Source organism: Trinickia sp. LjRoot230, from assembly GCF_964253315.1.
Taxonomy (GTDB): Bacteria; Pseudomonadota; Gammaproteobacteria; order Burkholderiales; family Burkholderiaceae; genus Trinickia.
This window is the reverse complement of the sequence record NZ_CAXUQX020000001.1, coordinates 1,025,318-1,250,911: the sequence shown is the minus strand read 5'-3', so window position 1 is coordinate 1,250,911 and position 225,594 is coordinate 1,025,318. Positions and strand designations below refer to the sequence as shown.

Annotated in this window: 207 protein-coding genes, 10 tRNA genes, 13 pseudogenes, 1 riboswitch and 1 other annotated feature (2 of these 232 only partly in view); of the genes and pseudogenes, 99 read left to right on the top strand and 131 right to left on the bottom strand. The window is 61.4% G+C overall.

Translation table 11 applies throughout. From position 1 onward, the window contains the following. From pstC to ACSQ20_RS05890, 6 genes are all read right to left on the bottom strand, one after another. A protein-coding gene (gene pstC, locus ACSQ20_RS05915; protein WP_436018239.1) for a phosphate ABC transporter permease PstC crosses the window boundary here: on the bottom strand, positions 1-791 show its 5' portion. 193 nt of this gene lie to the left of the window's left edge; 791 of the gene's 984 nt are visible here — the first part of the coding sequence; the start codon lies at positions 789-791; the stop codon falls past the left edge of the window. 135 nt (positions 792-926) lie between these two features. Further along, complete coding sequence (gene pstS / locus ACSQ20_RS05910) at positions 927-1,958, bottom strand: phosphate ABC transporter substrate-binding protein PstS (protein ID WP_436018238.1); 1,032 nt, start codon at positions 1,956-1,958, stop codon at positions 927-929. A gap of 306 nt (positions 1,959-2,264) precedes the next feature. Next, positions 2,265-3,623, bottom strand: a complete 1,359-nt coding sequence (glmM, locus tag ACSQ20_RS05905; protein WP_436018237.1) for a phosphoglucosamine mutase — start codon at positions 3,621-3,623, stop codon at positions 2,265-2,267. A gap of 20 nt (positions 3,624-3,643) precedes the next feature. After that, positions 3,644-4,555 carry a dihydropteroate synthase gene (folP, locus tag ACSQ20_RS05900; protein WP_436018236.1) on the bottom strand — a complete coding sequence of 304 codons (912 nt, stop codon included), beginning with the start codon at positions 4,553-4,555 and terminating at the stop codon, positions 3,644-3,646. 72 nt (positions 4,556-4,627) lie between these two features. Continuing rightward, positions 4,628-6,517, bottom strand: coding sequence for an ATP-dependent zinc metalloprotease FtsH (ftsH, locus tag ACSQ20_RS05895; RefSeq protein ID WP_436018235.1), 1,890 nt, complete (start codon positions 6,515-6,517; stop codon positions 4,628-4,630). Positions 6,518-6,702: 185 nt separating this feature from the next. Then, positions 6,703-7,365, bottom strand: coding sequence for an RlmE family RNA methyltransferase (locus tag ACSQ20_RS05890; RefSeq protein WP_436018234.1), 663 nt, complete (start codon positions 7,363-7,365; stop codon positions 6,703-6,705). A 150-nt stretch (positions 7,366-7,515) separates the two neighbouring features. Between ACSQ20_RS05890 and ACSQ20_RS05885 the strand changes: the two genes are divergently transcribed. Further along, the gene (locus tag ACSQ20_RS05885; RefSeq protein ID WP_436018233.1) at positions 7,516-8,103 is read left to right on the top strand and encodes a YhbY family RNA-binding protein; all 588 of its coding nucleotides are present in this window, start codon (positions 7,516-7,518) and stop codon (positions 8,101-8,103) included. Positions 8,104-8,111: 8 nt separating this feature from the next. Here ACSQ20_RS05885 and ACSQ20_RS05880 read toward each other — a convergent pair whose 3' ends face one another. From ACSQ20_RS05880 to gloB, 6 genes are all read right to left on the bottom strand, one after another. Continuing rightward, entirely contained in the window at positions 8,112-8,615 is a 504-nt protein-coding gene (locus ACSQ20_RS05880) for a DUF4149 domain-containing protein (protein ID WP_436018232.1), read from the bottom strand. Positions 8,616-8,628: 13 nt separating this feature from the next. After that, positions 8,629-9,105 carry a transcription elongation factor GreA gene (gene greA / locus ACSQ20_RS05875; protein WP_436018231.1) on the bottom strand — a complete coding sequence of 159 codons (477 nt, stop codon included), beginning with the start codon at positions 9,103-9,105 and terminating at the stop codon, positions 8,629-8,631. Between the two features lie 146 nt (positions 9,106-9,251). Beyond that, complete coding sequence (carB, locus tag ACSQ20_RS05870) at positions 9,252-12,506, bottom strand: carbamoyl-phosphate synthase large subunit (RefSeq protein WP_436018230.1); 3,255 nt, start codon at positions 12,504-12,506, stop codon at positions 9,252-9,254. A 42-nt stretch (positions 12,507-12,548) separates the two neighbouring features. Continuing rightward, positions 12,549-13,697, bottom strand: coding sequence for a glutamine-hydrolyzing carbamoyl-phosphate synthase small subunit (gene carA, locus ACSQ20_RS05865; protein WP_436018229.1), 1,149 nt, complete (start codon positions 13,695-13,697; stop codon positions 12,549-12,551). A gap of 417 nt (positions 13,698-14,114) precedes the next feature. Continuing rightward, on the bottom strand, positions 14,115-15,785 hold the full coding sequence (locus ACSQ20_RS05860; RefSeq protein WP_436018228.1) for a transglycosylase SLT domain-containing protein: 1,671 nt from the start codon (positions 15,783-15,785) through the stop codon (positions 14,115-14,117). A gap of 160 nt (positions 15,786-15,945) precedes the next feature. Next, positions 15,946-16,743, bottom strand: a complete 798-nt coding sequence (gloB, locus tag ACSQ20_RS05855; RefSeq protein WP_436018227.1) for a hydroxyacylglutathione hydrolase — start codon at positions 16,741-16,743, stop codon at positions 15,946-15,948. 18 nt (positions 16,744-16,761) lie between these two features. Here gloB and ACSQ20_RS05850 point away from each other — a divergent pair, with 18 nt between their 5' ends. From ACSQ20_RS05850 to ACSQ20_RS05835, 4 genes are all read left to right on the top strand, one after another. Continuing rightward, complete coding sequence (locus ACSQ20_RS05850) at positions 16,762-17,604, top strand: class I SAM-dependent methyltransferase (RefSeq protein ID WP_436018226.1); 843 nt, start codon at positions 16,762-16,764, stop codon at positions 17,602-17,604. A gap of 1 nt (position 17,605) precedes the next feature. Then, the gene (rnhA, locus tag ACSQ20_RS05845; RefSeq protein WP_436018225.1) at positions 17,606-18,061 is read left to right on the top strand and encodes a ribonuclease HI; all 456 of its coding nucleotides are present in this window, start codon (positions 17,606-17,608) and stop codon (positions 18,059-18,061) included. 67 nt (positions 18,062-18,128) lie between these two features. After that, positions 18,129-18,878, top strand: a complete 750-nt coding sequence (dnaQ, locus tag ACSQ20_RS05840) for a DNA polymerase III subunit epsilon (protein WP_436018224.1) — start codon at positions 18,129-18,131, stop codon at positions 18,876-18,878. Positions 18,879-18,926: 48 nt separating this feature from the next. Continuing rightward, positions 18,927-19,001, top strand: a tRNA-Val gene (locus ACSQ20_RS05835). A gap of 386 nt (positions 19,002-19,387) precedes the next feature. Here the strand turns inward: ACSQ20_RS05835 and ACSQ20_RS05830 are convergent. Next, a complete protein-coding gene (locus ACSQ20_RS05830) occupies positions 19,388-19,639 on the bottom strand; it encodes a type II toxin-antitoxin system RelE/ParE family toxin (RefSeq protein ID WP_436018223.1) in 252 nt (83 codons plus the stop codon). Between the two features lie 26 nt (positions 19,640-19,665). Next, a pseudogene (locus ACSQ20_RS05825) lies at positions 19,666-19,925 on the bottom strand (CopG family ribbon-helix-helix protein). Positions 19,926-20,103: 178 nt separating this feature from the next. Between ACSQ20_RS05825 and ACSQ20_RS05820 the strand changes: the two are divergent. From ACSQ20_RS05820 to ACSQ20_RS05795, 6 genes are all read left to right on the top strand, one after another. Further along, positions 20,104-20,622: an AidA/PixA family protein gene (locus ACSQ20_RS05820; RefSeq protein ID WP_436018222.1), complete on the top strand. Its 519-nt coding sequence runs from the start codon at positions 20,104-20,106 to the stop codon at positions 20,620-20,622. Between the two features lie 129 nt (positions 20,623-20,751). Continuing rightward, complete coding sequence (locus ACSQ20_RS05815; RefSeq protein ID WP_436018221.1) at positions 20,752-21,297, top strand: AidA/PixA family protein; 546 nt, start codon at positions 20,752-20,754, stop codon at positions 21,295-21,297. A gap of 66 nt (positions 21,298-21,363) precedes the next feature. After that, entirely contained in the window at positions 21,364-21,921 is a 558-nt protein-coding gene (locus ACSQ20_RS05810; RefSeq protein WP_436018220.1) for an AidA/PixA family protein, read from the top strand. Between the two features lie 24 nt (positions 21,922-21,945). Then, entirely contained in the window at positions 21,946-22,458 is a 513-nt protein-coding gene (locus tag ACSQ20_RS05805; RefSeq protein WP_436018219.1) for an AidA/PixA family protein, read from the top strand. Between the two features lie 82 nt (positions 22,459-22,540). Next, a complete protein-coding gene (locus ACSQ20_RS05800; protein WP_436018218.1) occupies positions 22,541-23,065 on the top strand; it encodes an AidA/PixA family protein in 525 nt (174 codons plus the stop codon). Positions 23,066-23,412: 347 nt separating this feature from the next. After that, a complete protein-coding gene (locus ACSQ20_RS05795; protein WP_436018217.1) occupies positions 23,413-24,333 on the top strand; it encodes a hypothetical protein in 921 nt (306 codons plus the stop codon). A 108-nt stretch (positions 24,334-24,441) separates the two neighbouring features. Here ACSQ20_RS05795 and ACSQ20_RS05790 read toward each other — a convergent pair whose 3' ends face one another. Continuing rightward, a complete protein-coding gene (locus ACSQ20_RS05790; RefSeq protein WP_436018216.1) occupies positions 24,442-25,293 on the bottom strand; it encodes a 2OG-Fe(II) oxygenase in 852 nt (283 codons plus the stop codon). Positions 25,294-25,317: 24 nt separating this feature from the next. Next, on the bottom strand, positions 25,318-26,313 hold the full coding sequence (locus ACSQ20_RS05785; protein WP_436018215.1) for a cupin-like domain-containing protein: 996 nt from the start codon (positions 26,311-26,313) through the stop codon (positions 25,318-25,320). Positions 26,314-26,492: 179 nt separating this feature from the next. Here ACSQ20_RS05785 and ACSQ20_RS05780 point away from each other — a divergent pair, with 179 nt between their 5' ends. Continuing rightward, the gene (locus ACSQ20_RS05780) at positions 26,493-27,392 is read left to right on the top strand and encodes a hypothetical protein (protein ID WP_436018214.1); all 900 of its coding nucleotides are present in this window, start codon (positions 26,493-26,495) and stop codon (positions 27,390-27,392) included. 14 nt (positions 27,393-27,406) lie between these two features. On the opposite strand, the gene ACSQ20_RS05775 is transcribed toward ACSQ20_RS05780, so the two are convergent. The 8 genes from ACSQ20_RS05775 to ACSQ20_RS05740 form a co-directional block, all read right to left on the bottom strand. Continuing rightward, a complete protein-coding gene (locus ACSQ20_RS05775) occupies positions 27,407-28,297 on the bottom strand; it encodes a manganese catalase family protein (protein WP_436018213.1) in 891 nt (296 codons plus the stop codon). A gap of 219 nt (positions 28,298-28,516) precedes the next feature. Then, the gene (locus ACSQ20_RS05770; protein WP_436018212.1) at positions 28,517-29,458 is read right to left on the bottom strand and encodes a copper resistance D family protein; all 942 of its coding nucleotides are present in this window, start codon (positions 29,456-29,458) and stop codon (positions 28,517-28,519) included. Continuing rightward, positions 29,458-29,832, bottom strand: coding sequence for a copper homeostasis periplasmic binding protein CopC (copC, locus tag ACSQ20_RS05765; RefSeq protein WP_436018211.1), 375 nt, complete (start codon positions 29,830-29,832; stop codon positions 29,458-29,460). Before copC ends, ACSQ20_RS05770 begins: the two co-directional genes overlap by 1 nt. Positions 29,833-29,894: 62 nt before the next feature. Next, positions 29,895-30,242, bottom strand: a complete 348-nt coding sequence (locus ACSQ20_RS05760) for a copper-binding protein (protein WP_436018210.1) — start codon at positions 30,240-30,242, stop codon at positions 29,895-29,897. A gap of 66 nt (positions 30,243-30,308) precedes the next feature. After that, positions 30,309-31,604: a multicopper oxidase domain-containing protein gene (locus ACSQ20_RS05755; protein WP_436018209.1), complete on the bottom strand. Its 1,296-nt coding sequence runs from the start codon at positions 31,602-31,604 to the stop codon at positions 30,309-30,311. 1 nt (position 31,605) lies between these two features. After that, positions 31,606-33,102 (bottom strand): TolC family protein, encoded by a 1,497-nt coding sequence (locus tag ACSQ20_RS05750; protein WP_436018208.1) that lies wholly within the window; start codon positions 33,100-33,102, stop codon positions 31,606-31,608. Next, the gene (locus ACSQ20_RS05745; protein ID WP_436018207.1) at positions 33,099-33,380 is read right to left on the bottom strand and encodes a hypothetical protein; all 282 of its coding nucleotides are present in this window, start codon (positions 33,378-33,380) and stop codon (positions 33,099-33,101) included. The genes ACSQ20_RS05750 and ACSQ20_RS05745 overlap by 4 nt, the downstream gene beginning before the upstream one ends. Before the next feature lie 87 nt (positions 33,381-33,467). Further along, positions 33,468-33,869 (bottom strand): hypothetical protein, encoded by a 402-nt coding sequence (locus ACSQ20_RS05740; protein WP_436018206.1) that lies wholly within the window; start codon positions 33,867-33,869, stop codon positions 33,468-33,470. 206 nt (positions 33,870-34,075) lie between these two features. Between ACSQ20_RS05740 and ACSQ20_RS05735 the strand changes: the two genes are divergently transcribed. Further along, the gene (locus tag ACSQ20_RS05735; protein ID WP_436018205.1) at positions 34,076-34,807 is read left to right on the top strand and encodes a PadR family transcriptional regulator; all 732 of its coding nucleotides are present in this window, start codon (positions 34,076-34,078) and stop codon (positions 34,805-34,807) included. A gap of 110 nt (positions 34,808-34,917) precedes the next feature. Continuing rightward, complete coding sequence (locus tag ACSQ20_RS05730) at positions 34,918-36,198, top strand: MFS transporter (protein ID WP_436018204.1); 1,281 nt, start codon at positions 34,918-34,920, stop codon at positions 36,196-36,198. A gap of 48 nt (positions 36,199-36,246) precedes the next feature. On the opposite strand, the gene uvrA is transcribed toward ACSQ20_RS05730, so the two are convergent. The 5 genes from uvrA to ACSQ20_RS05705 all read right to left on the bottom strand — a co-directional run bounded on the left by uvrA (position 36,247) and on the right by ACSQ20_RS05705 (position 45,670). Further along, complete coding sequence (gene uvrA / locus ACSQ20_RS05725; RefSeq protein ID WP_436018203.1) at positions 36,247-42,222, bottom strand: excinuclease ABC subunit UvrA; 5,976 nt, start codon at positions 42,220-42,222, stop codon at positions 36,247-36,249. Between the two features lie 252 nt (positions 42,223-42,474). After that, positions 42,475-43,095, bottom strand: coding sequence for a uracil-DNA glycosylase family protein (locus tag ACSQ20_RS05720; protein ID WP_436018202.1), 621 nt, complete (start codon positions 43,093-43,095; stop codon positions 42,475-42,477). A 36-nt stretch (positions 43,096-43,131) separates the two neighbouring features. Continuing rightward, complete coding sequence (locus tag ACSQ20_RS05715) at positions 43,132-43,500, bottom strand: DUF488 domain-containing protein (RefSeq protein WP_436018201.1); 369 nt, start codon at positions 43,498-43,500, stop codon at positions 43,132-43,134. 54 nt (positions 43,501-43,554) lie between these two features. Then, positions 43,555-44,439 (bottom strand): hypothetical protein, encoded by an 885-nt coding sequence (locus ACSQ20_RS05710; RefSeq protein WP_436018200.1) that lies wholly within the window; start codon positions 44,437-44,439, stop codon positions 43,555-43,557. Positions 44,440-44,605: 166 nt separating this feature from the next. Further along, complete coding sequence (locus ACSQ20_RS05705; protein ID WP_436018199.1) at positions 44,606-45,670, bottom strand: glycosyltransferase family 4 protein; 1,065 nt, start codon at positions 45,668-45,670, stop codon at positions 44,606-44,608. 702 nt (positions 45,671-46,372) lie between these two features. Between ACSQ20_RS05705 and ACSQ20_RS05700 the strand changes: the two genes are divergently transcribed. Beyond that, positions 46,373-48,241, top strand: a complete 1,869-nt coding sequence (locus ACSQ20_RS05700; RefSeq protein WP_436018198.1) for an ABC transporter ATP-binding protein — start codon at positions 46,373-46,375, stop codon at positions 48,239-48,241. A gap of 22 nt (positions 48,242-48,263) precedes the next feature. Here ACSQ20_RS05700 and otsA read toward each other — a convergent pair whose 3' ends face one another. Together otsA and otsB are read right to left on the bottom strand one after the other, a co-directional pair. Next, complete coding sequence (gene otsA / locus ACSQ20_RS05695) at positions 48,264-49,760, bottom strand: alpha,alpha-trehalose-phosphate synthase (UDP-forming) (RefSeq protein ID WP_436018197.1); 1,497 nt, start codon at positions 49,758-49,760, stop codon at positions 48,264-48,266. Next, positions 49,757-50,509 (bottom strand): trehalose-phosphatase, encoded by a 753-nt coding sequence (otsB, locus tag ACSQ20_RS05690; RefSeq protein WP_436022929.1) that lies wholly within the window; start codon positions 50,507-50,509, stop codon positions 49,757-49,759. The genes otsA and otsB overlap by 4 nt, the downstream gene beginning before the upstream one ends. Before the next feature lie 352 nt (positions 50,510-50,861). Between otsB and ACSQ20_RS05685 the strand changes: the two genes are divergently transcribed. From ACSQ20_RS05685 to ACSQ20_RS05675, 3 genes are all read left to right on the top strand, one after another. After that, positions 50,862-51,494 carry an SCO family protein gene (locus tag ACSQ20_RS05685; RefSeq protein WP_436018196.1) on the top strand — a complete coding sequence of 211 codons (633 nt, stop codon included), beginning with the start codon at positions 50,862-50,864 and terminating at the stop codon, positions 51,492-51,494. Between the two features lie 63 nt (positions 51,495-51,557). Beyond that, positions 51,558-52,025: a copper chaperone PCu(A)C gene (locus tag ACSQ20_RS05680; RefSeq protein ID WP_436018195.1), complete on the top strand. Its 468-nt coding sequence runs from the start codon at positions 51,558-51,560 to the stop codon at positions 52,023-52,025. A 15-nt stretch (positions 52,026-52,040) separates the two neighbouring features. Next, a complete protein-coding gene (locus tag ACSQ20_RS05675; protein ID WP_436018194.1) occupies positions 52,041-52,940 on the top strand; it encodes a cytochrome c oxidase assembly protein in 900 nt (299 codons plus the stop codon). Here ACSQ20_RS05675 and ACSQ20_RS05670 read toward each other — a convergent pair. From ACSQ20_RS05670 to ACSQ20_RS05660, 3 genes and pseudogenes are all read right to left on the bottom strand, one after another. Beyond that, entirely contained in the window at positions 52,937-53,416 is a 480-nt protein-coding gene (locus tag ACSQ20_RS05670) for a GNAT family N-acetyltransferase (protein ID WP_436018193.1), read from the bottom strand. The two genes, ACSQ20_RS05675 and ACSQ20_RS05670, sit on opposite strands and share 4 nt — an antisense overlap. 67 nt (positions 53,417-53,483) lie before the next feature. After that, positions 53,484-55,451 (bottom strand): asparagine synthase (glutamine-hydrolyzing), encoded by a 1,968-nt coding sequence (asnB, locus tag ACSQ20_RS05665; protein ID WP_436018192.1) that lies wholly within the window; start codon positions 55,449-55,451, stop codon positions 53,484-53,486. A 283-nt stretch (positions 55,452-55,734) separates the two neighbouring features. Then, positions 55,735-55,897 (bottom strand): annotated as a pseudogene (locus ACSQ20_RS05660) (ester cyclase); the annotation flags it as partial. Between the two features lie 109 nt (positions 55,898-56,006). On the opposite strand from ACSQ20_RS05660, the gene ACSQ20_RS05655 reads away from it, so the two are divergent. Then, on the top strand, positions 56,007-57,542 hold the full coding sequence (locus tag ACSQ20_RS05655) for a hypothetical protein (protein ID WP_436018191.1): 1,536 nt from the start codon (positions 56,007-56,009) through the stop codon (positions 57,540-57,542). A 94-nt stretch (positions 57,543-57,636) separates the two neighbouring features. Here ACSQ20_RS05655 and ACSQ20_RS05650 read toward each other — a convergent pair. From ACSQ20_RS05650 to ACSQ20_RS05640, 3 genes are all read right to left on the bottom strand, one after another. Then, positions 57,637-57,710: transfer RNA gene (locus tag ACSQ20_RS05650), tRNA-Cys, on the bottom strand. Between the two features lie 148 nt (positions 57,711-57,858). Next, positions 57,859-57,934 (bottom strand) — tRNA-Gly (locus ACSQ20_RS05645). 70 nt (positions 57,935-58,004) lie between these two features. Next, positions 58,005-58,080 (bottom strand) — tRNA-Gly (locus ACSQ20_RS05640). A 344-nt stretch (positions 58,081-58,424) separates the two neighbouring features. Here ACSQ20_RS05640 and ACSQ20_RS05635 point away from each other — a divergent pair. Beyond that, complete coding sequence (locus tag ACSQ20_RS05635; protein WP_436018190.1) at positions 58,425-58,664, top strand: hypothetical protein; 240 nt, start codon at positions 58,425-58,427, stop codon at positions 58,662-58,664. A 62-nt stretch (positions 58,665-58,726) separates the two neighbouring features. Here ACSQ20_RS05635 and ACSQ20_RS05630 read toward each other — a convergent pair whose 3' ends face one another. Both ACSQ20_RS05630 and ACSQ20_RS05625 read right to left on the bottom strand, forming a co-directional pair. Further along, entirely contained in the window at positions 58,727-59,632 is a 906-nt protein-coding gene (locus tag ACSQ20_RS05630) for a hypothetical protein (protein ID WP_436018189.1), read from the bottom strand. Between the two features lie 312 nt (positions 59,633-59,944). Continuing rightward, positions 59,945-61,207, bottom strand: coding sequence for a gamma-glutamyl-gamma-aminobutyrate hydrolase family protein (locus ACSQ20_RS05625; RefSeq protein WP_436018188.1), 1,263 nt, complete (start codon positions 61,205-61,207; stop codon positions 59,945-59,947). A 311-nt stretch (positions 61,208-61,518) separates the two neighbouring features. On the opposite strand from ACSQ20_RS05625, the gene ACSQ20_RS05620 reads away from it, so the two are divergent. The 7 genes from ACSQ20_RS05620 to guaD all read left to right on the top strand — a co-directional run bounded on the left by ACSQ20_RS05620 (position 61,519) and on the right by guaD (position 71,295). Further along, complete coding sequence (locus ACSQ20_RS05620) at positions 61,519-62,898, top strand: amidase (RefSeq protein WP_436018187.1); 1,380 nt, start codon at positions 61,519-61,521, stop codon at positions 62,896-62,898. A 101-nt stretch (positions 62,899-62,999) separates the two neighbouring features. Beyond that, positions 63,000-63,518 carry a disulfide bond formation protein B gene (locus ACSQ20_RS05615; RefSeq protein ID WP_436018186.1) on the top strand — a complete coding sequence of 173 codons (519 nt, stop codon included), beginning with the start codon at positions 63,000-63,002 and terminating at the stop codon, positions 63,516-63,518. A 261-nt stretch (positions 63,519-63,779) separates the two neighbouring features. Beyond that, the gene (gene xdhA, locus ACSQ20_RS05610) at positions 63,780-65,312 is read left to right on the top strand and encodes a xanthine dehydrogenase small subunit (RefSeq protein WP_436018185.1); all 1,533 of its coding nucleotides are present in this window, start codon (positions 63,780-63,782) and stop codon (positions 65,310-65,312) included. Beyond that, a complete protein-coding gene (gene xdhB / locus ACSQ20_RS05605; RefSeq protein ID WP_436018184.1) occupies positions 65,312-67,777 on the top strand; it encodes a xanthine dehydrogenase molybdopterin binding subunit in 2,466 nt (821 codons plus the stop codon). The genes xdhA and xdhB overlap by 1 nt, the downstream gene beginning before the upstream one ends. A 14-nt stretch (positions 67,778-67,791) precedes the next feature. After that, on the top strand, positions 67,792-68,925 hold the full coding sequence (gene xdhC, locus ACSQ20_RS05600) for a xanthine dehydrogenase accessory protein XdhC (RefSeq protein WP_436018183.1): 1,134 nt from the start codon (positions 67,792-67,794) through the stop codon (positions 68,923-68,925). Continuing rightward, positions 68,906-69,967, top strand: a complete 1,062-nt coding sequence (locus ACSQ20_RS05595; RefSeq protein ID WP_436018182.1) for an adenosine deaminase — start codon at positions 68,906-68,908, stop codon at positions 69,965-69,967. The genes xdhC and ACSQ20_RS05595 overlap by 20 nt, the downstream gene beginning before the upstream one ends. Then, positions 69,964-71,295 (top strand): guanine deaminase, encoded by a 1,332-nt coding sequence (guaD, locus tag ACSQ20_RS05590; RefSeq protein ID WP_436018181.1) that lies wholly within the window; start codon positions 69,964-69,966, stop codon positions 71,293-71,295. Before ACSQ20_RS05595 ends, guaD begins: the two co-directional genes overlap by 4 nt. 14 nt (positions 71,296-71,309) lie before the next feature. Here guaD and ACSQ20_RS05585 read toward each other — a convergent pair whose 3' ends face one another. Continuing rightward, a complete protein-coding gene (locus tag ACSQ20_RS05585) occupies positions 71,310-72,674 on the bottom strand; it encodes a sensor domain-containing diguanylate cyclase (RefSeq protein ID WP_436018180.1) in 1,365 nt (454 codons plus the stop codon). Between the two features lie 186 nt (positions 72,675-72,860). Then, positions 72,861-73,034: riboswitch (yybP-ykoY riboswitch) on the top strand. Positions 73,035-73,052: 18 nt separating this feature from the next. Here ACSQ20_RS05585 and ACSQ20_RS05580 point away from each other — a divergent pair. After that, complete coding sequence (locus tag ACSQ20_RS05580) at positions 73,053-73,622, top strand: TMEM165/GDT1 family protein (protein ID WP_436018179.1); 570 nt, start codon at positions 73,053-73,055, stop codon at positions 73,620-73,622. Between the two features lie 13 nt (positions 73,623-73,635). Here ACSQ20_RS05580 and ACSQ20_RS05575 read toward each other — a convergent pair whose 3' ends face one another. Then, the gene (locus tag ACSQ20_RS05575; RefSeq protein WP_436018178.1) at positions 73,636-74,307 is read right to left on the bottom strand and encodes a DUF4136 domain-containing protein; all 672 of its coding nucleotides are present in this window, start codon (positions 74,305-74,307) and stop codon (positions 73,636-73,638) included. A gap of 192 nt (positions 74,308-74,499) precedes the next feature. Here ACSQ20_RS05575 and pepN point away from each other — a divergent pair, with 192 nt between their 5' ends. From pepN to ACSQ20_RS05550, 5 genes are all read left to right on the top strand, one after another. Next, positions 74,500-77,190 carry an aminopeptidase N gene (pepN, locus tag ACSQ20_RS05570; RefSeq protein ID WP_436018177.1) on the top strand — a complete coding sequence of 897 codons (2,691 nt, stop codon included), beginning with the start codon at positions 74,500-74,502 and terminating at the stop codon, positions 77,188-77,190. 206 nt (positions 77,191-77,396) lie between these two features. After that, positions 77,397-78,413: a class 1 fructose-bisphosphatase gene (locus ACSQ20_RS05565; protein WP_436018176.1), complete on the top strand. Its 1,017-nt coding sequence runs from the start codon at positions 77,397-77,399 to the stop codon at positions 78,411-78,413. Positions 78,414-78,467: 54 nt separating this feature from the next. Beyond that, a tRNA-Thr gene (locus ACSQ20_RS05560) sits at positions 78,468-78,543 on the top strand. A gap of 998 nt (positions 78,544-79,541) precedes the next feature. Beyond that, on the top strand, positions 79,542-79,943 hold the full coding sequence (locus ACSQ20_RS05555) for a DUF3800 domain-containing protein (protein WP_436018175.1): 402 nt from the start codon (positions 79,542-79,544) through the stop codon (positions 79,941-79,943). 124 nt (positions 79,944-80,067) lie between these two features. Further along, positions 80,068-80,391: a hypothetical protein gene (locus ACSQ20_RS05550; protein ID WP_436018174.1), complete on the top strand. Its 324-nt coding sequence runs from the start codon at positions 80,068-80,070 to the stop codon at positions 80,389-80,391. Between the two features lie 274 nt (positions 80,392-80,665). Here the strand turns inward: ACSQ20_RS05550 and ACSQ20_RS05545 are convergent. Continuing rightward, positions 80,666-81,438 (bottom strand): annotated as a pseudogene (locus tag ACSQ20_RS05545) (transposase); the annotation flags it as partial. A 149-nt stretch (positions 81,439-81,587) separates the two neighbouring features. Between ACSQ20_RS05545 and ACSQ20_RS05540 the strand changes: the two are divergent. Both ACSQ20_RS05540 and ACSQ20_RS05535 read left to right on the top strand, forming a co-directional pair. After that, a pseudogene (locus ACSQ20_RS05540) lies at positions 81,588-82,801 on the top strand (DUF2515 family protein). A 2-nt stretch (positions 82,802-82,803) separates the two neighbouring features. Further along, on the top strand, positions 82,804-83,430 hold the full coding sequence (locus ACSQ20_RS05535; protein ID WP_436018173.1) for a flagellar biosynthesis sigma factor: 627 nt from the start codon (positions 82,804-82,806) through the stop codon (positions 83,428-83,430). Between the two features lie 333 nt (positions 83,431-83,763). On the opposite strand, the gene pcaG is transcribed toward ACSQ20_RS05535, so the two are convergent. Further along, positions 83,764-84,414 (bottom strand): protocatechuate 3,4-dioxygenase subunit alpha, encoded by a 651-nt coding sequence (gene pcaG / locus ACSQ20_RS05530; protein WP_436018172.1) that lies wholly within the window; start codon positions 84,412-84,414, stop codon positions 83,764-83,766. Next, a complete protein-coding gene (gene pcaH / locus ACSQ20_RS05525) occupies positions 84,411-85,163 on the bottom strand; it encodes a protocatechuate 3,4-dioxygenase subunit beta (RefSeq protein ID WP_436018171.1) in 753 nt (250 codons plus the stop codon). The genes pcaG and pcaH overlap by 4 nt, the downstream gene beginning before the upstream one ends. Before the next feature lie 98 nt (positions 85,164-85,261). Between pcaH and ACSQ20_RS05520 the strand changes: the two genes are divergently transcribed. From ACSQ20_RS05520 to pcaC, 3 genes are all read left to right on the top strand, one after another. After that, a complete protein-coding gene (locus tag ACSQ20_RS05520; protein ID WP_436018170.1) occupies positions 85,262-86,218 on the top strand; it encodes a LysR substrate-binding domain-containing protein in 957 nt (318 codons plus the stop codon). A 109-nt stretch (positions 86,219-86,327) separates the two neighbouring features. Further along, positions 86,328-87,704: a 3-carboxy-cis,cis-muconate cycloisomerase gene (locus ACSQ20_RS05515; protein ID WP_436018169.1), complete on the top strand. Its 1,377-nt coding sequence runs from the start codon at positions 86,328-86,330 to the stop codon at positions 87,702-87,704. Then, positions 87,701-88,093: a 4-carboxymuconolactone decarboxylase gene (gene pcaC / locus ACSQ20_RS05510; protein ID WP_436018168.1), complete on the top strand. Its 393-nt coding sequence runs from the start codon at positions 87,701-87,703 to the stop codon at positions 88,091-88,093. Before ACSQ20_RS05515 ends, pcaC begins: the two co-directional genes overlap by 4 nt. A gap of 23 nt (positions 88,094-88,116) precedes the next feature. Here pcaC and ACSQ20_RS05505 read toward each other — a convergent pair whose 3' ends face one another. Continuing rightward, a complete protein-coding gene (locus tag ACSQ20_RS05505) occupies positions 88,117-89,034 on the bottom strand; it encodes a LysR family transcriptional regulator (protein WP_436018167.1) in 918 nt (305 codons plus the stop codon). 159 nt (positions 89,035-89,193) lie between these two features. Here ACSQ20_RS05505 and ACSQ20_RS05500 point away from each other — a divergent pair, with 159 nt between their 5' ends. The 3 genes from ACSQ20_RS05500 (at position 89,194) to ACSQ20_RS05490 (ending at position 91,598) form a co-directional block, all read left to right on the top strand. Continuing rightward, positions 89,194-90,321, top strand: coding sequence for an aldo/keto reductase (locus tag ACSQ20_RS05500; RefSeq protein ID WP_436018166.1), 1,128 nt, complete (start codon positions 89,194-89,196; stop codon positions 90,319-90,321). Between the two features lie 319 nt (positions 90,322-90,640). Next, complete coding sequence (locus ACSQ20_RS05495; protein WP_436018165.1) at positions 90,641-90,790, top strand: hypothetical protein; 150 nt, start codon at positions 90,641-90,643, stop codon at positions 90,788-90,790. 211 nt (positions 90,791-91,001) lie between these two features. After that, complete coding sequence (locus ACSQ20_RS05490; protein ID WP_436018164.1) at positions 91,002-91,598, top strand: chorismate mutase; 597 nt, start codon at positions 91,002-91,004, stop codon at positions 91,596-91,598. Positions 91,599-91,608: 10 nt separating this feature from the next. On the opposite strand, the gene ACSQ20_RS05485 is transcribed toward ACSQ20_RS05490, so the two are convergent. Next, positions 91,609-92,787, bottom strand: a complete 1,179-nt coding sequence (locus tag ACSQ20_RS05485) for an exonuclease domain-containing protein (protein ID WP_436018163.1) — start codon at positions 92,785-92,787, stop codon at positions 91,609-91,611. A 107-nt stretch (positions 92,788-92,894) separates the two neighbouring features. Continuing rightward, positions 92,895-93,098, bottom strand: coding sequence for a cold-shock protein (locus ACSQ20_RS05480; protein ID WP_436018162.1), 204 nt, complete (start codon positions 93,096-93,098; stop codon positions 92,895-92,897). Between the two features lie 376 nt (positions 93,099-93,474). Between ACSQ20_RS05480 and ACSQ20_RS05475 the strand changes: the two genes are divergently transcribed. Next, positions 93,475-93,744 carry a hypothetical protein gene (locus ACSQ20_RS05475; protein ID WP_436018161.1) on the top strand — a complete coding sequence of 90 codons (270 nt, stop codon included), beginning with the start codon at positions 93,475-93,477 and terminating at the stop codon, positions 93,742-93,744. Positions 93,745-94,217: 473 nt separating this feature from the next. Continuing rightward, the gene (locus tag ACSQ20_RS05470) at positions 94,218-95,369 is read left to right on the top strand and encodes a porin (protein ID WP_436018160.1); all 1,152 of its coding nucleotides are present in this window, start codon (positions 94,218-94,220) and stop codon (positions 95,367-95,369) included. A gap of 81 nt (positions 95,370-95,450) precedes the next feature. On the opposite strand, the gene greB is transcribed toward ACSQ20_RS05470, so the two are convergent. Beyond that, positions 95,451-96,014, bottom strand: coding sequence for a transcription elongation factor GreB (gene greB, locus ACSQ20_RS05465; protein WP_436018159.1), 564 nt, complete (start codon positions 96,012-96,014; stop codon positions 95,451-95,453). A gap of 179 nt (positions 96,015-96,193) precedes the next feature. Between greB and ACSQ20_RS05460 the strand changes: the two genes are divergently transcribed. Both ACSQ20_RS05460 and ACSQ20_RS05455 read left to right on the top strand, forming a co-directional pair. Beyond that, positions 96,194-96,270 (top strand) — tRNA-Arg (locus tag ACSQ20_RS05460). A gap of 70 nt (positions 96,271-96,340) precedes the next feature. Continuing rightward, positions 96,341-96,417 (top strand) — tRNA-Arg (locus ACSQ20_RS05455). Between the two features lie 75 nt (positions 96,418-96,492). Here the strand turns inward: ACSQ20_RS05455 and ACSQ20_RS05450 are convergent. From ACSQ20_RS05450 to ACSQ20_RS05435, 4 genes are all read right to left on the bottom strand, one after another. Beyond that, on the bottom strand, positions 96,493-98,868 hold the full coding sequence (locus tag ACSQ20_RS05450) for a RelA/SpoT family protein (RefSeq protein WP_436018158.1): 2,376 nt from the start codon (positions 98,866-98,868) through the stop codon (positions 96,493-96,495). A gap of 106 nt (positions 98,869-98,974) precedes the next feature. Beyond that, on the bottom strand, positions 98,975-99,178 hold the full coding sequence (gene rpoZ / locus ACSQ20_RS05445) for a DNA-directed RNA polymerase subunit omega (protein WP_436018157.1): 204 nt from the start codon (positions 99,176-99,178) through the stop codon (positions 98,975-98,977). A 60-nt stretch (positions 99,179-99,238) separates the two neighbouring features. After that, positions 99,239-99,943 carry a guanylate kinase gene (gene gmk, locus ACSQ20_RS05440; protein WP_436018156.1) on the bottom strand — a complete coding sequence of 235 codons (705 nt, stop codon included), beginning with the start codon at positions 99,941-99,943 and terminating at the stop codon, positions 99,239-99,241. A 7-nt stretch (positions 99,944-99,950) separates the two neighbouring features. Further along, positions 99,951-100,874, bottom strand: coding sequence for a YicC/YloC family endoribonuclease (locus tag ACSQ20_RS05435; protein ID WP_436018155.1), 924 nt, complete (start codon positions 100,872-100,874; stop codon positions 99,951-99,953). Positions 100,875-101,072: 198 nt separating this feature from the next. Here ACSQ20_RS05435 and rph point away from each other — a divergent pair, with 198 nt between their 5' ends. The 5 genes from rph (at position 101,073) to ACSQ20_RS05410 (ending at position 104,519) form a co-directional block, all read left to right on the top strand. After that, entirely contained in the window at positions 101,073-101,813 is a 741-nt protein-coding gene (gene rph, locus ACSQ20_RS05430; RefSeq protein WP_436018154.1) for a ribonuclease PH, read from the top strand. After that, positions 101,806-102,438 carry an RdgB/HAM1 family non-canonical purine NTP pyrophosphatase gene (gene rdgB / locus ACSQ20_RS05425; protein WP_436018153.1) on the top strand — a complete coding sequence of 211 codons (633 nt, stop codon included), beginning with the start codon at positions 101,806-101,808 and terminating at the stop codon, positions 102,436-102,438. The genes rph and rdgB overlap by 8 nt, the downstream gene beginning before the upstream one ends. Beyond that, positions 102,435-103,664, top strand: coding sequence for a radical SAM family heme chaperone HemW (gene hemW / locus ACSQ20_RS05420; protein WP_436018152.1), 1,230 nt, complete (start codon positions 102,435-102,437; stop codon positions 103,662-103,664). Before rdgB ends, hemW begins: the two co-directional genes overlap by 4 nt. Before the next feature lie 53 nt (positions 103,665-103,717). After that, positions 103,718-104,377 carry a UdgX family uracil-DNA binding protein gene (locus ACSQ20_RS05415; protein ID WP_436018151.1) on the top strand — a complete coding sequence of 220 codons (660 nt, stop codon included), beginning with the start codon at positions 103,718-103,720 and terminating at the stop codon, positions 104,375-104,377. A gap of 52 nt (positions 104,378-104,429) precedes the next feature. Beyond that, a tRNA-Ser gene (locus ACSQ20_RS05410) sits at positions 104,430-104,519 on the top strand. 230 nt (positions 104,520-104,749) lie between these two features. On the opposite strand, the gene ACSQ20_RS05405 is transcribed toward ACSQ20_RS05410, so the two are convergent. The 3 genes from ACSQ20_RS05405 to ACSQ20_RS05395 form a co-directional block, all read right to left on the bottom strand. Further along, positions 104,750-105,022, bottom strand: coding sequence for a hypothetical protein (locus ACSQ20_RS05405; protein ID WP_436018150.1), 273 nt, complete (start codon positions 105,020-105,022; stop codon positions 104,750-104,752). Further along, entirely contained in the window at positions 105,019-105,501 is a 483-nt protein-coding gene (locus tag ACSQ20_RS05400) for a DUF2778 domain-containing protein (RefSeq protein WP_436022927.1), read from the bottom strand. The genes ACSQ20_RS05405 and ACSQ20_RS05400 overlap by 4 nt, the downstream gene beginning before the upstream one ends. A gap of 456 nt (positions 105,502-105,957) precedes the next feature. Then, complete coding sequence (locus ACSQ20_RS05395; RefSeq protein WP_436018149.1) at positions 105,958-106,908, bottom strand: IS5 family transposase; 951 nt, start codon at positions 106,906-106,908, stop codon at positions 105,958-105,960. A 69-nt stretch (positions 106,909-106,977) separates the two neighbouring features. Here ACSQ20_RS05395 and ACSQ20_RS05390 point away from each other — a divergent pair, with 69 nt between their 5' ends. Further along, complete coding sequence (locus tag ACSQ20_RS05390; RefSeq protein ID WP_436018148.1) at positions 106,978-107,304, top strand: hypothetical protein; 327 nt, start codon at positions 106,978-106,980, stop codon at positions 107,302-107,304. On the opposite strand, the gene ACSQ20_RS05385 is transcribed toward ACSQ20_RS05390, so the two are convergent. The 10 genes from ACSQ20_RS05385 to ACSQ20_RS05340 all read right to left on the bottom strand — a co-directional run bounded on the left by ACSQ20_RS05385 (position 107,301) and on the right by ACSQ20_RS05340 (position 111,019). Then, positions 107,301-107,504, bottom strand: coding sequence for a hypothetical protein (locus ACSQ20_RS05385; protein WP_436018147.1), 204 nt, complete (start codon positions 107,502-107,504; stop codon positions 107,301-107,303). The genes ACSQ20_RS05390 and ACSQ20_RS05385 overlap by 4 nt on opposite strands. Further along, complete coding sequence (locus tag ACSQ20_RS05380; protein WP_436018146.1) at positions 107,501-107,665, bottom strand: hypothetical protein; 165 nt, start codon at positions 107,663-107,665, stop codon at positions 107,501-107,503. The genes ACSQ20_RS05385 and ACSQ20_RS05380 overlap by 4 nt, the downstream gene beginning before the upstream one ends. Further along, on the bottom strand, positions 107,658-108,146 hold the full coding sequence (locus ACSQ20_RS05375; RefSeq protein ID WP_436018145.1) for a type IV toxin-antitoxin system AbiEi family antitoxin domain-containing protein: 489 nt from the start codon (positions 108,144-108,146) through the stop codon (positions 107,658-107,660). The genes ACSQ20_RS05380 and ACSQ20_RS05375 overlap by 8 nt, the downstream gene beginning before the upstream one ends. Continuing rightward, on the bottom strand, positions 108,143-108,334 hold the full coding sequence (locus tag ACSQ20_RS05370; protein WP_436018144.1) for a hypothetical protein: 192 nt from the start codon (positions 108,332-108,334) through the stop codon (positions 108,143-108,145). Before ACSQ20_RS05370 ends, ACSQ20_RS05375 begins: the two co-directional genes overlap by 4 nt. Further along, complete coding sequence (locus ACSQ20_RS05365) at positions 108,331-108,543, bottom strand: hypothetical protein (protein WP_436018143.1); 213 nt, start codon at positions 108,541-108,543, stop codon at positions 108,331-108,333. Before ACSQ20_RS05365 ends, ACSQ20_RS05370 begins: the two co-directional genes overlap by 4 nt. Further along, positions 108,540-108,749 carry a hypothetical protein gene (locus ACSQ20_RS05360; RefSeq protein WP_436018142.1) on the bottom strand — a complete coding sequence of 70 codons (210 nt, stop codon included), beginning with the start codon at positions 108,747-108,749 and terminating at the stop codon, positions 108,540-108,542. The genes ACSQ20_RS05365 and ACSQ20_RS05360 overlap by 4 nt, the downstream gene beginning before the upstream one ends. A gap of 135 nt (positions 108,750-108,884) precedes the next feature. Then, entirely contained in the window at positions 108,885-109,052 is a 168-nt protein-coding gene (locus ACSQ20_RS05355) for a hypothetical protein (protein ID WP_436018141.1), read from the bottom strand. 2 nt (positions 109,053-109,054) lie between these two features. Continuing rightward, positions 109,055-109,408, bottom strand: a complete 354-nt coding sequence (locus ACSQ20_RS05350) for a hypothetical protein (protein WP_436018140.1) — start codon at positions 109,406-109,408, stop codon at positions 109,055-109,057. After that, complete coding sequence (locus tag ACSQ20_RS05345; RefSeq protein ID WP_436018139.1) at positions 109,408-110,352, bottom strand: hypothetical protein; 945 nt, start codon at positions 110,350-110,352, stop codon at positions 109,408-109,410. The genes ACSQ20_RS05350 and ACSQ20_RS05345 overlap by 1 nt, the downstream gene beginning before the upstream one ends. A gap of 361 nt (positions 110,353-110,713) precedes the next feature. Then, positions 110,714-111,019, bottom strand: a complete 306-nt coding sequence (locus tag ACSQ20_RS05340) for a helix-turn-helix domain-containing protein (RefSeq protein WP_436018137.1) — start codon at positions 111,017-111,019, stop codon at positions 110,714-110,716. Between the two features lie 958 nt (positions 111,020-111,977). Here ACSQ20_RS05340 and tnpB point away from each other — a divergent pair. Further along, positions 111,978-112,307 carry an IS66 family insertion sequence element accessory protein TnpB gene (tnpB, locus tag ACSQ20_RS05335; RefSeq protein WP_436018135.1) on the top strand — a complete coding sequence of 110 codons (330 nt, stop codon included), beginning with the start codon at positions 111,978-111,980 and terminating at the stop codon, positions 112,305-112,307. A gap of 71 nt (positions 112,308-112,378) precedes the next feature. Here the strand turns inward: tnpB and ACSQ20_RS05330 are convergent, their stop codons facing one another. From ACSQ20_RS05330 to ACSQ20_RS05300, 7 genes are read right to left on the bottom strand one after another with little or no spacing between them, the layout of a single operon-like run. Beyond that, on the bottom strand, positions 112,379-113,488 hold the full coding sequence (locus tag ACSQ20_RS05330) for a diguanylate cyclase domain-containing protein (protein ID WP_436018133.1): 1,110 nt from the start codon (positions 113,486-113,488) through the stop codon (positions 112,379-112,381). 46 nt (positions 113,489-113,534) lie between these two features. Next, a complete protein-coding gene (locus ACSQ20_RS05325) occupies positions 113,535-114,539 on the bottom strand; it encodes a chemotaxis response regulator protein-glutamate methylesterase (RefSeq protein ID WP_436018131.1) in 1,005 nt (334 codons plus the stop codon). Continuing rightward, positions 114,536-116,929: a hybrid sensor histidine kinase/response regulator gene (locus ACSQ20_RS05320; protein ID WP_436018129.1), complete on the bottom strand. Its 2,394-nt coding sequence runs from the start codon at positions 116,927-116,929 to the stop codon at positions 114,536-114,538. Before ACSQ20_RS05320 ends, ACSQ20_RS05325 begins: the two co-directional genes overlap by 4 nt. Further along, positions 116,926-117,660, bottom strand: a complete 735-nt coding sequence (locus ACSQ20_RS05315) for a chemotaxis protein CheW (RefSeq protein WP_436018127.1) — start codon at positions 117,658-117,660, stop codon at positions 116,926-116,928. Before ACSQ20_RS05315 ends, ACSQ20_RS05320 begins: the two co-directional genes overlap by 4 nt. After that, complete coding sequence (locus ACSQ20_RS05310) at positions 117,641-119,077, bottom strand: CheR family methyltransferase (RefSeq protein WP_436018125.1); 1,437 nt, start codon at positions 119,075-119,077, stop codon at positions 117,641-117,643. Before ACSQ20_RS05310 ends, ACSQ20_RS05315 begins: the two co-directional genes overlap by 20 nt. Positions 119,078-119,085: 8 nt before the next feature. Continuing rightward, complete coding sequence (locus ACSQ20_RS05305) at positions 119,086-119,601, bottom strand: chemotaxis protein CheW (RefSeq protein ID WP_436018123.1); 516 nt, start codon at positions 119,599-119,601, stop codon at positions 119,086-119,088. Positions 119,602-119,632: 31 nt separating this feature from the next. Further along, positions 119,633-121,309: a methyl-accepting chemotaxis protein gene (locus ACSQ20_RS05300; RefSeq protein ID WP_436018121.1), complete on the bottom strand. Its 1,677-nt coding sequence runs from the start codon at positions 121,307-121,309 to the stop codon at positions 119,633-119,635. A 306-nt stretch (positions 121,310-121,615) separates the two neighbouring features. Here ACSQ20_RS05300 and ACSQ20_RS05295 point away from each other — a divergent pair. Further along, positions 121,616-121,777: pseudogene (locus ACSQ20_RS05295) on the top strand (hypothetical protein); the annotation flags it as partial. Positions 121,778-122,023: 246 nt separating this feature from the next. Here ACSQ20_RS05295 and ACSQ20_RS05290 read toward each other — a convergent pair. Beyond that, positions 122,024-122,740, bottom strand: coding sequence for a helix-turn-helix transcriptional regulator (locus ACSQ20_RS05290; protein ID WP_436018119.1), 717 nt, complete (start codon positions 122,738-122,740; stop codon positions 122,024-122,026). A gap of 442 nt (positions 122,741-123,182) precedes the next feature. Between ACSQ20_RS05290 and ACSQ20_RS05285 the strand changes: the two genes are divergently transcribed. The 4 genes from ACSQ20_RS05285 (at position 123,183) to ACSQ20_RS05270 (ending at position 126,676) form a co-directional block, all read left to right on the top strand. Beyond that, entirely contained in the window at positions 123,183-123,977 is a 795-nt protein-coding gene (locus tag ACSQ20_RS05285; RefSeq protein ID WP_436018117.1) for a hypothetical protein, read from the top strand. Next, positions 123,974-124,561 carry a C39 family peptidase gene (locus ACSQ20_RS05280; protein WP_436018115.1) on the top strand — a complete coding sequence of 196 codons (588 nt, stop codon included), beginning with the start codon at positions 123,974-123,976 and terminating at the stop codon, positions 124,559-124,561. Before ACSQ20_RS05285 ends, ACSQ20_RS05280 begins: the two co-directional genes overlap by 4 nt. A gap of 102 nt (positions 124,562-124,663) precedes the next feature. Continuing rightward, positions 124,664-125,173 (top strand): TonB family protein, encoded by a 510-nt coding sequence (locus ACSQ20_RS05275; RefSeq protein ID WP_436022925.1) that lies wholly within the window; start codon positions 124,664-124,666, stop codon positions 125,171-125,173. Between the two features lie 186 nt (positions 125,174-125,359). Then, positions 125,360-126,676: an MFS transporter gene (locus ACSQ20_RS05270; RefSeq protein WP_436018113.1), complete on the top strand. Its 1,317-nt coding sequence runs from the start codon at positions 125,360-125,362 to the stop codon at positions 126,674-126,676. 41 nt (positions 126,677-126,717) lie between these two features. Here the strand turns inward: ACSQ20_RS05270 and opgC are convergent, their stop codons facing one another. Both opgC and ACSQ20_RS05260 read right to left on the bottom strand, forming a co-directional pair. After that, positions 126,718-127,878, bottom strand: a complete 1,161-nt coding sequence (opgC, locus tag ACSQ20_RS05265) for an OpgC domain-containing protein (RefSeq protein WP_436018111.1) — start codon at positions 127,876-127,878, stop codon at positions 126,718-126,720. Between the two features lie 230 nt (positions 127,879-128,108). Further along, complete coding sequence (locus tag ACSQ20_RS05260) at positions 128,109-128,255, bottom strand: hypothetical protein (RefSeq protein WP_436018109.1); 147 nt, start codon at positions 128,253-128,255, stop codon at positions 128,109-128,111. Positions 128,256-128,540: 285 nt separating this feature from the next. Between ACSQ20_RS05260 and ACSQ20_RS05255 the strand changes: the two genes are divergently transcribed. After that, the gene (locus ACSQ20_RS05255) at positions 128,541-129,983 is read left to right on the top strand and encodes a chloride channel protein (protein ID WP_436018107.1); all 1,443 of its coding nucleotides are present in this window, start codon (positions 128,541-128,543) and stop codon (positions 129,981-129,983) included. A gap of 27 nt (positions 129,984-130,010) precedes the next feature. Here the strand turns inward: ACSQ20_RS05255 and minE are convergent, their stop codons facing one another. The 4 genes from minE to ACSQ20_RS05235 form a co-directional block, all read right to left on the bottom strand. Next, a complete protein-coding gene (gene minE / locus ACSQ20_RS05250; protein WP_436018105.1) occupies positions 130,011-130,271 on the bottom strand; it encodes a cell division topological specificity factor MinE in 261 nt (86 codons plus the stop codon). A gap of 12 nt (positions 130,272-130,283) precedes the next feature. Continuing rightward, positions 130,284-131,099, bottom strand: coding sequence for a septum site-determining protein MinD (minD, locus tag ACSQ20_RS05245; RefSeq protein ID WP_436018103.1), 816 nt, complete (start codon positions 131,097-131,099; stop codon positions 130,284-130,286). A gap of 49 nt (positions 131,100-131,148) precedes the next feature. Continuing rightward, entirely contained in the window at positions 131,149-131,889 is a 741-nt protein-coding gene (gene minC, locus ACSQ20_RS05240) for a septum site-determining protein MinC (protein WP_436018101.1), read from the bottom strand. Positions 131,890-132,036: 147 nt separating this feature from the next. Continuing rightward, positions 132,037-132,543 carry a GNAT family N-acetyltransferase gene (locus ACSQ20_RS05235; protein WP_436018099.1) on the bottom strand — a complete coding sequence of 169 codons (507 nt, stop codon included), beginning with the start codon at positions 132,541-132,543 and terminating at the stop codon, positions 132,037-132,039. Between the two features lie 341 nt (positions 132,544-132,884). On the opposite strand from ACSQ20_RS05235, the gene ACSQ20_RS05230 reads away from it, so the two are divergent. Then, on the top strand, positions 132,885-133,520 hold the full coding sequence (locus tag ACSQ20_RS05230; RefSeq protein WP_436018097.1) for a hypothetical protein: 636 nt from the start codon (positions 132,885-132,887) through the stop codon (positions 133,518-133,520). Positions 133,521-133,544: 24 nt separating this feature from the next. Here ACSQ20_RS05230 and ACSQ20_RS05225 read toward each other — a convergent pair whose 3' ends face one another. The 10 genes from ACSQ20_RS05225 to ACSQ20_RS05180 form a co-directional block, all read right to left on the bottom strand. Further along, positions 133,545-134,882, bottom strand: coding sequence for a DUF3999 domain-containing protein (locus tag ACSQ20_RS05225; protein ID WP_436018095.1), 1,338 nt, complete (start codon positions 134,880-134,882; stop codon positions 133,545-133,547). Further along, the gene (locus tag ACSQ20_RS05220) at positions 134,879-137,734 is read right to left on the bottom strand and encodes a DUF2339 domain-containing protein (RefSeq protein WP_436018093.1); all 2,856 of its coding nucleotides are present in this window, start codon (positions 137,732-137,734) and stop codon (positions 134,879-134,881) included. The genes ACSQ20_RS05225 and ACSQ20_RS05220 overlap by 4 nt, the downstream gene beginning before the upstream one ends. Before the next feature lie 327 nt (positions 137,735-138,061). Then, positions 138,062-138,922 carry a type VI secretion system tip protein VgrG gene (gene vgrG, locus ACSQ20_RS05215; RefSeq protein ID WP_436018091.1) on the bottom strand — a complete coding sequence of 287 codons (861 nt, stop codon included), beginning with the start codon at positions 138,920-138,922 and terminating at the stop codon, positions 138,062-138,064. Then, complete coding sequence (locus ACSQ20_RS05210; RefSeq protein ID WP_436018089.1) at positions 138,907-139,260, bottom strand: DUF1493 family protein; 354 nt, start codon at positions 139,258-139,260, stop codon at positions 138,907-138,909. The genes vgrG and ACSQ20_RS05210 overlap by 16 nt, the downstream gene beginning before the upstream one ends. After that, positions 139,260-139,691 (bottom strand): STM2901 family protein, encoded by a 432-nt coding sequence (locus ACSQ20_RS05205; protein WP_436018087.1) that lies wholly within the window; start codon positions 139,689-139,691, stop codon positions 139,260-139,262. The genes ACSQ20_RS05210 and ACSQ20_RS05205 overlap by 1 nt, the downstream gene beginning before the upstream one ends. 191 nt (positions 139,692-139,882) lie before the next feature. Next, positions 139,883-139,973, bottom strand: a tRNA-Ser gene (locus tag ACSQ20_RS05200). Positions 139,974-140,084: 111 nt separating this feature from the next. Then, entirely contained in the window at positions 140,085-141,380 is a 1,296-nt protein-coding gene (serS, locus tag ACSQ20_RS05195; RefSeq protein ID WP_436018085.1) for a serine--tRNA ligase, read from the bottom strand. 87 nt (positions 141,381-141,467) lie between these two features. Further along, entirely contained in the window at positions 141,468-142,784 is a 1,317-nt protein-coding gene (locus tag ACSQ20_RS05190) for a replication-associated recombination protein A (RefSeq protein WP_436018083.1), read from the bottom strand. Positions 142,785-142,826: 42 nt separating this feature from the next. After that, entirely contained in the window at positions 142,827-143,552 is a 726-nt protein-coding gene (lolA, locus tag ACSQ20_RS05185; protein ID WP_436018081.1) for an outer membrane lipoprotein chaperone LolA, read from the bottom strand. A 43-nt stretch (positions 143,553-143,595) separates the two neighbouring features. Then, a complete protein-coding gene (locus ACSQ20_RS05180; protein ID WP_436018079.1) occupies positions 143,596-145,905 on the bottom strand; it encodes a DNA translocase FtsK in 2,310 nt (769 codons plus the stop codon). A 241-nt stretch (positions 145,906-146,146) separates the two neighbouring features. Here ACSQ20_RS05180 and trxB point away from each other — a divergent pair, with 241 nt between their 5' ends. The 3 genes from trxB (at position 146,147) to ACSQ20_RS05165 (ending at position 148,556) form a co-directional block, all read left to right on the top strand. Further along, positions 146,147-147,142 carry a thioredoxin-disulfide reductase gene (trxB, locus tag ACSQ20_RS05175; RefSeq protein WP_436018077.1) on the top strand — a complete coding sequence of 332 codons (996 nt, stop codon included), beginning with the start codon at positions 146,147-146,149 and terminating at the stop codon, positions 147,140-147,142. A gap of 99 nt (positions 147,143-147,241) precedes the next feature. Continuing rightward, positions 147,242-147,946 (top strand): Smr/MutS family protein, encoded by a 705-nt coding sequence (locus tag ACSQ20_RS05170; RefSeq protein ID WP_436018075.1) that lies wholly within the window; start codon positions 147,242-147,244, stop codon positions 147,944-147,946. After that, entirely contained in the window at positions 147,936-148,556 is a 621-nt protein-coding gene (locus tag ACSQ20_RS05165; RefSeq protein ID WP_436018073.1) for a trimeric intracellular cation channel family protein, read from the top strand. Before ACSQ20_RS05170 ends, ACSQ20_RS05165 begins: the two co-directional genes overlap by 11 nt. Positions 148,557-148,565: 9 nt before the next feature. Here ACSQ20_RS05165 and ACSQ20_RS05160 read toward each other — a convergent pair whose 3' ends face one another. The 4 genes from ACSQ20_RS05160 to ACSQ20_RS05145 all read right to left on the bottom strand — a co-directional run bounded on the left by ACSQ20_RS05160 (position 148,566) and on the right by ACSQ20_RS05145 (position 152,948). After that, positions 148,566-149,684 (bottom strand): ABC transporter ATP-binding protein, encoded by a 1,119-nt coding sequence (locus tag ACSQ20_RS05160; protein ID WP_436018071.1) that lies wholly within the window; start codon positions 149,682-149,684, stop codon positions 148,566-148,568. A gap of 99 nt (positions 149,685-149,783) precedes the next feature. Next, the gene (locus tag ACSQ20_RS05155; RefSeq protein ID WP_436018069.1) at positions 149,784-150,641 is read right to left on the bottom strand and encodes a carbohydrate ABC transporter permease; all 858 of its coding nucleotides are present in this window, start codon (positions 150,639-150,641) and stop codon (positions 149,784-149,786) included. Then, complete coding sequence (locus ACSQ20_RS05150) at positions 150,631-151,572, bottom strand: carbohydrate ABC transporter permease (RefSeq protein ID WP_436018067.1); 942 nt, start codon at positions 151,570-151,572, stop codon at positions 150,631-150,633. The genes ACSQ20_RS05155 and ACSQ20_RS05150 overlap by 11 nt, the downstream gene beginning before the upstream one ends. Before the next feature lie 131 nt (positions 151,573-151,703). Beyond that, a complete protein-coding gene (locus tag ACSQ20_RS05145; protein ID WP_436018065.1) occupies positions 151,704-152,948 on the bottom strand; it encodes an ABC transporter substrate-binding protein in 1,245 nt (414 codons plus the stop codon). Positions 152,949-153,559: 611 nt separating this feature from the next. Between ACSQ20_RS05145 and zwf the strand changes: the two genes are divergently transcribed. From zwf to ACSQ20_RS05125, 4 genes are all read left to right on the top strand, one after another. Further along, complete coding sequence (gene zwf / locus ACSQ20_RS05140; RefSeq protein ID WP_436018063.1) at positions 153,560-155,020, top strand: glucose-6-phosphate dehydrogenase; 1,461 nt, start codon at positions 153,560-153,562, stop codon at positions 155,018-155,020. A gap of 94 nt (positions 155,021-155,114) precedes the next feature. Further along, a complete protein-coding gene (gene pgl / locus ACSQ20_RS05135) occupies positions 155,115-155,807 on the top strand; it encodes a 6-phosphogluconolactonase (RefSeq protein ID WP_436018061.1) in 693 nt (230 codons plus the stop codon). Further along, entirely contained in the window at positions 155,785-157,710 is a 1,926-nt protein-coding gene (locus ACSQ20_RS05130; protein WP_436018059.1) for a bifunctional transcriptional regulator/glucokinase, read from the top strand. The genes pgl and ACSQ20_RS05130 overlap by 23 nt, the downstream gene beginning before the upstream one ends. A 484-nt stretch (positions 157,711-158,194) precedes the next feature. Continuing rightward, the gene (locus ACSQ20_RS05125; protein WP_436018057.1) at positions 158,195-159,346 is read left to right on the top strand and encodes a porin; all 1,152 of its coding nucleotides are present in this window, start codon (positions 158,195-158,197) and stop codon (positions 159,344-159,346) included. A 127-nt stretch (positions 159,347-159,473) separates the two neighbouring features. On the opposite strand, the gene ACSQ20_RS05120 is transcribed toward ACSQ20_RS05125, so the two are convergent. Continuing rightward, a complete protein-coding gene (locus ACSQ20_RS05120) occupies positions 159,474-160,700 on the bottom strand; it encodes a Bcr/CflA family multidrug efflux MFS transporter (RefSeq protein WP_436018055.1) in 1,227 nt (408 codons plus the stop codon). Between the two features lie 202 nt (positions 160,701-160,902). Here ACSQ20_RS05120 and hemL point away from each other — a divergent pair, with 202 nt between their 5' ends. Genes hemL through ACSQ20_RS05105 form a run of 3 tightly spaced genes read left to right on the top strand, consistent with a single transcriptional unit; the run spans position 160,903 to position 163,978 of the window. Next, positions 160,903-162,192, top strand: a complete 1,290-nt coding sequence (hemL, locus tag ACSQ20_RS05115; RefSeq protein ID WP_436018053.1) for a glutamate-1-semialdehyde 2,1-aminomutase — start codon at positions 160,903-160,905, stop codon at positions 162,190-162,192. Between the two features lie 11 nt (positions 162,193-162,203). Next, positions 162,204-163,328, top strand: coding sequence for a bifunctional diaminohydroxyphosphoribosylaminopyrimidine deaminase/5-amino-6-(5-phosphoribosylamino)uracil reductase RibD (gene ribD / locus ACSQ20_RS05110; RefSeq protein WP_436018051.1), 1,125 nt, complete (start codon positions 162,204-162,206; stop codon positions 163,326-163,328). Positions 163,329-163,348: 20 nt separating this feature from the next. Beyond that, positions 163,349-163,978 carry a riboflavin synthase gene (locus ACSQ20_RS05105; protein ID WP_436018049.1) on the top strand — a complete coding sequence of 210 codons (630 nt, stop codon included), beginning with the start codon at positions 163,349-163,351 and terminating at the stop codon, positions 163,976-163,978. A 43-nt stretch (positions 163,979-164,021) separates the two neighbouring features. Here ACSQ20_RS05105 and ACSQ20_RS05100 read toward each other — a convergent pair whose 3' ends face one another. Together ACSQ20_RS05100 and ACSQ20_RS05095 are read right to left on the bottom strand one after the other, a co-directional pair. After that, entirely contained in the window at positions 164,022-164,405 is a 384-nt protein-coding gene (locus tag ACSQ20_RS05100; RefSeq protein WP_436018047.1) for a type II toxin-antitoxin system death-on-curing family toxin, read from the bottom strand. After that, positions 164,406-164,633 carry a transcriptional regulator gene (locus ACSQ20_RS05095; RefSeq protein ID WP_009889671.1) on the bottom strand — a complete coding sequence of 76 codons (228 nt, stop codon included), beginning with the start codon at positions 164,631-164,633 and terminating at the stop codon, positions 164,406-164,408. Positions 164,634-164,693: 60 nt separating this feature from the next. Between ACSQ20_RS05095 and ACSQ20_RS05090 the strand changes: the two genes are divergently transcribed. Then, on the top strand, positions 164,694-167,207 hold the full coding sequence (locus tag ACSQ20_RS05090; RefSeq protein ID WP_436018045.1) for a TOTE conflict system archaeo-eukaryotic primase domain-containing protein: 2,514 nt from the start codon (positions 164,694-164,696) through the stop codon (positions 167,205-167,207). Further along, entirely contained in the window at positions 167,204-168,388 is a 1,185-nt protein-coding gene (locus ACSQ20_RS05085) for a hypothetical protein (RefSeq protein WP_436018043.1), read from the top strand. Before ACSQ20_RS05090 ends, ACSQ20_RS05085 begins: the two co-directional genes overlap by 4 nt. Before the next feature lie 364 nt (positions 168,389-168,752). On the opposite strand, the pseudogene ACSQ20_RS05080 reads toward ACSQ20_RS05085, so the two are convergent. Continuing rightward, positions 168,753-169,315 (bottom strand): annotated as a pseudogene (locus tag ACSQ20_RS05080) (MgtC/SapB family protein). Positions 169,316-169,569: 254 nt separating this feature from the next. On the opposite strand from ACSQ20_RS05080, the gene ACSQ20_RS05075 reads away from it, so the two are divergent. From ACSQ20_RS05075 to ACSQ20_RS05050, 6 genes are all read left to right on the top strand, one after another. Further along, the gene (locus ACSQ20_RS05075; protein ID WP_436018041.1) at positions 169,570-170,385 is read left to right on the top strand and encodes an acetoacetate decarboxylase family protein; all 816 of its coding nucleotides are present in this window, start codon (positions 169,570-169,572) and stop codon (positions 170,383-170,385) included. A gap of 76 nt (positions 170,386-170,461) precedes the next feature. After that, positions 170,462-171,337, top strand: coding sequence for an AraC family transcriptional regulator (locus ACSQ20_RS05070; protein ID WP_436018039.1), 876 nt, complete (start codon positions 170,462-170,464; stop codon positions 171,335-171,337). 161 nt (positions 171,338-171,498) lie between these two features. Then, entirely contained in the window at positions 171,499-172,629 is a 1,131-nt protein-coding gene (ribBA, locus tag ACSQ20_RS05065) for a bifunctional 3,4-dihydroxy-2-butanone-4-phosphate synthase/GTP cyclohydrolase II (protein ID WP_436018037.1), read from the top strand. Between the two features lie 68 nt (positions 172,630-172,697). Further along, positions 172,698-173,204, top strand: coding sequence for a 6,7-dimethyl-8-ribityllumazine synthase (ribH, locus tag ACSQ20_RS05060; RefSeq protein WP_436018035.1), 507 nt, complete (start codon positions 172,698-172,700; stop codon positions 173,202-173,204). Continuing rightward, positions 173,201-173,638 (top strand): transcription antitermination factor NusB, encoded by a 438-nt coding sequence (gene nusB, locus ACSQ20_RS05055; RefSeq protein WP_436018033.1) that lies wholly within the window; start codon positions 173,201-173,203, stop codon positions 173,636-173,638. The genes ribH and nusB overlap by 4 nt, the downstream gene beginning before the upstream one ends. A 120-nt stretch (positions 173,639-173,758) precedes the next feature. Then, positions 173,759-174,952, top strand: a complete 1,194-nt coding sequence (locus ACSQ20_RS05050; protein ID WP_436018031.1) for a pyridoxal phosphate-dependent aminotransferase — start codon at positions 173,759-173,761, stop codon at positions 174,950-174,952. Between the two features lie 68 nt (positions 174,953-175,020). Here the strand turns inward: ACSQ20_RS05050 and ACSQ20_RS05045 are convergent, their stop codons facing one another. After that, positions 175,021-176,166: a transglycosylase SLT domain-containing protein gene (locus tag ACSQ20_RS05045; protein WP_436018029.1), complete on the bottom strand. Its 1,146-nt coding sequence runs from the start codon at positions 176,164-176,166 to the stop codon at positions 175,021-175,023. Between the two features lie 605 nt (positions 176,167-176,771). Here ACSQ20_RS05045 and ACSQ20_RS05040 point away from each other — a divergent pair. The 3 genes and pseudogenes from ACSQ20_RS05040 (at position 176,772) to ACSQ20_RS05030 (ending at position 180,185) form a co-directional block, all read left to right on the top strand. Continuing rightward, positions 176,772-178,361, top strand: coding sequence for a UbiD family decarboxylase (locus tag ACSQ20_RS05040; RefSeq protein ID WP_436018027.1), 1,590 nt, complete (start codon positions 176,772-176,774; stop codon positions 178,359-178,361). A 17-nt stretch (positions 178,362-178,378) separates the two neighbouring features. Next, positions 178,379-179,455: pseudogene (locus ACSQ20_RS05035) on the top strand (asparaginase); the annotation flags it as partial. A gap of 55 nt (positions 179,456-179,510) precedes the next feature. Then, positions 179,511-180,185 (top strand): LysE family translocator, encoded by a 675-nt coding sequence (locus ACSQ20_RS05030; protein WP_436018025.1) that lies wholly within the window; start codon positions 179,511-179,513, stop codon positions 180,183-180,185. Between the two features lie 73 nt (positions 180,186-180,258). Here ACSQ20_RS05030 and ACSQ20_RS05025 read toward each other — a convergent pair whose 3' ends face one another. Together ACSQ20_RS05025 and ACSQ20_RS05020 are read right to left on the bottom strand one after the other, a co-directional pair. Next, a complete protein-coding gene (locus ACSQ20_RS05025) occupies positions 180,259-180,543 on the bottom strand; it encodes a hypothetical protein (RefSeq protein ID WP_436018023.1) in 285 nt (94 codons plus the stop codon). A gap of 322 nt (positions 180,544-180,865) precedes the next feature. After that, positions 180,866-181,033, bottom strand: coding sequence for a hypothetical protein (locus ACSQ20_RS05020; protein WP_436023248.1), 168 nt, complete (start codon positions 181,031-181,033; stop codon positions 180,866-180,868). Between the two features lie 272 nt (positions 181,034-181,305). Here ACSQ20_RS05020 and ACSQ20_RS05015 point away from each other — a divergent pair, with 272 nt between their 5' ends. Together ACSQ20_RS05015 and ACSQ20_RS05010 are read left to right on the top strand one after the other, a co-directional pair. Beyond that, positions 181,306-182,250, top strand: coding sequence for a Rossmann-like and DUF2520 domain-containing protein (locus ACSQ20_RS05015; protein WP_436018021.1), 945 nt, complete (start codon positions 181,306-181,308; stop codon positions 182,248-182,250). Between the two features lie 111 nt (positions 182,251-182,361). Continuing rightward, on the top strand, positions 182,362-182,925 hold the full coding sequence (locus tag ACSQ20_RS05010) for a YggT family protein (protein WP_436018019.1): 564 nt from the start codon (positions 182,362-182,364) through the stop codon (positions 182,923-182,925). 72 nt (positions 182,926-182,997) lie between these two features. Here ACSQ20_RS05010 and ACSQ20_RS05005 read toward each other — a convergent pair whose 3' ends face one another. The 4 genes from ACSQ20_RS05005 to ACSQ20_RS04990 all read right to left on the bottom strand — a co-directional run bounded on the left by ACSQ20_RS05005 (position 182,998) and on the right by ACSQ20_RS04990 (position 184,815). Further along, the gene (locus ACSQ20_RS05005) at positions 182,998-183,324 is read right to left on the bottom strand and encodes a DUF190 domain-containing protein (protein ID WP_436018017.1); all 327 of its coding nucleotides are present in this window, start codon (positions 183,322-183,324) and stop codon (positions 182,998-183,000) included. A 67-nt stretch (positions 183,325-183,391) separates the two neighbouring features. Further along, positions 183,392-183,736: a fluoride efflux transporter CrcB gene (gene crcB, locus ACSQ20_RS05000; RefSeq protein ID WP_436022923.1), complete on the bottom strand. Its 345-nt coding sequence runs from the start codon at positions 183,734-183,736 to the stop codon at positions 183,392-183,394. A 108-nt stretch (positions 183,737-183,844) separates the two neighbouring features. Next, a complete protein-coding gene (locus tag ACSQ20_RS04995; RefSeq protein WP_436018015.1) occupies positions 183,845-184,402 on the bottom strand; it encodes a MerR family transcriptional regulator in 558 nt (185 codons plus the stop codon). Continuing rightward, positions 184,399-184,815, bottom strand: coding sequence for a hypothetical protein (locus tag ACSQ20_RS04990; RefSeq protein ID WP_436018013.1), 417 nt, complete (start codon positions 184,813-184,815; stop codon positions 184,399-184,401). Before ACSQ20_RS04990 ends, ACSQ20_RS04995 begins: the two co-directional genes overlap by 4 nt. Positions 184,816-184,970: 155 nt before the next feature. Between ACSQ20_RS04990 and ACSQ20_RS04985 the strand changes: the two genes are divergently transcribed. Both ACSQ20_RS04985 and ACSQ20_RS04980 read left to right on the top strand, forming a co-directional pair. After that, positions 184,971-185,546 (top strand): TetR/AcrR family transcriptional regulator, encoded by a 576-nt coding sequence (locus ACSQ20_RS04985; protein WP_436018011.1) that lies wholly within the window; start codon positions 184,971-184,973, stop codon positions 185,544-185,546. A gap of 71 nt (positions 185,547-185,617) precedes the next feature. Further along, on the top strand, positions 185,618-186,025 hold the full coding sequence (locus tag ACSQ20_RS04980; RefSeq protein ID WP_436018009.1) for a nuclear transport factor 2 family protein: 408 nt from the start codon (positions 185,618-185,620) through the stop codon (positions 186,023-186,025). Positions 186,026-186,040: 15 nt separating this feature from the next. On the opposite strand, the gene ACSQ20_RS04975 is transcribed toward ACSQ20_RS04980, so the two are convergent. Then, on the bottom strand, positions 186,041-187,006 hold the full coding sequence (locus ACSQ20_RS04975) for a LysR family transcriptional regulator (protein ID WP_436018007.1): 966 nt from the start codon (positions 187,004-187,006) through the stop codon (positions 186,041-186,043). A gap of 145 nt (positions 187,007-187,151) precedes the next feature. On the opposite strand from ACSQ20_RS04975, the gene gstA reads away from it, so the two are divergent. The 4 genes from gstA to ACSQ20_RS04955 all read left to right on the top strand — a co-directional run bounded on the left by gstA (position 187,152) and on the right by ACSQ20_RS04955 (position 192,086). After that, positions 187,152-187,778, top strand: coding sequence for a glutathione transferase GstA (gstA, locus tag ACSQ20_RS04970; RefSeq protein ID WP_436018005.1), 627 nt, complete (start codon positions 187,152-187,154; stop codon positions 187,776-187,778). After that, positions 187,775-188,494 (top strand): glutathione S-transferase family protein, encoded by a 720-nt coding sequence (locus tag ACSQ20_RS04965; RefSeq protein ID WP_436018003.1) that lies wholly within the window; start codon positions 187,775-187,777, stop codon positions 188,492-188,494. Before gstA ends, ACSQ20_RS04965 begins: the two co-directional genes overlap by 4 nt. Next, positions 188,491-188,823, top strand: a complete 333-nt coding sequence (locus ACSQ20_RS04960; RefSeq protein WP_436018001.1) for a DMT family transporter — start codon at positions 188,491-188,493, stop codon at positions 188,821-188,823. The genes ACSQ20_RS04965 and ACSQ20_RS04960 overlap by 4 nt, the downstream gene beginning before the upstream one ends. A 956-nt stretch (positions 188,824-189,779) precedes the next feature. After that, entirely contained in the window at positions 189,780-192,086 is a 2,307-nt protein-coding gene (locus tag ACSQ20_RS04955) for a putative bifunctional diguanylate cyclase/phosphodiesterase (protein ID WP_436017999.1), read from the top strand. 156 nt (positions 192,087-192,242) lie between these two features. On the opposite strand, the gene ACSQ20_RS04950 is transcribed toward ACSQ20_RS04955, so the two are convergent. From ACSQ20_RS04950 to ACSQ20_RS04915, 8 genes are all read right to left on the bottom strand, one after another. Continuing rightward, positions 192,243-193,061 carry a M55 family metallopeptidase gene (locus tag ACSQ20_RS04950; RefSeq protein ID WP_436017997.1) on the bottom strand — a complete coding sequence of 273 codons (819 nt, stop codon included), beginning with the start codon at positions 193,059-193,061 and terminating at the stop codon, positions 192,243-192,245. Beyond that, on the bottom strand, positions 193,058-194,170 hold the full coding sequence (locus tag ACSQ20_RS04945; protein ID WP_436017995.1) for a P1 family peptidase: 1,113 nt from the start codon (positions 194,168-194,170) through the stop codon (positions 193,058-193,060). The genes ACSQ20_RS04950 and ACSQ20_RS04945 overlap by 4 nt, the downstream gene beginning before the upstream one ends. Positions 194,171-194,207: 37 nt before the next feature. Beyond that, positions 194,208-195,107, bottom strand: coding sequence for a glutathione ABC transporter permease GsiD (gene gsiD, locus ACSQ20_RS04940; RefSeq protein ID WP_436017993.1), 900 nt, complete (start codon positions 195,105-195,107; stop codon positions 194,208-194,210). Positions 195,108-195,118: 11 nt separating this feature from the next. After that, the gene (gene gsiC, locus ACSQ20_RS04935) at positions 195,119-196,039 is read right to left on the bottom strand and encodes a glutathione ABC transporter permease GsiC (RefSeq protein ID WP_436017991.1); all 921 of its coding nucleotides are present in this window, start codon (positions 196,037-196,039) and stop codon (positions 195,119-195,121) included. A gap of 69 nt (positions 196,040-196,108) precedes the next feature. Continuing rightward, positions 196,109-197,659, bottom strand: a complete 1,551-nt coding sequence (gene gsiB / locus ACSQ20_RS04930) for a glutathione ABC transporter substrate-binding protein GsiB (RefSeq protein ID WP_436022921.1) — start codon at positions 197,657-197,659, stop codon at positions 196,109-196,111. Positions 197,660-197,685: 26 nt separating this feature from the next. Then, the gene (locus tag ACSQ20_RS04925; protein ID WP_436017989.1) at positions 197,686-199,581 is read right to left on the bottom strand and encodes a dipeptide ABC transporter ATP-binding protein; all 1,896 of its coding nucleotides are present in this window, start codon (positions 199,579-199,581) and stop codon (positions 197,686-197,688) included. A gap of 57 nt (positions 199,582-199,638) precedes the next feature. Continuing rightward, positions 199,639-200,634, bottom strand: a complete 996-nt coding sequence (locus tag ACSQ20_RS04920; RefSeq protein WP_436017987.1) for an isoaspartyl peptidase/L-asparaginase family protein — start codon at positions 200,632-200,634, stop codon at positions 199,639-199,641. Further along, complete coding sequence (locus ACSQ20_RS04915) at positions 200,627-201,505, bottom strand: MurR/RpiR family transcriptional regulator (RefSeq protein WP_436017985.1); 879 nt, start codon at positions 201,503-201,505, stop codon at positions 200,627-200,629. The genes ACSQ20_RS04920 and ACSQ20_RS04915 overlap by 8 nt, the downstream gene beginning before the upstream one ends. Positions 201,506-201,745: 240 nt before the next feature. Between ACSQ20_RS04915 and ACSQ20_RS04910 the strand changes: the two genes are divergently transcribed. Then, a complete protein-coding gene (locus tag ACSQ20_RS04910) occupies positions 201,746-202,456 on the top strand; it encodes an aspartate/glutamate racemase family protein (RefSeq protein WP_436022919.1) in 711 nt (236 codons plus the stop codon). Here the strand turns inward: ACSQ20_RS04910 and ACSQ20_RS04905 are convergent. Further along, positions 202,452-202,750: pseudogene (locus ACSQ20_RS04905) on the bottom strand (amino acid ABC transporter ATP-binding protein); the annotation flags it as partial. The gene ACSQ20_RS04910 and the pseudogene ACSQ20_RS04905 overlap by 5 nt on opposite strands. Before the next feature lie 284 nt (positions 202,751-203,034). On the opposite strand from ACSQ20_RS04905, the gene ACSQ20_RS04900 reads away from it, so the two are divergent. Continuing rightward, positions 203,035-203,229, top strand: coding sequence for a DUF4160 domain-containing protein (locus ACSQ20_RS04900; RefSeq protein WP_436017983.1), 195 nt, complete (start codon positions 203,035-203,037; stop codon positions 203,227-203,229). 35 nt (positions 203,230-203,264) lie between these two features. After that, positions 203,265-203,693, top strand: a complete 429-nt coding sequence (locus ACSQ20_RS04895) for a DUF2442 domain-containing protein (RefSeq protein ID WP_436017981.1) — start codon at positions 203,265-203,267, stop codon at positions 203,691-203,693. 117 nt (positions 203,694-203,810) lie between these two features. On the opposite strand, the pseudogene ACSQ20_RS04890 reads toward ACSQ20_RS04895, so the two are convergent. Together ACSQ20_RS04890 and ACSQ20_RS04885 are read right to left on the bottom strand one after the other, a co-directional pair. After that, positions 203,811-205,067 (bottom strand): annotated as a pseudogene (locus ACSQ20_RS04890) (IS3 family transposase). Further along, positions 204,673-204,789, bottom strand: a sequence feature (AL1L pseudoknot). Its footprint overlaps the pseudogene before it by 117 nt. Positions 205,068-205,153: 86 nt before the next feature. Beyond that, on the bottom strand, positions 205,154-207,103 hold the full coding sequence (locus tag ACSQ20_RS04885) for a PatA/PatG family cyanobactin maturation protease (protein WP_436017979.1): 1,950 nt from the start codon (positions 207,101-207,103) through the stop codon (positions 205,154-205,156). 857 nt (positions 207,104-207,960) lie between these two features. Here ACSQ20_RS04885 and ACSQ20_RS04880 point away from each other — a divergent pair. Beyond that, positions 207,961-208,339, top strand: a pseudogene (locus tag ACSQ20_RS04880) (transposase); the annotation flags it as partial. Between the two features lie 96 nt (positions 208,340-208,435). Here ACSQ20_RS04880 and istB read toward each other — a convergent pair. Both istB and istA read right to left on the bottom strand, forming a co-directional pair. After that, a complete protein-coding gene (gene istB / locus ACSQ20_RS04875; protein ID WP_436017977.1) occupies positions 208,436-209,203 on the bottom strand; it encodes an IS21-like element helper ATPase IstB in 768 nt (255 codons plus the stop codon). Positions 209,204-209,217: 14 nt separating this feature from the next. Further along, entirely contained in the window at positions 209,218-210,741 is a 1,524-nt protein-coding gene (gene istA / locus ACSQ20_RS04870; protein ID WP_436017975.1) for an IS21 family transposase, read from the bottom strand. 174 nt (positions 210,742-210,915) lie between these two features. Here istA and ACSQ20_RS04865 point away from each other — a divergent pair. Beyond that, positions 210,916-211,566 (top strand): annotated as a pseudogene (locus ACSQ20_RS04865) (IS3 family transposase); the annotation flags it as partial. 38 nt (positions 211,567-211,604) lie between these two features. On the opposite strand, the pseudogene ACSQ20_RS04860 reads toward ACSQ20_RS04865, so the two are convergent. The 5 genes and pseudogenes from ACSQ20_RS04860 to ACSQ20_RS04840 all read right to left on the bottom strand — a co-directional run. Beyond that, a pseudogene (locus ACSQ20_RS04860) lies at positions 211,605-211,781 on the bottom strand (IS256 family transposase); the annotation flags it as partial. Between the two features lie 37 nt (positions 211,782-211,818). Next, positions 211,819-211,992: pseudogene (locus ACSQ20_RS04855) on the bottom strand (transposase domain-containing protein); the annotation flags it as partial. Between the two features lie 85 nt (positions 211,993-212,077). Continuing rightward, on the bottom strand, positions 212,078-212,374 hold the full coding sequence (locus ACSQ20_RS04850) for a DCL family protein (protein ID WP_436017973.1): 297 nt from the start codon (positions 212,372-212,374) through the stop codon (positions 212,078-212,080). A 26-nt stretch (positions 212,375-212,400) separates the two neighbouring features. Next, entirely contained in the window at positions 212,401-215,001 is a 2,601-nt protein-coding gene (locus ACSQ20_RS04845) for a DEAD/DEAH box helicase (protein ID WP_436017971.1), read from the bottom strand. After that, positions 214,998-215,948 (bottom strand): HamA C-terminal domain-containing protein, encoded by a 951-nt coding sequence (locus ACSQ20_RS04840; RefSeq protein ID WP_436017969.1) that lies wholly within the window; start codon positions 215,946-215,948, stop codon positions 214,998-215,000. The genes ACSQ20_RS04845 and ACSQ20_RS04840 overlap by 4 nt, the downstream gene beginning before the upstream one ends. Positions 215,949-216,450: 502 nt before the next feature. Here ACSQ20_RS04840 and ACSQ20_RS04835 point away from each other — a divergent pair. Next, positions 216,451-216,525 (top strand) — tRNA-Gly (locus ACSQ20_RS04835). Between the two features lie 39 nt (positions 216,526-216,564). Here ACSQ20_RS04835 and ACSQ20_RS04830 read toward each other — a convergent pair. The 3 genes from ACSQ20_RS04830 to ACSQ20_RS04820 form a co-directional block, all read right to left on the bottom strand. After that, positions 216,565-217,035 (bottom strand): hypothetical protein, encoded by a 471-nt coding sequence (locus ACSQ20_RS04830; protein WP_436017967.1) that lies wholly within the window; start codon positions 217,033-217,035, stop codon positions 216,565-216,567. A 3-nt stretch (positions 217,036-217,038) separates the two neighbouring features. Beyond that, positions 217,039-217,422 (bottom strand): hypothetical protein, encoded by a 384-nt coding sequence (locus tag ACSQ20_RS04825; protein WP_436017965.1) that lies wholly within the window; start codon positions 217,420-217,422, stop codon positions 217,039-217,041. 112 nt (positions 217,423-217,534) lie between these two features. Continuing rightward, positions 217,535-219,217: a pyrrolo-quinoline quinone gene (locus ACSQ20_RS04820; protein ID WP_436017963.1), complete on the bottom strand. Its 1,683-nt coding sequence runs from the start codon at positions 219,215-219,217 to the stop codon at positions 217,535-217,537. Positions 219,218-219,484: 267 nt separating this feature from the next. Here ACSQ20_RS04820 and trmB point away from each other — a divergent pair, with 267 nt between their 5' ends. Continuing rightward, a complete protein-coding gene (gene trmB / locus ACSQ20_RS04815) occupies positions 219,485-220,195 on the top strand; it encodes a tRNA (guanosine(46)-N7)-methyltransferase TrmB (RefSeq protein ID WP_436017961.1) in 711 nt (236 codons plus the stop codon). Positions 220,196-220,216: 21 nt separating this feature from the next. On the opposite strand, the gene ACSQ20_RS04810 is transcribed toward trmB, so the two are convergent. The 5 genes from ACSQ20_RS04810 to ACSQ20_RS04790 form a co-directional block, all read right to left on the bottom strand. Next, positions 220,217-221,053, bottom strand: a complete 837-nt coding sequence (locus ACSQ20_RS04810; protein ID WP_436017959.1) for an undecaprenyl-diphosphate phosphatase — start codon at positions 221,051-221,053, stop codon at positions 220,217-220,219. 68 nt (positions 221,054-221,121) lie between these two features. Continuing rightward, positions 221,122-221,715, bottom strand: coding sequence for a DUF1439 domain-containing protein (locus ACSQ20_RS04805; protein ID WP_436017957.1), 594 nt, complete (start codon positions 221,713-221,715; stop codon positions 221,122-221,124). A gap of 38 nt (positions 221,716-221,753) precedes the next feature. Next, positions 221,754-222,059 carry a YkgJ family cysteine cluster protein gene (locus ACSQ20_RS04800; protein WP_436017955.1) on the bottom strand — a complete coding sequence of 102 codons (306 nt, stop codon included), beginning with the start codon at positions 222,057-222,059 and terminating at the stop codon, positions 221,754-221,756. Positions 222,060-222,145: 86 nt separating this feature from the next. Next, positions 222,146-223,069 (bottom strand): sigma-70 family RNA polymerase sigma factor, encoded by a 924-nt coding sequence (locus tag ACSQ20_RS04795; RefSeq protein WP_436017953.1) that lies wholly within the window; start codon positions 223,067-223,069, stop codon positions 222,146-222,148. Further along, positions 223,066-223,824: an SDR family oxidoreductase gene (locus ACSQ20_RS04790; RefSeq protein ID WP_436017951.1), complete on the bottom strand. Its 759-nt coding sequence runs from the start codon at positions 223,822-223,824 to the stop codon at positions 223,066-223,068. Before ACSQ20_RS04790 ends, ACSQ20_RS04795 begins: the two co-directional genes overlap by 4 nt. Before the next feature lie 153 nt (positions 223,825-223,977). Between ACSQ20_RS04790 and ACSQ20_RS04785 the strand changes: the two genes are divergently transcribed. The 4 genes from ACSQ20_RS04785 to ACSQ20_RS04770 all read left to right on the top strand — a co-directional run. Beyond that, the gene (locus ACSQ20_RS04785; RefSeq protein ID WP_436017949.1) at positions 223,978-224,235 is read left to right on the top strand and encodes a hypothetical protein; all 258 of its coding nucleotides are present in this window, start codon (positions 223,978-223,980) and stop codon (positions 224,233-224,235) included. 101 nt (positions 224,236-224,336) lie between these two features. Next, positions 224,337-224,990 (top strand): protein-L-isoaspartate O-methyltransferase family protein, encoded by a 654-nt coding sequence (locus ACSQ20_RS04780; RefSeq protein WP_436017947.1) that lies wholly within the window; start codon positions 224,337-224,339, stop codon positions 224,988-224,990. A gap of 6 nt (positions 224,991-224,996) precedes the next feature. After that, positions 224,997-225,320 carry a rhodanese-like domain-containing protein gene (locus ACSQ20_RS04775; protein WP_436017945.1) on the top strand — a complete coding sequence of 108 codons (324 nt, stop codon included), beginning with the start codon at positions 224,997-224,999 and terminating at the stop codon, positions 225,318-225,320. A 182-nt stretch (positions 225,321-225,502) separates the two neighbouring features. Further along, positions 225,503-225,594, top strand: partial view of a Fic family protein gene (locus tag ACSQ20_RS04770; RefSeq protein WP_436017943.1) — the 5' end (the start) only. The gene runs 1,057 nt beyond the window's last position; the window shows 92 of its 1,149 coding nt (coding positions 1-92); its start codon is at positions 225,503-225,505; its stop codon lies off the right edge, out of view.

Here is a 225,594-nt window from a genome sequence, read left to right as displayed (position 1 = left end):
GAGAACAAGTTCGTATTACCGATGACGAAGGTGACAGCCATCGTCTCGCCGAGCGCACGACCGAGTCCGAGCATCACGCCGCCGATCACACCGCTTTTGGTGAACGGCAGCACGATCTTCCACATGACTTCCCAGGTCGTGCAGCCCACGCCGTAGGCCGATTCCTTCAGCAGGACCGGCGTCACTTCGAAGACATCGCGCATCACCGAGGCGATGTACGGAATGATCATGACGGCCAGGATGACGCCCGCGCAGAGAATGCCGATACCGATCGCGGGGCCTTGAAAGAGCGCGCCGACGAACGGGACCGAACCCAACAGTTCGCCGACCGGATGCTGGAAGTAGCGCGCGAAAATCGGCGCGAAAACGAGCAGGCCCCACATGCCATAGACGATCGATGGAATGGCCGCGAGCAATTCGATGGCGATGCCAAGCGGGCGGCGCAGCCAGGCCGGAGACAGCTCCGTCAGAAAGAGCGCGATGCCGAAGCTCACCGGCACGGCGATGACGAGCGCGACGATCGACGTGACCACGGTGCCATAGATGGGCACGAGTGCGCCGAACTTATCGTTGGGTGGGTCCCAATCGACCGTCCATAGAAAGCTCGCGCCGAACTTGCTGATGGTCGGCAGCGATGCGACGATCAGCGAAACAATGATGCCGCCGAGCAGCATCAACGTGACAATCGCGGCAACGCGCGCGAGGTTGCCAAAAATGATGTCGCCGAGGCGGCTTGGCGGACGTTGCGTGTCGCTGCCGGGCAGTGACGATACGACGTTGATGTCGGACATGTGAGCCTAATCCTTTACCGCGTGTTTCGCTGCGCGGCCGGTAGCGTCGTCCGGCCCGGGCGGTGTGCCGCCCGGGCCGAACATCCGTGCGAGTCCGCTTATTTGGGCCGACGCGGCTTACTCGGCTGAATCAGCTTACTCGGCCAGTGCCTTACCCGTTGCGTCCTTCACCTTCGACTTCCACTGCGTACGGATTTCGGAAACGACCGAGTCCGGCAGCGAAATGTAGTCGAGATCGTTCGCGGCTTGCGTGCCGTTCTTGAATGCCCAGTCGAAGAACTTGAGCGTTTCCTTGCCCTGCTCCGGCTTGTCTTGCGCCGTGTGCACCAGCACGAACGTCGCACCGACGACCGGCCACGCATCCTTGCCCGGCTCATTCGTCAGGATTTGATAGAACGACTTATTCCACTCTGCACCCGCGGCCGCGGCCTTGAACGTTTCCGTGCGCGGCTCGACCACTGCACCGGCGCTGTTCTTGATAGCAGCGTAGGTCATATGGTTTTGCTTCGCATAGGCCCATTCGACGTAGCCGATCGCGCCCGGCAAACGCTGCACGAACGCCGCGACACCGTCGTTGCCCTTGCCACCCGTACCGGTCGGCCAATTGACCGTCGTGCCTTCGCCAACCTTCGTCTTCCAAGCCGAGTTGACCTTCGACAAATAATTGGTCCAGATGAACGAGGTGCCCGAGCCGTCCGCGCGGCGCACGACAGCGATGTCCGTGTCGGGCAGCTTCAGCTTCGGATTGAGCGCGACGATCTTCGGATCGTTCCACTTCTTGATGTTGGCGAGATAGATGTCGCCAAGCACTTCGCCCGACAGCACGAGTTCGCCCGATTTGATGCCCGGCACGTTCACGACCGGCACGATGCCACCGACAACGGTCGGAAATTGGAACAGGCCATTCTTCGTCAGATCGTCATCCTTCAACGGCGCGTCGGAACCGGCGAAATCGACCGTCTTCGCGATGATCTGCTTGATACCGCCGGACGAGCCGATGCCCTGATAATTGACCTTGCTGCCGCTGGCCTTCTGATAGGCGTCGGCCCATTTGGTGTAGATGGGTGCGGCGAACGTGCTGCCCGCGCCAGTGATGTCAGCGGCTTGCGCGGAGATCGCGAAAAACGCCGCGGCCATGCCAGCGAACGCAGTCTGCATCAATTTCATGGAAAATCCCCCAGTGTTGGTCGTGTGGTTGCGACATCGGGAGATTAGGGCGTTACTGTGACAGTAATGTGACGAGAGAGCCAAGGTGTGCGCTTCACATATACGTGCCTTGCGAGACGAAATCGTCGATTTACCAGAGGATAGATGTTTTTATCAGGGTGTTGAGCGACGTTATGATCGTCATCAATGTGACAGAAAAGCGGCAATAAATACAAGGAAGTAGCGCGCCCGCGCGACGTTTTTCCCGGTCCGTGGCGATAGTCATGGCCACGGCGGCAGCCGCTCGGACGCTGAGCGCTTGCCCGATCACGCGGTCTGTTCTTGCGCCACCCTCGCAATATCTTGAGCACAGCCCGCGGCCATGCCCGGCTCGCGCGCTTCGACCATCACGCGCAGCACCGGCTCCGTGCCGGAAGCACGGATCAGCACGCGCCCGTCACCGCCCAGCTTGCGCTCGGCACTAGCCACTGCTTCACGCAGCGCGCCGTTTTCTTTCCAATCCGCGCCGGGCCGCATGCGCACGTTGATCAATTGCTGCGGGAACAACGTCACGCTCTCGAGATGCTCGGCGAGCGTGCGGCCACTGCGCTTGATCGCCGCCAACACGAGCAGCGCGGAAACGATGCCGTCACCCGTGGTATGCCGGTCGAGCGACAAAATGTGCCCGGAACCCTCGGCACCGAGCTGCCAGCCACGCTCGCGCAGTTGTTCGAGCACGTACCGATCGCCAACTGCCGCGCGCACGAATTGCACGCCCTCGCGGGCCAACGCCACTTCCACCGCCATATTCGTCATCAACGTGCCCACAGCCCCGGGCACGCTCCCCTCGGTGGCGATGCGATCTTTGACGAGCACATAGAGCAACTCATCGCCGTTATAAAGGCGCCCTGCCGCGTCGACGATCTGCAAACGGTCCGCGTCGCCATCGAGCGCAATACCGAGGTCGGCGCGATTGGCGCTGACCGCGCGCACGAGCGCAGCGGGCGCAGTCGCCCCGACGCCGTCGTTGATGTTAAAGCCGTTCGGCGCAACACCGAGCGGGATGACCTCGGCGCCGAGTTCGTGAAAGACGTGCGGCGCGATATGGTAGGCGGCGCCGTGCGCGCAGTCGACCACGAGTTTGAGCCCGTGCAGGTCGAAGGCAGCTGGAAACGTGCTCTTGCAAAATTCGATGTAGCGTCCCGCTGCATCGTCGAGCCGCCGTGCCTTGCCAAGGCGCTCCGATGGTGCGCAGCTAAGCGGTTCGTCGAGCTGCCGTTCGATCGACAATTCGACCTCGTCGGGCAGCTTGTTGCCGTCCGCGCTGAAAAACTTGATGCCGTTGTCGTAATACGGATTGTGCGACGCGCTGATCACCACACCAGCAGCCAATCGTAGCGCGCGCGTGAGGTAGGCCACCCCGGGCGTCGGCATCGGCCCCGCCAGCATGACGTCCACACCCGCAGCCGAAAAACCCGCCTCGAGCGCCGCTTCGAGCATATAGCCCGACACGCGCGTGTCCTTGCCAATCAGCACCGTAGGCCGCGAACCGGGCTTCGCCCATCGATCAGCGCCTGCCAGCACCTTGCCGGCCGCGTAGCCGAGCCGCAGTACGAAGTCTGGCGTGACGGGCGTCTCGCCCACCTTTCCGCGCACGCCATCGGTACCGAAATAACGACGTCCCATCGTGTTCTTCCCCCTGTCTTTTAATAAGTTGATCGATCTGTAGCGCGCCCCGACGCGTCACGCACCGCCGCCCACACCTTCATCGCATCGACGGTCTCGGCGACGTCATGCACACGGACGATCGCCGCGCCGCGCTGCGCCGCGCATACCGCGCCGGCGACGCTCGCCGCCACACGCGCAGCCGGCGTGGCGCGCCCCGTCACCTTGCCCAACATTCCCTTGCGCGACATGCCCGCGAGAATCGGAAACGATTCAATGCCGGGCGCCACACGCGGCGCAATATCGGCCAAGTGCGCCAGTAGCGCGTAATTGTGCTCGAGCGTTGATTTTCCGAAGCCAAAACCGGGATCGACGCTGATGCGCGCCTTCACAATGCCCGCTTGCATCAGTGCATCGACACGCCCGGTCAGGAACGTGCGCACGTCGGCCACTACGTCTTGATACTCAGGCACGCTCTGCTGCATTGTCTGTGGCTCACCATGCATATGCATCACGCACAGCCCGCATGCGCTCGCACGCACGGCCTCGATCGCCCCCTCGCGACGAAAGCCCCAGACGTCATTGATCAGATCGGCCCCCGCTGCCAGCGCCGCACGCATCACCTCCGGCTTGTACGTATCGACCGAAAGTGGCACGCCCACGTCGCGCAATGCCTCCACAATCGGTATGACGCGCGCGAGTTCTTCTTCGACCGGAACGGGCGGCGCGCCGGGGCGTGTCGATTCGCCGCCGATGTCGATGATGTCGACGCCGTCGCGCAGCATCTGCTCTGCCTGCCGCAACGCATCGTCGCGCGACACAAAGCGGCCGCCATCCGAGAACGAATCAGGGGTGACATTGAGGATGCCCATCACGCGCGGACGATCGAATGTCAGCGTAAAGCGGCCGCATTGCAGCGGTTCAGGCAGAGCTCGAGGAAGGATTGCGAACACAGGTGGGCCGTTTAATGAGAAATGGGCCGGTGCGCGTACCGCACCGGCCCATTATGCGTTGCTTGCCGCGCGTTAAGCGGGCGCGGTGGCGCTGCCCGGCTTCACCTCAGCGCCTGGGCTGCCGTTGCTGCCCGACGATGTATCAGCCGGCGATACGCTCTTCGGCGAGCGCGGCGGACGGCCAGCCATGATGTCGTTGATCTGGTCGGCGTCGATCGTCTCCCACTCCATCAGCGCAGCCGTCACGGCTTCGACCTTGTCGCGGTTTTCTTCGAGCAGGCGACGTGCAAGCTTGTACTGATCGTCGAGCACCCGGCGAATTTCGGCGTCGACCTTTTGCTGCGTGGCCTCCGAAATGGCACGCGTGAAGCCGCGGCCGAACGGCGACGCTTCGTTTTCGTCGTCGGCGTAGACCATCGGGCCGAGCGCATCGGTCATGCCGAAGCGAGTCACCATCGCGCGCGCGGTTTGCGTTGCCTTGTTGAAGTCGTCAGATGCGCCGGTGCTGATCAGATTGAGGAAAAGCTCTTCGGCAACGCGCCCGCCAAAGAGGATGGTCAAGCGATCGAGCAGGTAATCCTTCGAGTACGTTTCATTGTCGTGCTCGGGCAATTGCCAGGTCACGCCAAGCGCGCGCCCGCGCGGAATGATCGTGACCTTGTGCACCGGGTCGGCCTTCGGCAACAGCTTCGCGACAACCGCATGGCCTGCCTCGTGATAGGCCGTGGCACGCTTCGCTTCTTCGCGAATGACAGCCGACTTGCGCTCCGGCCCCATGAAGATCTTGTCTTTTGCATCTTCGAAGTCCTGCATTTCGACGATGCGTTTGCCGCGACGCGCCGCGAAGAGCGCCGCTTCGTTGACGAGGTTCGCGAGATCGGCGCCCGAAAAGCCCGGCGTGCCACGCGCGATCACGGCCGCATCGACGTCGTTCGAAATCGGCACCTTGCGCAGATGCACCTTCATGATCTGTTCGCGACCGCGGATATCCGGCAGGCCGACATAGACTTGACGATCGAAACGGCCGGGGCGCAGCAGCGCCTTGTCGAGCACGTCGGAACGGTTCGTTGCTGCAATGACGATGACGCCAGAGTTCGCTTCGAAGCCGTCCATTTCAACGAGCATCTGATTGAGCGTTTGCTCACGTTCGTCGTTACCGCCGCCCATCCCGGCGCCGCGATGGCGACCGACCGCATCGATTTCATCGATGAACACGATACAAGGAGCGTGTTTTTTCGCCTGCTCGAACATGTCGCGCACGCGCGCTGCACCCACGCCGACGAACATTTCGACGAAGTCCGAACCCGAGATACTGAAGAAGGGCACCTTCGCTTCGCCCGCAATGGCGCGCGCAAGCAGCGTCTTACCGGTTCCCGGCGGGCCCACGAGCAGCACCCCACGCGGAATGCGACCGCCGAGCTTTTGGAATTTCTGCGGATCCCGCAGGAAGTCGACGAGCTCGGAGACTTCTTCCTTCGCTTCGTCGCAGCCGGCGACGTCGGTGAAATTGATCGCGTTGTTGTTCTCGTCGATCAGACGCGCACGCGACTTGCCGAACGAGAAAGCGCCGCCTTTACCGCCGCCTTGCATCTGTCTCATCATATAAAACCAGAAGCCGATGATCAGAATGGTCGGCCCCAGGTAGTACAAAGCAGAAACAAGCGCGCTCGGCTCCTCGTCAGCCTTGCCGCTGACCTGGACGCCGTACTTCATCAAGTCGCCGACCATCCAGATGTCGCCCGGCGACACGATCTGATATTTTTGACCGTCTGCAGGAGTGACCGTGAGATTGCGCCCTTGAACGACGACACTCTTGACTTTGCCGTCCTTCGCGTCCGTCATGAACTGCGAATACGAGACACCTTCCTGGACGCGGGGCTTGTCGAACTGCTTGAACACCGTAAACAGCACCAGTGCGATAACCAACCACACTGCCGCCTTCGAAAACATATTGTTGTTCAAAGCACCACTCCTTCACTCATAGACGGGCGCCTACATTTTCCTTGCGGCGCCACAAAAGCATTCTAATCCAGTCCGTAGACCCCTGCCATAGCGTTTAGTTACCGCAAAAATAGCCTTTTTTGATTCGTCAAGGCATCTTTTTGCGTGTCGCATCACGCACCGGCCGCTTCCAGGGGCCGACGGTTTCACCCTGGATGTTTCAAAAACTTGCCCAGGATGAACGTTTCGGACGATTTATCGCGCGATGCTTTCGGCTTGCGCGCGGCCACCGTTTTGAACTGGCGCTTGAATTTTTCGACGATCTGACTGTAGCCGCTGCCGTGAAAGCACTTGACGAGCAACGCGCCCTCCGGTTTCAGGTGATTTTGCGAGAATTCGAGCGCGAGATCGCAAACATGCTCGATCCGCGCCGCATCGGCTGCGGCCACGCCTGACAGATTGGGCGCCATATCCGAGATTACAAGGTCCACGCGGCGCCCACCCACCATTTCTTCCAATTGCGCCAAGACAGTGTCCTCGCGAAAGTCGCCCTGGATGAAATGCACGTCGGCGATGGGTTCCATCGGCAACAGATCGAGCGCAATGATCGTTCCGTCGATGCCGCCCGCGTGCGTCGCATCGCGGCGCGCGCCCTGTGCGAGCTTGTTGCGCACGTATTGGCTCCAGCTGCCAGGCGCCGAGCCCAGATCGACGATGACTTGCCCTGGGCGGATCAGCTTATCCTGCTCGTCGATTTCCTTGAGCTTATAGGCGGCACGGGCGCGGTAACCCTCTCGCTGCGCCAGCTTGACGTAAGGATCGTTGATGTGGTCGTGCAGCCACGAGTGACTAAAGCGGTTTTTTGCCATCGAAAGGTGAACGGTTGCTGCGTCGCGCCGCAATTTTGGCGGATAATACGCGTTTTGCTGGTGCGGCTGCCGGCATTGCATGACAAGCAAGGCCCGGCCGCCACATTCTAGTCGAGTTGTACTTCCTACCGTCCTACCCCTCCTACTTTTATGCCCGCCCTCAAAGTCTCTCCCGCCCAACGCGCCGAGCTGCGCACTCAGGCTCATGCGCTCAAACCGGTCGTGCTGATCGGGGCCGAAGGGCTGACCGAGGCCGTGCTGGCCGAAATCAAAGTCCATCTGAACGCGCACCAGCTGATCAAAATCCGCGTTTTCGGCGACGAGCGGGAAGAACGCGCAGCCATCTACGCCCGCATTTGCGACGAACTCAACGCCGGCCCGATCCAGCAGATCGGAAAATTACTCGTTATCTGGAAACCGCAACCCGCGCGGCCGGTGCCGAGTACCCCGGCAAACCGCGCAAAGGCCACCGCCACCAAGACCGGTAGCGGCCGCCGTACCGCACTGCCGAGCGCGCGTGAAGCCTCGAGCGAAAGATCGTCGCCCGGCGAAAAATCGTCGCGCGGCGCGGCACCTCGCCTCGTCAAGGTCGTCAAGCAACCTGACGACCCGAAACGTCGCCCGAAGGCGCAAACGGTGGTGGTGCGAGGCAACGAGCGCGTCACGGCCGGCGGCACGATCAAGCGCGCGAAAAAACGCCAGACGAGCGCGAAACGGCAGCATCAATCGACAAAGTAAGCACCGGTTCAGGCGCGTGTGCCGTGCACCGCGCCTGCCGCTGCATCAACACCCGCAGCCGGCAACTTCCACACGAGCGCAATGCCGAGCAGGCTTTCGATCAAATAGAAGGCACTCGACACACCATGCAGCAGGCCAAAGCGCGCTGCGTAGGCGGAGTGCCCGACATCGGCGCCCGTCTCGAGCGCCGCTGTGCGCATCGCATCCATGAACGGTGCCAGCGCGAAATAGCCCAGCAGCACGCTCACGAGCATGCCGGCCAGCAGCCATCGGAGTGACCGGTATGCCAACGCGCCACGCCGCACCAACAAATTGCCGAGCGCCAACGACAATACGCCACACAGCACACCGATCACCGCCTCGATGCGAAAAAGTTTGGCCGCCACCGCACCTGCCGCAACGCGGTCCAATGTGGTAAACAATGTTGGCGCGACCACATAGCCGATCGTCAGCAGACTGCCCACCCAGATAACGGTCAGCAGCCTGAAAATACGATGGGGAGCGAGTGACACGTTCGTACGTCCGTCAGACGTAGCGCACAGCGATGACTTCGTACTCGCGCACGCCGCTCGGCGCCTGCACGGCCGCGACATCGCCTTCCAATTTGCCGATCAGCGCGCGGGCAATCGGCGAGCTGACCGAGATCAGACCGTGATCGATATCGGCTTCGTCGTCACCGACGATCTGGTAGGTCACGATATCGCCAGAATTGAGATCCTCGAGCTGAACCGTCGCGGCAAATACGATGCGGCCATCGGCGTCGAGTGCCGCCGGATCGATGATTTGCGCCGCGGCAAGCTTCGACTCGATATCGGCGATGCGCCCTTCAATAAAACCTTGCTTCTCTTTAGCAGCGTCGTACTCGGCGTTTTCCGACAAGTCGCCCTGTGCACGCGCCTCGGCGATCGAGTTGATGACCGCCGGCCGCTCGATGGACTTCAACCGCTGCAACTCGTCGCGCAATTTGTCCGCGCCCCGCTTCGTCAATGGAATGGTGCTCATAGGCAGATCAGTTAAGCAAAAAAAGACGGCAATAAAAAAGCACCGCGGTTAAGTGCATCCCGTCAGGCGCTTGTGGCCACCGGAGGGGACGCCGCTTAACCGCGGCATCTGGGGTCGGACTCGACCCCGCTCTAATCTTCGAAGAGCTAGTTTAGGCGAGCATGTAGCCCTTGTAAATCATAGACTTCCAGGTTCTTCAGGTACCGTAGCCCTTCTACGGCAGCACGCGCGCCCGACATCGTCGTGTAGTAGGTGACCTTGTTCGCCTGCGCGCTCATGCGGATCGAGCGCGAATCGGCGATCGCAGCGCGGGTTTCGTCGACGGTCGTGAACACGAGCGCGATTTCCCCGTTCTTGATCATGTCGACGATGTGCGGACGACCATCCTTGACCTTGTTGACGACCTTGACCGGCACACCCGCCGAGGCGATCGCGGCGGCGGTGCCCTTCGTCGCGATGATCGGGTAGCCAAGCTCGTGCAACATATGCGCTACCTCGACCGCTTTCGCCTTGTCCGCGTCCATCACGGTAATGAGCACCGTGCCCGACTCGGGCAACCTTGAACCGGCAGCCAACTGCGATTTGAAAAGCGCTTCGCCGAACGTCTCGCCCACGCCCATGACTTCGCCCGTGGAACGCATCTCGGGCCCAAGCACCGGGTCGACGGCCGGAAACTTCACGAAGGGGAACACCGCTTCCTTCACGCTGAAATACGGTGGATGGACCTCGCTCGTCACGCCTTGCTGTTCGAGCGTTTGCCCGACCATCGCGCGCGCGGCGATTTTGGCGAGCGCGAGACCGGTCGCCTTCGAAACATACGGCACCGTGCGGGATGCGCGCGGGTTGACTTCCAGCACGTAGATCACGTCTTTCACGGTGCCGTCGTCTTGCCGAATCTGCTGAATGGCGAACTGCACATTCATCAGGCCGACCACGTTGAGCGCACGCGCCATCGCACTGGTCTGACGCTTGAGTTCCGCCACGGTTTCCGTCGACAGCGAATACGGCGGCAACGAACAGGCCGAATCGCCCGAGTGCACCCCTGCCTGCTCGATATGCTCCATGACCCCGCCGATGAACACGGCCTTGCCATCGGAAATGCAATCGACATCGCATTCGATCGCATCGTTCAGAAAGCGATCGAGCAGCACCGGCGAATCGTTCGACACTTTCACGGCCTCGCGCATGTAGCGTTCGAGATCGCGCGGCTCATGCACGATTTCCATCGCGCGGCCGCCCAGCACATATGACGGCCTAACCACGAGCGGATAGCCGATTTCGGCAGCAAGCGTCAGCGCATCGGCTTCAGTGCGCGCGGTGCGGTTGGGCGGCTGGCGCAGCTGCAGATCTTGCAGCAGCTTTTGGAAACGCTCGCGGTCTTCCGCGGCGTCGATCATGTCCGGCGATGTGCCGATAATCGGCACGCCGTTCGCTTCGAGATCAAGCGCAAGCTTGAGCGGCGTCTGGCCGCCGTACTGCACGATCACGCCGAGCGGCTTTTCCTTGTCGACGATCTCGAGCACGTCTTCCAGCGTCAACGGCTCGAAGTAAAGCCGGTCGGACGTGTCGTAATCGGTCGATACCGTTTCGGGGTTGCAGTTGACCATGATCGTTTCATAGCCGTCTTCGCGCATCGCCAACGCCGCGTGCACGCAGCAATAATCGAACTCGATACCCTGTCCGATGCGGTTCGGCCCGCCGCCCAGCACCATGATCTTCCGGTTCGACGTAGGCTGCGCTTCGCACTCGTCTTCATACGTCGAGTACATGTAGGCCGTATTCGTGGCGAATTCCGCAGCGCAAGTGTCGACGCGCTTATAGACGGGCCGCACGTTCAGTTCGATCCGGCGCGCACGTACGTCTGCCGGCTTCGCGCCGACGAGCTTCGCAATCCGCCGATCGGAAAAGCCGCATCGCTTCACATAACGGAGTTCGTCCTTCGACAGGCTCGCAAGCGTTCGGCCGGCCAGCGCTTTTTCCTTGGCGATGATGTCTTCGATCTGCGCGAGAAACCAGGGGTCAATCGACGTTTCCTCGAACACTTCTTCGATCGACATGCCCATCCGGAACGCATCTCCTACATACCAAATGCGATCGGGGCCAGGCTCGCCGATTTCGCGCACGATTTCGTCGTGATTGGTCGTCTTTTCATCGAGCCCATCGACACCGACTTCAAGCCCGCGCAGCGCTTTTTGGAACGACTCCTGGAACGTGCGGCCGATTGCCATCACCTCGCCGACCGATTTCATTTGCGTGGTCAGACGTGAATCGGCTTCGCGGAATTTCTCGAAGGCGAAACGCGGGATTTTTGTGACGACGTAGTCGATCGTCGGCTCGAACGAGGCCGGCGTCTGGCCGCCGGTGATTTCGTTCCTGAGTTCGTCAAGCGTGTAGCCGACGGCCAGCTTCGCCGCGACCTTGGCAATCGGAAAACCGGTTGCCTTCGACGCAAGCGCCGACGAGCGCGAGACGCGCGGGTTCATCTCGATGACGATGACGCGTCCGTCCGTCGGATTGATCGCGAACTGCACGTTCGAGCCGCCCGTGTCGACGCCAATTTCACGCAGCACCGCGAGCGACGCGTTGCGCAGAATCTGATATTCCTTGTCGGTCAGCGTCTGCGCCGGGGCCACCGTGATCGAATCGCCGGTGTGAACGCCCATCGGATCAAGGTTCTCGATCGAGCAAACGATGATGCAATTGTCAGCGCGATCGCGCACGACTTCCATCTCATACTCTTTCCAGCCCAGCAGCGACTCTTCGATCAACAGCTCGCGCGTGGGCGACAGGTCGAGCCCGCGCCGGCAGATTTCTTCGAAGTCCTGGCGATTGTAGGCAATGCCGCCGCCCGAACCGCCCAGCGTGAACGACGGACGAATCACGACGGGATAGCCGCCGCCGCCTGTCAGCGCGGCGATCTCGGCTTGCACCTTGAGCGCCTCGTCAAGCGAATGCGCGACACCCGACTTCGCCGAGCCGAGCCCGATCTTCGTCATCGCGTCCTTGAACTTCTGGCGGTCCTCGGCCTTGTCGATGGCTTCCGGCGATGCGCCGATCAGCTCGACGTCGTACTTGGCCAGCACGCCGTGATGGAAAAGATCCAGCGCGCAGTTGAGCGCCGTTTGCCCGCCCATCGTGGGCAGGATGGCGTCGGGGCGTTCTTTGGCGATGATGCGCTCGACCACCTCCCAGGTGATCGGCTCGATGTAGGTCACGTCCGCCGTGTTCGGGTCGGTCATGATGGTGGCCGGGTTGCTGTTCACGAGGATGACCTTGTAGCCTTCCTCGCGCAGCGCCTTGCAAGCCTGCGCGCCCGAGTAATCGAACTCGCACGCCTGGCCGATGATGATCGGCCCCGCGCCGATGATGAGTATGCTGTTGATGTCTGTCCGCTTGGGCATAACGCTCTCGCTAGTGTATTGCTCGGTTCTTTTATGTGCGAATCACGCGGCTGCGTTGGCGCGCTTGGCGTCCATCAACGCAGTGAAGCGGTCGAACAGATAGCCGATGTCATGGGGCCCGGGCGACGCTTCCGGGTGCCCCTGGAAGCAGAACGCCGGCTTGTCCGTCAGCTCGAAGCCTTGCAGCGTGCCGTCGAACAGCGACACGTGGGTCACGCGCGCGTTGGAGGGCAGCGTATCGGCATCGACGGCGAACCCATGGTTCTGCGACGTGATGACGACGCGGCCCGTGGCCAGATCCTTCACCGGGTGGTTCGCACCGTGGTGCCCCGTTTTCATCTTCACCGTCTTCGCGCCGACGGCAAGACCCATGATCTGTTGACCCAGGCAAATGCCGAAGGTCGGCACACCGCGCTCGATGAATGCTTTCGTCGCGGTGATCGCGTAATCGCACGGCTCCGGATCGCCCGGGCCATTCGAGAGAAAGACACCGTCGGGGTTCAGCGCCAGCGCGTCGGCTGCGCTCGCTTGCGCCGGCAGCACCGTCACATGGCAGCCCCGTTCGGCCAGCATGCGCAGGATGTTGTACTTCACGCCGTAATCGAACGCGACGACGCGGTACCGTGGTGAACGCTGCGAGCCGAAACCGGCGCCGAGGCGCCATTCGGTCTGCGTCCACTCGTACGGCTTCGCGGTGGACACAACCTTCGCGAGATCCATGCCGGCCAAGCCGGGAAATGAGCGTGCAAGTTCGACCGCATGCGCTTCGTCGGTGCTTCCGGCAAGGATGCAGCCGTTTTGCGCGCCCTTGTCGCGCAAGATGCGCGTGAGCTGGCGCGTATCGATGCCGGCAATGGCCACCACGCCTTCGTCGCGCAGATAGTCAGCCAGCGTGTGCTGCATGCGGAAGTTCGACGCGCGCAGCGGCAAATCGCGGATGATCAGGCCAGCGGCATGGACCTTCGTCGATTCGACGTCCTCACCATTGACGCCGACATTGCCGATATGCGGATAAGTGAGCGTGACGATCTGGCGTGCATAGCTCGGATCGGTCAGGATTTCCTGATAGCCGGTGATGGCTGTATTGAACACCACCTCGCCGATCGTATGACCGGCTGCGCCGATCGCATGACCGCGAAAGACCGTGCCGTCAGCGAGTGCGAGCAGAGCAGGAGGAAAAGACGGCAGCACGGGAAGCTCCTTGGGAACACCCTGTTGCCGACCTGTTATCCGCCCGGAGGCTGTCGCCGCGGCCGCCTATTGCGGCCGGCGCGACGCTCGACATTTCCGTTGCGCAGACACGCTGCGCAGAAAGCTTGGCAGCACGTGCCACGGCGCTCGGTGCCCAGCAGAACCTGGCGTTGCCACGGGCGCGCCATGGTGCATTGAGCGGCGGATGAACGGGATGGGAAAGGTAAGCGCTAGGGTGCGGGTTGAATAGTGCAAACTTTCGAATTATAGCGTGAAAGCCCCTTCCCTACAACGGACAGACAGCTTCGCAGACACCGACCGGCGGGCAACCGGGCCCAAGCGAGTCGATGCTACAACTCTCGTTGCGGGCCGCGCGGTTTGGTGTTTATTGCTTGCGGCGGTGGCTGTCGTTATTGCTTATTGCTGCTTGGTTTGATCGCGGGTGGATGCGACGGTCGTGCTCTGACGGTTTTGCGCGGGCTTGACGGTCTGCTTCGCGCCCTTTTTGGCGACCTTCGTCGAGGCGACCGTTTTTTGAGCCGACTTGCTTGCCGCTACGTTGGCGACCTTTGTCCGCCGCGCGCCCTTCGTATGCGATTTGGGGCTGATGTCCGCCGCCTTCGCGTCGATTTTCTCGGCGCGCGCGTCAGCCGGAATCGTCGTCGCGATTCTTTGCGGCCCCGGCTCCGCGGGCATCTCCTTTCCCACTGGAACGTGCAGGACGATGACCTGACCAGGCGCCACCGCATTGCGCCTCGTCTTGTTCCAAGCCTTCAGCTGTGCCACCGATACGTGATAGCGCGCCGCGAGCGAGCCCATCGATTGCGTGCGTCGCACGCGAATCAGCATCTTGCGCGTATCGGGAACGTCGGGCTCCATCGCGAGCACGGCGCTTTCGGCCACGTCGGCGCTGATATCCTCGTCGTCGTTGTCGTCGCGCGGCACGAGCAGCGTCGAGCCCGGCTTCAAACGCATACCGGCAGGAATCTTGTTGACCGCCATCAGCGTATCGGCGTCCACGCCGATCTTCTCGGCGAGCGCTGCGGGGCGCGCACGTTCCTTGACTGTATAGGTCGTCCAGGAGGACAACTGGCCATCGAACGATTTGAGATTGCGCTCGAATGCGCTCGCGTTATCGAACGGCAGCAGGATCTGCGGCTGCGTCGCGCCGAGAATGACCGGTTTCTTGAACGACGGATTGAGCGAGCGGAATTCGTCAGCCGACATGTTGGCCAGCTTGGCCGCCATCTCGACATCGATGTCATGAGAGGTCGTTACCGTCACGAAGTACGGGTGATTCGGAATCGTGGGCAGCGCCAGACCATACACCTGCGGATTGACGACGATATTCTTGACCGCCTGCAGCTTTGGCACGTAGTTGCGCGTTTCGTTCGGCATGCGCAGGCTCTGATAGTCGGTCGGCAGACCGGCCGCCTGATTGCGGGCGATCGCCCGCTGCACGTTGCCCTCGCCCCAGTTATACGCGGCGAGCGCGAGATACCAGTCGCCGAACATATCGTGCAGGCGCGACAAATAATCGAGCGCGGCTCCGGTGGAGGCAAGCACGTCGCGTCGCTCGTCCTGCCACATGTTCTGCTTGAGGTTGTAAGTGCGCCCGGTGCCAGGCACGAACTGCCACATTCCGGCGGCCTTAGCGACCGACAGCGCTTGCGGGTTGAAGGCCGATTCGACGAACGGCAACAGCGCGAGTTCGGTCGGCATATGTCGCGACTCGAGTTCCTCGACGATGTAATAAAGGTATTTTTGCGAGCGGTCCGTCATGCGCTGGACGTAATCCGGGCGTTGCGCGTACCAGCTCACCTGCATATCGACCAAATCGCCTTGCAGATCGGGGATTTGAAAGCCGCGGCGAATGCGGCCCCATAAGTCGGTATCGGCGCTCGTCAATTGCTCGACCGAGCTTTTATCGACATCGATCGTTTGCTTGGCGGTGACGGTGCGCAGGGAATCGGCGGCGGCTTGCTGGGTGGAAGCGTCGGTGGTGCTGTTGCTGCTCGCTGTTGGCGGCGCGTTGCTCGCACAAGCTGCGAGCGCCAAAACCAATAGCGCACTAAGGAAAAATCGCATGAACGTCTCGGCTTCCAAAACTGGAAATTGCACGCGATAGTACGAAAGCATGCCGCTCGCGTCAACTTAAAATGCAAAAAAACCTGTCAAATCCGAGGCTTGGCGAACGTTTTCGAAGTTGCCAATCATCGGGTAAAGCTCGAGCGAGATCATCACCGCTTCAGCGGAAGCGGTTTTTCCACTCGCGCATCAGCGTGAAAGACGCCAACCGGTCGCTTACCGCTTGATCCGATTGTAGTTGCTCGCCGAGCGTGGCGCGAATTTCGTCGCGATCGGCCCGCAGGAACGGATTCACCGCGCGCTCGTGCGCAATCGTCGTAGGCAGCGTCGGTTCATTGCGCGCGCGGCGGGCGGCCGCCTCGTCGTGCCAAGCACGCAGCGCAGCATTGCCAGGCTCGCACGCCAGCGCGAAGCGGATATTCGAAAGCGTGTATTCGTGTGCGCAATGCACTTGCGTTTCGCCCGGCAGCGCCGCGAGCGCATCGAGCGACGCGAGCATTTGCGCCGGCGTGCCTTCGAACAGCCGTCCACAACCGCAGGCGAAAAGGGTATCGCCGCAAAAAACGTGAGGCGCCGCGACGTCTGTGCCCGCCTGAAAATAGGCGATGTGACCTCGCGTGTGACCGGGCACGTCGAGCACCGTCAGCTGCATCGCAGGTGCTTCGATCTGCACGTGCTGGCCGCCCGATACAGCGTGCGTCACCTCGACGATCTCCTCGCGCGCGGGCCCGTAGACAGGAATTTGCGCATCGCGGCAAAGCTCCGCGACACCGCCGACGTGGTCGGCGTGGTGGTGCGTGAGTAAAATAGCGCTCAGTCGCCAGCCCTTTTGCGCGAGAAACCCGCGCACCGGGGCGGCCTCGCCCGGGTCGACCGCGACCGCATCGCGCCCGTTCGACACGAGCCAGATGTAGTTGTCAGCAAAAGCCGGCACCGGCACGTATTCGAGCGTTTTCATAGGCGACGCAACCATAAGATGTCTGATCGATCGATTATAGACTGGCCCGCCTGGACCGATTCCCCGCCCGGCCGCTATGTGCTGGCGTGGGAGCAAGCGCTGCTCGACAGTGTTGTGTCCAATGCGTTCGGCTACCACGCGCTGCAGCTCGGTCTGCCGCAGCTCGACGCGCTGCGCGAGAACCGCATGTCGTGCCGGGCGCTTGTGCTCGACGCCGCGAGCGGAGCGAGTTCGCCCTATCGCTATCCGAGCGCGAGCCCGGCGCCGTCGTTGCCGCCCGACGTCCCGCGCGGCCCGAACGATCGCCACGCGCCGGACGGGCGCACGACCGTTTGGTGCGATTTGCTCGACCTGCCGTTCGAAGCGCAGAGCGTCGACCTGATCGTGATGCCGCACACGCTCGAATTCACACGGGACCCGCACCGTTTGCTGCGCGAGGCCGAGCGCGTGCTGATGCCCGAAGGGCAACTCATCATTCTCGGCTTCAATTCGCTGAGCTTATGGGGCGCGCGGCAGTCGTTCGGCAAGATGACCGGACGGCCGTTCGTGCCCGCGGCGCATGATCTCATTGCATTCACGCGTATCAAGGACTGGATCAAGTTGCTCGGGTTCGAGCTTGAACGCGGACGCTTCGGCTGCTATCGTCCGCCCCTCGTCAGCGAAAAGTGGCTGACACGTTTTGGCTTCATGGAAGATGCCGGCGACCGATGGTGGCCCATTTTTGGGGCCGCTTATATGGTGAGCGCGGTCAAGCGCGTGCGCGGCATGCGGCTCGTGGGTACCCTCAAGGCGAAAAAGCCGGTGCTCGCGCCTGGGCTTGCGCCGGTCGCCACTCACAAGACACACAACCCGAGAATATGACGTGACTGAAGCGACGCCCGACATCATCGAAATCTATACGGACGGCGCGTGCAAGGGCAATCCGGGCCCCGGAGGATGGGGCGCGCTGTTGCGTTACGGCACGCAGGAAAAAGAGCTGTTCGGCGGCGAAGCCTGCACGACGAACAACCGCATGGAGCTGATGGCGGTGATTGCCGCGCTCGAGGCATTGAAACGCCCCAGCAAGGCCGTGATTCATACCGATTCGCAATACGTGCAAAAAGGCATCAGCGAGTGGATTCACGGATGGAAGAAAAAAAATTGGATGACCGCCGCGAAAACGCCGGTGAAGAACGCCGACTTATGGCGTCGGCTTGACGCACTCGCCGCGCTACACGAGATTGATTGGCGCTGGGTGAAGGGCCATGCTGGGCACCCGGAGAACGAGCGCGCGGACGCGCTGGCGAACCGCGGCGTGAGCGCGCTTGCCGAAAGCTGAACCGGTCGGGGGCGCTTCATTTGCATTGGCCTCCCGCTTTTTGCCACACAGTACAGTTGACTTGACTATGCGCCAGATCGTCCTCGATACCGAAACAACAGGCCTGAACGCACGCACAGGCGACCGCATCATCGAAATTGGCTGCGTCGAACTGATCAACCGCCGGCTAACCGGCAACAATCTGCACTTCTACCTCAACCCCGAGCGCGATAGCGATCCGGGTGCACTCGCCGTCCATGGGTTGACCACCGAGTTTTTGCGCGACAAGCCGAAGTTCGCCGAAGTTGTTGACGTATTGCGCGACTATGTGCGCGACGCCGAGCTCGTCATTCACAACGCGTCGTTCGACCTTGGTTTTCTGGAGGCGGAGTTCGCCCTGCTCGGCTTGCCGCGGTTCGCGGAGCACTACGAGAGTTTCATCGATACGCTCGTGCAGGCGAAATCGATGTTCCCCGGCAAGCGAAACTCGCTCGATGCACTGTGCGACCGCTTCGGGATCAGCAACGCGCACCGTACGCTGCACGGGGCGCTGCTCGATGCGGAACTGCTGGCGGAGGTTTATCTCGCGATGACGCGCGGCCAGGAAAGCCTCGTCATCGATATGCTCGGCGATGTACCGGCGCAGGCCAATGTCGCCTCGGCGTCCGCGGCAGTGTCGCTTGAATCGGTGGTTTTGGCGGTGGTGGCTGCTAGCGCTGATGAGTTAGCGGCACATCAAGCCGTGCTCGACGACATCGAAAAGGCGAGCAAAGGAACCAGCGTTTGGCGGCGCGAGCCGACGCAGGAAAACGGCGATGCGGTCGCGCAAGCCGCTTAAAAAGCGCTTTACGAGGTTCGACAGGTCTGCCATAATTCAAGGCTCTTTGGGTGGTTAGCTCAGCGGTAGAGCACTGCCTTCACACGGCAGGGGTCACAGGTTCAATCCCTGTACCACCCACCAGAATTCTTGGTGTGTGAAAGCCAAAAAGAATCAAGGCCCTACGGCGAAAGCCATAGGGCCTTTTTCTTTTCTGGCAACCGCGCCTAACTCGCCCACAACGACATTGGGCGCACCATCGGCGCAGTCGAAAATTGAACCGCCCCGGAGTTGCTGGAGGCTCCAACCATTGAAGGAATGGCGCTACGAGCAAGTCGAACAAGTTTTCTGCTGAAGTCCGCGAATATGCTGTGCGCATGATGCGAGTGCACTGCGGCGAGTATCCGCCACAATGGGCAGCGATTGAATCCATCGCACCAAAATCGGCTGCACGCGCCTCGCCAGAGTGGCCTCTGCCTCGTGGTGAATGAAGCACGTCGATCCGCGCGTGGCCTCGTCATCGGTCATGATCAGTACCCCGCTTCCTTCTGGTGTCGGACGGCCAAAATCGTGACGGTATCGCCATCGAGACGGTACCGAACCACGTAACCACTATCCCCGAAATCGATGGGCCACTCGCGACACTGGTCGGGCAGATCTTCTACTAAGCGCCCCATCCGAGGATGGGTACCGAGAGTGTGTACGCCTCGTCTAATCGCTTCGCCAGCTCGCCTCGCGGCGTCAGGATTCTTCGGCCTCAAGAGCTCGCGGAGCCGTTGCATGTCCTGGATTGCCACCAGCGCAGAGATTACTTGTGGCATTCCGGCGGCGGCAGTTCGTTTTCAGTTCCCCAGCTCTCCAGCCACTTATCGACTTCCTCGGCGGTCGCGTGCAGGCCCGTCGCCTGAAATTCGTCCCATGCCTTGAGCGTGTCCTGGTTCAACGCCTCACGCTTTTCTTCGCGCTCAACGTACTGCTCAATGGCTGCGCGCATGATCCAATGCGGGTACGCCGACGAGCCTCGGCCAACTGCTGAACCCGCCCTTTCAGTTCGTCACCAAGCTTGATCGTCGATCAGCTTATATCGCAACTCTGCAAGTTCCCCCTAGCCGATCTGCGAGGTTCCCGCTCGAGATCGCCCTGTACGATGGGGAATAAGCGACTCGGAAATAGGGATCTCGGACATTCGATGTATCCGATGCCGACAGAGACGCATCAAGCGGATGTCCATTGTTAGGAGTGTGAAGTGTCAAATTTCAACTTGATCAATATTTTGACAGTCATCGACACGCAATCAATTTTTTTGAATTATCCCAATCCGAGTTCCGATCCTGCTAAACCAACCACACTACCCGAAACGAATCCGTTCGCGTATTTGATCGCAGACAATTCCGATGTTTATACCGGCCAAGGAACTTCCGCCCTGCAAATCGTCGTAAAAAAAGAAGCAGAAGATCTGATAACGAAAATTCGCTGGCGCGCTTGCACCTTGTCGATGGGGACGGAGTATCAGTGCTTCTTTTCGAATCTCATAATTGATGATGGCCAAGCGTTCGTTTCAAATCCAAGGGAATGTCGATTCCCGACAGTAAAAATCCCCTCAATCGAACCTGGAAAATTCATTACCTTCGAGGATAATTTTTGGGAATGCGATGTTACCTCAACCGGCGGTGAAGTAATCTACAATTTGGTGTTTGGGATTGTCGATAAAACCGGCAAACCCAAAGGGTACTATACCTGGGATCCGGTCGTATACATCTCGTGACAACCTAGCATTCCTGCTAAGTCGCCATCGTCGTTTCGAAAGTAATATAAAGCTTGCTTTGTCAGTTAGCCGCGATATCGAACAGATTATCGCTGCCACACCATTAAACTTCATTGCGACGAGGCTGCGATGGCGCATATTGATATTTTGATGATCACGGATGTGGAAGGAATTCTGCAGAAATACGCCCCGCCCAGCACGCTCACTGCCCCGAGTTCGGGGCCCGGATCTTTGGCCACGCCGGCCGTCGTCGACGGTTCTTATGTCTTCTTTGTCACAAAGAAGGCCGACGCTTATGCGTATAACGGAAATTGGCAGCTCGACGTTTCGACGGGAACCGAATCCGAAACCGACGTCGACATCGTTCGTTGGCGATGGACCTCCCCCAGTGGTGGACACAAATTCGATTGCCCCATTACCGGGTTTCAGTTCGGGCCCAGTAGCACGGGAGCAATGGAAACGCCGAGGCTCTGCAACTACGCAACGACTTTTATAATTGCCGACCCCGATGGTGTCGCAAAACCAGTGACGCAGAAAGGAATCGACCGTTGCTGGGAGTCACGTGCAACCAAATCGGGAACGATCGGCTATAACATTAACTTCATGATCGTCGATAGTGAAGGAAATACGAGAATACATACGCAGATCGATCCGTATTTCGTTATCAGCAGTTGATCGAATTTACAATGCCCGACCGGCGTTTCCTTACCAAAAGATAACCAACCATTTATCGAGGTTCATATGAGCGAAGACAATTCTGACGCTACCATCGTCAATGTGTTGATTGTGGTGGATGTGAGTCTATTGGTGGATAAGCTAGCCGGCACCATCGAAAGTACTCCGGTAGTGGTCGATAAAGGGGTCTACATGCTGGCTGAGCCGGAATACATCAAGAGCGGACTGGCCTCCAGCGCGCTCGTTTTGAACGTTGCGGCCGAAGGCGAGGATTCGTCGACTTTTGTCCGCTTTCGCACCCAATGTGTGCAATTCGGAAAGTACCAATGTGAAATCGTCGGTATAAGCGCTGATTCAGCGGACATCGATGACATCGAGCTGCCCGCGCTGCGCGCGGTCACTTATACCGAACTTTATCGCGTGCCGACGGATCTCAAGCCCGACGACTTCAATCATAATCCCGCCGCGTCCGATATTTTCTGGGAGACGGAGATGGAGGCCGCAGGCGTGGTCAATTACGCAATCAATTTCATGGTTGCCGATGTGACAGCACCCTCGAAGCCCGCCGTAACCGGGTACTTCCAGGTGAAATCGTCGATCAATATCAGCGATCCGCAGGATTGACGAATCTACCGTAGGGGAGGATGTATGGCGAACAGCTCCGCGATCAACGTCTTAGCCGTCATCAGTGTCGATGACATTTTGGAAAAGCACGGAACAAACAACAGTGTTGATGCGCCGGTGATGTTGGACAGCACTTGCGTCGGTGTTTTTTCGGGTAGGGTATCGGGATACTTGGATCCCCTGCCGCCCGCGAGTGTCTCATCGGTGACGACGGCTAAATGGGTACTCTGGAGAGTGACTTCTCTCACATTCAATGCGAAATACCATTGCGTGATTACCGGCGTGTCCGCTAACGACACTTCCGCGTGCCTAGCCAAGCAGCCTAACGCACTTTGGATCGAGCCGTCGGTACCGCTACTCACTTTGGCCGGCACCGCGGTTCAATCGGGAAAAATCGAGGCGCGGACAGAAGTTGTTTGGGCGGCCGAGGTCAAGCAACCCGGTAGCGTCAATTACGACATGAGCGTGAAAGTGGTCGATTACCACGGCGCACTGCAGGGATGCTATCAATTGCCGTCGACGATTGCCGTCAGCTGATTCGTTTGATCTTCGCAGGGGCGGTCTTCAGATTCCGGACTTTCGATTGATAGCGACGCCTGACCGATGTGCAGGACGTAAAATGGGGGGAATGATGTCAAATATTATCGATGTTCTTATTGCGGTCGATTGCGAGTCGATAATTGCGGGATACGGAGAAAATAACGCACCGACCAACCCTCCGATGATGGAATACGAGAGTTTGTACATGGTAATACGAAATGGCAATAATCTAAATTATAACAAATCGCCGTATCTTTACCTTAAAGCAACTGCCGAGAATGATCTTTCCGCTGCCAGCATTCGGTGGCGCATGCGAGCGCTATCGATGGGATTCGGTTATCAGGCGTTTTTAACAAACTTCGTTTTGTACGACGGCGTGGATATCATTACTCAGCCGGAAAATCGCGAGCTTCGAACCAAGGCGCTTATACCGGATAAGACAAACCCGGATCAACTGAACTCGCAAGAGGTAGTGGATAATTTCTGGGAGTCCACTGTATTGCGGCCCGGCTACGTAGCCTACTTCTTTTATTTGGCTATTGTTGACCATACCGGCAAGGTCCGCGGGTATTATCGCAACGATCCTGCTGTTGTCGCGCAATGAACTATATCTAGGGATCGAGCGGCGCGATGACCCACTCTGCGCTAGCGCCCGCGCATCATATCAGCAACGATACCTAGCAATTTTGATAAGTCGGAATGCACGATTCGCAGGTAATGTAATAACTGGGTTGTATGAATGAGTGGTGACTGAAAAATCTTATCGCGGCCGCGTTACCAGATTTTTATTCTGAATAACCCTTTGTGGCGCGCATCACTGTCTTATTATAATTTTCTAAAATATTTGCTATTTCTCGCAATCCACGAAACATGCAACCGCATCATATGTTAATCGCCTAGGCCGATTCGCCGTCGATCGATTGGCAAGTCAAATTATTTGAGGAGTTTATCATGGGTCTTATGCATCAGGAATTTCCGAACAGTCCCCTTGTTGATATCGTTGTACTCATTGCCGGCGATACTTCGATGCAAGCCGTTGCCGACGCATTTCAGATGGATGGAGGCACGGCCCTTCATGACGGCGCCACAACCTGTCCCAGCGACGTAAATCTGGTGGTTTTGACTGTCGGCACCAACGCCTTTCCTAGTTATTATGCGAGCCCGACATTCCCGACATACGTGACTGATGTTCTTAATGATACGAATGCGGTTTTTAAAGAACGCACGTCTGCGGCTCCCAACAACGCGACGATCGCCGACTATGACTTGGAAAACGCAGTAATTGACGCAGTTCAGTACTACAACTGGCGTGATTCGGCAACAAAATCTATTATCGTTTTTGGTAATCAGTGGCCGGACGGCGGCGGCCCGACAAAACCGCAAACCGCGAGCACTGCCGGTGCTACGGCCATCGCAAATGCTAAAGCCAAAGGCATCACCCTGTATGCGTACCTGACGCCGCCGGCGAGCAGCATTACCTTGGACGCAACCGTATTAGCGGAATACCAGGCGCTCGCAACGGGGGTCAGCGACAAAACGACGGTGGACATGAGCAAGCTCAGCGCGGACGATGTCAAAACCGCCATCGTGAAAATTTTGCAAACCGACATTTGTGCGAGCACACCCTCAACCGGTACGCAAACCGGCGGCACCTCGTGCGGCACCGTCTGCGATTCGTTCTCCTCGATTCTCTGTACGATCAACCTGCTTGCTTGCGCGCTCAACAAAGCGATGGATGCATGCTGCCCCGGCGCAGGCGCCAATACCGGATGCGATTGCGGTTGCACTAAAACCATGCCTCCGCCGCTGAATACCGTAAGCAAGCCGGCGGAAATGATCGGTGCATTAGGCGTCCTTCCCAAACAGCATTGATTGCGAACGCCACCGACAAATAGCTAGGATCGACAGAAACCGAAAACGATGTTTTCGGTTTCTGCGCTTCATGGCAGCCGTCGGTATAAATCAACGAGACGCCTGCGCTCAGCAATACGCCCGCTCTCGCAACCACCGCGTCATGATCCATTTCTCCCCGTCGGTGACAGGCGCCCCCCCATGCAAAGTAAGCGCATCGAGCTGGCGAGCGCGGTTCATATAACGGAAATAGACGGCAGCACCTCGGCGCGCAACCACCGATAGGCCAACCTCGGGAAAAATCGTTTCGCCGCCGGATTCGACGTCGTTCAAGTAGACGATGAGCGTAGCGACCCGCTGCCCGCCGTGCCTCAGATGGACGTTGCTGCCCGCTCGTCCGGGCGGGAAGTAGTCGAAATGGGGACGATATTCGGCACCAACCGGGTAGTGAAGCACCTGAAGCCCCTCGCCATTCGCGAGCGGACAATTAACCAAGCTGGCGATGCGCCGCTCGAGGCGGGCGATAAAATCGTCCTCACCGTTGGCAAACCATATGCCCTTGCTGGTGCGGTCGGCAATGACCTCCTCACGACCGCTGTCGGGATCGACGGTCGTCGACGGCCGCACCCGGTTACGAGCCCGCTCGATCATTTGCTCGCATTCGTCTTGCGTCAACACGTCATCGAAAACGGCGACTTCGGGCTGCGCCATACGCATCACGACATGAACGTCCCGATCCTCCGCGCGAATGATATTGCCAGGCGGGATCTGTGGCAGGTCATAGCAATAGCCGTTGACCTTCTCGGCTGACGCGAGCGCCTCGCCGCGAACCACGCTACCGGCGGCCGTTTGATAAACGGCCGTCGTCGCTGTCGAATCGTCGAATCCCGCTCGGACCATCGCCTCGATCATCGACTCGGGTTCGCAGCCGCGCTCGTAATTTTGCTTGAGCCAACCGGTCCAAGCGTCGTCGATATACATCGCGCTCCTCCACTTCATGAGCCCTCAAAGCTGGCCGTAAGTCGAATACTCATGCGCGAACCCATTAGGCTCAGCGAAATGGGTGAACGTCATCGTGACCGAGACGTCGAGCGCCTCGACGTAATGCCACCAGCCAATCGGCAGCAGCAGCACTTCACCGGGCTTAAGCACGCATTCGAGTAATTGCGCCTGCGCAAACTGGGGCGTTGCATCGAAATCCGGTCTCGCGCCATCGACCATCGAATAGCAATGCAGGTGGTTGTGCATGAACGGCGTGTCATGCAACGGCACGAGCAATATCCGTTTGCGTCCTGCAACCTGTGCCATCAAATTGTTGGTCAGATCATGATGGAACGGGGTAGTGGTTCCCGCGGGGCCGAACCAGAAAAACCCCATATCGGCCGAGCCCGCTGTCAGATAGCTGGGCAAAGGCGCGAGCTCGCGCCACAGATCGGAAAGCGCCACACGGTTATGCGAACCGTTGCCCGCCGTCATATAGAAGTCGTTCGTTCGCTCCGCGCGCTCCACCATATCGACGTAATCGCCAAAGCGAATCTTCCGCGCATGCTTGGGTTTATTGACCTCGAAATCAGCGTCGCGCTCCCGGCCGAATTGGATTTCGACTTCGCGCGTTCCGAATCGCTCTCTGAAATAAGCGCAATTCCAATGGGTCAACGCCTGCCAATCGTTCAAAAGACCGGTGACGATGACGGGGCGGTTCGCGTAGTAGTACTGCTCGAAGAAGTCGGCGGCACCAAGCTGGTGTCGTCGGTCGACTGTATGGCACGCCCCCTGCGCCCGGTAAAGCGTGCGATAAACACTCAAGATCCAGTCGCGCTTTTTCAAGCGCTCCCGCAATCGCGTGCTTCCCTGCAGGTAAGGGCTTGCCAATGCGACTTCGATTTCATCGCGCGCATCTTGTGCGGCAATACCCTTTTCCACCATCGAAGAAATCATCGACGCTTCCGAATTGCCGAGCATCAGGTTCTCGGCAATCCAACGCCTCCATTCATCGTCCACGAGATCCTCGTCAAACCGAGCGACACGTCGAGATGCCCATGCACCTCGTCGCCGTCATTTTATTGAAGCGCGCTTTGTCACCGCCTATTAAAACTACCAGGGCCATCGCCAGGTTATGGCCGACATCATCGCGATGTGCGCTCGATCGCCTCCGATCGGTGCGGCCGCTCAGCCCGATCATGAGACTCGTCTACTATTCGATTGCTTGCGTCCCAGGTTCGTCGTGTCAGAAGCAATGGCTCCAGAGCATTCGCAGCCTCAGGCGGAATAACAAGGAAATAGCGGTTTGCTTGTTCGTCTATGGCACGCCCGAGCCGTATGTCGCTGCGGAGGCGGACCGCCAGAACGTCCGTTTGTTCGCGTTAGGTCCGTATGCCGATTGCTTCAGCGCGCTGCCGGCATCGCAAGCAACAGTATTGCCGCGGTATCGCACGCTTCACAAACTGCTTTCGCTACGCCATTGCCCGAGCGAGCATGTGGAGCAAATTCTCTACGTCGATTGCGATACGTTCTTTTTCGGCGACGTCGCAACGCTTTTTGACCGCTATCGGACGCTGCATTGGTACGCCCGTGAGGAACCCTGCTCGTCTCGCAGCCGCGACGGCTACGACGCCGGCTATGTCGACGAAGCGCTGCTTGCGCAGTTGGCTCGTCAAGAGCACGCAGAGCCGGTGCTGCCCTATAACAGCGGCGTGTTTCTGATGAACCACGGCGCGTGGTCGGAACTGGCGCGGTATTCGCACGACTTTCTTCGGTTCACATGGCGTTTGCTGCTGGGCCAGTGCCGCGCGCCGGAGGGCATCGAGTGGCTCGATCACGAGTCGCTCGCGCTCACGCGCGCGAACGCGAGCGAGGCGGATTGGCGCGGGGCCTTGCCTTATCCATCGCGTAACGCGTGGATCGTGGAGCAAGTCGCGCTATGGCTCACGCTCGGCCTCGTTCCTTCGCTCACGCACGACACGCTTGCGCCAACCGATGTCGCGCAAGGCGGCGAATGTCTCGTCCCTCACGACGCCATGCTGGCGCATTACTACTCGAACAATGAGCAAGCGTTTTTCGAGCGCGTTACACCGCTTTAACTCCACTCATTCACTCATCCACGCAGCCCGGCCTGCCCCGGCGCGACTGACCCAAGCTCCGCGCCGGTCTCCGGATCCCGGGTCCGATCAGACTTGAGCCGCCGCTTCATCGCGTCGAGCGCGGTACGTTGCTGGGCACCCAGCTGCACGGAGGCCGAACCGTCACCGCCGTCAACCGCGGGCGTCGGGTGCTCGACGAGGTCGAGCCCCCGCCCTTCGTTCCATGGCCCGCGCTCGGGCGGTTCGCCCTGCGACATTTTGTAATAGGCGTTCGCATATTGCGGGTTCGGCGGCAACTTGCCCGGAGGGAAATTGCCGGCAATCGCGTACAGCGCCTTTTCGAACGACTTCTGATGCGACACCTCGCGCGTCATCAGGAAGCCGAGCGCTTCCTGCACGCCGGCATCGTCGCTCACGTTGATCAAGCGTTCGTAAATGATCTTGGCGCGCGCTTCCGCTGCGATATTCGAGCGCAGATCGGCGGTGGGCTCGCCGATGGTATCGATGTAAGCGGCCGACCACGGCACACCCGCGGAGTTCGTGAGCGGCGTGCCGGCGCCGTAAAGCACTTGCGTCACGTGACTGTCGTTGCCCGCCCCATGCAGTTTTCGGTAAATTTCGGCCTGCGTGTCGACCGCTTCGGCAAGCTCGCCCTTCGCGCCGCGATTGAGCATCGCGACAAGCGAGCCGATCACCTCCAAGTGACTCAACTCCTCGGTCGCGATGTCGAGCAGCATGTCTTTGCGGCCCGCGTCTTCCTCAGCGACCGCCTGCGTGAAATATCGCATCGCCGCGACCAGCTCGCCTTGCGGGCCGCCGAATTGCTCCAGTAACAAATTCGCCAGTCCAGGATTCGGCGTGGCAACCCGGACGGTGTACTGCAAACGCTTGTTGTGAACGAACATCTGAGGTTCCTCCTGATCGTGGAAAAGGTGAACGGTTGTCGCACCGGTTCTGCGACGCAACGGTTATTCCCGATGTAGGCGCCCCACTAAATCTGCTTTTCCGCCCCGCAAAAAAAGAGCCCGGCTGGGAGGGCCGGGCTGCGAAGAGATGGCCGGCTCACGAGCGACTCGCGCTTGGGTGAGGCAGACCACCTGCGTGGACGAACAGATCGAAAGGTTTTATGTCGTTCCCGGCAACGGGCTCGATACGAGCACGGCAGCCACCATCAGAACGCCAAGCAAAATCAGTGACTCCACGTGAAGCACCGTACCGAAGCGTCGAAGCGGCTCGGTCGGGATTGTCTGCTCAGCGTTCTTCAGCGTGGACATCAGCGTCGGCATTTCAAAGAAGCGGTTGTGCCCTCCGAGCGCGGCGGCGATCAGCACGAGCACAAGCTTCAGAAGAAGGATCTGCCCGTACGTCGATTCCAACAGATTCACCGGCGTATTAACGCCTCGCCATCCGTTGTATGCGCCGGTGCTGAACAAGATCATCAACGCGTACGTCGAGGTGTCCGAGAGCCTTTGTACGAACGACGTACTGGTCTGGGTTTCACTTCCGGGCGCATCGAGCAGTCGAGGCATCACGACGTAGGTCGTCACGAGAACGAGCCCAACCCACGCGCTGATGGCAAGCAGATGCAACCAGTCAACCCACACCGGAAGGCTGAAGAGCCCCGCATCGACCGGATGACCGCCATTGCTGCGTGCCAACGCCACGCCGGCCAGTGCAAGCCAGATCCCTAACGGGAAACGCGAATCCCTGTGCGATCGCAGTACCGTCAGCACGATCACGCAAAGCATAAAAACCGCACCGGCCAGCCACGCATGTCCAAAGCCGGTCCGCACGAGCATCGACCACACGGCGGGGCCGGCATCGAGCAGCGTCGACTCGCTCATCAGCGCGCAATGTGCCCAGAACGCCAGCACGCTCGCCAGCAGAGAAAGAACGGACGCGACACGAACTGTCAGGACGAGCCGCCGGCCAACGTTGTCTTGCCACGTGGAGTCTCCGCGCGCGAGCCATCGACTGCTGAGTAACCCGCCGACGACGACGGCGAAGCCAACGTTCTGAATCGTTACGGCAATCAGACGGACTATGCCCAGGAATCCGTCGTTCATTACTTCACCTTGAACGTGTACGTACCCTTAGTCTTGTGCGCGTCCGCAGTCATGACGGCCCACTGAACCGAATACGCGCCGGACGCGAGCTTCGGTACGGCGAGCGTCATGACGCGCGGATTCGACGCATCGACTTTCGCATTTTCCTTCGTCACCGGCGCACCGGCCGCATCGGCGATTTTCACCGAGCTGAAGGTCGACTCGAGGTCTTCATTGAAAGTCAGGCGCAATGCGTCGGGTGCAATGTCGACGGTGCTGCCCGACGCCGGTGTTGCGCTTTCCAGTTTGCCGTGTGCGCGCACGGCGATGGGCGCGCACGCAACAGCACTGGCGACGGCGAGGCCGGCGAAATGTCTGGGAGTAAAAGTCTTCATGTTGTTGAGCGTCTCGAAGAATGAGATGGGGACTGCGGCATGCGCGTCCCCGCCAATTGTCGTCACTGCTTCTGCAGCTTGACGACGGTCAATGCGCCGTTGACTTCCTCGGCAACGAAATCGATCTTGTCGCCGACCTTCACCTGCGACAGCATCGCCGGATCCTGCGCCTGGAACACCATCGTCATCGCGTCCATGCCGAGGTTTTCGAGTGGACCATGCTTGATGGTCAGCTTGCCTGCAGCCGTGTCGATCTTCTTGATTTCGCCGTGCGATAGGCTGTTCGTTGCGTCGGCACTTTGCTTTGCGCCACCGCTCATGTCCATGTTGCTCATGTCGCCTGCCGCATACGTCGACGCAGAGAACGCCATGACGCAGCCCATTGCAATCGAGAACAATGCTTTCTTCATCGTGCTTCTCCAGAATTGAGTTGATAAAACCGATGGTCGGGTGGGGTCCAGACGTTGTTGTGTGAATCAGCTGTCCGGCAGCTCGCCTGTGTATTCGTATGCGACGGTGCCTTTGGGATGCTTGAACCAGCCCGGGTCGCGGTAGTCATTCCGTCCCAGTCCCCGGCGGACCTTGACGACCGTGAACATGCCGCCCATCTCCAGCGGCCCGAATGGGCCGGTACCCGTCATCATCGGCAGCGTGTTGTCGGGCAGCGGCATTTCCATCTCGCCCATTGCGCCACCGGTGCTGCCCATTGCCATGTAGTCGGGCACCAGCTTGTTGATGCGTTTGGCCAGATCCTTCTGCGGCACGCCGATCATGTTCGGCACGCTGTGGCCCATCGCATTCATCGTGTGATGCGACTTGTGGCAATGAAACGCCCAGTCTCCCGGCCGGTCCGCGGTGAACTCGATCGCGCGCATCTGGCCGACCGCAACGTCGGCTGTCACCTCCGGCCAACGAGCCGCCGGCGGAATCCATCCGCCGTCGGTGCCAGCCACCTCGAAGTAATAGCCGTGCAGGTGAATCGGATGATTGGTCATCGTCAGATTGCCGAACCGGATACGTACGCGATCACCCGCGCGTACCGGCAACGGATCGATGCCGGGGAATACGCGGGAGTTGAACGTCCACATGTTGAAGTCCGTCATCTCGTTCACACGCGGCGTGAAGCTGCCCGGGTCGATGTCGTAAGCGGACAGCAGGAACACGAAATCGCGGTCGACCGGCATCACGCTGCGGTCCTTCGGGTGCACGATGAACAGGCCCATCATGCCCATCGCCATCTGCACCATCTCGTCCGCGTGTGGGTGATACATGAACGTGCCGTGCTTCTCGAGCTGAAACTCGTAGACGAACGTCTTGCCCGGCGGAATGTGCGGCTGCGTCAAACCGCCGACACCATCCATCCCGTTCGGCAGCAGCATCCCGTGCCAATGGATCGTGGTGTGTTCCGGCAGTTTGTTGGTGACGAAGATGCGGACCTTGTCGCCTTCGACGGCCTCGATCGTCGGGCCCGGCGACTGGCCGTTGTAGCCCCACAGATTTGCCTTCATTCCGGGCGCCATTTCGCGCACCACGGGCTCGGCTGTCAGGTGAAACTCCTTCCAGCCGTTCTTCATGCGCCACGGCAGCGTCCAGCCGTTCAACGTCGCGACCGGTGTATATGGGCGGCCGTTGGGCGGCACGAGCGGCGGCTGCATCGTGGCCTTTGCCATCGTTGGCGCTTCCGGCAACGAAGCCGCGCCGGCCTTGCTGACCATCGCAGCGCCGAGGATTGCGGCTCCCGAGCCGCTGAGGAATTGTCGACGGGACACCATGTTATTTACCTTCCGAATGCGTTTCGTGCGCCGGTTGCGCGGTGGATGCCGGCGCCGGCTGGACTGCCGTTGTCGGAGCGGACTTCGTTGACGAATCCGAACTCGTCGGCGTCGGTGCGGCTTGTGCGGCATCGACTCGCGGCAGACGTCCGCCCAGCGCTTGCTGGAGATCCGTTTCCGCCAGCCAGTAATCTTTCAGCGCGTCGATGTAGCTGTTCACCGCACTGACTTGCTCGCGCGAGTCGGCGAGCAGTTCGAAGACACTGGCTAGCATGCCGTTGTAGCGAAGCAGTAGTTCGTCAGAGATCGTCTTGCGGATCGGCACGACCTCGTCGCGATAGTGTTTCGCGACGCCGTAGCTGCTCACGTACGCGGAATACGACTCGCGTACCTCCGATCGGGCATCGATCGCCGTTTGGGCAAGTCGGTTCGCGGACTGCATGTAGATGGCTTGCGCGCGGGCGACCTTGGCGCTGCCGAAATCGAAAATGGGAATTTCGATACTGATCTCGTAGCCGTGCTCGCGACCCTTGTCGGTCTCGTAGTTGTTTTGGTAACCGGCGTCGACTGCGTTGATGAACCGCGTTGCCTTGCTAAGGCCCAGCGATGACGCGACGCCCTGCGTCTGCAGCTTCGCCGCCTGGATGTCGAGCCGGTTGCGCATCGCGAACTGCTCGAGATCCTTCAGTTCCGGACGCTCCTTTGGCAGATCCGGCAAGCGTTCAGGCAAGATGTACTGCGTGCCGGTGCCCCATACGCCCATCGTGCGTGTGAGTTTCTCCCTCGCCGATACAGCTTGCTGCCGGGCCTTGGCGGCCTGGGCGATCGAGTCGGCGTAGAACGCCTGCTCCCGCGCATAATCGAGCTTGCTGAAATTTCCGGCCTGCCGCATGCGCGAAGCCAGTTCGGCACCCGCATCGGCCGAGTCCTTCACCTTGTTCGCGTACTTGGCAGCCTGCTCGGCAGCCACTGCATTGACGTATGCGCGACGCGCGTCAGCTGCGAGCTTTAGCATCGCATCAGCGGTCTCGAGTTTCGTTTGCTCGAAGCGTCGACCCTCGATGTGTGCGGCAAAAGGCAGAGTCAGAATGCTGAGTACGTTCGCCGAGAACGTACGGCCGATGCTCAGGTCGCCATTGCCCGCTCGTGTGCGGCTGAACGTGAAGCCTGGATTCGGCAGTCGCCCCGCTTGCACCAGATCGGCTTCCGAAAGCCCCAATTCCGCATACGAGGCCTGCAGTCCTCGGTTATTCAGCAGGGCGACCTGCACGGCATCATCCATCGACAGCGGCTTGGCGAGCAATTCCTGTGTTCGCTTCGCCACCGCGTCTCGATCGGCGTCGGTTTTGACGATAACCGCGCCCTTACCTAGCCGCTCCGTGGCGGTTGACGATACCGCACCGAACCCGCCGTCCTTCGAGAACGTGGTGCAGCCGGCTAGCAACACCGTCATGGCAACGCCCGCGCCCATGCGCGTTAAAACGAATCGTTTCATCATTTGGCAGGTTTCCCATGCTGCGAATGAACCGACTGGTGATCGCCAACTGGCTTGTTCATGCCACCCTTGGCTGGCTTCGCCTGCACCGCTTGATTGAGTTGTTGCCAAGTCGGGTTGGCGGCGTCGTTGTATGGGCGATAGCCGTCGAAGGCCGACCGAGCCGAGATCGCCGGGACGGAGGCTGCTGCATCCGTCGGGTCGGCAATCGTGATGGTGGCGTGCACGAGCGCCGGCAATGAAGCCGCCGCGCCAAGCAGCGCCGCAAAAATCAGTCGCATAGATTTTCTCGTCGTAAATCGCCTGACGAGTCCACGCAAGACCGTCAGTACGAATGGCACATCGCGGGCATTACCCGCGGTGGAGAATTAGACGAGGGTGTAGCGAGGAGGCCGCTCGATGCCGTCGGTCAGGAAAGACACGACACCGGCAGAAGGTGGAATGGATGGGGTGACGCGTGCGGCGTCGAAGGATACTGCGACGGACGGAGCCGCCGGTAACCCAGTGCCGAAGCAGCAGGCTGCGCAAGCCGAGCATGAATGCGCGTGATAACTGCCGTCGTTGTGATCAGTGTGGTGGTCGTCGGCCGTAAGTGCCGTTCCGGACATGTCGTGATGATGCTCGGATATGTCTTGCTCGGCGTGCACGATCGGCGTCTCGCCGGCCTCGGCATACGAGGCGACGCATTCCATCGAGATAGCCGCAAACGACTGAACCGGCAGGCTCAGCGCCAACAGCACGACGGTGAAGAGTTTGCGCCAATAAGACATGGGTGCGGATTCTAGCATGAGCAGTTGAAACGACAGCAACGAGAACGTGTCCGCGTGTAATCACAAGCGGTCTAGCTGGTATCTATAAACAGAACTCCCGAGCCGAGCCGCACCCCACAGCGGCGGCATCGCTATCTCGAATTTCTTCTTGACACTCTATCTTTAGATATATATCTTTAGATAAACATAACAACCAGGAGCAGGGAATGCGTCACGCTCATCACTTTCACGGCCACTCGCGCGCTTTCGCCGGCCGACCAATCGATTCGGAATCGTCGTCGTTCTTGCACGGCCTGTGGCATGCCATTGGCCGCCATCGTCATCGCCACGGCGGCGGTGGCGGACTCTTCTGGGGCGGCGGCGGGGAGCGCGGTTTCGGCGACGACGACGGCTTTACCCGTGGGCGCAAATTCTCCAGCGACGACCTGCAATTAATGCTGCTCGCGCTCATTGCCGAAGCCCCGCGCCACGGCTACGAACTGATCAAAGCCCTCGAAGCGCGCTCCAATGGCTTTTACGCGCCCAGTCCCGGCATGGTGTATCCGGCACTCACTTATCTCGAAGAACTCGGTTACGTCACCGTGCAGCAAGAAGGCAACCGCAAGCGGTACGAAATCGCCGAAGCGGGCCGAACGTATCTGGAAGCGAATCGCGACGGGGTCGACGTCATCCTGGCCAAATTGAGCTTCGTCGCGAGCAAGATGGAGACGATGCGGCGCGCCTATGCCGCCGACGACGAGGGTGGCAAATTCGGCGGAGAAAGCGGCCGCTGGCACCCGTTGCTCGTTCAGGCCCGCTATGCGCTCAAACTGGCAGTGTTGCGGGGCGCCGATGCAAGCGAAGCCGAGCAACGCCGCATCGCCGGCATTTTGTTGCGCGCAGCGCAAGAGATCGAAGGCCGCGCGCCGCGGCCGGCCGGCAAGGATGCGCCCGGCTGATACGTGCCTGGCCACAGCTCACCCGGCCAGGTCGCTTGCGCGGGCCCGGCGCGCTCGGTTGCATTTGCATTTACAGTGCGCCGACTACCGATCAAAAGGACTCTGAACAAATGTACGCGCTGCCTCCCGCACGCGAGCGCCGGCTCACCTGGCTGCTCGCGCTGGTTCAATTCACGATCATCATGGACTTCATGGTCATGATGCCGCTCGGCCCGCAGATCATGTCGTCGTTTCAAATCGCGCCTGCCGCGTTCGCGGCCGCGGTGTCGGCTTACTCATGGTGCTCGGGGTTATCGGGCCTTTTCGCCGCGACCTATATCGATCGCTTCGATCGACGCCGGTTACTTCTGGTCGCCTACGCACTGTTCGCGCTCTCGAATCTCGGGTGCGCAATGGCGACGACCTATCCGCTGCTGCTTGCCAGCCGCGCGTTCGCCGGCATTACAGGCGGCGTGCTGAGCGCCGGCGTGATGGCCATCGTCGCCGACGTTGTCCCGGCCTCGCGGCGCGGGGCTGCAACGGGTGTGATCATGACGTCGTTCTCGCTCGCCGCGATCGCTGGGGTACCCGCCGGCGTCCTGCTCGGCGCGCATTTCGGCTGGGCAGCGCCGTTTTGGCTGCTCGCGGTGTTGAGTGCCGCAATCGGCTGCACAGCCGCGACCATCGTGCCGTCGTTAGCCGAGCATCTGCGCGCCGGGCCGGTGGCTATCGCCGACGCGTTGCCCGCCCTGTGGCGCATGCTGAGCCGCGTCCGCCATCTGAAAGCGTTCGCGCTTACGTTTCTGATGATGTTCGCGCACATGCTGGTGATCCCGTTCATCTCGCCAATGCTCGTCGCCAATCACGGCGTGCCAGCGGGCCAGATCTCATGGCTCTATATGGCGGGCGGCGCCGCGACGCTCTTCACGTCACGCGCGGTCGGCAGGCTCGCGGATCGCATCGGCCATCGGCTGGTGTTTCGCATCTTCGGCGTGCTCGCGATGGTACCGGTTCTCGTCATGACGCATATGCCTGCCATCCCGTTTGCGATCATGGTGCCGTTTTTTGCGCTCTTCATGGTCGTCAGCTCAGCGCGCATGGTGCCGATGCAAGCCATCCTCACTACGGTGCCGGAGCCGGCCGAGCGCGGGGCGTTCCTGAGCGCGAACGGCGCCTTGCAGGCATTGGGCACAGGCTGCGGCGCATGGGTCGGCGGGCTGCTGCTCTCGACCGATACGGCAGGCCATGTGCTCGGGTACGGCACGAACGGCTGGTTGTCGGTGGCTGTAGCGACGCTCGGGCTCGCGTGGATCGGGTGCGTCGCGAGCGCGCCGACGGCGCGCGGCCCGCTGCGCGTCGCCACCGGCAACGCCGTGTCGGATGAGCCGCCCGCGCTCGCCCCGGACGCCTGATCGTCGAACGCAGGCGGCGATCAAGCGGGCGAGGCTTGGCGCTAGCCTTTACGCAACGTGCGCTGACGTCGTCGGCGCGCGTTGCGTACGCGCGAGAACCGGTGCAAGTACCGCGCCCGTGTGGCTCGCCTGCACGGTGGCGAGCGTTTCCGGGTCGGCCGCCGCCACGATCGCGCCGCCGCCGGCGCCGCCCTCCGGCCCAAGGTCGATGATCCAGTCAGCCTCGGCAATCACGTCGAGGTCGTGCTCGATGACAACGACGCTATGCCCCGCATCGACAAGACGGTGCAACACGCGAATCAGCCGCGCCACGTCGGCCATATGCAGGCCGACGGTCGGCTCGTCGAGCACATAAAACGTATGAGGTGCCTTCTGGCCGCGCCGCGTGACATCGTCGCGCACCTTGGCGAGTTCGGTCACGAGCTTGATGCGCTGCGCCTCGCCGCCGGAAAGTGTCGGCGACGGCTGCCCCAGCGTCAGATACCCCAGCCCGACATCCTTCATCAGCTGCAACGGATGCGCGACGTTCGGCATCGCTGCGAAGAACTCGACTGCTTCGTCGATCTCCATCGTCAGCACTTCGCCGATGTTGCGGCCGCGCCATGTGACCGCGAGTGTTTCGGGATTGAAGCGCTGGCCGTGGCACACGTCGCATGGCACCTTCACATCAGGCAGAAAGCTCATGCCGATCGTGCGCACGCCCTGCCCCTCGCAGGCGGGACAGCGCCCTTCGCCCGTGTTGAACGAAAAGCGCGACGCGGCATATCCGCGAGCCCGCGCCTCGAGCGTGTCGGCAAAGAGCTTGCGGATCGTATCCCAGACGCCGATGTACGTGGCCGGACACGAGCGCGGGGTTTTGCCGATCGGCGTTTGATCGACTTCCAGTACACGGTCGATGGCCTCGAAACCGGTGATTGCGCGACAGCCCTGCCAACGATGTTCGACGGCAACGGGCGTCGGCGCGCTCGCACTTGAGCGCACGGGCGGCACACCCGGGCGTCGCGCGGCCTGGCGCGGCTCGGCGGCCTGAGCGGCGCGGCGCGCGCGACGCGTGGCAGGCGACGACAACACCGAGCGGCCCACGACATCGAGCAGGTTGGTCATCAGCACGTCGCGCGCGAGCGTCGATTTACCGGAACCCGATACCCCCGTGACAGCGATAAGGCGTGTCAGCGGAATATCGACATCGACATCGCGCAAGTTATGTAAATGCGCGCCGTGAATCGTCAGCCAGCGCTCCGGCACGGCTGGCGTAGCGGCCAGCGGCGCCTTCGCCTTCCGGCCGGATTTGGCTGCGCTGCTGTTCGCGGGCTGCACTGGCCGCCGCGCTTGCAGCGGATGCACGATCGGCCGCGCGAGGAACTGCCCCGTCAGCGAGTCGGGGTGCGCCGCGAGATCGTCCACCGTTCCTTCGGCGACGAGCCGGCCGCCGCGCTTGCCGGCGCCGGGGCCGATATCGATGATGTGGTCGGCGCACCGGATGGTGTCCTCGTCATGCTCGACGACGACGAGCGTGTTGCCCTTCTCTCCCAGTTGGCGCAGCGCATCGAGCAAGATCCGGTTGTCGCGCGGATGCAAGCCGATGGTCGGCTCGTCGAGCACGTAGCACACGCCCTGCAAGTTGCTGCCAAGCTGCGCGGCAAGGCGAATGCGCTGTGCCTCGCCGCCGGACAAGCTCGGCGCCGCTCGATCGAGGCTCAGGTAGCCCAGGCCGACTTCCTCGAGGAACCGCAGCCGGCTTGCGATTTCGCTGACGACGTCTCGCGCGATCTGCGCATCGCGCCCGGCGAGGTCGAGCGAATCGATCCAGCAGCGCGTTTGCGTCACGGTCCATCGGCCGACATCAACAATCGAATGCGAATCGAACGTCACGGCTCGCGCTACGGCGTTGAGCCGCGTGCCGCCGCAATCGGGGCAAGGCGTGTCGCCGATGTCACCGGGCTCGAGCTCCTCGCTCGGCAAGCTTTGCTCGCGGCCGCGGCCGTCCTCCGCGGCAAACGCCGTATCGTCGAATGCGGTGCGTTGCTCGCGCGTGAGCGCAAGCCCGGTGCCGACGCAACTGGTACACCAGCCATGTTTGCTGTTGTACGAAAACATACGCGGATCGAGTTCGGGGTAACTCGTCGCGCATACGGGGCACGCGCGCTTGACCGACAACACCTCGAGCTCGCCGAGATCCGCATGCGCGCCACCCTGAGCGAGCGTTTCGGCCAGGCCGTCGAGCGGCGCGAGCAAATGCATCACCCCGTGGCCGAGTTCGAGCGTCTGCTCCAATGCACGCCGCAACTCGCCTTCGCGATCGGCTGAAATCACGAGGTCCGCGACCGGCAGCTCGATGGTGTGCTCGCGAAACCGCTCGAGCCTCGGCCAGGGTTCGACCGCGATGAATTCACCGTCCACGCGCAAATGCGTGTGGCCGCGCGCTTTGGCCCATTTCGCGAGGTCCGTATAGACGCCCTTTCGATTGACCACTAGCGGCGCGAGCAACCCGACATGCTGGCCCGCGTATTCGCGCAGCAATTGCGCCGCGATCGATTCAACGCTTTGCGGCGTCACGGCTGCGCCGTCGTGCACGCAGTGCTGCACGCCGAGCTTCACGTAAAGCAGACGCAGGAAGTGCCAGACCTCGGAAGTCGTCGCAACCGTGCTCTTTCTGCCGCCGCGCGACAAACGCTGCTCGATCGCAACCGTCGGCGGAATGCCATACACGGCATCCACTTCGGGACGCCCAGCCGGTTGCACGATCGAGCGCGCGTACGCATTCAGCGATTCGAGATAGCGACGTTGCCCTTCATGAAAAAGGATGTCGAACGCAAGCGTCGACTTGCCCGAGCCCGACACACCCGTCACGACGTTGAACTTGCCGTGCGGGATATCGACATCGAGCGCTTTCAGATTGTGTTCGCGCGCGTTGACGATGCGAATGGTGTCTTCGCCTTCCGTCGCACGTCGCGCGCGCGCCGCCGTCAGTGTCGACTGCAGGGGCAGGCCTTCATCGACAACACTTGGCGCTTGCGCCATGTCACCGAGCGCCGCGTCGTACTGAACGAGCGAGCGTCCGGTATGCGAGTGCGAGCAGACTTTCACTTCGTCGACGGTACCCGCCACCACGACTTGCCCGCCGTCATCGCCGCCTTCTGGGCCGAGATCGACGATCCAGTCGGCCGCGCGCACCACATCGAGATTGTGTTCGATGACGAGCAGCGAATGCCCGCGCGCCAGCAGCTTGGCGAACGCGCGCATCAGCTTGGCGATGTCATCGAAATGCAGGCCTGTCGTCGGTTCGTCGAACATGAAAAGCCGGCCGCCTGGCGTCGATTCGGCGCCCGCTTTGACGGCTGTCTCCGCAAGAAAGCCCGCCAGCTTGAGCCGTTGCGCCTCGCCACCCGAAAGCGTCGGCACGGGCTGACCGAGCTTCACGTACTCGAGCCCGACGTCAACGATCGGCTGCAGCACGCGCAACACTTCCGCATCGTTCGCGAAGCGCGCGACTGCCTCGCTGACGGTCAGCTCGAGCACATCGGCAATCGACAGCGAACCCGCAGGTACGCCGCGCTCGATCTTGACATCGAGGACCTCGGCCCGATAGCGCCGGCCGTCGCAATCCGGGCAGCGCAAATAGACATCCGAGAGAAACTGCATCTCGATATGCTCGAACCCGGAGCCGCCGCAGGTTGGGCAGCGTCCATCGCCCGAATTGAAGCTGAAGGTGCCCGCCGTGTAGCCGCGCTGCAGCGCGAGCGGCGCCTTCGCAAAGAGCTTGCGGATTTCGTCGAACGCGCCGACATAGCTCGCCGGATTCGAGCGCGCGGTCTTGCCGATCGGCGATTGGTCGACGAAGACGGCATCGGCGATCAGCGCCGTGCCGACGAGCTGTCGATGCGCTCCCGGCGTTTCAGTCGGCCGGCCCAGTTGACGCGCCAGCGCCGGATAGAGCACGTCCTGAATCAGCGTCGATTTGCCGGAGCCGGACACGCCCGTCACGCAAACCAGCCGGCCGAGTGGGATCTCAACCGTCACGTCGCGCAGGTTGTGCTCGCTCGCGCCTTCCAGCACGAGCCGCGGCGTGGCGGCATCGACGGCTCGTACGGCCCAGTGCGTCGCGTCGGCCACGTGCCGGCGAGAGCCGAGATAATCGCCGGTCAACGTAGCGGCCGAGCGGATGTCGCCAGGCGTGCCGTCGTACACAATCGTCCCACCGCGCTCGCCCGGGCCGGGCCCCATATCGATCAGGCGGTCGGCCGCGAGCATGACGGAGGGGTCGTGCTCGACCACGACGAGCGTATTGCCGGCATCACGCAAGCGCCGCATCGCTTCGACGATGCGGTTCAGATCGCGCGGATGCAAGCCGATGCTCGGCTCGTCAAGGACGAACAGCGTCTTCGTCAGCGACGTGCCCAACGCGGTCGTGAGGTTGATCCGTTGCACCTCGCCGCCCGACAGCGTGCGGCTTTGCCGGTCGAGCGTCAGATAACCGAGGCCAACGTCGCACAAATATCGGAGCCGCGTGCGCACTTCGGCGATCAGCAACTTCAACGCATCATCGAGTAATGCGCTCGGCAGCGTCAGCGTGTCGAACAATTGGCGAATGCGCGCAATCGGCATCAGCATCAAGTCATGCACGGTGAGCCCAGGCAACGCTTCTAACTGAGCGGGCGTCCAGTGAGTGCCCTTCGGCATGAAGCGCGCTTCGGGCGCCAGCGCCGCATCGGCGTTTTCTTTGGTGCCGAGCCGCCACAGCAACGATTCGGTCTTCAGGCGCGCGCCGCCGCACGCCTCGCAAGGCGTGTAGCTGCGGTATTTCGACAGCAGCACGCGGATGTGCATCTTGTAGGCTTTCGATTCGAGGTAGCCGAAAAAACGGCGCACCCCATACCAGTGGCGCTGCCAAGCGCCGTCCCATTCAGGCGAACCTTCGATGACCCATTCGCGCTCGGTCTCGGTCAACGACGCCCACGGCACGTTCGTGCGCACGCCAGCGCGCGCGGCATAGCGCATCAAATCGTCCTGGCATTCCTTCCAGGCCGGTGTTTGCATCGGCTTGATCGCGCCGCCCGCCAGCGTCTTTCGCGCATCGGGAATCACAAGCCCGAGGTCTACGCCAATTACGCGTCCGAAGCCACGGCAAACATCGCATGCACCGTAAGCCGAATTGAACGAGAAGAGGCCCGGCTGCGGATCGGCATAACGCAAGTCGCTGTCCGGGCAGTGCAGCCCCGTCGAAAAGCGCCAGATAACGGGCGCAGGGGCTTCTTGCTGCTCCGGCGTCGTCCGCACGGTATCAGCGCTAGCAGTACTGTCGGCGCTATCGGCGCTATCGGGCAGCACGTACACATTCACGCGCCCCGCTCCCCGCTTGAGCGATGCTTCGATCGCCTCGACGACGCGCACCTTCTCCGTGTTATGCAGGCGGAAACGATCGGCAACCACGTCGAGCACGTGGCGCTTGGTCCCGGCCGTCAATTGCTCGCGCTCGGCCTGCACGCGCGTGTAGCCGCTTGCCGATAACCATTCGCCAATCTCTTCGGCGCTCGCGTTCTCGGGCAACTCCACCGGAAACGTCATCACCAGCCGCGGGTTGCCTTGCGCGGTGCGTTCGGCAAGCTCCGCATAAATGGTCTCGGGCGTGTCGTGACGTACCCGCTGAGCCGTGACCTTGTCGAACAGCTGCGCCGCCCTCGCGTAAAGCAGCTTGATGTGGTCGTTGAGCTCGGTCATCGTCCCGACGGTCGAACGCGAGCTGCGCACCGGGTTGGTCTGATCGATGGCAATGGCCGGCGGCACGCCATCCACGCGATCAACCTGCGGGCGGTCCATCCGGTCGAGAAACTGGCGCGCGTAAGCGCTGAAGGTCTCGACGTAGCGGCGCTGCCCCTCGGCATAAAGCGTATCGAATACCAAGCTCGATTTGCCCGAACCCGATGGGCCCGTCACGACGGTCATTTCTCCCGTATATAGATCGAGGTCGATATTTTTGAGATTGTGCTGGCGAGCTCCGCGAATGCGGATGACTCTGGAAGTCATGGAACGGTCCCTCTATACGCGCTCGTCGCGCTGAATTCGATCGGTTGCGCCGCAATTTCGAGATCACGCGGCGGCTCAGGGGTGCAATGATAGCCCTGCGCGGGAAAGGCCGTTGCACGGTCGGCATGACGACTTTCGTTTGTTCCGGCCGCGCAGCGCACCCGCCCCGCAGTACAGCAATTGCTCTGCAAAAGAGGCTAATGGTTGTGGCGTTTGTGCGGTGCGCAGCGGCGCTGTATTACCTGCCGCTGCTCAGCGGCGTGTGGTGCCGAGCACCGACGCCACGCGCTCGCGCAGTGCGGGCACGAGTTCGCGTTCGAACCAGGGATGGTGCTTGAACCAGCCCTGATTGCGCGGCGACGGGTGCGGCAGCGGAAGCCGGGCCGCCCCATAGTCGCGCCAGGCGGCCACGGTCGCAGTCAGCGTCGGGCGCCGTTCGCCCGCGAGAAAATGCTGCTGCGCATAAGCGCCCACGAGCAGTGTCAGCTCGATATCGGGCAACTCGGCGAGTACCCGGTCGAGCCACAACGTGGCGCACTCGCGGCGCGGCGGCAGATCGCCCGAAGCACCCCGCCCCGGATAGCAATACGCCATCGGCAGCAGCGCAATGCGCCCGGCGTCGTAAAAAATCTCCGGGCCGATGCCCATCCATTCGCGCAAGCGCTCGCCGCTACGGTCGTTCCACGGCACGCCCGTCGCATGGACGCGCGCGCCCGGCGCTTGTCCGACGACGAGCACGCGCGCCGTACGTCCTGCCTGCAAGACCGGACGCGGGCCGAACGGCAGATGCGCTTCGCAGGCACGGCACGCGCGAATTTCAGCCAGCAGCGCGGGCAATCGCGAAGAGGATGAGGACGAGGAACGATCGGGCATCGGTTGAAAAAAGGGACCGGCTTTTCAGCTGCACGATCAATGGTGCGAAAGCTTTTCCGCGAGGTAATCGCGGAGCACGACTGCCTGGTTATGCTCGCGGTCGCGGGCGCCATAGACGAGCGTGATCGGGCCGCGCTTGGCCGCTTCCACGAGCGGCTCCCACGCGGTGGGGTTCGAATCGAGTTCGGCACGGTAGCGCTGCACAAAGTCGTCCCAACGTCGCACATCGTGGCCGAACCAGCGTCGCAGCTCGGTACTGGGCGCCACCTCGCGCAACCATTGCTCGACGTTCAGCACATCCTTGGTAATACCGCGCGGCCACACCCGGTCAATCAGATAACGCGGGCTCCCATTGCCCTCGGGCGCGTCGTAAGCCCGCGAAAGATCGATTCGAACGTGCTTCATAGTGGTTCGCCTGCCGTGCGCGGCTGCCGCACAGCGTTATCGCCGCGTGGTTCGTCATCCCTTGCCCTGACTGAGCGCTGCGTCGAGCGCGCACACGGCGGCGCGTTCGCTTTCCTTCGTCAGCGCCACGCGAAACACGGTCTGTCGATTGTGTCCGGCTGCGGCAGGGGAATCCCAAAGCAGTTCCACATGCGAGCGGCGTGCCCGCCCGCTCGCATGCGGCAGCCGGGCCGCCGGCCCCGGACCGCGGGGGGAAGTACTGAAGGAACGGGAAGGTGCCGCAACAGGCGCAGCTTGACCGGCGACGACGGCCCGCGCGTCCGACAGCGGGCGCTCGCGCTCAAGCGCTTCGACGGCCGGCCATTTCACCGAAAGCTCGCGCGCATCGTACTGGCCGAGCTTGCGGCTTTCGACCCAGACGACGGCGGTGTTGCTCGCCGCATCGAGCGCGATCGCGTAACGCCCGACGGCAAAGCGCCGAGCCGCGATATTCGTGCGCCAGAGCGCGCGCGGCCGGCAGATCCACAACACGGCCGCATAAAGCGCGGGCCCGACAACGAGCCAGCCGTTGGTCTCGGCGACGGCGCGCACGGTTGCATGCCAACCAGCCGACCAGGAAAAGGCGCCGATCGACCACAGCGCAAAAAGGAGCCCCAGCAGCGAAAAGAGCCGCAGTGCCTGTCGCAGCCATTGCGGCAGCGGGTGGAATGGACGTTCGACGCGCGCTTGCGCGCCGGGCAGCACCACCAGCAAGAACAAAAACACCACATTGACCGATGCCCACGGCGACGATGTCATCGCCGAAAAGGACGCGCCGTAGCCCATTTGAGCCATTGAAAAGAGCCACCGCGCGAGAAGGATGAGCCCGATCGCACGCAGCGCGAAGATCATCCCGGCGCCGGGCGCCTGGTGCTCCCGCGAGGGGTTCGCTCTCGTCAACTCGTCCTCCAGGAAACGGATGGCCCAACGCGCCTGCGGCGCATCATACTCCAGCCCTCAGAAAAACAAACGCCCCACCTGCCGCAGGGCAGGCGGGGCATCGCGGCGTGCGGGGCGCCCGACCCGCCGGCAACCGATACGCCGGTGGAGCAGGCACCCCTCACGCTCAACCGGCTGCGACTCCGCGCAGCACGGTGCGGCGCTGTTGACGCAACAACTCCTCGTACGAAGCGAGATAGTGCTGCGCCATGACCTTCGAGGTGAAACGCGATTCGAATGCCTGGCGGACCGTCGTGCGCGGCAGCGTGTGCAGTCGGTTGACGGCAGCCACGGCCGAGAGCTCGTCTTCGACCACGAAGCCCGAAACGCCGTTTTCGATCACTTCGGGCACCGAGCCGCGCTTGAACGCGATCACGGGTGTGCCGCATGCCATCGATTCGATCATCACGAGGCCGAACGGCTCTGGCCAGTCGATCGGGAACAGCAGCGCATGGGCGCCGCCCAGGAACTCGGCCTTCTCGGATTCGCTGATTTCGCCGATGTATTCGACGTGCGGCAGCGCCATCAGCGGCTTGATGTGCTCTTCGTAATATGCGCGATCGGCCTTGTCGAGCTTCGCGGCGATCTTGATCGGCATGCCCGCTTTTTCGGCGATGCGAATTGCGGTGTCGACGCGTTTTTCCGGCGAAATGCGGCCGAGAAACGCGAGATAGCTGGGCTTGACGTCGGTGCGCGGCGTCAGCAGGTTCTCGGGCAGTCCGTGGTAGACGGTGGACAGCCAGCTCGCCTGCGGCAACGGCGCGCGTTGGTTGTCAGAGATCGAAACGACCGGCACGTCGTTGAACGTGTTGAAGATCGGCTGCAGCTCGGGCAAATCGAGACGGCCGTGCAACGTTGTCAGAAACGGCGTGGGCTGGCGCGAGAACAGCGAGAACGGGTAGTAATCGATGTGGAAATGCAGGACATCGAACTCATGCGCGCGGCGACGAACCTCTTCGAGCAACAGCATATGGGGCGCCATCGTGTCGCGAATGGACGGATCGAGCCGCAGGGCCTGGGGCCAGAATGCTTCGAGTTTCGCCGACGTCTTCGAATCGCCGCTGGCGAACAGCGTCACATCGTGCCCGAGTTCGACCAGCGCTTCGGTCAAGTACGACACCACGCGTTCCGTCCCGCCATAAAGCTTCGGAGGAACCGCCTCATGCAAAGGAGCGATTTGAGCGATCCGCATAGTGATGAACTCCCAGAAAAAATTCAGGCAAAAAATGACAACTGTTATGGAAAAAACGAATCTGTCCCCGCGCCCGTGATTGCATCTATCGTTGCAATGCGAGGGGCGGATGAACCCGCGAGTCAATCGGCGGGCCAATCGGCGGGCCAATCGGCGGGCCAATCGGTAAACGCATCGCGAATACAACCGTTGACAAACCAACAGGATTTTCTAAGGGGTAACCCGCACAGCAACGAGACTAAGGGCTAACCCGTACACGATTATCTGGCCGCCCGCATGCTGCACTGCAAAGGCTTTCAAAAATTTTACATTGTTACAATCAGGAAACACTCTGTCAATCTCGATATCGCGCGGCTCGCCTACACTGAGACGCTATTGCCCTGCTGCGGCACGGCGGCACGCCTTCGCGCCCCGCGCAGTTGCTTTCCCCGAAATCTCGAAACCGCTGGCGGCCAACCCGATATCGTAGCCCGAAGGCGATAGGCATGACCTGCGTTGCCCGGGCGCGAACCCTGCGCCCAACTCGCCGACGCACCGTCCCCATTGCGACGGCGCCGCGTCGCGATTCACGTTGCTTGCACCCAACGCTTCTGATCGGGTGCCCGTCTAAACCACCCATGATTACGCGGATGTTTACAATGGCGCCTGGCCAAACTATCTCGATATTGGCACGCGGTGCGTGATCCGCCGACTATCCTTTTCATGACTTCACCCGATTTGCGACCACCGCACCAACAATTGGAACATTTGACCGTCGCCGAGCGTAACGCCCATAACGCGAAGCTTTCGAGCTACGCCAACCGGCCGCTTGCCTTCTTGTTGAGCTACATTCGCCGGCATCCGCTCGCGCATGCGATCGTGCTCGCGAGCGTGTTCGCGGCCGTCGGCTGTGCGCTCGCGTCGCAGTATGCAATCAAGCATCTGATCGACGTGCTCGGCGCCGGGCGCAACCATCCCGGGCCGCTTTGGGGCGCGTTTGCGATCCTGATCGGGCTGATCACCGCCGACAATATGCTTTGGCGTATCGGCGGTTGGGCTGCGGCGCATGTCTTCGTCAATGTCACCGGCGATTTACGGCGCGATCTCTTCCAGTATTTGAGCGGACACTCGCCGACCTACTACGCGGAACGTCAGCCGGGCACGCTCGCGAGCCGCATCACGGCCACGTCGAACGCCGTCTACACGTCCGAGAACACGATGGCCTGGAATGTGCTGCCGCCGTGTATCGCCGTGCTCGGCGCGATCATCATGATCGTCACGGTCAACCCGGTCATGGCGCTGAGCCTGATGTTGTGCTCGGCGGTGCTGGCGGTCGTGCTCTTCAAGCTCGCCGGACGCGGCTCGTCGAAACACCAGCATTTCGCGGCCAAAGCGGCGGCCGTCGATGGCGAACTCGTCGACGTCATCGGCAACATGGGGCTTGTGCGGGCTTTCGGCATGACGTTTCGCGAACAGCAACGGTTCGGCGCGACGGTAAAAGCCGAGATGGACGCGCGTCAGCAAAGCCTGCTCTATCTCGAGCGGCTGCGCGTGCTGCACGCGGCGGTCACGGCGATGCTGTCGGCCGGCCTGCTCGGTTGGGCGCTGTGGCTCTGGAACGAGGGGCGCGCCACGTCGGGCGACATCGTGCTCGTCAGTTCGCTCGGCTTTACGATCCTGCACGGCACGCGCGACTTGGCCGTCGCGCTCGTCGACGTGACGCAGCACATCGCGCGGCTCGCGGAAGCAGTCAAGACGCTGCTCGAGCAGCATGGCATGCCCGATCGCGAGGGTGCGATCGAACTGAAAACCCACGGCGGCTGCGTCGATTTCGAAGGTGTCACATTCGCCTATCCGCGCCGCCGGCCCATCCTCGATCATTTCGATTTGCACATCGCGGCGGGGCAGCGCGTAGGCCTCGTCGGCAAGTCCGGCGCAGGCAAGTCGACCGTTCTCGCGCTGCTGCAGCGCTTTTACGAAACGCAAGGCGGCGCCATTCGAATCGACGGGCAGGACATCGCATCGATCACGCAGGACAGCCTGCGACATGCGATCGCGCTCGTGCCGCAAGACATCGCGCTGTTTCATCGCACGGTCTACGAAAACATCGCCTACGGGCGGCCCGACGCGCGCCTCGATGAAGTCCACGCCGCGGCACGCGAGGCGCGCTGCACGGACTTCATCGAAGCCATGCCCGACGGATTCGATACGATCGTCGGCGACCGAGGCGTCAAGCTCTCGGGCGGACAGCGGCAACGTATCGCGATTGCCCGTGCGATTTTGAAGAACGCCCCGATCCTGCTGCTCGACGAAGCCACCTCGGCGCTCGACAGCGCCTCCGAGGAAGCCATTCAGCAGGCGCTCGACCGGCTGATGGTCGGCCGCACTGTCATCGCGATCGCGCACCGGTTGTCCACGTTGCAGAACTTCGATCGGATCATCGTGATGAGCGCAGGTAAGGTCATCGACGACGGTTCACCCGACGAACTGCGCAACCGCCCCGGTATCTATCGCGATCTGCTGGCGAAGCAGCATGGCAAGGGCATATCGCTGCATCCGGGCGGACGCAAAGTCGGCGAGCATGTGGCGTAAGTGGCGTAAGTGGGCGGCGCGCTTACGCCGCCATCACCTTGCGAGCGGCTTTCACCCGCGGCGTACGCCGCTTCTGCGCGGCCCCGTTCAGATCGCGCAGGAAATTGTCGCGCCAGACCGAGACATTGTTTTCGCGTAATTGCGCGATCATGTCCCGATAGCGCGAGCGCCGCTCTACCAGCGGCATCGCAAGCGCCTGCGCCAGCGCATCGGCCATGCCGTCGATGTCGATCGGATTGACGATCAGCGCCGCCGTCAGTTCATACGCGGCACCTGCAAACTGCGACAGCACGAGCACGCCCGGATCGTCCGGGTCCTGCGCGGACACATATTCCTTCGCCACCAGGTTCATGCCATCGCGCAGCGGCGTGACATAGCCGACATGCGATTGGCGAAACAGCGCCGCCAGCACCTGGCGCTCGTATTGCCGGTGAATGTAGCGAATCGGCGTCCAGTCCAACTCGGCGAAACGCCCGTTGATCCGCCCCGATTCCGCTTCGAGGCGCTGCCGAATGTCCTGATAGGCGTGCATGTCCGCTCGCGTGGGGGGCGCGATCTGCAGGAACGACACTTGATTGCGATGCGCCGGCGCCCGATCGAGCAGACGCTCGAACGCGCGAAAACGCTCGACGAGCCCCTTCGAATAGTCGAGCCGGTCAACGCTCATGATCAGTTTGCGCTCGTGCAGCGTGGCCTTCATCGTCCGCACGGGCTTGCCGCGTGTGCCCGCCTTCGCGAGTTGCGCGATCTCGTCGGGATAAACGCCGATCGGATAAGCGGCCGCATGCAGCGAACGGCCGAACGCGCGAATCGCCGCAGGCGCGGTGCGCGTATCGGTATGGGCGCCGACGTTGCCCACGTCGCCTATGTCGCCTATGTCGCCTATGTCGCCCATTTCGATTTCGCCACCCGCTTCGTTCACGATGTAATCGCAAAACGCGCGCAGGTCGCTACGCGTCTGGAAACCGAGCAGGTCGAACGCGCAAAGCGCGCGCACGAGTTCCCGATGTGGCGGCACCGAAAGCAGCACCTGCGCGGCCGGAAACGGAATATGCAGGAAAAAGCCGATGCGATTTTTGACGCCGGCCGCCCGCAACGCTTCGGCAAACGGAATCAGGTGATAGTCGTGCACCCAGATGACGTCGTTATCGCGCAAGAGCGGCACCAACTGCTTCGCAAGCCACGCGTTCACGCGGCAATAGCCTTCGAAATCATGGCGGTCGTACTGGACGAGATCGGCCCGATAGTGAAACGCCGGCCACAACGTCGCGTTCGAAAACCCCTTGTAGTACTGGTCGTAATCGCGTCTCGCGAGACCGATCGTCGCAAACGTGACAGGCCCATGCTCGGCGAGCGCGATCGTCGGCGGGGCCGACGAAACCACTTCGCCGCTCCAGCCAAACCACATCCCGCCGGTTTCCCTCAACGCGTCGTAGACGCCGACCGCGAGGCCGCCAGCCGCGGGGCCGCCTTCGGAAATCGGCGCGACGCGGTTCGAAACGATAATGAGGCGGCTCATGAACGCTGTCGCATCTCAGCGACGATCGAGGCGAGCCACGCGAGAAACGCGTCGACGGAATCCACGCGCGCGCGTGCGGCTGTCTCGCCGGGGCCGACCTTGATCGACCACCCGCCGCGCGCGTTGATGACGGCGAAGCCCTTCTCGTCGGTCAGATCGTCGCCTGCAAATACCGGCAGGCGTCCCGCGAACGGCGGCTCGTCGAGAAAAGCGGCCAGTGCCCGGCCCTTGTCGACGTTTTTCGGCTTGATCTCGTAGACCATCTTGCCCGGCTGCAGCACATAGGCGCTCGCGTGCTCCGCCACCAGCCGCTCGGCGGCCTCGCGCGCCGCAGGTTCGGCCGAGGGCGCATTGCGATAATGCAGCGCGAGCGAAGCCCCCTTGATCTCCAGTAGCGTGCCTGAGTGCATGCGGACGAACTCGGCCAGCACGCGCTCCATGCGCAGCAGCCGCGCGTCGTCGAAGCCGACACGCACGACGTCCCCGTTGCCGTCGCGCCGTTCGGCGCCGTGCAGACCGGCGACCGGCAAATCGGGCATGCCGAGAAAGCCGTCGATGCTCTCGATGCCGCGCCCCGACACGACCCCCACTGCGCCTTTCGCGAGGCGCCGCAATTCGGCCAGTGAGTCGAGCATCGTTTGCGCGACGACAACGCCGTCAGGCGTCGGGGCGATCTCGACGAGCGTGCCGTCGAAATCGAAGAAGAACGCGGTCTCGCTCGGAGACAGAAAGACGGGTAACGATTGCATCGGCATATTTGTATAGCGGTCGAACGCTTTCTAGGCGCCCGAGCAGAAGAGTTGGCCATCTTACCGCGCCTTGCGCACGATTTCGAGAGCGCGAAAATCGCTATCTTGCGCCGGTCGTCACGGTTTGCGCGACAAATTGTCCCGTTTATGTCCCGTTTGGCGCGGGCGCGGGCTCACGCGGCGGCGACGGCGGGGCTTTTGCGCTATAGTCGCAGCCGCCGCGCCGGCACTGCGCCCCCGCTTCTCGCTGGGTACCGCTGGCTGGGTCCCGCGAGTTACCGCTTAATCCGCCCCATCGAGTTTTTGGATGCAGCGACTTCCGAACATTGATGCATCGTCTCATTGCGTAAGCATGACGCTGTCGAAATCGTCGAAAACATCTGTTGCACGCCGGTTCATGTCGCGGCTCGCCGCAGCGAGTGTCGCGCTACTCGTCGCCGCGTGCTCGCAAAGCGGCGCGCCTTGGCAATTGACCAACGTGACCGGACACTTGCCGGATTTGCGCTTCGCGCTGACGGCCGACGACGGCAGACCCGTCGACGCCTCGACGTTCCAGGGGCAAACGACGCTCGTCTATTTCGGTTACACGCATTGCCCCGACGTCTGCCCCGAAACGATGGCACGCCTGATGCAGGTATTGGCGAAGCTTAACGACAAAGATGCAGCCAAGGTCCGCATCCTGTTCATTTCGGTCGACCCGGCACGCGACTCGCCGCAGGCGCTGCACGACTATGTGGGCGCATTCGACGCGCAACATGTGCGTGGCCTGACGGGCACCGATCGCCAGGTCGAATCGCTTGCGCGGCGCTACCGCGTCGCTTATCAGATGGAAAAGCGTGACCCCAAGGGCAATTACGAGGTCACGCATAGTTCGGCCGTCTACATTTTCGACGCTCGAGGTCGTGCGCGCCTGCTTGCGACAGACCATGATTCGCCCGATGCAATCGCTCATGACGTCGCCCGCGTCGTCGAAGGTGAAGGTTGAGGCGCCCGAACTGCTCTAACCGTTCTGAAAGCAGCTTACAAACAATCGAGGACTATCCCGACGATGAAACGACAATCGATCCCCCTCCCCGCAATTTGCGCGGCCGCCTTCAGCTTCGCGTCTTTCTTCGCGGCCGCGACGGCGCACGCCTCAGGTGCCCCCACAGTGCAGGCAGCCGACGCATGGGTACGCTGGCTGCCCAACAAGCTGCCGGCCGCCGGCTATGTCACGCTGACGAACAACGGCGACAAGCCCGTCGATCTGACGATGACGTCGAGCCCCGACTACGGCAGCGTCATGCTTCATCAAACCATTTCGAACGGCTCGACCTCGCAGATGGTGATGGTCGAGAAAGCCACCGTACCCGCTCATGGCGCGCTCAAGGTTGCGCCGGGCGGCTATCACTTCATGCTTGAAGACGCGACGCACAAAATCGCCCCCGGCGGCACCGTGCATCTGCGGATGCAGTTCTCGGACGGCACGACGCTCGACACGCCGTTTATCGTCAAGTCGCCCGCCCAGGCGAAATAGACCCATTACCGCGCGATGAACGTGTTGTATTGGCTCGAACCGTGGGAGCCTTCGCCGAGCGTCGTCATCGTGATCGCCGGTGCTGCTGTTCTTTTCTTGCGCGGCGCGCGGCATGCGCGCGTCTCGCCGCTGCGCTCCGTGTCGTTCTGGTTTGGCCTCGTCGCGCTTTATATCGCTTTGCACACGCGGCTCGACTATTACTTCGAGCACGAATTCTTCATGCATCGCCTGCAGCATCTCGTGCTGCATCATCTCGGGCCGTTCTTTATCGCGTGGTCGTATCCGGGAGCGGCGCTGCGCGCCGGCATTCCGTTTCGCTGGCGCCAACGCTTCGTCAATCCGGCGATGCGAGCCAAGCCGATGCGCATCGTGTGCAATACGGTGTTTCATCCCGTCATCGCGGTCTTGCTGTTCGTCGGCCTGATTTATTTTTGGCTGCTATCGCCAATTCATTTCAAGGCGATGCTTGATTGGCGCCTTTATCGCCTGATGAATTGGAGCATGGCGATAGACGGGCTGCTGTTTTGGTGGCTCGTGCTCGATCCGCGGCCGGCGCCGCCTGCGCGGCTCGCGCCGGGCCGACGCGTCATGATGGTGATCGCGGCTATTCCACCGCAGATCGTGCTCGGTGCAATGATCTTCTTCACGCCGCGCGAGCTTTATCCGATTTACTCGATTTGCGGCCGCGCATTCACGTGGCTCAGCCCGATGCGCGATCAACAAATCGGCGGACTGCTGATCTGGATACCCGGTTCGATGATGAGCGTAATCGGCGCGCTGATTGCGCTGCGTCACTGGATGCGGCTCTCAGCTCGCGCGCGTCTGCTCGGCGAACGCGCAAGCCAACCGAGACTCGAACTCAAACCCAAACCCAAACCCAAACCCAAACCCAAACCCAAACCCAAACCGGTCTAAGCCGAGCGCATCCAGATGTGCGGTATGCCGTCGTCGTCGTGGACCTCAGACGCCGGCTCGAATCCGAACGCCCCGTAAAACGTCTGCAAATGCGCCTGCGCGTGCAGACTGATCGCCGTGTCGGGCCAGCGGGCGGCTATCAACGGAAGTACACGATCGAACATCGCGCGGCCGAGGCCGATACCGCGAAATGCCGCAGTCGTCAGCACGCGCCCGATGCGTATGTCACTCTCGTGCGCGTCGGGCAACAGTACGCGCAGATATCCCGCCAGCACGTTGCCATTCGCATAGGCGAGCAAATGCCAGGCGACCTTGTCGAGGCCGTCAACGTCCGCATAGATACAACGCTGCTCTACGACAAAGACGTCGTTGCGTGCGGCGAGTATGTCGTACACCTCGAGCGGCGCGAGCTCGTTGAAATGCTTCCAGCGCCATTCGAGGTCCTGCAGTGTCGTGCGGGATGAGTCAGTGGTCATTGAAGACGAAACGCGCGGGCTTGGAGATTCGGCGATTATCGCGTGCGCCAGGCGTGATTGAAACCCTTCAACTGTTACGCTGGGCCTCGAACCAAGCTTGAAACATCAGCACGGTCCATAGCGCGTGTTGGCAGTTCATGCGTCCGGCAAGATGCGCTCGCCAGAGCCGCTCGACGCGCGCCGCATCGAAAAAGCCTTCATCGCGCAGCCGCGAGGGTTCGAGCAGCGCCTGCGCCCAGTCGCGCAATGCGCCACGCAGCCAGTCGCCGACGGGTGCGCAAAAGCCCTGCTTCGGCCGGTCGATCAACTCGCCCGGTATGTAGCGATGGAGCAGCCGGCGCAGCAGCCATTTCGGCTGGCCATCGGGTATTCGCAGCGAGGCTGGCAGCCGCCAGGCGAATTCCACGACGCGATGGTCGAGAAACGGCATGCGTGTCTCGAGGCTCACCGCCATCGCCGCGCGATCGACTTTCGCCAGGATATCGTCCGGCAGATAGGTCTGCGCATCGACCGACATCGCCTGCTCGGCGAACGAGAGGCCCGCCGGCCACGCTCCGGGCAAATCGACACGCGTCGACGGTTCGCGGCCCGCGAGCGCCAACCGCTCAGGGTGCTGAATCGACGACATCAGAAGACGGTACAAGTCGGTGCGGCTTTCGGCCGTCATCACGTGGGCGAGCTTGTGCAGCCGCTCGCCGACGCGAGGCGGTCCCTCGCGCGCCCCGGACGGCCACGCGCCTTGGATGAACGCCGCGAATTGATCGGCATGGTCCGGCCGTAGCGCGAGCAACGCGGCGGCAATCCGTCCGCGTATCGGCAACGGCACGCGTCGCAGGCGGCTCCACAGACGCGGAGCGAGAAAGTAGCGCGTATAGCCACCGAACAGTTCGTCGCCGCCGTCGCCGGACAGCGCCACCTTCACGTGGCGCTGCGTCGTTCCCGCGACGGCCAGCGTGGGAATTTGCGAAGCGTCGGCAAACGGCTCGTCGTACACCGACGGCATTTTCGGCACGAGATCGAGTGCATGTGCGGCGGTCACGACGATTTCCGTGTGCTCGGTGCCCAGATGCTTCGCGACCGCCTTGGCGTGGCCAGCTTCGTCATAGCCGGCATCCTCGAAGCCGACGGTGAACGTACGCACCGGCTGCGCGGATTGCGCCTGCATCAGCGAGACGATCAGCGAGGAATCCACGCCGCCGGACAAGAATGCACCAAGCGGCGCATCCGCAATCATCTGCCCAGCGGTGGCCTCGCGCAGCAGCGTATCAAGTTGGGCCTCGGCCGCATCGGCATCGCCTTCGAACGGATTGGCGCGACCTTGCTCGATCGCCCGATCGAGCGACCAGTAGCGGCGCGGCATGGGCCAGATATCAGGCGTTTCGATCTGCACGTAGGAGCCGGGCGGCAACTTGCGCACGTTGGCATAGATCGTATGCGGCGCGGGCACGCATGCATAGCGCAAATACAGGCATAGCGCATCGCGATCGATGTCGCGGCCGTCGAAGCCCGGAAACGTGCGCAGCGCCTTGAGCTCGGAGCCGAATACCAGGGTATCGCCGACTCGCGCGTAATAGAGCGGCTTTTCACCCATGCGGTCGCGCGCTAGTGTCAGTACGCGCGACTCGCGGTTCCACAGTGCGAGTGCGAACATGCCGACCGCACGCTGCAGTGTGCGGTCGATCCCCCACGCGGCGAACGCCGCGAGCAAGACCTCGGTATCGGAATGGCCGCGCCATGCCGGTGCACGGCCTTCGGCTTCGAGCGCGCTGCGCAGTTGGCGGAAGTTGTAGATTTCCCCGTTGAACGTCATTACGTAGCGGCCGCACTCGGAGAGCATCGGCTGATGGCCGTTTGCAGACAGGTCGATGATCGCGAGCCGCCGATGGCCAAGCGCAACACCTGCGGCCAAATCGAGCCACGCGCCCGCATCGTCGGGGCCACGGTGCGCGACGCTGTCCGTCATTCGTGCAAGCGTGGCACGGGCCGCCTGCTGCTCGAATGCGGTTCGGGTCCAAAACCCGGCGATTCCGCACATATGTCGTCATCCGTTGGAATGGTCAAGCAAGGCGTTTCTTGCATATTGAACAAGAAGACGCCATATCGTCCGTACATGCTACGGAGAAAATATTCGCGAATAATCGCGTAGGCCGGATGAAAGACCGTCTGTGCAACGGCGAGCGACGCAGCGTAGGTCAGAAGCTTGACAGAAAGGCGTTAAAGCGACTGATCCGATGAATGGTTTTTGGTTCGCGACCATCGGAAAATTTCATCAAAAGTCGCAAAAAAAACGGGGTACTTGCAAAGCGCGCAATGTTTGCGAGTGGCGCGGCGATATATGGCGGGTCCAAATGAGCAGATGAATCTCGAAGCGCAGATCCGGAATTTCACGGAATCTCTTTCGAACATCTGACGGTAGCCCGACAAGCCAATTCGTTGGCCGTTGTATTTGACATTGTCACCAACGAACGGGCCCGAGTTGGCGCTTGCAAATGGCAGTCAGTTCGCATAGATCTACGAAGCTTCGCTGTTTGCCACGAGAGTTTGACCAAAAATTTAGTATCGTCAATTTCCTCGTGGCTCGGCGCCCATGATGAACTCGCATATCAGAACACCCGCCGAACATCGGCCTGTCGATACCGGCGAACCCGTTTCCGATGCTGATGCGGGCGCCCCGAGTAAGGTATCTCCGTCAACGGATCAGCTTCCGGATCCCCGACTCAGCGGGATCATGTCTGCGTCACAGAGCAGTCGTTCCAGTGCGAGGCATGCGGCCTCGTTCTCGTATAGCCAATCGCCAGCTACACAAGGCGCAAGCGGCTCGCCGGGCAATCCGCTGGGCCTCGACAGGTCGCAAATAGAAGCCATTCGCGCGACCAAGGGAGGACATCTCACGCTGGCTTATCTGGACGATCAGCACGCTGAATTGACAGGGCCGCCCTGCCGCCTGAGCAAAGCCGATATCGTTAAAATCGCAACGAACAACGGTGCCACACAAGCGTTCCGCGCGCTTCGAAACCACTATATTGAACTTTGCGATCTCGGCTATAAGCCGTCTCAGCTCATCGCAATCGCCGCAAATAACGGGGGCGCTCAGGCACTCGAGCACGTGCGCATTTATCACGGAGCGCTCACGCAACTGAGATGCAGCCACGCAGACGTAGTCAAGATCGCGAGCATACCTGGCGGCGCAAAGGCGCTCCACGAGCGCATTGCACTTCACGAGCAGTTGGTCAAGCTCGGCTACGAGCCTGCCGATATCACGAGGGTCGCCAGCAATATCGGCGGTGCGCTCGCACTACAAGCAGTGATCAAACATCACAAGACCGCCATAGGGCTCGGGTTAAACCACGCCGACATTATCCGGATAGCGAACAACGCCGGAGGCGCGCAAGCGCTAATGGCTCTTATCCGCTTGCGCGACAAACTTGAGGAATTGGATTACGCCCCGGCCGATATGGTCAATGTCGCCAGCAACAATGGGGGAGCACAAGCGCTGGAGACGCTGTGCGAACTGGATGCATCTCTCAAAGCGAAAGGCTACGATGCGATGGACATCCTCCGCATCGCCAGCAAGGAAGGCGCGGCGCAAGCCTTGGCAGCCGTGAATCGTCTCCATACCGCATTGAGGCGGCTCGGATACGAATCAACCGATATCGTCAGAATCGCCGCAAAAAAAGGAGGCGCGCAGAGCCTCCAGGTCGTGTTCGAACTTCACGAAACACTGACGAGCCGTGACTATGAATACACCCGCGACGATATCGTACGAATCGCAACGAATGCCGGTGCCGCTCGAGCGCTGGTCAAGTTAGTGGCGCTCCACCCGGAGTTGCAAAAGCTCAGGTACGAGCGCGCGGGGATTGTAAGGGTGGCGGCCAACGAGGGCGGCGCTCAGGCGCTACAGAAGATGGTCGATTTTTATCCGGATTTCAAGCGATTAGACTACGACACCGCAGACATAATCAACATTGCGGCTCATAGAGGCGGAAGCCAGATACTGCGGCGCGTCAAGGATCTCCATTCGAAGTTGACGGCTCGTGGAATCGACAAAGCAACAATCATCTCAATGGCGAGCCGCTCTCACGGTGCGTCGGCCGCGCTCGAAGAAGCTGCGAAAGAATCGGAGTGAGCGACCGATCACAAAGCGGGAGGCGTTCATGTATCCGAGCCCCGACTGCGCGCAGACAAAGAAAAGCCCTGACGGATCAGGGCTTTTCTTTGTCTGGAGGCGCGAGCCGGAGTCGAACCGGCCTACACGGCTTTGCAGGCCGCTGCATAACCGCTTTGCTATCGCGCCGTAAGCGGGTTTTTCGGACCATCGTCACCCTTGCGGGGCACAACGATTCGCAGATTCTATTTTCTGTGTTTCTGTCGATGCAGAGTTAGCGGCACGTTCGGCCACTAACAACACTAAACAAAAAGGGAAGCTGAGCTTCCCTCAATATTGGAGCGGGAGACGAGTCTCGAACTCGCGACCTCAACCTTGGCAAGGTTGCGCTCTACCAACTGAGCTACTCCCGCTTTGACCCTGCTTTGACCACGCTTTGGCCAAACACTCTGACGGACTTACAAAAACTGCACACTGCAAAACTGGAGCGGGAGACGAGTCTCGAACTCGCGACCTCAACCTTGGCAAGGTTGCGCTCTACCAACTGAGCTACTCCCGCAGTCTGCTTAAGGCTTGCATCAGCTCGCTTAAAAACGCCAGCGCACCGAAGAAGCGAGATTATGTAGAACCCACCGAATCATGTCAACACCTTTGTCGCGGCGTGTCCGCGCGCCATCAAGGGCGGCGTCTCGTTGCAATGCCAGTAGCTCGTACGTGATGCGCTGCCCCGTTACTACGGAACCGTGCGAGCGGGCGCCAAGCGGCCGCGTCTATAACGTAGTGCAAGCCATAACGATAACTAACGTGCGGCGGCAAGACATCAGTTGAATGAGGAGTTCTCCTCCCCCAAAAAAGCGCTTCCGCCACGAATTACATCACCTGCGGTTCGTCAGCGAGGCCATCATGAAACAGGTAGCCCTGTCGTTCGTCGTGTCGCTTTGCCTATTGTTCGCGTTGGCCATTGCGAACGTCTTCGCGCAATCCAATCCGACTGATCAGCATCTAGGCCAAACCGACACGGCGCTCTATAAGCCGAACCCCGAGCCGGCCGTGACACGGGTTTTATCGCCATCGAAGGTGCAACCACCGGCAAGATACCCTGCACCGGTTGAGCGAAGCCTGCCTCGGCTTACTCCAATGTGACGCGGAACATGTTCGACTATGCCGCTAAGTGGATCAAAGCTAGATCTTAAGCGCTAGCGCGATCATGAGTTCATCCTTGCAGCGGCAGGGACGTCGAGTTCGTCGAACCCGATTCTCCTAAGAATGTCCAGCTTGGACATTCCCGTAAAATCGGTCCGTTGTTCCTGCACCAGGTGTTGCAGTGTCCGAAGCGCATCGTCGTCCTTCGCGGCTATTCCGGCCAGCTCGTCGAGCGAAAAAGGGTGGCCGCCATGTACTGCCGTATGAAAAGCAAGCAGTGCCTCGATCGAATCCGCGCCGCCCTGGTGCGCAACCTCGGCAAGCACAAACTGTGTGCAGCCAAAATCCTGCAGCTTCTCGCTGTGCTCGCGCAGCGCAGTCAACGCTTCGGGGCCGTGCATTGCGGCAATTTGTACCAACTTTTCGGGCCTATATGACAGCGACGGCTCGAACCCATTACCATATTTGGCCAACTCCTCGACCACCTTGGGGAGCAAGTGGCCGCCCAACTCGTTCCTGTACAAGTCGATCGCTCGCAGGCCACTCGCGCCGCAACTCGCCGCGAGCATAACCAACTGGGAAGGGGTCAGGTAGTGACGTAAATTGATGCCGACCGGCTCTGAGACGCCCGTAACCTGCGCCAGGATATCCAGCGTCGACATTGCATCAACGGGTCGCTTGTGAATAATTTCGTCGACGTGGTCAGCACGAAAGCCAATTGCGTCCAGCGTCGATAGTACTTGTTCGTAAGGGGCCCGGTCTGCTGCCGCTTGACGTCCGGCGGCTCGGAATGATGCATTTGCATGTTGACCAGGCGCCCGTGCCGGCGGTGTGCCACTCGATGATAAAAATACCGCAGGCGCGTCGGGCGACACCTGTTGTTGGGGTTGTGTGCCGGCGCCCGATGGATCGCCGGGCAAATTGTTCGGGAAACCTCCCGACGATGTAACGTCACTGATGCTACCCATGTTCAGTTTCTCCTCGCAGATATTGTGGGTTGCCTCGAAATATAGAGCTAGCGATAAAGGAACGCGAACGATCGCCGCGATGGATGTCACGCGAAAACGAAGTGTCCCGTGAGCGGGCACGTTGGCTACACGAAACCAGGAAGAGAGGTTCGAAGAGGTTGATATGGACAGGCGGGGCAAGCGTCTGATGCGAAACCAGACGGCGTGCCTGCCGAGGACCTTCGAGCAGCACTTCGCCTGCAGACCGATCGCTGCGAAACTGAACGACTCGATGAGCTAATCGATAAACAACTCGATCAGCCCCCGCATCGATTAGAACCGTGTTTCGCGCGCGGCCCGCAAGAAGCTGTCGAGCAGCGGCGTGCAATCGAGCAACTCGGGGCCGCCCGCGCGATGAAACTCGGGGTGCCATTGCACCCCCGTCACGAACGGCGCGCGGCGGTAGCGCACAGCCTCGATCAATCCATCGCTGGACGACACCGCCTCCACGTTCAAATCTCGCCCAAGCGTTTTTACCGCTTGGTGGTGAATCGAGTTGACGAGCGCTTCGCGCTGGCCCGGAAACATGTTGACGAGCGTCGAGCCATCGGGAAATCGAACCGAATGCCGATGTTGGTCGTAATGCTCATTCACGTGAATGCCCGCCGTCGGCACCTCGGTGGCGATGTCCTGATAAAGCGTGCCGCCGAACGCGACGTTGATCAGTTGGCACCCACGGCAGATGCCTAGCACCGGCTTGCCCGATTCGATGAACTCGTGCAGCAACTCGAGCTCGTACATATCGCGCACGCGGTCGCCCGGCCATTCGGCGCGGGTCTCCGTTGCGGCGTAGGTTTGCGGCGAAACATCGGCACCGCCTTGCAGCAGCAGACCGTCAAGATGCTTTGCGTAATCGCGCAGCCGGATGTTGCTTGGATGCAGCATGCCCTGATGGCCAACGGTCGGAATCATGAAAACCATGACGTCGCGCGACATGACCCAATGCGCCACGGACTCCTCGAGATATTGCAATGTTTTGCCGCGCAGGCCGATGGCACCGGGTTCCGGGTGGAAGATGCGCGCCGATACGCCGATGCGTAACGTTCGCTGCGTAATGCGCTGCCCCGCCCGGTCGAACAGCATGCGCGCGCGCGCCGCGATCGTACGGCCGAACACGCTCCACGGCGAATCGTTGTGCTTCAAATAGGCCGGCCGCGACGGAGGCGGCACAGCACTTGCCGGCGGTGGACGCGTCACGTCGAAATCGGGCGGCGCGCCAAAACCGGGTGGCGGAATACCGGGCGCCGCCGCGCCGCTACGCACCGCCGCTTCCTGCTGAGCCGTCTCGCGAGCGGCGCTCGCACGCGCGACTCCGGCCTCCTGGGCCGTCGTTTGCGGCGAAGCCTCAGGCGCTGACGCCGGCGCAACCGCAGATGCGCTCTCGAGCGTATCGCTCGACGCCCGGGCGGCAGCATCCGCCCCTGCGGCCGATTGCCCCGCAGCGGGTGCTTGCGGCGTACTGAAGGAATCGCTCGAAGAGACAGCGGAGGAATCGGAGCCGGCACGGCCCGCGTTCGGTGGCGGAGTTTCGCTCATGACGATTGGGACAAGCGCGCGTCGCACGCAAAGCGTGGAAGAAGCCCCATTATCCGCCAGCGTGCGAAGTCGCGCCAATCGCTGTTCGCGATCATGCTGTCCGATTACGCCAAGCACCGCGCTGATACCCTATATGAAGCGGTTCGGCCAGCCTCACGTGCGCCGGCAATATGCGGCAGCTACAATGCGTGATGCTGGCCGCGCGCCGCCGCGTTGCGTGCAGTTCGGCGACTGACGTCTTATCCACGTCTCTATACGCGCACGCCTGAAGCGCACCTGACAATCGCTTCGACCAACACTCCATTCGCCCCATGGCTATCGATTTCACCCCGTTCCCGCCGCTTGCCCGGCTTGCCGACGAACTCGCCTCCGGCAAGGCGACGAGCCGCTTACTCGTCGAAGCCGCGCTCGAGCGAATCGGCGACCCCGCGGGCCAGGGTTCGACCGTCTTTGTGCACGTATCCGCCGATGCCGCTCGCGCCGCCGCCGACGCACACGATCGCCTGCGTGCCGCAGGCACCGTGCTTTCGCCGCTCGCAGGCATTCCGATTTCGGTCAAAGATTTATTCGACGTTGCTGGCCAGACCACCTGTGCCGGCTCGCGCGTTCTCGCCGACGCGGCGCCGGCAGCCGCCGATGCCCCCGTCGTGGCGCGGCTGCGTCGAGCTGGCGCTGTCATCATCGGTCGCACCAACATGACCGAGTTCGCGTTTTCGGGGCTCGGCCTGAACCCGCACTACGGCACGCCGCTCTCGCCGTACCGGCGCCATGAACCGGGCAACGAGCGCATCGCGGGCGGCTCGTCATCGGGCGCGGCGGCGTCGGTCGCCGACGGCATGGCCGCCGCGGCACTCGGCAGCGATACAGGCGGCTCCCTGCGCATCCCGGCCGCCCTGTGCGGCTTGACGGGCTTCAAACCGACCGCATCCCGCATTCCTCGCCAAGGCGCCGTTCCGCTTTCCACGACGCTCGACTCGTTCGGTCCGATCGGCGTATCAGTCGCATGCTGCGCGCTCGTCGATCGGATTCTCGCGGGTCTAGAGCCGCGTCTGCCGGCGCCGCGCCAGTTGGAAGGGCTGCGCCTCGGCGTACTCACGCACTACGTCACCGACGACATCGAGGCGCCCGTCGCGGCCGCCCTCGACCGAGCGCTCAAGCATCTCGAAGCAGCAGGCGCGATTCTCTCCGACGTGCGCTTTGCGCCTTTGGAGCGTCTACCGGAGATCAACCGGTTCGGCTTTTCCGCAATGGAAGCGTACGCCTGGCACCGTTCGTTGATTGCCGCGCGGCGCGAACAATATGATCCGCGCGTGCTCGCTCGCATTCTCAAAGGCGAGAACGCCCGCGCGACCGACTATCTCGATCTGATAGCCGAGCGCGCCGCGCTGCTGGAAGCGGCGCAGCAAACGCTTTGGCAGCATGTGGACGCCATCGTGGCGCCCACCGTGCCGATCGTGCCGCCGCGCGTGGCAGATTGCGAGCGCGACGACGCACGTTACGCGCAACTCAATGCGCTCGTATTGCGCAACCCCAGTGCCTTCAACGTGCTCGACGCCTGTGCGTTCTCGCTGCCGTGTCATGCGCGAGGCGATGCGCCGGTCGGCCTGATGCTGGCCGCGGCGCCGCTCGGTGACGATGCGCTGATCCGCACGGCGCGCGCCGTCGAACGCGTGCTCGACTCGATTCGCTAGTCGGCAATCGGCAATCGCAACCGAGGCTCTCGCCTTACAGCCAGCTTGTTCTGTGAAAGCGCACTAGAATTGGCGGTTTGTCCCTTTGGAGCCCTCGCTTCATGAACGACTCACTTTCGCTGCGCCGCGAACGCCGACTGCTGGCTTTGCTCGGCCTCGTGTGCCTCGGCTTGGTCGGCGGCGCGCTCTACCTCCAATTTGCGAAGGGAGAGGACCCCTGCCCGCTTTGCATCATCCAGCGCTATTTCTTCATTCTGATCGCGGTATTCGCGTTTGCGGGCGCCACGCGCCGGGGCTGGCGCGCCGTTGCCGTATTCGAAACACTGATCGCGCTCGTTGCGGTGGCCGGCATCGCCACGGCGGCACGCCATCTCTTCATCCAGCTCAATCCTGGCTTTAGTTGCGGCTTCGATGCGCTACAGCCCGTCGTCGATGGTCTGCCCCCCGCGCATTGGCTGCCTGCCGTGTTCAAGGTGGCCGGGCTGTGCGAAACGGTCTATCCGCCGATACTGGGCATTTTGCTGCCCGGCTGGGCGCTGATCGCCTTTGCACTGGTGTTGCTGTCAGTCGTGGCAAGCCTGTGGGCGCGCCGCGGCAAGCGGCGTTTGAACGCCATCTGAGCGATCCGAGGGTCTCGCGAAAATAGCGCCAAAGCATCGGCTTGGCACAAAAACAGCGTAAGCACGCGGCGCTTGCAACTTCCGCACGCGCCGCGCATCGTACTTATGAATGCGCTGATAGCGCGCATCAGTGCTAAGCGATCCTAACCGCTTATGGCGGTGCTATCGTTTGTCTTGGATGGCGATCCACGTGCGCGAAACCGGCTGTTGCCGGGCCTGACGCGTAACGCGCGCCTGATCCGCACCATTCAGGATTCGGCTATGACAACGCATCCCATCCGCTTCTATTACCGCGGGGCGATTCACGAAGTACATGACGCCCCTGCCACGCGCACCGTGCTCGAGCATCTGCGCGAAGACTTGCACTGCACCGGCACCAAGGAAGGCTGCGCCGAAGGCGATTGCGGCGCATGCACGATCGTCGTGGGCGAACTTGGACAACAAGGCGGGCTGAGTCTCAAGGCCGTCAACGCATGCATCCAATTTCTGCCAACGCTCGACTCGCGCGCCGTTTTCACCATCGAGGATCTACGCGCAGCCAACGGCTTGCTGCACCCCGTGCAGCAAGCGCTGGTCGAATGTCACGCATCGCAATGCGGTTTTTGCACTCCGGGCTTCGCGATGTCGATGTGGGCACTTTACGAAAACCACCCCGACCATGCCGAGACGCCCTCGCGCGAGCAGATCACCACCGCACTGTCGGGCAACCTGTGCCGTTGCACCGGTTATCGTCCGATCATCGATGCCGCGCGAACGATGTTCGATGCAACGCGCGAACCGCGCGCGAAGCTCGACCGCGCTCCGATCATCGACGCGTTGCAACGTATTCAGCGCACCGATACGTTCGAATACACCGGCCCCGACACGCGAGGCCCAGGCTTCGGGACGACGACATTCCGCGCACCCGTCACGCTCGATGCATTGGCCGCGCTGCGTGCCGCGCATCCGAAGGCGAGTGTGGTAGCGGGCAACACCGACGTCGGATTGTGGGTGACGAAGCAACTACGCACGCTTGATGATTTACTGTACATCGGCAATGTCCCCGAACTCAAAACGATCGAACGCGACGCATCGATGCTAACGATCGGCGCGGCCGTTTCGCTCGAAGATGCTTACGCGGCGCTCGTGGCCGATTATCCCGATCTAGCCGAACTCGCGAAGCGGTTCGCGTCGCTGCCGATCCGCAATGCGGGCACGCTCGGCGGGAACGTGGCCAACGGCTCGCCGATCGGCGATTCGATGCCCGCGCTCATTGCACTCGACGCGCAAGTGGTCCTGCGTCGCGCGGACGTCTCGCGCACGATGCCGCTCGAAGCGTTTTATCTCGGCTATCAGAAAACGGCGCTCGAACCCGGCGAATTTCTCGCCGCCGTGCGCATACCGCGCACGCGTTCCGATCTGCGCTTTCGTACCTACAAGGTGTCGAAGCGCTACGACCAGGACATCTCTGCCGTGTGCAGCGCATTCGCGATCGAAATCGCGAACGGCAAGATCGAATCAGCACGCATCGCGTTCGGCGGCATGGCAGCGACACCGAAACGCGCACCGCACGCCGAAGCCATGCTCGTAGGCTCGCCATGGGACGAGCCAAGCGCACGACGCGCGATGGCCGCACTTGCCGACGACTACGCCCCGCTCACCGACATGCGAGCATCGAGCGGCTATCGCACGCAAGTCGCCGCCAATCTGCTTTGGCGTTTTCATCTGGAAACGCGTGACGAAGCGCCGCTCTCGCGCGACGAGTTGGACCCATTCGCGTTCAGCGATGAATGTTTGTCAGCGAAGGAGTCGTGATGAACCGCCGAACCGATACCTCGCTGAACCCGAACGGCACCGCCGCGGCACTCGATGCCGTAATCGGCGCCGCATTGCCGCATGAATCGGCCGAATTGCATGTGAGCGGCGAGGCCGCGTACACCGACGATCTTCCCGAGTTGGCCGGCACGCTGCATGTCGCGTTGGGCCTGTCGCGACACGCGCATGCGCGCATCGTTTCGGTTGATCTCGCGGCCGTGCGGGCGGCGCCCGGCGTCGTCGCGGTGCTGACGGCCGCCGATATTCCCGGCGAAAACAACTGCGGCCCAGTACTGCATGACGATCCGATCCTCGCCGAGGGCACCGTTCTTTATGTTGGACAGCCCGTGTACGCAGTCGTGGCCACCACCCGCGAGCTGGCGAGGCGAGCCGCCGCACTCGCCACAAGCGACGACGTCGTTCGCTACGAGCCACTCGAAGCAGTACTGACAGCGGCAGCCGCACACGCACGCCAACAATACGTGCTGCCGCCGTTGCATCTGAGCCGAGGCAACCCAACAGCGAAAATCGCATCGGCGCCGCACCGGTTGCAAGGCGAATTCGAAGTGGGCGGACAAGAGCAGTTCTACCTCGAAGGGCAAATCGCCTATGCCGTGCCCAAGGAAAACGCGGGGATGCTTGTCTACAGTTCGACGCAGCATCCCAGCGAAATGCAGCAGCTCGTCGCCCATATGCTCGGATGGCCCGCGCATAGCGTGATCTGCGAATGCCGCCGCATGGGCGGCGGTTTTGGCGGAAAGGAATCGCAGTCGGCGGTGTTCGCCTGCGTGGCAGCACTCGCCGCGTTTCGGCTCAAGCGCCCGGTGAAATTGCGAGTCGATCGCGACGACGACTTTCTGATCACCGGCAAACGGCATGATGCCGTCTATCGTTACGACGTCGGCTTCGACGACGATGGCCGCATCCTCGGAGCACGGATCGAAATTGCGTTGCGCGCCGGCTATTCGGCCGATCTGTCCGGCGCCGTGGCCACCCGCGCCGTCTGTCACGCCGACAACGCCTATTACCTTTCCGATGTCGACATCGTTGCGCTTTGCTGCAAGACGAACACGCAGTCGAATACCGCGTTTCGCGGGTTCGGGGGCCCACAAGGCGCGCTCGTCACCGAGATCATGATCGACAGCATCGCACGCGAACTCGGCCGCGATCCGCTCGACGTGCGGTGCGCGAACTACTACGGCGTCGGCGAGCGCGATCTCACGCCCTACGGCCAGCGCGTCGAAGACAACTTGCTCGTGCCGCTCACCGAGCAATTGCTCGAAACCAGCGCGTATCGCGCGCGCCGCGCCGCGATTGCGGCGTTCAACGCGACGAGCCCGGTACTTAAGCGCGGGATTGCCATCACGCCGGTCAAGTTCGGCATCTCGTTCAACGTGCCGTTTCTGAACCAGGCTGGCGCACTGGTGCACGTTTATCGAGATGGCTCGGTTCTCGTCAATCATGGCGGCACCGAGATGGGCCAGGGGCTCAACACGAAGGTGGCGCAAGTGGTCGCGCATACCTTTGGCCTGCCGCTGTCACAGGTACGCGTCAGCGCAACCGATACGTCGAAGGTGGCGAACACATCGGCAACGGCGGCCTCCACCGGCAGCGATCTGAACGGCAAGGCCGCCGAGGCCGCTGCGCAAACCATCCGCGCGCGGCTCGCGACACTGGCCGCGCAACGCTTGGGCGGCGAGCCGCACGATGTTCGGTTCGAGCACGCGATGGTGACGCTCAACGGTACATCGCTGCCGTTTGCGCAACTCGTCGACCAAGCGTATCTGGCGCGCGTGCAACTGTGGTCGGACGGTTTTTATGCCACGCCGAAAGTGCATTGGGATGGCAAGACACTGACCGGGCACCCGTTTTACTACTTCGCTTACGGGGCGGCCGTCTCGGAAGTCGTCATCGATACACTGACGGGGGAATGGAAGCTTTTGCGTGCCGATGTGCTGCACGACGCGGGCCAGTCGATCAATCCGGCAATCGACATCGGCCAGGTCGAAGGCGGCTTCATTCAGGGCATGGGCTGGCTGACGACGGAAGAGCTCTGGTGGGACGCCAACGGCCGGCTCATGACGCATGCGCCGTCGACTTACAAAATCCCCGCGATAAGCGATGCGCCGGCCGTTTTTAACGTGGCGCTTTACCGCAATCAGAACACCGAGCCGACCGTGTTCCGCTCCAAAGCGGTGGGCGAGCCGCCGCTGCTGCTAGCGTTTTCGGTCCTCCTCGCCATTCGTGACGCGGTCGCGGCCGCGGTGCCCGGCGCGAGCGAAGCCCCCCCCCTGAACGCGCCGGCGACACCTGAGGCCATTCTCGCCGCTATCTCCGCGCTGGCTGCAAGCGAAACCCGAGCAAACGCTCGCGAGGAGCGAACCCCGATCGACCCGCCGGCTGCCACCGAGTGCGGTGACCAGGATGCAGTGCCCGGGCACGTCGCCGGCGCGGCATCCGCTTAAAGGACCGATACCGCATGCAAGCCTGGTTGTCCGATCTGCAACAGCTACTCGCTCATGGCGATACGGTCGTGCTGGTGACGGTCGCGCGCGTCGAAGGCTCCGCCCCGCGCGAAGCCGGCACGAAGATGATCGTCACGCGTGATACGGCGCGTCATACGATTGGCGGCGGACACCTCGAATGGCGCGCGATCGAAATCGCACGCGAAGTGCTGCGCGACGGGGTGCGCCGACCACGCATGCGCCGCCTCGAGCGCATGGCGTTGGGGCCGAGCCTCGGACAGTGTTGCGGCGGCGCTGTCGTGCTGGCGTTCGAGCGCCTCGATGTCAGCGACCTCGGTTGGGTGGCCACGCTAGCCAAGCGGCTCGCCGCGGGGCAAGCGAGCGTGCGCAGCGTGTCGTTTGGTCCGAGCGCGGACCCGGTGCTGCTCACCGAAGGCGAGCCGGGTTGCGCGACGCCCGACTGTTTGCTCTGGGACGGCGCGGGTTTCGACGAACGACAAGGCAAAGCGCCCGCAGGGAACCAGGACGGCGTATCACCGGCGGGGCTGGCGGCACTCTTGACCGAAACCATCGTGCCGCGCGAATTTTCGGTCGTGCTCTTCGGCGCGGGGCACGTGGGCGCGGCACTCGTGCGTGTGCTGGCGACGCTGCCGTGCCGCGTGCGATGGGTCGACGAGCGCGATGCGCAGTTTGCGCAGCACCTGTTGCCGGCCGCTTTGCACGATCTGACCAACGTTGAGGTGGACGCGAACGACGCACCGGACGAAGCCGTGGACGAAGCCGGGCCCGATAGCTATTTCATCGTGATGACACACAACCACGCGCGCGATCTCGCGCTGGCCGAGCGTATCTTGCGGCGCGGCGACTTTGCGTTTTTCGGCATGATCGGCTCGCGCACCAAGCGGCGACAATTCGAGCATCGGCTCGCCGCCCGCGGCATCGATCCTGCGCGGCTCGCGCGAATGGCCTGCCCGATCGGCATCGAGGGCATTGCCGACAAGTCCCCCGAAGTGATTGCGATCGCGGTCGCCGCGCAACTGCTGCGCACCGTCGAGGCGAACCGCAGCGGCCGCACCGCGGCCGACGTGCCAAGCTCGGCCACTCTCTCCTTTTCCCCATCGACCGACCATGACTCCGACATTCGCTAAAAAAATAGCCGGCGCCCCGAAGGCCGAACTGCACCTGCATATCGAAGGCTCGCTCGAACCCGAGTTGATCTTCAAACTCGCGAAGCGCAACGGCGTGGCGCTGCCATACGATTCGATCGAAGCGCTGCGCGCCGCTTACGCGTTCACCGACTTGCAGTCATTCCTCGATATTTATTACGCCGGCGCAAGCGTGCTGCGCACCGAAGACGACTTCTACGAAATGACCGCGGCGTACGTCGAGCGCGCGCGTGCCGACGGCGTCATCCATGCCGAAATCTTCTTCGATCCGCAGACGCATACCGAACGCGGCGTGCCGATTGCAACCGTTGTCGCCGGCATCGAGCGTGCGCTGGCCGAAGCCGAGCCACGCGGGTTTTCGAGCAAGATGATCCTATGCTTCTTGCGACATCTTTCGGAAGACGATGCGCTCGCCACGTTCGAATCGGCGCTGCCGCTTTTCGACGCTTACGCGCACCGGCTGATCGGCATCGGCCTCGACTCGTCGGAGCGCGGCCATCCGCCGTCGAAATTCGAGCGCGTGTTTGCCAAGGCACGCACGCGCGGCTTGAAGCGTGTCGCGCACGCGGGCGAAGAGGGGCCCCCTGCGTACATTGACGAAGCGCTTGATCTTTTGCAAGTCGAGCGCATCGACCATGGCGTGCGCAGCATCGAGGACCCATCGCTCGTGACCCGGCTCGCCAACACGCGCATTGCGTTGACGGTCTGCCCGCTTTCGAATCTGAAGCTGCGCGTGTTCGACGACATGAAACACCATACGCTCAAGACGCTGCTGGAGCGCGGCGTGGCGGTGACGATCAATTCTGACGATCCGGCGTATTTCGGCGGCTACGTCAACGCGAACTATCTCGCCGCTGCGGATGCGCTGGCGTTGTCCGATGCGGCGCTCTATGCGATCTTGCGCAACGGCTTCGAAGCGTCGTTCGTCACGCCAGCCGAACGCAACGCGATGATTGCGCAGCTCGATGCGCATTGGCACGCTGGAAGTACCGGAAAGCCCGGGGATGCCCGAAGCCCATCATGAGCCGACACGCACATACCGCGCAGCGCGTCGCCTATCGCGCCAAGTTGCTGGGCTTCGCGGGCGACCCTGAACGCTCGGCCGCGGCAACCCACTTCGAGGAAGACGGGCTGCTGATTGTCGAAGATGGACATGTCGTCGCGAACGGGAGCTACGCAGCGCTCGCCGCACAACTGACGCCCACCACCGAACTGCGAGACTTGCGCGGCAAGTTGATCGTGCCGGGTTTCATCGACACGCACTTGCACTATCCGCAAACGGACATGATCGCTTCGCCGGCGCCCGGCCTGCTGCCGTGGCTCGAACGCTACACGTTCCCGACCGAACGGCGCTTCATCGAAGGCGCCTACGCACGCGAAACGGCGGATTTCTTCCTCGATGAACTGCTCGCTTGTGGAACGACCACAGCGCTCGTCTATTGCACCGTTCACAAGCAATCGGCAGACGCATTTTTTGCGGCGAGCGAGGCGCGTAACCTCCGCATGATCGCCGGCAAGGTGTTGATGGACCGCAACTGCCCTGAGTTCCTGCGCGACACGGCGCAATCGGGTTACGACGACAGCGCCGAGCTGATCGAGCGCTGGCACGGCCGCGGAAGACAGCTCTACGCGCTGACGCCGCGTTTCGCGCCAACGTCCACGCCGGCGCAGCTCGAAGCGTGCGGCACGCTCGCGAAAGCGCATCCAGACGTGTTTATCCAGACGCATGTAGCCGAAAACGTCGACGAAGTGAAATGGGTCGCGCAGTTGTACCCCGGGCATCGCAGCTATCTCGACGTCTACGATCGGTACGGACTGCTGCGCCCCCGCGCCGTCTACGGGCACTGCATCCATTTCGACGACGAGGATCGCACGCGCATGGCGCAAACCGGCGCCGTGGCGTCTCACTGCCCAACGTCCAACCTGTTTCTTGGCAGCGGGCTTTTCGACGTTGCCAAAGCGAGCGAGCAAGGCATGGCGGTGGCGCTCGGCACCGATGTCGGGGGCGGCACCTCGTTCTCGATGTTGCGGACGATGAACGAAGCGCACAAGGTCGCGCGTCTGGCTGGACATCACCTGAGCGCCACGCGCATGTTTTGGCTTGCGACGGCGGGTGCCGCCCAGGCGCTTGGCCTGGCCGATACGATCGGCACATTGGCCCCGCAAGCGGAAGCTGATTTCGTCGTGCTTGACCCGCAAGCGACGCCGCTTGTCGCCCGCCGGACCGAGCGTGCCGAATCGCTCGAAGAGTGGCTGTTCGCGTTGGCGTTGCTCGGCGACGATCGCACGGTGTTCGAAACTTATTCGGCGGGCCATTGCGTTCATCGCCGCGATGCGAAGCGCCGGCATTGAGCGCCGCTTGCTCGTCAATCCGCCTCGGCGAACTCGACGCGATTGCGCCCTGCGGTTTTTGCCCGATACATCGCCGCATCGGCAGCGCCAACAAGTTCGTCGGCCGATAGCGGGCGGCTTCGGGCAATAGCCGCACACCCGGCGCTGATGGTGACACGTCCGACGGGCGTCGGGGCATCCAGACGCAGCCGCATCACCGCCTCGCGTGCTTGCGTCGCAATGTCGGCCGCGCTCCGCAGATCCGTGTCGGGCAAGACGATGACGAACTCCTCTCCGCCGTAGCGAGCGACGAAATCTGTCGGGCGCCGAATGACACCAGCGAGCGCACTCGCGACAGCGGCCAGACATTGGTCTCCTTTGAGATGTCCAAAGGCGTCGTTGTATTGCTTGAAATAATCGACGTCGACGAGGATCACCGATAGCGGCGCGCGCGTGCGTTTGGCGAACTCGAATTCCTTGCGGTATTGCTCGTTGAAATACGTGCGGTTATAGACGCCCGTCAATCCATCATGAACGGACGTTTGTAGCAAAGACGCATGCGCATCGAGCAGTTTTCGATAAAGCATACTGACTTCCCATACCAGCAAGCAGACCAATACGGCCGGCGTAAACATGCTGAATACCCGAGCGATATACCACCCTACCGTAAATCGTCCGGCACTCAGAAAATTCAGAGCGGTATCGACGAAGCACGCGAGTACCGCAATCAAAAGCCATTGATCGAGCACGCCGCGCAGGCGGCCAGTCAAAAGCACAATGACAATTGCAGTGATATTGAGTAAGCACGTGACTTGGGCCGTCGTGCCACTTGGAAAGTGGCCAAGCTTATTTGACGGACCGAAAGCCGGAGGCAGGCTGGCGTAAATGGCAAATAGGCACAGCGCCGCGCCAATGGCAATGGGCCCGCCGATTAGTAACCATGTCCACAACCGGACATCTGTTCTTCGAATTCGCACTTGGGCGAATCGATAGCGCATCAAAACGGCCAGCATCACGAAAAACGGAAAGCCGCCGTGCCAGAAAATCCACATCCAGCCGGAACTATGCGGGCCGGCGCCTAACAGGCCGGTCGGTGTGAAAACGCCCGGAAACATCAATAGCTGCAAGGCCACGGCTAAAGCCGTGAAGGCATACGCGCCACCGAGCGCACCCAGGACCGGTTGTCGAGTCGCCGTAAATTGCGCGCCGAGCAGGAAAGCAGCGATAGCGGCGGTGGTGAATACCGTCAGCGCACACATCGGCATAAAAGGGCCAACCGCGGGCAGCGAGATCGTGGCGCGCGAGGCTGCCAATACGAAGATGAGCAGGATCGCAAGCGCTGTCATGCCGGCAAACGCGGTTTGTTTGCGCGTCGCGTGTTGCGTGAGGAAGCTTTCCATCCGATTCACCGATTTGATTTTTGTCGTTCTTCGGAACTTCCGGTATCAATGTACTAGCCATTAGCGGCGAGAGTGCCGCACCGTTTATCGTATGGCGACACGCCCGATATCGGCGATTGTGGACGATCCCGAACGCAATGTCGAACGCCCGATCGGCGGCGCGTTGCGATTCGACTATGCTAAAATCCGCCCCTCATTGGGGAGTAGCCGCCCCGCCGCACTCGGCGGGGGCGTTCGTCAACACACTTGGCCATGCGGCCATGGCGAACGCAGCCTCTGGCCTGGCGAGACCGATGATCCGCACGCGCGCCGTTCAAGGGCCCGGCGTGGTTGCGGGTCATCGCTCGCACCTGTCTCGGCCCGGGGAATATCGTCAACGTGAATCAAGCCTTCCTGATTTCGACCGGCGCGGTCGCGCTCGCCGAAATAGGCGACAAGACACAATTGCTTTCGCTCGTGCTTGCCGCCCGCTACCGCAAGCCGTATCCGATCATGCTCGGCGTGCTGGTCGCCACGCTGGCCAACCATGCGGGCGCGGGCGCCGTCGGCGCCTGGCTCGGCGCGCTCGTGACGCCGACTGTCATGCGTTGGGCGCTCGTGGTCTCGTTTATCGGCATGGCGATATGGGTGCTCGTGCCGGACAAACTCGATGCAAACGAAGCGAACGTCACGCGCGGCCGGCTTGGCGTATTCAGCGCCACCGTCGTCACATTTTTCCTTGCGGAGATGGGCGACAAGACGCAGCTTGCCACCGTTGCGTTAGCCGCCCGCTTTCATGATTTCGTTGGCGTGGTGATCGGCACCACGCTCGGCATGATGATCGCGAATGTCCCGGTGATCTTGCTGGGCGAGCGCTTCGCACACCGGCTGCCGACCCGGACCGTGCATATCATCGCCGCGATGCTTTTCGTGGCGCTCGGCGCGCTCGCGTTCGTGCGCGGCGTCTGACCGACAGCTCCCGCTATTGCGAAGATGCCGCAGGCGGCGCGACCGGGACCTCATTCGACGCGGCGCCGCCACGCTTGTCGAGCGGAATCCGAACGGTACGCACTACACCGTTGCCGAGCGGAAAGTCCGCTAGTGCGCTGCGCACGAGGTAAGGCATCGCGCGCACAAGCGACGACTCTTCGTCCGTATTGCGCGCCGTGACGTTATAGACCTCCTTACCCGACGCCCGCTCGGTCATCCGAATGGCAAGCGTATGCGTGAAAACCGGAAACGTCTGACTCGTATAGCCGGCCGGGAACGGGCCGAACGGCCCAGGCCCGAACGGGCCCATCGGGCGCCAATACGGACCGGGCCACGGGTTGCCATAGAACACCGGTTGCGTGACCGTCATCGTGTCGCTCTGAATCGAGTAACTCAAGCCGACCAGATAACGCGCGGCGGTGTTCGACGCGCGCCTGAACGCGTGAAGGTCGAGCTCGTTGGCCACGAGCTGCTCGTAGGTGGACTGTTCGATGCTGTTTTGCTGCGCGGGCGAGCGCTCGAATGCATAAGTACGTGTTGCATCGCTGCCGCTCCACGCCGAAAAAGCCGTCACTTGTGTCGCCACATACGTCGTGCAACCCGACATCGCCATCACGCATACAGCGAGCACCGGCGTTCGCAGCCATTCCCACGTCGACTTCATGTATTCCTCATCCTTTCGTCAATCAGCGGGCCGCAGCCTGCGGCCCGCTCGGCGATGATACGCCTGCTCGCGATGGTCGAATAGCCAACGCCGTGCAACGGGACACGGCGCAATACTCGCCGGCTTTGTACAATGAACGACGCACTCGCCGCCCGATACGCGAGCCGACACCGTCCACTTCCACGATCCGCCATGTCCGATACCGCCACTTCTGCTGTGATTCACCGGGCCGACTACACGCCGCCCGCCTTCCTGATCGAATCGGTCGCGCTCGAATTCGATCTCGCCCCTGCTCGCACGGTCGTGAAAAGCACCATGCACGTGCGGCGCAACGCCGATGCCGTGCCGGCTAGCCGCCTCGAATTGATGGGCGAAGCGCTCGAACTCGTCTCCGTGGCGCTCGATGGCATACCGCATGCGGCGCACCGCGTCCACGAGCACGGTCTCGTTCTCGAACAGTTGCCCGAGGTTTTCGAGCTCGAGATCGTGAGCGCGAGCAACCCGGCGCTCAATACCACGCTCTCGGGCCTTTACGTCTCCAGCGGAAACTTCTTCACGCAATGCGAGGCCGAGGGATTCCGACGCATCACGTACTTTCTCGACCGGCCCGACGTCATGGCCACCTATGCCGTGACACTGCGTGCCGATAAAAGCGAGTATCCAGTGCTGCTATCGAACGGCAATCTGGTCGAGCAAGGCGACCTCCCGGATGGCCGTCACTTTGCAACGTGGGTGGACCCATTCAAGAAACCGAGCTATTTGTTCGCGCTCGTGGCGGGCCAGCTCGTCGCGCTCGAGGAGCGCATTCGCACGGGCTCGGGCAAAGAGAAACTGTTGCAAGTGTGGGTGGAGCCGCATGACCTCGACAAGACGCGCCACGCGATGGATTCCCTGATCCACGCGATCCGCTGGGACGAGCGGCGTTTCGGCCTCGAACTCGATCTCGACCGTTTCATGATCGTCGCCGTCAGCGACTTCAACATGGGGGCGATGGAGAACAAGGGGCTCAATATCTTCAATACGAAGTACGTGCTGGCCAACCCCGAAACGGCAACCGATACAGATTTCGCGAACATCGAAGCAGTGGTCGGCCATGAATACTTCCATAATTGGACCGGCAACCGCGTGACTTGCCGCGACTGGTTCCAGTTGAGTCTCAAAGAAGGGCTCACGGTGTTTCGCGACCAGGAGTTCTCAGCCGATATGCAAGGGGGAGCCACCGACGACACGGCGCGCGCGGTCAAGCGAATCGAGGACGTGCGTGTGCTCAGACAGATGCAGTTCGCCGAAGATGCGGGCCCGATGGCGCATCCGGTGCGGCCCGAAAGCTATGTCGAGATCAACAACTTCTACACGATGACCGTCTATGAAAAAGGCGCCGAGGTCGTGCGGATGTATCAAACGCTATTCGGCCGCGAAGGTTTTCGTCGCGGCATGGATCTGTACTTCAAACGGCATGACGGGCAGGCCGTCACCTGCGACGATTTCCGCCATGCACTGGCGGATGCGAACGGACGAGATCTCGCCCAGTTCGAACGCTGGTACAGCCAAGCCGGCACGCCGCGCGTCGCTGCGCGCTGCGCCTACGACGCCGATAGCAAACGCGTGACGCTGACGCTTTCGCAACGGTACGCCGATGCGGCGCCCGAAACGTCTGAAACGCAAAAAGGCCCGCTGCTGATTCCGTTCGCCGTGGGCCTCATTGGCCGTGACGGAGCCGATTTGCCGCTGCGCCTCGCCGGCGAGGCGGCGACAGGTCCCACCACACGCGTGCTCGAGCTTACCGAGGCCGAGCAGACATTTACGTTCGAGGGCATTGAAGCGCCGCCGCTGCCGTCGCTGCTACGCAATTTTTCCGCGCCCGTTGTCGTCGAGTACGACTACACGAACGACGAACTCGCGTTCCTGCTCGCGCACGACAGCGATCCGTTCAACCGATGGGAGGCAGGCCAGCGGCTCGCCACACGCGAGTTGCTGGCGCTGACGGAGCCCGCGGCTTCACAGCAGACGCTGTCGCTCGACGATTCAGTCATGGCCGCCTTCGCACGCGTACTGACAGACAAAACGCTGTCGCCGGCGTTTCGCGAGCTTGCGCTCGTGCTGCCTTCCGAGTCCTATCTGGCCGAGCAAATGACGCATGCCGATCCGGCCGCTGTGCACATCGCACGGCAGTTCGTTCGCAAGCGGCTCGCCACCGCGATGCGCCAGGAGTGGTTGACGCTCTACGAGCGGCACGCAACGCAGGGGCCGTATCAGCCCTCCGCCGAAGCCGCTGGACATCGCGCGCTGAGGAATCTCGCGCTCGCGTACCTCGCTGAACTCGACGATCCGTCCGAAGGCGTGGCACTTGCGAATACGCAATACGACGCGGCCAACAACATGACCGATCGCGCCGCAGCACTGACGGCACTGCTTGCCGCTTCAGCAACGGCAGGCAGCGCGGTGGCCGAACGCGCGCTCGATGACTTCTATCGTCGCTTCGAGCGCGAGCCGCTCGTCATCGACAAGTGGTTCGCCATGCAAGCGACGCAACGAGGCAGCGCCGCGCGGCCGATCCTGCCGGTCGTACGCCAACTGATGGCACACCCCGCCTTCACGCTGCGCAATCCGAACCGCGCACGCTCGCTGATTTTCAGCTTCTGCTCGGGTAATCCGGCGCAGTTCCACGCAGCGGATGGCTCGGGTTACGCATTCTGGGCCGAACAGGTGCTTGCACTCGATGCCCTCAACCCGCAGGTGGCCGCTCGGCTTGCGCGCGCGCTCGAATTGTGGCGCCGCTATACACCGGCGCTGCGCGAGCGCATGCATGAAGCGCTCGCTCAGGTGGCGTCCCGAGCATCGTCGCGCGACGTTCGTGAAATCGTCGAGAAAGCGTTGGCCTGACTGGCGCCCTGCCCTCAATTGCAGCCGGCACCGGGTGCCGGCTTTTTTCGCCCTTGCCGGTTGTTCGGACAACCGGTACCGCCCGAAACGCCACTGAGGCACGCGCTTGCGCAGGCTTTGTGTGCGCCCGGCCAAACAAAAACTCGGAGGCGAGCGCGCCCGAGCGGGTAAAATTCACGGCAATCCCACGGCTTTCGGAGCATGCAATGTCTCTCCAGCGACGCACCACCCTAACGAAATATCTGATCGAGCAGCAGCGCGAAACCAACAACTTGCCGGCCGATCTGCGTCTTTTGATCGAAGTTGTCGCGCGCGCGTGCAAGCTCATCAGCCATCACGTCAGCAAGGGCGCGCTGGGTGAAGCGCTTGGTACTGCCGGCAGCGAGAACGTTCAGGGCGAAGTGCAGAAAAAGCTCGATATCCTGTCGAACGAGATTCTGCTCGATGCCAACGAATGGGGCGGCAATTTAGCGGCTATGGCGTCGGAGGAAATGGAAACGCTGTTTCCGATTCCAGCGAACTACCCGCGTGGCCAGTATCTGCTCGTCTTCGATCCGCTCGATGGCTCGTCCAACATCGACGTGAACGTTTCGATCGGCACGATCTTCTCGGTACTGCGCTGTCCGAACGCGGAAGAAGCCACCGAGGAATCGTTCCTTCAGCCGGGCAACCGGCAGGTGGCAGCGGGCTATGCCGTGTACGGGCCGCAAACCGTGCTCGTGCTGACCACCGGCAATGGTGTCAACGGCTTCACGCTCGATCGCGAGCTCGGTTCTTGGGTATTGACGCACCCGAATTTGCGCATTCCCGAAGACACGCGCGAGTTTGCGATCAACGCGTCGAACGCGCGCCACTGGTACCCGCCCGTCGAGCGCTACGTCGACGAGCTGCTGGCCGGCACGACGGGGCCGCGCCAAGCGGATTTCAATATGCGCTGGGTTGCATCGATGGTGGCCGACGTGCATCGCATCTTGCATCGCGGCGGCATCTTCATGTATCCAGCCGATAAGCGCACACCGGATAAGCCGGGCAAGCTGCGGCTGATGTATGAGGCGAATCCGATGTCGTTCATCGTCGAACAGGCCGGCGGCGCCGCGACAAACGGACATCAGCGCATTCTCGACATTCAGCCGACAAGCCTGCATGAGCGCGTGGCGGTGTTCCTCGGCTCGAAGAACGAAGTCGAGCATGTGAGCCGCTACCACGGCAAAGAAGAAATTTGAGCTTGGGGCCTTGCCATCTTCTTCAAGATGTCTCTATAATCGCGTTTCCCTGATGCCGGAATAGCTCAGACGGTAGAGCAGCGCATTCGTAATGCGAAGGTCGGGGGTTCGATTCCTCTTTCCGGCACCAAGAATTCCAGTGAAAGGCCCAGCCCGCAAAGCTGGGCCTTTTCATTTGGCGTAAATCTGGCGTAGTGGCGGGATGCCCTGCCCGTCGCGACGTTGGAGAACGCAGGCAAACGCCGACAATAGCGAAAGAATTTCGAAGCCAAAAAAATGCGGCCCGCGGAAAGAGGTAACGGGAGTAATGCAACGACGCGCCTATCTCACAGACTCCCTGGCTTAACGGATCGCCCGTTTTCAAGCCGGTCACAAAGCGGTAACAGACAAGTCACTCGTCACCTTCTATTTCAGCAACCTTATTGACACCCTTTTTTCCTTCAAATCAAAGAGTTGCATAAGCGTTACCGTTTTAGTTACCTGTCGTGACTGCCCTCCCGTAACAGGACATCATCGTCAATTCAACGAGCTAGGCGTCGCGAAAGGGCCTCGTTACGCGAGTTACCATTTGCGGTGGTCGTCCCAGAACGTGGGGCATGCGAGGCCCCGCATCGTCGACGAACTCAGACAAGTCTGATAATACGGACATAGTTTGAGTGCCGACATCCGCCTCCGTATCATTGCGGCGTGTTCCAAACAGCGAACACCTGGATTGGCATCCGGAAACCGCACAACGTAGGCGATCGTCGGAAATCGGCGGCTTTTCGCCTACGCGTCATGCGCCTCCAATGGTCGGGCCTTGACGGGGGAGCCTTCGGGCTCGCCGGTTCCTTGTGCGCCGGTATGCCAACCCTGTCCTGTGCCCGGCCACCTCATTTGGCATTGAGGTCCGGGTTGTCGAACCCGCACAAGGAGCGCGCGCAATGCACTACCCCGCCGCAGATTCCGAAGTTTTCCGACACCAACTTGACGTCGCAATGGTCAGCATCGACCGTCTCAGCGCCCTAGCTAGCCTCTTGTCCGTAGAGAATGTCGCATCCGCCTTTGGCCGGCTTTCTCCGCTTGAGCAAGTTGCTATATTCGGTAGTTTCGAAGCAGACCTGCAGAAAGCTCGCACCGCGCTATTGCATGCGGCAGCAGGCAGTTGCGCGCCATACGCCCCGCCGCACGATCGCCGTCCTGATATCCCTCTTTCAGCGTTCCAAGATCCGCCACATGTCGAGCAGCTTCCGTGTCTATATCGATGAGTCTGGAGACGAGGGGTTTAAATTCCTGCCCGACGAACAAGGAAGTTCGAGATGGTTCGTGCTCTCGGCGGTCGTGATCAGAAAGGAGCGAGATCTCCAACTTGTGCAGTTGGCGAAAGATGTGCGCGTCCTTTTGAAGAAGGAACCGAAGCACGCGCTGCACTTCCGGCATCTCAAGCATGAGCAACGGGTGCCGTTTGTTCGCCGGATCGGTGAATCGCCGCTCCGGCATATCCACATCCTCGTGCATAAGCCGTCGATCGCGGATCCCGAAGCATTTTAGAAGGAGAAGTTCTCGCTATACCAGGTTGCTGCTCAAACGCGTAAGCTGGCTCTGCCGCGACTATTATCGGCCAGGGGACTTGGGCAACGGCCTAGCAGAATTGATCTTCTCGAATCGATCAGCGATGTCGTACGAGGATCTCCGCGAGTACTTGCGGCGCCTGCGAAACCTGCCGGAAGTGCGGATTCATTGGGAGAGTGTCGATCCTGATGCAGTCCGTGCGGTCTCGCATGACCAACTAGCCGGACTTCAAATCGCAGACGCGGTCGCCACAGGAGCTTTCTATTCGGTACACCGCTCGGTGTACGGAGAAACAGAAGATGGCTACCTGCGGCTGTTGGCGCGCAATATTTATCGGAATCGCGGAACTGCCGACGGCTACGGACTGAAGTTTTGGTGTGCCGATACGGAGGAGAAGAACCGGGTGTTGGCAGTGGTTGCCAACTGAGAGGAAGTACTGTTGCAGGCCCCGGATTCGAGGATCCCACCCATTCGGGCTGCCGTCTTGCGACGACCTCTACAAGCTCCGCGCTCGCCTGCAACAACACCTAGTATATTACGAAACTGCCACAGCGCGCATCGCCCTGCATCAAATCGCACAGTTTGTGAGGGCATGGAACCGCCCGGAAACTCCACACTCCACGCGCTGGGCCGCCAAGAGGCACAGTGCATTGTAAACCACCCCCAGACAACGCCCGCAGGCGGGGAGGGACTGCAATTTCGAGCCGCTCGCTACGCCGGATAACGCGTAGCGCCGGCAACGAGAAGTCCACTTCGATGCACAGGCCCTCGCGGTTAAAGTCGTCGATGACGTTAAACAGCCTGATGCTACGACCGTCGGCGAGCTGATCATGCATAACGTCCATCGACCAGCATTCGTTCAGCGCCAGGGGCACGGCTAGCGGTTCCGGTTGCTCACGTACTAGCCGTTTGCGCGGCTTGATGCGCAGATTCAGTTCCAGCTCGCGATAGATACGGTAAACACGCCTGTGATTCCAGGCGAAGCCCTTGACGTTGCGCAGGTACAAGAAGCACAGCCCGAAACCCCAGTTGCGCTGGTTGTGTGTGAACGTCACGAGCCACTGTGCGATGACTTCGTTTTCTGCACAGCGTTTAGCCCGGTACCGATAGCAGGTTTGGCTCACGCCAAACGCCTCACAGGCCGCCCGTGCGCTCATCGCGCGCTCCTTGACTGCACGCATGTCCATCTCGCGTCGGCGGGATGGCCTCACCACTTTTTTTCAAGCGCCTCACGCACCACCTCGGCCTTCAGCCGCTCTTCGGCGTACATCTTCTTGAGCCTCGCGTTCTCCGTCTCAAGCTCCTTCATCCGCGTCATCAGCGCCGCGTCCATGCCGCCGTATTTCGAGCGCTATTTGTAGAAGCTCGCGCTGCTCATGCCGTGCTCGCGACACAACTCCGGCACGGGGGCTCCCGCTTCCGCCTGCTTCAAGATCGCGAGGATCTGGCTTTCCGTGAATCTGGACGTCTTCATGCAAAATTTCCTGTAGGTTCTGCTGCTAGAAAATTCTACTTCGAACATCCGTTAATTAACGGGGCGACTACCGCATCGCCCCGGCACAGAAACGGCCAGCCGAACCCGGATAAGCCCGCCGCCGTCCCGCTCGTTGTTGCGGATTGTCAATGCGGCACGAGAAAGCCGACCTTACCGAGGGGCGGTTTTTTGTCGGTGGCAAATATCTCAGAAACATGAGCGTCCGGCAATCTGCTAGGTTCACCCCGCGCCGAGAATGGCCGCTCGATGCGCGATGCTCGATGCGGTCAACCTTATATGTGAGCGTGCGCCACAAACGAACGTTGCGGTACGTGATGAAAACGAAGCCGATAACAACGAGAAGATTTATGCAAAAGTGCGATAACCCAAGGTGTCCAATCTGTTACCCGAACTGGAAAGAGGAAGAGGCCGCCGCGAAAAAGCGAGCCGAAGACAACAAGCAGGACTGTATCGACTGCTGGCGCTTCTATCAGAAGAAGGCCGAGGCGATCGTATCGGCGGGTGATCCGGTTGCCCGCAGTCGAAGTATCAACGCGGCCTACGCGCAATTGTGGCTGGACGATCGCCGGTTCCAGTGGGCCGGACTCGCTGCATTTGCATCCAAACAGGTCGGCTGTGGCCCGCTCAACGCCGCAGAGATGATCGGCAAGTCGAATCAGCAACGCAATGCCTACCAGCAATGGGACAAAAACAGTTCGCCGCTTGAACGCCTGTCGCCCTATGCGTCGCCGCGTATGCCGATGCCGGATCAGGCATCCGGCGAAGGCGCACGCAAGGTCTACGAGATGCTGGCGAAGGGCAATACTGCATTGTTTCTCGACGTGTGGCCGTTGCACATGTTTTACAAGAAGTTTGGACTGCCGCGTTTCAAACGGTGTTTGCCGGAACGCCAGGCGCTGCGCGGCTCGGTCGTGTGGCCGTTCCGTTCGGTGCTGTGCAGCCCCGTGTCGTGCGCGCGTTCGAGGCAATTGACGCAGGGGACGCGGCTGGAGGTGTCAAATTTTTGGCCGAACACGAACAACTCAATATCCTGCAACCAGCCATGTACGACGGTACGGCGTTTGCCCTGTTGATGCGGGCCAACCAGTTCGCCTGGGCGCTGAATATCCCAACCGGATCGGCGCGGGAAATCCAGTTGGCGCTCGTTAATCAGTGCACGGTCACGGGTGCCAATGCCAAGTACGAAATATTCAGCAAGCAGCCCCTGGCTAATCTGGCGGACCCAAATCAACGGATGGCGTTCGTGATGCGCGCGGCACAGCGGTTCGATGAACTGCTGCGCGACCCGATCGAAAAACACTCGGTTGAAAATTCCATATTCCTTATCGCGCATCCGAGGTAGCCATGCCGCGTCGAAATATAAGGCGGTTCGGGTATCTCGTAGGTGTATTGATCGGCTGCGCAGTCGCATGGGGCATTTACACGGTTGCAATGCCCTTTGATGAAGTCGCGCTGACCCTTGGCGAACTCTATGAGCAGGTACGCAAGCAATCCCGCTCGACCTTGCCTGCTGCCGAGCCTGGAATATTGTGGGGAGGATTCGTAACTCGTCCAGCCAGATTGCGTTTCACGGATCCAGAATATGGCTTCGTCACGCCCCCGGCGAAATTCCTATATGTCGGAACGGACAAGTTTGGAAAGGTCGAATCGGCAACCTTGTCACCGCAAATTGCAACCCTGCCGCTCGATCAGGCAATGGCCATTGTTGAGGATTTGCAGGAACAGTTACGGCGACGCGGCTGGCATTCGATACGCGCTCATCGTTTTCCACCAATCACAAGCGTGCCGACAATGTTGGAGAGCATACGGCGCGGCGACGATCCACAGACCTTCTGGCAGGCCGCAGGCAAATATCAGGTCGCCCTCGACGTTCGCCGTTTCATCCACGAGAACCACCCAAACGACGAGCGCTACCTGATTACGCTGGAATTAAGCGGCCCTCCCCTGATGGAGGACAGTCCTGGTAGCTAATGCGTCCTACTGTCTCGGCCTTGTGTCACTGGTGTGTGCATTGCGGCGATATCGCATCGCTCAGTGTTATCGCGTGGCGGCATTACCGCGCAGGATGATTCTTTAAGAGTGCGGTGCGCTGGACTGCTGCCGCGCCGCGTTTTCCCCTTCCAAACAAGGCGCGTATAGGTGTGCTCTGCGGTGGGCGGCGGTGTATAACCGCGCGCTGTGGTGGTTATCAAGAATTCGTAATGCGAAGGTCGGGGGTTCGATTCCCCTTTCCGCACCAAAAAGAATCAAGCAAAAAGCCCAGTCAATTGCGCCTGGGCTTTTGGCCTTTGAACGCGTAGACGTTCAGATATCGAAAAATACAGTCTCACGGCCACCGTCCGGCGTGTCCTGCAGCCGCACATCGAAGGTATAAACGGCCCTGCCCTCGCGCTCGCTGCGTCGCGCAACAAGCGTATCGCGCCGCACAGCCCATTCGATGCCGGCAAGCACTGGGTCGTTCAGATTGGCGTCGACCTCATCGCTGAAATACAGGCGAGTGTGCAAGCCCATATTGATACCGCGCGCGAACAGCACGACACAAATATGCGGCGCCTGCAACGCGCCGTTGTGTGCGGCCACCGGCCCAGGCTTGATCGTCTCGAAACGATACACCCCCGTCTCGAAATCGGTGCCTGTGCGCCCCCATCCCCGAAACGACGGATCGAGCGCCTTGCCCTGCCGGTCGCCGGGATGCGCATATCGCCCTTCGGCATTGGCTTGCCAGATTTCGGTCAGCGCATCGCGCACGAGCGACCCGGAGCCATCGTAGACGCGCCCTTCGATATCGATGCGCTCGCCGAGCGTTTGATCGGACACAAGCACGTTACCGAAGTTGTTCTCGAAGATATCGAAACCGGCTTGCTTCGGAGCAAGGCCGATGTGCACGTACGGACCGCCCGTCTGCGATGCGGTCTCGTTCCAACGTATCGGCGAAAACGGTGCAAGCGTCATCATTTCGCTCTCGGCACTGACTGTTCGAAATGCGTCGCGCGACGCCCGCGCAACGTAATGTCGAAGCGATAGCAACGGCTGTCGAGCGGGATGTGATTGGCCGAATCTTGCAATGCGATCAGCCCGCGGATCTGCTCTTCGCTCGGGATCGTCTTCAAAATCGGGCATTGCGCGATCAGCGGGTCCCCCTCGAAATACATCTGCGTGATGAGCCGCTGGGCCCAACCGTCGCCACTTAACGAGTAATGAATATGCGACGGGCGCCAATCGTTAATCCGGTTGCGCCACGGATAAGCGCCCGGCTTGATCGTCCGATAGACGTAATAGCCGTTTGCATCGGTGAGCATTCGCCCGCAGCCGCCGAAATTCGGATCGATCGGCGCAAGGTACTTGTCGTTCTTGTGCCGATAGCGACCACCCGCATTCGCTTGCCAAACTTCGACGAGCGCATGCTCGACGGGACGACCGAACTCATCGCGAACATAACCGTGCACGATGATGCGCTCGCCGATCGGCAACCCTTCTTTGGCAAAATTCATGATGAGATCGTTGTCGAGCGGCCCCAACTCGTCCGGGCTGAATACGGGTGCGGTCGTCTCCGATAGCGTATTGCGCGTCGAAATCAAAGCGTTACGCGGCGATCTCAACACGCTCGTCTTGTAGCCGGGCGTCAAAGCCGGCGGATGCTGTTCCGTATCCCGTTGGGCAAATTCACCGTAAGCGCTGGCGTGTCCGGCAGCCAATGTCTGCATCCGCGTCTCCTTCAGATTCGTTCGCATAGCCGTGACTCTAGATTGCCGAAAGCTTTCGGTAAATTGACTTGTTTTCGTCAATTCCATAACCTAAAGGAATGGAAACCGCTCTTCGTTCTCGCCTCCGCCTGCGCCACATTCACTGCTTTCTTGCCATCGCACAGGAGCGCAGCCTCGGCCGCGCCGCCGAGCAGCTTCATCTGAGCCAGCCGGCCGTTTCGAAGACGTTGGTCGAGCTCGAGTCGCTCGCCGGTGTCGAGCTTGTCGAGCGGGGCCGGCACGGGGCGCGGCTCACCGCTGCCGGCGAACATTTCCTGCGTTATGCGATCGACATCGAGCACGCATTGGAGTCAGCAGGTGCCGCGTTGAGCGGCGAGGCAACGCCGTCGCCTGCGCCGCTCGAGATCGGCGCGCTGCCGACGGTCGCGAGCGGCCTCGTTCCCGACGCGCTGGTGCGGCTGCGCGCGCTTCGCCCTCATGCCGGCGTGAGATTGAGAACAGCGACCAACGCCGTGCTGCTTTCAGCGCTAAAAAGCGGCGAGCTCGATTTCGTGATCGGACGCATGGCCGAACCGTCCGCCATGCAAGGGCTTTCGTTCGAATTGCTCTACGCCGAGCCGCTCGTGATGGCCGTGCGCCCGCGTCATCCGCTATTGGCGGCCGGCACGGTCTCGCTGCCGGCGGTGCTGGCCTATCCGCTGATCGTGGCGCCGGCCGGCACCGTGCCACGGCTCAACACCGATGCCTACTTCGACGCGCATGCGCTGCGCGTGCCGTCCGCGTGCGTCGAAACCTTGTCGGTATCGGTCGCGCGGCTACTGGCGCGTCGATCCGACGCCGTATGGATTACGCCCGAACGCGCCGCACGCGACGATATCGAGACGCGCCTACTTTGCGCGCTTGATCTGCCGATGAGAGGCGCCGAGGAACCCGTGGGCATCATCTGGCGCAGCGCCGGCGACACCAGCGAACTCGCGCAGACGCTCGCGGAAATCCTCAGAACGCTCGCACACGAGAAGCCGCGCACGCGCGGCAAGCGCGCGACCGGAGCATAGTCCCTGTACGCACGTCCTTGACCCGCTCCGGTCGGACGCATACCATCGTCCGCATTGTTCGTTTTTTAGCACATTGTTCGATTATCGAACAACTTTCCACCCGTTCATCATGCGCGAATTCGAAGGACGCCTCACCGATCGCCTGACATCCACCAACGCGCTGATCGCCGTTTTTTCGCCGCACGCGACGGTGCAGCGCATGCTCGATGTGGAGGCGGCGCTTGCGCGTGCGCTCGCGGTGGCCGGCGTCATTCCCACTGGCGCAGCGGGGCTGATCGCGGCGGCGTGTCGCGCCGATCGTATCGATGTGAACGCGCTGAGCGCGAGCGCTGCGCGCGCCGGCAATCTCGCCATTCCACTCGTCAAGCAGTTGACCGCATTAGTGACCGAGGAAGCGCCCGATGCGGCGAAATACGTGCATTGGGGCGCCACGAGCCAAGACATCATCGATACCGGCATGGTGTTGCAACTGCGCGATGCGTTCGCGCTCATCGAGACCGATCTGGCCGCGCTTGCAAATGTGCTCGCCCGTCAGGCCGAGCGCCATCGCGCCACGCCGATGGTGGGACGCACATGGCTGCAGCAGGCTTTGCCGATCACGCTAGGCTTGAAGTTCGCCCAATGGCTCGATGCGCTCGAGCGCCACCGTTTGCGTTTCGCGCTGTTACGCGAGCGCGCGTTCGTGCTGCAGTTCGGCGGCGCCGCGGGCACGCTCGCGAGCCTCGGCGAAAAGGCGGACGCCGTGGCGCAAGCGCTCGCGCACGAGCTTGCGCTGCCGCTACCGGCTCTGCCTTGGCATACGCAGCGTGATCGTTTCGCCGAGACGGCGACGACGTTCGGCCTGCTCACCGGTACGCTCGGCAAGATCGCACGCGACGTGTCGTTGCAAATGCAAACCGAAGTCGGCGAGCTCGCCGAACCGTCGGGAGCGGGCAAAGGGGGTTCGTCGACGATGCCGCACAAGCGCAACCCGGTTGGGTGCGCCGCCGTACTGACCGCCGCGGTTCGCGTGCCCGGGCTCGTCGCCACGGTGCTCGCCGCGATGGTGCAGGAACACGAACGGGCGCTCGGCGGCTGGCAGGCCGAGTGGGAGGCGCTGCCCGATATCGCACGGCTGGCCGGCGGTGCGCTGGCTAACATCATCGAGATCGTCGACGGTCTGGAGGTCGACCCGGTCCGCCTTGCCGCCAATCTCGACCTGACGCATGGGCTCATCCTTGCCGAAGCTGTGATGCTCGCACTGGGCGAATCGATGGGGCGCTTGCAAGCACATCGGCTGGTCGAACAAGCCGCGCGCGAAGCCGTGGCGAGCGGGCGCAGCTTGCGCGATGTCCTAGCCGACGATCCCAACGTCGTGAAGCAACTCGGTATCCGGCGCCTGGATGCGCTGTTCGATCCGGCCAACTATGCGGGCAATTCACCGGCATTCGTCGATGCCGTCCTCGCGGCGTTTCGCACCTCGCAAATCAGTCAGGAGTCCCAATGAACGACGAAGAACGCTATCAAGCTGGCATGGACGTGCGCCGCGCTGTGCTCGGCGATGCGCACGTCGATCGCTCGCTCGCGAATCGCACGGCGCTCACCGGCGAGTTTCAGGAATTGATCACGCGGTACGCGTGGGGCGAAATTTGGACGCGCGAGGGGCTGCCGCGCCATACGCGCAGTCTGCTGACAATTGCGATGATGGTGGCGCTCAATCGCGACGAAGAACTCGCGTTGCATTTGCGTGCGGCGAAAAACAACGGCGTCACGCGCGACGAAATCAAGGAAGTGCTGTTACAGGCAGCCATCTATTGCGGCGTGCCGGCCGCCAACTCGGCATTTCACCTCGCCGCCCGCATCTTCAGCGAAGACGATACCAGCGCCGCGCAATAAGTCCGTGAAGCCACCTGGCGGTTTTATCGTTGCCGCTTGCTGCGCAGAAAATCGATTAGCACTCGCAGCTTGAGCGGCATTTGCGCGCGGCTGGACGTATAAAGACAAAAACCGTCGAAAGTCGGGCTCCAATCGTCGAGTACGCGGACGAGCCGGCCATCAGCGAGCTGTTCGCCGACATAGCCCTCGAACACGTGCACCAGTCCCGCGCCCTGCTCCGCTGCGCGCACCATCGTCCGTATGTCGTTCGTCACGAAACCACCCGGCGGATCGACCTCGAAAACGCGCGACGGCTCGGCCGGCGATACGAATTCCCAACGATAAATGCCCCCGCTCGTCGTGAACCGGTAGCGCAGGCAGTCGTGTCGCATGAGGTCGTCGGGCACGGTGGGCGGCGCGTGGCGCGTGAAGTACTCCGGAGAACCCGCCACGGCAATACGCATCTGTCCGGAAAGCGGAATCGCCACCATATCGCGCGCTAGCATTTCCCCAAGCCGGATGCCGGCATCGAAGCCTTCGCCTACGATCTCGCTCAACCCGTCATCGAGCGCCAGTTCGAGCGTGATTTGCGGATACAGCTGTTTGAATTCGCCAAGATGCGGCAAAACGAGCATCTCGTTCGCGATGCGCGGCAAATTGATGCGCAAGATGCCGCTGGGCTGATCGCGCATCTCGTCGAGCACGTCGAACGCCGTCTCGAGCATCGACAATGCGGGCCGCACGCGCTCGAGAAACCGGACTCCCGCCTCGGTGAGCGCCACGCGCCGCGTCGTTCTGTTGAAAAGCCGGATGCCGAGTTGCGCTTCCAGCAGGCGGATCGATTGAGACAACGCAGAGGCCGAAACGCCGGTTTGCGCCGCCGCGCGCGTGAAACTCTGCTGCCGGGCAACGCTCTCGAATGCCATCAGTGTCGGCAGTTGAGCCGGGTCCATGCGCCTCATTTATTAAGCTCTCCTTCACAATCATTTAAGGATAGAGGCATTTTTCCGCACGATCAACGCGCGCACGATACGGCTCATCGACATTTTTCAACCAGCTGTGCATGGGCCCAAGTAAGCGCTAAAGCACTAACTTGGGCCGACAGGAGAAAGGACATGACGATGAACCACTACACCCTGCTCGGCCGTTCTGGCCTGCGTGTTTCGCCGCTTGCGTTGGGCACGATGACGTTCGGCACCGAATGGAACTGGGGCGCTGACGAAGCGACGGCGCGGCGTCTTTTCGATCTGTACGTCGATGCGGGCGGCAACTTCATCGACACGGCCGATCTCTATACCGAAGGCACCAGCGAGCGCTGGCTCGGCAAGTTCGCCGCCGAGCGCGGCCTGCGCGATCGCCTCGTGATCGCCACCAAGTACAGCTACAACGCGCAAGCCGGCAATCCAAACGCGGGCGGCAATCACCGCAAGAATCTGATGCGCGCACTCGACGCGTCACTCAAGCGTCTGGGCACGGACTACATCGATCTCTATTACGTGCATACGTGGGACCGGATGACGCCGGTCGACGAGGTGATGCGCGCAATGGACGACGCCGTGCGCGCGGGCAAAATTCGTTATGTCGGCTTGTCGGATACCCCGGCTTGGTTCGCGGCGCGCGCGCAGACGCTCGCGCAGTGGCGCGGCTTCGAACCGGTCGCGGCCATGCAGCTCGAGTACTCGCTGATCGAGCGTAATGCGGAAAACGAGTTCGCCGACCAGGCCGCGGAGCTCGGCATGGGCCTCGTACCGTGGAGCCCGCTCGGCATGGGCTTGCTGTCCGGCAAATATCGGCCCTCGGAGCTAGCCGGCAGTGACGGCACGGGACACGGCAACGGACGCCTGCAGACGGTGCACGCCGAGAGCGCCGGGCGCATGCCACCGGGATTCGACAAGCTCACCGAACGCAATTTCCACATCGTCGCCGAACTCGAAGCGGTCGCGAAGGAGGCCGGCCGGCCGATGGCGCAGGTTGCGCTGAATTGGCTTCATCACAAACGCGGCGTATCGAGCATCATCGTCGGCGCAACGCAGCCGCAGCAACTGCAAAGCACGCTGGGCTCGCTCGACTTCACGCTGGCGCCCGAGCTCGTTGCGCGGCTCGACGCCGTCTCGCAGCCCGCACGGCCGTTTCCCTATTACATGTTTGCGGACGGCCACCAGGCTCGCATTCATGGCCATGTCGAAGTCGCCAACAAGCCGGCCAGCTATGACGCCCCCATTCGGGTGCCCGCACCAGCGGCTGCCTGACTGACTACCTGACTACATGCGTGCGTTACGAGCTATCGACGTGCGGCGGCCGCGGCTGCGGCCCCGCATGAAGCTTACGCGTGCGGCGGGACACGGAACGGGGCGCGCCCATCAGGCAAGCTGACAAGCATGCTGAAAAGCAGAGGCTCGAAAGCGGGCGGCGCGCGGCGATCGCGGTACGGACATCCTTGATTTCCCTTAATACGCTTTAAAGACGTCGCACATGTGCCGTTATTGCAACAAAGCGTTAAAAAGAGATTCGGCGCTGGCATCAATCCGCATGTGCGTCAGATAATCGTCTTGTATCTGGAGAGAAATCATGGAAGCGAAGCCCACCAAAATTCCGACCCCCGACAAAGTCTCGAGCCCGGATCCGGAACCGGTAGGCGTGGAATTTCTGGCGGCTGAATTGCCAGAGCATGTTCGAGCATTCTTCGACGAACAACGCAATTCGTGCGCATCGGACTAAGCGCGCGGCGCATCCGCGCCACCGGTGGTTGCGAAACGACGCGCGCGTGACATCGCTGCGCGCCGAATGCGCTCGCCTTCACCGGCCGGAACCGGCCGCCCGATAAGCAGCAATCTGGTACGCTCCAGCCGTTGCGCCATCGCCGGTTCATGATCGGCGCGGCATCGTTGCCGGTTTGGCCGGCTTTCCGCACTGCACCAAAACCTCGCCGATGAAACGTCCTCTGAGCGCCGCCGCATTGGGCACGCTTGCGCTTTGCGCAGCCTTCCTTGTCGCCACACCCCGAGCGGTCGCAGACGGCGACGACACACCGCTGATCAATCTCGTCGCACTGGCATCCAAGCGGCTGGCGCTTGCCGTGCCCGTCGCTCAATGGAAATGGGCGAACGGCCGTCCGATTACCGACGCGCCGCGCGAAGCCGCGCTGTTGGCCGACGTCGACAAGCGCGCTCGCGCGGCCGGTGTTGATCCTGCCTTCGCGCGCGCCTTCTTCCAAGATCAGATCGATGCCAGCAAGAGAGTACAGAACGCACTCTTCGAAAAGTGGCGCGCCACCAAACCGCCTGATGGCCCACCGCCCGATCTGGCCACCAGCACCCGACCAGCGTTGGATCAACTGACCCAATCGATGATTGCCGGGCTCGGACGTGTTCAGCCGTTGCGCGATGCATCGGATTGCCCTGTCAGACTGGCCCGAAGCGTTCAAAACTGGAAGTCGATCACGCATTACGATGCGAGCGAGACGCGTGCGCTCGAGACGGCATTGGCACACGTTTGCACGGCCGGCGGGATGGCTGGCGTCGCCTAAGCGGGGGCCGTCAGGCAGGGGCCGCGTTGGCGAACGCGGTAACGGGTGTCACCGAAACAGGCGCGGGCGCAATTTGCACAACCCGCAAGCCCCGCTCCAAACGCGCCTGCAAAATGCGGCACGTGGCGGCTTCGGCGCGCCTCGGCGCGTCGCTGGCTGCCAACTCGCGGGCTTGATCGATCGAGGGTGCCGAACCAAGGTAGCACCATTGGTCCACCACATGGAACGTCGATTCGCGCGCTTCGTCCCCACGTTCCTCGAAGGCGATCGCGCCGCCATACGGCCAGGGGACGCCTGCGCCGCCCGGTGCGCCGCGATCCGAGCGTGGCGCGCGGTTGAACCGCGGCGCCAGGGCGCCGATCCACTGCGCCTCGGCCAACAATGCCCCCACCTCGCCGCCCGTGTCGAGCCATTGCACACGCTGCACCTGCTGGGCGAGACGAATCTCGCGCGCAGACCGTCGCTCGCCGACCAGTTGCGCACGAATGCGCTGCCGCAGCCGAACACTGCGGCCCACATAGAGCGCCGTGCCCGCTTCGTCGTAAAAAGCGTACACGCCGCAGCCCGCGGGCGCACTGTCGAGCAGGTCTTCGGTGATATCGCCGGTAATCCGGTAGCGACGCACCGTTCGCTCGACATGCTCGCGCAGCACCGGGACTGGCCACGTGCCATGCAGCTGCTGCCAGAACTGCCACAGCAAGTCCGCGTCGGCGAGCGCTCGATGTCGCGCCATCGGCGTGAGCGCGTGGCGTTCGATCAGCGCATCGAGACCATGACGCTTTTCGTCGGGACGTAGCGCACGCGACAGGCGGACCGTGCATAACACGTCGGGATGAAACGCGAAGCCAGCCCGCTTGAACTCGCTGCGGAGAAAGCCGCGATCGAAATTAGCGTTATGAGCCGCGAACAGCTTACCGTCGAGCCGCGCGAACAAGTCCGGCGCGATCGCCTCGAACGGGGGGGCATCGCGCACCATGTCGTCCGTAATACCAGTGAGCTGTTGAATAAACGGCGGAATGGACTGCTGCGGATTGACGAGCGTGCTCCAGCGCGAAATACCGCGCGAACTTGCTTCGACGACGCCAATTTCGGTGATCCGGTGATCCGCGAGCGAACCGCCCGTCGTCTCCAAATCGACAAATACGATGGGGGTATCGACTGCCGAATCCGGCAAGGGAAACTCAAACATGAATAAAGGCGCTCGGAGACTTCAACAGACGAAGTATGCACCACCCGAGCGCCAGCTACAGCACGTGGCCGGGCGGTCTGCCGACCGCGCGACCGCACCGACCTAAGTCAGAGAGGGCGAATGTTCGCCGCCTGCTTGCCTTTTGGTCCGGTTTTTACGTCGAACTGAACGCGCTGATTTTCTTTCAGGGATTTAAAGCCTTCGATTTGGATCTCGGAGAAATGCGCAAACAAATCTTCGCCGCCCTGATCGGTCGTAATAAAACCAAAGCCTTTAGCATCGTTGAACCATTTGACGATACCAGTTTCCATAGTACTAATTCCCTCGAGATTTTTAATAGACGGGCAGCGCCCTCCACCGAAACCCCTATGTGGACAACACGCCACAGTCTCTCCGCCCGAAGCGCATCGCCAGGTAAATCCGGCGCTGCTTTTATAAATGTTCCGGCGAGCGGTCGTCAAGGAATTTTTCATTAACTGAACGATGTCGCGATGCTTTGTGCATCAACTGCAAATAAATCGCGTAATCACCGTCAATATTACCTAGTCTCACAATTAAAGAAATCGTTATCAGAAAAATATACCACAGATGCAACAAAGTATTTCTAATGTAAGTGTTTGTCCGGGTTGCGCTTGCCCACTAGAACTCAGATCATCGAGTGGTAGGTAATTGCAGGTGGGGATCGTCATGCGAATAAATGTCTTCAAGCACTTTTTCTCCCGGTTTCTGCGCGCGCCCCACACCGAAAAAGAAACGCGCGCGAGGCCAGAAGCCGGCCCGGCACCCGCACTCAGCTTCGATCCGTTCTGGCACGGCGATCATTGGCAAAATCTGCTGGCCTGCCCGATGGATGCGCGGCACTACGTCGTCGAAGACTGGGCGCCCGTCGGCGAGGAATCGGCAACACCGCGGGCCGATTGGCCGCGCAATGACAAGAAGCATCGCCGATCGCACTGAATTCGCGGCGATGCGCGCGGCCGCATCGCCTGTTGCCAATATTTCCATATCCTCGCGCTAGTCTGCGCGCCCGCCAGCGCTGGTGGCGTATGCCCGCGATCAATCGATTCGCGACGCGCAACTGACTTCGCCTGATTCTCATCAACTTTCCGCCAATTGCGGCGCATCTGTGTGTTACCAAAACACAACAGACGTTAAAGTCGGTGCGACGCCCAGTCCGCGGCGCGTACCGCGAAGGCCTTATGAGATAAGGCTTTACCGGCCATTGTCGCGCCATTGCGTAAGTGCAAATAGTTTATTGCAGGAATCGAAACGCCTTAGTGGGCGGGGAGCTCCTTTACACTCAGCCCGGTTGGGAAACGGAGGGGCCGTGGTGCTGCTAGCCCTTCTCATGCCAGTCCGCCTCTCGCAGAAACTAGGCATGAAGGTTTTCCGAAGCCGCAAATAAAACTTCCTGTTCTGGAGCGATAAAGATGAAAAAGACTCTTCTGGTCGGCGCCCTTACCGGCGTATTTGCAACGATGGCGCACGCGCAAAGCAGCGTCACGCTGTACGGCTTGATCGATGCAGGTATCACTTACACGAACAACCAGGGTGGCCACAGCAACTGGCAAGAAACGAGCGGCAGCGTAAACGGTAGCCGTTGGGGCTTGCGCGGCGCCGAAGACCTCGGCGGCGGTCTGAAAGCGATTTTCACGTTGGAAAACGGCTTTAGCATTAATAACGGCGCGTTGGCCCAGCAAGGCCGCGAATTCGGCCGCCAAGCCTATGTCGGCCTGTCGAGTGACCAGTTCGGTACGGTAACCCTTGGCCGTCAATATGACGACGTCGTCCAATATCTCGGGCCGCTTTCGTTGACGGGCACGCAATATGGCGGCACGTATTTCGCTCACCCGTTCGACAACGATAACCTCGACAATTCGTTCCGCGTCAACAATTCGGTGCATTATCAGAGCGCCAACTACGGCGGCTTCAAACTCGGCGCCATGTACGGCTTCTCGAACGCGGCCGGCGGCTTCGCGAACAACCGCGCCTACAGCGTGGGGGCATCGTATAACTTCGCTGGCTTTAACGTCGCTGCAGCCTACATGCAGTTGAACAACGGCCTCAGCTCGAATGCGACTACCGCTTTGGGCACGAACACGGGCGGCGCGGTGACGGATTCGCCGTTCACGTCGGGGCGCCAGCGCATCTGGGGCGGCGGCCTGAACTATACGTTCGGCCCGGCAACGGCTGGCTTCGTGTTCACGCAATCGCGCGTCAGCGGCGCTACCAGCATCACCAATGCGGCTGTCAGCGGCGGCAACCTTGGCTTCGCAACCCCGACTTCGCTGCGTTTCAATAACTTTGAAGTCAATGGCCGCTATGCACTGACGCCGGCCCTGAGCCTGGCTGGTGAATACACATACACGGACGGCAAGGTCGGCAGCGCGAAGCCGAAGTGGCACACGGCCGGGCTGCAAGCCGACTACCTGCTCTCCAAGCGTACCGATGTCTACCTGCAAGGCGAATATCAGCACGTCAGCGCCGATGGTACGGGCCTGACGGCGTTCGTCAACGGGCTGCGCCCGTCGTCGACGGCCAACCAGGTTGCCGTTACGGCCGGCCTGCGTCACCGCTTCTAATATGCGTTGAAACAGCAGTATCACGCTCTGAAGGCGCCGCTTGCGGCGCCTTTTTTTATTCCATCTAAAGCTCGAAGTCGATCAGCCTTCGGCCTGCGGATAGTGCACGTCGAGCACGTCGATCTGCTCGGCACCAGCGGGCGTGTGAAGCGTCACCGTATCGCCGATGCGCGCCTTGAGCAGCGCGCGAGCGATCGGTGAAATCCAGCTCACGTGTCCGTGCTCGAGGTCGACTTCGTCGACTCCGACAATCGTGATCACATGCGTCTCGCCGTTGGTGCTGGCATATTCCACCGTTGCTCCAAAAAACACCTGATCGGTATTTTCCTGCTTGCTGCTGTCGACCACTTCGGCCAGATCGAGCCGTTTCGTCAGAAAGCGGATGCGCCGGTCGATCTCACGCAAGCGGCGCTTTCCGTAGATGTAATCGCCGTTCTCCGAGCGGTCACCATTCGATGCAGCCCACGAAACGAGCTTCACGACCTCCGGCCGGTCCTCATCGATCAGATGCAGCAACTCATCGCGCAGGCGTTTGTGGCCTGCGGGGGTAATGTAATTCTTCGTACCGGCGGGAACGTCCGGCTGAGAGATTTCGAGGTCGTCGTCGGCATCGTCGGACGACTCTTTGACAAAGGCTTTGTTCATGATGCGACCGCAATATCCATTCGGTTAATGCTCCAGCGTACACGATCCGCTGCACCGTCAAAAGCGTTGCGAATACGCCGTCGCGCCGCGGCCTAAACGCACGCTGCAATCCTTGAAGTGCTTACGCCGTCCGACCTCTTCCCTTTTTCGACCGTCGTGCTATACTTTCGCTTCTGCGTGCGGCTGTAGCTCAGTTGGATAGAGTACTTGGCTACGAACCAAGGGGTCGTGGGTTCGAATCCTGCCAGCCGCACCATCTTTTCAAGAGCCTTCTTCGCGGAAGGCTTTTTGTTTCACCGGGTTTTGCTGAACCATCCGTTTCGCGTGCGGCTGTAGCTCAGTTGGATAGAGTACTTGGCTACGAACCAAGGGGTCGTGGGTTCGAATCCTGCCAGCCGCACCACTCATGAAGGGCCTTCCGTTCGTTCGGAAGGCCCTTTGTCTTTGAGCCAACCTACCTACCCCCGCAGCATTCGATTCAGTAATCGGCACGCTCGCGTTCGATACGCATACCGCCGTCATGGCGGTGATGTCCCTCTTCGCTTGGCCGCTCGCGCGAGATGCGCATCACATCGGGGTTCGTGCGCACGCGGCGCATGACGTTGGCAAGGTGCACCCGATCGCTCACTTGAATCACGAAGCGCAGAACGGTGGACTCCTGCGACAAATCTTCGTCCATTGCGATGTGGACGATATTCGCATCGGCCGACGTGATGTCCGCCGCCACGCGCGCAAAAACACCCTTCGTGTTTTTGACGAGGACCTTGATCGCGACGTCGAAAAGCCGGCCCGGCTGAGGCGCCCATGCCACGTCGATCCAACGGCCCGGGTCGCGCCGATGAATGCGCTGAGCCACACGGCAGTCGGTCGTATGAATCGCCATCCCGAGACCAATGCCGATATAGCCCATGATGTCGTCGCCAGGAATGGGCCTGCAGCAGGCCGACAACTGAACGGACATGCCCTCGGTGCCGGTAATGACAACTGGCGGCGCATGGGCGCCCGCATGCTCGGCACGCGGATGATCGTCATCCGTTTCGCGGCCAGTGACGAGCACCTCGATACGCTTGGCCATCACTGCTGCCACGCGCCGGCCCAGACCGATGTCCGCGAAAATCTCCTGCCGGTTTTTGTTGCCCGTCCATTGCACGAGCTTGTCCCAAATCTCGGGGTCGATTTCGGACAGCACGAGACCATACCCTTTCAGGCTCTGATCGACGAGCCGCTCGCCGAGCTGAACCGATTCGTTCAGCCGCATCGTCTTCAAGTAATGGCGAATGGCCGAACGCGCCTTGCCGGTTCGCACGAAGCCGAGCCAGGCCGGGTTCGGCTTCGAATACGGCGCCGTAATCACTTCGACGATATCGCCGCTTTTCAACTCGGTGCGCAGCGGGAGCAACTCATTGTTGATCTTGACGGCCACGCATTGATTGCCCAAATCGCTATGGATCGAATAGGCGAAATCGAGCGCGGTGGCACCGCGCGGCAATGCCATGATTTTCGATTTCGGCGTGAAGACATAGACCGCATCGGGGAACAAGTCGATTTTGACGTGTTCGAGAAATTCGCTTGAATCACCGGCTTCGCTTTGGATATCCAGCAGCGACTTGAGCCATTGATGGGCGCGCTTTTGCACATCGTTGAGATCGGCGCCGCCGTTCTTGTAGAGCCAGTGCGCCGCAACGCCCGCTTCGGCGATCTCATGCATTTTGCGCGTGCGAACCTGGAATTCGATCGGCGCGCCGAACGGGCCGACGAGCGTCGTATGCAGTGATTGATAGCCGTTGACCTTCGGTATCGCGATGTAGTCCTTGAACTTGCCGGGCACCGGTTTGTATAGCGCATGCAGTGCACCGATGCAGGTATAGCACTCGAGGGCACTGCTCACGACAACGCGAAAGCCATAGACATCGAGCACTTGCGAAAACGACAACTGCTTGTCGCGCATCTTCTTGTAGATGCTGAAGATGGTTTTCTCGCGGCCCGTTACTTCGGCGTCGATATGCGCGTCGGCAATAGCGCGCTGCACCGATTCCAGGATTTTACCGACCACCTCTCGCCGATTGCCACGCGCGGCCTTGACCGCTTTTTCAAGCGTCGCATACCGGTTCGGATTGAAATTCGCAAAACTTAGATCCTGCAGTTCGCGATAGGTGTTGTTCAACCCGAGCCGGTGAGCAATCGGCGCGTAGATATCGAGCGTCTCGCGCGCGACCCGGCGACGCTTTTCCGGCGGAACCGCACCGAGCGTGCGCATGTTGTGAAGCCGATCGGCGAGCTTGACGAGAATCACTCGCACATCGCGCGCCATCGCGAGCAGCATCTTGCGGAAGTTCTCGGCTTGCGCTTCTTCGCGGTTGCGGAACTCCATCTTGTCGAGTTTCGACAAGCCGTCGACGAGTTCCGCCACCTTCGCGCCAAAGCGCTCGGCCAACTCCGTCTTCGTGACGCCCTGGTCTTCCATCACGTCGTGCAACAGCGCGGCCATGATCGACTGGGCGTCGAGCTTCCAGCCTGCGCAGGTTTCCGCGACAGCAACCGGGTGCGTGATATAGGGTTCGCCGCTTTGGCGATACTGACCGAGGTGGGCTTCGTCGCCGAAGTGGAACGCTGCCTTGACCTCTTTGATCTCTTCCGGACTCAGGTAGCCCGCGAGCATCGAAGTCAGCTTCGCAATCGAAACGACGTCGTGCTTGCGCGGCTGCTCGGGCGTGGCCGTCGGCCCGAAAAGATGGCGAAACGATTGTTCGAGAACCGCGTCGATGTACTTGCGCGCAGCCCCCGGCGCGTCGGACTCGTGTTCGAGATGGGCGGCCTCAGCGGCAACGGAGGCAGACGATGGGATATTGCTCATATTCGCCTCCGCGTCGGTTGCTGAACAGGTTATGCGCGCTTGGCTCGACACGACTGCTCAAAGACGCGGCGCCACGAGCGGACGCCGCGCTTCATGTACGCGATGCTCAGACAGGCACCTTCTTCAGCATCTCGAGACCGACCAAGCCCACTGCGATCTCGCGCAATGCGACCACCGTGGGTTTGTCACGGCTCTCGATCTTCGGCGTGTGACCTTGAGCCAGTTGGCGAGCGCGATAGGTGGCAGCGAGCGCCAACTCGAATCGATTCGGGATTTGCTTGAGGCAGTCTTCTACAGTGATGCGGGCCATGTTCTGAAATTCCTTCTGTATATGTTGCTCATTCTACCTTATGTGCGCAACTGCCCGTCATCACTCGGCTGCCGGCAGATGAATGCCGAGTTCGACGAAAAGCGCGCTGTGGCGCGCGTATTGCGACGCGAAGCGCAATCGCGTCGCATGGACGATGCATTGCAGCGCGGCCAGTGCCTGATCGAAGTGCTCGTTGATGATGACGTACTCCGCTTCCGAGGCATGCGCCATCTCGCCGCCGGCCGCCAGCAGCCGCCGCGTGATGACGTTCGGCTCATCCTGACCGCGCTTTTTGAGGCGGACTTCGAGTGCCTCGAGCGACGGCGGCAAGACGAATATCTCCACCGCGTTGCGGAACCGCTTTTTCACTTGCTGCGCACCTTGCCAGTCGATCTCGAGCAGCACATCGTGTCCCCGCTTCATCTGCTCTTCAATCCACACACGCGAGGTCGCATAGTAGTTGCCGTGCACCTCGGCGCTCTCGAGGAATTCGCCGCTCGCGTGGCGCGAGAGGAAGTCGTCGATCGTGGTGAAGTGATAGTGCTGGCCGTCGAGTTCGCCTGGACGCGGCTTGCGCGTCGTGTACGAAATCGACAGACGGATACCCGCATCCTGAGCGAGCAGCGCGTTCACGAGCGTCGATTTGCCCGCACCGGAAGGCGCGACCACCATGAACAGGTTCCCGGGATAAACGCCGGCATACGGGTTGCGGTGCGCCGTGCCCGGTGCAGGGTTGGCGCGGCTGTCGGACGTAGAGTCAGTCATCGGTGCCTCACTCGAGGTTCTGGACCTGTTCACGCATCTGCTCGATCAAGAGCTTGAGCGTCATCGAAGCATCGGCAAGCTCTTTCGCTGCCGCCTTCGAGCCCAGCGTATTCGCCTCGCGGTTCAGTTCCTGCATCATGAAATCGAGCCGCTTGCCGACCTTGCCACCCTTTTCGATGACGTGACGCGTCTCGTTCAAATGCGCCGCGAGCCGCGAGAGCTCTTCGGCGATATCGATGCGAATGCCGTACATCGTCACTTCCTGACGAATGCGCTCGGCGATCTCTTCGCGCGAAACGATCGTCGCCGCCGTATCGGGCGCGGCGATGCCCAGCGCGTCTTGCAATCGTTCGACAATTCTTTGCTGGTGCTTCGCAATCAACTCCGGGACGAGCGGCGCGATGCGATGCAGGATCGATTCCATCTCCGTCACGTTGCCAAGCAACATGGTGGCCAGTTGCGCACCCTCGCGGGCACGCACGTCGATCAACTCGGCAACCGCTTGCTTGCCGCACTGAAGCACGGCGTCGCGCAGCAAATCGGCCGACGCTCCGCTTTCGGCCAACACGCCGGGCCAGCGCAGAATTTCGCCGGTGCGCATACGCTCGACGTCGGGAAACGCATCGAGCACCGCGCGCTCCAACTGCGCGAGTTGGGCCAATACTTCGGCGTTGAGCGCGCCCACGCTCGGCGCCTGCTCGCCGCGCTGCAAGTTGATGCGGATGTCCACCTTGCCGCGCGAAAGTTTGTTCATCAGCATTTCCCGCAGCGTGGGCTCGCACACGCGAACCTCCTCGGGCATGCGGAAGTTCAGATCCAGAAAACGCGAATTCACGGTGCGCAATTCGACCGATACGCTCATGCTCGCCGCAACGCCTGGCGTTGCAATCTCGCGCGTGGCGCTCGCGTAGCCTGTCATGCTGTAGATCATCGTCCGTCTCGCGATTGAGGCCGTCACCGGCCGGTTGTTCGAAGCGCCACTGCAGTGCAGCACAAGCGCAGGGGGAAAAGGGCATTATCCCATTTTTGCGCCCAAGGTCCTCTGGCTGCTGCATAGCGCCGGTATAGAGGATGATGCGTCGCCGGGACTGTAAAATCACGGTTTCCCCTCTTTCTCCCACACCTGACCATGCCCGATATCGTCCAACGTCCGAGCGGACGCCGCGCCAACGCCTTGCGCGATGTCAGTATCACGCGCCACTACACAAAGCATGCGGAAGGCTCCGTACTCGTCACATTCGGCGATACCCAAGTCATTTGCACCGCGAGCGTGCTCGAGCGAGTGCCCGAATTCCTGCGCGATCGTGGCCAGGGCTGGCTCACCGCCGAGTACGGCATGCTGCCGCGCGCCACCCACACACGCAGCGATCGCGAAGCGGCGCGTGGCAAGCAAACGGGCCGCACGCAGGAAATTCAACGCCTGATCGGACGCGCGTTGCGCTCGGTATTCGATCTCGAGCAGTTCGGGCCGCGCACGCTGCATATCGATTGCGATGTGATCCAAGCCGACGGCGGCACCCGTACCGCGAGCATTACGGGCGCCTTCGTCGCTGCGCATGACGCCGTCTCGAAGCTGCTCGCCGCCGGGCGCCTTGAAAAATCGCCGATTCTCGATTACGTCGCAGCCATTTCGGTCGGCATTTATCAGGGTATGCCCGTACTCGATCTCGACTACGACGAAGACTCCCGTTGCGACACCGACATGAATGTCGTGATGACGGGCGACGGCGGATTCGTCGAGGTGCAGGGAACAGCCGAGGGTTCGCCGTTTTCGCGCAGCGAGATGAACGCGCTGCTCGATCTTGCCGGAAGCGGCATTGCACAGTTGATCGAGAAGCAAAAAGCCGCGCTGGAGATCACGCGTGACTGAGCGAGCGAGCGAAAGCGGCCACGCGCTCGGGCGCGTCGTCGTGGCGTCGAATAACGCGGGCAAGCTGCGCGAGTTGGCGGCGTTACTCGGCGCGGCTGGCGTCGAACTCGTCGCGCAAGGCGAGCTTGGCGTACCCGAAGCCGCGGAGCCGCACGCCACGTTCGTCGAAAATGCGCTGGCGAAGGCGCGCCACGCCGCGAAGCTGACAGGCCTACCCGCGCTCGCGGACGATTCCGGCCTGTGCGTGCATGCGCTCGGTGGTGCGCCCGGTGTTCATTCGGCTCGTTTCGCAAGCCATGTGGGCTCCGAAAAAAGCGATGCAGCAAATAACGCGCTTCTCGTTGCTCAACTGCGGGATAAGGTTGATCGGCGCGCATACTACTATTGCGTGCTCGTGTTGATGCGACACGCGGAAGACCCGGAACCGTTGATTGCCGAAGGGCGCTGGCACGGCGAAATCATCGATACGCCGCAGGGCGAAAACGGCTTCGGCTACGACCCGCATTTTTACGTGCCGACGCTGGGCGCAAGCGCCGCCGAGCTTGCCTCGACGGTTAAAAACGCACATAGCCATCGCGCGCTTGCGCTGCGTGCACTGGTTGCCCGCCTCGAGGAACGGCAATGACAAACGCCTCACGTGACGATGGTGCTCATGCCGATGTCGTTCAGGCGTTTCTCGCCCCCGGCAAACTGAGCCTGAGTTCGTTGCCGCCGCTCGCGCTTTACGTGCACTTCCCCTGGTGCGTGCGCAAATGCCCGTACTGCGACTTCAATTCACATGAATGGAAAGGCGAACGGTTTCCCGAGGATGCTTACCTCGACGCGCTGCGCGCCGACCTCGAGCAAGCGCTGCCGCTCGTATGGGGAAGGCAAGTGCATACCGTCTTTATCGGCGGCGGCACACCGAGCCTCCTCTCGGCACACGGGCTTGACCGGCTGCTTTCCGACGTGCGGACGCTGCTGCCGCTCGACGCCGATGCCGAGATCACAATGGAAGCGAACCCCGGCACGTTCGAGGCCGACAAGTTCGCGCAGTTTCGCGCAAGCGGCGTGAATCGGTTGTCGGTGGGCATCCAGAGTTTCAACGCGGGCCATCTGAAAGCACTCGGCCGCATTCATGATGATGCCGACGCCGAGCGGGCAGTCGAAATCGCCGCGCGGCATTTCGATAACTTCAACCTCGACCTGATGTTCGCGCTGCCGCAGCAAACGCTCGAAGAATGTCGCGCTGACTTGGAGATGGCGCTATCGTTCGCGCCGCCGCATTTGTCGCTCTATCATCTGACGCTCGAGCCCAATACGCTGTTCGCCAAGTATCCGCCCGTCGTGCCCGACGACGATACCTCCGCGGATATGCAAGAGTGGTTGCACGAGCGCATGGCAAGCGCCGGCTACGAGCGTTATGAAGTCTCCGCGTATGCCAAGCCGCATCGCCAGTGCAAACACAATCTGAACTACTGGCGCTTCGGTGATTATCTCGGCATTGGCGCGGGAGCGCATTCGAAACTTTCGTTCGCACACCGAATCATTCGACAAGCACGCCACAAACATCCGGCGACATTCATCGAACAAGCGCGGACGGGCTCGCCCGTGCAGGAAGAACATGAGGTGGGTCCGCATGACTTGCCGTTCGAGTTCATGTTGAACGCGTTGCGGCTAACCGAGGGTTTCCCTGTGCACCGGTTCGTCGAGCGCACGGGGCTCGCAATGACGTCGATCGAGCCAGCGCTGCAAGAAGCCGAACGACGCGGGCTGATCACACGCGACTACGAGCGCATCGCGCCGACGCCGCTCGGGCAACGGTTTCTGAACGACTTGCAGGCGCTGTTCCTGAACGATCGCGCAGCGTAACGGCCGGCATTCAATTTGCTGCGCAGTGATCTGATACGACCGATCGAATCGCGATGAATGCACAACGACGCCGGCCTGTGCCCGGCACTGCCGGCGCGCCTCCCGAAACCGATCCCGATCAGCAGCCCGACTCCCTCGAGGATTGCCGCCGCTGCGCGCTCTGGCACGATGCCACGCAAGGCGTACCCGGCGAGGGGGCAAAGCATGCGCCCATCATGATGGTGGGAGAGCAGCCCGGCGATAGCGAGGATCGAGCAGGCAAACCATTCGTCGGACCGGCGGGACAGTTGCTCGACAATGCAATGCGCGAGGCCGGCGTCGCGCGAGATGACGTCTTCATTACGAATGCAGTCAAGCATTTCAAGTGGGAGTTGCGTGGCAAGCGCCGCTTACACAAGACACCGGCACAGCGTGAGATCGAAGCGTGCCGATATTGGCTGGATCAGGAATTGGAGAATGTCGGGCCGCGCGTGGTGATCGCGCTCGGCAGCACGGCGTTGAAGACGCTGCTGCAAGATCCGCACGTCCGGCTGCAGGATTACTTCGGCACAGTAACGGACCACGGCGGACGGCTTGTGCTGGCCACTTGGCATCCGTCGTATGCATTGCGCTCGCCGGACCCCGAGACGCGGCACAAGGCGTTTTCCGATATCGTCGAGACACTTGGGAAAGCGTCGGCGCTTGTTCGTGGCAAGCGTTCGGGGGGTGCGTAGTCGAATGCGGCCCGACGCATCGCTCCCGTTTCGAGTTACAATCGCTCCCCTCGGAGGGCTGGCAGAGCGGTTGAATGCACCGGTCTTGAAAACCGGCAAGGCTTTACGGCCTTCGTGGGTTCGAATCCCACGCCCTCCGCCAGCTTGGTCTGTAAGGCGCTGATTTTAAGGCGTTTTTGCTGGTAGAACATGCAGTACCCACGTTCGTACCCATGTGGCGAAACGCGATGCAGAAAAGTAAAAAAGCCCTGTCCATTGCCGTGGATAGGGCTTTTTCCATTAGGAGCGTGGGCAGGCGTGTCTTGTGCGACCGCCGCTGCCCTCCAGCAAACGAAGGCCACCCAAAAAGCGGCCCTCCAGAGCATCGCGTATCTATCGATTCGTGCGGCGAGCGGCTCGCCATAGAGAAGGACTCGCGCAGACAATCGCAAAAGCAATGACAAAGCTGGCGACCAGCAAGACACCGACCACTACGTCTTCATGGCCTTCAACTCCTACCGCACCGAACACGTGAAACAGCGGGCTGAGGACCGCATAACCGCGCTCGCTGTATAGCCACCCTGGAACTGCATCGATCTGCGTCATGATCAGAAACACCGGCACTGTCAGCACAATGGCGGCGAAGCCGCTTAATAGCCGTTTCATTGCACCTCCACGGTTCCATAGTATTTGATGGTCGTGCCGGGAACGGTCTTCGTATCCTGAGACAGCAGGAATTGGCGCAACTTATCGAATTGACTCTTCGATGCCAAAGTTATGCAGCCCTCGCTAATGCCAAAGCGGCCGTTAGGATGCAGCCGAAAATTGCCACGCTTAACGCCGTTGACAAACGTGTAGTCGTCGACAACGGAGTCATTGCGATACAACGCAAACCACTCATCGTGATGAACGTGCGACGCACGGTCCTTAAGCCAGTCTCTCAGCCACCCCATTCGCCCGCCGCTTTCACGGTTCACGATGTAGTACGTTCCTTTCGGTAACGGGCCAGTTTCTGCTACCGCAGTGGCGGCCGGGTTATCGACGTAAGCTGGCTTCCCGGAAAACGCGGGCAAAGTGCCCACGCCGGGGCAGAAGAGCATTGACATCGGTTGATTGTTGAGCACGAAAAAACACTTGACTGGCACGGCGTTGGCCCTCTTATTTGTTTGATTAAGCCGCATTATAGAGGGCGGTGTTGGTATTCCACGTTCAACGGTCATTAGTAGGCTACAAGCAGTGTAACGGAGCGGATCGACAGTCGGCTTGTAGACGCCCCGCCGAAGAGCCGTCGTGGGCAGTACGGCAGTGTTGCATGCGGTCGATGCATCCGGGAAGCGGACTCGGCGCGCAGCAGTAGCGATGGAAATAAGCAAAAAGCGCATCATTGAGGGCATCAATGCCAATTGATCCATACGTATTAGCAGAGGCGCGTGCACTCGTTGCTAAGGAACATCTGATCTATTGACGTTTTGAACGTTGACGTTCATGCCAGCAATTTTCTGCGAGCTTCGATGATCGATTTTTCCGGCCATCACGCTACCAATCGAGGCCATATCGGCCCCGAGCGCCGATTTTCCGAGGCAGCGGACGGATTTTTCCCATCAAGCCATCAGCTTTCGCCTCGCTAGATAAAGATTCGTCAGGCCGATCAGCGAGAACACCTGCGCCGCGTTCTTCGCCAGCCCTTTGTAGCGCACCTTCGCGTAGCCAAATTGCCGCTTGATCACCCGAAACACGTGCTCGACCCGGGCCCGGATCGAGGACATCCGGTGATTGAAGCGCTTGTTTGCGCTCGTCAGCGGATACGGCTTGCTGCCCTTGAGCGCAACACCCCAGAACACACCGGCTTCACGCGCCAGACGCTTGAACGCGTTGTTCACGTAGCCCTTGTCGCCGAACACCGCCCGATCGCTCTCTCGCAGCAGCACCGGCAACTCGCTCACGTCCGCCGTGTTGGCCGGCGTCACCGATACCGTATGCACCAGGCCGCTATCGACGTCCGCCCCAACGTGGATCTTCATGCCAAAGAACCACTGGTTCCCCTTCTTCGTCTGATGCATCTCCGGGTCGCGCTGCTTGCCCTCGTTCTTCGTCGACGGCGGCGCATGGATGATCGTCGCGTCTACCATCGTGCCGCCCTTGAGCAGCATGCCCCGTGCTTCCAGCGTCTCGTTGATGACGTTCATCATCTTCGAGGTCAACCCGTGCTGCTCCAGCAGATGTCGGAACTTGAGGATCGTCGTCTCATCGGGCAGCGCATCGTCCGACAGTTCAAGCTGCGCGAACCGGCGCATCGATTCGATCTCGTAGAGCGCGTCTTCCATCGCCGGGTCCGACAACGCGTACCACTGCTGCATGAAGTAAATCCGCAGCATCGTGGCCAACGGCATCGGCGGTCGGCCACGCCGGCCCGACTTCGGATAGTGCGGCTCGATCACCGCCAGCAACGCCGTCCACGGCACCACCGCTTCCATTTCCGTCAGGAAACGCTCCCGGCGCGTCTGCTTCTTCTTTCCATCAAACGCCAGCGAGGCGAACGTCGTTTGTTTCATGGCTCGGAGGCAAGTGGCAACGGATCAATCTTAACGGCTCGAATAGATCAGATGCTCCCTAAGGCCGGCATGTCAGACTTTGTTCCTTCCGGCGCAGCGCCCGCGAGCACCGGTGGACAGCAGGTGGCGATTGCGTTGATTGACCCGGTGGCGCGGAGTCCTGGCACCCCGAATTTCGACAAGCCCGACCCCGATAGGCCTGGGGTTGTGCGCAGCGCCAGCATCCTGGCTGCACTGCGCGCCGGCACACCGCTGCCGCCATTACTGCTGTTTCAGCGCGAGGGCGAGCAACGCTACGAACTGCGCGAGGGCTTCCACCGTCTGCACCTCTGCGCTACATTGGGATACACCCATGTGCCGGCCGTCGTGACGGATTGGAAGCCTGGCGAGTACTAGGCTGTCAATTGCTCGATGCCAGCGGCACGCATTGCCGCTGCGGCGAGCGCCAACGCATCGCCGCGCTGTCGCTCGCGGTCTGCTTCGGTGATGACGGGGCCGAGCACACGGGAAACAACCGCATCCCATGTGTCGGCATCGCCTGACTTCTGCGTAATCTCGCGGCCGGGAGTGCCGCGAATCGAAAACTTCGGGATCATCGCGCATCCATCGCAAGTTCGCTGGCGCGATGTGCCAAGTCATCGCGGCCAGCGCGGATGAAAGCCGTAGTGACTGCCAGTAACGCGCGCTCGGCTTCACTTTCGTGGGGCGCGCGCAGGAATTGCATGGCGCGTTTCGCGGACAGCATCACTTCATTCATCGGTGTCTGCATCGTCGTCAGTCTCGTCTGTCAGTTCAGGTTCGGTTTGGGCCGCAGTCTTTAGCGCGAGCGTCAGCTCGTCCTTCAATTTCGCTTTGAATTCTGTTTCCTGGGTGCATCCGAGCAATTGAAGGACAGCACGCTGCGGAACCTGCATGATCTTCTGCCGGATGATCGCGTACTTGGCCGATTGCACGCGCTCGAACTCGCTTATAAGGGCGACCTCGCCGCGCTCTTTCGAAAGCGCCAGTTCTGCGCGCGTCGCTTCGGCTGACAGCTTTCGCGTGCGCTCGCGTACCAGGGCCGAACCGCTGCCGGCCGCTTCCTCCAGCAATGCCTGGATCGAAGCCCCGAGCGCGTATTGATTACGCTCTACGCGTTCCAGCAAGCCGCTTTCAGCCAACTGGCGGATGCGGCGCGGCGAAACGTTCACAAGCGCGGCCAGCTGCGCGTCGGTCACAAGAGTGTCGGGTGTCGTCATGCCGCAGGTGTCCAATCTCGGAAATAATCGAACGCGGGGCGACGCCATGCCTTCGCAGAATCGCGGATCATTGCCGCTACCGCGCGGTTTTTAGCCGCCTGACGCGTGTCATTCGCGATTGCGTCCGCCGTGTTGACAGCCGCCACCATCAGGTCGAAGAGGTTGTTCTGGTCTATACCGCCGCTCATCGCTTTCCTCGCGCTTGATCCATCCACGGGCCGTCAGGATTGATTCGTCGAGCGCCAGGCTGCGCGGGATGGCGACGCTTGCCGCCGCGATACTTGCGCTTGCCGTCAGGCTTGCGCGGCACAGATGCCGGCGCTGGCAGCGGGGCAGCTTCGGACGTTTGCGCAGGCTCGGCGCGACGGCGAAACAGTTTCATCAGCAAGGCCTTCATGCTGCCTCCCTGCGTTGCGCGTCTGCCAACGCGATGGCGGCGCATTCGAGCACGGTCGCCGTCCGGCGCAGATCGTTGACGGCGTGCCCAACTACAGGCGCGTTGATGTTTGCAGCGCCGACTAGCAGCGTGCGATAGCGCGCCAGCAGCGCGGATGCATCGCCAACTTGGTCGGCGGCTTCGGTGAGTGTCGTACGTGTGCTCATGTTCGTGTGTGTTTGTGTCGAGGGGCAGACTATTGCCGGCCGTCTGCCAGGGCGAAGGGGTGGCCCGTTTTACGGAACAGGTGGGCCAAGCCTGCCCGCGCATTTCCCATGACCGGCTGCGCGGCGCCGGGGTAATCAGTGCGCCGTTTTCGGCTGCTCCAGCGCTCGCCGCAGCAGTGCCGTGGCGGTCTGGTTGAAACTCAGTTCTGCGCCGACGCGCTGCGACATGGCGCGCTGCTCGGCTTCGATTTGCTCGCGCACGTCGCGCGGAATCGTCAGGCTGATGCGTTGATGTTCATTCACGGTCAGAACTCCCATGACTTCCAGTCGCGCCAAGCATGGCGTTGCGTGCGCGTCGCGCTGGCGGTGCGTTTAAACTCAGTGACGCGGCTCGCCAGCAGCTTTAGAGCGCGGCCCGTCTGCGCTTCGTTCAACGCTGGGAATGATTGCCGCAGCCAGTCGCGCGCACCGTCGAACGAATAGCGGAACGTGCCGCGTGCGGTCATCACCAACACGCGCGGGTTTCCTTCGTCATCTGCACCGCGATCCACGACGGTTGCGGCGGCGATCACGGTTGCGGCTTCGGCTGGCAGTTCGTCGCTAGCAGGCGCTGCGGTGGGCTTTCGCCCGCCCACCAGGATGCGAAGGCGCGCGAGCATTACGCGTTCACTGTAAAGAAATCGCCGGCCGGGTTCGGCACGACAGCCTGCGCGTTCGCGAATACGATCAGTTCTGTATCGCCATTCGCGTTCAGGCGCTTGACGTGCACGGACAGTTCGGGGCGCAACGCGATGGCCGCACGGTTGAATAGGCCCACCACGGTTTTGTCGGTCGCTGCGGTTAATTCAGCGAACACGCCGCCAGTGCGGAACGAACCATCGCCTGCGATTCCCGCGCCGGTTCCGGATGTACCGACCAGGGCGCGCAGTTCGTCGTATTTCGCATGACGCGCGGCAGTTGCGCCGAAGGTGAAGGCGGCCGGCGTGGCTGCCAGGATTGCGTTCAGCAGCAGTTGGTCGGCAAGTTCGCCCAGGCCGCGCAGGATTGCAATCATGAAAGCGTCGTACAACTGGTCGCCGCCGATTGCGCGGTGGTCTGCACGCGTGATCTTCGCGCGGAGTGCCTGGTGCGGCGTGGCGCCCCAGCCGAACGACGCATCGTGGATCGGCATCGCGGAAAGCGTCGCATCGGCGCCATCCGCCACGGTGGCGAAGGGTGCCGGGTCCACGCCGCGCACCAGGGCGTCGTCGTGATAGAAAACCGGCTGTGTGCCGAAGCTCGGCGCCGGCTTCGGATGCGCGATGATGAGGCGCGCGCCAGCCATCACAACGCGGCTGTTCGCCTCGATCACGCTGCGCGGGTCCAGGTCGGTCGTCTCGCCGGACGGAACCATGTTCAGCCCATACACACCGTCCGATGCGCCAGCCAGCGACAGGGCGCGATCCAGGCGCATGCCGCTGCTGCCTACGGCGTCAATCGGAATGCGCTTCGGTTCTTCGATGCCGGGGGTGAAGTGTTCGTGGAAACCCATCGCGCGCTTTGCCGCGTCGGCGGCTTGGGCGACAGGGTTCGTTTGCGGCTTGTAGTCGTTCAGGTCGGGCATGTGTTAGCTCGTTTGATGAAATTCGCTTTGGCATCGCGCTGCATTCCATCTTGCTGACTACGCATCGCGACGTTTGGGTGTGATTTTGATGCGCATCCGCACGCTGTTCCTTTTGCGGGTTATTCATGGCGCCCCGAAAGCCGCTTCTGCGCTGGCTTTGCGCCTCTTTGCGCCCGTCAGTTCGTCACGCTGCGAAAATGGGCAATGTGGAATGCGATTTCTGTTTCCTCGCAGATGTCGAATATCGCGCGGCCACTGTCCCCGCCCCCCTGCCGCCTCCCGAAGGACCCGTGACGGGGGGGCTACCCCAGCCCCTGCGCCTCCAGCGACGCCAGGTCGCCATCCCACGTTTGCGCCGCGCTCACACCACGCCAGCAAACCTCACGCGTGCTTCGTCGGTCAGGGTGAAGCGTCCGCATCGATCACGTATCACCAGCCCCGCACGCGTCATTCTCGCCAGCCGTCGTATGAGCGTGGCGCGTGGAATGCCGATGTAATCCGCCAGCTTGAATGCGGTCATGGGTTTTGCCTCCAGGTCACCGATGGCTACGGCTGCCAATAGCAGCGTGTCCGCTGTATTGGACGCGACCCGCTTCTGTCGCAGCAGCATCCAGGACAGCTGGCGCATGGTTTCGATGGCGTGATGTAGACGGGTGCGTTTAGGCATCTGCGGCGGTTTCGGTTCCGGCAGGTTTCGTGTTTTCTATAAGGCTTCTCCAAAATCACTATTCACAGATGTGAATACGCTTGGTTTCTGGTCTAACTGAAAAGCTGAAACCTGCTGAAACCGAAACCGCTTCGGGCACGAAAAAAAGCCGCTTCGATGGGCGGCAGTTTGGGCGGCAGTTCTGATGGGTTGGTTGGGCGTCAGAACGGGTGATTTTCCTTGCCACCATCACTGGTGGCCACTGCTAGAACATCCATTGCAGATGGCGCGTCGTCGTATCCGCGAGCGCGGACAGCCTCCGTTGCGGTCTCTACCGGTGTGGCTCCAATCCATCGATTGGCATTGCGAAGAATCCAGCACCGCCACGACTTGCCGCGAACTTTGACCATACGCCCTTCGCCGTACTGGATCGTAAGCGGTCGATGATCGACGCCCTGTTTCTGCGAGGCTAGACCGGCGACGATTGTGTCCACTTGAACGAGGAGGTGGACGCAATGACAGAGCCCAGCAATGATCTGAAGTCACGCCTGGTGACAGGCTTTGAGCGCGACGGACGGCGCCGGCGTTTTGACCCGAAGGCTAAGCTTGAATTGGTTCAGGCATGCATGCAACCGGGGTGTCGGTCGCGAGGATGGCGCTGGACCACGCGGTGAACGCCAATCTGCTACGCAGTGGATCAGTGACTACGAGCGCGAGCGCAGCGGTGCTGCGGCGCTCCAGACGATAGGGAGGCAAGCGCCAACGTTCGTGCCCGTGGTTCAGATCGGCGACATGGAAGCTTCAGTAACTGACGTTCGTGGGCGACCGACTCGCATGGGCAATGCGCAATCGTGCGATAGCCTATCGCCGCCATCGCAGCTCGTTGCGCAGTTGCCCAATGGTGTGACGCTCAAGCTCGACTGTAACGAGCACGAGTGTGCGCTAATGTCGACGATGATCGAGACGCTAATGCGCTGTCATGTTCCGGCTCGATGCTGATCTGAATGTATACGTGCATCGCGAGGCGGTGGACTTCCGCAAGAACATCACTGGCTTGACGGCGTTGGTCGAACAAGCGCTGGGGCTCGACCCGTTTGCCCGAGCGGTGTACGTATTCCGTAATAAGCGCGCCGATCGGATCAAGCTGCTGCTCGCTGGCTGCGCATCGCCTGCGGTCTTTCGCGATCCGAAGACTGGGCAGGTGGCTCAATGCAACGCTTCGACACCAGGCATTTTTCCGATCATCGCCCAACACGAGATTGACGATTGCTCAGCGGCCTACTCGCGGATGGGTTGGCAAAAACAATAGCCGCAAGGCCTTGCCATCGCTCAGGAGCGGGGTGCCCCCGGTTAGTGCAACAATCCCGGCTTATGTTCGATTTAGCCGCCGCCGCTCGCGCCTGAATCCGCGCACACGACGACGCGGTTCTTTCCGTCGTGTTTGGCCCGGTACAACGCGAGGTCCGCAGCCTCGATCAGCGACGTCATCGCGACTTCGTGAACCGGCACGGTGGCCGCCCCGCCGATACTGATCGTCACGTACCGACACGCCGACGAGTTCGCATGCGGCAACTGGAGCGCCTCAACTTCGCGGCGAATGATCTCCGCCAGCAGCCGTACGCCGCCGATAGACGTCCGTGGCAGCACAACCGCGAATTCTTCTCCGCCAAAACGCGCGGCGAGGTCTCCAGGCCGGCCGACGCACCCTTCCAGCGTCGACGCAATCCGTTTGAGCACTTCGTCGCCCGCGACATGGCCATACGTGTCGTTATACAACTTGAAATTGTCGACATCGATCATCAGCATCGACAATTCGACCTGTTCTCGGGCGCCGCGTCGCCATTCGGCGGCCAGATACTCGTCGAAATAGCGCCGGTTCGACAGTCCCGTCAAGCCATCGGAGTGAGAGAGACGTCTCAGTTCAAGATTGGCCACGAGCAGCTGCTGCTGCGACTGTCTCAGCGCCCGGTATGCGTCGTCCCGCTGCAGCAGATTGACATACGAGCGCGAGTGATAGCGAAGGCGGGCGACCAGTTCGATACGGTTCGGTAGTTTGACGAGGTAATCGTTCGCGCCCGCTGCGAAAGCGGCGCTCTTGATGGCCGGTTCTTCCTTGGTCGACAACACGATGATGGGTACATCACGCGTCGCCGAATTCGCGCGGTACGCCTTGACGAGCGTCAGCCCGTCGATGCCAGGCATCACGAGGTCCTGCAGGATGACCGTCGGCAGGGTGTAAATCGCCGCTTTCATCGCCTCGTCGGCGTGGGCGCAGTAGTGGAAATTGATGCCGTCTTCGTCTGCGAGCGCCAAGCGCACCGCCTCCGCGACGATCGCCTGGTCGTCGACCAGCAGCACCATGACCGGTACATTGGCGGCCGGCGGCGTCTCCAGCGCCACGCGTGCCGCGTCGAGTGCAGCATCGGCGCCATCCGCCGCGGGCCGGGCGGGTGCCTCCTGGTCTGGCGACCCGATTTGATCGTTTTGCATATTGATACCTCTGCCGGAAATGCTCGCCATGTGCGTTACGTTGTTCTCACCGTTTGACGATCGCTGCCAGCTCGTCGGCAATGCTCCCGAGCGGGAGGATCAATCGTGCCGCGTCGAGCGCGGCCGCGGCTTTCGGCATGCCGTAAACCGCGCTCGTCGCTTCGTCCTGCGCGATGGTCTGGTATCCCTTCGCGCGCATCGCTTTCAGGCCGATCGCGCCATCCCGGCCCATGCCGGTCAGCAGCACGCCGATCGCATCGCCTTGCCAATGCTCGACCATGCTGTGAAAAAAAACGTCGACCGATGGCCGGTACGGCATATCGGCCGGTTCGCGTGTGTAGCCGAGCGAGCCGCCGCGCGTCAGGCGCAGGTGGTCGTTCGTCGCAGCCATCAACGCTTCGCCCGCCTGCGGCCGGTCGCCGTCAAGCACGACGCGCACCGTCAATGCGCTCTGGCCGTCAAGCCATTCAGCCATGCCGTGCGCAAATGCCTGGTCGACGTGCTGCACGATGACGATCGGTGCGCCGAAATCCGCCGGCAATTTACCGAGCACCGTTGCAAGCGCGGTCGGGCCGCCTGCCGATGCACCGATCGCGACAAACGGCAGCGAGTCTCGGCGCAACGATGTGCCCGGACGTTGCCGGTAGACGAGCGGCTTTCCCAGCAGGCGGCCGATCTGGTCGATTTTCGCCAGCAACGGCTGCGATGCATCGCCCAGCCTGTTATCACCGAGCGTCGGCGTGTCGACTGCATCGAGCGCGCCGGCGCCCATCGCTTCGTAGACGCGCCACGCGTTCGCGCCGACACTACTCGTCACGACCAGGATCGCGCAGGGCGCGCGTGCCATGATGCGCCGGGTTGCCTCGACGCCGTCGAACTTCGGCATGATCAGGTCCATCAGCACGACGTCTGGCGGTTGCGCGATGCAGCAGTCGACCGCCTGCGCGCCGTCGGTCGCCACCCACAGCACACGATGCTCGCCCCGCAACGCGATCGTGCGGCGCATGGCCTCGACTGCAAGCGGCAGGTCGTTGACGATGCCGATATTCATGTCTGGGCTTCTCCGATCAGGTCGTGCACCGCATCGAGCAGCGCCTCGTCATGGAAGCTGCTTTTCGCAAGGTAATAGTCGGCGCCCGCATCGAGCCCGCGGCGGCGATCTTCGTCGCGATCCTTGTACGATACGATCATCACCGGCACTGTTTTCAGCAACGCGTCGCGTTTGATGAGCGTGACCAGTTCGATGCCGTCCATGCGTGGCATGTCGACGTCAGTGACAACCAGATCGAAGCTTCCACTGCGCAACACGTTCCAGCCGTCCATCCCGTCGACCGCCACCGTGACGGTGTAACCGCGCTTTTCGAGCAGCTTGCGCTCCAGCTCGCGCACCGTCAGCGAATCTTCTACGACCAGCACGTTCTTACGCTTCAGAGTGGCCACGCCCTGTGCGCGCCGCACCTTGTCAAGCTGGCCACCACGTACGAGCTTGCCCACCGAACGCAGCAGGTCTTCGACGTCGACGATCAGCACCACGTCGCCATTTTCCATCAGCGCGCCTGCCGCAATGTCCTTGACCTTGCCGAGCCGGCTGTCGAGCGGCTGGACCACCAGCATGCGCTCGCCGAGAAAGCGGTCAACGGCCACGCCATAGGTCTCGCGCTCGTCGCCTATGACGACCACCGCGGCACTTGCGCGCGATTCATCCGATGCGTCCATGCCGAGCAACTGGTGCGCGGTGACGAGCCCGGTCGGCCGGCCCTCGAACGAAAAATGCTGCTGTCCTTCGAGCATGTCGATGTCGCTGCGCGCGAGTTCGAGCGTACGGCGCACGTGCGCGAGCGGAAACGCATACGCTTCGCCGTCCACCTGGACGAGCAGACTGCGGATGACCGACAGGGTAAGTGGCAATTGCAGGACGAAACGCGTACCCTGCCCCGGTTCGTTGAAGATGCGCACTGTGCCGCGTACTGCCTTGACCATTTCGTGCACCGCGTCGAGTCCGACACCGCGTCCCGACACGTCGGTCACGTGCTCGCGCATCGAGAAGCCCGGCAGCAGCAGGAATTCGAGCAGTTCCTGATCGGACAGGCGTGCCGCTGTTTCTTCGTCGGCCAGGCGCCGCCGCACGATGGCCGTGCGCAATCCCTCCAGATCGATACCGGCGCCGTCGTCGCTCACGCTGATCAGAAGCTTTCCCGCGCTATGCCGGGCTTCCAGCGTCAGGCTCGCTTCGGCGGTCTTGCCACGCGCGATGCGCTGCTCAGGTGCCTCGACGCCGTGGTCGAGCGCATTGCGCAACAGGTGGCCGAGCGGCGCATCGAGCATATCGAGGATGTCGCGGTCGACCCGGGTCGTCTCGCCGACGATGGAGAATCGCACGCGCTTCCCGAGTGAACGCGCAAGGTCGCGCACGATGCGCGGATACGCGTGCGTCGCGTCGCCGAAGGGGCGCATCCGGCATTGCAGTGCTTCGTCGTACAACTGTTGCGCGAGGTTGGTGCTGCGTCGGTCGAAGCGGTCGAGTTCGTCGATACGCTCGCCGAGCAGCTGCTGCATGTTACTGAGCGTCTGACGTACGTGGTTAAGCGCCGCGAGCGCAGACGGATCAAGGCTGTGCGCAAGGGGTTCGTAGAGTGCGTCGAGCGCACGCGCGGCTTCGCGATGCGTACGCCTGACGCGCAACATCGACTCGGCGAACGGCTTGAGCCAGCGTGATTCGACCAGCGACTCGCCAGACAGGGTCAGCAGCCTGTCGAGATTGTCCGCCCGCACGCGCAGCATCCGGTTCGGGTCGCGCGCGGCGTCCCCGTGAACGGGTGGTTGCAGGTCGGTCGCAGGCGCCGCCGCATGCTCGGTAGCATCGTCGACAACGCGTGGCGCCTCAGCAGCGCTTACCGGGAGCATCGTCGCGTCCGCGGCCAATAGCGCAAGCGCCGTGCGCAGCATCGCGTCGTCCGGCCTGTCCGGACCTTTCGTTTCACCTTGCGTGCCATTCGAAGTGGATGCGCTTGAGACACCCGAGCCCGCGTCGCCTGCATCGTCCGAAGCTGCGCCGGGCACGCACAGACGCGCAACGAACCCATCGACTTCCGCTCGCGTGACGGCCGCCGCCGGATCAGTCTCACCGACGCGCAGCAATAGGTCGACACCACGCAGAAGTTCGTCGATATGCGACGCCGAGAGTGTCAGCTCGCCGCGCTGTGCGGCGACGAAACACTCCTCCATCAGATGCGCAATGTCAACGCCCTCCTGCAGGCCGATAATGCGTGCGGCACCCTTCAGTGAATGCGCTGCCCGCATGCAGGCTTCGAGCGCTAGCGGATCCGTTGGGACATGTTCGAGCGCGAGCAGTCCGTCGCACAGCGCGCGCGTCTGCGTTTGCGCATCTTCGCGGAACAGATCGAGCAGTGACAGGCGGCTCAGGTCGTCGTCGGTGCTCATCGCAGACTCCGGACTAGCGAATCGAATACGCGGTCCGTGTCGAGCAGGCCGATCGTCTTGTCGCGCCACGCGAGCACGCCTCGCGTATGCGAAACAATGGCGTGCGCAAGCGTCGCTGGCAACGGCATCAGCGCGGACGCCGCAAAGCGCAACACCCCCTCGACTTCGTCCACTGGAAAGGCCACCGGTTCACCGCGATGCGCAGCCACCAGCATGCGTGCATAGCCGTTTCGCGCCCCTCCATGCCTGCCTGCGGCCGCACGATCCAGATGCAGCAGTTCGCCAAGCGATGCGGCGACTGTCAGCGCGCCGCGAATGTTGACGAGACCGAGTACCGCCTGATTGAGTCGATGCGGCAGCGGGTGGATCGGCCGGACATCGTCGACCTGCCGCAGCGCTGCGGTCGGCAGCGCGAGCCATTCGTCGGCGATGAGAAACACGAGTGCCGAGTGCGTCGTCGATGGGTCGACGCCGGCGCGCTCGCGCCGTACCGTGCCTGCCTGTTCATCGGAGAACGCTGCTTGCGTCACGGACGCGGTTTCGGCCAGGTCCAGGTTGCCTGGTGAACGATCGAGCAGTGCGGCGGCGGCCTGCTCGAAGACCGGGCAGTTCGGACAGCGCGCATGCTCGGCCAACCGCGGGCACGAGCCGTCGCCGCGCGTGCCGATGCGATTCCAGCAGTCATCGACGAGCGCGAGCGCGCCCTGCTTTTCAAGGGCGCCGTGAGCCATGGAATCCTCGTGAGTGGGTAGCTTGCTCCGCCGGCGATATCGGCATCCGCATCGCGGCGCGTTGCGCCCGGCGCATCAGTTGCTGTGCAGCGGCGCTCTCGCCTGTCATATCGAGCAGCGCGGCAAGATGCGTCAGCGCTTCGTAGTGATTCGGCTCTAGGTACAACGCCTTGCGGTAAAAATCACTCGCATCGGCGTTGCGGCCATGCGCGTCGGCGATCAGCCCGAGCAGATGGAACGCGTCCGCGTTCGGTCCACGCCGGATCACGAATTCGTGCGCAAGACGCTGCGCCTCGTCTAGCTGGCCGGTGTCGGCAACACGGCGCGCTTCGCCAAGCGAAAGCGGCGGTTCTTCATGCGCTTGTACCGGCGGCGCCGCGAGCGGCTGACGTGCCGGCTTCGAGCTCGAAGCGAAGAACGGCAACCGGGCAACTGGCGCAGCGGCAGGGTGCGGCCAGGCAGCGGACTGCAGTTTCTGCGCCCACTGCCCGTCATGCGTCGAGGTCACCTTGCCGAAAGGCGCGACGACCTGGAAAGCGGTGTCGCCGGGCCGCGCACGCTGGAACGCAAAAGCAAGCGGTATGTGCGCCGAGGTCATCGCGTGCCGCATCATCAAGCCAGTTTCGGCCGGGCCGAAAAAGATCGTGCCGTCGTCAGCGAGTTGTGCGTCGAGCAGGCGGATCATGCAATCCTGCGCCTCCCGATGAAGATAGATCAGCAGATTACGGCAGAAGATGAAGTCGTAGCGTGCATCGGCGCCGTGCGGCGGCTCAAGCAGATTCGCCTGCGCAAAGTGAACCGCCTGTTGGACGCGCTCGTTCAGCAGCCAGCCGTCGTCTGTTGCGCGAAAATGGCGTTCGCGGAACTCGAGCGCATGGCCGCGAAATGAATTGCGCGAATAGACCGCTCTGTGCGCAAGTTCTATCGCGCGAGCACTGATATCGCGAGCGTCGATCGTGAAGCGCGCCGCGCCGATGCCCGCGTCGAGCAAAGCCATCGCGATCGAATACGGCTCCTCGCCAGTGGAACAGGGCGCACTCAACACGCGCAACACGCGCGCCGGCTCGCGCACAAGCCGTTCGTTGGCGAGCCGCGCGAGCGCGACGAATGCCTCCCTGTCGCGAAAGAACCATGTCTCCGGTACGACCAGCGCCTCGACCAAAGCCTGCCGCTCGTCCGGCGATGAGTTCAGCATCTGCCAGTACGCGTCAATGACGTCATCGTCGATACTCACCGCCGGGTCGTCGGTCACCGTTGCACCGAGGGAAAGATGCGAGGCGTGCAGACGGGCGTCGGACTGGGTTACGCGCATGCGCGCGAACACCGCGCGCTCGAGCGCGTTGATGCCGAGCGACGACGCATCGATACCGGTCTCGCGCGAGAGCCAGTTTTCAAAACGCTGATCGGTGGCGTTCATGGCGTCCTTCACCTGTGTGCGTGTTGCGGCTGCTGCGGCGTTTGCGGAAACAGCAACGCCTTGACGTTGTCGTCGAGCATCTGCTGCACTTCGACCCATTGAACGAGTCCCGTGGCGTCGCTCGCGACGGGCCCAAGCCAGCGAGCGTGCGGCGTTGCGACGCCGCTTTCGGCGAACTGCTCGCATTCGATGCGGCGCGTCTGCGTCGCGCGCTCGACAATCAGACCGAGCATATGCACCGGCTCACGGCTGCTGTTGTCGCGAGCCTGATGGTGCCCGGTGTCGACCGTGCCGTAGCGCACGATGACGAGGCGCGTTGAGCGGAGCTTGCGTGCCGCCCGTCCGAGCGCGAGCTGCGGCACATCGATCACCGGCACTAACTCGCCGTGCCGCTCGAACACCCCCGCGATCCATGCAGGTGCGCCGGGAATCGACTTGGTTGGCACACGCGCCAGCACTTCAACGATCCCGGCCGCGTCAAGCGCGTAGCGGTCGCCGTCAAGTTCGAACAGGAGAAAGAGCATCGCAATCGCTCGTTGAAGCGTTGCCGGTGCGTCAGGCTTCGATCTTGAAGCGCGACACGCCAGTTCGCAACTGGTTGGCGACGAGCGTGAGCTCGTCGATCGCCTGCGACGACTGGCGCAGCGACTCCGCGGTCTGCTGCGCGGCCTCGGACAGCTGCGACAGGGCCAGCGTAATCTGTTCGGCACTGGTTGCCTGCGTCTGCATGCCTTCGTTGACCAGTTGGAAGCGCGGCGCAAGCGTCTGCACCTCGGTGATGATCTGTGAGAGCTGGCCGCCGACCTGCTGCACGTCCTGCATGCCGCGCCGCACTTCCTCGGAGAACCTGTCCATGCCCATCACGCCGGCGGACACGGCCGACTGGATCTCCTTGACGGTCTGCTCGATGTCGTAGGTCGCCACCGCGGTCTGGTCGGCAAGGCGACGGATCTCGGTCGCGACCACCGCAAAACCGCGGCCGTACTCGCCGGCTTTCTCGGCTTCGATCGCCGCGTTCAGCGACAGCAGGTTGGTCTGGTCGGCGACCTTAGTGATAGTCGCGACGACCTGATTGATGTTGACCGCCTTCTCGTTGAGGACAGCGAGTTTCGCGTTGACCGAGCCAGCGGCTTCCATCACGCTGCGCATCGTTTCTTCCATCCGCGCGAGGCCGCTCTGGCCTGCGCCAGCAAGCGTCGCCGACTGTTCCGCGACCGTTGAGACTTCGTTCATCGTGCGCAGCAAATCGCGTGACGTGGCAAAGATTTCGCGCGATGTCGCCCCGATCTCGGTGGTCGTCGCGGCGGTCTCGCTCGCGGTTGCCTGCTGCTCCTTCGACGTCGCGGCGATCTCCGTCACCGACGTCGTCACCTGCAGCGACGACTTCTGCGCCTGCGCGACCACGCTGGTCAGCTCTTCGGCCATCCGGTTGAAGCCGTCCTCGAGCGTGCCGAATTCGTCGTTGCGACGCAGGTTGAGCCGCTGCGTCAGGTTGCCCGTGCGCATGCCGTCATGCACTTCGACAAGCCGTGCCATGGGCACCGTGACCGCCTTGTAGAGCGCGTAACCGCTCGCGAGCGCGACCAGTAACACGATGCCCAACGCCGTCGCCAGCGTGATTTCAGTGCCGATGACCGAGTTGCGGATCAGCTGCGCCGATTCGTCAGCCCGCGTGTGGTTTTCGTTCACGAGGGTTTCCCCGGCGCGAATCACGTTTTCCCAGGCCGGCGTCAGGCGCACGAAGGCAGCCTGTGCCGCCGGCCTCGATGTCTGAGCCTGGCGTGCCACGTCGTTGAGCAGCGGCAGATACTGCTCATAGGCTGCCCTGAACGCGCGAAAATACTCGCGGTCATCGTCTCGAAAGAGTGTGGCCTGATACCCGGCCGAAACCTGATCGAACTTGCGCAGAATGTCGGGCAACCGGTCGAGATCGCGCTTCGCGCCATCGGGGTCGCTGTCGACGTAAATCGCGCGCGCGAGTGTCGCGTAACTCTCGTTCGACGCTGCGCGCAGCGACGTCGACATATACAGGCCCGCCACCGAATCACGCGCCAGGCTGACCGCTTCGTCGTCGATCGTGCGCAAACGCGTGTATGAAATCGCGGCCATGACAAGCATCAGCACGAAAAGTGCGCCGAAGCTGAACACGATGCGATTGCCGAGCGTGAACCGGCCGCCGCGGAGCCTGCCTGGCAGGGCCGCATTGCTTGCGCGTGGCGTCGCAGTGGCCATTTTCGATGCCTCGTTCAAAAAGGGGTAAGTGGGCCGCAGCTCGGAAAGCGCTTTCCGGACAATTTGGACAGGGGTGTGACGTTGCCCGATATTCAGGGGCACATTGGTTGGAGGTTGGCGAAAATCGACCTGGGAGTATTCATAAGACTAGAAGAAAAACGTGTCATCGGCCAACAAATAAGGGCGCCCTCCAAGAAACGGACTTTCGTGCGCGTGTGACGTGTAAGTCGCACGCGCACGATTTCTCGAATACCGCCCAATCCACCACGCCAGGGTTGGCGCCGGCCCACGTCGGCCACGGCTCAGATGCGGCAAGACCAATTGCTCGAACTGCTCAAGACTTCCCCAAATGGAAAAAAGGTGTACGTAACCAATAACTATAGCGACACCGTGTCGGTCGTCGACACGGAAACCGACACACAAACTGGCGCGATTTCCGACCGAATTGCAGGAGGCACCCCGCTCCGAGCGGCATTTTCCAGAGACGGAATAAAGGCGTATGTCGTGAATTACGGCTCGGTCTTGGTGATTAACGCTGAAATGGATGCGTCAGAGGGAACCGTTCCTCGGAAAAATACACGCTCTGCACTCCGCGAGGAGATGGATCCTCGAGCAACGCGTACACATACGTCACCTCGAAAGGCAACGGGCGGTGAACGGGCGGTGAACGGGCGGAACTGCCGGAGCCGCTCCGCCCGTCGTGGCCTCTTCCCCTCAAGCCTCGAGCAACCCCATCCCCATGGCTTTTATCATTGCGGCGCTCCGCGAATGGACGCCCAGCTTGTTTCTGATATTCATGACGTGATAATTAATGGTCGCTTCCGAACGCTTCAATATCATTGATATTTCCCACGTCGATTTTCCGGACACCATCCACCTAAGGCACTCCATCTCGCGAGGTGTCAGCTTTGGCGCTACAGCGCGTGCGCTTTGCTTGGCAAAGCGCAATCCCGTTTGATATGCCATATCGCGCACCAACCCAAGATGAGGTAAATCGTGCACAAGGTCGGGAGGTGTTTCGCTCAATTTAGCGCTAGTTGCAAAACACAACATACCCACTTCATGCTTGGGGCCATGAATCGGAAGCGCCACTCCCCAACGTAGTCCGAAGCCACACCCCTGCTCATAAAGAAACCGTTCCTCTGATTCGGCGAAATCAGCGGGACCCCATACCAAGGGCATCAAGTGCGATAAACAATGTCGCACGATCGGATCGATTCTGGAGTACCGCTTTTGCTCGTAAATCTTACGCCAGACCACCGAATGATTGCACTTATAGTAGGCCTCGTCGAACGGCAAATTGTCTCTCGCCGATAACGCGAATATCGTGTATTCAAAATTGTGTCTCTTTCCAATTTCAGATAATTCGCTAAACCATGCATCGGGGTCTAGCGCGTTCCATAGCGGTGACTCAACGAATTTACCAAGCATGTCGCCCCCGGGCGGCGTTTCAGGGAATGGTCTACTCGCCGACAAAACTATCCGGCGCTCTCAGGTTTTGATTTAAGGCATACATTACGCGATGGGGATTTGATTTTCAAACTTTTTTGCCAGCACCAATCTTAGTATTTGAGAAATTCTGGAAATACCCGTTTCGGTCCAGAAAAGCCATGCCTGTCATCCATATACTGGGTTTTAGACGCCAATTCAAACAAGCGACGATAGCCGCTTTCGGTGAGTCGTAAACGTTTTCAACTTCCGACGTCGTTCCCATCATTAAATTGCAGTCGCTGTGCCAGCTACGCGCGTACCTCTCAACCTTTGGGAGCGGGCTACCTTATCCGTCATTTCCTCCCTAAGCTGGAGCGAGCAATGGGCAATCGAGCACCGCTTATCGTTTAGCAGTGCTATGCATTTGTTTCAGGAGCCGCTCGTGCGAACGCAACGTCAGTTGATTTTGTTAGCAGTACTAATAAACGTCCTCGGCGGTGCTGCAACGGCCGTCGCAGCTGCCGAGCCGGCGTCGACAAGCGCCACCAATCCATCATCGCCCTCGGGCATCATCGCCATCGCCCGCGGCACACCTCAACGCCAGGCTGCGGAACAAGCGCTGCGAACACTGGCGGACCATCCGCTCGCCCACAGCAGCGGGCGATACGCCGGTCGCATCCTGGCTGTCGACCGGGACGATGCGCTTCGGCGAGCAACCATCGGCTACGGCTTCGAGATGTATGTCATCGATCCCGGTCCATTGCTTGCCGGGGATGGTATCGACGCAAGCTTGCGCCATACCGGTGTCTGGCGCTTCGTCGTACTGCTCGACGATAGCGCGGTCGGGCTCATTACCGTTGCGAAGCTGCAAGGACGATGGCAGATGGTCGAGGTCGGCGCGGCTGCCCTGGCCGCCGACATCGCCGATGTCATAACCAGCTACGAAGCAAGTCAGCCGCCGCCGCGCATGCGCTTCGTTCGTAGCGAACAAGGGCACGCGGACTTCGTCGAGGTGATGCCTCCGGCCGTCAGCGGATCGCCAGCGGAGCCCGGCTACGTTCCACTGCTGAGCGCCCGCTCGCTTGCCGCTACCGGGGCCGGGGCAACCCAGCAAAACGGCTTGGCGGCGGTAAAGCGCGCCGCGATGTCCGAGCAGGACATTCTGCCGGTGTTGCGTGAGAGCGTACGGCGCGGCATGGTAGACCCCCGCTTCGATCATCCGGGAGCAGCCCCATGAAAACCCACACCGCGGCTTGCCTCATCGCAGGCTCGATTGCAACAGCGCTTCCGTGTACGGTCTTCGCCTCGGCCAAACAGCTCGACGTGCCACTCGTGGTGCAAGAGCACAGCGATTGGTGCTGGGACGCCGATGCGGTTGCGGTATTGGCCTATCGCGGCATCAACCAGACGCAATGCCGGATCGCGAACTGGGTCGATTCAATCACCTACGCATGCGGCTCGTACCCGTTCTACTGGAACAACGCGGCAAACTCTGGGAACTACCTCGGGGGCACGACCGGCATCGAAGGCATTCTGTGGGGGTTTGGCCGTCGTCCATCGCGCTACTACCGCGCGCCGCTAAGCTACGCCGCGATCCGCTCGGCAATCGGCGGCGGTAACCCGGTCGTCATACTGTGGAGCTGGAGAGGCGGTGGTGGGCACTTCATCGTCGTCGACGGCTTCGACGACAGCGGGTCGGCCGTCTATTTTATGAATCCATGGCCCGGCGAAGGCGCCGGATACGGCAATTACTCGTGGATCAGAAGCGGCAGCGGCGATATGGGCACGCACTGGTGGGCGGAATCGTTGATCAGCTATTAATCGGCTATTAAGGAGAACCAGGATGCGCAACGGCGCGCGATAGCCTACCCTTTTCTCATATCGCGCGCGTATCCGAGCGCTCCTTCGAAGATGTCCCGTGCCATGATCGCCTACCTTCCCCCCCTCGCCGCATCGCGCGCCTGCGGGCGTTTGTATTTGCTTTCGCTCGGTGCACTGGCCGTTATAAGCGCCTGTACCTTCACGACGCCGCAACGCCCATCGGCACTGACCGCGCCGCCGCCAGCAGCGATCAACAGCCAGACGCTCGACGCGTACCGCCATTCCATCGCGCAGCACATCGTCGACCGTAACCCCTCTTACGTGCAGCAGCGCGCACCGCAGGCCATGCTGCGCTCGCTCGTCGTCGTGGCTTTTACTGTCGATCGCAATGGCAAGCTGATTGCGTCGTCGGTGTATCGCACGAACGGCGACGACGAAGCGGAAGCGACAGCGCTTGCCACCCTGCGACGTGCGGCGCCGCTGCCCGCCCCGCCCGCGAAACTGCTCAATCATGTGGGCCAAGTCGAAATTTTCGAGGACTGGCTGTTTAACGACGACGGCAAATTCCAATTGCGCACGCTTGCAAAACCGCAGGCACAAGCGTTCGATTGATGCACTGCGGCATCGCTTCGTCACACGCGATGCCGCATCAAGCAAGGCACAACTCGCTATAATTCAGCGCGCCTTCGCCACGAAATCGCAATCCGCTCGAAAAACGATCATAGACGTGCATCCGCTCGCGGCGCCGCATGCTCATGCACCGCTTGGCGCTGTCCGTCCTGACCCACGGAGACTGATATGTCCGCTTCGCCGTCATCGCCCGCGATGGCATCCGCTTCCGACGCAACCGCGGCATCGAGCCGTTCGCGCATCATATTCGCGAGTTTCATCGGCACTGCGATCGAGTTCTACGATTTCTACGTCTACGCCACGGCAGCGGCCCTCGTCATTGGGCCGGTATTTTTTCCGCGCAGTTCGGCGACGGCACAAGCGCTTTCCGCATTCGTCACGTTCGGTCTCGCCTTTATCGCACGGCCGATCGGTTCGTTTCTGTTCGGCCACTTCGGGGACCGCATCGGCCGCAAGTCGACGCTTGTTGCGTCGTTGCTCGTAATGGGCGTCTCGACCACGTTGATCGGCTTCGTGCCGGGCTATGACACCATCGGCGGCCTCGCGCCCGTGCTGCTGTGCGTGCTGCGATTCGGACAAGGCATCGGCCTTGGCGGCGAATGGGGCGGCGCAGCACTGCTCGCGACCGAATATGCACCGCCTGGACGTCGCGGGTGGTTCGGCATGTTCCCGCAGCTGGGCCCGTCAGTCGGCTTCCTCGCGTCGAACGGACTTTTCTTCGGCCTCGCGCTCGCATTGTCCGATGAACAATTCCGCAGCTGGGGCTGGCGTGTGCCGTTCCTGTTGAGCGCCGTGCTCGTCGCGCTCGGGCTGTATGTACGGCTCAAGATTGCCGAGACGCCGGCGTTCCAGGCGGCGATCGAGCGACATGAGCGCGTGCGCGTGCCACTCGTCACGCTCGTCACGCGTTACGCGGGCCCCACGCTGTTGGGCGCGCTCGCCATGGTCGTCTGCTATACCCTCTTTTACATCTCGGCCGTGTTCACGCTCTCGTACGGTGTATCGACCCTGCATTTCTCGCGGCAGAGCTTTCTGGGCCTGCTTTGCTTCGCAGTCCTATTCATGGCGCTGGCCACGCCGCTTTCGGCATGGGCAAGCGACAAGTTCGGCCGGCGCCCTGTGCTGATGGTGGGTATCACCGGCGCGATCTTGTCCGGCTTCACGATGGCTCCGCTCGTTGGTAGCGGATCGGCGCCGCTCGTTGCGACGTTCCTGACGATCGAGTTGTTCCTGATGGGCATCACCTTCGCGCCGATGGGTGCCCTGCTCCCCGAGCTTTTCCCGACGAGCGTGCGCTACACGGGTGCAGGTGTCTCATACAACCTTGGCGGCATTCTGGGCGCGTCGGTGGCGCCCTATATCGCGCAGATGCTTGCCGCGCGCGGCGGTCTGGCATGGGTCGGCGGTTATGTGTCGTTAGCCGCCGCAGTAAGTCTCGTCGCGGTGCTCTTGATGCGCGAGACGCGAGATGTTTCGTTGAACTAAACGATTTGCGCCGCGCGCATCAAGCGCACCGCGCGCGACGTTCAACCTCGCTCGGGCAACCTGCCACGCGCTCTGGCGTCCACGCGGACCAGCGCCGCGGGGACGGTTGCTGTTCCGCTGCGGCCGGCCTTCAGACGCGTCGCGGCACGCGCGAGCATGACGAGCAGCGCAATAGCCGATGCGTCACCAAGCAAGCGGATCGGCCAATCAGCAAGGAGGTTGTCGGTGCGCACGTGCGCAAGCGAGAGCGCGGTGTCGATTGAAATCGACACAACTGTGCCGCCGACAAAACAAATCAGCCCCTGCCTGCCCACCGCCACCACGCCCGATAACCGTAACGCCAACGCGCGCACCCAGCCGAGGTGCACCGCTTGCCCGCACAGCCAGGCGAGCGACAAAAAGCTGACAATGCGCACACTCGCCAAATTCTGTTTCATATAGCCGGGCGATGGATGGCCATCGATGCAAAGCTTCACGAATGCGAACGTCAGCGCCACCACGAATGCTGCGCGCGTCAGCCGGCTTGCTGTCGCACTCGCCTGAACGTCTGCTGGTACCGGGTGCAGCCGCACGAGCATGCCGAGCATGAACATCAGTTGCCATGCGAACGGGTTGAACGGCCAATCGGCGTGCTCGGCGTGTGGCAGCAGCATGCCGAGCCACGGCGCGGTGAGCCAGATCGCCAAGCTCGCGGCCAACGCAGCCGCGGGCGCTTTGCGCGCCAACGGCATGACGAGCGGCACAAAAAGCGCGAACAACACATACATCGGCAAGACGGCCGACAGATACGGCTGCCGGAGCAGGAGCACGATCTCGCCAAGCGTTTGCAGCGGACGCTGCAGCAATATGGGCCAACCCGTATCGGCAACCATGGGTGGCACACACGGCAAGCGGCTAAGCATTGCGCCACCGACAAGCATCAGTGCGGCAGTCAACAAATAGGCGCGATAAATTTCCAATGAGCGCTTGACGAAGCGCCAGCGCGCAGCCAGCTCGCCCCGCCGCGCAGCCACACCGGTATAAGCGGCAGCCGACGCATAGCCGCCGAGGAACACGAATATCTCTGCGGCATCGCAATAGGCATAGCTGTGCAGCATCGCGTGCTGCAGCACGCCGCTCGAGATGTGGTCGATCGCAATGACGATCAACACCACGCCTCGTAGAAAATCCACTTCGATCGATCGTCCTGCAGACGCACTCATCGGTATACCTCGAATGGGGCTTGAAACGCAGTGAGAACACATGCGAGGGCAAAAAATTCCCGCGCTGTTCGTTCCCATCGATAATCGGTGTCACCTGGCGCGAAGCAGAGTTTGCGCCAGATCCAACGATATGCGTTCCGGTGTACGAGACACTATGCCCATTCGAGACCGTCGCGTACAAATACACGCCGTAGAAGCGTTATTTTTTTAGCGCTGGTGCTTGCAGTCTTTCAATAGCGATTGTGATCGTAATGGTGGTGGTGATATTCGCCGCCGTAATAGCCTGAGTAGTAGCCGCCTGCCGGCACAACCACACATCCTGCTAGCGTGGCCATAAGCAGCAGGCCCGCTGTCCAGATCAATGCCGAGCGTTTCATGTCTTTCTCCTGTCGCCGTGTTGTTTATCGACGGCCGGATTCGATTGGACAGGAGTGCCGCCTGACGAGCGGTTGCAATTTGTAAGCGAGCTGCATTGGCGCATTACAACGCACGTGTGCTTTTTGCCGCCAGCGCCGTGGGGCGGACGCCTTTGAAATAGCACGCCAACGAACGGGCACAGATTTAACAGCGGCGTAATATGCAGACGAAACATCAACTCCATTGATCGACGGGGGTCACGCACATGCCTCGCCGTTATAATTGCCGCTTTGGCCACCGACACCATGCCCCCGATAATGCTCGCCCCTACCTCCCGTTTGCTTCGGCACGCGAGGCAGTTGTGGCGCCGCTACGGCGTCTTCTGGCTCGGGGCGATCGCCGTCGGTCTGCTCGCCGTTTTCTACGCGCGCCTGATCGATTGGGGCTACGAGGCATTTCATACGATGCAGCATCGTCACGCGTGGCTGCCGCTCGTCGTGACACCCGCAGTAGGGGCAACATCGGTATGGCTCACGCGCCGTTTTTTCCGCGGCGCCGAGGGTAGCGGCATTCCGCAAGTCATCGCGACGCTCGAAGAAGGCACGACCATGCTCGGACCGCGCCTGCTCGGCATGCGCGTGCTGATCGGCAAGATCGCCGTGTCGTTTCTCGGCATTCTCGGTGGTTTCACCATCGGGCGCGAAGGCCCGACGGTGCAGATCGGCGCCACGCTGATGTTCCATTTGCGGCGGTTTTATCCGCGCTCGAACGCGCTGATCGAACGCCAACTGGTACTGGCCGGTGCCGCAGCGGGTCTTTCCGCGGCGTTCAACACCCCGCTGGCCGGGATCGTCTTTGCAATCGAAGAGCTGACGCGCAGTTTCGAAACACGCACGAGCGGCGTGCTGATTACCGCAATCATCGTGGCAGGTGTCATCGCGCTCGGGATGAACGGCAATTACACGTACTTCGGCACCATTCACCTCGGCGAGCACTTTCCGAAACTGCTGGCAGTGGCTGTCGTCATTACAGCGCTGATCACGGGCCTTGCCGGCGGCCTTTTCTCGTGGTTGCTGCTCAACACGTCGCGCTGGCAGCCCGCGCCGATGCAGCGGCTGCACCGCGAACAGCCTGTTGCCTTCGGTGCCCTTTGTGGACTCGTCATTGCAATCGTCGGTATCGCGTCGGGCGGCACGACGTTCGGCAGCGGCTACGCCGAAGCGCGCGGCCTGCTCGACGGTCAGGAGCAATTGTCGTGGGCCTATCCGGTCCTCAAAATGATTTCGATGGTCGGCTCGTATATGCCCGGCATTCCAGGCGGGATCTTCGCGCCGTCGCTGTCGATCGGCGCGGGCTTCGGCAATGTGCTGCACATGGTATTCACCGACATGCAACTGCCGATGCTGATTGCGCTTGCGATGGTCGGCTATATGGCTGCCGTGACGCAATCGCCCATCACGTCGTTCGTCATCGTGATGGAGATGATCAACGGGCACGCGCTCGTCATCTCGCTAATGGCGACCGCATTGATTGCCAGCCGCGTGTCGAGGCTCATTACGCCGCCGCTTTATGAATCGCTTGCGCACCGCTATCTGAGCCACTCGGCGCATGCCGCCGCGGCGGCAGCGCCCGAGGATTCGCCCAGTACCCTCGAACCGCTCTTCGAAGACGAAAAAGAAAACGGAAACAAAGGCGACAGCGAAAGCGACGACCGCACCACGCGCCGCGCCTATGATCAGGACAACTAATCAGTTTTTCTCAGCGAGCAGCGCCCATCAAACCTGAACCTGAGGAATTTCGATCTTGACTTCGAGCACCTCGAGATCGTCCTGCCGCTCGAGGCTCACACGGATATCGTCGTCCGAAATCTTGACGTACTTGGAAATGACGGCGACGAGTTCACGTTGCAGCGCGGGCAGGTAATCGGCCGGCGCGTGCCCGCCTGCGCGCTCGTGCGCGATGATCAGTTGCAAACGCTCCTTGGCGACCGATGCGGACTTCTTTTTCTCACCGAGCAAAAACGAAAGAATCGACATTACGTACCCCCCTTACCGATTGCCGAAGAGGCGCTGCAAAAGCCCCGGCTTCTGGTAATCGGTAAAACGCAACGCCTTTTGTTCGCCGAGGAAACGGTCGACGATATCCTTATAAGCTTCCGCCACGTCGGTGCCGTCCATGTGCACGGCAGGCAGGCCCTGGTTCGACGCGTGAAGCACCGCTTCCGATTCCGGCACGACGCCAATCAATTCGATACGCAAGATTTCCTGGATATCGGAGAGCGAAAGCATTTCGCCTTCGCTCACGCGCTTCGGGTTGTAGCGGGTAATGAGCAAATGCTCCTTGATCGGCTCCTTGCCATCGATGGCACGCTTCGTTTTCGACGACAAAATGCCGAGAATGCGGTCGGAATCTCGCACCGACGACACTTCGGGGTTCGTCACGACGAGCGCTTCGTCCGCGAAATGCATCGCGAGCAGCGCACCCGATTCGATACCGGCAGGCGAATCGCAAACGATGTAGTCAAAGCCCATGCCGACGAGATCGTTGATGACCTTCTCGACACCTTCGAGCGTCAGCGCATCTTTATCGCGTGTTTGCGATGCAGGCAGCACGAACAGGTTCTCGCACTTTTTGTCCTTGATCAGCGCCTGGTTCAGATTGGCTTCGCCCTGAATCACGTTGATGAAGTCATACACGACGCGGCGCTCGCAGCCCATGATGAGATCGAGATTGCGCAGGCCAACGTCGAAGTCGATGACGGCAGTCTTGTTGCCGCGCAAGGCGAGGCCCGACGCGAAGCTCGCGCTCGTCGTGGTTTTACCGACGCCGCCCTTGCCCGAAGTGACCACCACGATTTTTGCCATTTTCCCCTTACCCTGTGTTCGTCAAATGAGGTTCGATGAGCCCGCGGGCTCACGTGAGCCGCAACGGCTCGATGATCAATTTCTCGTCGGCAAGCCGGATTTGCACCGACTTGCCCAATACGTCGGCCGGCAGCGCATTCTCAGTCGTTCGATAGATGCCCGCGATCGAAATCAGTTCCGGCTCGAGACATGTGCAGAAGATGCGCGCCGCGTGATTGCCATGCACGCCCGCCAGCGCTCTGCCGCGCAACGGCGCGTAAATGTGAATGTTGCCTTCGGCGATGACCTCGGCACCGTAGCTCACGAGCCCGAGCACGATCAGATCGCCCTTCGCGTAGATCTGCTGGCCCGAGCGCAGCGGCTTGTCGATGACGAGTGTAGGCGCAGCCGCGATGGGCTCAACCGGTGCCGCCACTGCATCGTCGATGCGTTTCGGCTCCGCACTTTCCGCTTTCGTTGCACTCCCCGCCCGCTTGTCGCGCGCTTCGACGAGCGGCAAGCCCGCTTGCCCCGCCCAGTCGAGCTGATGCGGCGCGGCGATGACGCCCAGCGCCCGCATGCGCACGGCATCAAGCAAGCGTGCGATATCGTCGAGCGGCACACGTTCGCCCTCACCGAGACGGCGCAGATCGATTGCGACGACATCGCCCGCGAAAAATTCGGGTGTCGCTTCGAAGCGCCGCGTAAGCTCGCGCTTGAGTGCGTCGAGATCGGTTGTCTTGACGACGAACAAGAGCGTATCGACCGAGCCGCTGCGTAGTTCGAAGAATGGCGATTTATTCAGCGACATGGCGTTGAAGCAAAAATTTTGCGTATTTTACAGGGGTCGGCGCCCCCAGCCAGAATTTTCGCGCGTCTGAGGAATCGATGAAGATGGCGGCCTGCCTGCGGGAGGCACCGGCCTGGCGGATTGGCGGCCAAGCGCCGCTGCTCAGCGTCAGCGCTTCACGTGACGCACGAGCAGCGTCTCCCACGCATCGGGCGTGCGCGGCACGCGCACGTGGTCACCGGTTGGGCCAAAGCCGAGCCGCTCGTAAAACCGCATCGCGTTGCGGTTGGCGTCCGTGATCCAGGCGTGCACTTCGTCGGCCCCGCGTTGGGCAAGCCATTCGCTTGCCGTGTTGACGAGCAATTCGCCGCCGCGCAAATGACGCACGGCCGGCGCAACCCATAGCGCGCAGACAAAAGCCTTGTGCGCATCGTCGAAGTAGGCGCCGATCGAGCCGGCGGGGTGGCCCTCGGTATAAAGAATGAACGACGCACAAACCTCGGAGGCAGCATGCCGCGCCGCGACCACATCGAACGTCTCGGTCTTTTCGTCGAGCGCTTCTTCGAGTGTCTCGTCAAACGCATACGGCGCTTCGCGCAGAGCCGCGGTGCGTAACTCGCGAAGCGTTGCGCCCTGGTCGGCGGCGATACGGCGAACTGTCAGCGATGAACTCATGAGTATCCGATTGACGGGAAAAATGCTGATGCGTAGCTTCGTCCTAACCGAGCAAGGAGTCAAATTACGCACAGCGGCGAATGCAAAGGCCGGGTTGCAAGGCGCGCGCCACATGCTTCTATAACACGTAAGGCTAATGAAAGGAAGTGCGAGCGGCTTCGAATGTGGTCGTCGTTTTATCGGTAAGGAGTACTAATCGAAGTGCTTCGCGTGTTGTTGCTGTTGGCAAAAAGCACCTCGGCTTCGTCGAGCGACCGCTGGCTTCGGGGCTACGGCGTGCCGTGCAACGCAGCGAAGTAACCTTGTGGTTTTCACATCTAACATCGATAGGAGAACTAACCGTGGGAGTGCATATCAACGGTGGGAGTCGCGGCGTCGAGCAAGCTCGGCAGCTCGCGCAAACGAGCGCGGATACGAACGCGCCCAAAAGCTTCGGCGAACGCGCACGTGCGAAACTTCCCGCAGCGCTCGCCGGACTCGTGGCACGACGAGAAACCGCCGGCGGCACCGACGCGCCCACGCTGGACCGACGAAGGATGCTAAGGGGTGCGGCCGGCGTGGCAGGTGGCATGCTCGCGGCGGCCTGCTCTTCGAATGCGCCTGCGCCTACCGCTACGCCTACGCCGGCATCCAGCGCCGAGCAAGAGGCAGCCATCACTCAGTTGCTCACGACGGCGACGGCGGAAACGCGGGCTATTCTGTCGTTGCCCAGGCCAACGGCCGCGGGGCCGGCGCAAGAGTACGACAACCTCTACGCGCTCGCTCGACAACCGACCAGCATGACCGATCTCGTCAATGCGCTGAATCTATATCGGAGCGCGGTGGCCACGGCGCACTTGGTCGAGCCGAAGGAAGTTCACAACTTGCGGCTCGCGCGCGATCGAGCGCAAATAGCGCTTTTTCAAGCAACGGGTCAGGCAGTCGAACCGGCCCGGATAAATATGCAGATCGACGAGCACCTGCCATACAGAAACTGACGTGCCGGCCGCGCCAGCAATTGGTTAGGACTGCCGAGCAAGTCGCCAGACCATCGCAGCCAATACGCTCACTGCCAAGATGAGCGCACCCCACAGCACATATCGGCGCGGGGTATCTTCCGTACCGGCCGTCGCCTCGCGCACTTCGTCTGGCGGCACGGCCAACGTGTGGCCAACCTTCGCCGTACCGATGCCCGACGCATTGCCGACTAGCAGATTGTCGCGTGGTGCGGCGGCCGGCGTTAGCCGGCCATTGCCCACGGCGAGCGTGAAAGGTGGTGCGCCACGAGCGACGAATGTCAGCAGCGCCGGCTGCCATCCCACCGCGACCGTGGGCGCCCCGCTGCCAAGGCCGCCACCACGCGCATCGACGACCATGCGCCATTCGCGGTCAGCATCGGGCGCCATTTCAAACGGCGCATTGCGTTGCTCGCCGCCGCCTTGTTCGAGTCGAAAGAGCAGCCCGTGCGCAACTTCACGCCACGGCACGGCGGCATTCGGTCGCGAGTAAACGGTGGCACGCACAACCGTATTCGCCTGCGGCACCTCGATCCTGATGCGATCAACCGGATAGCCTCCATCGGTTGCAAATAGATATTCGCCGACGAGTTGGCCCGCCCGGGCGACGAGCCCTTCACGCCACTCGCGCGCGTCGTGCTGCAACGGCGCGTTGGGTGAGCGCACCTCGACATCCACTGCGGCGATGTCAGGCGCGCCATCCAGCCATCGGAGGCGCATATAGCGATCGCGATCGCCGAGGCCAGCGAGCGCGATGCGCTCTTGTGCAAGCGTATCGCCATCGTGTTTGACTTTGAGAATCGTCGCATCGGCCACCACTCGCCATTGCTGCAGATCGGCACTGCTCGCCACCTGCACACGCCCTTGATAGCTGTCGTCGCTCAGATGAATCGCGAGCGCATCGACACGTTGCGCGCCTGCGCCAAGGTCGAGCAGATCAGCGTTGCGCCGTAGCGGCCTGGGTTCAGCAGCAGAGAATCTCAGCGTGCCGTCAGGTGCGACGGCAACACCGGGTGTCTTCGCAGCATCGCCGGGATCGGAGGGCGGCAACGGGAACCATTTGACTGGATGCGAGGAAACGGAAGCCGCATCGATTGCGCCTGGCGCGTCGAGCGAATAAGGCACAGGTTCGTCTGCGCCGTTGAACACACGCAGGTCGCCAAGATCGTGCCGGCGGCTCGCGGTATAGACGGCAGGCGGCAGCGTGAGCGCATAGTACGCAGCACGACCCTGGAGATCCAATGCGAAACGATGCGTGAAAGGATCATTAGTCGAAGCCGTCGCGTTCGCCATCGCGAACAGCGTGACGGCAACACTCGCGCACGCGGCAAGCAAACGCTTCATGAGACCCCATCCTCCGTTGTATTGCCGTTATCGTTTTCGACGCGCGCTTTCGGCGGCAGCGGAGAAAAATAGCCGATCAGCAGCAGCATCAAGCCAATGCCGATGAACGACACGATGCGCTCGATGCCGTTCACATGCGATAAATCGAACAAGAAGAGCTTGATGACCGTCACCGCCAGCAAAACTGCACCGGCAAGCCAGAGCGCGCGGGACGCACGGCGTGTCGCCCAGATCGTCATCGCGAGCGCACACAGCGTCCAGAGCACCGATACGCAGGCCTGTGCGAGCGTCGACTGCGCCATCGCCTCGAAGCGATAGGGCACGTTCGTCCAATGATGGAGTGCGCGCAAGAGGAGCGCGTTGAGCCACAGAAAGATCGTGGCCGCGACGGCGTAGGTGAAACCGCGGTACGACAACGCGAAGCCAAGCGCCTTCACGCGACGCAGCCAGGCGTACGCTGCGACGAAAACCAGCAGTTGCGCCACGTCGAGCGGATTGAGTATCGGCAGCCATGAAAGCGGCGAAGCATCGCCATCGCTTTGCAGGCTTGCGATTGTCCAGAGCCACAGCAACGCCACGAGCGGGCCGGCTGCCCAAAGCTGATAGGCACGCGCAAATCTCGCTATCGGCCAGCGCAAATGCGTGCCGGCGGTCGAGACAAGCAGTACCAGCAGACCCACGCCATACGCCCACACGCTCCAACTCCACGCGCCCTCCGGCACGTAGGCATGCAAGCGCCAGTACGCTTGTTGCGCGAGCAGGCAGCAAAGCGTCCAGAACATCAGCGTATGGAGCGGCGCGATGATGCGCGTGTCAACATCGCGTTCCTGACGCCATAACAGCAGATACGCGAGCACGATAGCCAGCGGCCAAGCGACGACGCCAAGCCCAGCGAGCGGCGCCGTGCCGAAGTTGAGCGCAGCGAGTGCGAGCCACGCCAGCACCGGTGACACCGCAAGTGCCGGCCATTGCGCGAGCGGCCATTTCAGCCCGGTTCGCAGCGCGTGCGCCAACCAAGCTGTCAGAATGGTGAAGAGCACACCAGCGTTGACGGTGAAATGCGCGCGGTTCGAGGCGATATGCGATTGCGCGTACCAGGTGATCTCGTTCATACCGCCGCTGATCCACCACAGCAATCCCCATAGCGCAGCGACGAGACCGACTTGCGGCATCCATGCACGCCACGCGCGTGCGTCTTCGCGGCCGTGCAACTGCCAACTGGTGAAGATGCCCGCGAGCGCGAGCAACAAGGTCGCGATGTACGGGCCGTTCAACACCGATAGCGCAGGTCCACCTGTGAAGAAGAGCTGGCTCACCAAATACGCGCATGCCGCGGCCACTTGCATCAGCAAGCCGAAGCCGAACTGCGTGAAGCGTCGCTGCCGTACGCCGAGCCACGTCACGGCCGCGCCTTCGATCGCCCATGCGGCGCTCGTCGTGGGGCCGCTGAATGCAAGCGGAATAGCAAGCGTAGAAAAAATCACGGCGAGCGCCAGCATTGCTTGAAACAGCAGCGTCAATCCGCTGCGGCGACGCGCCAGCCAAAAGCCGATCGCAACATAGAAGGCCGCGAGCGCGACGGCACTCCATGCCAGCGCAAAGGGAATGCGGCTCATCAATCCGGCTTGCAATCCAAGAAATACAATCGGTGTGCCGAATACGAGCGTGCCATCGACGTAATGTCGCAGCGCGAGCTCACGACGCAGTGCGTAAAGCAGCGAAATGCCGACATACATCAGGAAAAACAAAATCAAGAACGGCTCGGTGCTTGGGAGTAACGCGGGGTGGTACGACGTAACGCCCCATGCCGTGCCGATAACGAATGTGAATATGAAGCCGAGCAAATTGAGCGGCCGCCATGCTTTGAACCAGGCAATGGCTAAAATGCCGGCATTTAGGAGTGCGTAGTAACTGAATAGCACAACGTGGCTGCCGCCGCCGCTCGATATCAGGATGGGCGCCAGGAAGCCGCCTGCGCTGCCGAGAAATGCGAGCGACGCAGCGTCCTGCCGCACCGCGAGGAATGCGCTCAGCGCGCAAATCAACACCAGTAAAGGAAATGCGGCTTGCGCGGGTAGCAAGCCGTAAAGCCGCGTAGCGGCGAATACGGTCAAATACAGCACACCTACGCCGCCGCCTTGAAGCACGAGCCCGTATGCACCGCGGCGTGCGCCGATACGCCATCCGGTTGCAAGTAATGCTACTGCCCCCAGTGCCACGCCAGCGAGGCGGAATTCGATCGGGAGCATGGCGTTATCGGAGGCGTACTTGAGCAGGAAGGCAACACCAAAGAACAGCACTACAATGCCGACGCGCACGACAGTGTTGCCGCCCATGAGCCAGTCGCGCGCGGCGCTAAAAGCGCGCTCGAAGAGACCGGGAGCGGCAGGCGTTGGCGTGGCTGGTGTGTCGATTGGATTGGCTTCGGAGGCCGCGGCGGTTGCCGGTGCGGTTGCCATTGGCCCTGCGGGCAAGGGTTCCGATATGCCGGCAGGCTCAGCGGGCGACGGTGGCACGGGTAACGTTGCAGGCCATTGCGCATCGAGCGCAGCCGAAAGCTGCGCAGACTCGTCGCCACGCAACAGTGCTAGTTCGTGCCTTAAGCTCGCGACTTCCTGCTCGAGCCGTTCGACGCGTGCGGCGAGCGTCGGTGAAGGCTCCGCGTTGCCGTGAATCGAGTGGGCTGCCGTTGGTGACGAGGTAGCTTGCCCCGGTGGCTTTTTGTAGATCAGTGCGCCGAGTATTACGCCCACGAGCGTGCCCAACACCGCTCCGTTAAACATCGACGTATCGGTGAATTCGGCCACCATCAAGCCGAATAGCAAACCTAACATTCCAAAGAGCCAGCGCATTTCGTCCTCTTTTTCGCTTCGTCGCGCGTGAATAACGGGAACCGGTATATGGCTGATTGAAATCGGCGTCGACCGGCATAGCGATATGCGGGAAATCGATGCGTAGGCTACCACAGGGTTTCGCGCATTTTGAATGCATGGGACGTTAATCGCTTATTGCAATGACAGCGCGCCCAAATGGTAGGTTTGAATGTCTGCGTTGTTGTGATTGCTCGGCGAAATCGGTAACGCGGCAAACGGTTTTTTAGGGGATTATCTATCGTCCTCGGCGCGTGGCTTCCTCCGTCGTTCCGCGAGCGTCAACGGGCGCCCGCCATCCTTGACGCGCTAACGCACGATAGTCCCCACAGACTGGTGTGACGCTACAACGGTCGCCGTCTGTGGCGCAAGAATGCGCGTTTGCACGCTGCCATATCCAGGCACCGGTCGCCACGGTGTATTTCGACGAACACACGTGAATCGGTTGCTATAAATCGCTGGGGTCCCGACACCCTGAAGATAATTGTTCGTCGCGACGTGATGCGCCGAGACGATCAGGTATTCATCATCGTGGCTGTTCTGGCTGATCGAGCCGCCGAAATGATCTGTCAGCCGGAACCATCTGCCAGGCATCACGAAGCGGTTATTGCCGCTCGCTTCCCATTGCCGCGCAATCGCCCCGATCGCGTCAACGCGCCGCCCGGTCACCTTTTGGCCGTCATCGGTATTGCGATGGCCGTACGCACCAGCGTACTCGTACCACTCCAGCTTCGGCATGCCGCTGCCAGCCCACCCATCGATCCGCGAATCGGCCAAGCCCCCACTCTTCGCGGTCAGCGTAGGGTCCTTAAAGTCGGCACGCGACTGTGCAGCGTGCGTCGATGTCACATGTTGGATCGGCGACCACGACGCAATGCCGTCGGCCTCTTGCGAGCCCGCCTCTGTTTGATAGGGAATCGCCGGGCTGCTGCCGTCGATCGCCGGCTCAGTACGCACGGGATCGGACACGATCAGCTTGTGGGCGCTTGCTGTGTGCTCATACCAGTAGCACAGACCCAGATGCTCCCAGCGTCGATGCACATAGTTGTGATCGTGCTCGTCGAACTGACACGCCATCGTCATCGACGGATCAGGCTCGTAGACCTTCCAATCCCAAACCGGCAAAGCGCCGTAGTCACACGCTCTAACCCCCGCTATTCGCGGATCCATCTGCCTCGACGCATGGCCTCCTCCATCATTCCGAGGGTCAGCAGCCGCCCGCCGAGCGCGTCTCTGGCGGTAGCGCTGAACGGCGCTTTCAACGTAGCCACGAGAAACTCACTCGTTCGCATCTTTACCGACGGTATGTAGTGGGCGATGTCAAACTCGCTGATATCGACGCCGAAGCACTCGGCCCACCGGTTCATAATTTCCACGATCCGGTCTGGTCTCCAGTCGAGATCATGATAGAGATCCATGTCGCGAGTTAGCTCGTCGTCCAATCCAAACGGTGACGGACCGCGAACTTCGCGGATAAACTGCTGTAGGGTTTGCCATTCGTCGCGCATTACAGACGGTCCTCGGGCTTCACCAGACGATTGTATTGGATAACCGTTTTATAGCCGATCGCCGCGACATCGGCAGCCGTGATAACCCAACCTACGCTCGGAATAGCACGGCCCACGAAGACACCAATATCTCTTGTCAGTTTCGCACGTAGCAACGCAACGCTTTTAAATGAAGTGAACGTCGGCAATATTCGATATTTTATTTCGTAGGGCAACAAACGGCGGGACCACAGTGATGCTAGCGACGTACCCTTAACTGCCCCCGTAAACTTGCCTCGCGTCGGGACAAACCGTGCGCCTGCGAGAATCATTGCGACGCCGACTATATCGTCGACGCCCAACTGCTTTGACGTTTCATCGACCGCAACAAGGAAGAATAATTCTGTTGACGAGAGGTTGTGATGAATCCCAAAGCTATATTCGTTTCGCATGCAGTTTTAACCTTCGTTATTACCGAAGCGCCAAGATAGCAGAACAGCTCACAGCACGCGTTATTGCAATGGCGTCACTGACCATCTGTTATCCGACGCAGCGCTGACGAATATCTGATTAGATACCCAAGTCGCAATTTTGCGACCACAAACAAAAACAGGCCCCGAAGGGCCCGTATTCATTGATGTTCTGGCGGAAAGGGTGGGATTCGAACCCACGGTACGGTATAACCGTACACCGGATTTCGAGTCCGGCGCATTCGACCACTCTGCCACCTTTCCGCTGCTTACATCGTATTCACCAAGCTGGTCGCTATTTGGCGAAGCGAAGATTATAGAACATGGCGAACAGCATTCCAAGAACTTTTTGGCCGCTTGCCCAAGCGAGGGCCATCACCCTTCCGCCACCTCAAGCCGTTCAAGCCCGCCCAAATACGGACGCAACACCGCGGGCACCGTCACCGACCCATCGGCATTCTGGAAATTCTCCAGCACCGCGACAAGCGTTCGCCCCACCGCCAGCCCCGAACCGTTCAGCGTGTGCACAAGCTCCGGCTTGCCCTGCGCATTGCGATAACGCGCCTGCATACGCCGCGCTTGAAACGCCTCCGTGTTCGAGCAACTCGAAATCTCGCGATATGTCTGCTGAGCCGGCAGCCATACCTCGAGATCGTAAGTTTTCGCCGCCGAAAAACCCATGTCCCCGGTGCAAAGCGTGATCACCCGATACGGCAACTCCAGCTTCTGCAGAATCGCCTCGGCATGTGTGACCATTTGCTCCAATGCATCGTACGAAGCCTCAGGCGCCACGATCTGCACCATCTCGACCTTGTCGAACTGGTGCTGGCGAATCATGCCGCGCGTATCGCGGCCGTAAGACCCAGCCTCCGAACGAAAACAAGGCGAATGCGCAGTGAGCTTCACCGGCAATGCGGCCGCATCGAGAATGCTCTCGCGCACCGTATTCGTCAGCGGAATTTCAGACGTCGAAATCAGATATTGCGTCACCACGTTATCGCCGCCGCCCTTCTCCACCCGAAACATGTCGTCCGCGAATTTCGGCAATTGCCCGGTGCCGTAAAGAATCTCGGGGTTGACGATATAAGGCGTGTACGTCTCGGTATAACCGTGGTGCTGCGTATGTGTATCGAGCATGAATTGCGCGAGCGCGCGATGCAAACGCGCCATCGCGCCACGCAACACCGTAAAACGTGCACCGGCAAGCTTCGCGCCGGTCTCGAAGTCGAGCCCAAGCGGCGCGCCCACGTCGACATGGTCTTTCACCACGAAATCGAATTGCTTCGGTGTACCCCAGCGTCTTACTTCGACATTGCCGCTCTCGTCATTGCCGGCGGGCACGCTCTCATGCGGCACATTCGGCATCTCGAGCATCAGCTTATGCAAGCGGCCTTGGATATCGTCGAGTTGCGCCGCCGACGCCTTCATGTCGTCGCCGATGCTGCCCACCTCGGCCATCAGCGCAGCGGTATCTTCGCCGCGCCCCTTCATCGCGCCGATCTGCTTCGAAAGGCTGTTACGACGCGCTTGCAATTCTTCAGTGCGCGTCTGAATCGCGCGCCGCTCGCTTTCGAGCGCCGAGAACGCCGCAACGTCGAGCGTATAGCCGCGTGCGGCAAGGCGCGCGGCAACGCCTTCGAGATCTTTGCGCAGCAACTGAATGTCGAGCATGGGGAGAGTCGATTATCGTGAAATAAAACCGCGATTTTAACGCACGGCCCGCTCGCCCCGCCCAACGCGACGCGACAAACGAAACGTTCAGTCGTCCTTCGCTTTGTGTTCGCTGCGCCATGCAGCGTCAAGGTCGGCAAGCCGCGTCAGCTTTTCGCCGATCTTTCCCTCCAGACCGCGTGGCGTCGGCCGGTACCAATGCGGCTCGCGCATACCGTCGGGCAGATAAGTTTCACCAGCGGCATAAGCGTCGGGCTCGTCGTGCGCGTAACGATACTCGCGACCATAGCCGAGCGACTCCATCAGCTTGGTTGGCGCATTGCGCAAGTGCGCGGGCACACCGCGCGAACGATCCTTGCCGATAAAACGCCGCGCTTCGTTATAAGCAACATAGCCGGCGTTTGACTTAGGCGCGACCGCCAGGTAAATCAGCGCCTGTGCGAGTGCGAGTTCGCCTTCCGGCGTGCCAAGGCGCTCGTAAGTCTCAACCGCATCAAGTGCGATGCGCGGCGCGCGCGGGTCGGCCAAGCCAATGTCTTCCCACGCCATCCGTACAATCCGCCGCCCAAGGTAGCGAGGATCGGCGCCCCCATCGAGCATCCGGCAAAACCAATAGAGCGCGCCGTCCGGATTGCTGCCGCGAACCGACTTGTGTAACGCGCTGATCTGGTCATAAAACGCGTCGCCACCCTTATCGAATCGACGCAGGTTTTCCGTCAGCGCACTTGCAATCAACGCACCATCGATATCAGTCGTCTTTTGCGCGCTGGCAGCGCGTGCGACGATCTCGACATTGTTGAGCAGTTTGCGGCCGTCGCCGTCCGCCGAGCCGATCAACAGCGCCTTCGCTTCATCGGTCACGCTGAGACCACCCAACGCAAGCAAGGCACGGTCGAGCAACGCTTGCTGCTCGTCGTCATCAAGGCCCTTGAGCACATAGACTGCCGCCCGCGAAAGCAACGCACCGTTCACCTCGAACGAAGGATTTTCCGTCGTCGCGCCGACAAATATAAAAAGCCCCGACTCGACATGCGGCAAAAACGCATCCTGCTGGCCCTTGTTGAAACGATGAACTTCGTCAACGAACACGAGCGTACGACGGCCATGCGCTCGGTGCGTCTGCGCAACCTCGACAGCTTCGCGAATGTCCTTCACGCCCGAGAGCACCGCTGACAGCGCAATGAATTCAGCGTCGAACGCGTTTGCCATCAACCGCGCCAGCGTGGTTTTGCCGACCCCGGGTGGCCCCCACAGAATCATCGAATGCGGCTCGCCCGACTCGAACGCGACGCGCAACGGCTTCATCGGCCCAAGCAGGTGATTTTGGCCGATCACGTCGTCGATCGTACGCGGCCGCAACCGCTCGGCAAGCGGCATATCAGCGGCGCGGGGGTCTTCAAACATGTCGTGATCCATAGCGGGCGAGGCAGCGGCGTCTACCCGCGCTCAATCGTTGATGACGTCCGCGCCTTTCGGCACCGTAAATTTGAACGTATCGGCCTTGAGCGGCGGGTTCTTCTGGATGTTGGAAAACGTGAGCAGCGTCACGTTGCCGAACACATCGTGCAATTCCATCGCTTCGAGGTTGCCATCGCGAAAACCGATGCCGACCCGCTCGAATTGCGTGTCGCGCGCCTTCGGCAACAACTCGAGCCAATCAATGCCCCCCTTCACGCCCGCATCGTGCAGCGTGAAGTTCTGCTCGAGATCGTTGCTGCCGAAAAGGATTGCCGCCGGGCTCGCGCCCAATGCGCCGCCGAGCTTGCGAATCGTCACCTGATTCAGGTCCTTGTCGTACACGAAGAGCTTGTCGCCGTCGGCCTCCAAGACCTGCTCGTAAGGTTTTTCATACGTCCAAATGAATTTGCCGGGCCGCGCGAAGACGAAGCTGCCGCTCGACGAGCCGCCCATCGCCGGCTTGCCGGCCTGCGCCTGTGCTTTCGATGGCGCTTTCACTTCCTTTTGCACAAAATGCCCACGCGCCGAGTGCACCTGCGCGACAAATGCCTTCAACTGCTCGGTGCCACTTGCAAATGCAACGGGCGCGGCGAGAACAAGCACGGTGCCCAGCACAGCCGAGGCCATACCACGAGCCAACACACGTAACGCCGCGCGGCGGTTGCCCGCTGACGGAAGCAAACGCACGACGTCCTGCCGGAAATGATGCTGCATGGGGATGATTCTCCGTGATGAACTCAGGCCGCTCGTGCGGGCGCTAATCGCTTTCGCGCGCAGGCACGAGAATCTCGCGATTGCCGTTCGACGACATCGTCGAGACCAAGCCCGATTGCTCCATCTGTTCGAGCAATCGTGCGGCGCGGTTGTAGCCAATGCGCAGATGCCGTTGCACGAGCGAGATCGAGGCGCGTCGATGCTTGACCACGATCTCGACGGCCTGATCGTAAAGCGGGTCCGATTCCTCGCCGCCACCCGCACCGGCCACGCCGGCCGAGCCTTCATCGCCCTCGTCGGCGATGCCGCCTTCAAGCAGCCCTTCGACATAGTTCGGCTCGCCCTGCTCTTTGAGCTTCTCGACGACGCGATGCACTTCATCGTCGGACACGAACGCGCCGTGCACCCGCACCGGCAAGCCGCTACCGGGCGGCAGATAAAGCATGTCGCCCATGCCAAGCAGCGACTCCGCGCCTTGCTGATCGAGGATCGTCCGCGAATCGATCTTCGATGAAACCTGGAACGCCATGCGCGTCGGCACGTTGGCTTTGATGAGGCCCGTAATGACGTCGACCGACGGCCGTTGTGTCGCCAAAATCAAATGAATGCCGGCCGCGCGAGCTTTTTGCGCAATCCGCGCGATCAGTTCCTCGACCTTCTTGCCGACTACCATCATCAGATCGGCCAACTCGTCGATCACGACGACGATATGGGGCAACCGCGTAAGCGGCTCCGGCTCGTCGGGCGTGAGGCTGAACGGGTTGGGCAGCTTTTCATCGCGCTTCGCAGCTTCGTCGATCTTGTTGTTATAGCCCGCCAGATTGCGCACGCCGAGCTTGCTCATCAGCTTGTAGCGGCGCTCCATCTCAGCCACGGTCCAGTTGAGCGCGTGACCCGCCTGGCGCATGTCCGTGACAACGGGGCAAAGCAGATGCGCAATGCCCTCGTAGACGCTCATTTCGAGCATCTTCGGATCGATCAGAATCATCCGCACTTCGTCCGCGGTCGCCTTGTAAAGGAGCGACAGGATCATCGCGTTGATGCCGACCGACTTGCCGGAACCGGTAGTGCCCGCCACGAGCAAGTGCGGCATCTTCGCAAGGTCGGCGCACACCGGCTTGCCGCTGATGTCTTTGCCCAAGCCCATCGTCAGCTTCGACGCGGCATCGGCATAGACTTCGGAGCCCAGAATTTCAGATAACCGCACCGTCTGGCGCCGCTGATTCGGCAACTCGAGCGCCATGAAATTCTTGCCGGGAATGGTCTCCACCACACGAATCGAAACAAGCGAAAGCGAACGTGCGAGATCCTTCGCGAGATTGACGATCTGGCTGCCCTTCACGCCCGTCGCCGGCTCGATTTCATAACGCGTGACGACAGGCCCCGGGTACGCCGCGACAACGCTGACTTCCACGCCGAAATCCTTCAGCTTTTTCTCGATCAGACGCGACGTGAATTCGAGCGTGTCGGCCGAGACCGACTCTTGCACGACAGGCGCCTGATCAAGCAGCGCAATGGGCGGCAGCGTGCTATCGCCAGGCAGGTCGGCGAAAAGCGGCACTTGTTTTTCCTTTTCCACGCGCTCGGACTTCGCCGGCGTAGCGACAGCCGGCACGATCGTCACAGGCTCGTGTTCCTCGATCCGCACGCGGCCTTGTTCGACCTTGCCTTCGCGCTTGACGGCCGCCACCTCGCCGAGCTTGCGGTCGCGCCCGGCTTCACGGCGCAGCTTCGCAAATGTCACGGCGGAAATGAGCGCCTCGCCAACGCGCTCGGCAACCGATAGCCACGAGAAACGGAAATAAAGCGACAAACCGATGCCAAGCGTCACCAGCAGCGCCAGCGTGCCGCCCGTGAAGCCGAGCGCGTGCGAAACGCCGCGCGCGACGGCGTCGCCGACAATGCCGCCCGGCGCGCGCGGCAACTGCACGTGCAGCGACCACATGCGCAACGCTTCAATGCCGTCGCATGCAATCAGCACGAGCGCGAACGCCAACGCGTCCGCCAGCCACGACTCGCGCGGGGTTTCGTCTTCGAGCGCAGCCTGATGCGTCAGCCGGCGGTAGTTCGCAGCGATCCGCCGCGCGAGCAGTGCGATCCACCAGTAGGCGGACAGGCCGAACAAGAGCAGCAGGATGTCCGACGTCCACGCGCCGACGCGGCCGGCCCAATTGACGATGTGATCTACCTGCGCGGCGTGCGTCCAGCTCGGGTCCCTGCGGCTGTAACTGACGAGCGCCATCAGCAGGAACGCGCAGAGCGCGACCTGCAAAATCCAGCGGATCTCGGTGAAAAGACGCGACATGCGATGCGGCAAGGCTTGCGCGTGCGCGGAATAGGGAGCTTTGGCCATGAATCCGTAAAGGCTTGGTGACCGGCGCACCGTGCAAGACCCGCGCGCCGATCGTTCGATCCGGCCTATTGTAAACGCTGCGTCGCGCGCCGGGCTGTAAATGACGGTAACGGCTGCGCCCGCGGCCCAGCGCACTATCGCGTCGATTGAAAATCCCCAAGCGGCAACAGACGGGGCGCCCCTTTATAATGCCCGGGTACGCCCCATTTCAGGCTATAGCCATCTTACGGATTCTCGCCTCATGTCCACCCGCAAACACGCCAAAGTGCTGATCCTCGGTTCCGGCCCCGCCGGCTATACGGCCGCCGTCTATGCGGCGCGCGCCAACCTTTCGCCGGTGCTCGTCACCGGGCTCGCGCAAGGCGGCCAATTGATGACCACGACTGACGTCGAAAACTGGCCGGCCGATGCCAACGGCGTGCAAGGGCCTGAACTGATGCAGCGTTTTCTCGACCATGCTGAGCGCTTCAACACTGAAATCGTCTTCGATCACATCCATACCGCGAAGCTGAACGAAAAGCCGATGCGCCTGATCGGCGATGCGGGCGAGTACACCTGCGACTCGCTGATCATTGCCACGGGCGCGTCGGCGCAGTATCTCGGGCTGCCGTCGGAAGAAGCGTTTTCGGGGCGCGGTGTGTCCGCCTGCGCCACCTGCGACGGCTTTTTCTACAAGCAGCAGCATGTGGCGGTTGTCGGCGGCGGCAATACGGCTGTCGAAGAGGCGCTCTACCTGGCCGGCATCGCGAGCAAGGTCACCGTCATTCACCGACGCGATAAATTCCGCGCCGAGCCGATCCTGATCGACCGGCTGCTCGCAAAAGAAAAGGAAGGCGTCGTCGAAATCAAGTGGAACCACGTGCTCGAAGAGGTGACCGGCGATGATTCCGGCGTCACGGGCGTGCGGATCAAGCACACGCAAACGGGCGCCACGGCTGACCTGGCGCTGCAAGGTGTTTTCATCGCCATCGGCCATAAGCCGAATACCGACATCTTCGCCGATCAACTCGAGATGAAGAACGGCTACATCATCACGAACGGCGGCCTGAACGGCAACGCGACCGCCACGAGCGTGCCAGGCGTGTTCGCCGCCGGCGACGTGCAAGACCATATCTACCGGCAAGCGATCACCAGCGCGGGGACGGGCTGCATGGCGGCGCTCGACGCGCAGCGCTACCTGGAAAGCATCCACGAGGTGCAGCAGGAACATGTGATGAGTCACGAGGCCGACCGCTAAATAAGGCTAAGGGCGGCACTGAGGAAGCTCAGTGCGGCCTCATCGACGCGGGCCGGTGAACATCCCGCGCGGCCCCTGATTGCCGTAGAGAACACCGTCATGGCAAAAAACCGACTCCGTCCAGACGGCCTGAAAGACGTCGGACGCCCGACACGCGGCGCACGGGTAACCGACCTCGCGGCATTGCGCGACACGTTGAAGGAAAGCGCCGCCGAACGCGAACGGGAACGTATCGCCGCGGCCAAGGCTGCTCGTGAAGCCGCAGTCGAAGCCGAACTCTTTCGTCGCGAAATCGGCGACGTGGCGCCGCTCAAAACCGCGCCACGCGCGATGCACGGTTCGAAGCCGCCTCCCGCACTGCCGCTGCAAACAGAACGCGACGAAAAAGCCGTGCTCGCCGAAGCGATTTCCGATGAATTCGATCCCGAAGTGCTGCTCGATACCGATGAGACGCTCTTTTATTGCCGCGCCGGCATCGGTCAGGAAGTCGTGCGAAAGCTGCGACGAGGTCACTGGATCGTCCAGTCGCAGCTCGATTTGCACGGCATGCGGCGTGACGAAGCACGCGAAGCGCTCGCCGCGTTCATCCGCGAGGCGGTCAAACGCGGTTTGCGCTGCGTACGCGTGATTCACGGCAAGGGATTGGGCTCGATCGGCAAGGAACCGGTGCTCAAGGGCAAAGTCCGCGCCTGGCTCGTGCAGAAAACCGAAGTCATTGCGTTTTGTCAGGCTCGACCGAACGATGGCGGCGCAGGCGCAGTACTCGTTCTGTTGCAGCCAGCCGGCCCGCGCCATGCACCCTAGGCTGACGTTCGCGCTCGCCGTCATCGAGGCACTCGCGATTTTCGCTTACGCGGTGTCGGGCTTCATCGAGGCACGCAAGCGCCGGCTCGACGCCGTCGGCACGTTTATGGTGGCGCTCGTCACGGCCTTCGGCGGCGGCACCGTGCGCGACGTGCTGCTCGGGCGTCGGCCGTTCTATTGGGTGGAGCACGAAAGCTACGTCATCGCCATTTTCGCGCTATCGCTTTTCGCACCGTTCACGCTGCGCATGGCGTCGCGCGTATTTTCCGAACGCGCGTTGCTCGTTGCCGACGCGATCGGGCTCGGCCTGTTCAGCATTTCAGGCACGTCGATCGCACTCGAAGCCGGCATGCCCGGGTTCATCGCAGCGCTGATGGGTGTGATGACAGGTGTGTTCGGCGGCATCTTGCGCGATGTGCTCTGCAACGAGGTGCCGCTCGTGCTGCGCGACTCGCATCCTTACGCAACCTGCGCCTTTGCAGGCTGCGGCTTGTATCTGCTGCTCGTGCGGCTCGACGTGGATTCTGTCTACAGCGTGTCGATCGCGACGGCTTTCATCCTCGTCGCGCGTCTCGTGACGTTCAAACTCGACGTACGCTTGCCGCACTAGCTAGCAACATCAGGCGATGCGCGCTTCGGTGGATGGATCGAACAGCACAGCCTTCGACACATCGAACAGCAACGTCATGTTCTGCTGCGGTTGCGGGCTCGAGGCCGGATGCACGCGGCTCACGGCTCGCTTGCCATTGACTTGCGCAAACACGAGCGTATCGGGGCCGGTCGGCTCGATCACGTCGACTTTCAGTTCGATCGGCTGCAAGCTCTTGCCATCGCCGTTATGGGCGCTGCGTGCATCGGTGATGCGCTCCGGGCGCAAACCGAGAATGACATTCCGGCCGAGCGAACCGTTCACGCGCGGAGCCTCGAACGGCAAATTCAGCACGCCACGCGTCACGCCCGTATCGATTTCGATACCGACGCCCGCACCCTGCTCCACCAACTTGCCTTCGATGAAGTTCATCGGCGGCGCGCCGATAAAGCCGGCCACGAAGAGGTTCGAGGGCGAATCGTAAATTTCCTGCGGCGCCCCGAACTGCTGCACGACGCCGTCTTTCATGACCGCGATGCGGTCGCCGAGCGTCATCGCCTCAATCTGATCATGCGTCACATAAACGATCGTCGTGCCAAGGCGCTGGTGCAGCAGCTTGATTTCGGAGCGCATTTCAATGCGCAATTTGGCATCGAGGTTCGAAAGCGGCTCGTCGAACAGGAACATGACCGGGTCGCGTGCGAGCGCACGGCCCATCGCCACGCGTTGGCGCTGGCCACCTGAAAGCTGGCCGGGCTTGCGATCGAGCAGATGATCGATTTGCAGCATCTGCGAGACGCGTTCGACGATTTGCGCCTGCTCGCGCTTCGGCACCTTGCGGATGTTCAAGCCGAACGAGATGTTCTCGCGCACCGTCATCGACGGATAAAGCGCGTAGGACTGAAACACCATTGCAATGTCGCGGTCCTTCGGCGAGAGATTGTTCACGACCTTGTCGTCGATGCGGATCTCGCCCTTCGTGACCGTCTCCAAGCCGGCGATCATGTTGAGCAGCGTCGACTTCCCGCAACCCGAGCCGCCCACCAAAATCAGAAACTGGCCGTCTTCGATCTCGATATCGACGCCCTTCAACACGGGAACGCCGTTCGGGTAAGTCTTGTATACGTCGCGGATGGAAAGGCTTGCCATGCTGAAAATCCTTTAATCAGTGCAGCTTGCGAATCTGCGTTACGTTGCGTTGCGTTACGGTCCGTTGCGTTGCGTTGCGTTGCGTGACATCGGCACGCGTCAGCCCTTGACCGCACCGGCGGTCAGCCCGCGCACGAAATAGCGCCCGGCGATCATGTAGACGAGCAGCGTCGGCAACGCAGCGATGATCGCGCCGGCCATGTCCACGTTGTATTCCTTCACGCCCGTCGACGTATTGACCAGGTTGTTGAGCGCCACGGTAATCGGCATCGAATCGACGCCCGAGAACACGATGCCGAACAGGAAGTCGTTCCAGATCTGCGTGAACTGCCAAATGACGCACACCATAAAAATGGGCAGCGAAACGGGCAGCAAAATGCGCGTGAAGATCGTGAAGAAGCCGGCGCCGTCGATACGCGCGGCTTTGACAAGCTCAGCCGGCACGCTCACGTAGAAGTTGCGAAAGAACATCGTCGTGAAGGCAATCCCATACACCACGTGCACGAACACGAGCCCGCTGATCGTATTGGAGATACCGACGACGCCGAGCAGGCGCGCCATCGGCAACAGGATTGTCTGAAATGGGATGAAACAGCCGACGAGCAGCATCGTGAACAGCCCATCGGCACCGCGAAAGCGCCAATGCGTGAGCACATAGCCATTGAACGCGCCAACGATCGACGAGATCAGCACGGCCGGAATGACCATGCGGATCGAGTTCATGAAGAAAGGCTGCATGCCCTCGCAGCGCACGCCCGTACATGCCTCGCTCCATGCCTTCACCCACGGTGCAAAGGTCCAGTGCGAAGGCGGCGTGAGCAGGTTACCCGTACGCAGCTCGTCGATGTCTTTGAACGACGTCGAGAGCATGACGTAAATCGGGAATAGGAAATAAAGCGCAAACAGCAAAAGGGCCGCGTAAATGACGGCACGGCTGATCGTCATCTTAGGCTGCATTGCGGGTGCTCCTCGATTCCATATACATGAGCGGCACGAGCACGGCCACGACGGTGACGAGCATCATGATCGACGACGCCGCGCCGACACCCAGTTGCCCGCGATTGAAGGAAAACGTGTACATGAAGATGGCCGGCAACGACGACGACGTACCCGGCCCCCCGGCGGTCAGCGCCACCACGAGGTCGAAGGTTTTGATCGCGATATGGCAGAGAATCAGCAGCACGGAGAAAAACACCGGACGCATGCTCGGAATCACGATCTTGCGATAGATGGTGGGCAATGTCGCACCGTCGACTTGAGCGGCTTTGAAAATTTCCGCATCCACGCCGCGCAAGCCAGCCAGAAACAGCGCCATCACGAAGCCCGTCGATTGCCAGACAGCCGCGATCACAATGCAAAAGATCGCTTTGTCAGGGTCGCCCAGCCAATTGAACGAGAAGCCCGCGAAGCCCCAGTCGTGCATCACTTTCTCGAGGCCGAGACCTGGGCTGAGAATCCATTGCCATGCCGTGCCCGTGACGATGAACGACAACGCCATCGGATAGAGAAAAACCGCGCGCAGTGCGCCTTCGTTACGGATCTTCTGATCAAGCAGGATCGCCAGAAAAAGACCGAGCCCGACGCAAATGCCGATAAACGGAATACCGAACCAGCCGAGATTCTTCGCGGACGTCCACCAGACATCGTTGTTGAAAAGCTCGGTGTAGCGGTCGAAGCCGGCGAACGTGTAGTTCGGCATCAGGCGCGATTTCGACAGCGACAGATAACCGGTCACGACGATAAAGCCGTAGATGAAGATCAGACTGATCAACACGCTCGGTGCAAGCACGAGCTTCGGAACCCACTGATCAGCGAGCGCTGAGAATGCCGACGTGCGTTGGCGCACAGGTATCACCTTATTGCCTTTGCCGCTAAGAGAGGCAGCCACTACTCGACTCCTAATCTTGCCTGCCGTGTGCATCTCGCGCCCCAGCGATGCATCGGGGCGCGAGGCGACCGGCGTAGTTGCGAGCCCGGCGGCGCGCGAATGCGCGCGCCGCCGGGCCAGAGGGGCTTTGCTTACTTCGTCTTGGCCGCAGCCGCGAGCGCTTTGACGGCGTCAGCCGACGATTGCTGCGAGTTCATGAACTTCGTCACGACGTCGGTGATCGCACCGGCGACCGCGTCCGACTGCGCCATGCCATGCGCCAGCGACGGCACGTAGCCACCCGACTTGATGGCCGTTTGCTCATCCGCGTACGACTTCTTCGCGCAATCGTCGAACTTGGCCATCGACACGCCGAGGCGCACCGGAATCGAGCCCTTGTTCAAGCTGAATTGCTCTTGGAACGCCGGGCTCATGATCGTCTTCGCCATGGCAAGCTGCCCCGGCGTTGCGCTCTTCTGGCCTTTTTGCTGGAAGAACACGAACGAATCGACGTTGAACGTGTAGGCCTTCTCCGTACCCGGGACAGCAGCGCAGATATAGTCCGTGCCCGACTTCTTACCGGCATTCGCGAACTCGCCCTTGGCCCAGTCGCCCATAAACTGCATGCCCGCCTTGTTGTTGATGACCATCGCGGTGGCAAGGTTCCAGTCGCGGCCCGTGCGGCCCTTGTCGAAGTAGCCCTGGATCTTGCGCACCGTGTCGAACACACCGATCATCTGCGGCGACGTGAGCGTTTTCTGGTCGAGATCGACGATCGCCTTCTTGTAAAAGTCCGAGCCTTGCGACAGTACGACGTCTTCCCAGAGCGTCAGGTCTTGCCACGGCTGGCCGCCCATCGCGATCGGCTCGATGCCGGCCGCTTTCATTTGGTCAGCGACCTTGAAAAACTCAGGCCACGTCGTCGGCACTTTGCCGCCTGCCTTATCGAGCGCGGCCTTGTTGATGTAGAGCCAGTTCACGCGATGCACCGAGAACGGCGCTGCCACATAGTGGCCATCGGCATGGATGATCTTGTCGATTTCCGGCGGAAGATTCTTCTTCCAGTCACCGGCGGCGGCATCGATGTTCACGAGCACATCCTGCTGCGCCCACTCCTGGATCAACGGCCCCTTGATTTGCGCGGCCGTCGGGGCGTTGCCCGAAATGACCTGCGTCTTGAGCGCGGTCATTGCCGCCGCGCCGGCGCCGCCTGCGACTGCGAAGTCCTTCCAGGTATAGCCCTGCTTCGTCATGTCGTCTTTCAGCACGCCGACGGCTTTCGATTCGCCGCCCGACGTCCACCAATGCAGCACCTCGACGGATTCGGCCGCCTGCGCCGACACTGCGGACATCAGCCCCGTGGCACACAGCGCAGCCATGATCGCGCGAACTTTCATTCTTTATCTCCTCCAGACACCTGAACAAGAAACGATTGCTCCCCGCTTGATCGACTTGCCGGGGAACGGTGGTTGGTCAAACAGAACAACACTGGATGGACCGAGCCTGGGCGCCCTATGCAACAACGGCACCAACGGGCCGCATGCCCGGCCGCAAGGCTCTATCAGGAAATGAGTGATTCGGAACTCAACGACTGTCTCCTGTTTTTGATTCGGCCCGGTCCGCATCGCACGGCCAGGCTCGCGGAGGCGAAACGGACTGCCCTTGGCGCTAAGATGCAGCGCGCGGCACAAACCCCGACGCCGATTCGCGCCCCGCATTTGTCTGCGGTGCCCGCCACCGTTGCCCGGCGGACGCTTTTTGCATCGAATCAACGTTACCTCTTGATTTGAATTGTAGTTAAACTACAATTCAGTGTCAAAAATATTTTTATCGCGCTACACACCCAACTAGATCTGCATCGAACGCCTTCTCGGAGGTCGGTGCGCAAACGGCTAAAAACGGAGACGATTCACCGCAGACAAATGACCAGCCCCGACCCCGCAACCGTTCCCGACGCAACCTGTTCCCGGTCCGCGCTCCGCAACCTTTGACCTTCGGTTCACGACTCATGCAAATCGACTCAGGCTTTACCTTCGTTCTCTTTGGCGGGACTGGCGACCTGTCGATGCGAAAGATCCTCCCGGCGCTCTATGAAGCCCATCGTGCAGGCATGCTGTCGGAACACGGCAGGATTGTCGCCGTCGCGCGACATGCGGCCGATCGCGACGGCTACATCGAATGGGCCAACAAAAACGTCAAGGCGCACGTCGCCAAGACCGACTTCGACGAGAGCGTCTGGCAGCGCTTTCTCGAGCGCATCGCCTATGTGAAGCTCGACCTCGGCAAGCCCGAAGATTTCGTGTTGCTGCGCGAGGCGCTCGACGGCCATGCCGGTATCCGCGTCTTCTATCTCGCAACCGGGCCGTCGTTGTTCGTGCCGATCTGCCGCGCACTGGCAGCGGTCGGCCTCAATGAAAACGCCCGCATCGTGCTCGAAAAGCCGCTCGGCTACGATCTGCGCTCGTCGAATGCGATCAACGACGCGGTCGGCGAGATCTTCACGGAAGAGCAGATCTACCGGATCGATCACTATCTCGGCAAAGAGCCCGTGCAAAACCTGCTCGCGCTGCGCTTCGGCAACGCGCTGTTCGAGCCGCTGTGGCGCCGCGACTGGGTCGAAAGCATTCAGATCACGATTGCCGAGGAACTCGGTGTCGAAGGACGCGGCGACTTCTACGACAACACCGGTGCGCTGCGCGACATGGTGCAAAACCACTTGCTGCAGCTGCTTTCGATCGTCGCGATGGAGCCGCCGCATTCGATGGATTCGGACTCCGTGCGTGACGAAAAGCTGCGCGTGCTGCGCGCGTTAAAGCCGATCGATACGCGCGACATCAGCAAGGTGGCCGTGCGCGGGCAATATCATGCCGGCGTCATCAAGGGCACATCGGTGCCGGCTTACGCCACCGAGCATGGCGTCAAGTCGCAAAGCACGACCGAGACGTTCGTCGCGCTCAAAGTCGAAATCGAAAACTGGCGTTGGGCCGGCGTGCCGTTCTTCCTGCGCACGGGCAAGCGGCTCGCCGATCGGGTGGCGGAAATCGTCGTCAACTTCCGGCCTGTGCCTCACTCCGCACTCGGTGCCCCGGCGCTGCGCGCGGGCGCGAACCGCCTCGTCATTCGGCTGCAGCCAAACGAATCGATCCGCCTTTACTGTCTTGCCAAGCAGCCCGGCGAAGGCATGAATCTGGCCAGCGTGCACCTGGACCTCGCCTTCGATCAGTTCTTCAAGGAAGGACAAATGGAGGCTTACCAGCGGCTCTTGCTCGATGTGATCAACGGGCGGCTCGCGCTTTTCGTGCGACGCGACGAGCAGGAATCGGCGTGGCGCTGGGTCGAGCCGATCCTCAACGAATGGGCGAGCACGAACAAGCCGCCCAAGCCCTACGCCTCGGGCACCTGGGGGCCGGCCGCTGCGAGCGCGATGCTCGCGCAGCACGGCACGTGTTGGCTCGAAGAAGAGAACTAAGGCGTCGACGCATGCGTTGCAATCACGCGCGCGTGTGCTCGCGCCGCGTCGAACGAGTCTATTGCGGTACACAAAAAGCTGCTCTGGAGGAGAAGTGATCGAGCTTCACGCTTTTGACGACCCGCGTGCCCAAGCCGGCGCGCTGGCGAAAGCGGTCAGCGACGCGCTCAATGCGTCGCTCGCCGCATCCGGCACCGCCTGGCGTACGACGCTCGCGGTGTCCGGCGGCACGAGCCCACGCCCGTTCCTGCAAGCGCTCGCCAAAGAGCCGGTTGATTGGCGGCGCGTCGACGTCACGCTCGTCGACGACCGCTGGGTGCCCGAAACCGATGCCGCCAGCAACGCACAGCTCGTGCGCGAGGCGCTGTTGCAAGACGTCGCGCAAGCCGCGCGCTTTTTGCCGCTCGTCGATGTCGGCATGGCACTCGAGGCAAACGTTGCCGCGTTGAACGCGGATGTCGAGCGCGAATTGCCGCGCGTGGCAGTCCTTGGCATGGGCGAGGACGGCCACACGGCGTCGCTGTTTGCCGACGCACCGGAATGGGCTGGGATAACCGCACCGGGCGCACCGCGTTTCGTCGCCGTGCATCCCGGTGCCGCGCCGCACGCACGCGTGAGCTTCTCGCTTGCCGCGCTCACGCAAATCGAGCGCCTCTATCTGCTCATCGCGGGCCCGCGCAAACTCGACGTCCTCAAGGCGGCCGCCTCCGCCGCACAAGAAAACGCCATCTCGAAGCTGGCGAACGACAAGGGAGTCAGACTAGATGTCTACTGGTGTGCAAACTAAAGTGATCACTATTTCCGGCACCCGTCAGCACGCCGACGGCCCGAGGCTGTTGGCCGATATCGGCGGCACCAATGCGCGCTTCGCGCTCGAAACGGGTCCGGGTGAAATCACGCAGATCCGCGTCTATCCATGCGCGGACTATCCGAGCGTCGAAGACGTCCTCAAGCAGTATCTGTTGGATACCAAGGTCGGCCATGCGAACCATGCGGCCATCGCGATTGCGAACCCCGTCGACGGCGACCAGGTCAGTATGACGAACCACAACTGGTCGTTCTCGATCGAGGCCACGCGGCGCGCGCTCGGCTTCGACACGCTGCTTGTCGTCAACGACTTTACGGCGCTGGCGATGGCGCTGCCCGGCCTCACCGACGCGCAGCGCGTGCAGGTTGGCGGCGGCATGCGGCGTCAAAACAGCGTGATCGGGCTGCTCGGTCCGGGCACAGGCCTTGGCGTCTCGGGGCTCATTCCCGCCGATGACCGATGGATCGCGCTCGGCAGCGAAGGCGGTCATGCCAGCTTTGCGCCGTCCGACGAGCGCGAAGACCTCGTGCTGCAGTACGCGCGCAAGAAGTGGTCGCATGTGTCGTTCGAACGCGTCGCGGCCGGGCCCGGCATCGAGCTCGTCTACCGCGCACTCGCGGCACGTGACAAAAAACGCGTGCCGACGACGGTGGATCCCGCCGAAGTCGTCAGCCGCGCACTCATCGAAGGCGAGCCGCTGGCGCAAGAGGCCGTCGACTGCTTTTGCGGCATCCTCGGCACGTTTGCCGGCAATATCGCGGTGACGCTCGGCGCGCTCGGCGGTATTTATATCGGCGGCGGCGTGGTGCCGAAGCTCGGCGAGTTCTTCGCGCATTCGTCGTTCCGACAGCGCTTCGAGGCGAAAGGCCGCTTCGAAGCGTACCTCGCGAATGTGCCGACCTATGTCATCACGGCTGATTACCCCGCGTTTTTAGGCGTCTCGGCAATTCTCGCCGAGCAGTTGTCGAACCGCGCCGGCAGTGGTTCCTCGGCGGTATTCGAACGGATTCGCCAGATGCGCGACGCGCTCACGCCGGCGGAACGGCGCGTCGCCGATCTCGCGCTGAACCATCCGCGCTCGATCATCAGCGATCCGATCGTCGACATTGCACGCAAAGCCGACGTCAGCCAGCCGACCGTGATCCGCTTTTGCCGTTCGCTCGGCTGCCAAGGCCTGTCCGACTTCAAACTCAAGCTCGCCACGGGGCTCACGGGCACCATTCCCGTAAGCCACAGCCAGGTCCATCTCGGCGATACGGCAACGGACTTCGGTGCCAAAGTACTGGACAACACCGTCTCGGCAATCCTGCAACTGCGCGAGCATCTGAACTTCGAACACGTCGAGCGGGCGATCGATCTGCTCAACAGCGCAAGGCGCATCGAATTCTACGGCCTCGGCAACTCGAATATCGTTGCGCAAGACGCGCACTACAAATTCTTCCGCTTCGGCATTCCCACCATCGCCTACGGCGATCTCTACATGCAGGCGGCATCGGCCGCGCTGCTCGGCAAGGGCGATATCATTGTCGCGGTATCGAAGTCCGGGCGGGCGCCCGAGCTTTTGCGCGTGCTCGATGTCGCGATGCAAGCCGGCGCGCAAGTGATTGCCATCACATCGAGCAATACGCCGCTTGCCAAACGCGCAACCGTAGCGCTCGAGACCGATCACATCGAGATTCGCGAATCGCAGTTGTCGATGATCTCGCGCATCCTGCATCTCGTCATGATCGACATCCTGGCGGTGGGCGTGGCCATTCGCCGAGCCGTGCCGACGCCCGAGGTCGCGCAAGCCGTCGCCAAAGCGCGCTCGACAAGCACCGACGAAGCTGCGGCCGTGCTCGATTGGCTCAGCCACGGCGCGGCGTCCTCAGCGACCGATTAACCTCCGCTCGACCCGAAAGGCCCACCCTGCCACCGGCAAGGTGGGCCTTTTCTCATCGGACGAATAACGCGCAATGCGCCGTTCGGCCCTCGTTTTCGCTGCAGCGCGCAACATGTTTGCCCCAAGCTTGGGCAAAAAGACCCGTCCTGTCTGCTTTTTTCAACGTTTGCGCAACAACTCGCGGCCCGCCCGCGTCGCGCGGCGACAACAGGCGCATCTCGTATTTAAGCGTCCGCTGCGATCGAAACCCAATGCCGGCGCGGCTCCGCGCAAGGCTCATATCGCAATAGCCTCTTTCAAAAATCGCAATAATCGGTAACAACTGGGATTTGTACTAATGAGTGGGCCAATTTGAGATGCCTAGTATTTCCGTCCACAGCCGGACCCGCGGCGGGAACCCATTCGCGTTCATGAGATGCGGGTGTCCGCTGCACTCACCACCCCGGGTGCTCACTTTGTAGTTCAACGTCTCGGAGACCATTTGATGAAAAAATCGCTCATCGCGCTCGCAGTGACAGGCGCCTTCGCGGCACCGGCATTCGCGCAAAACAGCGTGACGCTGTACGGCATCATCGATGCCGGCATTACCTACACGAACAATTCGGGTGGTCACTCGCTGTGGCAAGCGCAAAGCGGCGTCTTGCAGGGCAGCCGCTGGGGCATGAAGGGTGTCGAGGATCTCGGTGGCGGCACCAAGGCCATCTTCCAATTGGAAAACGGCTTTAACGTATTCAACGGCAGGCTCGCCCAAGGCGGCCGGGAGTTCGGCCGCCAAGCCTATGTCGGCTTGACGAACGACTCCCTCGGTACCCTGACGCTCGGCCGCCAATACGACTCACTCGTCGACATGGTCCAGCCGACGACGTTCAACGGCCAGTGGGGCGCGCTGTTCTCGCATCCGAGCGACATCGACAACTCGGACAACGGCTTTCGCGTCAACAATACGGTCAAGTATGTGTCGCCCACGCTATCCGGCTTGAAGGCCGAAGCGATGTACGCGTTCGGCGGCGTGGCCGGCGCGTTCGGCCAGAGCAGCACGGTCGCAGGCGGCCTCAGCTACACGAACGGCCCGTTGTACCTCGGCGGCGCGTACTTCTTCGCGAAGAACCCGTCGACGCAATTCGACGACGGCAACTTCGTCACGAACGCACCGACTGTCGGCAGCTCGAACGGCCATGGCGCGTTCGGCTATGTCGGCAAGCCCGGCAGCATGCAGACGATCGGCTTCGGCGGCAGCTACGCGCTCGGCGCGGCGCTGTTCGGCGCGAGCTTCACGAACGTGCGCTTTGACAATGCCAATCAAGGTGCGTTGCCGGGCGGTTCGGGAGATCACGTGTGGTTCAACAACTACGAGTTGTGGGGCCAATACAGCTTCACGCCGGCTACCACGCTGGGCCTTGGCTACACGTTCACGAACGGCAAGGATGCGTTCTCGGGCGTGAAGCCGAAGTACCACCAAGTGAACCTGATGGCCGACTACCGTCTGTCGAAGCGCACCGACGTGTATGTGATGGGTGTCTACCAGCACGCGTCAGGTGGCAGCGCGAAGGCCGACATCTATGATGGCCTCACGGGCAGCGAATCGTCGACGTCGAACCAGGTCGCCGCTCGCGTCGGCATCCGCCACAAGTTCTAAAGCACAGCAATAACTCGCCCGCCGGCCGGGTTTCGGCCCGCCGGACGACAGCGAGACATGTCGCACCCTCGAAAAGCGCCGCATCGCCGGCGCTTTTTTTTTATCGTTTTTGCAAGCGCACAGCATGTCAGCGCGGCATGGCCGTGCCGCGCGCCGGCAAGGCATGCCAGCGAATCACCATCGCGCGGCCTGCAAAGCAAAGCGCACCCGTTACCGCAATCGAGATACCCATTCCCGCCGGCGTGCCCGTTTGCAGCGCGCCGACGATCAAGCTCGCGAGCGCACCGAGCGCGAGCTGCGCGGCGCCGAACAGCGCGGCGGCCGCTCCGGCATTGCGCGGATAACGATGCATGAGGTCGGTCGTGCAGTTGGCTGTCAGCACCCCCACCACGCCGACCACGAAAAAAAGCCCCGCGACAATCGACCACAGCCCGCCCCAGCCCGTAAGACACACCAGCGCGACGAAAAACGAGGCCACGCAGCTCACGAGCGACGCCGCCGCAACGAGCGGCAACGAGCCGAACCTGCCGATGAAACGCGTATTCAGAAAGTTGCCGAACATGATGCCGACAATGTTCAGCCCGAAAAAGAAGCCGTAATGCTGGGGCTTGACGTGGAAGTAGTCGATGTAGACGAACGGCGTCGCGGTAATGTAGGCGAACATCGAGGCGAAGGCCATGCCGCCGCACAGCAGATGGCCGATCGCGACAGGGTCGCTCAACAGCCGCCCATACACCGCAAAGGAATGCCAGACGGCCGCGCCGGCGCGTTTATCGGCCGGCCAGGATTCGCGTACGCGTGTAACGGCGAGGCCGAGGCAAAGCGTACCGAACATCGCCAGGACGACGAAAACCACACGCCACCCGCCGATCAGCAGCAATTGCCCGCCAAGGAGAGGCGCTAGAAGCGGCCCGACGCTCGTCACGATCGCGATCATCGACAGCACGCGCGCGGCGTCGCGCGGTTCGTGCAGATCGCGGGCGATCGCGCGCGCCATCACAGATGCCGCGCCCGCGCCGAGCGCCTGGATAAAGCGCATGCCGACGAGCCAGCCGATCGAGCCAGCGCTCGCGCAGGCAATGCTCGCGAGCAGAAAGAGGGCAAGCCCGCCGAGCAGTACCGGCCGTCTGCCGTACCGGTCGGAAAGCGGGCCATAGAGCAGCATGCCGACCGAAAAGCCCGCCATGAAGCTTGTGAGCGTGGCCTGTGCGGCGGCATCGACCACACCGAACACGCGGGCGATCGACGGTAGCGAGGGCAGGTACATGTCCACCGCGATCGGTCCGCACGCCGCCAGCGCGCCGAGCAGGAGAATCAGCCGCAGGTCGGGTTGTCGTTTGACGGTTTGGGTCATCCAGAGGCTCGAAGGTAGCGGATCAAAATCGAAAATAAGAAAAAGGGCTCGCGACGAGCAGATTCTACGCAACAGCGTGTGGTCGGCGTGTTGATACGCCGCTCCGGTACAATTCCATTCGTGGCACCGGCCGCGCTGCGCGCCGATGCTCCGAACGCCCGCGCAGCCACATCAGCCTTTCATCGAAGCAGCCCTCGTTCCCATGCCCAGCAATCAAGCTCTTTTCGAACGCGCTCAGCGTTCCATTCCCGGTGGTGTCAACTCGCCCGTGCGCGCGTTCCGCTCGGTCGGCGGCACCCCGCGCTTCATCGCCCGCGCGCAAGGCCCCTATCTTTGGGATGCCGAGGGCAAACGCTACATCGACTATCTCGGTTCCTGGGGTCCGATGATCCTCGGTCACGTGCATCCGGAAGTACTGGAAGCCGTGCAGCGCGTGCTGGCCGACGGCTTTTCGTTCGGCGCGCCTACCGAAGCCGAGATCGAGATTGCCGAGGAAATCCGCAAACTGGTGCCGTCGATCGAGCAGGTGCGGCTCGTCTCGAGCGGCACCGAGGCAACCATGAGCGCGCTGCGCCTGGCGCGCGGTTTCACGAACCGCAGCCGCATCGTGAAATTCGAAGGCTGCTACCACGGACATGCCGACAGTCTGCTCGTCAAAGCCGGCTCGGGGTTGCTGACGTTCGGCAACCCTACTTCCGCCGGCGTGCCCCCCGATGTTGCCAAGCACACGACCGTGCTCGAATACAACGATGCGCCAAGGCTCGAAGCCGCCTTCGCGGCCTTCGGCGACGAAATTGCGGCCGTCATCGTCGAGCCGGTAGCCGGCAATATGAATCTCGTGCGCGGCAATGCGGCTTTTTTGCAAACGCTCAGGCGGCTTTGCACGAAGCACGGCACTGTGCTGATCTTCGACGAAGTGATGTGCGGCTTTCGCGTTGCGTTGGGCGGCGCGCAAGCGCTTTACGGCATCGAGCCCGATTTGACTTGCCTCGGTAAAGTGATCGGCGGCGGGATGCCGGCGGCGGCGTTCGGCGGACGCCGCGACATCATGGCGCACTTGGCGCCCGAAGGCGCCGTCTATCAGGCGGGCACGCTGTCGGGCAATCCGATTGCCGTCGCGGCCGGCCTCAAGACGCTGCAACTGATCCAGGCGCCCGGTTTTTACGAACGCCTGGCCGAGCGTACGACATGCCTCGCGTCGGGGCTTGCCGCCGTGGCGCGCGATGCTGGCGTGCCGTTTTGTGCCGATGCGCTGGGCGGCATGCTCGGGATTTATTTCACCGAACGCGTCCCGGCCAGCTTCGCCGATGTCTCGCAAAGCAATGTCCCGCGCTTCAACGCGTTCTTTCACAAGATGCTGGACGCGGGCGTCCATTTCGCACCGTCGGCATATGAGGCTGGGTTCGTATCGATTACGCATGACGACGCCGTCATCGATGCAACGCTCGACGCGGCACGCGGTGCATTCACCGCGCTCGCGCTCGCTTCGTAACGCCACCGACGATGTTTTCCGACGCCGATTTCACCCATATGCAACGCGCGCTCGCACTCGCGGCGCGCGGCCTTTATACGACGACACCCAACCCGCGCGTCGGCTGTGTGCTCGTCAAGGACGGCAAGACGGTCGGCGAAGGCTTCACGCAGCCGGCTGGACAAGATCACGCGGAAGTGCAGGCGTTGAAAGACACGCGCCGGCGCGGCAACGATCCGCGTGGGGCCACCGCCTATGTGACGCTCGAGCCGTGCAGCCATTTCGGCCGCACGCCGCCGTGCGTGCATGCGCTTGTCGAAGCGGGCATCGCGCGCGTCATCGCGGCGATGGAAGACCCCAATCCGCAAGTGTCGGGACGCGGGCTCGCGCGGTTGCGCGATGCGGGCATCGACGTGCGCTGCGGGCTGCTCTCGAACGAGGCGCACGAACTCAACATCGGCTTCGTCTCGCGCATGACGCGCGCTCGGCCCTGGGTGCGCATGAAAATCGCCGCCTCGCTCGACGGCCGCACCGCCCTGCCCTCGGGCGCAAGCCAGTGGATCACGGGGCCGGCCGCGCGGGCGGATGGTCATGCCTGGCGAGCGCGCGCCTGCGCCATTCTGACCGGCGTCGGCACGGTACGCAAAGACGATCCGCAGCTCACGGTGCGCGCAATCGAAACGGCGCGCCAGCCGCTGCGCGTGCTCGTTGACAGCCGGCTCGATGCGCCGCTCAGCGCGCGTATTTTCGAAGGCGCGCCGCCACTCGTGTTTTGCGCATCCATCGATGCCGACAACACGGCACGAGCCGAGGCGCTCGCCTCGCGCGGCGTCGAACTCGTGCCCATTGCGAATGCGCAAGGCAAGGTGGATTTGCCGGCCATGCTCAAGGAGCTTGGAAGGCGCGGCATCAACGAGTTGCATATCGAAGCGGGGCATAAGCTGAACGGATCGCTGTTGCGCGAAGGCTGCGTCGATGAGTTGCTCGTCTACCTGGCGCCCAGCCTGTTGGGCGCCGATTCCGCGGGCATGTTCGAACTCTTGGCACCTGCTGCGCTCGATGCACGCGTTCAGCTCGTATTTCATGGGGTCGAGCGAGTCGGCGACGATCTGCGCATTCTTGCCCGCATCGCACCGCCGCAGGCACCATCGTCCTAATCGAAGAGGAAAAACAAACCATGTTTACCGGAATCGTCGCGGCGGTCGGCCGCATCGACGCAGTGAAGCCGCTCGGCACCGATCCGGACGCCGGCGTCCGGCTTACGGTGCAGGCAGGCGCGCTCGACCTCGCCGATGTCGGGATCGGCGACAGCATCGCGATCCAGGGCGCTTGCATGACGGTCGTGGCCAAGACCGATGCCTCGTTCGACGTAGACGTCTCGCGCGAGAGCCTCAATTGCACGGTAGGCCTTGCGGAGCCGGGCGAGGTGAATCTGGAGAAAGCGCTGACGGCACACGAGCGGCTCGGTGGGCATATTGTGTCGGGGCATGTCGACGGGCTCGGCACGGTCACGCGTTTTGCGCCGGTCGGCGAGTCGCACGAACTACGCGTGCTCGCTCCGCGGGAGATTGGGCGTTATCTGGCGTACAAGGGGTCGGTGACGGTGAACGGCGTCAGCCTCACCGTCAATAGCGTCGAAGACCGGGAAGACGGCTGCGAGTTTTCGATCAATCTGATTGCGCATACGGTCGAGGTCACGACGCTCAAGCACCTGGCGCCAGGCAGCAAAGTCAATCTCGAGATCGATTTGATTGCACGGTACACCGAAAGGATGCTGTCATCAGCGTCACTCATGGGCCGCCCGTAACTGGCTGAACCAGCGCGAGCTTCGAGTTTAATCGTTCGCCGACTTACTCGGCGATCCGCTGTCGGAACCACTCCGCCAGCGCAGCTTCGTCAAGCGCGCCAGCAGCAATCATTTCCATGGTCCTAACGGCGTCGGCCGGATCAAACTTCAGCCGATAGTCGTTGTCTGCTAGGAAAAGGCGCGCAACCACCCAAGCGGTCCTCTTGTTGCCGTCTGCAAAGCCATGATTCCGTGCTAACCCATAGGCATATGCGGCGGCGAGCGCCGCCGCGTCCGCGCCCGCATAAACATCGAGGTTCTGCGGCCGTGCCAGTGCCGACTCCACCGCTCCTTTGTCGCGCACACCATCGAGCCCGCCATGCTCAGCAAGCTGGCGATCATGGATTGCGTAAGTCAGGTCCGCACGCACCCAGCGCCATGCTGTCATTTATTTGGCCAGTGCCCGCAAAATATCGCGGTCATCGTGCATGATCTCTTCCGCCAGCTTCATCTGGCGTTCAAAATCCGGGTTGTACGGCGTAATTCGATAGCCGCCTTCGGGTGCCTCGGTCAGATACACGGTATCCCCCTTCTGCACCTTGAGCCGTGCCATCGCCTCTTTTGTAAGAATAAAACCAGCCGAAGCCCCGACCGTTGTGACCTTGAATGTAAGCATGGCATCTTCCTCACTATATAATGATCATTATATAGTGATCGTTTATCGAAAGGACAAAGATTGAACGACTCTCCGACAGTTCGTGTTCAGGGACTGAAAGGTGGTCATCCCGTTCGCGACACCGACACGACACCCGAGATTAGCGAGATGGACCGTTTGCGCGCCGAAAACGCGCGGCTCCGTGCCGTACTCGATGCACACGGCATCGACTTCCAACGGTCGTTGAACGAACCAGTTGTCCCGCGGCAGTCCGAAGCGCCCCGGCTTAGTACTGACGAGAAAGTCGTTTTGTTTCGCCGGCTGTTTCAGGGCCGTACCGACGTTTATCCGGTCAGATGGCAAAGCAAGGCTGGTAAATCAGGCTACTCACCCGCTTGTGCCAATGAGTGGAGACCCGGTACTTGTGAGAAGCCCCGAATCAAATGCTCCGACTGCGGCGACCGCCTCCTGATACCGTTGTCCGACCAGATCATCTATGACCACCTTGCTGGTAGGCACACGATTGGCGTCTACCCGTTGCTGGCTGACGATACCTGTCATTTTCTTGCCGTCGATTTCGATGACGCCGACTGGCGGGAAGATGCCCAGGCTTTCAGGTCGTCATGCACCGAACTAGGCGTACCGGCTGTGCTGGAAATCTCGCGATCTGGCAATGGCGCGCACATCTGGATTTTCTTCCGGTCAGCCGTACCTGCGAGTGACGCGCGGCGCCTAGGCACCGCGATCATCAGCCAAACGTGCGCGCGAGCGCGGCAACTGAAGCTGACATCCTACGACCGCCTCTTCCCTAATCAGGATACGATGCCGAAGGGTGGCTTTGGCAATCTGATTGCACTTCCTTTGCAAAAGACGCCGCGCGAGCAGGATTGCAGTGTTTTCGTCGACGAGGACTTCCGGCCCTACACGGACCAATGGGCCTATCTGTCGTCAATCCGGTCGATGGCGCCTGAGTCTATCGAGCGGGCCATCACGGATGCTACGGGCGGTACGCATCCTCTCGACGTAACCTTCATTACGGAGGAGGACCAGCAGGAACCGTGGAAAGCGAGCAGAAACCAGCAAGACACACTGCCGGGTCCGATGCCGGCCTCGCTCTCTGCCACCGCAGCCAATCTCGTCTATTTCGAAAAGGCACGCGTCCCCCAATCTCTGCTAAACCGGCTGATCCGCCTCGCCGCCTTTCCAAATCCCGAATTTTTCAAGGCCCAGGCGATGCGTTTCCCCGTCTGGGACAAACCACGGATTATCGGTTGTGCGGAAAACCACCCGAAGCACATCGCGCTACCGCGCGGATGCCTCGACGCCGCCCGCAAGTTGCTTCGTGACAACAGAATTCGCTGCGAACTTCACGACAAGCGGTTTTCAGGCAAACCACTCGATGTCGCCTTTTCAGGTACGTTGCGAACCGATCAGGAAGAAGCCGTCACGGCGATGCTTCGACATGATACCGGCGTGCTATGCGCTCCAACTGCATTCGGCAAAACAGTGACCGCAGCGGCCCTGATCGCTCGACGCAGTGTTAGCACACTAGTCCTTGTGCACCGAACCGAGCTACTTCGGCAATGGCAGGAGCGGCTACAGGCGTTTCTCGGTGTCGACAAAGGCGTTGTCGGCACAATTGGCGGTGGAAAGGCGAAGCCCAGCGGGAAAATCGATATTGCCGTCATGCAGTCGCTCTCACGCCGGGGAGACACGCGCGAACTGATCGAGCAGTACGGGCATGTGATCGTGGACGAATGCCACCACCTCTCTGCGGTCTCATTCGAAGGATTGTTGAAGCAGGCGAGAGCGAAATATGTACTCGGGCTTACTGCGACGCCAATTCGCAGAGACGGCCAGCATCCGATAATATTCATGCAGTGTGGGCCAATCCGCCATACTGCCTCGCGGCCGGAGGCCGCACCACACGACCTTAAGGTCATTCCCCGAATCCAGTCTTCTACAATTGACGTACCCGCCGAAGCAGGTATCCAGGATGTATTCCGGCATGTCGCTACCGACCCGCACCGTACGGCGGCCATCGGGGACGAAGTGGTCGGCGCACTTTCCAGTGGGCGCAAGGTTCTCGTTTTGACCGAGCGCACCGAACACGTCGCGGCCATCGAACAAGTGCTGACCGGAAAAGTAGAGAAGATTTTCACACTGCATGGGCGCATGTCGAAGAAACAACGAAGTCTCGTGACCGCCGAACTCGAAGCGCTGCCGGCAGATGCTCCGCGAGTGGTTCTGGCAACCGGTAAGCTTGTGGGCGAAGGCTTCGACCATCCCCCGCTTGATACGCTCGTCCTCGCAATGCCCATCTCATGGAAAGGGACGCTTCAACAATACGCTGGAAGACTGCACCGCGAGCATACAACGAAGGCCGATGTTCGTATCTTCGATTTCGTCGACACAGGGCATCCGGGCTTGCTTCGGATGTGGGACAAGCGCCAGGCGGGTTATCGCGCAATGGGATATAGGGTAGAACACCCCGCCCCATCGGCTTCTGTAGTGGCAGGTCAACCGCAGGAAAGTTCTGCGAGCCACAACCTGACGCAGCAACTGCCGCCCCCCGAAATGAAGGTGGAAACGTGAGCGAATACCAATACTACGAATTTGCCGCAGTCGACCGACCGCTTACCGGACAACAGCAGGCTGAGTTGCGAAGCCGCTCCACGCGCGCGACGATCACAGCCTCGAGCTTCGTCAATGAATATCACTGGGGCAACCTTAAAGGCGAGCCACTCGACTGGGTAGAGCACTACTTCGACGCCCACGTCTATTCCGCCAATTGGGGGAGCTGCCGCCTTCTGTTGCGACTCCCTCGGGCAATATTCGATGCTCCGTCGCTGCTCGATTACACTGGTCGCAAGGGGCGCGCGGCACGGTCGCAATTCGTGAACGCGTTCGATGCCGTCGACACCGGCGAACATTGCCTCCTCGACTGGTGGTTCAACGACGACTCTGGAGAACACATTCGCTTCTCCGAAGGAGCTGACGGCGCAGGGTGGATGGCCCGGCTGCAGCCCATCCGCGATGAACTGCTAAGAGGCGATACACGACCGCTTTATCTCGGCTGGCTAGCCCGGCTAGGTAGTGGCGAGTTGCGCGACGATGATCGTGAACCACCATTGCCGGATGGACTCAAGACATTAACGCCTGCGCAAAACGCCCTCGCCGAATTCCTGATGCTCGATCCGGACTGGCTCGCCGCCGCGGCAGAAAAGAGCTCTCCGTTCGCTGCCGCCTCCGACGAAAATGAGCGGATCGATTCTTGGCTGCTCGAGTTGACGGAAGATGAAATGCGGGCAGCGCTGCGCATGCTGCTCGAGGGGCGGAGCCAGGAAGCCGAACGAACTCTTCGGCGCAGGTTCCTCGCGTGGGAGCAGGGGCAAGTGCCTAATCGCGTCGCACGCCCAACACCCCGATGTGTAAGCGAAATTGCAGATCGGGTCAGCTTTCATCGTGGCGTTCGCGAACAACGGGAACGCGAAGCGCGCGAGGCCGAGGAAGCACGATGCAAATCAGTGCGCTCAGGCTACCTTGCGTCGCTTCTTGCAGACGAAGACAGTGCCTGGTCCGCCATCGATTCGAAGCTCCAGCGTGGATCAGGATCGTCCTACGACCAAGCTTTCCGGGCGCTACAGGATCTTGCCGAGGCGTATGCAGGCGCCAAACGCGATACGACATTTCGACGTCGGCTCGTTCGACTGATGGCACAGCACGGAAAACGCGGCGCCTGGGTTGCCCGGTTGACGAAGGCTGGATATATGTGAGAGCCAATGCGGTGAGCAATGGAAGTATTAATCTAATCGCCCTCTATGCAGACGGAGTGAAGCAAGCGACCTTCCATCTTGTGATGCGTCTCGTGGCATCCATTGCGGTCTCGCTACCGCCACAGCTACTTGATGCATTTCCGACGGTCTACGCGCGCACTTTAGCCCCCACCGCCATGCCGAGTAAACATTTGCTGCCAGACTCAACATAATTGCGCGCTATCTGGAGAGGGTGCTCGGTGCGTCTCAGGATGGCTAAAACCATTGATCAGAGGTGCCGCTAGGCATGCTCGATCGGCCGCTAATGCGGCTGCTTGCAGTTCTCTCAAATTCGGTTCGAACCCACACCGAAGACAACCCGGCCTCACTTGTTGCCCCGGCATTCGCGCACGCCCGCAATCGACGGGAGCCGCGAGCAAATGACTTCGAATTCGCTGCTCGTCGAGCGTGACAGTGCAATGGATACTTCGTCGAGTTCCGGATCATCCTCCGATTGCTGCACGATGAATTGCTTGACGCGCACGCTGCTCGCGCCTAGTGCGAAATGCACGTTGTCGAGCGATACGCTGCCGCGCTCGGCAAGCAACTGAATGCCGCGCTGCTTCACGGAGATAAACCGCCGCTCGAGCGGTTTCACGCCGGCCAAAATGACGAGGATGATGATCGTCGCGCCAATGGCTGCCGTATACATGCGGCCACCCACGGCAAGGCCGATGCCGGCGACGGACCATAAGCTCGCCGCGGTCGTCAGCCCGCGTATCGCCTCGCCGCGCATCAGAATCGAACCAGCCCCAGAAAACCGATACCCGAAACGACCTGCGCCGCGATACGCGACGGGTCGAGCACGACATCCTTGTGTCCCAGCACGTCGGCAAAGCCAAACGCCGACACCAGAATGATCAGCGAAGAGCCGACGCATACCAGCATATGCGTGCGCAACCCCGCCGCTCAATTCAGCCGCTCGCGCTCGAATCCGATCACGCTGCCGAGCAGGCCCACGAGCACAAGCCGCGACAGCAATTCGACGTTGCTTATCATGCATCACCTTCAACGGTCTGATTTATTCGGTTCGATTCAGCTCGATTGTGGATCGCGCGCCGCCGCTGCATCACTGGCATTCAAGACGCATGCCCGGGCTGCTGCTCATACTGGATGCCTCATTCGACTCCACGGAGAGATCCATGCTGCAAGGGTATTCGAATCCGCGCACGCCCGGCGGGCGTTCGTCGCTGGCGCCGCGCCCGCCTTGGCATTACGCCGGCGCATGCCTGGCAGTCGAGTTCGTGGCCGATGCCGAAGCTGTCGCCGCATACTTGCCGCCCGGGCTGACGGCGGCAACCGGCGCGCGGGCCGGCCGCTGTGCCGTCTACTTCTGCGAATGGCAATTCGCGACTGACGATGGTGACGAATATCTCGACCCGGTCGCAAGCCAATACAAAGAGACGATTCTGCTCGTCGCCTGCGAGCGCAACGGCGCGCCGGCATCGTACTGCCCCTACATCTGGGTCGATCAGGACCTCGCGCTGATGCGCGGGCTGATTCAGGGCTGGCCGAAGCAGTTCGGGCACACCGCCATCACACGCAGCTACGGGGTGCCATCGCCGGCCTCGCCGGGCAACTCCACGGGCGGGCGCTTTGCGGCGTCGCTTGCGTTTCGCGACCGGCGCATCTTCACTGCTCGTGTCACGCTCGACGCGCCAAGCACGCGCCTACCGGAACCCGGTTTCGCGTCCGCGTTCAACGTTCGGCATTTTCCGCAGCTCAGCGCCGGCCAATACGACACCCCCGCGGTACACGAACTTGCGCAACTGCGTTCGCGCGACATCGCAATCGATCATCTGCACATCGGCAGTGCTTCGCTCGAGCTCGAACCGCATCCGGCGCTCGAGTTAGAGGCATTCCGTCCGCTCGAACTCGGGCACGGCTTTCGGATGAGTGTGTCGCTAAGTGTCGACGATCTCGTGATCGCCGACACTTATTCGGTCGCCGCGGGATGAACCTCACACAGCATCGAAGCGGCGGGTACGATGTCGACTGACTATATCGACCAACTTTGTTCCCCTTGAGGCCGCCATGACCGTCTCCCGCTTCACCTGGTACTGCGGTGCCGAGCTTCCGGGCGAAGTGATGGCGGCCGCGCTCGAGAACTACCAGTTCGAACCGCATTTTCATGACGCCTGGTCGATTGGCGCCATCGCCGAGGGTAGCTGCAGCTTCAGTTGCGCGGGCGCACGACACGCGGCGCATTGCGGCGAACTCGTCGTCATCCCCCCGCGTGCCGTCCACACAGGCGGAGCGGCCGACGGGCGGCTTTGTTACGGCATGGCGTATATCGAGCCCGCCTGGTTCGATCGGCATGCAACGCTTTTCGATCGAGGCGGCGTGCAATTCGAACGAATCGTGATCGCCGACGAAGCGTTGTGCGCGCAGTGGATCGCCGCGCTCGCACAAAGCGGGATGTCCGATCGCGCGCGCACCCATGCGCTGTCGGCGGCGCTGCTGACGTTGCTTGCCAGATACGCATCGCCGGCACCCCCCGGGCCCGCAGCGGACACACCGAACGCAGCGGGCCGAGCCGAGCGCACCGATGCAGAGCCGATTGCGCACCCGGCCGCCGGCACAAGCGCCAGTACCGAACTGCGTGGTTTGCTCGCGTCCGGTGCGCCCGCGAAAGCCGATGTCACGACGGTGGCCCGTCGCTGGGGCATCCATCGCACCACGCTCGTCAAACATTTTGCTCAGCGTTATGGCCTGCCGCCTGACGCATGGCTGCGCAATTGGCGCATCGCGCGGGCGAAAACACTGATGATGCACGGCATGCCGCTGGCCGATATCGCCGCGCTGACGGGCTTTGCCGATCAGGCGCATTTGACACGCGTCTTCAAGCGCATTCACGGCAGCGCGCCGGGCGTCCTGCGCAAAGCGCTCGCAAGGCCGCCACAAGGCTGACTCAAAGGTAAATCAAAGGCGACCGAAGCCTGACCAGCGAGGCAAAGCCACAGCGCTTCGCCCGCGGCCGCGCCTGCACGAGGACGGCCAACCACACATGTCGCGGCCCACGGCGCGCCGGCTGGCGTAAAATACGCGCTTTCCCGAACCAACTCATCGACATGACCCTCGCCTCCACCCTTGAGATCATCGCCGAACTGAAAGCCGGCCGGATGGTGATCCTCGTCGACGAAGAGGATCGCGAAAACGAGGGCGACCTCATCCTCGCGGCTGATTTCGTCACGCCGGAAGCGATCAACTTCATGGCGCGCTACGGTCGAGGCCTCGTTTGCCTGACGCTGACGCAAGAGCGTTGCAAGCAACTGAACCTGCCGCTGATGACGTATCGCAACGGCACGCAATACGGCACGGCGTTCACGGTCAGTATCGAAGCAGCCGAAGGCGTGACGACCGGTATTTCCGCCGCCGATCGCGCACGCACGATTGCCGCCGCGGTCGCGCACGACGCCCGCGCCGAGCATATCGTTCAGCCGGGCCACGTGTTCCCGATCATGGCGCAGCCCGGCGGCGTGCTCGTACGCGCCGGGCATACCGAAGCGGGATGCGACCTCACGGCGCTAGCCGGGCTGACGCCCGCGGCTGTCATCTGCGAAGTGATCAAAGACGACGGCACGATGGCGCGGCTGCCCGATCTGCTCGAATTCGGCGCACAACATGGGCTCAAGACCGGCACCATTGCCGATCTGATCCACTATCGCAGCCGCACCGAATCGATCGTGTCGCGCGTAGCCGAGCGCACGATGCAAACGGCGCACGGCCCGTTTCGCGCCGTGCTCTATCAGGATCAGCCGAGCGGCTCGCCGCATCTGGCACTCGTGCGCGGCACGCCGTCGCCCGAGCACGACACACCGGTGCGCGTGCATGAGCCGCTGTCGGTGCTCGATCTGCTTGAAGTCGGCACCTCCACGCATTCGTGGACGCTCGACGCCGCGATGAAGGAAATCGCGTTGCGCGACTTGGGCGTCATCGTCCTGCTCAATTGCGGCGACACGAAAGACCATCTAATCGATGTCTTCAAAGCCTTCGACGAAAAAGAGAAGGCCGAACAGCTCAAGCGCCGCCCCGTCGACTTCAAGACCTACGGCGTGGGTGCGCAGATTCTGCGCGAACTCGGCGTCGGCAAGATGCAGGTGCTGTCGAATCCGCGCCGTCTCGGCAGCATGTCGGGCTATGGCCTCGAGGTAACGGAGTTCGTACCGATGCCGGGCGCCGCACAAGCGAAAAGCGCATAATCGGCGGTCGTCGCGCCCCGGTTGCCCCGGTTGCGGCCCGCCCCCTCCCCCTTTCAACGGATAGCCACATGGAAATCGGACAATACCAACCGAATCTCGACGGCGACGGCCTGCGTCTCGGCATCGTTCAATCGCGCTTTAATGAACCCGTCTGCAACGGGCTTGCCGATGCCTGCATCGAAGAACTCGAGCGGCTTGGCGTCGCCGGCGAAGACGTATTGCTCGTCACGGTGCCCGGCGCACTCGAGATTCCCCTCGCACTTCAAAAGCTCGCCGAAAGCGGCCAGTTCGACGCGCTCATTGCATTGGGCGCCGTCGTGCGCGGCGAGACCTATCATTTCGAGTTGGTGTCGAACGAAAGCGGTGCCGGCATCGCCCGCATCGGGCTCGATTTCGGCATTCCTGTCGCCAATGCCGTGCTCACGACGGACACCGATGACCAGGCCGTCGCGCGCATGACTGAAAAAGGCCGTGACGCCGCCCGCGTCGCCGTGGAAATGGCGAATCTGTCGGTTGCGCTCGAGCAACTCAGCGGCGATGACGACGAAGACGAAGAAGACGAGGAAGAAGCATGAAGAGCGCCCGCCGACGCTCCCGCGAACTGGCCACGCAGGGGCTTTATCAGTGGCTGCTGTCGGGTGCGCCAGTAGGTGAAATCGACGCGCAATTGCATGACGCTCAAGGTTTTGACAAAGCCGACAAGGAGCATCTCGACGCGCTGCTCCATGGCGTGATTCGCGATGCCGAGGCGCTGTCGGCCGATCTCACCCCCTGCCTCGATCGGCCGATCGAGCAGTTGTCACCGGTCGAGCGTGCGGTGCTGCTCGTGGCGGTCTACGAGTTCAAGTGCCATCCTGACATCCCGTATCGTGTGATCATCAACGAGGCCGTGGAACTGGCGAAAACGTTCGGCGGGGTCGACGGCTATAAATACGTCAACGGCGTGCTCGACAAGCTCGCGCTGAGGCTGCGTGCAGCGGAAGCGCAAGCGGGGCGCGGCAACCGTTAAGCAGCAGCGCGCGCTGAGCACCGCCTGTCCGCGCTATCCGTGTGCGGCGCCGCTATCCCACAATCGCCATCGCCACGCTCGTTATCGCCTTCGATATCCACCCGTAATCCGTAATCAGCAATGAACGCCACAGTTGAACCGCTCGTGAAACTCGCCTCGCGAGTCGACGCGATCGCGCCTTTCTATGTCATGGAACTGGCCAAGGAAGCAGCACTGCTCGAACGCGCCGGACGGGACATCATCCACATGAGTATCGGCGAGCCGGACTTCACGGCGCCGGAACCCGTCATCGAAGCGGCTTCGCAAGCGCTTCGGCGCGGCGTCACGAAGTACACGGGGGCGCTTGGCATTGCCGCCTTGCGCGAGGCCATTTCCGAACACTACGCGCTCGTGTACGGAGTCACGGTCGATCCGGGGCGGATCATCCTGACGGCTGGGGCGTCGGCGGCGCTGCTGCTCGCCTGCGCGGCACTCGTCGACCGCGATGACGAAGTGCTGATGCCTGATCCGTCTTATCCGTGCAACCGGCACTTCGTCAGCGCCATGGAAGGCAAGGCCGTGCTCGTGCCGAGCGGGCCTGAAGCGCGTTTTCAGCTCACCGCTGGCGATATCGAACGGCTCTGGGGCCCGCGCACGCGCGGTGTGCTGCTGGCCTCTCCATCGAATCCGACCGGCACTTCGATCGCGCCCGATGAACTCGAACGCATCGTCCATGCCGTGCGTGCGCGCGGCGGCTTCACGATCGTCGATGAGATCTACCAGGGCCTGTGGTACGACGCCCGCCCGGTCTCGGCGCTGTCGTTCGGTGACGATGTCGTCACGGTCAACAGTTTCTCGAAGTATTTCAATATGACAGGGTGGCGACTCGGCTGGCTCGTCGTGCCGACAGCCATGGTGAGCGCCTTCGAAAAGCTCGCACAGAACCTGTTCATTTGCGCGTCCGCGCTCGCGCAACATGCGGCACTTGCCTGCTTCGAGCCGGAGACGATCGCCATTTACGAATCGCGCCGGCTTGAGTTCAAGCACCGGCGAGATTTTCTCGTGCCCGCATTGCGCTCGCTCGGCTTTTCGGTACCGGTCATGCCCGACGGCGCGTTTTATGTCTATGCGGACTGCCGTGGCGTCTCGCACCCGGCTGCGGGCGACAGCGCCAGGCTTGCGAAAGCGATGCTGCATGAGGCGGGGGTAGCGATGGTGCCGGGACTCGACTTCGGCAGCTATGCGCCGCGCGACTACGTTCGACTTTCGTATGCCACCGCGTTTCCGTTGATCGAACAAGCGATGGACCGGCTGGCTCGATGCTTTGGCCGGTAGCTAACCAGGTGGTATGGAAAGCAAAAAAGGCACCTCGCGGTGCCTTTTTTTTGATGCTGTAACGCAGCTCAGGCGCCCAATTCCGCGCTGTTGCCATGCTGCGTACTCGTGCCCGTCGTACTTGCTGCGGTGCCGCTATCGTCATCGTCGCTCGCGGGCGACGTCGTCGGTACGCCCGCTTTGATCGTCGCGGTGGCGGGGCGGCTGCCGTTCAGCGCGACTTGCACACGCTTGTTGGCGACCATCTGACGCGACGGCTGCGGCGCTTGCGGCGCATTGATAGGCACCGAGCGGCCGCGCGACACATCGCGCAGCCGGCCTCGCTCGGCGAGCACCTTGGCGCCATAGCCGCCATCGTCTGGTGAGGTCGAGCCGACATAAAACCGCAGACCCTCGGCGAGCGAGCCGCCGCGCGCGATGCAATCTTTCAGTACAAGCGCACCCACGGTGATATTGGGGAGCGGCTCGAGTGCGGCGGTCGTGCCACCAAAATACTGGAACTTGTCCGAATGCACCTTCGCCATCACTTGCATCAAGCCCTGCGCGCCCACACCGCTTTCGGCATAAGGATTGAAGCCTGACTCGATCGCCATGACGGCCAACAGCAAGAGCGGATCGAGACCAACTTGGCGGCCCGTTTCGAAAGCGGCTTTCACGAGTTCGGCCACCGGCTCTTGCGCGACGTGATAGCGACGCGCCAGATACGAGGTGACGAGCGCCTGCTCGCGTGCCGACACCAGCACCCGGTCGTCGCGTGCCTCGGCGGCGATGCGCTGCGCGGAGATCGTCTTGGTCAGGAAGCCGGCACTCGCCGGCGTGCGCGAGTCCGTCACGGTGGCGTTGTTGGCGAAGCCCAGGCCGCTGGCGCCGCTTCCATCGAACGCGCCGTCATAGCGCGCCACATCGAGGTTCGGCTCGCTTGCGCTCAGCGGTTCCTCGTTCGGCACTGCATTCGCCGGCGCGAAGGGCGGCAGCGGATGACCACTGAGCAGGCGTGCGGGTCCCGCCTGCACGGCGGCAGAAAGCACCGGCATCAGCTTGGCGGCGAGCGTGCCGCGTACCGTCGGCAGCAGCCAGAGCACTAGCACGACCGCAATCGCGCATGCGCCGATCAGGCTGAACAGATGGTGGCTGACACGCGTCCCGCGACGCAGCACGGCCCGAAAGACCGGCGCGAGGCGAACCTCGGGACGCCACGATAACCAAGTATTCATTCAGTTCTCCCATTGAGCATGGCATCGCGACGAAGGAAGCCGCGCACAGAGCGCGTATCGCGAAAGCCAAGGCATCGCGGGCCTTGGTTGGGACCGCGGCAATGCCGGGATAGGGCAAGGTACCGTAAGTAACGGCACCAGACCGTGTGGAGAGTCACATCAGAGCAAAAGGACCGGCGGCATGCCGTGGGCACGCGCGCAGTGACTCTCACGCAAACGCCAGCGGCTTATAAGCGCTGGCAAGGACAACCAATCGGACCGTGGACACCGTGCAAGGCGGCGTGCGGCGACGCGTCGCGGCGTCAAAGACCGGGGTTTTGAGCTTGAAACTACTTGGCCCAGCAGCCAATGTCGACGGATTCTAGCAGGGTTTTATAGATCGTCAACGCTAGAAAATTCGAAAGTCATAACAAAATGTAATTAAAGAAACCCCCGAAATCGCCGAAAACTATGCGCCACGCGTGATTCAAGGCTGTTTTGAAAACGCTTTCAAGCCAGCGATCGCACCCCTTGACGGTACAATCGCAGGCCATCGACGCCGCCCGCCGGCGTACCGGCAGGCCTGCTCAACGTGCCGCCCATCGGGCGAGCCGAACCGTAATGCTATGAAATACAAAGACTTGCGCGATTTCATCGGTCGCTTGGAGACTGCGGGCGAACTCCGTCGCGTCTCGCAAAACGTCTCGCCCGTACTCGAAATGACTGAGCTTTGCGACCGCTCGCTGCGCGCAGGCGGCCCCGCGCTGCTGTTCGAAGCGCCCACCGGCTACGCTTTTCCTGTGCTCGGCAACCTGTTCGGCACAACGCGCCGCATCGCGCTCGGCATGGGTATCGACGATACCGCGGCCGCGAGCGACGGCGCCGCGCTCGAATCGCTGCGCGATGTCGGCCGGCTGCTCTCGGCCCTCAAGGAACCGGAGCCGCCGAAGGGCCTGAAAGACGCCGGCAAACTGTTATCGCTGGCTAAGGCGGTCTGGGACATGGCGCCCAAGACAGTTGGCGCACCGGCGTGCCAGGAAATCGTTTGGGAAGGAGACGATGTCGATCTCGCCAAGCTGCCCATTCAGACCTGCTGGCCCGGCGATGTGGCGCCGCTCGTCACCTGGGGCCTCACGGTAACACGCGGCCCCAACAAGACGCGCCAGAACCTCGGTATCTATCGGCAGCAGTTGATCGGCCGCAACAAGCTCATCATGCGCTGGCTCGCTCATCGCGGTGGCGCGCTGGACTTCCGCGAGTTCGCATTGAAGCACCCGGGCCAGCCCTACCCCGTCGCGGTCGTGCTCGGCGCGGACCCGGCGACCATCCTTGGTGCGGTCACGCCCGTGCCCGATACGCTCTCCGAATACCAGTTCGCCGGGCTGTTGCGCGGTGCTCGCACCGAGCTCGCCAAATGCCTGACACCGGGCGTCGAGACGCTCCAGGTTCCCGCGCGGGCGGAAATCGTGTTGGAAGGCTTCATTTACCCGCAAGCCAAGCCACAAGCGAACGCCGCCGAGTCGGTACCGCCGTCCGGCGCCCCGCCGCGACCCGCCGGTGGAGCGACGGCGAGCTACGAGCATGCACTCGAAGGCCCGTACGGCGACCATACCGGCTATTACAACGAGCAGGAGTGGTTTCCGGTCTTCACGGTCGAGCGCATCACGATGCGGCGCGACGCGCTCTACCATTCGACCTACACCGGCAAGCCGCCTGACGAGCCGGCTATGCTCGGCGTCGCGCTCAACGAAGTGTTCGTCCCGCTGCTGCAAAAGCAGTTCGCGGAGATCACCGACTTCTATTTGCCGCCCGAAGGGTGCAGCTATCGCATGGCGATCGTGCAAATGAAAAAGAGTTACGCGGGGCATGCCAAGCGCGTCATGTTCGGGGTGTGGAGCTTCTTGCGGCAGTTCATGTATACGAAGTTCATCGTCGTGGTTGATGAAGACGTGAACGTGCGCGACTGGAAGGAAGTGATCTGGGCGATTACCACGCGCGTCGATCCGGCGCGCGACACGGTCCTCGTCGAACGCACACCGATCGACTATCTCGATTTCGCGTCGCCCGTTGCGGGGCTCGGCTCGAAGATGGGCATCGACGCAACCAACAAGTGGCCTGGCGAGACCGATCGCGAATGGGGCCGGCCGATTGCAATGGACCCGGCTGTCAAAACGCGCGTCGATGCGTTATGGGAGCAGCTCGGACTCGGCCGTTAGCACAGGAGCGCGCGCTTATGAACACTCGTGGATCAGCATCCACTATTGCCGCGACTGTCTACCGCGGCCCTGCCGTCGAAAACACGCACCGCGCGCACATTGCCGTCGTCGACGCGGCGGGCCGGCTCGTGTATGCGTTCGACGATCCGTATCGGCCAACGCTGCCTTGCTCGGCCGTGAAGCCCGTGCAGGCGCTCGCAGTCGTGGAGACCGGCGCACTCGAGCGCTTTGGCTTCGACGACGCCGATCTCGCACTCATGTGCGCGTCGCACAACAGCGAGGAGATGCACCTTGAACGCGCGCGTGCCATGCTGGCCAAGGCCAGGCTGAGCGAAGCCGACCTGCGCTGCGGCGGTCATCCGCCGATTTCGGAGGAAGTCGAGCGGACGTGGATCAAGCGAGACTTCACACCGACGCCGATTTGCAGCAACTGTTCCGGCAAGCATGTCGGCATGCTGGCAGCGGCCCGCGCGATGGGCGCCGATACCCTCGGCTACGAGCATGACGCGCATCCGCTGCAGCAGCGCGTCAAGTCGACGCTTGCCCAATTGACAGCGCTGCGCGAAGACGAGATTCAGTGGGGGACCGACGGCTGCAATCTCCCGACGCCAAGCTTCGCGCTCGATCGGCTCGCGCGCATCTTTGCGAAGCTGGCCGAGGCCGGCGCATCCGGTGCGGAGCTAGCGGGCTCCGCTGACCCAGCACAAGCGCCTACACGGCACGCCGCGCTCGCGCGCATTTACCGTGCGATGACGACGCATAGCGACCTCGTCGCCGGCAAGGGGCGCTTTTGCACGGCGTTGATGAATGCATTCGACGCAACCGTGGTGGGAAAGATCGGCGCCGAAGCCAGCTACGGGCTAGGCATACGTGCGGACGCACACCGCGTCGATGGCGTAACAGGCGCACTCGGAATCGCCGTCAAGATCGAGGATGGTGCGAGCGGCATTCTGACCGCGGTCGTCGTTGAACTGCTCCATCAGCTCGAAATCGGCACGGCCGCCCAGCGTGCGCGGCTCGATGCCTATCGTGCGCCGCCTGTGAAAAACACGGTCGGCATTGAAGTCGGCCGCGTCGAGCTTTCGATCGCGCTGCAACGCCTTGCCGGCTTAGCCGGCTCACTTATTTCATTGGCACGAACGAATTCGCATGCACTCGGCGTCGACGCTCTCGAATGGCTTTTTTCTTTCGCTCTCGCTATGTCTCGACATTGGGCTCGTCAATGTCGCCATGCTCTCGACCACCCTCAAGCACGGGTTCCGGCCAGGTTTCTGGCTTGGGCTCGGCTCCTGTTTCGGGGACCTTGCATACGCCGCGCTGGCGCTGGCCGGCATGACTGCGTTGCTGCGCTTCGATGCGGTTCGCTGGATTGTCTGGATAGGCGGAGCAGCTATGCTGCTGTATCTCACCTGCAAGATGATGCGGGAAGCGTGCGTTACATCGGCCGCGTCGCTAGCGCGCGATGAAAAGGGCGATGCCGGTTCGAGCGCCCTCCCGCCGCCGAATGTCCCGCGCGCATTCATGCGCGGCGTGCTACTGGCGATTTCATCGCCGTCCGCGATCATCTGGTTCGCTGCAGTAGGCGGCGCGCTGATCGCCCGCGCGGGAGCCGCCGACGCTCGCGCGGCTTCGGTGTTTCTCGGCGGGTTCTTCATGGGCGGGCTGAGTTGGACACTCGCGTTGTGCGCGGTTGCAAGCCATGGCCGCAAACGAGCCAACGCACGTCTGATGCGCGCATGCCACGTCGTTTCCGCGGCGCTTTTCGCTTTTCTGGCGTATAGCGTCATCGTCGATGGCTATCGCGACCTGATCGCTCACGCATGAAAACGGCGCAACGCGGCTCGAAGCCTGCGTTGCGCCGTCGTAAAGTACGTCAGCGAATTAGCGATTCAATCGATCAATATCCGTAGCCCCACGGACGGCCGTAGTAGCCGTGACGATGGTGGTGCCACGGGCGTCCATAGTAGCCGCCACCCACATACGCACCGGGCGGCGGCCCATAGACCACGGGGCCGGGCGAATAATAAACGGGCGGCGGCGCGTAGTACACCGGCGGGGGCGCCGCATAGACCGGATAGGCGGGCACGCCAATGCCCACGCCGATGGATACCTCTGCTTGCGCCGTCGCGGCGAACCCCGCGCCAAGTGCAGCCACGGCAATTAACGAGACGAGCTTTTTCATTTCTATTCCCCTAGCGGTGTTTGCATGCGCGCCGACGATTGACGCCGCATGGACCGCTGCAAACTACATCGCAAATGTATCGAAAAAGTATCGTGCCAGCCGTGTGCATTTGTTGCAAATTGCAATTGTTGTCGGCGGCAGCGGCGGAAAATCAGGGCGACTCAATGCTTCGCCCTGCACGCGCCGCCCGGTTTTACCGTTCAGCAGACGCGCTGCGGCGCCAGATTGGTAATGTTTGATTACAAATCGACGAAATGCGGCGCGGCCATCTTGCGTCGGCCGCAGGACACGCGCGGAGAAAATGCCGCCGTTGCGAATCGCGTCAGCCAACCTTCACATACGTGAATTCGCGGGTGATGCAGGGCGGCACATAAGCTTCGCCGATCTTGACGCGCGGCGTCAGGCGTTTTTTCTGATCCCACCAGAGACGACGCTGCGACCGGCTCAAAAACCGCAGATGCTTGCGATAGGCAAAGACGTTCATCATCATGACTTCCTCCACATGGCGTCGACACAGGCGTCTGGTGAGTCTGGCGACCATGCGAGGCTCACCGCTTCGCATGACACTGAAATGCTCCGACCCCCGCATTTGCTTTATACGACTCCCGATTCAAATCGACGAAAATCAGCACGAACCCCTGTTGCGCAACAGCTGCAGGTCCGTATATAGAGGCCTCGGTGCACGTTCGCGCCTCGATGCGCGATACTGCGGGTCGTTTCGCCTCGCCGTTCCCATCGCCCAACTTTTACTGCCAACCGATCATGCCGTTCTCACTTGCTCCCCGGCTCGGCTTTATCGGCGCCGGCCGGCTCGCACGCTGTTTGGCGCTCGGCTTTTCCCGAGCCGGTTATCCCGTTACCGCTGTCGCGAACCGATCATTCGCCGCGGCGCAGGCGTTGGCCGCCTCGCTCGACCGATGCCAGGCTGTTGCCGACCTGCAACAGGTCGTCGAAAGCGCCGACATCGTCTTTTTAGCGGTTCCGGATGACAGTATCGGTACGATCGCGAACACATTGCGGTTCGACGCGGCTACCGCACGCGGCGCGCGCAAGGCGCTCGTGCACTGCAGTGGGGCAACCGGCATCGAGGTGCTTGCGCCGGCCGCGTCGCAAGGCGCTTTCACGGGCGGGTTCCATCCGCTTTACCTGTTCAGCGGCGGGGCAGCGGATCTCGAACGGATCGCCGGATGCTCGATCACGATTGATGCGCCGAAACCCGAACTCGGCGAGGCACTCAAAACGCTGGCGCGCACGCTTTCGTGCCATCCGCTTACGATCCCGTCGGGCGAGCGCATGCTTTACCATGGCGCCGCGCATTACGCGGCGAGCTTTGCGCTGTGCGCGCTGGCCGAGGCGGTCGAACTGTGGCGCACCCTTGGCCTTGCCGAGGAAGACACGTTGCGCGCGCTGCTGCCAATGCTTGCCGGCACGATCGAGACCGCACGCGAAAAGGGGTTGGCGGCTGCGCTGGCCGGCCCGGTCTCGCGCGGTGACGCCGCACTGCTCGACAAGCAGCTCGCCCGCTTCACAGCGTTGGGGGGCGATCACGCCACGCTTTACGCGTTGCTGACGCGCCGGGCCGTGGCGCTCGCAAGACGCCGCGCTCCGCCATCTGCCGCGCCCGAGACCATCGACGCGATAGAAGCCGCCGTCGAGCGCACGCTTGCCCGCTCGCTTCATGAAGTGCAAGCCGTCAGTAAGCCGTGATATGGTGACGACCGGCATTAGCATGCCATCCGGCCGGGGAAGGCTGCTCGCTTCTATCACGCCGGCGGTGCCTGGCACCCTCCGAAAAACCTAAGAAAGAAAGGACCTAAGATGTTCGGCGATATCGCCCGCTTCCTACTCAACACCGTATTTACGCTGTTCGGCGCCGCGCTGTTGCTGCGCGCCTGGATGCTCGCGGTGCGCATGCCGCCGTACAACCCTGTGTCGAATGCGGTGATGCAGGCCACCAACTGGCTCGTGCTGCCGTTGCGACACGTGTTCAAGAGCGCACGCCGCGTCGATTCTGCAAGCCTCGTTGCAGCGGTGCTTGCAGCGATCGTCTATGTTGTGCTGATGGTGTCGATCGCAGGCGTCGATCCATTGGCGCTGGCGCCCACCATTGCCATCGTCGCGCTGCTGACTGTCATCAAGTGGGCGTTGAACCTGATTATCTGGCTGACGATTTTGATGGCGCTGCTCTCGTGGCTCAACCCGCGCTCGCCCGCCATGCCGATTCTCTACCAGTTGACCGCACCGTTTCTCGATCCGCTGCGGCGCATTTTGCCGACCTTCGGCGGCATCGATCTCTCGCCGATTCTGCTCTTCGTCATCGTCCAGGTGCTGTTGATGGTCGTCACGCGCGTGGCCGTGTCCCTCACCTTGTTCGGCATTTAGGTACAGCTGGAAGGGGGCACGATGGCGCGAGCCCTGCCCTCGTCTCGCGTTCCAGGTCTTACGTCCTACGTCTTACGCGTCGCCACCAATTACGCCGAAGCGCGCCGGAATGACCGCATAGACGGCGCGTGCCTTTTCCTTCGACACGCGTTCGATCAACTGCTGGGCCTCGGCTTCCGTGACGATGAATTCGATCTCGATGGTCAGCGACCCTTGCAGTTCGAAGAAGCGGTCCTCATGCAATACCCGATGTGCGCCAAAGCCCGCCATCGCGCGAAACGCCGAACCACCCGAGATCCCCATCCGGTTCGCCTCGTCGAGCAGCCACTCCCAGAGCGGCTTCCAATGCAGCCGATGACGTTCGTGAACGTAAAAGCGCAAAAGCACGTATTCGTCCATCAATCTCTCCCGCCAGATGCCGTCGTAACCGCCACAGCCGCCACGTACCGCGGCGGCAGGCCTATTATCACGCGGCGTTCATGCCGCGTAAAACCAGGCGCGCACTCCACATACCCATGCCGGTCAGCGCGAACGAACCCAGCATATGCATGCTTGCCGAAACGAGCGCCCACGCGAATTCGCCTTGTACGATCAGTGTGACGACCTCTGCCGAAAAGGTCGAGAACGTCGTCAGGCCGCCCATGAAACCGGTAATGACGAATAACCGCCATTCGGGCGGCACGCCGGCCTTCACCGCGAAAAAAACGATAGCTACGCCGATCAGATAAGCGCCGATCAGGTTCGCCGCGAGCGTGCCGAGCGGCACCATCGGGAACATGGCGTTGAGCCCGAGGCTCAAGCCCCAGCGCATCAGCGCGCCCAGGCCGGCGCCGATAAAGATGGAAAGCAGGGTATAAATCAACGTCCGTTCCTGGTTCAAGTCGTGGCGGTAACCCACCCGGGGCGACGAGGCGATACTCTATGCGCTTGCCCCACGCGAGGCAACTACACAGCGTGCTGAGCGGCGCCGGATTTGCGTTACTTCCCGGGCGCCAAGACCCAGCGAGCGCAAAAACGCCGCATGCGCCGTCGGGTTTTGCGCCTCGAATTCGGCATGCCATTGCCACATCTCATCCTCCCCAAAGCCGGCACGGCGCAGCAGCGCGACCCAGTCGTCCTTGTTGCGCAAACCACTGGTGCGACGCAGCGCCGGCTCGGCGAGCAACGTCGCCACGCTCTTTTGGCTGCGGCGCAGGCGGGCAACCTGCGCGTTGAGCTCGACAAGGTGCGATTCGAGGACGCGCGCGGCTTCCCCTTTGCGATGCACCAACGCATCGCGAATCGCCGCGAGCGGCAGGCCTGCTGCGCGATAGGCGCAAATGGCGTTCAAGCGTTCGCGCTCCGCTTCGCCGTAGAGCCGGTAACCGGCTGCGCTTCGGCCCGCCGGCGCCAGCAGCCCCAACGTTTCGTAATGAAGTAAGGACGAGCGCGCGAGTCCGGCGCCGCGCGCAAGTTGTCCAAGCGTAAAGCGCGTCATGCGGGCAATGGAAGTCGGTCAGGTGGAATGAACTTATACCGCGCTTCGGGGCACGCGATCAATTCCGCCGAGTAGTGGCGGGCAAGCACCGCCTTGCAGTCGAACAGCAACGCCGGGGTGCGCGCGAGAAACGCCTCCCACGGCACAGTGCGATCTGCAGCACCGTGCGATGCGGCTAGCCGGACCAACGCTTCGGTCAGCGTCCGGTTAAAGCGCGCCTCGGCGCCCAGATGCGCCGCAAATCGCGCAATGCCCACGCAAGTGCACTCGATTGCTTCGTCGAGCGACAAGCGTTGCAGATAGATCCAGGTAATGCGCAGATGGTTGAGATGATTGAATGCGTCCGGTGGCAACGAGCAAGCGCAAAAGGCTTGGACGAACGCGTCATCGCTCAGTTCTAGCGTGGGTTCCATGCGATATCTCCCTTGGTTGTGACGAGACCGGGAAGCAGCATGAAGGTGTCTATTGTAGTCAGGTCAAGTGCAACAAGCGCCTCAAGCAGCCGGCGCATTAACGTCATCAATCTATTATTGACCTCTAGGTACAATATGGTGCTACTATCCGATTCATGAGTAGAACTAAGCAATTCGATCCCGCTACCGCTGTCGAACAAGCGATGATGCTTTTTTGGCGCAAAGGCTATGCGTCGACAACGCCGCAAGAATTGTCGGATGAGCTCGGCATCGGAAAAGGCAGTCTTTATCACGCGTTCGAGAGCAAGCGCGGCTTGTTCGGGCTTTCATTGCAGCGATATGCAGATGCGCGGCTTGAAGGACTCGCCACGTGTTTGCAGCAATCGGGGCCGGTGAAGGAGCGGCTTCGTCAGGTGCTGCGCAAGCTGATTTCGGGCCGCGGCGGCTCGCCAGTGCGCGGCTGCCTAGCCGTCAATACCGCCGTGGAATTGGGCGATACCGATGCAAGCGCGTGCGAGGCTGTTAGGTCGATCTTCGCTGGCATGGAAAAGTTGTTTGCGCGTGCGATCGAAGAAGGCCAGCGGCTTGGCGAAATTGACAGCAGTAAAGACGCCGTGCAACTCGCGAGTTTGCTGCTGGGTTCGGTGCTCGGGTTGCAGGTGCTGAGCCGCGCAGCCGATTCGCCAGCGCGTATGCGTCGTATTGTCGACGCGCTGATCGATCTGTTATAGCGCGTTGGCTTACCGCATAGCGTGTCGTGCCGACGCGGTTTAACGATGTCTCGCGAGAACGGAGCCTCGTAATGGAAAACGCTCAACCACATTCATCTTTGGCCACGCTCGCGGCCAACAAGCAAACTGTGCTCGACTTTTACGAGCGGATGCTGAGCGGGTCCGACATCGAGGCCGCGACGGCCTACCTCGGCCCCGAGTACATCCAACACAATCCGACGATCGAGGACGGTGTCGATGGGTTCGTCGGCTTCGTGCGCCAACTCAAGGAGCGATTTCCGCAGGTGCGCAGCGAGATCAAGCGCGTTTTCGCCGACGGCGACTTCGTCGTGTTGCATGTCCATGCCAAACGCGAACCTGACGAGCCGGGGCTTGCCATCATCGATATCTTTCGGCTCGCACACGGCAAGATCGTCGAGCACTGGGACGTGCGCCAGCCCGTGCCCGAACACTCGGCGAACAATAACGGAATGTTTTAAGCGCACGGTTCGTCGTTATCGGCGACGGGCTTTAGTGATGGCCGGCATCACAGCCTTCTTGGACTCCGGGGCACGGCCGTGTCGCCCTTCGAACCAATCGCGTTCTCGCGACAACCCCTCGCCTACCACATCGAAGAATGCTCTGACTCGCGCCGTACCTTTCAAATCAGCGTGAGCGACGATCCATAACTCGCCTTCGAGTTCGGATACAGGGTTCGCCATGGCGCGCACGACATCGGGCTCGCCGTCGCCCAGATAGCACGGCAATAGCGCGAGCCCAACGCCCGCTCGCGCCGCAACGAACTGATTGACGAGACTGTTGGTCCGGTACACGAATGCATCGGCCGCCGCAGCTTGCGCCAGCCATTCGGCTGCTTGGATGCCCGACGCCGCGTACTCCCATCCGATCAGCGCATGCGCTCCTAGCTCGGCGAGGCTCGACAGCGGCCCGCCGTTCGATTGGAGATACGACGGCGCCGCGTAGAACGCCCATGCCACGTTTGCCAGCCGGCGCCCCCACAAATCACCCTCTTTCGGCCGCACCGGCCGCAATGCGATGTCGGCTTCGCGGCGCGACAGATTGAGCACGCGATTGTCGACGGCCAGTTCCACCACGATGCCGGGATGAGCCTCGCGCAGTGCCGCAAGATGCCGAGTGAGCCGGCTGTACGCAATCGTCTCCGACGACGTGATGCGCAGCCTGCCGCATAACCGCCGGTCACGCCCGTTCAGATCGCGATCCATCGCGAGCGCTTCGTCCTCCATGCGCTCCGCGCCGGACGCCATGCGCGCGCCTGCTTCCGTCGGCTGGTACACGCCACCGGCCAGCCGTTCGAAAAGCCGCACGCCAAGCCGCGTCTCGAGCGCCTTCAAGCGGCGAAACGCGGTGGAGTGGTCGACGCCGAGCGCTTCGGCCGCGGCGCTGAGGCTGCTTGCGCGCTGCACGGCGAGTACCAGGCGGAGGTCGTTCCAATCGTTCATTCGACGACGATAATCGGTTCATTGCAAAAACGCAAATACAAATGGACATACCGCAATGGACTTTGCATTTGAGCATGACTTAACCTGCGAGCACTCCATCCACGCAACACGCAACACCAATCAACTTTCTTTAAGAGGCATGACCATGAAGCTCTACTACGCCACCGGCACCTGTTCGCTGTCGCCGCATATCGTTGCGATGGAGGCAGGCATCGCGCTGACCCTCGAGCGTGTCGATATCGGCAAGACGCCGCACGTCACCGCTTCCGGCGTCGACTTCTCCCGCGTGAACCCGAATGGCTATGTGCCGGCGCTCGAACTCGATGACGGCAGCGTCCTCACAGAGGGCGTCGCGATTGCGCAGTATCTCGCAGACCTCGCGCCCGCAAGCAGCCTGGCGCCGCCGGCCGGAACCATCGCACGCGTGCAGTTGCAGACGTGGCTCAACTTCATCGCCACGGAGCTTCACAAGATGTACAGCCCGTGGTTGTTTCATCCGGAATACGGCGTAGAGGCGCAGGCCGCGGCGCGCGCGAAAATCGCCGAGCGGCTCGCTTTCGTCGAAACCCACCTTGGCACTTGCGGGTCGTTTATCTTGGGCGAGCATTTCACCGTCGCCGACGCTTATCTGTTCACCATCACGAGCTGGTCGCCGTTTGCGGGCGTCGATCTGTCCGGGTTCCCGCATCTGCGCGCATACCTCGCTCGGATTGCGGCACGCCCTGCCGTGCGGCAGGCAATGCAGGCCGAAGGAATGAAGGTGGCGGCATGACGGCCGTTGCGTCGAATGCGCCGACATTCGTGCTGGTGAGCCACGCGCTGTGCCCCTATGTTCAGCGAGCCGCCATTACGCTTGCTGAAAAGGGGATCGCAGTCGAACGGCGCTATATCGATCTTGCCGATAAGCCCGCTTGGTTTTGCGCGGTGTCACCGCTTGGCAAAGTGCCATTGCTGATCGTGCAACGCGGTGAGGGCGGCGATTCGGTCATCTTCGAGAGCATGGTCATCTGCGAATATCTCGAAGACTTGCGAATCGGTGCAGCGTTGCATCCGGTCGATCCGCTCGAGCGCGCGTTGCATCGGAGTTGGATCGAGTTCGGCTCGTCGATACTTGCCGATCTTTGGCATTTCGAAACGGCTACCGATGCCAACGTCTATGAGACGAAGCGTCAGGCACTTTCGCGGAAATTCGAACGCATTGAAGCTGAGCTCGGGGATGGGCCGTTTTTTTCGGGCGAACGGTTCAGTTTCGTTGATGTTGTTTACGCACCGATCTTTCGCTATTTCGACGTGTTCGATGCGCTAGTCGATACGCGGATCTTCGCCGGCAAACCGAAGGTGATGGCATGGCGAAGCGCGCTCTCGCGACGGCCCAGCGTGGACAAAGCCGTGTTGCCAGACTATGGCGACCGGCTGCGCGTTTTCCTTCGGGAACACGATGCATATTTGCTTAGGATGACTAACCATTCGGAGTTGAGGCCCCTATGAGCCAGCAAGTCGCCTGGATCGGTTTGATTGTGTCGGGGCTGATCGACGTTGCTTGGGCAGTCTCGATGAAATATGCGCAGGGATATACGCGGCCCGGATGGACGATGCTGTCGCTGCTATTGTTGGCAGCGTTTGTCTATCTGCTCGGGCGTGTGCTGGCCGTGCTGCCCGTTGGATCAGCCTATGCGGTGTGGACGGGTATTGGAGCAGCGGGAACGTTTCTGCTTGGTGTCGCGCTTTTCGACGAGCCGGCGAGCGCGGTCCGGCTAGGCGGTGTCGCGCTCGTCGTTGCGGGGATCGTTACTTTAAAATTGGCGCCGGGGCCGTAATCCCCCGTTTTTAACGAGGTTCGAAGTGCTGGCGCAGATTCAGAACAAGGATGCCGAGTCGGTCAAGTGGCGGTTGCACCTCAAAGCGGCCGTTGGTCCGTTGCCGCGCTGAACGGCGGCAACGCGTCGCGTGCTGCCGATCATCGACAATCCGTCCTACGGACACACAATCAGCGACGAGGTAACGTGAAACTGGCGAGTCACATCTTCTTACTGAAGAGAGCGTCGTATTTGTGCTTGCTATGACGGCGGTGGGCGAGCTCATCGGTAAACTTGTTGTCCAGGAACCACTGAACAACGCATCGCCATTGATGCGTCGAGCCAACGCCAATCATTCGATATGACTTCCCGGAATCATTCCTGACATCGATCCGCATGCGTGGAAGCGTCGTCCACATGCGGACGGTTTTAATCGAGAGTCCCAGAACAAGTTCCCTATCGAACGTCGCGAGACTTGCTCCTGTTACGAGACGACTTTCCATTCCGGATACCTTTCGCAGTTGATGATTTGGTCAGTGCTAATGGCCCGACCGAGCGTGTGCAACCTCATGTCTTGATACGAGTGATTGCCCCTTTAGGGGCGCCCACGCAGCAGATACGTTTGCGCTTCCGACCCTCGATTCGCTCTCGAGCGCGCGAGTAAGGTTCTCGGCCACAAAGTTTGTCAGAGGGATAAGCGCGACTATACTTCAATTGTCTTACGAGATGGATCCAATCTACGGGCGAATCCCGGCCGTAACACATGCGCAGCCCGACGCATGAGGCGCTCCAGTAGGCGGCGATGCATTGAACCCTAGGTCGCACCCTAAGTTGCCGCAAGCTGGAGCAACCTGAAACGGCACCCGAGGGTCGGCTTGTTGCAGCAGCAACCGATAACGGGATCGGGATTGCGGGGAGAACCTGGCATGCGTTTTCAATCGGGGCTTCATCACGAACCGGGGCGGTCTTGGTCTTACATGGAACCGCACTGGCCGCCAAGGGGGACACGACCCGGCAGACGCACGGCAACTGCCTCAGCCGGCGCGTGGCATTTATCCAGGAACCACCACCACTGGGCCGGTGAAAGGCATCACGCGACCGAGCAGATCGACATAGTCAATCGCCGTCTGCCGGCCCGTGAAACCGCACTCACCACAGCCCAGGCATCCTGTTTCGGCGGGGTTCCAGCCTCTCGCGAAGCGTTTCAGATCGATTCCGCGTATCAGGGCCAGGAAGCGGTGGAACGGGTCGCGCACGCGCTGGGAGAGAACAAACCCTATGCGACGGCCTTCATCGACATGCATATGCTGCGCGGCCGGGACAGCCTTCGGGCCATCGAGCGACTCTGGCAAGTGGACCCGCGGTTGCAATTCGCGCTGCGCAGCTCGCATTCCGATCACCCCTGGGAGACGTTGACCAAGCGCCTCAGCGCAGACCACCGCGTGCTCATTCTCAAGAAGCCGTTGGACAACGCTGAGATCCGCCAGGCCGCCTGCGCGCTAACCACGCAGAGGCAGATGACCAAAGAGGCGGCCTTCAAGACAAGCCTGGAAGCGGCTGTCGAGGAGAGAACCAAAGCGCTGGCTGAGGCCAACCTCATCATCCAGAACAGTCCAGTCATCCTTTACCGTCTGCGTGGCGAGCCTCCGTTTCCGCTCATTTACATATCGCATGACATCACCAGGTTCGGCCACGACCGCGCTGCGTTGCTGGCCTCGCCTTCGTGGGTCAATGAGCTTGTCGATCCGGATGACCAGGCCAAGGTCGATGCGGCACTGGCGCGCATACTGGAAAAGGACGTCAACGGCGTCTCGATCGAGATCCGCTTGCGCACTGGCGATGGCGCTTGCCGTTGTGTCCAGAATCGCTACGTCCCGGTGCGCGACAAGAATGGACGACTAATCGAAGTTGAAGGGATCGTCATCGACATTACCGAGCGCAAGGCAGCGGAGGAAAAGATCGCGCGGTTCGTTCGCACCGATGCGCTCACGGGTTTGGCGAATCGGGCCAGCTTCCTCGCGCGGCTGTGCCAGGCTTTTGCTGCAGCCCAACACGGCAGCACACCGTTTGCGATCCTCCTTGTCGATCTCGACCACTTCAAGCCGGTCAATGACAGATTGGGTTACCCAATCGGCGACCTGCTGCTTCGAGAAGTGGCCGAGCGTCTCAGGAACTGCACGCGCGAAAACGACCTGATTGCCCGGCTGGGCGGCGACGCGTTTGCCGTGCTGCAGGGCGAAATGGACGAGCCGGCGAACGCCGCGGTACTGGCTGCGAAACTCCAAGCGGCGCTGGCGTCACCCTATCTGCTCAATGGCAACGATGTGGGTATCTCGGTGAGCATTGGCATCTGTCCGTATGTCCAGAGCGACAGGGATGTGGACGCCATGTTGGCGAAGGCCGATTTAGCGCTCCTCCGTGCGAAGCACAAGGGTGGCAACCGGTATCACTTTCATTCTGACGAACTCGACCGGGAGGTGCTCGAACGTGTCGCACTCGCCGAGGACTTGAGGGGAGCGATTGATCACGGCGAGTTGGAACTCCAGTACCAGCCCGAGGTCGAGTTGTCCTCCGGAAACATCTTGGGGATGGAAGGGCTGGTTCGCTGGCATCATCCGACGCGAGGCCTCGTTGCCCCCGGGGTTTTTATTCCGATCGCCGAAAGGGACGGCACCATGGCCGCGCTTGGGCACTGGGTGCTCGACCAGGCGTGCCGGCAAATGAGAGCATGGCGCGATGAGGGCGTAGCCCCGCTGATGATCGCAATCAATCTGTCTCTGTTCGAACTCAAAAACGCTCAAGCATTCGCGCGCGATGTCACTGAAACCGCCGCGAAGTGGTGTCTCGCCCCCTCCGATCTGGAGTTCGACGTGACTGAGGCTACGCTGGCCAGACTGGCGTGGGCACACACCGACGTACTAGCGCAGCTACATCAACTCGGCGCGAAGATCGCCATCGACGATTTTGGTAGCGTGTTCGCGTCATTTGACTATATCAAGGCTTATCGCGTGAACCATCTCAAGATCGCCCGATCCCTCGTCCAACGGTCCACCAGCGATCCCGAGAGTGCGGCAACGATCCGTGCCATCGTCACCTTGGCGCACAACATCGGGATTGGGGTCATTGCCCAGGGCGTGGAGACCGAGCAGCAGCATGCATTGCTGGCTGCGACGAATCGGGCGACGAACGCGCAAGGCTTCCGTTTCAGCGAAGCGGTGGGGGCTGCTCGAGCCAGCGAGCTCCTGCGCCAAGGCCACATCGCGCCCGAAAGCACGCTCCCGTAGCAGATCGAGGGCGCCAAAGCCCACTGGCTGGTTCGGCCCGGCACTGGGTTTAAATGGGACAACGGCCAAGCGCTTTACGGGAGCGGCACAACTTTAATTTCGTTCAACGAAAGGCTTCGTCGCCCCGCCCTTCGTGTGTTCGCCCCTGGCGCAAACTCAGCGAAGCATGAACGACATAGCGGAAAGACAATTGAGCATCCGCACCAACGACTGCATGCTGTGCGCGCCGAAAGTCAGTGTGCTGCCGTCGATCCGCCGCATTTCCGGCCACTGGCAAAACAAATCCGCTTGGCCTGGCGTCTGCGTCGTCAGCTCGCACGCCAATGGCCCTTCGATCGTGAACGGCCGCAAGTCCGGCACGTTGGACACCGCGGCTTTAGCCGCCGCTTCGATCAGCGCACACGTGCGCGACGGCGCGAGGCTCGTGCACACGGCGTTCCCGTATGCGCGCTTGGTTTCGACGCCGATCGCGCCTGGAAAAGCGGGCGCCGTTTCAGCGAGAAAAACGTCGTCGCCCGACATCATCGCCACGGGCACGCCAAACTCTCCTGCGAGCGCTCCGTATAGACCGGCCTCCCCCAGTTCGGCGCCGTTCACCCGCACGGTCCTGAACGCAAAGCTGTTGATCGTGTGCGCGAGTACGCCGGCGGTCTGGGAACGCGCGTGATAGCCGACCAGATAGACCGCGTCGCAGTTTTGCTCGACGCCCGCCATCATGCCGAGATAACGCGGCTTGCCGGTGATCGTCTGCGCGCGCGCATCGAGCCTGTCGAGCAGAAGATTACGAAAACCGCCGTGCGAATCGTTGACGAGGACCTCGGTCGCGCCGCCGGCGAACGCGCCGCGGATCGCCGAATTGGCCTCGTCGGTCATCCACGCTCTCGCGTGCTCGTACTCAGGGTTGCCGCTGCGCGTCTGCTCGGCGTGGGTGACGCCGGCCACGCCCTCGATGTCGGTGGAGATCAGTATCTTCAATGTGATTGCCCTGTTGAATGGGCGAGCGCCAGCAGGTTCCGCCAGTTCGGCACCGCATCCGCTATTGCCTCGCGCCGATGACCCGCTCGCCCCGTGACAGTCGCGGCACGCCATAGCGCATGGACGATGGCCTGCTCGACAGCTTCCGCGCATGCGTCGAACAGCGGATCCAACATCGATTCATGCACCATCCGCACGGCGGGCATCGGCTCACTCGCAAGATGCGGGACCTGCCAAGCCGAGCTGAACGCGAGCCCGATGTCGCCGCTTCCGTGGCCATACACCGAACCCGTGCGTGCGAGCCCGGCCGCCGAGCGCTTCGCCACGCGCTCCAGTTGCCGCACATCGAGCGGCGCATCCGTCGCGACGATCATGATGATCGAGCCTTTATCCGGCTCGGCCTGTTCGCTATCCGCCTTCGTCCGGTTTTCGACGACGCGGCGCCCGAGCGGTTGTCCAGCCACCGTCAGGTTCTCGACGCGCCCGAAGTTGGCCAGCACGAGCGCGCCCAGCACATATCGTTGGCCGTCCGCCAAAGTCACGATGCGCGAGGCAGAGCCAATGCCTGCCTTGAAGCCGAACGCCGACATCCCCCGCCCCGCGCCCACGGAGCCTTGAGCGAACTCGGCCGTCGCCTCGCGGCAGGCTTTCGCATAGTGGTCGGCTGTGACGGCCATCGCCTGAATGTCGTTCAGATAACCGTCGTTGCACTCGAACACGAGTGGATTGACCGTCGGCCATTCGCGACCGATTTGCGGGTGGCGGCTAACAGCCTCGCGTATCTGCGCGGCGGCAACCGCGCCGACAGAAAACGTGTTCGTCAGCGCGATCGGCGTTTCGAGCACGCCCAGTTCCTGCAATTGCACGAGTCCGACGCTCTTGCCGAAGCCGTTGATGACCGCTGCGGCCGCCGGCACCTTTCGCACAAACGTGTCGCCGTCATGCGGCAGCACGACGGTCACCCCGGTTTGAACATCGCCGTCGTCGAGCGTCGCATGCCCAACCGACACGCCGGGCACGTCGCTGATGAGATCGAGAGGCCCCGACGGCAGAACACCGATCCGTGGAACCGATTCGCAAACGACCGCACCGGGTTGACGTATACACATGGGATACCTTGCGTTGAATACCGGACACCGGCTCGCGTCACCGGTCGAGTTTGGGGTCGAGCGCGTCGCGCAGGCCGTCGCCAAGCAGATTGAAAGCCAGCACGGTCAGAAAGATTGCCACCGCAGGAAAAATCGCCACATGCGGCGCGAGCATCATATCCGAGCGCGCATCGTTGAGCATGGCGCCCCACTCGGGCGTCGGCGGCTGCGCGCCCATGCCGAGAAACGACAGGCTCGCCGCGGTGATGATCGAGGTGCCGATACGCATCGTTCCGTAAACCACGATCGGCGAGATCGTGCCGGGCAGGATGTGCCGGAAGATAATCGTCCAGTCCGACGCACCGATGCTGCGCATCGCCTCGATGTAGAGCATGTGCTTGAGCGACAGCGTGCTCGCGCGCACGAGCCGCGCGAACGCCGGCACGCTGAATACCGCGACCGCGATGATCACGTTGACCATGCTCGAGCCCAGCACCGCTACCACGCCGATCGCGAGCAGAATGCCGGGGAATGCGAGCAGCACGTCCGATATCCGCATCGCGATGCGGTCCCACCAGCCTTCGTAGTAGCCTGCCAGCAAGCCCATGACCGTGCCGACGACCGCGCCCAGCGCCACGGAGACGAAGCCCGCCGCCAGCGAGATGCGCGAGCCCACGACGATGCGGCTGAACTCGTCGCGTCCTAGCGCATCGACGCCCATCCAATGCAGCCATGACGGACCAGCGTTCAGCGCGTCGTAGTCGAAGTAGTTTTCCGGATCGAACGGCACGAGCCACGGTGCGACGATCGCGACGAGCACGAGCAGCAGCACGAACACGCAGGCCCACATGGCGAGCTTCTGCTTGCGGAATTTGCGCGCGAACTCGCGCGCCGGTGTACGCACACGGCCCGCCGGTGCGACGTTCGCGCGCAACGCGGGGGCTTCGATTCGATTCATGGCAGCTCCCGTCACTGATAGTGGATGGTCGGATTGATCAATCCGTACAGCACATCTACGGCGATGTTGATCACGATGAACTCGACGGAAAACAAGAGAATCAACCCCTGGATCACCGGGTAGTCGCGCATGTTCACTGAATCCACGAGCAGGCTGCCCATACCCGGCCATGCGAACACCGCTTCGACGACGATCGAGCCGCCCAGTAGAAAACCGAATTGCAGGCCCATCATCGTCACGACCGGAATCAGCGCGTTGCGGAACGTGTGCTTGACGACCACGAACCACTCCGACAGCCCCTTGGCCCGCGCGGTACGCACGTAGTCTTCCTGCATCACCTCGACGAACGCAGCGCGCGTGAAACGCGCCATGACCGCGGCAACGCCGGCGCCGAGCGTGATCGACGGCAAGATGTAGTGCCGCCACGACCCCGCACCGATCGACGGCAGCCAACCGAGCTGAACCGAAAAGATCTGCATCAGCACCATGCCGAGCGCGAACGCGGGGAACGAGATGCCCGAGACTGCGAGCGTCATGCCGATCGCGTCCGGCGCGCGATTGCGCCAGACGGCCGACACGACGCCGACCACGAGCCCGAACACGACCGACCACACCATGCTGGTCAGCGTCAGGATGAACGTGGGTATGAAGCGCTCGGCGATCTCGCGCGACACCGGGCGCTTCGTACGCAGCGACTGGCCCAGATTGCCGTGCAGCGCGTGGTCGAAGTAGCGCACGAACTGTTCAGGCATTGGCAAGTCCAGCCCGAGCTGATGACGCACGAGCGTGACGGTCGCTTCGTCCGCCTCGGCGCCGGCGGCCAGCCGGGCTGGGTCGCCGGGCAATACGTGAACGAATAGGAACACCGCGACCGCGACGAACACCAGGGTCGGAACGGCGCCGAGGAGCCGCTTGACGATATAGACAAACATGGCAGGTCCGTGTTGACGAGCGCGAGCGGATGGTCCAGCCCGCGCTCTGATGCCGGATGCGTGATCTGCTTATTGCGTCAGATCGACGTCGCTGAAGTTGAACGAACCGTCAGGCATCACGTAAAAACCGCTCAGGCTCTTGTTCTCGACCGACAGGTTGCGATCCGTGGTGAGAAACGCCCACGGCGCGTCCTTCCAGACACGCTGCTGCGCGTCGGTGTAGAGCTGTTGCCGCTTCGCGGCATCGGTGATCAGCAACGCATCGGAGACATCCTTGTCCACGTCCTTGTTCGAGTAATACGCCGTGTTGTAGAACACGGGCGGCCAGCCGTTCGTGGTCAGCAGCGGACGCAGCGCCCAATCGGCCTCGCCCGTCGAAGCGGACCAGCCGCCGTAGTACATGCGCACCGGCGCGGTTTTCGGATCCTTCACAGTCTGAACGCGCTGCACGCGCTGACCGGATTCGAGCATTTCGATCGAGGTCTTGATGCCGACCTGCGCCAGTTGCTGTTGCAGAAACTGCACGACCTTCGCCGATGTGCCGTCGTTATAGCCCGACCACAAAGCGGTGGAGAACCCTGTCGGGTAGCCGGCTTCTTTCAAGAGCTCGCGCGCTTTTGCGGGATCGTACGGCCACGGCGTCATCTTCTGCGCAAACGCCACGCCTTGCGGCACCACGCCCTGTGCCGGGAACGCGTAGCCGGCGAAGGCGACCTTGGCGAGCGCGTCTTTGTTGATCGCATAATTGACGGCCTCTCGCACCCGCACGTCGTCGAACGGCTTTTGCAGCGTGTTCATCGATATGTAGCGCGTCATAATCGACGTCGTTGCGACCAGATTGAGCTTCGGGTTCGCCTTCAGGATGCTCGCCTGCTCATACGGCACCGGATACGCGAACTGCGCCTCGCCCGTCTGCACGACTGCCGAGCGGGTGTTGTTGTCCGTCACGGTGCGAAACGTCAGCGCGTCGATCTTCGGATAGCCCTTGCGCCAGTAGCCGTCGAACTTCTTCACTTTCAGGTATTCGGCCGGCTTCCATTCGACGAATTCGAACGGGCCAGTGCCGACCGGATGGAGCGCAATGTCCTTGCCCCACTTCTTGAGCGCCGTCGGCGAAATCATCATTGCCGACGGATGCGCGAGCGCATTGATGAGGGCCGAGAAGGGCTCGTTGAGCGTGATCTTGACCGTGTACGGATCCACCACGGTCACCGACTTGATACGGTTGAACTGGTTGTAGCGTGCAAGCCCATTGCTCTTGTCGAGCACGCGTTCGAGATTGACTTTGACCGCTTCGGCATTGAAGTCTGTCCCGTCTTGAAACTTCACGCCCTGGCGGAGCTTGAACGTATAGGCGAGACCGTCCGGGCTCGCCGTGAAGCTTTCCGCGAGCAGCGGCTGGACTTTGAGCGTCTTGTCGAACCCGAACAGCCCCTCGTAGTATGACTTGCCGACCGCCTGCGCCAGCGTCGCGTTCGTGTTGTACGGATCCAGCGAATCGAGCGAGACCGGCACCGCAATGGTCACGTCCTTCGCGGCCATTGCTATCGGCGCAGTGAAAACCCCAAAGGCCAGTGCGATGGCCCCTATCCATTGTTTCGCGCGAAACGTTCGCATGATTCGACTCCTCGTAGCGGGTGGGTGTATCAAAATTGCGCGGCGATGGCGTGCTGCGCGACGTAGTGGCCCTCGGCAACCTGCGTCAGCGGCTTGACGACCGGCTCGTCGCCAACCTCGCGGATCGGGCTCGGAATCTCGCCCGACGAGAGCTTGCGCTCGAGGTGGCGCCGCTGCGGATCCGCGACCGGCACTGCCGCCATCAGCCGCTTGGTGTACGGATGCTGGGGGTTCTCGAAAATGTCGCGGCGCGAGCCGATCTCGACGATCTGGCCGAGATACATGACCGCCACCCGATGGCTGATGCGCTCCACCACGGCCATGTCGTGCGAGATGAACAGCAGCGCCAAGCCCATCTCACGCTGCAAGTCGATGAGTAGATTCACGATCTGCGCCTGAATGGATACATCGAGCGCCGACACCGATTCGTCGGCGATCACGACCTTCGGGTCGGTGGCAAGCGCCCGCGCGATGCAGATTCGCTGACGCTGGCCGCCCGAGAACTCGTGCGGATAGCGCTGCGCCGCATCGGCGGGCAGACCGACGCGCTCAAGCAAAGCGCGCATGCGCGCTTCGGCCTCGCTCGCCGGGTAGAGGCGATGAATACGCATCGGCTCCATGATGGAGTAGCCGATCGTCAGCCTCGGATCGAGCGAGGCCAGCGGATCCTGGAACACGAATTGAATATGTCGGCGCAGATCGCGCAATGCGTGGCCTTGCAAGCGGCTGATGTCCTGACCGTCGAATACGATGCGGCCGCTCTGGCTCTTGACGAGCTGCAGCAGCGAGCGGCCGGTCGTCGATTTGCCGCAGCCCGATTCGCCAACCAGCGCGAGCGTCTCGCCGCGATGCAGATCGAAGCTGATCTTTTCCACCGCATGCACACGACGCGTGACGCGGCTCAGGAGCCCGGCGCGAATATCGAAGCGCGTAGTCAGCTCGCGCACGCTCAGGATCGGCTCCCCCTTCCCCATCGCATCGGCGGCCGCGTCCCGAGCGTTCGGCGTCGACGGCTGCACCGGCGGCGCCACATCGGTGCCGGCGAGCAGCGGGAAGCGCGCCGGCAAATCCGTGCCATGCATCGATCCGAGTCGCGGCACGGCGGCAAGGAGCGCACGCGTATAGAGGTGAGATGGCGCATCGAAGATCCGCTGCGCGGGCCCCGCTTCGACCGCCTCGCCGCGCAGCATCACGAGCACCCGATCGGCGACTTCCGCGACGACGCCCATGTCGTGCGTGATGAACATCACGCCCATCTGCATCTCGCGCTGTAGTTCGCGGATCAATTGAAGGATCTGTGCCTGCACCGTCACGTCCAGCGCCGTGGTGGGCTCGTCCGCGATCAGAAGCGCAGGTTTGCAGGCGAGCGCCATCGCGATCATCACGCGCTGGCGCATACCGCCCGACAGTTGATGCGGATAGCGTCCGAGCACGTTGCGCGCATCGGGGATGCGCACCTGATCGAGCATGCGCAGCGCTTGTGCACGCGCCTGTTCCGCCCCGAGTCCTTGGTGCAGGCGGATCGACTCGGCGATTTGCTCGCCCACCGGGAACACCGGATTGAGCGACGTCATCGGCTCCTGGAAGATCATCGCCAAATCGGCGCCGCGCATCGTGCGCATCTGTGGCCCGGAGCACTGCGCGATGTCGACCGTCTGCCCGCCGCGCCGGCGAAATCCGAGACGGCCGCCGGTGATGCGGCCGCCGCCGTACTCGACGAGCCGCATCAGCGCGAGCGAGGTAACCGACTTGCCCGATCCCGATTCGCCGACGATCGCCAGCGTCTCGCAGCGATCGACATGAAACGAAAGGTGCTTGACCGCCTCGACCGTACGCTCAGATCCTCTGAACTCGACGCTCAGATCTTCAACCTGTACTACTCGCTCGGGCGCCATGTCCGCGAACGCGGAAAATTTCTCGCTCATCGTCTTCGTTCCGCCGAAAAGAGCCGGGCCTTCGCACTGCGAACGCCCTTGGTCGATCTACCTATAGATGGCGACAACCGGAGGCTGTCCGGTGCGAATGAAGCCCCGGTACATCCCTTCGGTGTTGAACGGCATGGTTATGTTGCCGTGTGCATCGACGGCGACCAAGCCGCCGCGTCCGTCGATGCGCGGCAGCTTTTCGTGGACCACATAGTGCGAGGCTTCCTCCAGGGAGGCGCCCGCATACTCCATGCGCGCGGCGATGTCGTGAGCCACCACCATGCGGATGAACATTTCGCCGCTGCCGGTGGTCGAGATGGCGCAGGTGCGGTTATCCGCATAGCATCCCGCGCCGATGATCGGCGTGTCGCCGACGCGGCCCGGCTGTTTGTTGGTCATGCCGCCCGTGGACGTCGCAGCGGCCAGGTTGCCGTGCGCGTCGAGCGCCACAGCGCCGACCGTGCCGAGCTTGCGGTCTTCGTCGAGCGGCGCGCCGCCTTGCGGTGCGCGCGCAAACGACAAGGGCGCCGCACAAGCCGAGCCGGCATCGTGATCGAGCGCGGTGTGCTGCGCATCGGCCTGCCGCACGCGCTCGAGCTGCTCGCGGCGCAACGGCGTCGAGAAGAACGACGGCGCCACGCATTCGAGCCCTTGCTCTCGGGCGAACGCTTCCGCGCCTTCCGCAACGAACAATACGTGCTGGCTACGCTCCATCACCGCGCGCGCCGCGAGCACCGGATTGCGCACGGTGCGCAGATTGGCGACGGCGCCGGCGTTCAGCGTGCGGCCATCCATGATCGACGCGTCGAGCTCGTGAGTGCCGACGCTGGTGAACACCGCCCCATGTCCCGCATTGAAGAGCGGGCATTCCTCGAGCAGCCGCACCGCTTCGGTCACCGCGTCGAGTGCGCTTGCGCCCTGCTCCAGCAGCCGTCCCGCATCGCGCAAAGTGCGAGCAAGCGCGGCTTCGTACGTCTCGCGCATTTCGGCGGTGGCGTGTGCGCGCGCCATTGCGCCCGCACCGCCGTGAATCGCCAATACAGCGTCAGTCATCGTTTTCGTCCTGGTTGCTTAGCCATGGCATCACTGCCTCGGTCAGTTGCGCCACGTCGTTGAGCGAGTTCTCGGACCGATGCGCAACGGCCGCAGACAGCGCCTCGATCATGCCGAGCGCCGCCGTTTCCGAGTTGGATAGGTACTGGCGTTCGCTAGAGGCATAGAGGCAGATGTCGGCGTGCTTGGCGATCGGCGAAGTTGGCTTGTCGGTGATCGCGAGCACGTCGGCGCCGGCCTCTCGGGCCGACTTCGTCAGCGTGACCGTGTCGGCAAGATAGCGCGGGAAGCAAATCGAAATCAGCAAATCGCCGTTGCGCACACGCGAGATCTGGCGCGCCGCTTCCGACACGCCGCCCAGCGTTGCAAGGCTCTTCACCACATCGCAGTGCACCGTGAGGTTGCGTTGCAGAAACCCCGCGAGAAATCCGCTCGAGCCGAAGCCGACGATGAAAATTCGGCGCGCATCGAGCACTGCCTGCACGGCCTTCTCGCACTCGTCGGCGCTGAGCGACATGCGTGTGAGTTCGAAATTGCGCTGGTCCTCGTAAAGCGACGCGGAAAAGATATCGGCCGCCGACGCCGCCCGCGTGCGCTCGAGACGCAAGCGCTCGACTGGCGCGAGCGCTTGTTCGAAGCCATGCGCAAGCAAAGCCCGGAACTGCGGATATCCCGGCAAACCCAGCTTGCGCACGAAGCGATTGGCGGTCGCGTTGGACACGTCGCAGGCACTCGCGAATTCGTCGATGGTCATGACTGCAACCTTGAACGGCTTCGCCAGCACGTAGTCGGCAAGGCGCCGATGCGCGTCGCTCAGCGACGGCAAGACCTGCGCGATACGGTCGACGACTGATGCCTCTGACTTGCTCATTGCACTCCGGATACCGTTGTACCGTTGATCACTTGGACATGAAAATAAATTTTCGTCACAATAGCTACGCCGAAAATATATTTTCATTGGGGATAACCCCTACTCCATCGTCAACGACTGCGCATCTCGATGAATACTGACTCGCTCCTGCCGTCCAGCGCGTGCTTTGTTTCCGGCGGCCCACCACCTGCGCCTGAGGCGCGACTGAGGGCCCGGCATCCCGTCGGCATCCTCGGGGGCATGGGGCCTGCCGCTGGCCTCGATTTCGTGCGTTTGTTCCTGTCCGCATGCGAGCGCTGTTTGCGGGAGCACGGCACACCGATCGCCGATCAAGCGTTCCCCGAGCACTGGCTTGCACAGATTCCGGTGGCGGACCGCAGCCTCGCGTTGCTCGATCCGAATGCGCCTCAGCCGCTGGAAGGCATGTCGCGGGCCATCGGGCGGCTCGTTGGCTTGGGCGCTCGCACCGTGGCAGTCGCCTGCAATACCGCGCACGCGTGGCAGGCGACTTTGCAGCGAGCGCAGCCGGACGTCGAACTGCTGCATATCGCGAAGGAAACGGCCGCGCATCTGCGCGCGTCGGATGTGAACTCGGCGATGCTGCTGGCAACCGAGGGCACCTACCGGATGGCGCTCTACCAGCAGGCCTTCGAGGCGTACGAGATCGGCTGCGTGCTGCCGTCGGTTCGGGAGCGCGAGGCACTGATGGAGGGTATCTACGACGGCGTCAAAGCCGGCCGGCTCGAACTCGCGCGCGAACGATTCGCAGCGGTGGGCCGCGTGTTGCATGAACGGCACGGGGATCTGCCGATGGTGATGGCATGCACCGAGATTCCGCTTGCCATGCCGTTCGTTGACGAAGCGCGACAATGGATGTTGGTCGACCCGGCAGAAGTGCTCGCGTTGGCGTTAGCACGCCGAGCGTATGGTTTGCTTGAAGGCAATGAATGAAGCGGCGCAATTCGACTGTCTTGGGGTGATCGAAGATCGCCTCGGGCGTGCCGCTTTCCCATACGCATCCCTGGCGCATAACGACGTCCTTGTCGCTGACCGCGCGCGAAACGCATCTTGTGCGTCACCATGATGAGCGTCATATGCTCGCGCGAGCGCCGACGTGATTTCGTCGCACAGCAACCGTGTCGGGTTCATCGCCAGTGCCCGGACGATGGCCACACGTTGCTGCTGCCTACCCGAGGGCTTACCGGGATCAGCGCCGAACTTGTCGCCAAGACCGACGCGCGCGAGGTGGGTACGCAACCAGGGCAGGGTACGCGCCCATGGCGTGATCATTTCCCAGTCCCCCACGCCCACAACACCGCACTGAGTGCGGCGAACGGGATTTTCTGCAACGGATAACGGCAGGTTCGCCAGCGCGGATCCTGAAGATCGGCGAATGCATCCATGATGGAGGCCATCTCTTGTCCAGGCAAAAACAAGCGTAAACCTGACCCGCCGATTGCTTTCCAGTGGTGATCAGGAGTTCCGAATGCATACCCGCAAGAAACCTAACGTCAGGTTACCATTCCGGCATGCCGACACTGTTAAGAATGCTCGGTTATTGTGTTCAAATATTCGCCAACGACCATAGCCCGCCGCACGTTCATGTCGAAAAGACGAGCGGCCCGTCATGCGTGTTCGAGTTGAACTGTCCGCGTGGCCCGCTCAGATTGCGGACAGCAAAGGGGCGTATCTCGGATCGGACAATCGCCGGCTTGCCAATCTGATCGAGCGCCTTTGCAGGGGGAATGGAGAAATATGCATGGCTAACATCACTGCTGCCGAAATTGCCGCCGCACGCAAGCGCGGTGCGGGGGAGCCGACCATTGTATCGGCGCGCTTCATACGTTCAACGCGCATGCTGGAGGTCACATTCGTACATGGCGTGAAAATCGCGGTCCCTATCGCGCTGATTCAAGACTTCAGCATGCTGGAGCGTGCGCCGACATTGGCCGAACTGGCTGAGATCGAGGTCTCGGGCGCGGGTACCTCGCTGTACTGGCCGAGCCTTGATCTCGGTCTGTGGAGCCCGGGCCTGCTGCAAGGCATTTTTGGAACCAAGGCATGGATGCGCGAACTTGCGCGCAGGATGGGCGCGATCAAGTCCCCTGCCAAGGCTGCGGCATCCCGCGAAAACGGGCGCAAGGGTGGCCGCCCGCGCAAACATCCTGCAGCTCCCGCACACGCGTAACGAGGACGACTCGGACTACGGGAGCGGCGGCGTCTGGACATGTCCCCTCCTTCGGAATCGGTGGCTCGCCAATACCCCAGCGGTGCCGCCGCCCCTCCATCGGTAATCTCCCCGTTTTTAAGGCGAAATTTCCCCGCGAGAGGTTGCTTCCAAAGACTCCGCGAATCGCGGCAACCAGATCGCGAGTCTGTTTGCCTCAGCTTCAGCGGGCGGGATATAGCCCAGCGGTTCCATCAACCGATGGTGATTGAACCAGGCCACCCATTCCAGCGTTGCCAACTCGACGGACTCCCGTGTTTTCCAGGTGCGGCGATGAATCAGTTCAGCCTTGTACAAGCCGTTGATCGTCTCGGCCAGTGCGTTGTCGTAGCTGTCTCCTCGACTGCCGACCGACGGTTCGATGCCTGCTTCGGCCAGCCGCTCGCTATAGCGAATACCGACGTACTGGGCGACCCTCTGTCGGAGTGGTGAATCAATGTTCCATCGCCTCCCGGTCGCCGCGCGTACAGCGCCTGTTCGAGCGCATCCAGAACGAAGTCCGTCGTCATCGAAGAACTAACGCGCCAGCCGACGATGCAACGGGCGAACACGTCGACCACGAAGGCCACGTAAAGCCATCCTTGCCACGTCGAAACGTAGGTGAAATCCGAAACCCAGAGCTGGTTCGGTCGGTCAGCGTTGAACTGGCGATTGACCCGGTCCAGCGGGCGCGGGCTGTTGCATCGGCAATGGTCGTGCGCACCCGCCTGCCTCGCATCACGCCGCACAAGCCCAGTCGCGTCATCAACCGCTCGACGGTGCAACGCGCCACCTCGATTCGCTCTCGATTCAACTGCTTCCAGACTTTATCGGCGCCGTAGACCTGCATGTTGGCCTGCCAGACACGCATGATCTCGGGTTGCAGACGTTCATCACGTATCGCGCGGGCGCAGCGTCGAGACGGATCGCGAAGTTGCGCAGCATGGCGCCGGTAACCCGACGGGGCAATCTGCAAGACCTTGCAGATCGGCTCGACCCCGAAGGTGTCGCGATGTCGATCGACGAAGGCATTCAGGACTTCAGACGGCAGTCGAGCTCCGCCTGGGCGAAAAACGCACTGGCCAGCTTCAGGATCTCGTTGGCGCGGCGCAGTTCTTTTACTTCTCGTTCCAGCGCCTTCACGCGTTCACGTTCCGACGTGGTGACGCCCTCACGCTCGCCGCTATCGACTTCTTCTCGCTTGACCCATCCCAGCAACGTCTGGCTCGTGCAGCCGATCTTAGGGGCGATGGATTCGATCGCTGCCCACTGCGACGGATACTCGTCGCGATGCTCTCATACCATGCGCACCGCGCGTTCGCGGACTTCAGCAGAAAACTTGTTCGACTTGTTCATGGCTCCATTCTCTCAAGAGTTGGAGCCTCCACCAAATCCGGGGCGGTTCAATAAACCTCATAGCGCGGAACGACAGTTGCCCATAATTAATAGGTAGACCATGTGCGGATAGGACCAATAGTCGCCGGAACGACATCCTGCACGTCGACGGTGATCCGATATTCGACGTTTGCCCTTTCGAGACGCTTTTCGGGCGCAAAAAACGTCAGCTTTACGTCCCAACAGTCGGCTCCCGGACGCTGCACTGGGCTTTTCTCGATGTCGATTTTATAGAGCTCCATTGACTCGCTCAAAGCGTTCTCAAACACCTTTTCGACCTGATAAGCATTCGTGACCGCAAAATTAAGTGCCCGCTCCTGTGAGGTCACTCCGAATCCGCGAAGCTCATGGTATACGCGGTCGAGGAATTTATATACGCGCTGCCTCTTCTTCTCATAGTTTGCTTGCTCGCCTGCGTCCGTAGGCGCAGCGCCGCATACACTATCTACGAGGGCGTCGGTCGACCATGCATACATACCACGAATATTCGGACTCAGAACAGGTAGCATATGGCCAGATCTAGTGCGAGCAGTTGCACCGAGCGCCATACCAGGAATAGAGACCCGCTGAATTTTTCCGTCTACCTGCGCCTGTAAGAATTCGATCAACCGCCCATAGACCAAATGTGCATAGGCCCCTGATGGATAGAGTGCATAGATCGCAGCATCGTCCATCTTGATAGTCCAAACCAAAGATTCAGCGATGTGTGAATTATCCCTGAGATACGGCAAGAAGTCTTGGATAAGTCCGGGATCCTGAACACCACTCGACTGGGCAATGGAGTAGTAACCGGACTCCGACGCAAAATCGTAACCAACGGTGCCAAGCATGTAGATTTTGCTGGGGGACAGTTGGCTGGATACGGGAGGCGTTTTGGCTACTGCCTTCGCGGTGGATTCGCGCTCGCATTCTTCGCACAGGGACGGGACAATTGCAGCAGGCGACTGGGCGGCCTCATCTGCGATAATAAACGCGGTGGAGTCGGACGCCGATTGCGGCAATTGATCTGCGGACTGCGAAATAATGGTTGACATAGTGATTCCCTCGTAGGATTGGGTCTTGGTCGGCGAGTTTCGCCGGGCCTCTTCGCGAAGATGATGTTTGACGTATTGCCATGCACCTGCAACATCAAGTGCTCCATCAAGATAGTGTTGACAATCGACCGAGCCGCCATCGGGACAGTGGCGAGCGGTGTTCAATATGGCTTGCCGAATAACCGTCGGGTCTATGGCACGCGTTTCGCAGTACTGCAAGCTCAGGAGGAGCGCGGCCACACCCGCGACAATCGGCGCGGCCACGCTGGTACCAGTAAGCGATCCGATATCGCCGTTGGGCAACGCAACCGGTATATTCTTTCCGAGCGCAACAATTCCATGATTCTTATAACCTTCTCCCCAGTTGCTCTCTGCAATGGGCACACCCTGCCAATCGGTGGCCCCCACGGCCAGAACCCACGGGAGGGTTGACGGAATGTGAGTACACGCGCAGGCGTCGTTGCCTGCCGCCGCTATGATTAATATCTCCCGTCGCTGACATTCTTCTACTGCCTGCTCGAGCAGCGGCTCGATGGCGCCGGACATGAATAGCTGGCCCGCGCTGATATTAATCAAATGAGCTCCAGCGGAAACCGCAAGCAGGATGGCTCTTGCCAACTCCAGCTGTGAGCAGGGAAGGATTCCTCCACGCTCGTCCTGCGAAAAGATCGGGATGAGAAGTCCTTGACAGCCCGGAACGATTCCTTTCAAAGCGCTGCCGGGCTGCCCGAAAAGCAAGCTTGCAACGGCGGTTCCGTGAACCGCATTTAGCGATGCGGCAAACTCCCCGCTAACGCGTCCACCGAAGTCTTTGATGGAGCTGCCTCGGAAAACCGGATGCGACAGATCTGCGGGGCCATCAAGTATCGCTACGCGGATCTCCGGCACCCCATGACTCCGTGCGTGAAGCGCCGAGAGACCTTCGATCACATTGGCAATCACTGCTCCAGTCTTTTCATGCATGTGGTCGGTCTCAACAATTTCTTTTATCGATCACGTGGCTTTATGCCGTCGAGCTCGCCGCGCTGGTGCGAAGAAGATGTGCATAACGATACGGAGCAAATCAACGAGATCGATAGCGCAACGAAGCACGGAATCCAGGGAATTTCGAGAGTCGTTCGCAAGTTGTTGGTGGCCCTGCATAGCACCGACTAACTCGCATCGTCCAATGCGGATATCAGCCGCCACCTTAGCCGGTCCAACAACATAACTCGGCAGCCGGCGGGGGAGAGCAACTATATGTTCCCTGGTCACATGAATAGCACTGCCCCCCATTCCGCTGACAACTCAGAAAACACTCATCAAAGGAGCTATATTCACATATAACTGGACAGGGGGAATAGCCTTGCGGACAACTGTCTAAAGGCCGAATACCGCGAGCCAGAGTCGCAGCCGAGAGAGTCGAGCGGCTCCGCACGGGCTTATTTTGAGGCGGCAACCAGCTGTCATGTAACAGATCGTCATTTTCAGTCCGCTTGATCATCGCACTACTCCTTTCAATGAAGACGCCCGGAGTTGGAATCCTGTAGCCATTTACACATTAGCTATCGCTTTGCACATCGACGACGAATACGCCGCTCAAACGACTAACTTTCAATCGATCTAAGAAATCGATCCATCCACAACATCTATGCAATCTACGCCGCAATGCTCTTTATTGTATTGAACATCGACTATGCTTTTATAATAGATCGGTCTGATCGACCTCGCCCCATCAATTTTGTTAACCCTAGATCAACTTCCCAAGCTCAGATTGAACCGCCCCGGGAATCTGAGACCAGATTGAACTAGGATAATGGCGCATCCATGTGGAGCGCGTCATGAAGAAGAGTCGATTCAGCGATGAGCAGATTGTTCGGATTTTGCGGGAGGCGGACAGTGCGCCGATTGCCGAGGTGGCGAAGCGCCACGGCATGAGTGGCGCGTCAATCTATGCGTGGCGCAAGCGTTTCGGGGAGATGGTCAGCAACGACATGAAGCGCTTGAAGGCCCTAGAGTTGGAGAACAACCGGCTGAAGAAGCTGGTCGCTGAGCGGGATCTCGAGATTGAGGTCATGAAGGAGATTTCGGAAAAAAGTGGTGAGCGCACAGGTGCGCCGCGAGCAGGCCCGCTATGCGATTTCGCGCGGATTGAGCCAGCGGCGTGCGTGTGCGCTGATTCAGGTCAGCCGCGCCAATCTCGGCTACATGAGCAGGATGCCGGGTGCGTATTTCGGCGAATGTGACCGCCGATTTCGGGAACGTGACCGATTTGGCGGGTTCGATGTTACGCGGGGTTGATTCTAGGTTTTTGGATCAGCTTTCGTCGAGTATGACCTCCTTCGTTTGCGGGTCCGGGGCGATCTTTCGAAGCGACTCTCCTTTGAGTGTGATGCGGTGGTGTCGCTGCATCAGTCGGTCAAGCATCGCATCAGCAATCGTTTCGTCTCCAATCCAGCCGTGCCAGTGCTCGATAGGCAATTGACTCGTTACGATCGTCGCTTTGCCGGCCACGCGGTCGTCGATCATTTCCAGCAAGTCGTTGCGCACCATCGCGTCGAGCGGCGCCATGCCCCAGTCATCGAGTAGCAAGACGTCAACGCGCGCGACTTGCATGAGCCACTTCGTGAAGCCGCCGTTGCCGTGCAAGATGCGAAGCTCCTCGGTTAGCCGTGGCACACGCAGATACAGTGCCGAGTGCCCACGCCGGCAGGCGTACTGCGCCAATGCACACGCGAGCCATGATTTGCCCGCACCCGTGGGGCCACTGATCAGTAGGCTGTAGCCCGACTGAACCCAGTCGCCCAGCGCCAGGCTCGTGAGCGCGCGGGCATCGATGCCACGGCCCGAGCGCGTATCGAGATCCTCGATCAGGGCCTGCGGATATTTAAGGCGTGCATGTTTGAGCAAGCGCGTGCGACGCCGGTCATCGCGCCAGTGGGTTTCCCGGTCGACCAGCAACGACAGGCGTTCCTCGAAGCTCAGCTTGGCGCTGCCCGGCTGAGCGAGTTGTTCTTCGAGACCGTCGGCGAAGCCGTCGAGCTTGAGCGTGCGCAGCTGTGTCAGTGTTTGTTGCATCATCATTGCGGTGCGCTTCCTTATTGGTAATAACCGGGGCCGCGCACGTGCGCATGGCTCGGGCTCGTCCAGTCCGCCGGCGTCATGGCAACGGCGCTGGCTCGGTTGTTGAGCAGGATCTCGCGCACATGTCGGTAACGATGCACACCGAGTTCGAGCGCCAAGGCACACGCGGCTTCGAGTCGATCCCGTCCATAACGCCTCGACAGCGAGAGCAGCCCCAGACACGCCCGATAGCCGTGTTCGGGATGGCGTTGCTCTTCCAACAATCGCGTCACGAGTGCCGCCGTTGCAGAGCCGATTTGTTGGGCCCAATGCTGCAATCGCTGGGGCGTCCACTCCAGATGCGCGCGGTGCGCAGCAGGCATGTGTGCGACGATGGTCGTGTACCCGCCAGCTCGGTCGTTGCGAGCATGGCTCGCCACACGACGCCCGCGATGCAGGAGTTCAATGGCGCCGCCGGTGATGCGGGCTTCGAGCTTCAAACCGACGAGCGCGTGCGGCACGCTGTACCGATGCTTACCCACTTCGACGTGGTAATCGATGTGCACGGTCACCGTCTTGAAGCGAGCGAGTTCGTACGGCTGGGCCGGCAACGGCAACAAGGCGGGCGCGTCGAGCTGGGCAAACGCACTGGCTCGGCATCCGGGTAGCTTCTGGAAGGGGCGTTCGTTCAGATACTTCAGCAACGGGCTGATCGCGTCATCGACCGATTGCACCGAGCCGAACTCATGGTGGCGCAGGCGCGCCATGATCCAGCGCTCGACCACCTGCACGGCCGACTCGACCTTGGCCTTATCCTGCGGTCGGTAGGTTCGCGCCGGCAAGAAGGACGTGCCGTAGTGCCGCGCGAAGTCGAGCACGGTGTCGCCCGCGCGAGGCTCGTAGCGATCAGGATCGGCGATCATTGCGCGCGGGTTGTCGGGCACGATCAGTTGTGGCACGCCGCCGTAGAACGTCAGCGCTCGTGCGATGCCGCCAAGCCAGTCTTCCATCGTCTCGGCAGGCGTTGCGCACGCGAACGTATAGCTTGAGGCGCCCATCGCGGCGACGAACACGTGCGCGCGCCGCCCCGTCGTCAACGGCAGCGTGGGACCGGCGAAGTCGACGTACAGCTTCCCGCCGGCGCGGTGGATCTGGCGCATCGAGCGCTTGAGCCGCTTAGCAAACGTCCGGTAATGCTCGCAGAACTGCGTGTAGCGGTAGGTCTGCCGGTCGGCGAACTCCGCTTGGTACTCTTGCCAAAGCAGCGTCAGCGTCATGCCCTTGCGGCGCAGTTCCTGATGGATGCGCCCATAGTCGGGTTGAGCGTAGGCAGCCGGCCCAGTGGGCTTGCCCATCAAACGCCGTTCGAGTTCGCCCTCATCCATATCGCGGGCGCTCGCCCAGTCGAGCTCCGCCGCCTTCGCTAGGCCCACGTACTTGGTGACAACGCCCTTGGAAATGCCCAGCGACGCGGCGATTCGATCATGCGAGAAACCGCCGTCGAACTTCAGTCGTAAAACGTCTTTGATCATGCGCGTGTTCATCCGGTGCGCGGGCATCGTCTCTCCGGCCAAAGCCGTCGAGCATAGCCCGCGAGGTTGGGGTCACGCGCAACGCCAAACCTGCCTGTCGTTGCGACCGGTCACGTTGCCGAAATCCTCGGTCACGTTCCCGAATTCGCCGGTCACGATGCCGAAACGGTCGGTCACGTTGGGACGAAATACGCACCGGGCAAGAACGCTCCAGTAGTTGAGACGATGCAGAGTCTCTCAGGAGACTATCCCCGATTTGGCGCTCGAAGGATCCGCATCATGCTCGCTCGCGAAGGCATAGTCGTAGGCAAGGAACGCTGCAGCCGGTTGTGGGCGCAGGCAGGGCTGCAGGTGCCTCGCCAGCGGGGTCAGCGTCGTGTTGCCGGCTCGCGCCCGCGGCCACTTGTGCCGGAGATGCGCAATGCCGTGTGGAGCTACGATTTTGTCTTTGACGCGTGCGCCAATAGACAGCAGCTGAAGTGTCTGACGGTCGTAGACGAATACACGCGTGAATGTCTGGCAATCGACGTTTTCGGCTCGATCCGGTCTGCACGCGTCATCGAAGTGTTGAGCCGGCTGATCAGTGTTCACGGTGCACCGCGATACATGAGAAGCGACAATGGTCCCGAGTTCGTGAGTTCTGCGTTGCTCAAGTGGATCGTGTCGGAGAAAATCGAGTCGGCGCTGATCGATCCAGGTAAGCCATGGCAGAACGGAACGAACGAAAGCTTTAACGGAAAATTCCGCGACGAGTGTCTGGCCATGGAGTGGTTCCGAAACCGGATCGAAGCGAAAATTGCGATTGACGACTGGCGCCGGCACTACAACGAAGTGCGGCCCCATTCGAGCCTGACGTATCCGGAACGTTGTGTGTGAAGCGGGGTTGAGACTTACAGCCCGATGTTGAAGCGCTCAGGATAAAGCAGAGCGAACTGGGTCATCGCGCTTTTCCAATCATGTCGAGAGCCGGTCCATTTGGCAACGATATTGCGCAGCGCCAGCCAGATCAGTTTGAGCGCGGCTTCGTCGCTCGGGAAGTGGCCGCGCGCCTTGATGTAAGCGCGCAATAAACCACGTGGCTTGCCCGGAGCGACCGGTTATGCGTCAGCCTGCGGAGGGGATAAGGCGCCAAGGCAACAGCGCCTCGTAGTCGTCACCGGTGTTTGCGAGGGGCAGTGCCTTGAACAGCGCCACGAGATAGCTGTACGGTTCGACGCCGTTCGCCTTGCACGTTTCGATCAGCGAATACAGGTTGGCAGCAGCATTCGCTCCGGAGACGCAAATGGAACGTTGCGGCTGTTTGGCCTCTCAATCTGAATGATCGTTAAAATTTGCCGTCCGAGTGCGGGCAACATGACTTCGCTTAGCTGCCGTGGATAGAACCGGTAATGGAAAATTTTTCGGTCGTTCCGTCGGGACGATTTACCCAGAAGCACTTGGTGCCGAAGTCAGCAGATCGAACGCTGAAATCGGCGATGCCGCACCCAATTTTTTCGATGGCATTTGGATGATGCTCAAGCGCGGCTCTCAGAATCACTGAGTCGTCGGCGTTGACTCGATCGCCCACGTCATACCGGTAGAGCATCTCCTTTAAATACGCGACCGCGTCCTTCCTCCTGTCGAACTGTAGGGGGCCGAGGGTGATGGGCTTCGCGGGCATGTGCAACCTCCAATTCATTGGTGACATTACATGGCTATGTCGCCAGGCAGCGTGAGACGTTCGCGCACCTCGCGGATGATAATGGCAGGGATATCCATTGCCCGGAATTGACCCACTCGCTCGGCTATCCACGCGATGCATTCCTCTCTGCTGAGGTCGTCGCGGGCAATCCTCTCGTACAAAGCGACGGCACTCATGCGGGAAAGGCCAAGTTCCATGAGAGAGAGAAGGGTTATTGACGAAACGCCGAACTCAAGTTGCGTGCCAATATCCAAACCATCGTCGATCAGATCTTCACGGCCAATCTCGCGAAGATGCAGGTGAAGCACATCCATATAGGCCGATAGATACTTCGGGGCCTTGAACCGCGCAACTTGCTCCACCAGCTCCATCGTGCCACGGATCAGGTCGGCGAGTTTGAAAGACCTGCCAGCATCTTGGTGCCAGTCGATGCTATCGCGGATGATCCTTGCTAACGAATACCCCTTTAGCCATTTGAAAACGATCAACGCATATAGCCTGATGCGGCTCTCAGGGGCAAAAGCGAGAAACAGGTGTTTGTTGATTCTCCCCATAATCGTAACAAACCGATCGTAGCTGTCATTACTCGCTACATCGGCCGGGAGCAGGTTTTCGACATTACCAGAGTAAACGCGGAACGCTTCAAGAAGGCGCTGAAGGCCAATTGCATTTACTCCGGGGTGCCGAGCAGCCAAATCAACGTTGATTTCGATCTGCGCTACCAATACACCGAGCACCTGGTCGAGCTTCGCAATCGACGCAGCGTTATGGCGCTTTGCGAGGCTAGCCGCCGATATGGACCCTAGCCGCATGAAGGTGGTGAGCAGATAGGCGCCAACCTGCTCGAACTTATCCGTGTCCTCGATACTGGACAGATCCGACACCCCTCGCGCAGAGAGATAGTCCGCTACGCCGCCGCCAAGCTCGATAACTGCGTCGCTTTCGCGCTTAATAGGGTAGCGCGCGCGGCCAGGAACTCCACTGGGCCAAGCCCGCGTGTCCTCCGGGTCGATACAAATGATGTTCCCTTGAAACTCGTCGCCCCATCGACCAGCGCGGCCAGCAAGATTCCAAAAATCATGTGGCTCCATTGGATGGCCCTTCCCTTTGCGCGGTCCGCGCACCACGATTGTGCGACACGACAGGTTCACGCCTTCGATCAAAGTTGAAGTGCATACGAGGAAGCGAATCTTCCCTGACCGAAACAACCGTTCTATCTCTAGCCGGAGCAGCGATGGCATGTTTCCGTAGTGGAACGCCACCCCTACCTCGACTAACGGTGCAAGCCTAAAGTCTTGGTGCACACCCTTCCGGGCAAGCTCCGCTAGCTGTGAGAGCTCTGAATCCCTAGACCCAAGCTTGGGCAAGAGCTGACTGATCAGATCAGCGACCTCTTCCGCCTCGCCAGCGCCGTTCGTGTAAACGAGCGTTCCGCCTCTCTCGCCAACAGCTGCGGCAATGAATGCGAGACGCTTCTTGAGTCCATCCGGCGTGCTCGCGAGATGAAGGGTCCCTACTGGAATTGTCGAGCTCTGCTGTCGAAGGGTAAGCGTCCAGAGCTTCGAGCTTCGAGGCACTTGGGTCGCGACTAACAGATTCTGAAGGACCATGGTGGCATCGCTGTCGAGGGCGACGGTCTGCACGCCATCGGGCGCGTCTGTGAGCAACTCTTCGGGGTTCTGAGTAGCCGGACTGATAAACACGGCCTTCAGCTTTGGGTTAGCGCGGATGGCCCGCTCTATTGCATCCTGCAAAATCACGCCACGCTGGTTGTCACCGATCTTGTGCGCCTCGTCCACGATAAGCAGATCGATTGACAACACGTCACCGAGCACGTTAGCGAGAAGGTGCAACCGTTCCTGTGTGAATACGAAAATCACTTGCGCGCCGCCAGCGCTAGCAGCTTTGTACTTATCGGGGAGCGGAAGGGACGACACCTCGATCAGCTTGGCGCTGCCTATGAGAGCCTTGAGATTGGTCTCTATCTCGGAAACCAGCGCGCGGGTCGGGGCAAGGTAGACCGCCACCCGTGTCTCACCCGCAATCATCTGGTCGATCAGCCACTGCAGTACCAGAAATGTTTTACCAGAGGCGGTAGGTGCGGATGCCGAGAGCCAGCGCTTTCCAGCCGCATTGATCCAGAAACGTTGCTGAAAATCGTTTACTTGTAACCAGGCGCCGCTCGATTGCACCAGGATAGAACGGTCCATTTCCCGACGCTGCGCTTCGAGACGCAATGCGACGCCCAGCCGCCCGTCAGGGTCCGCTGCCAGCAGGCCCCGATCGATGGCTAACTCAATGGCCCGAAAGTTGGAAAGCTTACTTAAGAGGACGGCGCCCGCGTCTTTAAGCGCTTGACCGTCCGTCAGAGAAATTGCAGCTGTTGCGATTCGGAGTGCAGCTTCCTGATCGTCCCGTTGGTCCGATCGCGCCAGAATGCTGCCGGCGAGCAACAATCTGGGCCAATCAATCTCCGCAGTGGACAGCGCGGAGCGCTCAGGGCCCAGATTATCGAGTTCGTTGCGAACTGTGAGTCGAGTGATCGCATCGAGATCAGCCCGAATGCCTTCATGGAGAAGCCACGATTGGAGATCAGCGAGACTCATTGCTCCCTGATCCCCATCGCCTCGAGAAATGCGGCGCGGAAACCTTCCGCCGACGGCAGCGGTACGCAGAACATCTCAATTTCCATATGATCGAGCTTCTCCAATTTGAGCCGCTCCCCGATACTGTTGCACCACCCAGTGAGTGCCGTGCGGGACGCCTTGGCGATCTCCTCTGCGACTGCCTTCGCGTCGTCTTTCGGGTAGAACGGTGCGTCGAAACCTACAAGGGCCGCGCCGCAGTATTGAACCCGCTTAGACATGACAGACGACTTGTCGAAATACTTTTTGAGGGCATCGGTGATTGCCGGGTTGCTGAGGTCGGCTTTGTCACTCAGAAGGATCAGATCGCGCTCCCGCTCTGCCTCCTCGTGTTCGGGTTCAATCAGGAAGGGGGCGAGGGAATTGAGACAGGAGCGAATCGCAGCACTCGCATCCCCGTAGATTTTTGATTCACCCCAGTAGAGCTTCAAGGTGCCTTTCGGTGTCACGCCTGCATACACTCCATCCGCGCCGTGGTAGTGCATACGTGTGTCTGTCTTGAGATCCATCTTGCAAAGAATCTGTGGCAGCTTGAGGAAGCGCTCAGCCAGCAGAAACAGCAACATCTCGCCTCCCTCACCGGTGTTCCCCAAATCGGTAAACGAGCGCTTGGCGCGCTCTACGAGTTCGGCGACTGCCTCGGTGCTGTTGAACCTAGTATCGCGCGCCTTCGCGTCGGCGAGCTTCGAACGCGGAATCGCATAGTCAACGACGGCATTCCGCATAAACTCCGCGAGCCGATGTGGTTGCACACGGCCATTTCCGTCTACCGAAAGACAGTGACAGTGAATCTTGACTAAATGTCCGTCAATGAGCACGTCTCGCTCTACGAGCGTGAGGTGGACCTCAAGTGCTTCTGGGTCCCCGGTTAGCGCCGACTCAAGATCGGTGGCGGTAATGGTCGACAACTGGATGCAAACTCTTTCGCGGTTTACTTTTTCCGGCTGGTCTGTCGCTGTGATAATGCAGACCCCGCTGCACTTTTTGACGCGACACTTGTCCGTCCATCGCTGAGCACCTTCGACGCGCTTGATGCTGCGCCTGACGAAGTAACTCGTTTGGATGCGGCCACCTGGGAAAGCGCGCTCCCGGCAGCAGTCTTTGAATTTTTGCCAGTCGGCCCGTTCGCCAAAACCTGCGACGCATTGTGGGCCGCTTTGGGCCCCGTAACCTTACTCTTCATGGTTTATCCCCGATTGGATCACCTATTGAGCGCAAGCTGCACGGAAAGTATTGCACAATCGTCTAACCAAATTCCGAAATTTCGACCAATTATTCTCGGATACGTTGCGCAGCGGCAAACGCATAGGGCGAATCCAGCAAGAATTTCCGAAGTGCATACACTTTTCACGCCACTTCACAGATTCTGACTCCACAAAGCGCCCAAAACCCTGTAGAATCGCGCTCTCCGCGGGCGTCGTATAATGGTTATTACCCTAGCTTCCCAAGCTAGAGACGTGGGTTCGATTCCCATCGCCCGCTCCAGTCCTGTTCAAAATCCTTTTCGACAGTCCTCGCTCAGGATCACTTCGCTGCCGCCTCCACCGCCTTGACGAGCACGAAACCCTTCTTGTCGATGACGTAGTAATAGGTCCCCCCACCCGTCTCATTACGCGCCCCTGTAATCTCGACGAGCCGGCTATCGGCCTTGAATTTGATCGGCTCATCGACATCGGTAGCCCAGCAGCAAACCGTAAACGGCAACCATGTAGTCCGCCCCGTCTGCGCATCAATTGCTACCGTCATCACGCAAGAAGCACCACACCCCCAACTTGCGAGCGAGTAATGTCCAGCGAAATTCGGTTTCTGTCCGCTCGACTCCCGAAGACGGCTCCTGAATTCCCTATCTTGCGCCGAAGCAATACGGACAGACGCAATTTTCCCGTGATAGACCTGGGCCGGAAAGTCTTCAAACTTCGGCATCGAAGTATCGGCATACGCATTCGACACACCAAACATTGCCAGCAAAACAGCATAAAAAAAGAATTTCGTCATTTTTCAATACCAGTGATGTTTTTCCCAAAACTGCTTTGCCAGCGATGCGGTGTGGTATCGGCCATAAATATAGTGGATGCCCCCTTGGCACTCTTCGACAGCATTACCGAAAGACTTCTCGCCGTTCGGATTCAATCCGTATTGCGCATGCAGCAATTGAAATAGCCCGCGCGCCGTTGACCCAGGATTCCTGGCATTGACAATGCCGCTTGACTCTTGCGCCATTATCCAGAGCAAGTCGTTATAGTCCGTGAGCGGAACCTTTTCCAACTCCATCGCTTTTCGTAGCGCCAACTGAGACGTCACAGGGACAATCGACGGATCTTTTGCCACCCAGCCTTTGTTGGCCGGTTTCACCGGCCGATGGTTATGAGCGTGTTTCTTCATTGAGGCCCTCAGTTTCCCGCTATTTGATTTATCTTGTGCTGCCACGTCGGTTTTAACCGCGCGACGGGAAACTTTAGCATGCAATGGCTACATGGAAGAACGAGCCGAACCGTTACGGCAACAACCCAAACACCGCCACCCCATTCTTTGCCGCGACATACACTTTTCCCCGCGTGATCATCGGCGTGATGAACTTGTTGCCCGCGCCCCATTGGTCGCGCGTGCCGGATTGATTGCTGTTATAAAGCTCGTTCGCCAAATTGCTGGCGTCGTATGCGTGCAAAGCTCCCACACTGCCGTTTTCAGCGGCCCATACAATGCCGTTCGTCGAACCATTGGCCGACACCGCCGGCGTTGCGCCGGGATAAGCAAACGTGGTCGGGCTCTTCGATGCAGCCGTCGATGCAACCAGCGCATTCGTAATCGGCAGCGCCTTGAGGTTATCGTTTAGTCCGCCGTAATAAACCGTACCGTTGTAATACGCCGGCGAACCCCAGATGCCGCCCGCGAGCGTGCCGGTAAGCTCTTGCCAAACGTGATTCGCCGACGCGTCGAACTTGCCCATCGCATCGCGATCGACGACATAAATCCTGTTGTTCTTGCCCGCCGCTATCGCGAGATGCTTGACGCTGCCGTCCGGCGCAATCTCATCGGGCAACAGCATCGCGCCGCCCGAACCGAAATCATCGTCGGCATTCGATTCGGCCACTGTGTTCGACATCGCGAAATAGTCGGTCACGTGTAACGCCCCCGTCGAGAGCTTCATGAATGTGTTGCCGAAATCGCCCCCGCTCGGCATGCCCCGCGCGTCGAGCGTCGTATCGAAGGTACCGTTGCCGTCCACAACGAATAATGAAGTGCCATCCGATGCCATGCCTGAGCCTGACATCCAGATCGAACCCAGCGCGCCGTTCGGCGTGATATCAAGCGCGCTCGTTTGCGCCAGCATCGCGGCACTGTACGCCATGATCCAACCGGTATACGCACCCGACATGCAATGCGACGTCCATCCGAGATAAACGTTGCCGCCGACAAGCGTGAGTGCCGCACGTTCGGTATGCAGCGATGGATCGAACGTCAGCACACCGTTCACACTGCCCGCGCCGTTGCCCGCATGAGTCGCCGCAATTTCGGTCGGGCCACCGAGCATCTCGGCGCCCGTCGATAGGTCCAACGCATGCAAACGGTGGTGATAGTGCCCGCTGCCGTCCTTCGTCATCGCTACGACGTATAGCGCGCCCGCGGTACCCCGATTGCGGTCGATGATGGGTGTCGACGTAACGCCAATCTCCGGCGTGAAGTCCTGGCAGCCTCGATCGTCGCTCGGCGTCTCGCCGCTGCCAAGCAATGAAACTTGCCATAGCCGCGCATAGGAGTTCGCATCGTACGCATAAACGCTATCGTGCTCGGTCGCGACGTAGACGATGTCATGCGCCGCGCCGCCAATCGATTGATTCGTGATGAAAAGCGGCTGAGCATCGACCTTACCGTCGGCCGGCAAAAACGCGACTTTGCCGAAACTCGCGGCGCGCACATTGGCCGGCGTGAGCACAGTCTCGGCAAGCATCTGTCCGGTACGCGCGAGGTCGTTGTGGTGCATGAGCACGTCGGTTGAGTAGGCGATGCCTGCCATACCACCCGAGCCAGGCCCCGAGCCGCTACCGCCCGAGCCCGACGCCGACCCCGAGCCGCTACCGCCCGTCGGGCCATCGGTGGATGCCCCTCCACTTCCGCCGCCACCCGAGCCCCCCGAGCCGCCGCAAGAAACGCAGATGCTGGCCGTTATCAGCCACATACCGAAGCGCCGCACAAGGTGTTTGCGGAGGAAGTATCGGTGTTCGTGGCGCGCAGGCCGCAGCGCTCGCATGCTCGCCTCCATTGCTCGGCCTCGTGCTCGCTGCCGGGCCGATGCAACGAGATAGATGCCGTAGTGGGACGATGCGATGGTAGACGTTCAATATGCAAGATCATCGCCATAGCAGCGCATCGGTCCGCCAGTCGTCTACAATCTCGCGCACATTGCCGCACCTAGCCGGCGCCCCCAAACGATTGTTTTGCTTAGATGACTCACGATTCCAACAACGACGCCGACGACGCGCTGCATCTGCGGCGCATTCGCAGCTTTGTCACGCGGGCTGGCCGCGTCTCCACGGGACAGCGTCGCGCGCTCGACGAACTCGGTCCGCGCTTTGTCGTGCCCTACGCCAACACGCCAGCCGACTGGGACGCGTTATTCGGTCGTCATGCGCCGCGCATCCTGGAAATCGGATTCGGTATGGGCGCAACCACGGCGGAAATCGCTGCACAGCGCACCAGCGATGATTTCATCGGCGTGGAAGTCCATGAGCCCGGCGTGGGCGCGCTGCTCAAACTGATCGGCGAGCAGCAGCTTGCGAACATCCGCATCGTCCAGCATGACGCCGTGGAAGTGATCGACAACATGCTTGCGCCCGCGTCGCTTGATGGCGTGCACATCTTCTTTCCGGACCCTTGGCACAAGGCGCGACATCACAAACGCCGGCTCATTCAGCCTCTGTTCGTCGCGAAGTTGGTCTCGCGCCTGAAACCGGGCGCTTACCTGCATTGCGCCACCGATTGGCAAAACTACGCCGAGCAAATGCTGGAAGTGCTTGGCGCGGAGCCCCTACTCGAGAACACCGCGCCAGACTACGCGCCTCGCCCGGCCTACCGCCCGGTCACGAAGTTCGAACAGCGCGGGCTGCGCCTGGGCCATGGCGTGTGGGATCTCGTCTTCAAAAAACGCGCGGCTTGAACGCGTGCCCGCGCATAGACATCAGATGCGCCATTCCATATCGCCGCTGTAGCCGATGATCAGCACGAGCATGCCGAACGCGATGCGATACCAGGCGAAGACGGTGAAATCGTGGCTGGCAAGGTAGCGCAGCAGCCAGCGCACGCAGATGAAGGCGCTGACAAATGCGGCGACGGTGCCAACGGTAAATACATCGACGGCACTCGCAAACGCGCCGTGACCGTGGCGGACGACTTCATAGAACGTCGCGCCGACGATAATCGGAATGGCGAGAAAGAATGAGAACTCGGTGGCCACGCGCCGCTCGACACCGAGCAGCATGGCGCCGATGATGGTCGAACCTGAGCGCGAAACGCCAGGAATCAGCGCACAGCACTGCGCACAGCCCACCTTGAGCGCATCGAGCGGCCGCAACTGCTCGAGCGAGGCAACACGCGCCGGCACGGCATCGCGCGAGCGCTCGCGCGACTGCACCCACAGAATCACAATGCCGCCCATTACCAGCGCAAAGGCGACAGGCACCGGAGCGAACAGCACCCGTTTGATCTGAGCTTCAAGCAGCACCCCGAGCACGATTGCGGGAATCGTCGCGATGACAACGTTCAGCGCGAAACGGCGAGCGTCGACATCAGTGAACAGACCCCGGATAACCGAGACGATCCGGGCTCGGTATTCCCAGCAGACGGCCAGGATCGCGCCGAACTGAATAACGACGTTAAAGGTCTTCGCGCCGTTGCCGTCGAAGCCGAGCAGGCTGCTCGCGACGATCAGATGACCCGTGCTCGACACGGGCAGGAATTCGGTAACACCTTCGACGATGCCAAGAATCACCGCCTTGGCCAACAGTATCCAATCCATCGATGGCTCCCTAAAAAAGCGAGCGGGCCGCCATTGGTGCGCGGCCGCTCGCGGCCGCGCACCGCTCGTCATTTCTCGACGATCTGCACGCGTATGCCGTTTGTAAGGATGGTGATTGTACCGGGTTCGAATGTCGCCCCGGCGAATTGCAGCTCTTCGGGCTTGAATGTGTAGATCGGATAACCGTCGAGCCACTGCGCGGCGGCGAGCGCGCCGGCCGCTTCGATCTGCTGCTGATAGGCGCGCACCTCGCCTTGCACGTCGACGCTCTCCACGTTCGGCGAACGCAACACGATGGCGCGCTGCGCGCCATCGTATTCGAGGCGGCTCGACAGCGTGAATACACCATCGACAGGCTGTTGTAAGAACGGGCTGCTCACATGCGCGTCGAGCTTCACGGTCACGCGATTGGCGTCAGGCGCGAAGCCAACGGCTGGGTCGGTCAGCGCGACGTCGAAGAACTGCGACACGGTGCGTCGATACGGAAACTTGCGTGCGACCGCTTGCTGCACCTGACGTTGCGAAAAGGTGTAGTGATCGGGGATGAACGGGAACGTCCGGGTGGCGCAGGCGGCAATCGGCACGGCGAAGCTCGCCGCCGCTGACAGCGTCAAAATCGTTGTCAGGAATCGTCGCCGGGACGCTCGGGCGGCGTGGGTCATGCATCCTCTCCTTGTTGCGAAGGTGGGTCGAGTGGGTTTTACCGCTCGGCTCGGCCGCGCGCGGGCTGCGTCAGCACTTCGAGCCGGGTAAGCCAGACGAGCGCATCGTCGCGTGACGCGCCGCACATCTGGAGATCGGGTTGAAGGCCGCTGCAGCAGGCCGGGCGCTCGGGCTGGCCGAAAATCCGGCAGCGTTCATCGTCGTCGAGCTGAACGCAGCGCACACCGGCGGGCTTGCCGTTCGGCATGCCGGGAATCGCGCTCGATATCGAAGGGGCAATGCAGCACGCGCCGCAGCCGGGGCGGCAAGCATGTTTGGTGACGTCAGGGTCCGATGCGAGCATTGAAAAACGTTTATTCGTCAGATAAAGAAGCCGGCGCCCGGGAGCGCAGACGCACAATATTCGGTATTGTGCGCGCTTCCTCGCTGTCAGAGCTTACCGCGCTCGACGTCCGGCACCAACGTCAACTCCGCATCGGCGGTGACATAGCGGACATAGCGGTAATCCCGGATGAAACTGATTTGGCCGCCGCGCCACTCGAGCCACATGATGTAGCTGGGCTTCGGATCGGTCCGGTCTTCGAAAACCGCGATCACCTCGCGCCTCTCAAGCCAGGCAGGGGTCAGCCAAACGCCTTCGATCGTGGCATAGATGCTGAAGAACATCCCGACGTCAGCGGAGCCGACGCGAATCGGGTGCGCGGACTGATGAAGTTTCACATCGTCCGCGAGGAGCGCACGCAGGCCATCCCAATCGCGCTGGTTGAAGAGCGTCACGTAGCGCACGACCTCGGCGGACGTTGGCCTCGGATCAGGAAGCTTGCCGGGCTTCGCGTTGATTTCGCGAAGACGCGCGCGCCCCCGGGCCAGATGGCCCTTCACGGCATCAACGGTGAGATCGAGCAAAGCCGCGATGTCGACCAGCGGATCATCAAGCACATCCTTTAGGATGACGACGCTGCGTTGGGCAATCGGAAGTTCGGTAAAACGCGACACCGCGGTGTTGACTGCTTCCTGGCGCATCAGCATCTCCACAGGATCGGGCGTGGCTTGGTCGGCGACATCATGGGCGGCTTCAATAGGCTCCGCTACGCGGATCGCGCGGCTGCGCAGCAAGTCCAGAGCGCGGTTGTGCGCGACCCGGAACAGCCAAGCGCGAAGCGGCAGCCCCTCCCGCAACTCGTCCAGGGCGACAACGGCCCGCGCAAGGGTGTCCTGCACGACGTCCTCACCGTCGGTAACCGATCCCATCAGACGGGCACAATAGCGATGGAGCTCTGGCCGCAGTGCTCCGGCCAGTGCGAGAAGCTCCGCCCGTCGCGCGTCGTCTGAAGGCTGCTCGCCTTTGCTCAAGTCGCCGCTCCTTCCATCACCGTGACCCCATCGTCGCCATTGAGACCGAAGACGACGCCATCGGCGTATCGGGGGTCTTCCAGCACAGAAACAACTCTATCGCCAAATGCTCTGGGTGGCATCGGCGCGCCGAAGCGGGCCACGAACTGTTCCGGCGTGATGCCCATTGAGTCCGCATAGGCATTCGCAGCTGCATCCCCGATTCCGGTTCCGAGAATCATTTGTCGCGGCACAATCGCTTGGAAGCGGATTCCGAGGCTCTTCTCTTGCGAGACACCGTTGGCGTATTTGGTCATGAACCAAAGCATTCGTTTGGCGCCGCCATACCCGCCCGACATCTGCGAACCGGTCACCGCCGCGCCACTCGACCCCACTAGAACGCGGCTGCCAGGATTGAGCGGCACGTTGAGCGCCGCCTGAAGCCAGTAGAGCCCAGCCTTGACGTCCGTTTCCCAAGCCACTGAGAAATCATGCCAGCTTAATTGGTCCAGCCGCCCCATTCGAGGTGCCGCGCCGGCGTTCAGCGCAAGGATATCCGGGCGGACCTCGCCCACGATGCGATGGGCGGCGGCTTCGTCCGTGACATCGGCGCAGATCGTGGCAACGCCCAGTCGCGCGCTGAGCGCTTCGAGCGCCTCGGCGCCGCGCGCGACGACCGTCACTCTGGCACCTCGCGCGACAAGCGCCTCGACCAGTCCCAGGCCAAGACCGCGGCTTCCACCGGTGACGACGACATTCTTATCTTTAAGATTCATCAGCCATACTCCAAAGTTTAGGTATAGCTAAAACGATTCAGGCTTGGGAAAAGAGTCAGGGCCGAAGCAAAGCTTGTATCGCTTTGAGATACTGACCGATGGCCCGTCGCTCCTTGGTAAAGTAACCCTCTTTGCCAATCGACGAAAAACACCATGCGCGGTACGAAAGCAATTTACGCAGTCGAACGACTCAAAACACGCACCGGCCACGCCTCATACGCGGCGTTGAGCCTGCCCGGCGGGCTTTTCAGGCTCATTGACCGCGCCGACGGCAGCGAGCGGCAGCTCAGCGAGCCGCTGCCGCTCGAGACCTTCGTTGCGTTCGTCGACGCCTATCTGCCCGCCAAGCCTAAAAAACAGAGCAAGCTCGACGCGGCCTTCGACGAGCAACTCAAGCGTAGCGGAAGCTAGCGCTGTCCCGGCGCGCACCCGCGCTTTGGTACAATCCCGGCGTTTGTCTCGCTCCCGTTGTCGAACCGCCACCGCTTTCGTTTCACGTCCATCAAGTCGCCATGAACATCGAGCAAGCCCGTTTCAACATGATCGAGCAGCAAATTCGCCCCTGGGATGTGCTGGACCAGGATGTGCTGAATCTGCTCGCGATCGTCAAACGTGAAAACTTCGTGACCGCCGCGTTTCGCGATATCGCCTTCGCCGATCTCGAAATACCGCTGCCCGCAGGCGAGCATATGCTAGCGCCCCGCGTCGAAGCACGCGTGCTGCAAGAACTCGCCGTCAAGAAGCACGAAAGCGTGCTCGAGATCGGCGCCGGCTCCGGCTACATGGCCGCGCTGCTCGCGCACCGCAGCCGTCACGTGCTGACGGTCGATATCAAGCCCGAGCTGGCCGAAATGGCGAAGCAAAATCTGGCCGCCAACGGCGTGATAAACGCCGAAGTCGCTACTGGCGACGGTGCGCGCGGCTGGGCCGCCGCGGCACCTTACGATGTCATCTGCGTGTCAGGCGGCTTGCCGGTTTTGCCACAGGAGCTGCTCGAGCAGTTGAAGGTCGGTGGGCGGCTGGCGGCCTTCGTAGGCACGGCGCCCGTCATGGAAGCGCAAATCATCACGCGCATCGACGAAAAGCAGTTCCGCGTCGCCGATATCTTCGAAACCTACGTCGAGCCGCTCGTCAACGCCATCGAGCCGTCGCGCTTCAAGTTCTAGACTGCCATGCAAAACGTGACTGCCCCCGCCCTCGCCGAATGGTTGGCCGACACTTCGCGCCCGGCGCCCGTCTTGCTCGACGTGCGCGAGCCCTGGGAAATCACGACGGCCTCCATTGCAGGCTGCGTGTCGATTCCAATGCGAGAAATTCCCGCCAACAGCGAAGCACTCGACGATGAAGCGCCGATCGTCTGCATCTGCCATCACGGCGCACGCAGCGCAAACGTCGCGATGTTCCTCGAAGGGCGCGGCTTCAAGCAGGTCTTCAACCTGCAAGGCGGCATCGATGCATGGTCCCACCAAGTCGACCCGACTGTGCCGACGTACTGAGACCGAGCCTGCTGCAAAAAGCCCCTTGTTAGTCGATGACTACAAGGGGCTTTTCGTTTGTCGTGCTTAAGCAAGTATCAACTCATCAGGTGAGTCGATTAGGCGCCTAATCGACTCACCATCAGATATACTTATTCGACTCACTGTTCGAGTCGAATACAACCGCAATCGCCTCAACACCTATGTCGCCGCCCCCATCACTGATTTGGCAAGCTCCCACGTGGCCCGGGATGCACTACGACGTAGTGCGCGTCGGCGGCGAGTTGGCACGCGC

Excerpts from the sequence above, each read along its gene's own strand:
- ACSQ20_RS04920 (WP_436017987.1), bottom strand. The coding sequence starts at position 200,634 with ATGACTGACGCTGTATTGGCGATTCACGGCGGTGCGGGCGCAATGGCG.
- ACSQ20_RS05125 (WP_436018057.1), top strand. The coding sequence starts at position 158,195 with ATGAAAAAATCGCTCATCGCGCTCGCAGTGACAGGCGCCTTCGCGGCA.
- ACSQ20_RS04910 (WP_436022919.1), top strand. The coding sequence starts at position 201,746 with ATGGGGCCTGCCGCTGGCCTCGATTTCGTGCGTTTGTTCCTGTCCGCA.
- ribBA (WP_436018037.1), top strand. The coding sequence starts at position 171,499 with ATGACCCTCGCCTCCACCCTTGAGATCATCGCCGAACTGAAAGCCGGC.
- ACSQ20_RS05470 (WP_436018160.1), top strand. The coding sequence starts at position 94,218 with ATGAAAAAGACTCTTCTGGTCGGCGCCCTTACCGGCGTATTTGCAACG.
- trxB (WP_436018077.1), top strand. The coding sequence starts at position 146,147 with ATGTCCACCCGCAAACACGCCAAAGTGCTGATCCTCGGTTCCGGCCCC.
- ACSQ20_RS05330 (WP_436018133.1), bottom strand. The coding sequence starts at position 113,488 with ATGCAAAACGATCAAATCGGGTCGCCAGACCAGGAGGCACCCGCCCGG.
- greA (WP_436018231.1), bottom strand. The coding sequence starts at position 9,105 with ATGAGCACCATTCCATTGACGAAGCGGGGCGCGGACAAATTGCGCGAC.
- otsA (WP_436018197.1), bottom strand. The coding sequence starts at position 49,760 with ATGAGCCGCCTCATTATCGTTTCGAACCGCGTCGCGCCGATTTCCGAA.
- ACSQ20_RS05775 (WP_436018213.1), bottom strand. The coding sequence starts at position 28,297 with ATGTTCGTTCACAACAAGCGTTTGCAGTACACCGTCCGGGTTGCCACG.
- ACSQ20_RS05770 (WP_436018212.1), bottom strand. The coding sequence starts at position 29,458 with ATGAACGACGGATTCCTGGGCATAGTCCGTCTGATTGCCGTAACGATT.
- ACSQ20_RS05795 (WP_436018217.1), top strand. The coding sequence starts at position 23,413 with ATGGGTCTTATGCATCAGGAATTTCCGAACAGTCCCCTTGTTGATATC.
- ACSQ20_RS05815 (WP_436018221.1), top strand. The coding sequence starts at position 20,752 with ATGGCGCATATTGATATTTTGATGATCACGGATGTGGAAGGAATTCTG.
- opgC (WP_436018111.1), bottom strand. The coding sequence starts at position 127,878 with ATGAGTGCGTCTGCAGGACGATCGATCGAAGTGGATTTTCTACGAGGC.
- tnpB (WP_436018135.1), top strand. The coding sequence starts at position 111,978 with ATGTTCCGGCTCGATGCTGATCTGAATGTATACGTGCATCGCGAGGCG.
- ACSQ20_RS05860 (WP_436018228.1), bottom strand. The coding sequence starts at position 15,785 with ATGCGATTTTTCCTTAGTGCGCTATTGGTTTTGGCGCTCGCAGCTTGT.
- ACSQ20_RS05270 (WP_436018113.1), top strand. The coding sequence starts at position 125,360 with ATGTCCGCTTCGCCGTCATCGCCCGCGATGGCATCCGCTTCCGACGCA.
- ACSQ20_RS05275 (WP_436022925.1), top strand. The coding sequence starts at position 124,664 with ATGATCGCCTACCTTCCCCCCCTCGCCGCATCGCGCGCCTGCGGGCGT.
- greB (WP_436018159.1), bottom strand. The coding sequence starts at position 96,014 with ATGAACAAAGCCTTTGTCAAAGAGTCGTCCGACGATGCCGACGACGAC.
- pcaC (WP_436018168.1), top strand. The coding sequence starts at position 87,701 with ATGAACGACGAAGAACGCTATCAAGCTGGCATGGACGTGCGCCGCGCT.
- ACSQ20_RS05320 (WP_436018129.1), bottom strand. The coding sequence starts at position 116,929 with ATGAGCACCGACGACGACCTGAGCCGCCTGTCACTGCTCGATCTGTTC.
- ACSQ20_RS05070 (WP_436018039.1), top strand. The coding sequence starts at position 170,462 with ATGACCGTCTCCCGCTTCACCTGGTACTGCGGTGCCGAGCTTCCGGGC.
- ACSQ20_RS05635 (WP_436018190.1), top strand. The coding sequence starts at position 58,425 with ATGAAACAGGTAGCCCTGTCGTTCGTCGTGTCGCTTTGCCTATTGTTC.
- ACSQ20_RS05750 (WP_436018208.1), bottom strand. The coding sequence starts at position 33,102 with ATGATGAAACGATTCGTTTTAACGCGCATGGGCGCGGGCGTTGCCATG.
- ACSQ20_RS05375 (WP_436018145.1), bottom strand. The coding sequence starts at position 108,146 with ATGACGACACCCGACACTCTTGTGACCGACGCGCAGCTGGCCGCGCTT.
- ACSQ20_RS05020 (WP_436023248.1), bottom strand. The coding sequence starts at position 181,033 with ATGATGATGAACGTCTTTGCCTATCGCAAGCATCTGCGGTTTTTGAGC.
- ACSQ20_RS04830 (WP_436017967.1), bottom strand. The coding sequence starts at position 217,035 with ATGACGAAATTCTTTTTTTATGCTGTTTTGCTGGCAATGTTTGGTGTG.
- ACSQ20_RS05345 (WP_436018139.1), bottom strand. The coding sequence starts at position 110,352 with ATGCCCGACCTGAACGACTACAAGCCGCAAACGAACCCTGTCGCCCAA.
- ACSQ20_RS04975 (WP_436018007.1), bottom strand. The coding sequence starts at position 187,006 with ATGAACGATTGGAACGACCTCCGCCTGGTACTCGCCGTGCAGCGCGCA.
- lolA (WP_436018081.1), bottom strand. The coding sequence starts at position 143,552 with ATGCAGCATCATTTCCGGCAGGACGTCGTGCGTTTGCTTCCGTCAGCG.
- ACSQ20_RS04810 (WP_436017959.1), bottom strand. The coding sequence starts at position 221,053 with ATGGATTGGATACTGTTGGCCAAGGCGGTGATTCTTGGCATCGTCGAA.
- ACSQ20_RS05715 (WP_436018201.1), bottom strand. The coding sequence starts at position 43,500 with ATGAAGCACGTTCGAATCGATCTTTCGCGGGCTTACGACGCGCCCGAG.
- ACSQ20_RS05685 (WP_436018196.1), top strand. The coding sequence starts at position 50,862 with ATGACGCTGTCGAAATCGTCGAAAACATCTGTTGCACGCCGGTTCATG.
- ACSQ20_RS04915 (WP_436017985.1), bottom strand. The coding sequence starts at position 201,505 with ATGAGCAAGTCAGAGGCATCAGTCGTCGACCGTATCGCGCAGGTCTTG.
- ACSQ20_RS05850 (WP_436018226.1), top strand. The coding sequence starts at position 16,762 with ATGTCTGATCGATCGATTATAGACTGGCCCGCCTGGACCGATTCCCCG.
- ACSQ20_RS04820 (WP_436017963.1), bottom strand. The coding sequence starts at position 219,217 with ATGTGGCTGATAACGGCCAGCATCTGCGTTTCTTGCGGCGGCTCGGGG.
- ACSQ20_RS05100 (WP_436018047.1), bottom strand. The coding sequence starts at position 164,405 with ATGACAGCATGGCGCTGGGTGCGTGCGGACCTGACTTACGCAATCCAT.
- ACSQ20_RS05010 (WP_436018019.1), top strand. The coding sequence starts at position 182,362 with ATGTTCGGCGATATCGCCCGCTTCCTACTCAACACCGTATTTACGCTG.
- xdhA (WP_436018185.1), top strand. The coding sequence starts at position 63,780 with ATGACAACGCATCCCATCCGCTTCTATTACCGCGGGGCGATTCACGAA.
- ACSQ20_RS05475 (WP_436018161.1), top strand. The coding sequence starts at position 93,475 with ATGCGAATAAATGTCTTCAAGCACTTTTTCTCCCGGTTTCTGCGCGCG.
- ACSQ20_RS04955 (WP_436017999.1), top strand. The coding sequence starts at position 189,780 with ATGGAACCGCACTGGCCGCCAAGGGGGACACGACCCGGCAGACGCACG.
- istB (WP_436017977.1), bottom strand. The coding sequence starts at position 209,203 with ATGATGATGCAACAAACACTGACACAGCTGCGCACGCTCAAGCTCGAC.
- ACSQ20_RS05575 (WP_436018178.1), bottom strand. The coding sequence starts at position 74,307 with ATGAAGTCGACGTGGGAATGGCTGCGAACGCCGGTGCTCGCTGTATGC.
- ACSQ20_RS05325 (WP_436018131.1), bottom strand. The coding sequence starts at position 114,539 with ATGAATATCGGCATCGTCAACGACCTGCCGCTTGCAGTCGAGGCCATG.
- ACSQ20_RS05655 (WP_436018191.1), top strand. The coding sequence starts at position 56,007 with ATGAACTCGCATATCAGAACACCCGCCGAACATCGGCCTGTCGATACC.
- ACSQ20_RS04900 (WP_436017983.1), top strand. The coding sequence starts at position 203,035 with ATGCCGACACTGTTAAGAATGCTCGGTTATTGTGTTCAAATATTCGCC.
- zwf (WP_436018063.1), top strand. The coding sequence starts at position 153,560 with ATGCAAATCGACTCAGGCTTTACCTTCGTTCTCTTTGGCGGGACTGGC.
- ACSQ20_RS05155 (WP_436018069.1), bottom strand. The coding sequence starts at position 150,641 with ATGCAGCCTAAGATGACGATCAGCCGTGCCGTCATTTACGCGGCCCTT.
- ACSQ20_RS05095 (WP_009889671.1), bottom strand. The coding sequence starts at position 164,633 with ATGCTTACATTCAAGGTCACAACGGTCGGGGCTTCGGCTGGTTTTATT.
- pstS (WP_436018238.1), bottom strand. The coding sequence starts at position 1,958 with ATGAAATTGATGCAGACTGCGTTCGCTGGCATGGCCGCGGCGTTTTTC.
- ACSQ20_RS05490 (WP_436018164.1), top strand. The coding sequence starts at position 91,002 with ATGAAACGTCCTCTGAGCGCCGCCGCATTGGGCACGCTTGCGCTTTGC.
- ACSQ20_RS05780 (WP_436018214.1), top strand. The coding sequence starts at position 26,493 with ATGAGACTCGTCTACTATTCGATTGCTTGCGTCCCAGGTTCGTCGTGT.
- ACSQ20_RS05535 (WP_436018173.1), top strand. The coding sequence starts at position 82,804 with ATGCCGCGTCGAAATATAAGGCGGTTCGGGTATCTCGTAGGTGTATTG.
- ACSQ20_RS05805 (WP_436018219.1), top strand. The coding sequence starts at position 21,946 with ATGGCGAACAGCTCCGCGATCAACGTCTTAGCCGTCATCAGTGTCGAT.
- ACSQ20_RS05620 (WP_436018187.1), top strand. The coding sequence starts at position 61,519 with ATGGCTATCGATTTCACCCCGTTCCCGCCGCTTGCCCGGCTTGCCGAC.
- uvrA (WP_436018203.1), bottom strand. The coding sequence starts at position 42,222 with ATGACTTCCAGAGTCATCCGCATTCGCGGAGCTCGCCAGCACAATCTC.
- ACSQ20_RS05740 (WP_436018206.1), bottom strand. The coding sequence starts at position 33,869 with ATGTCTTATTGGCGCAAACTCTTCACCGTCGTGCTGTTGGCGCTGAGC.
- ACSQ20_RS05005 (WP_436018017.1), bottom strand. The coding sequence starts at position 183,324 with ATGGACGAATACGTGCTTTTGCGCTTTTACGTTCACGAACGTCATCGG.
- ACSQ20_RS05395 (WP_436018149.1), bottom strand. The coding sequence starts at position 106,908 with ATGAAACAAACGACGTTCGCCTCGCTGGCGTTTGATGGAAAGAAGAAG.
- ACSQ20_RS05040 (WP_436018027.1), top strand. The coding sequence starts at position 176,772 with ATGAAATACAAAGACTTGCGCGATTTCATCGGTCGCTTGGAGACTGCG.
- ACSQ20_RS05350 (WP_436018140.1), bottom strand. The coding sequence starts at position 109,408 with ATGCTCGCGCGCCTTCGCATCCTGGTGGGCGGGCGAAAGCCCACCGCA.
- ACSQ20_RS05720 (WP_436018202.1), bottom strand. The coding sequence starts at position 43,095 with ATGCCCGATCGTTCCTCGTCCTCATCCTCTTCGCGATTGCCCGCGCTG.
- ACSQ20_RS05340 (WP_436018137.1), bottom strand. The coding sequence starts at position 111,019 with ATGCCTAAACGCACCCGTCTACATCACGCCATCGAAACCATGCGCCAG.
- ACSQ20_RS04985 (WP_436018011.1), top strand. The coding sequence starts at position 184,971 with ATGAGTAGAACTAAGCAATTCGATCCCGCTACCGCTGTCGAACAAGCG.
- ACSQ20_RS05305 (WP_436018123.1), bottom strand. The coding sequence starts at position 119,601 with ATGCTCTTTCTCCTGTTCGAACTTGACGGCGACCGCTACGCGCTTGAC.
- xdhB (WP_436018184.1), top strand. The coding sequence starts at position 65,312 with ATGAACCGCCGAACCGATACCTCGCTGAACCCGAACGGCACCGCCGCG.
- hemW (WP_436018152.1), top strand. The coding sequence starts at position 102,435 with ATGACAAACGCCTCACGTGACGATGGTGCTCATGCCGATGTCGTTCAG.
- carB (WP_436018230.1), bottom strand. The coding sequence starts at position 12,506 with ATGCCCAAGCGGACAGACATCAACAGCATACTCATCATCGGCGCGGGG.
- ACSQ20_RS04945 (WP_436017995.1), bottom strand. The coding sequence starts at position 194,170 with ATGTGTATACGTCAACCCGGTGCGGTCGTTTGCGAATCGGTTCCACGG.
- ACSQ20_RS05405 (WP_436018150.1), bottom strand. The coding sequence starts at position 105,022 with ATGAAACGGCTATTAAGCGGCTTCGCCGCCATTGTGCTGACAGTGCCG.
- ribD (WP_436018051.1), top strand. The coding sequence starts at position 162,204 with ATGTTTTCCGACGCCGATTTCACCCATATGCAACGCGCGCTCGCACTC.
- gloB (WP_436018227.1), bottom strand. The coding sequence starts at position 16,743 with ATGAAAACGCTCGAATACGTGCCGGTGCCGGCTTTTGCTGACAACTAC.
- ACSQ20_RS05790 (WP_436018216.1), bottom strand. The coding sequence starts at position 25,293 with ATGTATATCGACGACGCTTGGACCGGTTGGCTCAAGCAAAATTACGAG.
- ACSQ20_RS05505 (WP_436018167.1), bottom strand. The coding sequence starts at position 89,034 with ATGAGGCGCATGGACCCGGCTCAACTGCCGACACTGATGGCATTCGAG.
- ACSQ20_RS04805 (WP_436017957.1), bottom strand. The coding sequence starts at position 221,715 with ATGACCCACGCCGCCCGAGCGTCCCGGCGACGATTCCTGACAACGATT.
- ribH (WP_436018035.1), top strand. The coding sequence starts at position 172,698 with ATGGAAATCGGACAATACCAACCGAATCTCGACGGCGACGGCCTGCGT.
- asnB (WP_436018192.1), bottom strand. The coding sequence starts at position 55,451 with ATGTGCGGAATCGCCGGGTTTTGGACCCGAACCGCATTCGAGCAGCAG.
- ACSQ20_RS05255 (WP_436018107.1), top strand. The coding sequence starts at position 128,541 with ATGCCCCCGATAATGCTCGCCCCTACCTCCCGTTTGCTTCGGCACGCG.
- ACSQ20_RS04775 (WP_436017945.1), top strand. The coding sequence starts at position 224,997 with ATGCAAAACGTGACTGCCCCCGCCCTCGCCGAATGGTTGGCCGACACT.
- dnaQ (WP_436018224.1), top strand. The coding sequence starts at position 18,129 with ATGCGCCAGATCGTCCTCGATACCGAAACAACAGGCCTGAACGCACGC.
- ACSQ20_RS04790 (WP_436017951.1), bottom strand. The coding sequence starts at position 223,824 with ATGAATCTTAAAGATAAGAATGTCGTCGTCACCGGTGGAAGCCGCGGT.
- ACSQ20_RS05550 (WP_436018174.1), top strand. The coding sequence starts at position 80,068 with ATGTCGTACGAGGATCTCCGCGAGTACTTGCGGCGCCTGCGAAACCTG.
- ACSQ20_RS05415 (WP_436018151.1), top strand. The coding sequence starts at position 103,718 with ATGAATGCACAACGACGCCGGCCTGTGCCCGGCACTGCCGGCGCGCCT.
- ACSQ20_RS05890 (WP_436018234.1), bottom strand. The coding sequence starts at position 7,365 with ATGGCAAAAAACCGCTTTAGTCACTCGTGGCTGCACGACCACATCAAC.
- gmk (WP_436018156.1), bottom strand. The coding sequence starts at position 99,943 with ATGACTGACTCTACGTCCGACAGCCGCGCCAACCCTGCACCGGGCACG.
- ACSQ20_RS04850 (WP_436017973.1), bottom strand. The coding sequence starts at position 212,374 with ATGCCCGCGAAGCCCATCACCCTCGGCCCCCTACAGTTCGACAGGAGG.
- ACSQ20_RS05310 (WP_436018125.1), bottom strand. The coding sequence starts at position 119,077 with ATGAACGCCACCGATCAGCGTTTTGAAAACTGGCTCTCGCGCGAGACC.
- ACSQ20_RS05755 (WP_436018209.1), bottom strand. The coding sequence starts at position 31,604 with ATGGTGTCCCGTCGACAATTCCTCAGCGGCTCGGGAGCCGCAATCCTC.
- ACSQ20_RS05495 (WP_436018165.1), top strand. The coding sequence starts at position 90,641 with ATGGAAGCGAAGCCCACCAAAATTCCGACCCCCGACAAAGTCTCGAGC.
- gstA (WP_436018005.1), top strand. The coding sequence starts at position 187,152 with ATGAAGCTCTACTACGCCACCGGCACCTGTTCGCTGTCGCCGCATATC.
- rph (WP_436018154.1), top strand. The coding sequence starts at position 101,073 with ATGCCCGATATCGTCCAACGTCCGAGCGGACGCCGCGCCAACGCCTTG.
- ACSQ20_RS05520 (WP_436018170.1), top strand. The coding sequence starts at position 85,262 with ATGGAAACCGCTCTTCGTTCTCGCCTCCGCCTGCGCCACATTCACTGC.
- ACSQ20_RS05630 (WP_436018189.1), bottom strand. The coding sequence starts at position 59,632 with ATGGGTAGCATCAGTGACGTTACATCGTCGGGAGGTTTCCCGAACAAT.
- ACSQ20_RS05205 (WP_436018087.1), bottom strand. The coding sequence starts at position 139,691 with ATGCGAAACGAATATAGCTTTGGGATTCATCACAACCTCTCGTCAACA.
- otsB (WP_436022929.1), bottom strand. The coding sequence starts at position 50,509 with ATGCAATCGTTACCCGTCTTTCTGTCTCCGAGCGAGACCGCGTTCTTC.
- ACSQ20_RS05450 (WP_436018158.1), bottom strand. The coding sequence starts at position 98,868 with ATGAGCAATATCCCATCGTCTGCCTCCGTTGCCGCTGAGGCCGCCCAT.
- ACSQ20_RS05885 (WP_436018233.1), top strand. The coding sequence starts at position 7,516 with ATGCCCGCCCTCAAAGTCTCTCCCGCCCAACGCGCCGAGCTGCGCACT.
- ACSQ20_RS05680 (WP_436018195.1), top strand. The coding sequence starts at position 51,558 with ATGAAACGACAATCGATCCCCCTCCCCGCAATTTGCGCGGCCGCCTTC.
- ACSQ20_RS04965 (WP_436018003.1), top strand. The coding sequence starts at position 187,775 with ATGACGGCCGTTGCGTCGAATGCGCCGACATTCGTGCTGGTGAGCCAC.
- ACSQ20_RS04925 (WP_436017989.1), bottom strand. The coding sequence starts at position 199,581 with ATGAGCGAGAAATTTTCCGCGTTCGCGGACATGGCGCCCGAGCGAGTA.
- ACSQ20_RS04895 (WP_436017981.1), top strand. The coding sequence starts at position 203,265 with ATGGCTAACATCACTGCTGCCGAAATTGCCGCCGCACGCAAGCGCGGT.
- hemL (WP_436018053.1), top strand. The coding sequence starts at position 160,903 with ATGCCCAGCAATCAAGCTCTTTTCGAACGCGCTCAGCGTTCCATTCCC.
- minC (WP_436018101.1), bottom strand. The coding sequence starts at position 131,889 with ATGTCGCTGAATAAATCGCCATTCTTCGAACTACGCAGCGGCTCGGTC.
- ACSQ20_RS05625 (WP_436018188.1), bottom strand. The coding sequence starts at position 61,207 with ATGAGCGAAACTCCGCCACCGAACGCGGGCCGTGCCGGCTCCGATTCC.
- xdhC (WP_436018183.1), top strand. The coding sequence starts at position 67,792 with ATGCAAGCCTGGTTGTCCGATCTGCAACAGCTACTCGCTCATGGCGAT.
- ACSQ20_RS05315 (WP_436018127.1), bottom strand. The coding sequence starts at position 117,660 with ATGGCTCACGGCGCCCTTGAAAAGCAGGGCGCGCTCGCGCTCGTCGAT.
- ACSQ20_RS04780 (WP_436017947.1), top strand. The coding sequence starts at position 224,337 with ATGAACATCGAGCAAGCCCGTTTCAACATGATCGAGCAGCAAATTCGC.
- ACSQ20_RS05735 (WP_436018205.1), top strand. The coding sequence starts at position 34,076 with ATGCGTCACGCTCATCACTTTCACGGCCACTCGCGCGCTTTCGCCGGC.
- ACSQ20_RS05380 (WP_436018146.1), bottom strand. The coding sequence starts at position 107,665 with ATGAATGAAGTGATGCTGTCCGCGAAACGCGCCATGCAATTCCTGCGC.
- nusB (WP_436018033.1), top strand. The coding sequence starts at position 173,201 with ATGAAGAGCGCCCGCCGACGCTCCCGCGAACTGGCCACGCAGGGGCTT.
- ACSQ20_RS05830 (WP_436018223.1), bottom strand. The coding sequence starts at position 19,639 with ATGCAACGGCTCCGCGAGCTCTTGAGGCCGAAGAATCCTGACGCCGCG.
- ACSQ20_RS04885 (WP_436017979.1), bottom strand. The coding sequence starts at position 207,103 with ATGCATGAAAAGACTGGAGCAGTGATTGCCAATGTGATCGAAGGTCTC.
- pcaG (WP_436018172.1), bottom strand. The coding sequence starts at position 84,414 with ATGATGACGCTTGCACCGTTTTCGCCGATACGTTGGAACGAGACCGCA.
- ACSQ20_RS05145 (WP_436018065.1), bottom strand. The coding sequence starts at position 152,948 with ATGAAAGTTCGCGCGATCATGGCTGCGCTGTGTGCCACGGGGCTGATG.
- ACSQ20_RS05565 (WP_436018176.1), top strand. The coding sequence starts at position 77,397 with ATGTCTCTCCAGCGACGCACCACCCTAACGAAATATCTGATCGAGCAG.
- ACSQ20_RS05165 (WP_436018073.1), top strand. The coding sequence starts at position 147,936 with ATGCACCCTAGGCTGACGTTCGCGCTCGCCGTCATCGAGGCACTCGCG.
- ACSQ20_RS05220 (WP_436018093.1), bottom strand. The coding sequence starts at position 137,734 with ATGCGCTGGCTCTTTGGAATGTTAGGTTTGCTATTCGGCTTGATGGTG.
- ACSQ20_RS04990 (WP_436018013.1), bottom strand. The coding sequence starts at position 184,815 with ATGGAACCCACGCTAGAACTGAGCGATGACGCGTTCGTCCAAGCCTTT.
- ACSQ20_RS05360 (WP_436018142.1), bottom strand. The coding sequence starts at position 108,749 with ATGAGCACACGTACGACACTCACCGAAGCCGCCGACCAAGTTGGCGAT.
- minE (WP_436018105.1), bottom strand. The coding sequence starts at position 130,271 with ATGTCGATTCTTTCGTTTTTGCTCGGTGAGAAAAAGAAGTCCGCATCG.
- ACSQ20_RS05705 (WP_436018199.1), bottom strand. The coding sequence starts at position 45,670 with ATGCGGATCGCTCAAATCGCTCCTTTGCATGAGGCGGTTCCTCCGAAG.
- ACSQ20_RS05700 (WP_436018198.1), top strand. The coding sequence starts at position 46,373 with ATGACTTCACCCGATTTGCGACCACCGCACCAACAATTGGAACATTTG.
- ACSQ20_RS05555 (WP_436018175.1), top strand. The coding sequence starts at position 79,542 with ATGCGGCAGCAGGCAGTTGCGCGCCATACGCCCCGCCGCACGATCGCC.
- ACSQ20_RS05615 (WP_436018186.1), top strand. The coding sequence starts at position 63,000 with ATGAACGACTCACTTTCGCTGCGCCGCGAACGCCGACTGCTGGCTTTG.
- glmM (WP_436018237.1), bottom strand. The coding sequence starts at position 3,623 with ATGGGACGTCGTTATTTCGGTACCGATGGCGTGCGCGGAAAGGTGGGC.
- ACSQ20_RS05745 (WP_436018207.1), bottom strand. The coding sequence starts at position 33,380 with ATGCGACTGATTTTTGCGGCGCTGCTTGGCGCGGCGGCTTCATTGCCG.
- ACSQ20_RS05045 (WP_436018029.1), bottom strand. The coding sequence starts at position 176,166 with ATGAATACTTGGTTATCGTGGCGTCCCGAGGTTCGCCTCGCGCCGGTC.
- ACSQ20_RS05730 (WP_436018204.1), top strand. The coding sequence starts at position 34,918 with ATGTACGCGCTGCCTCCCGCACGCGAGCGCCGGCTCACCTGGCTGCTC.
- ACSQ20_RS05225 (WP_436018095.1), bottom strand. The coding sequence starts at position 134,882 with ATGAAGCGTTTGCTTGCCGCGTGCGCGAGTGTTGCCGTCACGCTGTTC.
- ACSQ20_RS04980 (WP_436018009.1), top strand. The coding sequence starts at position 185,618 with ATGGAAAACGCTCAACCACATTCATCTTTGGCCACGCTCGCGGCCAAC.
- ACSQ20_RS05170 (WP_436018075.1), top strand. The coding sequence starts at position 147,242 with ATGGCAAAAAACCGACTCCGTCCAGACGGCCTGAAAGACGTCGGACGC.
- ACSQ20_RS05050 (WP_436018031.1), top strand. The coding sequence starts at position 173,759 with ATGAACGCCACAGTTGAACCGCTCGTGAAACTCGCCTCGCGAGTCGAC.
- ACSQ20_RS05300 (WP_436018121.1), bottom strand. The coding sequence starts at position 121,309 with ATGGCCACTGCGACGCCACGCGCAAGCAATGCGGCCCTGCCAGGCAGG.
- trmB (WP_436017961.1), top strand. The coding sequence starts at position 219,485 with ATGACTCACGATTCCAACAACGACGCCGACGACGCGCTGCATCTGCGG.
- ACSQ20_RS05260 (WP_436018109.1), bottom strand. The coding sequence starts at position 128,255 with ATGAAACGCTCGGCATTGATCTGGACAGCGGGCCTGCTGCTTATGGCC.
- ACSQ20_RS05385 (WP_436018147.1), bottom strand. The coding sequence starts at position 107,504 with ATGATCCCGAAGTTTTCGATTCGCGGCACTCCCGGCCGCGAGATTACG.
- ACSQ20_RS05365 (WP_436018143.1), bottom strand. The coding sequence starts at position 108,543 with ATGAAGGCCTTGCTGATGAAACTGTTTCGCCGTCGCGCCGAGCCTGCG.
- ACSQ20_RS05025 (WP_436018023.1), bottom strand. The coding sequence starts at position 180,543 with ATGAAAAAGCTCGTCTCGTTAATTGCCGTGGCTGCACTTGGCGCGGGG.
- ACSQ20_RS05480 (WP_436018162.1), bottom strand. The coding sequence starts at position 93,098 with ATGGAAACTGGTATCGTCAAATGGTTCAACGATGCTAAAGGCTTTGGT.
- ACSQ20_RS05760 (WP_436018210.1), bottom strand. The coding sequence starts at position 30,242 with ATGAAGAAAGCATTGTTCTCGATTGCAATGGGCTGCGTCATGGCGTTC.
- ACSQ20_RS05515 (WP_436018169.1), top strand. The coding sequence starts at position 86,328 with ATGCGCGAATTCGAAGGACGCCTCACCGATCGCCTGACATCCACCAAC.
- ACSQ20_RS05670 (WP_436018193.1), bottom strand. The coding sequence starts at position 53,416 with ATGACCACTGACTCATCCCGCACGACACTGCAGGACCTCGAATGGCGC.
- ACSQ20_RS05675 (WP_436018194.1), top strand. The coding sequence starts at position 52,041 with ATGAACGTGTTGTATTGGCTCGAACCGTGGGAGCCTTCGCCGAGCGTC.
- minD (WP_436018103.1), bottom strand. The coding sequence starts at position 131,099 with ATGGCAAAAATCGTGGTGGTCACTTCGGGCAAGGGCGGCGTCGGTAAA.
- ACSQ20_RS05810 (WP_436018220.1), top strand. The coding sequence starts at position 21,364 with ATGAGCGAAGACAATTCTGACGCTACCATCGTCAATGTGTTGATTGTG.
- ACSQ20_RS05210 (WP_436018089.1), bottom strand. The coding sequence starts at position 139,260 with ATGCGCGACGAATGGCAAACCCTACAGCAGTTTATCCGCGAAGTTCGC.
- ACSQ20_RS05290 (WP_436018119.1), bottom strand. The coding sequence starts at position 122,740 with ATGCTTGGTAAATTCGTTGAGTCACCGCTATGGAACGCGCTAGACCCC.
- ACSQ20_RS05160 (WP_436018071.1), bottom strand. The coding sequence starts at position 149,684 with ATGGCAAGCCTTTCCATCCGCGACGTATACAAGACTTACCCGAACGGC.
- ACSQ20_RS05390 (WP_436018148.1), top strand. The coding sequence starts at position 106,978 with ATGTCAGACTTTGTTCCTTCCGGCGCAGCGCCCGCGAGCACCGGTGGA.
- vgrG (WP_436018091.1), bottom strand. The coding sequence starts at position 138,922 with ATGGATCCGCGAATAGCGGGGGTTAGAGCGTGTGACTACGGCGCTTTG.
- serS (WP_436018085.1), bottom strand. The coding sequence starts at position 141,380 with ATGCTCGACATTCAGTTGCTGCGCAAAGATCTCGAAGGCGTTGCCGCG.
- ACSQ20_RS04800 (WP_436017955.1), bottom strand. The coding sequence starts at position 222,059 with ATGCTCGCATCGGACCCTGACGTCACCAAACATGCTTGCCGCCCCGGC.
- ACSQ20_RS05075 (WP_436018041.1), top strand. The coding sequence starts at position 169,570 with ATGCTGCAAGGGTATTCGAATCCGCGCACGCCCGGCGGGCGTTCGTCG.
- ACSQ20_RS05435 (WP_436018155.1), bottom strand. The coding sequence starts at position 100,874 with ATGATCTACAGCATGACAGGCTACGCGAGCGCCACGCGCGAGATTGCA.
- pcaH (WP_436018171.1), bottom strand. The coding sequence starts at position 85,163 with ATGCAGACATTGGCTGCCGGACACGCCAGCGCTTACGGTGAATTTGCC.
- guaD (WP_436018181.1), top strand. The coding sequence starts at position 69,964 with ATGAGCCGACACGCACATACCGCGCAGCGCGTCGCCTATCGCGCCAAG.
- crcB (WP_436022923.1), bottom strand. The coding sequence starts at position 183,736 with ATGCGCTGGGGCTTGAGCCTCGGGCTCAACGCCATGTTCCCGATGGTG.
- ACSQ20_RS05130 (WP_436018059.1), top strand. The coding sequence starts at position 155,785 with ATGTCTACTGGTGTGCAAACTAAAGTGATCACTATTTCCGGCACCCGT.
- ACSQ20_RS05180 (WP_436018079.1), bottom strand. The coding sequence starts at position 145,905 with ATGGCCAAAGCTCCCTATTCCGCGCACGCGCAAGCCTTGCCGCATCGC.
- ACSQ20_RS05370 (WP_436018144.1), bottom strand. The coding sequence starts at position 108,334 with ATGAGCGGCGGTATAGACCAGAACAACCTCTTCGACCTGATGGTGGCG.
- ACSQ20_RS05485 (WP_436018163.1), bottom strand. The coding sequence starts at position 92,787 with ATGTTTGAGTTTCCCTTGCCGGATTCGGCAGTCGATACCCCCATCGTA.
- gsiC (WP_436017991.1), bottom strand. The coding sequence starts at position 196,039 with ATGTTTGTCTATATCGTCAAGCGGCTCCTCGGCGCCGTTCCGACCCTG.
- copC (WP_436018211.1), bottom strand. The coding sequence starts at position 29,832 with ATGAAGACTTTTACTCCCAGACATTTCGCCGGCCTCGCCGTCGCCAGT.
- ACSQ20_RS05015 (WP_436018021.1), top strand. The coding sequence starts at position 181,306 with ATGCCGTTCTCACTTGCTCCCCGGCTCGGCTTTATCGGCGCCGGCCGG.
- ACSQ20_RS04785 (WP_436017949.1), top strand. The coding sequence starts at position 223,978 with ATGCGCGGTACGAAAGCAATTTACGCAGTCGAACGACTCAAAACACGC.
- ACSQ20_RS05105 (WP_436018049.1), top strand. The coding sequence starts at position 163,349 with ATGTTTACCGGAATCGTCGCGGCGGTCGGCCGCATCGACGCAGTGAAG.
- ACSQ20_RS05190 (WP_436018083.1), bottom strand. The coding sequence starts at position 142,784 with ATGTTTGAAGACCCCCGCGCCGCTGATATGCCGCTTGCCGAGCGGTTG.
- ACSQ20_RS05280 (WP_436018115.1), top strand. The coding sequence starts at position 123,974 with ATGAAAACCCACACCGCGGCTTGCCTCATCGCAGGCTCGATTGCAACA.
- ACSQ20_RS04960 (WP_436018001.1), top strand. The coding sequence starts at position 188,491 with ATGAGCCAGCAAGTCGCCTGGATCGGTTTGATTGTGTCGGGGCTGATC.
- ACSQ20_RS05235 (WP_436018099.1), bottom strand. The coding sequence starts at position 132,543 with ATGAGTTCATCGCTGACAGTTCGCCGTATCGCCGCCGACCAGGGCGCA.
- istA (WP_436017975.1), bottom strand. The coding sequence starts at position 210,741 with ATGCCCGCGCACCGGATGAACACGCGCATGATCAAAGACGTTTTACGA.
- ACSQ20_RS05500 (WP_436018166.1), top strand. The coding sequence starts at position 89,194 with ATGAACCACTACACCCTGCTCGGCCGTTCTGGCCTGCGTGTTTCGCCG.
- ACSQ20_RS04845 (WP_436017971.1), bottom strand. The coding sequence starts at position 215,001 with ATGAGTCTCGCTGATCTCCAATCGTGGCTTCTCCATGAAGGCATTCGG.
- ACSQ20_RS05030 (WP_436018025.1), top strand. The coding sequence starts at position 179,511 with ATGCACTCGGCGTCGACGCTCTCGAATGGCTTTTTTCTTTCGCTCTCG.
- ACSQ20_RS05800 (WP_436018218.1), top strand. The coding sequence starts at position 22,541 with ATGGGGGGAATGATGTCAAATATTATCGATGTTCTTATTGCGGTCGAT.
- rpoZ (WP_436018157.1), bottom strand. The coding sequence starts at position 99,178 with ATGGCCCGCATCACTGTAGAAGACTGCCTCAAGCAAATCCCGAATCGA.
- ACSQ20_RS05120 (WP_436018055.1), bottom strand. The coding sequence starts at position 160,700 with ATGACCCAAACCGTCAAACGACAACCCGACCTGCGGCTGATTCTCCTG.
- ACSQ20_RS04995 (WP_436018015.1), bottom strand. The coding sequence starts at position 184,402 with ATGACGCGCTTTACGCTTGGACAACTTGCGCGCGGCGCCGGACTCGCG.
- ACSQ20_RS05595 (WP_436018182.1), top strand. The coding sequence starts at position 68,906 with ATGACTCCGACATTCGCTAAAAAAATAGCCGGCGCCCCGAAGGCCGAA.
- gsiD (WP_436017993.1), bottom strand. The coding sequence starts at position 195,107 with ATGAATCGAATCGAAGCCCCCGCGTTGCGCGCGAACGTCGCACCGGCG.
- pepN (WP_436018177.1), top strand. The coding sequence starts at position 74,500 with ATGTCCGATACCGCCACTTCTGCTGTGATTCACCGGGCCGACTACACG.
- ACSQ20_RS05585 (WP_436018180.1), bottom strand. The coding sequence starts at position 72,674 with ATGGAAAGCTTCCTCACGCAACACGCGACGCGCAAACAAACCGCGTTT.
- ACSQ20_RS04825 (WP_436017965.1), bottom strand. The coding sequence starts at position 217,422 with ATGAAGAAACACGCTCATAACCATCGGCCGGTGAAACCGGCCAACAAA.